Here is a 229,587-nt window from a genome sequence, read left to right as displayed (position 1 = left end):
TGGCGGTGACATGAGTTATCAGGAGTGGAAGGAATTTGCGCGTTCCCTGCGTGTGGACAAACGCTATGCCGGGATCAACGGCATCGGCATCATTCATCATGTCGAGCCGGGCGACTTCGAAAGCTATCTGCAGACCCGGCGTCAGGAGCGGCCAGGGTTCGCCGTTTACCCGGATCACGAAAACAGCATCCGCCTGCCCATCTCCTTTATCGAGCCGGAAGACATCAACGCCGCAGCGGTTGGATTGGATGTCGCGCATGAGGTGAACCGCCGGACAGCAGCCCTGGCCAGCAGCGCAACAGGCGAAGCCCGGATCACCGGCCCGATCGTGCTGGTGCAGGATGAAAGCAGCACTCCGGGTTTCCTGTTCTATGCCCCCTTTTACACCGGCGGCATCAGCACCAGCGCCGCACCGGACGAACGGCATCTGGACGGCATGGTTTATGCGCCCTTTGTGGTCCGCAAGCTGATGGCGGGCTTGCTGTCCAAGGACCTCCGGCACGTGCGCTTCAGCATCAGTGACGGCGGCGAGACGATCTATGACGAACATGATCCGGCGGACCCTCAGTTCGACCCGGCCCCCCGGTTCTCCGAGACGGTCGAGATGGAGATTTACGGCCGCACCTGGACACTCGACTTCCGTACCAGCCTCGGCTTCCGGCAAGCGCACTCCTACTCCCAGCCGGTGCTGATCCTGATCGGCGGCCTGGTGATCGAAACGCTGGTGATTTCGCTGCTGTTCCTCATGGCGCGCTCCGGCAGGCGCGCCAGGGCCTATGCGGACCGGGTCACCGCGGACCTGAAGGAAAAGACCTTGAGGCTCGAGAAGGCCCACGACGAGCTGGAGCAGTTTGTCTACATCACCTCCCACGACCTGAAGACGCCGGTGCGCGGTATCGGGGCGCTGACGGAGATGATCCAGGAAGACCTGGAAGACTACTTCAACTCCGCTGATGCAGACCCGGATGTGGCCGCCAACCTGGCCCGGATCACCGAACGGGTGGCCCGGATGAACAACCTGACGCAGGGGGTGATGGAATATGCGCGGACCGGCGTGCATTCAGCCGAAGACGCGGAGCTGTGCCTGCAGGATATGATCAAGGCGCTGCGGTCCGACTTTGGCCTGTCCGGCACCCAGCTGGAGCTGAGCGGCAACGCAACCCGCATCACCACGGATACCTTCAACTTTGTCCGCGTGCTGGAAAACCTTGTGGGTAATGCGGTCAAGTACCACCCCGACCCGGAACAGGCACAGATCACTGTCACAGTGGAGGATAAAGGAAGCCGCTACGACGTCTCGGTCTGCGACAACGGCGCCGGCATCGCTCCTGACTACCACAGCAGGATCTTCGATGTCTTTCAGACGCTGCGCCGCGCCGGTGAGCCGGAAAGCACCGGCATAGGCCTCGCCATCGTCAAGAAATCTGTGGAACAGCACGGGTTTGAGGTGACCGTGGAATCAGAGGTTGGACACGGCGCCGAATTCCGGTTTAGCTGGCCGGGCCAGGGGCGCAGTGCCCCGGCAGAACACCAAGACAAAGCCGCCTGACGTGGAGAATACTGAATGAACATCCTTCTGGTTGAGGACAATGACGTGGATGCGCTCATCCTGGAGCGCACGCTGAAAAAGCAGTCCCCGTCAGCCAGGATCGTGCGGGCCTGCGACGGCCTGGAGGCGCTGGAGATCCTCACCACTGAACGCGCGCGGGACCTGCCGCGCCCGTTCTTCATCCTGCTGGACATCAACATGCCGCGCATGAACGGGCATGAGTTTCTTGAGGAACTGCGCGCCAAGGACGAGATTTCCGGCAACATCGTGTTCATGTTCACCACTTCGGACAACCCCAAGGACATCGCCCGTGCCTACCACCGCAACGTGAGCGGCTACATCATCAAGCCAAGCTCCGCCGCCGGCACCAAAAAGGTGCTGAGCGCGCTGCAGGATATGTGGGAGATATGCACCCCGCCGCAATGCGCCACGGCCTGACGCGGGGCCGGTTTCCGCTCCCTGGGCCGGGACGCCCCGGCACAGCAGCCGCAAAAACCGCCCGCGCTCAGCGGAACTGCACCTCGCTGACCGCGGTATCGCGGTACCTGCTGCCGGGATAAACGCCGCTCAGCGTCAGCGTGATCCAGGTGACCTGCCCCAGCGGCCGCAGGCGCAGCTCCTGCAGCCCGTCGCGGTCCTCCATCACCACTTCCTGGCGCAGCCCGGCCTCCCCCCCTCGCCGCGCAGCCGCCGCCCGAACCGCAAGAGCGCCTGTTTCATACCGCCCAGATCCGCATCCAAGAGCGTGGTCACCTCGAACCCCGCCCCCTCCAGCGCTGCCGCCATCACCCGCGCATCATTGCCGGGATTGGCCAGCGGCGCGGTATGGGCATAGTTCGAATTGCCCACCACCAGCGCAATCCGCTCCCCCGCCCGGGCCGGAGAATTGACAAGCGCCAGGAGCGCCAGCACCACCCCGCCACCGCGGCCCGGAACAGCCAAATCCGATACAGCATCCCGCCTCTTTCCCCGTGGTTTGCAATCAAGGGCTTGCGGGTATCTAGGCAAAGGCGGCGGAAAAAATCAATCGGGGGGGGCCGGACCTTGCTGCCGTTCGCTGCGGGTGCAGCCTGGGTAACGTCGCGCATCCGCTTTGCGCAGAAAGCACCCTTTGCAAACTCGGCCGTTTGACGCAACCCGCCGAGGTTTCATGCCGCGGCGCAGCCCGCCGTTCCGGCCGTTCGCTGCGGCTGCGAGGTTTTGGAACCGGTGAACTCACACAGTGCGGGACTTTTCGGTCATTCACTTTTTGTGGAGTTCGTCCCGATTTCCGGACAGTTTGATTATTGACCCTACGCTGCGCTTTTCCAAGCCATGGTTTCGTATGCTTGCGCGGGGGTTTGGTAGCCGATGGCAGAATGACGTCGCTGGCGATTGTAGAAGACCTCAATGTATTCGAAGATCGCCGCCTTTGCCTGGGCGCGCGTTTTGAAGCGCTCCCGGTGAACCAGTTCCTTTTTCAGTGATGCGAAGAAACTTTCCGTTGGAGCGTTATCCAGGCATTCGCCGGTTCGGCTCATTGATTGGATGATCTTCGCGGACCCGAGCAGCGCACGGTATTCGCTGCCAGCGTATTGCACGCCGCGATCCGAATGGTGAATGAGCCCAGGCACCGGACCACGCCGCCCCAGGGCCATGTTCAAGGCATCACAGCACAGTTTGGATCGCAGATGACCGTCCATGGCCCAGCCGACGATTTCACGTGTTGCCATGTCTTTGATGGCGGCGACGTAGAGCCATCCTTCGTCCGTATCGACGTAGGTAATGTCGGCCAGCCAAACCCGGTTTGGAACGGAACAATCGAACTGCTGCTCCAGCAAATTCGGCGATGGTTTCAAAGAGTGATTGCTGTCAGTCGTGCGCGGCTTCCGGCGCTTGCGCAGACGCGGTGAGATACTGTTTTCCTTCATTATTCTGGCGACGCGACGCTCCGAGACTGCCTCGCCATCGGCTTTCAGATCCTGGTGGACCCGCTTTGACCCATATCGTTTTTTGCTTTGAGAAAACGCCGCTTTTATCTTTGGCAGCAACTCGGCGTCCCGGTCGGTACGCAGCTTTTGCCGCTGATCTCGGGTTGGTTGCGACTGAGTCAAACCATAAAACCAACTGCGGCCGATCCCCAGAATGCGACAGAGCAGGGAAATGGGATAAAGAGCCTTATGGGCAGCGACAAAGGCATGTTTCGCAGTCATGTCTTCGCTGCCCTTGAGGCGAAAAAAGCGGAAGCTTTCTCAAGGATTTCATTTTCCACCTTCAAACGTTTGTTTTCCTTCCGTAGACGATCCAGTTCCGCCGCATCCGCCTGCTGCCTGCGCAGTGCCGCCATTGATCCCGCCGCTTCGATCTCCAAGCGCCACGTCTTCAATTGCGAGCTCGTCACTCCAAGCTCCTTGGCAACACCACCTTGTGTAGCACCAGGCTTATAAAGCCGACCAACCGCTGCGGCTTTGAATTCATCTGTGAACGTCCGTCTCGTTTGTCCCATTCCATGCTCCTTTCCTGGACAGGGGTAAATTACCCTGGTGTCCGGCAACAGGGACGAAGTTCATTGGGCTTCGCTGACGCAGCATTCGTTCGCAAGTGCGGCACGTTCATCGCTGTCTTGCAGCGAATTTCGCCAGACTGGAGTTCGTCCCGATTTCCGGACAGTTTGATTATTGACCCTACGCTGCGCTTTTCCAAGCCATGGTTTCGTATGCTTGCGCGGGGGTTTGGTAGCCGATGGCAGAATGACGTCGCTGGCGATTGTAGAAGACCTCAATGTATTCGAAGATCGCCGCCTTTGCCTGGGCGCGCGTTTTGAAGCGCTCCCGGTGAACCAGTTCCTTTTTCAGTGATGCGAAGAAACTTTCCATTGGAGCGTTATCCAGGCATTCGCCGGTTCGGCTCATTGATTGGATGATCTTCGCGGACCCGAGCAGCGCACGGTATTCGCTGCCAGCGTATTGCACGCCGCGATCCGAATGGTGAATGAGCCCAGGCACCGGACCACGCCGCCCCAGGGCCATGTTCAAGGCATCACAGCACAGTTTGGATCGCAGATGACCGTCCATGGCCCAGCCGACGATTTCACGTGTTGCCATGTCTTTGATGGCGGCGACGTAGAGCCATCCTTCGTCCGTATCGACGTAGGTAATGTCGGCCAGCCAAACCCGGTTTGGAACGGAACAATCGAACTGCTGCTCCAGCAAATTCGGCGATGGTTTCAAAGAGTGATTGCTGTCAGTCGTGCGCGGCTTCCGGCGCTTGCGCAGACGCGGTGAGATACTGTTTTCCTTCATTATTCTGGCGACGCGACGCTCCGAGACTGCCTCGCCATCGGCTTTCAGATCCTGGTGGACCCGCTTTGACCCATATCGTTTTTTGCTTTGAGAAAACGCCGCTTTTATCTTTGGCAGCAACTCGGCGTCCCGGTCGGTACGCAGCTTTTGCCGCTGATCTCGGGTTGGTTGCGACTGAGTAAAACCATAAAACCAACTGCGGCCGATCCCCAGAATGCGACAGAGCAGGGAAATGGGATAAAGAGCCTTATGGGCAGCGACAAAGGCATGTTTCGCAGTCATGTCTTCGCTGCCCTTGAGGCGAAAAAAGCGGAAGCTTTCTCAAGGATTTCATTTTCCACCTTCAAACGTTTGTTTTCCTTCCGTAGACGATCCAGTTCCGCCGCATCCGCCTGCTGCCTGCGCAGTGCCGCCATTGATCCCGCCGCTTCGATCTCCAAGCGCCACGGCTTCAATTGCGAGCTCGTCACTCCAAGCTCCTTGGCAACACCACCTTGTGTAGCACCAGGCTTATAAAGCCGACCAACCGCTGCGGCTTTGAATTCATCTGTGAACGTCCGTCTCGTTTGTCCCATTCCATGCTCCTTTCCTGGACAGGGGTAAATTACCCTGGTGTCCGGCAACAGGGACGAAGTTCAGACCGGTCATTCAGGGGCGCCGATCTCGCTTGATCAAAGAGACTCTGTTGCGCAAATCGGTTGAGGGCCAAGGTTCCCCTTTCCCCAGACGGACTTATCCCACTGCCTCTGTGACGGGTATGCCAAGCGCGGTGAATCCGTTCATGACCGCAACACGGAGCTGAAGCTCGGCAACCTGACGTCCAGGATCCCGTGCCATCAGTCTTTGTCCCAGCAGTTTCATGCAGTGCATCTTGGTTTCGGCACGACTTCGGCGGTGGTATCCACTCCATTTCCGCCAAAGCGCTCGGCCAAGGTATTTCGACGCCCGCAGCGCTTCGTTGCGCGCAATCGCGCCTGCGGTGTCGGGTTTCCAGGGCTTGGCGTTCTTGCGGGGCGGGACGACGGCATTGGCACCTCGGTTGGCGATGGCATCGTGGCACTTGCGCGTATCGTAGGCGCCATCTGCCGTGACACTGCCGATCTCCTGCTCGGGCGGGATCTGATTAAGCAGTTCCGGCAGCATGGGCGCATCACCAATGTTGCTACTGGTGAACTCGACTGCCCGGATTTCCAGTGTCTTTTCGTCGATACCGAGGTGAACCTTGCGCCACACGCGGCGTTTCGAGCCACCGTGCTTGCGCGCATTCCACTCGCCTTCGCCCTCTACCTTTATCCCAGTGCTGTCGATCAGCAGGTGTAGCGGCCCCTCAGAACCACGATACGGGATGTTCACGGCGAGAGACTTCTGGCGGCGTGAAAGCGTGCTAAAATCCGGTACCGACCAGTCCAATCCACTCAATCGCAGGAGACTTTCCACGAAGCCGGTCGTCTGCCTGAGCGCCATACGGAACAGCACCTTCATCGTCAGGCAGGTCTTGATCGCGGCGTCGCTATAGATGGGCTGTCGGCCTCTCTTGCCGGTCGGCCGGGCCTCCCACGTCATCTCGGGATCGAACCAGATCGTCAGAGAGCCACGACGCTTCAGCGCTTCGTTATAGGCCCGCCAGTTCTTGATCTTGTAGGTCGGGGGTGTTGGTCTGCTCATGCCCTCCAGCTATCACGCTGGATTCATGAGATGAATCCCTCACCCGATTTGCGCAACAGAGCCTTCCGAACGGGGCAATAGTCACAACGCCCACCCTTCCCCCGTCACTTCCGCTCCGTCCCGTCGGCATTCCGGCCCATCGCGATGTAGCGCGCCTGCAGGCTCAGCCGCAGGATGGTGTTGTCCTTGTCGTGGGCCTGGATATAGCCCGCCATCAGCGCCATCCAGTAGGTCCGCAGCACGGAGTTGATGCGGCGGCTGTAGTTCGGGCCCAGCTTGCGGAACCATTTCACCATGTCCGCATCCAGCCGGATCGTCACCCGTGTCTTGGGCTTGCTGGTCCGCTCCCAACTGTCCATGCCGTCCCATTCGCGGGGCAGGCTCTTGTCCAGCCAGTCGCGGCGCAGGGATTGCTGCAGCTCATCAAGCTCCAGCTGCATTTCATTGTCATAGTATCGCTTGCTGGGCATCGCTCTCTCCCGTGGCGGCGGTTTCGGCGCGGGGCGGCACTTCCGCGCTGATCCCACCCTGCCCCGATCCGGTTAATTCCGCGCCAGCGGTGCGTACGGTGCCCCCGCAACACCGCCGGGCAGGCCTCTGCCCCGCCACGCGGCACCGGGGGGGCACAGGGGGTGTACAGGGGGTGCACGCCCGGCACCCCCGCTTTTTCAGGCTGGTTTTGCCTGCCGCAGGATCCGCGCCAGCAGCTCATTCTTGCGGAAGGGTTTGGCCAGGAAATCATTCATCCCGGCGGCCAGGCAGGCCTCCACATCGCTGGGCTGGGCATTGGCGGTCAGAGCGACGATGGGGCATTCCGGCAGGCCTCGCTCCCGTTCATGCGCGCGGATCCGGCGGGCGGCGTCCAGCCCGCCCAGGACCGGCATCGACAGGTCCATCAGGATCAGATCCGCGCCTTCAGCGGTAAAAATTTCCTGCGCAGTCAACCCATTGGCGGCAAAGCGCAGATCGGCGCCGGTGGACTTCAGCATTTTCCGGACCAGCAGCTGGTTGGTCCTGTTATCTTCGGCCACCAGAATACGCATGCCATTCAGCGCCTCCGGCGGCAGCTCCGGCACTGCCATGCTGGGCGGGGCGGCCAGCGCCCGCCTGCTGTCCTGAAAAGGCGCCATGCCCGGACCGTCAGGAGCCGCGCCGCCCGCCTGCGGCAAGTCCAGGCGAACTGTGAAAACCGACCCCTCACCGGGCACAGAGGCAGCCGTGACCCTGCCCCCCATCCGCTCCGCCAGCGCACGGGTGATGGCCAGCCCCAGCCCTGTCCCCTCGATCACGCGGGCTTCCTTCCTGTCGACCTGTTCAAAGGCGGAAAAGATCCAATTCATCTGTGCAGGCTCAATCCCGATACCGGAATCGGAGACCTGGATACACAGGGGCAGCGAGGCAGCCCCGGGGTCATAGGCGACACTGACGGTGACATGGCCGTCTTCGGTGAACTTGATCGCGTTGCCCAGCAGGTTCATCAGGATCTGACGGATCTTGCTCGCATCGCCTGCAAATTCATGCGGCACGTCCCCGGGGTATTCGGTGCGCAGATCGATCCCCTTGTACGCGGCCCTGGCCCACAGGAGGGTTCCCACGTCCTGAACCACGTCCCGCAGCGAAAACGGCGCATCGTGCAAGGAGATCTTGTCGGCCTGGATCTTGGAGAAATCGAGCACGTCGTTGATCACCGTCAGCAGGGCCGTCGCGGAATTGAAGATTGTATCGGCAAACAGCTGCTGCTGTTCGTCAAGATCAGTCTCTTTCAGCAGCTCGCACATGCCGATGATGCCGTTCATCGGCGTCCTGATCTCATGGCTCATGTTGGCGAGAAACCGTTCCTTGGCCTGGCTGGCCTCTTCGGCCTTGTCCAGGGCCATCCGGGTCAGCTCCAGCGCCTCGTCGCGCTCCCGCTCGGTTGTGATGTCTGTCGACGACCCGACAAGATAGGTCATCCGCCCGTCCGCGCCAAACACGGGGCGGAGCGTGGTGCTGAGGTATTTCTCCTTGTTCTGGGTCGGGAGGACAATGTCGTAGGTTGCTTCCCTGCCGCTGCTGATCACGGCCAGATGGTGGTTCAAAGCGCGGCGCCCGGTTGCCCCGCCGTAAAGTTCGAGTGCGGTCTTGCCTGCATAATCGCCGTACTCGAACTTGGTGAACTCACGCGACTTGGTGTTCATGTGGACGTAGCGCGGCAGCCCGTCTTCGCCCACCTTCAGGACTATCACCGCTAACTCGACGGCGTCGAGAACGCCAAAATGATCTGAAATCTCATCCTGCTGCACGCATCGTTCCTGAAACGAAAGAGCTTATTGATCCCCTGTAACACACAGGTGCAGCGCAAGTGTTACAGGAAAAGCGTTAGCGAATTATAGGCAAAACATTCTATCTCATTGCGGAATGCCGCTCCAACGCCCGCCGGGTTCCGTTTTTCTTGCCTCTGACGCGGTTTGTGGATACAGCCAGCCGCATGTTGGACACCGCTGCAAACCGCCCCGAACTGCCCGCCGAAATTGCCCGGCGCCGGACCTTTGCGATCATCTCGCATCCGGACGCCGGCAAGACAACGCTGACTGAAAAGTTCCTGCTTTACGGCGGTGCGATTCAGATGGCCGGCCAGGTGCGCGCCAAGGGCGAGGCGCGGCGCACGCGCTCGGACTTCATGCAGATGGAAAAGGACCGCGGAATCTCGGTATCCGCATCTGCGATGTCCTTTGATTTCAGCGGCTTCCGCTTTAACCTGGTGGACACGCCCGGCCACTCGGATTTCTCCGAGGACACCTACCGCACCCTGACAGCGGTGGATGCGGCGGTGATGGTGATTGACGGCGCCAAAGGTGTGGAAAGCCAGACCCAGAAACTGTTCGAGGTTTGCCGCCTGCGCGATCTGCCGATCCTGACCTTCTGTAACAAGATGGACCGCGAAAGCCGCGACACCTTTGAGATCATCGACGAAATCCAGGAGATGCTGGCGATCGATGTGACCCCGGCCAGCTGGCCCATCGGTGTCGGGCGCGATTTTATCGGCTGCTACGACATGTTGCGCGACCGGCTGGAGCTGATGGACCGCGCCGACCGCAACAAGGTGGCGGAAAGCATCGCGATTGAGGGCCTGGACGACCCCAAGCTGGCCGAACACGTGCCCGCGCATCTGCTGGACAAACTGCTGGAAGAGGTCGAGATGGCGCGCGAACTGCTGCCCGCCCTCGATCCGCAATCGGTGCTTGAGGGCCACATGACCCCGATCTGGTTCGGCTCGGCCATCAACTCCTTTGGTGTCAAGGAACTGATGGACGGCATCGGCAAATACGGCCCCGAACCGCAGCCCCAGTCCGCCGAGCCGCGCCAGGTGGCGCCGGAGGAAAAGAAGGTTGCGGGCTTCGTGTTCAAGGTTCAGGCCAACATGGACCCCAAGCACCGCGACCGGGTGGCGTTTGTGCGGATGGCATCAGGCCACTTCAAGCGCGGCATGAAGCTGACCCATGTGCGCACCAAGAAGCCGATGGCCGTGTCGAACCCGGTGCTGTTCCTGGCCTCCGACCGGGAACTGGCAGAAGAGGCCTGGGCCGGCGATATCATCGGCATTCCGAACCACGGCCAGCTGCGCATCGGCGACACGCTGACCGAGGGCGAGGCGATCCGGGTGACCGGCATCCCGTCGTTTGCGCCGGAACTGCTGCAGACGGTGCGCGCGGGCGATCCGATGAAGGCCAAGCACCTGGAAAAGGCGCTGATGCAGTTCGCCGAGGAAGGCGCCGCCAAGGTGTTCAAACCCTCGATCGGCTCCGGCTTCATCGTCGGTGTGGTCGGCCAGCTGCAGTTCGAAGTGCTGGCCAGCCGGATCGAGATGGAATACGGCCTGCCGGTGCGGTTCGAGGCAAGCCAGTTCACCAGCGCGCGCTGGGTCAGCGGCGACAAGGCGGCGGTGGACAAGTTCATCAACGCCAACAAGCAGCACATCGCCCATGACCACGACGGCGACATCGTGTACCTGACCCGCCTGCAATGGGACATCGACCGGGTGGTGCGGGATTACCCGGACTTGAACCTGACCGCGACCAAGGAAATGATGGTCTAAGCGCTCAATTTTCCAACTCAGTGCCAAAGGAGCCGCCTTGGACCTGGATCGAGAAAACTACCCTGGCAGGTTCTATTCCATCATGCGGCGGATAGAGAAACGGGAACGTCCGTTTCACAATCCGCTTGCAGCCCTGCCCCCGCCGGATTGCGACCTGGAATCGCTTCTGGAGCAACGCATAGCTGAGCCTGTCGAAGCGGCAGACGGGCCCGGCGACCGCACCGACGCTATACAAAAGCACGCGTTACTCAGGGCAGAGTTTTGCGGCGAGCCCGAACTCTTGGCCCTGCATGCGCTTTGTATCGCAATCCTGCGCAGGCAGCCTCCGGTCGAGCAGGCGCGGCAGCTGTTTCTGCGCATATGGACAGAACACGGACATCAAATGGCCACCGCACTGCCGGTGCGATGGCTAGTTGCTGCCGCCACAACTTTTGCTGATCATGGGAAAACCATCGATCAGCGCCTAGGCGGTCAAGGCCTCATGATGCTGTTCGATCTGATCAAGCTTCACGACAGCGAACGCCGCCAAAGCGGTCGCAAAAACAGCAGCGGGTTTCCCAGAAGACGGGGCGGGCCGAGACCCGACGATCTGGCCTTTGGCATGGACGCCTACTCTCTTGACCGGGGTGATCTGGACAAGAACATGCTCGCCCGTCTTTGGCGCTACACGGAGAACGACGTGGTTCTGCAACCCCTGGGCGTTCAGATGCTACGGCTAGTGATGAGCGACCCACGCAGCATCTTTGGCCGAATACAGCGGTACAAAGTCCCCCACGAGGAAAACGGCTGAACTTGCACCGTCAGGAGCCATCAGCATCAACGATGCCGCCCCCTGCTGCAGCACGGTTCCTACCGGCCCGGATTAAGACCGGGGTATTCCCGGCTGTTCGGCGGATTGAATTCTCATGAACTGCTTTTACTGATAGAAGAGGAGCACGGACAGGAGGGCCTGCGCAGCTTCTTCGATGAAGTCAGTGCCCGGGATCCTGAGGTCTACCGCAAACTGCAGGAGCGCGGGCTGGTGCGGAATCGCCCGCTCGGCCTCGTGGGCAAACGGCAAAAACATTTCCCGGATTTTGGGTAAATTGTTTCTAATTTGCCGATCCCGGCGACGAAAACCCTGCAAAACCCGGCATTAATTGACCTGCGCATGGGATTTTGCTATGCCCCGCGACGAGCCGGCAGCTGCCACACCGCATGACCTTTTGCGGAGCCGGCTGCAACACACACGCGCGGGCCAGGTCAGTGTCCGCAATGACGGATGCAAATGACAAAATTCACCGATCTGAACCTTAATCCCAAGGTCCTCAAAGCTATTGAGGAAGCCGGGTACGAAAACCCCACCCCGATTCAGGCAGGGGCAATCCCGCCGGCGCTGGAGGGGCGCGATGTTCTGGGAATCGCCCAGACCGGAACCGGCAAGACCGCATCGTTCACGCTGCCGATGATCACGCTTCTGGCCCGCGGCCGCGCCCGCGCCCGAATGCCGCGCAGCCTGGTCCTGTGCCCCACCCGCGAGCTGGCCGCCCAGGTGGCCGAGAATTTCGACACCTATGCCAAGCATGTGAAGCTCACCAAGGCGCTGCTGATTGGCGGCGTCTCCTTCAAGGAGCAGGACGCGCTGATCGACAAGGGTGTCGACGTGCTGATTGCCACCCCGGGCCGCCTGCTGGATCATTTCGAGCGCGGCAAGCTGTTGCTGACCGGCGTTCAGATCATGGTGGTGGACGAGGCCGACCGGATGCTCGACATGGGTTTCATCCCGGATATCGAACGCATCTTCTCGCTGACTCCGTTCACCCGCCAGACGCTGTTCTTCTCGGCCACCATGGCGCCGGAAATTGAGCGGATCACCAACACGTTCCTGTCCGGCCCTGCCCGCATTGAAGTAGCCCGCCAGGCCACTGCGTCGGAGACCATCGAGCAGGCCGTGGTGCAGTTCAAGGCGTCGCGCCGCGACCGCGAGGGCAGCGAGAAGCGCACCGTGCTGCGCGCCCTGATCGACGCTGAGGGCGACAAGCTGACCAACGGGATCATCTTCTGCAACCGCAAGACGGATGTGGACATCTGCGCGAAGTCGCTCAAGAAGTACGGCTATGACGCCGCTGCCATTCATGGCGATCTGGACCAGAGCCAGCGCACCAGGACTTTGGATGCCTTCCGCGAAGGCAATCTGCGCATACTGGTCGCCTCTGACGTGGCCGCACGCGGTCTGGATGTGCCGAGCGTCAGCCATGTGTTCAACTTTGACGTTCCGGGCCATGCCGAGGACTACGTCCACCGCATCGGCCGCACCGGCCGTGCCGGCCGCGAGGGCAAGGCGATCACCATCTGCATCCCGCGCGACGACAAGGCGCTGGCCGCTGTCGAGGGCCTGATCCAGAAGGAAATCCCGCGCCTGGAGAATCCGGTCAAGCCGGAACCCAAGAAGGAAAAGCCTGCCCGGCCTGCAAAAGCAGAGAAGGCAGACGCGGACACCCGCGAGAGCCGCAAGGATGAGGCGCGCGAGCGCCGCAGGGATGAAAAGCCTGCGCAGAAGCAGGAGCGTTCCTCGGGCCGCGGCGGCAAGCACGGCAAACGCGACGACAAGGCTGTGGTCGGCATGGGCGACCACCTGCCCAGCTTTATCGCGCTCAGCTTTGCCGAGCGCCGCGCCAGCTGATCCTGGCACATTCTGATTTTTTCAAGGCCGCCCTGCCCCGGGCGGCCTTCTGCATTGGCCCCAGGCACATTCACCTTGCTGTCTGCATGCTGTCAGCACATGGCTACCTTTGCACTTGCAGCATAGCGGGTCTTCGATCTTGTATGGCGTCAAACCGCGCAAACGGGCGTATTGCTTCCATCAACACGAAACGCGCCATTGATGATGGGCCACGCCATGAACACCACCGACACCAAAACCCTGACCATTTCCCAGTTCCAAGCTATCGAAGCCCGCGCCCATGAGCTGCGCGCCCAGGCTTTCGCCGCCATGATGCGCCGCCTGTTCGGCGCCCTGTTCAGCGCCCCGCGCAAGGTGGTCTCCTGCCCCAGCTGCGCCCGTCCGCTGCACAGCTGAGGTTGTCGCGGCTTCTTTCGAAGCTGCGCCCTGAAATGAAAACGCCGCGTGCCCCGGGGGCCGCGGCGTTTCTGTTCATTCAGCCTTGCCGGTCCGTGCCCGCGCCGCAGGCCCCTCAGGGGCTGCGGCGCCAGACCCAACGGGGCCTGCTGCATCTTTGATGCGGCATGGGCCGGGCGGGAGAGCCGCCCTGCCCGTTTGGCAGAATCAGCGCATGCGGCTGACCACCACCGTTACCTCGGGCTTCTTGCCGATCTCAGCCTGTGCGGTCTGGCGGGTAATGCGGCGCAGCTCCTGTTCCAGCTTGTCGTCGTCGCGCAGAGTCTTGGCGCCTGCCCGCATCAAAAACTGGTTCAGGTCCTCCTCCAGCACATCAACCAGCGCGGCCTTGGAGGTGCCGGTTTCGGCCAAGCCCTTGAGATCGCACCAGGGCTCGCCCAGCGGCTCGTCTTCTTCATCGAGAATCACCGTCACCAGCACATGCCCGTTCAGCGCCATGCGGATGCGATCGCGGATGATGCCGTCCATGGCACCGTATTTGACGGAGCCGTCCAGATAGGTGCGCCCAGTATCGATCCATTCGGTGACAGACGGTACATCGCCGGTCAGGTCCATCATCATGCCGTTTACCACGACGGCGCTGGCAATTCCCTTTTCCTCGCCCAGGCGGGCGTGCTGGCGCAGGTGGCGGTGCTCGCCATGCATCGGGATCAGCATCTTGGGCTTCAGCAGTTTGTGAACAACCTCCAGGTCCGGACCGTTGGCGTGCCCGGACACATGATAGAGGCCGGAGCTGTCATCGACCACATCCACCCCCATTTCGGAGAACTGGTTGATGATGCGGATGACGCCCTTTTCGTTGCCCGGAATGGTCTTGGAGGAGAACAAGAACAGATCGCCCTCCTTCAGCTCCAGCCCGCGGTACTTGCCGCGCGCCAGCTGCGCGGTGGCCGCGCGGCGCTCGCCCTGGCTGCCGGTGGTGATCAGCATCAGGTTGTCGCGCGGTACATTGGCGGCGTCCTCGGGGCTGATCACTTTGGGGAAATCGACCAGCACCCCGGTTTCCACAGCCGCCTCGATCATCCGGCGCATGGCACGGCCCAGCAGCACCACGGAGCGGCCTGCCTTCACACCGGCCTCTGCCAGGGTTTTCACCCGCGCCACGTTGGAGGCAAATGTGGTCGCGGCGACCAGGCCCTTGGCCTCGGAGAACAGCCGGGTGATTTCCTCGGGCAGTTCCGATTCCGAACGCCCCGGATGCTGCGAGAACACATTGGTGGAATCGCAGACCAGTGCCTGGATGCCGTCCTTTGCGATCTCCTCCCACATCTCCGGATCAAAGGGCTCACCCACCAGCGGGTTTGCGTCCAGCTTGAAGTCACCGGTGTGCACCACCCGCCCTGCCGGGCTGTCGATCACCAAACCGCCGCTTTCGGGAATCGAGTGGCTCATCGGCGCAACGCCGATGGTGAAGGGGCCAAGCTTGGTTGTCTCCGGCCAGGCCTGCACGGTGTGCACGTTGGCCGGGTCGTGGCCGGCCTCTTCCATCTTGCGGCGCGCCAGGTTGGCGGTGAAAGCGCGGGCGTAGACCGGCACGTTCAGATGCGCATAAAGATGGGCAATGGCGCCGATGTGGTCCTCATGCCCGTGAGTGATGAAGATGCCTTCCAGCCGGTCGGCGCGCTCCTTCAGCCAGGTGATGTCGGGCATGATCAAGTCCACGCCCGGAGTGGTGTCCATGTCAGGGAAAGTCACGCCCAGATCCACCAGGACCAGCCGTTCCTTGCCCTGCGGGCCGTAGCCGTAGACATAGGCGTTCATGCCAATTTCGCCTGCCCCGCCGAGGGGCAGGTAGATCAATCTATCACTGCTCATGCGTCAGTACCGTTATCCTTATTGTATTTATGGATGATCTGCAGCCCGTGCATGGTGAGGTCATCCTCAAATGCGTCAAACAGATCAGCAGATTGCTGGAACAAAGGCGCCAGTCCGCCTGTCGAGATCACTTTCATCGGCACCGCCCGCTCCGACTTGATGCGGGTGCAAATCTCGCGCACGAGGCCGACATACCCCCAGAACACGCCGGATTGCATACAGGCGACGGTATTGGTGCCGATCACGTTCTGCGGCTTGGAAATGTCGACATGGGGCAGCGCGGCGGCGGCCTGGTGCAGCGCCTCCAGGCTGAGGTTCACGCCGGGCGCGATCACCCCGCCGACATAGGCGCCGTCCTCGGCCACCACGTCAAAAGTTGTCGCCGTGCCGAAATCGACAACGATCAGGTTGCCGCCGTAGGTATCGAACCCCGAAACCGTGTTGACCAGCCGGTCTGGACCGACGGCGGTGCCCTCGTCCACCCGCACTGCGACGGGCAGCAGGCATTCGGGTTTGCCCACCACCAGCGGCCGGGTGTTAAAGTAGCGGTCCGCCAGCACACGCAGGTTAAATACCACCCGCGGCACGGTGGAGGAGATGATCATGTCGGTGATGTCCGCCTCGATCCCCTGCAGTTTCATCAGGGTACTGAGCCAGACGTAATACTGGTCGGCGGTGCGCTGCCATTCGGTGGCGGTGCGCCACATGCCAATGAACTTCTCGCCGTCATAGATCGAGAAGACGGTATTGGTATTGCCGCAATCAACTGCCAGAAGCATTGCTGCTCCTTCCTAGAAATAGATGTCCGCCGCGGGAATGCTGACGCGGCCCTTGGCGGTGTTTAGGACAAGGTTGCCGCTGGCGTCCACCGTTTCAAAGGTGCCTTCGGTCTCTGACGACGCGGTCCTGGCACTAATCACCTCGCCCAGTTTGGCTGCACGCGCGAGCCATTCGGTGCGGATCGGCTCGAACCCGTAGGTCGCGAACTGCTGCTCGTAGCGGGCGAAGGCCCCGGCCACGGCCTCCAGGAATTCCTCCGGCGTGACCTGCACGCCAGTTTCCGACAGCAGCGACACAGGCCAGACCGCGCCGGGTTCCAGCCATTCCTTCATCGGCGTTTCCACCAGATTGACGCCGATGCCGACGAACAGGTGGCTGACGCCTTTGCCATTGCCCGCGCTTTCCAAAAGGATGCCTGCCAGCTTTCCGCCCTTCAGCAGCACATCGTTGGGCCATTTCAGCGACAGGCCCTCACTGCGGCCTGTGACCGCGACGCAGGCGTCATAAACCGCCAAGGCGGCGACAAAGCTGCGCAGTGCCGCCTGATCCGGTGCGCCTTCGGGGCGCATCACCAGAGTGGCGGCGAAATTTCCCTTGGGATCTTTCCAGTCACGGCCGCGGCGGCCCCGTCCTTGTGTCTGGCGCAGCGCCAGGATCCACTCCGGGCCTGCCAGCTCGTTTGCGATGCGCGCGGCTTCGTTCAAGGTGCTGTCCACCTCGGCGAGCACCCGTTTTCCGTATCCTGCTGGCCAGCTCATCTGCGTTCCTTAGAAAGTGCGAAAAGGCCCGGTCGCGTGACCGGGCCTCCCTAGCCTGCCTGAAAAGCAGATCAATTTACAAGGGTTGCTGCGGCGGCAGCCGCGGCGCTGTCGATGCCGAACTGGTAGACCACGCCCACCAGCATCAGCGCGGCAGAGGCCATCAGCGCCACGCCCAGAACCGGAGAGCCCTTCGCCTCCACGTCGTCTTCGCCAGTACCGAAATACATGTAGAAGACGATGCGCAGGTAGTAGAATGCGCCGATGACAGAAGCGACGGCGGAGGCAATGACCAGCGTCATCAGGCCCGCATCAATACCCGCCTGCCACACGCCGAACTTGGCAAAGAAACCCAGCATCGGCGGAACGCCCGCCAGCGAGAACATCAGGATCAGCACGGCCAGCGCCTTGCCCGGCTCGCGCGCAGCGAACTGGTTCAGGGCCTGAATATCGGTCACCGGCTTGCCGTCCTTTTCCAGCATCAGAATGAAGGAGAAGGTGCCGATGTTCATGGTGACGTAGATCGCGAGGTACACCAGCATCGCGGTGATGCCGGCTTCGGTGCCCGCCGCCAGGCCGATCATCGCATAACCCATGTGGGCGATCGAGGAGAACGCCATCAGCCGCTTGATGTCGCGCTGGCCGATTGCCGCGATGGCACCCAGGAACATCGACAGCACCGACAGCACCACGATAATCTGCTGCCAGTCGGCGATTGCGCCGCCGAAGGCGTCAAACAGGACGCGTGCAAACAGGCCCATGGCCGCAACCTTGGGCGCGGTGGCAAAGAAGGCCGTCACAGGCGTCGGCGAACCTTCATAGACGTCCGGGGTCCACATGTGGAACGGAACCGCCGAGACCTTGAACGCAAGCCCCGAGATCATGAACACCAGGCCGAACAGCATGCCGATGGACATATGGCCCTGCTCCGCAACCTGGATGATGCCCGCGAACTGGGTGGTTCCGGCAAAGCCGTAGACCAGCGAGGCGCCATAAAGCAGCAGGCCGGAGGACAGTGCGCCCAGCACAAAGTATTTGAGGCCCGCCTCGGTCGACTTGACGCTGTCGCGGCGCATGGCGGCCACGACGTAGAGCGACAGCGACTGCAGCTCCAGCCCCATGTAGAGGGACATCAGGTCACCGGCGGAGACCATCATCATCATGCCGACAGCAGCCAGCGCCACCAGAACCGGGTATTCGAACCGCAGGATGCCCCGGCGCGCCATATAGTCCTGGCCAATCAGCAGCACGGCAGAGGCGCCCAAGAGCAGCGCCACCTTGGCAAAGCGTGAAAAGCCGTCGTCGATGAACATGCCGTTGAATGCGGTCTGAGTACCGGCCGGGCTGGAGGCGATCCAGAACGCAACCAGCGCCAGCAGCGCGGCTGTGCTCCAGACCAGCGGCACAGCCAGCTTGTCCTTGCCGGTGTAGACGGCGCCAAGCAGCGCTGCCATGGCGTAAAGCGCCAGAACGATCTCTGGCAGGATTACGGTAAGATCAGCTTGGATCATCTGCCTGATGCTCCCTTAGTGCGAAGCAATCTGGGTCGCGGCCGAGGTATCGGCCGCTGCCAGAGACTGGTTGAAGTTTGCAATCAGCGCCTCGGTCGAGGGGCTGATGATGTCGGTGACCAGCGACGGGTAAACGCCCAGAAGCAGGGTCATGACGACCAGCGGCGCAAAGACGAAACGCTCGCGTGCCGACATGTCCTTGATCCCCATCAGGCTGCCCTTGATCAGATCGCCGAACACCACCCGGCGGTAGAGCCACAGCGCATAGCCGGCCGAGAAGATCACGCCGGTTGCCGCCACAGCGGTCACCCAGGTGTTCTTCTGGAACGTTCCCATCAGGGTCAGGAATTCACCGACGAAGCCAGAGGTGCCCGGCAGGCCGACGTTGCCCATGGTGAAGAACATGAAGACCAGCGCATAGGAGGGCATCCGGATCACCAGGCCGCCATAGGCATCGATGTCGCGGGTGTGCATGCGGTCATAGATGACGCCAACGCAAAGGAAGAGCGCGGCGGAGATGAACCCGTGCGACAGCATCTGGAAGATGGCGCCGTCGATGCCCTGCTGATTGGCGGCAAAGATGCCCATGGTGACAAAGCCCATGTGCGCCACCGAGGAATAGGCGATCAGCTTCTTCATGTCCTCCTGCACCATCGCCACCAGCGAGGTGTAGACCACCGCAATCGCGGACATCCACAGGACCACATCGGTCATCACATCCGCGCCCACCGGGAACATCGGCAGGGAGAAGCGCAGGAAGCCGTAGCCGCCCATCTTCAGCAGGATCGCCGCCAGCACCACGGAACCCGCGGTCGGCGCCTGCACGTGGGCGTCCGGCAGCCAGGTGTGCACCGGCCACATCGGCATCTTCACCGCGAAGGAGGCAAAGAAGGCGAGGAACATCAGGGTCTGGGCGCCGCCCAGAACATGGATGCCCAAGACGTCGAACGACGCCGCCGAGAAGCTGTGGGTCAGCAGGGTCTCGATATCAGTGGTGCCGGCATCCACATACATGAAGACCATCGCCACCAGCATCAGCACCGAGCCGAAGAAGGTGTAGAGGAAGAATTTGAAGGACGCGTAGATCCGCTCCTTGCCGCCCCAGATGCCGATGATCAGGAACATCGGAATGAGGCCTGCTTCGAAGAACAGGTAGAACAGCACCAGGTCCAGCGCCACGAAGACACCCAGCATCAGGGTCTCCAGGAGCAGGAAGGCGATCATGTACTCCTTCACCCGGTCAGTGACCGACCAGCTGGCCAGGATGGTCAACGGCATGATGAAGGTGGTCAGCATCACGAACAGAACCGAAATGCCATCAACGCCCATCTTGTACTTCAGGCCGAAGATCCAGGCCCGGTCTTCGACAAACTGGAAGCCGGTGTTGGCCGGGTCGAACTGGGAATAGATCCCCAGGCTCACCAGGAAGGTGATCGTGGTGGCAAAGAGCGCAACAAACTTGGCGTTGCGCTGCGCCGCCTTATCCTCGCCGCGCAGGAACAGGGCCAGGATGGCCGCCGCGAGCGCCGGGATGAAGGTGACAATAGAAAGGAGATTGTCCATCAGTGCGCTCCTCCGCCGATCGACATCCAGGTGACCAGGGCAGCAATGCCCAGCACCATCCAGAAGGCATAAGTAAAGATGTAACCGGACTGCGCGCGCCCAGCGAGACGGGTGAAGAAGGGCACCACACCCATGGCCAGGCCATTCAGGAATCCGTCGATGGTGTTGCCATCGCCGCGTTTCCAGAAGAAGCGGCCAAGGGCCACAGCCGGCTTGACGAAGATCACGTTGTAGATTTCGTCAAAGTACCACTTGTTCAAGAGGAACAGGTACAGCGGACGCTGCTGCTTGGCCAGGCGTGCGGGCAGCGACGGGTTCCAGATGTAGAACCACAGTGCCAGCACCAGGCCGCCGATCATGGCTGCAAACGGGGACAGCTTCACCCATTTCGGCGCCGCGTGGGCATCCTCCAGGATGTGGTTGTCCGGCGCGATGTACAGTGCGCCCTCACCCGGCTTGCCGGCAAACACATAGTGGTGCTCGCCGCCATGTGCCGCGTCTTCGCCATGGGCGGCCTCTTCACCGTGCGCAGCGTCATCGCCATGCTCGGCCTCTTCGCCATGCGCGGCAGCAGACGCTTCCGCCACCGGGATGCCATAGAATTTGCCGACTTGATCAGCGTGGCCGAAGAAGCTGCTGTACCACAGCATGCCCGAGAAGATCGCGCCGAGGGCCAGCACGCCCAGCGGCACCAGCATGGTCCAGGGGCTTTCATGGGCGTGGTCGTGGGTGTGCTTGTCGCCGCGCGCCTCGCCGTAGAAGGTCATGAAGATCAGGCGCCAGGAATAGAAGGAGGTCATGAAGGCCGCGATCACCAGCGCCCAGAAGCCGAACATGGAACCGCCCGCATAGGCGCTTTCGATGATCGCATCCTTGGAGACGAAGCCGGCAAAGCCAACCCAGCCGCTCAGCGGAATGCCGACGCCGGTGATGGCCAGCGTGCCGATCATCATCGCCCAGAAGGTATAGGGGATCTTCTTGCGCAGCGCGCCGTAGTTCCGCATGTCCTGCTCGTGGTGCATGGCGTGGATCACCGAGCCGGCGCCCAGGAACAGCATCGCCTTGAAGAAGGCGTGGGTGAACAGGTGGAACATCGCCGCCGAATACATCCCGACGCCGGCAGCCACGAACATGTAGCCCAGCTGCGAGCAGGTCGAGTACGCAATCACGCGCTTGATGTCGTTCTGCACCAGGCCCACGGTTGCGGCAAAGAAGGCGGTCGCCGCGCCAAGGGCAGTGATGAAGGCCGCGGCCTCAGGCGCAAATTCGATCAGCGGCGACATGCGGCAGACCAGGAACACACCCGCGGTCACCATGGTCGCGGCGTGGATCAGCGCCGACACCGGGGTCGGGCCTTCCATCGCGTCCGGCAGCCAGGTGTGCAGGATCAGTTGCGCCGATTTGCCCATGGCGCCGACAAACAGCAGGAAGGCCAGCAGGTTCGCGGCGTTCCATTCGCTCCACAGGAAGGAGACCTGGGTTTCCGCAATCGTCGGCACTTCAGCAAAAATATCTTTGAAGTTGATGCTTCCGTCTGTAACGAGGAACAGCCCGAAGATCCCCAGCGCAAAGCCGAAGTCGCCGACCCGGTTGACGATGAAGGCCTTCATCGCCGCTGCATTGGCGCTAGGCTTGCGGTAGTAGAATCCGATCAGCAGGTAGGAGGCCACGCCCACGCCTTCCCAGCCGAAGAACATCTGCACCAGGTTGTCGGAGGTCACCAGCATCAGCATCGCGAAGGTGAAGAACGACAGATAGGCAAAGAAGCGCGGCTTGTAGCTTTCGCCCTCTTTCCACTGCGGGTCATGATCCATGTAGCCGAAGGAATAGAGGTGCACGAGCGAGGAGACCGTGGTGATCACGATCAGCATGATCGCGGTCAGCCGGTCCAGGCGGATCGCCCAGTCAGTGGAGAGCGTGCCGCTTTCGATCCAGCGCAGAATCTGGATGGTCTCGGTCTGCCCGTCGAAAGTCAGGAAGGTGATCCAGCTGAGCAGCGCTGCCAGAAACAGCAGCGCCGTGGCGGTCACGGTGGCGGCTTTCTCGCCGATCATCTTGTGGCCGAAGCCGCAGATGATGGCGCCAACCAGCGGGGCAAAGAGGAGGATGGTTTCCATGTGTCTTCAGCCCTTCATCACGTTGACGTCTTCGACGGCGATGGTGCCGCGGTTGCGGAAGAAACAGACCAGGATCGCAAGGCCGATGGCGGCCTCAGCCGCGGCCACGGTCAGCACGAACAGGGTGAATACCTGCCCCACTAAGTCGCCCAGGAAGCTGGAGAATGCGACCAGGTTGATGTTCACCGCCAGGAGCATCAGTTCGATGCTCATCAGAAGGATGATCACGTTTTTGCGGTTCAGGAAGAGCCCGAAGATGCCGATGACGAACAGCGTCGCCGCGACGGTCAGATAATGTTCAAGTCCGATCATGGTAACAAGCTCTCGTATAGCTGAATAAGTCCAGGACGCTGATCGATACAACCAAAGCCGAAGGAGCATATCGATCCATCAACTGGTTCTAAGAATGATCCGGAAACGGTTGTGTACACCCCCGGTAGGTTGGGGCCGAAGGAATGGCTCCAAGGATGAGTACCGGCGAGGCCTTCTGTGCCAATGAAGCCAATCTGCGCTGCAATTGTACCCAGCGCGGCAACGGTAAGGATTGTTCTCCTCATCACAGCCCCTGCCCCGGTTTCACGTCCTTCAGCTCCATCGCAGCGGCCGGGTCGCGCATCATCTGGGCAACCACGTCCTGGCGCTTGACGTCGGTGCGGTGGCGCAGGGTCAGCACGATCGCACCGATCATCGCCACCAGCAGGATCAGGCCCGCAAGCTGGAACAGAAGGAAATATTGATCATAGATGATGAGGCCGAGCGCCTCGGTGTTGTGGCGGTCCGCAGGCACCGGATTGGCCAGCAGCTCCGGCGCCTTGTGGGCGGTTTCCCAGACACCGAAGGCCATCACGAACTGCATCAGGATCACCAGCCCGATGAGCAGCGCCAGCGGCATGTAGCGCGCCATCTCCGCCTTCAGCTCGGCAAAGTCCACGTCCAGCATCATCACCACAAACAGGAACAGCACCGCGACCGCGCCCACGTAGACGATGACCAGCAGCATGGCGACGAACTCCGCCCCCAGAAGCACAAACAGCCCGGCCGAAGAAAGGAAAGCCAGGATCAGCCACAGGACCGAATGCACCGGCTGGCGGCTGATCACGGTGAACAGCCCGCCGGTGATGGCGCTGATGGCGAAGAGGTAGAAGGCAAAAACGCTCATGTCTCATCGTCCCTTTTGTCGTCCATGACCCCCTGCGCCAGATCCAGCGCCCGGTTCATGGCCGGAATGCCGGCAAATACCGACATTTGTCCGATCGTTTCCACGATCTCTTGTTTCTTGGCGCCGGCCGCAAGGGCGTGGCGCACGGTCTGGCGCACGGCACTGTCGGCCTGTGCGCCCTGCATTGTCAGCCCGGCCAGTGTCAGCAGCAGCCGGGTCTTGGCATCCAGCCCGTCCTTGTTGACGGTGTTGCCGAACATCATTTCCATGACCTCTTTGGGCATGGTGGGCCACAGCGCCTCGAACTCCTTGAACGCCTCGGAAGGCGAGAAGTTCTCCAGCGCCGGGTTGAACGCCTTGGCCATCTGCTGGGCCTGGGCCATCATGGCCTCGAAAGGGTTCTTGGGATCGCTCATCGGTACGGCGCGTCGATTTCCAGGTTGCGGGCAATCTCGGCTTCCCAGCGTTCGCCGTTCGAAAGCAGCTTCTCCTTGTCGTAGAACAGCTCCTCGCGGGTTTCGGTGGCGAATTCGAAGTTCGGGCCTTCGACAATCGCATCCACCGGGCAGGCTTCCTGGCAGAAACCGCAGTAGATGCATTTGGTCATGTCGATGTCATAGCGCGTGGTGCGGCGGCTGCCGTCCTCGCGCGGTTCCGCGTCGATGGTGATCGCCTGCGCCGGGCAGACCGCCTCGCAGAGCTTGCAGGCAATGCAGCGCTCCTCGCCGTTGGGGTAGCGGCGCAGCGCGTGCTCGCCGCGGAAACGCGGCGACAGCGGACCCTTCTCGTGCGGGTAGTTCAGGGTAGCCTTGGGGGCAAAGAAATACTTCATCCCCAGTTTGAAGCCGACCCAGAAATCCTGCAGCAGGAAGTATTTGGCGGCGCGGGTGTAGTCGATGTTCGCCATCAGTTAGCCTCCCACGGTCCAGCGGGCGAAGATGCCCCAGAACCAGTCAAATTTTGCAGCAAAGGACACGAAAACCACCCAGGCCAGCGAGAACGGCAGGAACACTTTCCAGCCCAGGCGCATCAGCTGGTCGTAGCGGTAGCGCGGGGTGATCGCCTTCACCATTGCGAAGAGGAAGAAGAAGAACGCCATCTTGGCAACCATCCACAGGACGCCATCAGGCAGGCCCGGGATCGGTGACAGCCAGCCGCCGAAGAACAGCAGGGTTGTCAGCGCGCACATCAGGAAGATTGCGATGTATTCCCCGGCCATGAACAAGAGGAACGGCGTTGCCGAATATTCAACCTGGTAGCCCGCCACCAGTTCCGATTCCGCTTCCGGCAGGTCGAACGGCGGCCGGTTGGTTTCCGCCAGCGCCGAGATGAAGAACAGGAAGACCATCGGGAAATGCGGGATCCAGTACCAGTTCAACAGTCCCAGATCGCCGTCCTGCGCGCGAACGATGTCACCGAAGTTCATCGAACCGGTGGAGATGATCACGCCGATGATGATGAGGCCGATGGAGACCTCGTAGGAGATCATCTGTGCCGCGGAGCGCAAGCTGCCCAGGAACGGATATTTCGAGTTCGACGCCCAGCCGCCCATGATCACGCCGTAGACCTCCAGAGATGAGACCGCGAAGACATAGAGGATGGCGACGTTGATGTCCGAGAGCACCCAGCCGTCATTGAAGGGGATCACCGCCCAGGCGATCATCGCCAGCACGAAGGAGGTCATCGGCGCCAGGATAAAGACGGTTCGGTCGGCACCGGCCGGGATCACCACTTCCTTGACCACGTATTTCAGCGCGTCGGCCACCGATTGCAGCAAGCCGTAGACGCCCACCACGTTCGGGCCCCGGCGCATCTGGACCGCAGCCCAGATCTTGCGGTCCCCGTAGACGAGGAACAGGAGCGAGATCATCACAAAGGCAACAACTGCAAGCACTTGCGCCAGGATCAGAACAGCGATGCCGCCTGGAGTGTTAAAGAAATCAGCCATAGGTCCTCACACCGTGGGTATTCCGTTTGCCGTGCAATCCGCAACCGCGACATTGGCGTCGATGGTGCGCAGCCCGCGCGGCAGAGAGGGCGAAATCAGATAGACCGCATCCGCGGAAGATTTGCCCCCAGCCTGTGTCAAAGTTGTGCGCACATGTCGCGCAAATCCGTAGCCCCGGATCAGCGCGTATTGCGCGGCGGCGCATTCCGCATAGTTCTCAACGTCTTCCGGTGCGGCAGCCCCTCGCATGGAGACGTGAAATTGCACCAGATCGCCCTCCAGCAGGCTGGTTTCCACCCCTTCGTAAACCGGAGCGGGCCGCTCGCCTCCGGTGCCGGGCGCCATTGCGCAGGCGGCCAGCAGGAAGGGCGTTATGAGGGCAAAGCGGATCATTCGGCGGCCATTGCCTCGTTTCCGCGGGCTTTCACACCTGCCGACAGTTCCGCCATCAGCTGGGACGCGCGGGCAATCGGGTTGGTCAGGTAGAAATCCTTGATTGCGGGCAGGAAGTCCGCGTTGCCAAGCTTGTCCTGCTCCAGCGCCTCGCCGTCCTTCTCGGCCACTTCGTCGATCTTTGCCAGATGCGGCACCTCAGCGACCAGCGCCTGGCGCAGCTGGGCCAGCGAGTCATAGCCCAGCTTGGCATCCGCCTCCGCGCTCAGCGCGCGCAGGATCGCCCAGTTTTCCTTGGCCTCACCCGGCGCAAAGGCTGCGCGCATCGCCAGCTGCGGCCGGCCTTCGGTGTTCACGAACAGGCCGTTTTCCTCGGTATAGGCAGCGCCCGGCAGGATCACATCGGCGCGGTGCGCGCCGCGGTCGCCGTGGCTGCCCTGGTAGATCACAAAGGCGCCTGCGTCGATTTCCACCTCATCGGCACCGAGGTTGTAAATCACGTCAGCCCCGTCAATGGCGGCGGCCATGCCGCCTTCGGTCACAGCGCCGATGTCCATCGCGCCCACGCGGGAGGCGGCGGTATGCAGCACCATCAGCTTGGAGCCGGACAGCTCCGCCATCTTCTGCGCAGCCGCCAGGACCGCCAGGCTATCAGCCTCGCGCAGGGCGCCCTGCCCCACGATGATCAAGGTCTTCTTGTTGTCGCGGGTTTCTTCCGAGACGCCTTTGGCGATCATATCGCTGAGCGCGTCGCGGCCGGTGCCGGCATGGTAGTATTCATAGGTCAGATCCGCCGCCGGTCCGATCAGCGCTACTTCGGCGCCCTTGGCCCAGGCCTTGCGGATGCGGGCGTTCAGCACCGGCGCCTCGTCGCGCGGGTTGGTGCCGATCAGCAGGATCATCTGTGCGTCATCGACGTCTTCGATGGTCGCGGTGCCGGCATAGCCCGCCCGGTTGCCGATCGGCAGGCGCGCGTTGTCTGTACGGCATTCAACCTTGCCGCCCAGACCTTCAACCAGCTGTTTCAGAGCAAAGGCTGCCTCAACCGGGGCCAAATCGCCAATGAGACCCGCAATCTTCTTGCCCTTCATGGCGGTTGCGGCAGCAGACAGCGCCTCTGCCCAGGTCGCGGGCTTCAGCTTGCCATCGACGCGCACATAGGGGCGGTCAAGACGCTGCCGGCGCAGCCCGTCCCATACAAAGCGGGTCTTGTCGCTGATCCATTCCTCGTTCACGCCGTCGTGGTTGCGCGGCAGGATGCGCATCACTTCGCGGCCCTTGGTATCCACGCGGATGTTCGACCCCAGCGCGTCCATCACGTCGATGGTTTCGGTCTTGGTCAGCTCCCACGGACGGGCGGTGAAGGCATAGGGTTTCGACGTGAGCGCGCCCACCGGGCACAGGTCGATGATGTTGCCCTGCAGGTTCGATTGCAGTGTCTGGTTCAGATAGGAGGTGATCTCCGCATCCTCGCCGCGCCCGGTCTGACCCATCTGGGTGATGCCGGCGACCTCAGTGGTGAAGCGCACGCAGCGGGTGCAGGAGATGCAGCGGGTCATGGTGGTGGAAACCAGCGGACCGAGGTCCAGATCATCCACCGCGCGCTTGGCTTCCTTGAAGCGGCTGCCCGACAGGCCATAGGCCATCGCCTGGTCCTGCAGGTCGCATTCGCCGCCCTGGTCGCAGATCGGGCAGTCCAGCGGGTGGTTGATCAGCATGAACTCCATCACGCCTTCGCGGGCCTTCTTGACCATCGGCGAGTTCGTCTTCACCTGCGGCGCCTGGCCTTCGGGCCCGGGGCGCAGATCGCGGACCTGCATCGCACAGGAGGCGGCGGGCTTGGGCGGGCCGCCGACGACCTCAACCAGGCACATGCGGCAATTGCCGGCAATCGACAGGCGCTCATGGTAGCAGAAGCGCGGGATCTCGACGCCGGCCTCCTCACAGGCCTGGATCAGGGTCATTGCCCCATCCACCTCGATCTCGGTTCCGTCAATGTTGATCTTGCGGAGGTCAGACATGGTCTATTTCGCCCTCAGTAACACGCCGATCGCGCTGTTTTTCTCAATCTCTGCGCGGCCATAGGCGCAGAATGTTTCGGGTTCGCCGTAGTCGACGCCGTTCTGCGCCAGGAGCTGTTCTCCCTTGGCGCGCATCCGGGCCTTTTCAGCATCAGATTCGATGTAGCTGCGGATTTCCGCGTCCGAGTATCCCAGCGCGTTGGCCCGCGCTTTGAGCCGGCGCAACTCGCCCAGCCCTTTCAGGTAACGCGGAGAGATGTCGTCGCAGTAGTCCGAGACTTCCTTGGCCACCGCAACGGCAAACAGCGGGTCTTCGATTTCCTGCACATCACGCAGCGACGGTTTCGCCAGCGCTGCGGCTGGCAAGGCAACAACAGTGGACAGAACAGCGGCAATCAGGGCACGCATGGCATGGGTCTCCTTCAGTTTCGAAGCCCCCATGCGCAGGCGCGCGCTTCTGCTATGCAATAGCAGCCGGACCGTAAGGCCCTGATATGCCGGAAATCCGCTCACGGGGTGCAGGTCCCCTGGAACACAGCGCGGCCATCAGTGATGGTCAGCGGGGTCTCCTCGTCACGCGGGTCGTTGGCCCAGTTGATCTTTGAGGACCCGTAGGTGGTCACGCAGTAGGTGGTGCCGCCATGGGCCGCCGCTTCCCGCGCGCCCTTGACCGAGCGCTCAACGCCTTTGATGTCGATCTGGAACACCGCGGGGTTTGTCTTCTTGTCGATGGGCTTGGCCTTCGCCTTGAACGCCACGCCGTCGTACAGCTCGCGGTTCTTGTTGGTCGTGGAGGTGCCGCAGGCCGAAACCAGCGCCAGAGCCGCCAGGCAGGCCGCCGGAACGGCCATCCGGTATGTCTTCATCATGCTCAAAATACTGCCGCCAATGCCAGGATCGCCAGACCCGCCATACAGGCCCAGCCGAGAACGTAGAAAACAGAGCGCGGACCGCTGTGCGGTTTGCCGATGCCCTGCAGGTGAATGAAAATCATGAACACACGGGACACCACCGCCATAGACGCCAGCAGGTTCACCCAGAACGGCGCCGCACCCGCAAGAATTGCCACCAGTGTCACAGTCAGGAAGGCCGGCAAAGTCTCGCAGCCGTTCAGATACGCCCGGTTCAGCCGGTAGGCCTTCTCCGCATAGTCCTCTTGCGGCGTGGCGCCCGGAGCGAGGCCCGCCTTCTGCTTGGCCAGCGCCGAAAACGGCGACAGCGCCAGGGTGATCAGGGTAAAGATCACCAGCGCGGCCAGAGCGTGGGAATATGCGTCGAAGGCTTCCATCAAGTTACCACCATTGCTCAGTCAACAACTGGTCCAAATACTTATTTTTTTTCATCGCTTGCCGCCCCGCATGGCACCATTCGCTCTCAAGCGTTCCAGTGCGAATGCCATAGGCAAAATAGAACTCGAAGTTCACTTGGTCTCTGATCCCAACCGGGACTTCCTCCATTTCATTTCGCCAATTGCCACGCGAGAAGCCTTCCCGCTCTAGCAACTGAAAATTTTCTTCTTCCAGGACACGATACTGCTCTTTGTCGATTGCTAAGGTCTTACAGTGCTTTGCAACATCAACGGCGATCTGCCCCCAGGACAAGTACAGCGAGAACTCATACGGCGGATACGGCAGCTCCGTTGCAGAAGCTGGCCCGCATGCCAGAAAGAGTATCGTCGCAAGTTTCTTCATTCCGCCGCCATCGCGCCCATACGGCCGGTTTTCTGGGCCTTGATGCGGTCCTCGATTTCTTCGCGGAAGTTTTTGATCAGGCCCTGGATCGGCCAAGCAGCTGCGTCGCCAAGGGCGCAGATGGTGTGGCCTTCGACCTGTTTGGTCACGTCCCACAGCATGTCGATCTCTTCCAGCTCGGCCTCGCCCTTCACCAGGCGGTCCATGACGCGCATCATCCAGCCGGTGCCTTCGCGGCAGGGGGTGCACTGGCCGCAGCTTTCGTGCTTGTAGAACTTGGACAGTCGCCAGATCGCCTTGATGATGTCGGTCTGCTTGTCCATCACGATCACCGCCGCAGTGCCGAGGCCGGAGCCCAGCTCGCCACGCAGGTAGTCGAAGTCCATGATCGCGTCACGCATGTTCTCGCCGCGCACACAGGGGACAGAGGAGCCGCCGGGGATCACGGCCAGCAGATTATCCCAGCCGCCGCGGATGCCGCCGCAATGCTTTTCGATCAATTCCTCGAAACCTATCGACATCGCCTCTTCGACCACACAGGGATTGTTGACGTGGCCGGAGATCGCAAACAGCTTGGTGCCCGCGTTGTTCTGGCGCCCGAAGGACGCGAACCAGTCGGCGCCGCGTCGCAGGATGGTCGGCACAACCGCGATGGATTCCACGTTGTTCACGGTGGTCGGGCAGCCGTAAAGGCCCGCGCCCGCCGGGAACGGCGGCTTCATCCGGGGCATGCCCTTCTTGCCTTCCAGGCTCTCGATCAGCGCGGTTTCTTCGCCGCAGATGTAGGCCCCTGCCCCATGGTGCAGGAAGACGTCGAAGTCCCAGCCGGAACCGGCGGCGTTCTTGCCCAGCAGCCCCTTGTCGTAGCATTCGTCGATCGCGGCCTGCAGCGCCTCGCGCTCGCGGATGTATTCGCCGCGCAGGTAGATGTAGCAGGTATGCGCGTTCATCGCGAAGGAGGCGATCAGCGCGCCCTCGATCAGCGTGTGCGGATCGTGGCGCATGATTTCCCGGTCCTTGCAGGTGCCGGGCTCGGATTCATCGGCGTTGATGACCAGATACGCCGGGCGGCCGTCGCTTTCCTTGGGCATGAAGGACCACTTGAGGCCGGTCGGGAAGCCCGCGCCGCCACGGCCGCGCAGACCGGAATCCTTCATCGTCTGAATGATCCAGTCGCGGCCCTTTTCGATGATGCCAGCGGTGCCGTCCCAATGGCCGCGCGCCTTGGCGCCCGCCAGGTTGCGGTCGTGCATTCCGTAAAGGTTGGTAAAGATCCGGTCCTGATCCTTCAGCATGTGTGCCTACCTTTGGCTGTCCCGGCGCATGCGCCAGAGTTGAAATATGTTGACCAGGGCATAGATCATGCCCGCCAGCGCGGCGAAGTCGAACAAGAGCGCATAGCGCCCCGGCAGACCCAGCATGGGGCCGATGAACAGCGAGACCACGATCCACAGCGAAATGGTCCCGGCAATCACCAATGCGATATGCCGGCCTTTTGCTGCAATGGCCTGATCCTGTTCCTTGCTCATCTGTTCCCTATCACCCGAAGGCGGCCCAGACGGGCCGCTTCCGATCAATCTTCTTTATCGTCGTAGAGGTGCTCTTTTTTGGCACGCTTCGCAAACTCGGTCTCGTCACCCACCGAAAGGCGCTTGGCCTGTTCGATCCAGCCGTCCCGTTCGATCCGGCCTTTGAACTTGAGACGCGCATCAACCCAGGCGACTTCGGCCCCGGTCCATTCGGCGATCTGGTCAAAGTGGAAGAAACCCAGTTCGTTCAGCTTTTCTTCCAGCTTGGGGCCGACGCCCTTCAGGAGCTTCAGATCATCCGGCAGGCCGCCGCGGGCCTCTTTCAGGACCTCGGGCTGGCTTTCTTCTGCCTGGCTGTCTGCCGCGGGTTTCGCCGCAGCCCCTTCCGGCGAAGCGGGTTCTGCCGCGGCGGATTTCTTCGGCGCTGCCTTGGCGGCTTCCTCTGCCTGCTTCACGGCAGGCTTCGGTGCTTCCGGCGCTTTCGGCGGCTGACCTTCGGCGGCGCGGCCGGCCACAACACCGTCCTTGCCGACCCAAGGCGTCAGCAGCGGCACTTCATCGCCCTGGATGCGCTTGACGCCGTCCTTGATGTCCATCGCCAGCTGCGCGCTCGCGTTGTATTGGGTCTTGCCGCTGTCAAACTCGGTCAGCGAGGTGAGGCCCGATTTCGGCTCAGCTGCATAACGCCCGTTTTGCGGCCCTGGTGCCACAACCTTGCCAGCCGCCAGATCGTCCAGCAGCTTGGTGAAGCTCTCGACGGTCAAGTCTTCATAATAGTCCTTGCCGATCTGCGCCATGGGGGCGTTGGTGCAGGCCCCCAGGCACTCGACCTCTTCCCAGGTGAACTTGCCATCTGCCGAAAGGGTGTGCGGCTTCTCGGCAATCTTTTCCTTGCAGACCGCCACCAGATCCTCGGCGCCGCAGATCATGCAGGACGTGGTGCCGCAGATCTGGATATTGGCGATGGAACCGGTCGGCTGCAGCTGGAACATGAAGTAGAAGGAGGCAACCTCCAGCACCCGGATATAGGCCATGCCGAGCATATCGGCGACGGCTTCGATCGCGGGTTTGGTAACCCAGCCTTCCTGTTCCTGCGCACGCCACAAAAGCGGAATGACCGCAGAGGCCTGACGGCCCTCAGGATACTTGGTGATCTGCGCCTCAGCCCAGGCCTGGTTGGCCGGGGTGAAGGCAAAGCTGTCGGGTTGTTCGGAATGCAGACGGCGAAGCATTAGCGGTCAATCTCTCCAAATACGACGTCCATGGTGCCGATGATGGCGGCGACGTCGGCCAGCTGGTGGCCCTTGGCAACGTGGTCCATCGCCTGCAGATGCAGGAAGCCCGGCGCGCGGATCTTGGAGCGGTAGGGCTTGTTGGACCCGTCCGCCACCAGATAGACGCCGAACTCGCCCTTGGGCGCCTCGACTGCTGCATAAACCTCGCCTGCCGGGACGTGGAACCCTTCGGTGTACAGCTTGAAATGGTGGATCAGGCTTTCCATCGAGGTCTTCATGTCGCCGCGCTTGGGCGGGCTCAGCTTGCCGCGGGCCATCACGTCGCCGGTGGCTTCGCGAAGCTTGGCAACCGCCTGGCGGATGATCGAGGTCGACTGGCGCATCTCTTCCATCCGGCAGAGGTAGCGGTCATAGCAGTCGCCGTTCTTGCCGATCGGCACCTGGAACTCGAATTCGTCATAACATTCATAGGGCTGCGCGCGGCGCAGGTCCCACGCAAGGCCGGAGCCGCGGACCATGACGCCGGAGAAGCCGTATTCCTGGATGTCCTTCTCGGTCACCACACCGATGTCGCAGTTGCGCTGCTTGAAAATGCGGTTTTCAGTCAAGAGGCCGTCAATGTCGTCCAGCACCTTGGGGAATTCCATCGCCCAGAGGTCGATGTCGTCCAGCAGTTCATCCGGAAGGTCCTGATGCACACCGCCGGGGCGGAAGTAGGCCGCATGCAGGCGCGCGCCGCAGGCCCGCTCGTAGAAGATCATCAGCTTTTCGCGCTCTTCAAAGCCCCAGAGCGGCGGGGTCAGCGCGCCGACGTCCATCGCCTGCGTGGTGACGTTGAGGAGGTGGTTCAGCACCCGGCCGATTTCCGAGTAGAGCACCCGGATCAGCTGGCCCCGGCGCGGCACTTCGGTGCCGGTCAGCTTTTCGATGGCCAGGCACCAGGCATGTTCCTGGTTCATCGGCGCCACGTAATCGAGGCGGTCGAAATACGGCAGGTTCTGCAGGTAGGTGCGGCTTTCCATCAGCTTTTCGGTGCCGCGGTGCAGCAGGCCAATATGCGGGTCGCAGCGCTCGACAATCTCGCCGTCGAGTTCAAGCACCAGACGCAGAACCCCATGCGCCGCAGGGTGCTGCGGGCCGAAGTTGATGTTGAAGTTGCGGATCTTCTGCTCGCCGCTCAGCGCGTCAACGCTGCCGTCGTCAAATTTGGAGCCGTCCATCATTGCGCCCCCTCCTTCTCGTCGCCGGGCAGGATGTATTCGGCACCTTCCCACGGGGACATGAAATCAAACTGACGGTATTCCTGCACCAGCTTCACCGGCTCATAGACCACGCGCTTCTGCGCCTCGTCATAGCGGACCTCGGTATACCCGGTGGTCGGGAAGTCCTTGCGCAGCGGATAGCCGCGGAAGCCATAGTCGGTCAGGATCCGGCGCAGGTCCGGGTGGCCGGAGAACAGGATGCCAAACATGTCGTAGACTTCCCGCTCGAACCAGTTGGCCGAGGGATGCACGTTGATGATCGAGGGCACCATCTCATCCTCGCGCACGGCAGCGCGCAGGCGGATGCGCTGGTTCCGGTACATCGACAGGAAGTGGTAGACCACGTCAAAGCGCTTGGCGCGGTCGGGGTAGTCCACCGCGGTGATGTCCACCAGGGTCGAAAACTTGCAGTTGGCGTCCAGCTTCAGGAACTCCACCAGACCGGCGATGTTCGAGGGTGTGACGTCGATGTTCAGTTCATCAAAGGAAACATCCCAGGCCACCACGCAATCGGGGCGTTTGGCTTCAATCTGGGCGCCCAGCTCTTTCAGTGCTTCAGTCATGTTGTCTCCGCCCCTCCTTAGCGCACCAGGGTGCCGGTGCGGCGGATCTTGCGCTGCAACTGCATCAGACCATAGAGCAGCGCCTCTGCCGTTGGCGGGCAGCCGGGCACATAGACGTCAACCGGCACAACCCGGTCGCAGCCGCGCACCACGGAATAGCTGTAGTGGTAATAGCCGCCGCCGTTGGCGCAGGAGCCCATCGAGATCACATAACGCGGCTCGGGCATCTGGTCGTAGACCTTGCGCAGCGCCGGCGCCATCTTGTTGGTGAGGGTGCCTGCGACGATCATCACGTCCGACTGGCGCGGCGAGGCGCGCGGTGCGATGCCGAAGCGTTCGGCGTCATAGCGCGGCATCGAGGTGTGCATCATCTCAACTGCGCAGCAGGCCAGGCCAAAGGTCATCCAGTGAAGCGAGCCGGTACGGGCCCAGTTGATGATATCCTCAGCCGAGGTGAGCAGGAAGCCCTTGTCCTGAAGCTCGGCATTGATGGCCCGGGTGACGACTTCCTTGTCCACGCCCGCCGTGTTGGGTCCGGTCATCACTGCCATTCCAGAGCCCCTTTCTTCCATTCATAGGCAAAGCCGATGGTCAGCACACCGAGGAACACCATCATCGACCAGAAGCCGAGGTCGCTGATGTCCTTGAAACCGACGGCCCAGGGAAACAGGAAGGCGATCTCAAGGTCGAAAATGATGAAGAGAATCGACACCAGATAAAACCGGACATCGAATTTCATGCGGGCATCGTCAAAGGCGTTGAAACCGCATTCATAGGCGCTGACCTTTTCCGGGTCCGGGTTGCGGACCGCCAGAACGACGGCTGCAAGGATAAGGACAATCCCCAAACCTGCCGCGACGGCCAGGAAGACCAGGATTGGCAGGTATTCCCTCAACATCTCTTCCAAGAGCAGCTCCTTTCCCCGGGCGGTTTTCCGCGCGGCGTCAATTGGCGTGTTGATTTGGACAGTGCATACCCCCGCGCCCGGGGAGCGTCAACTAAAGCAAGGTTAATCCACAGGGGTTTGGATAGAAAAAGCACTGTTGCAACACAGGGATAATTCCCAAGTGTTTTCATAAGAAAAGCGGCCGCAGGGAGATCTGCAGCCGCCGTGAAAACGTGATTCAATTATGCCGCTTTTCAGCTTTGCCATGCCGGTTTGCGTTTTTCAAAGAACGCCGCGATGCCCTCGCCAGCCTCCGGCCCTTCCCAGCAATCCACAAGCGCCTTGATTGTATGGTCGATCACGCTGCTGTCCAGCCGCGGACCCAGATCGCGGGCCAGCTTCTTGGCTGCGGCAACCGCTCCGGGAGCACAGTTCAGATAGGGCGCAACCTCCGCCGCGACCGCCTCAGCAAGCTGCTCCGCGGGCACCGCCTTGGCCAGCAGCCCGAGTTCCACGGCCTCTGCCGCACCGAACAGACGGGCCGACATAAACACCCGGCGCGCCTTGGCTTCGCCCATGCGGGCGATCACGTAAGGCCCGATGGTGGCGGGAATCAGCCCCAGCCTGGTCTCGGTCAGGCCCATCTTCAGATGATCCGCCCCAATAGCCACGTCGCAAACCGATGCCATCCCGACACCGCCGCCAAAGGCGTTGCCCTGCACCGCACCGATCAGCGGCTTCGGAAGCATGTTGAGCGCCATCAGCATCTCCGCCAGCACCCGCGCCTCGCGCGCCCGGGTTTCAGCATCAGCATCCATCTGCGCCCGCATCCAGCCCAGATCGCCGCCTGCGCAAAAGCTCTTGCCTGCACCGGTCAGCACCACAACGCGGACGGTCTCATCCTCGGCCAGCCGCTTTGCCGCCAGGGTCAGTTCCTGCAGCATCTGGCCGGACATGGCGTTGTGCTTCTCGGCCCGGTTCAGGGTCAGGGTGCAAACGCCGCGGGCGTCGGTGTCCAGGGTGATTGTCTCGAACATCTTGTATCTCCGCTGAATTCTTACTGCAGGCCGCGCATGGCCCGGGCGAGTGCTGCGGCTTCTTCCAGCACCTCCGCATCCAGGCCGGTTTCATAGCCCAGTCCGGTCAGGCGCTTGTGCACCGCTTCCGTTGCCACATTGCCCGCCGCGCCCGGCGCATAGGGGCAGCCGCCGAGGCCGCCAACGGCCGCATCGAACACCCGCACGCCCTGCGCCAGCGAAGCTTCGATATTGTCGAGCGCCCGGCCCGCGGTATCGTGGTAGTGGCCTGCCAGCTGTACAGCGGGCACCCGCGCGGTGACAGCATTGAGCATCGCAGTGATCGCCTCCGGGGTGCCCTGTCCGATGGTGTCGCCCAGCGAGATCTCGTAACAGCCGAGCGAGAACAGCCGTTCGGCCACCTCTGCCACCTTCCCGGGCGGCGTGGCCCCGTCATAAGGGCAGTCGGTCACGCAGGAGACATAGCCCCGGACCGGCAGCCCGGTTTCCTTGGCGGCCTCCAGGATCGGAAGGAAGCGCGTTATGCTTTCCTCGATGGTGGCGTTGATATTTGCCTTGGAGAAGCCTTCGGAAGCCGATGCAAAGACCGCGATCTCATCCGCTTTGGCGGCTACCGCGTCTTCATATCCGCGCATATTGGGGGTCAGAGCTGCATAGCGGACGCCAGATGCGCGGGTGATACCCGCCAGCACCTCCGCGCTGCCCGCCATCTGCGGCACCCATTTGGGCGACACGAAACTGGCCACCTCGATGCGTTTGAACCCGGCGCGGCTGAGGCAGTCGGTCAGCGCCACCTTTTCCGCAACCGGGATCTCCCGCTTTTCGTTCTGCAGCCCGTCGCGCGGGCCAACTTCGAAGATTTCGGCAAATTCACCCATGGAATGCCCTCCGGCTTCATCTTTCCAAAAATACTCAAACCGCAGCGGGGGCGGCAGGCGCGCCGCCCCCGCCCCAGATCAGCCGTCTTCTTATTCCAGCCGCACCAGCGCTGCACCGGCTTCAACCTGGTCGCCTGCAGCGGCCAGAACCTCGGCCACCACACCGTCGCGGGCCGCCAGCAGCGAATGCTCCATTTTCATCGCTTCCAGAATCGCAAGCCGGTCGCCCTCCTTCACCGCCTGGCCGGCTTCGGCAAAGACCGCCTTCACGAGGCCCGGCATCGGCGCCTCGATCACGTTGCTGTCGCCGCCTGCTGCCGCATCGCGGTCCAGCGGGTCTATCGCGGTGAACTCCAGCCCGTAGGCATCATGCACAGTGATCAGCGTTCCCGACTGCGACACCGCGGGCATCCGGCGCTCGTCAATGCGCCACTGGCCCTGGCTGCGTTCGGCCACGACGGTTTCGCCATCAATGGTCCAAAGCTGCCGGTCCGGCCCGTCCACCTGCACATCCGCCGTAAACTCCTCACCCGCATGGGAAAGGATGACGGCCCGGTGCAGAGGCGCCCAGAGGGTGAAACCGGTGTCCGGTGCAGCCTCCACCAGATCCAGCGCCACCATGCCGGCCGCTGCCTTGTGGCGCAGTTCCACCACCGGCGCTGCGGTCAGCGCGTCCAGATCGCGGGCAATCAGTCCGGTGTCCACCTCGCCGTTGGCAAAGCCCTCATGCGCCGCCAGTGCGCCAAGGAATGCCAGGTTGGTGACGGTTCCGCCGACTTGCGTTTCCTCCAGCGCGCGGGCCAGCCGCGACAGCGCCACCTTGCGGGTGGAACCATGCACGATCACCTTGGAGATCATCGGGTCGTACCAGGGGCTGATAGTATCCCCTGCCCGCACACCGCTGTCGGCGCGGGCCTCAGCCGGGAAGGACAGATGGGTTAGGGTGCCGGTTGCGGGCAGGAAGCCCTTGGGCACGTCCTCCGCGTAAAGCCGCGCCTCAAAGGCGTGGCCGGTGATGGTGAGGTCTTCCTGCTTGGCGGGCAGACTCTCGCCAGAGGCGACGCGCAACTGCCACTCCACCAGATCGACGCCGGTGATCAGCTCGGTCACCGGATGCTCCACCTGCAGGCGGGTGTTCATTTCCATGAACCAGAACCCGTCGGGGCGCAGCCCGTCAGAGCCGTCAACGATGAACTCGACCGTGCCCGCGCCCTTATAGCCGATGGCCTCCGCCGCCCGCACGCCAGCCTGTCCCATCGCCTCGCGCATCTCCTCGGTCATGCCCGGCGCGGGCGCTTCCTCGATCACCTTCTGATGGCGGCGCTGCAGGGAGCAGTCGCGCTCGAACAGATGCACCGCGTGGGTCCCGTCGCCAAAGACCTGGACCTCGATATGCCGCGGCTGCTGGATGTATTTCTCGATCAGGACATCCGGGTTGCCAAAGGCGGTGGTCGCCTCGCCTTGGGCACTTTTCAGGGCATCGGCAAATTCGGCAGGCTTTTCGACCAACCGCATGCCTTTGCCGCCGCCGCCGGCAACCGCCTTGATCAGCACCGGATAGCCGATCTTCTCCGCCTCGCCGGCCAGGAACTCCGGGTCCTGATTGGCACCGTGATAGCCCGGCACCACCGGCACGCCGGCCTCTTCCATCAGCGCCTTGGCGGCGTCCTTGAGGCCCATCTTGCGGATCGCATCCGCCGACGGCCCGATGAAAGTGAGGCCCGCAGCCTCCACCGCCTCGACGAATTTCGGGTTTTCCGACAGGAAGCCGTACCCCGGGTGGATCGCCTGGGCGCCGGTTTCCTGTGCGACGCGGATGATCTCGTCGCCCTTCAGGTAGCTGTCTGCCGGGGCCGGGCCGCCGATATGCACGGCCTCATCCGCCAGCGCCACATGTTTCGAAGCCGCATCGGCGTCGGAGTAAACAGCCACGGTCAGCACCCCCATGGCACGGGCGGTTTCCATCACGCGGCAGGCAATCTCTCCGCGGTTGGCAATCAGGATTTTGTCAAACATGGGAGATCCTCACATCCGGAACACGCCGAAGCGCGTGTCTTCGATCGGGGCATTCAGCGCGGCGCTCAGCGACAGGGCCAGCACGTCGCGGGATTTGCGCGGGTCGATTATGCCGTCATCCCAGAGGCGGGCCGAGGCATAAAGCGGATGGCTCTGTTCCTCGAACATCTCGATGGTGGGGCGTTTGAACTCCGCTTCGTCCTCGGTGCTCCAGCTGCCCCCCTGGCGTTCGATGGCGTCGCGTTTCACGGTCGCCAGCACACCCGCCGCCTGCTCGCCGCCCATCACCGAGATGCGGGAATTCGGCCAGGTCCACAGGAAGCGCGGGGAGTAAGCGCGGCCCGACATGCCGTAGTTGCCGGCACCAAAGGAGCCGCCGACCAGCATGGTGATCTTGGGGACATTGGTGGTGGCGACGGCCGTCACCATCTTGGCGCCGTGGCGGGCGATGCCTTCGTTTTCGTATTTGCGGCCGACCATGAAGCCGGTGATGTTCTGCAGGAACACCAGCGGGATCTTGCGCTGGCTGCACAGTTCCACGAAATGCGCGCCTTTCTGGGCGGCTTCGGAGAACAAGACGCCGTTGTTGGCGATGATGCCGATCGGGCAGCCCTTGAGGTGGGCAAAGCCGGTCACCAGGGTTTCGCCGAAGCGCGGTTTGAACTCGTCAAAGCGGGAGCCGTCGACCAGCCGCGCGATCACTTCGCGGATGTCATAAGGCGTGCGCAGATCGCCCGGAACCACGCCAAGGATTTCCTCGGGGTCGTAAGCCGGCTCTTCCGGGCTGGCCCAGTTCACCGTCAGCGGCTTGGTGATGTTCAGCGACTGCACCGCACGGCGGGCCAGCGCCAGCGCGTGGGCGTCATCCTCGGCCAAATAATCGGCCACACCGGAGAGGCGCGTGTGCACATCACCGCCGCCCAGATCCTCGGCGCTGACGACCTCGCCCGTCGCGGCCTTCACCAGCGGCGGGCCGGCCAGGAAGATGGTGCCCTGCTCCTTAACGATGATGGTGACGTCCGACATAGCCGGCACATAGGCGCCGCCCGCGGTGCAGGAGCCCATGACGACCGCGATTTGCGGGATGCCCTTGGCCGACATCCGCGCCTGGTTGTAGAAGATGCGCCCGAAATGGTCGCGGTCGGGGAAGACCTCGTCCTGGTTGGGCAGGTTGGCGCCGCCCGAGTCGACCAGATAGATGCAGGGGAGACGGTTTTCCTCGGCAATTTCCTGCGCGCGCAGGTGTTTCTTCACCGTCATCGGGTAATAGGTGCCGCCTTTCACGGTGGCGTCATTGCAGACCACCATGACCTCCTGCCCGTGCACCCGGCCGATGCCCGCAATCACGCCCGCCGCGGGCGCGGCGCCGTCATACATGGCATGCGCCGCGGTGGCGCCGATCTCCAGGAACGGGGAGCCGGGGTCCAGCAGGTTTGCCACCCGGCGGCGCGGCAGCATCTTGCCGCGGCTTTCGTGCCGGGCGCGGGATTTCTCGCCGCCGCCCAAGCGCGCGGCCTCAGCCGCCTCGCTGATCTGCGCAAGAGCCGCCAGATGCGCCTCGCGGTTCTGCTTGAAGCCGTCCGAGGAGGGCATCGCCTTGGATGTGAGTTTCATTTAACCGGCACTCCCTTTTGTTTGAACGAAAACTTGAACTTCTGCCTTTTCACGGAAAGGCCGGTTTCAAAGTTATTGGGGAGGTGTACATCAACTTGTGCTTCCCCTCTTGATACTGCTCCTCTGACCAAACAAATCGAATGCAGCAGTAAAGAAACAGCCATGAGGCGTTTCATATCCTGTTCCGAATTCAGTTCTTCGGTCCCGAAAGCTACGGAGAAGTCCCGCCCCTTGCTTTCGTACCAATCAACCCAATTCAGCCCTGAAACCACTTCGTTCAGGGGGCTAAACTCACCAGTTTCGTCTTTGACCTTCAAAGCAACGCCAGGGCCAAAATAAGTTGGCTTTCCGTGCTTAAATGCGTTTATTGCTCCGCGTTCAGAGAGTAGATCAGCTTCCTCTACAACCAGCCGCTTGATCTCCCCTTGAGTGACAGCCTCCAACTGTCGCGGGTCAGCGAAAAGTTGGTAGGACAGCCATTCATTGAATGCGAGCGGTTGCCCGCCAATAACTACCTCAAACCCTTCAGGCACTTTTTCATCTTTCAGTGCCCGATAGACCTGAGCCAATGCCCTTTCCCGCATCGTGGATGCAATTCGCGCAAATGGCCCGAAGTCTGAGCCGCACAAAATGAACAGAACCAATGTTTCAGAGGAAAAGTAGCGCAACGCCCTAATGGTATGGATCGCATACTCTTCATACCGTTCACGAGAAATTTTAAGCCCATCTAGAACGGAATGCTCTCCCAAGACTTCACCAGAATCGATGTCCTGAATTCGTAAGCTGCTTGGTGTTGCCTTGTTCAAACACTCAGCAAGGGTCCAGAAGTAAAAAGGGTCAAACTCGGCATAAAACTTTCGGTCTACATCCGTCAGAAACCGCTGCAGGTCGTCGGCTGTGTCACTGTTGCTCATTACTGCTTAATCTCCCCCGCAGCCCGCGCCTTCAATTCCTTGCGGATCACCTTGCCGGTCACGGTCATCGGCAGCGCGTCCAGGAACGCCACCTCACGCGGATAGGAGTACTGCGCGAGGCGGCCCTTTACGTAATCCTGCAGTTCCCGTTCCGAGGCCTCCGCCCCCGGCTTCAGCACCACATAGGCTTTGACGATCTCGGTGCGCAGGCTGTCGGGCTTGCCGACCACGCCAACCGTCGCCACTGCCGGGTGGGTCATCAAACAATCCTCGATCTCTGCCGGACCGATGCGGTAGCCGCCGGAGGTAATCACGTCATCCTCGCGGCCTACGAAACGCAAGTAATCCCCCTCCCAGATGCCGCGGTCGCCAGTCACCAGCCAGTCGTCGCGAAATTTGGCCGCAGTTTCCACAGGCCGGTTCCAGTATTCCAGCAGCATCGAGGCCGAGCCGCGGCGGATGGCGACGTCGCCCTCGCCTTGCGCAGGGTTGCCCGCTTCGTCGATCACCGCCAGCTCATGCCCCGGCACCGCCTTGCCGATGCAGCCCGGGCGCGGCTCGAAGTCCGCGGCGCAGGAGGAGGCCACCATGTTGCATTCGGTCTGGCCGTAAAACTCGTTGATGGTCACCCCCAGCTGCCGCCGGCCCCAGGCGAGCATCTCGGCGCCCAGGGGCTCTCCGCCGCTGGCAACAGAGCGCAGACCGCTGAGCCCCTGCCCGGCTGCCTTCAGCATCCTGAGTGCGGTCGGCGGAAAGAAGATGTTGCGCACGCCTGCCTGCGCGATCAGCTCCGCGCAGGCCTCCGGCGTGAACTTGTCCAGCCGCGCCGCAACCACCGGCACGCCCAGCGCCAGGCCCGGCATCAGCACATCGAACAGGCCGCCGATCCAGGCCCAGTCCGCCGGCGTCCAAAGGACATCACCCGGCTGGCCGAGGTGATCATGGCTGATGGCAACGCCCGGCAGGTGGCCGGTCAGCACTCTATGGCCATGCAGCGCGCCTTTGGGGCTGCCGGTGGTGCCGGAGGTGTAGATCAGAACGGCTGGGGTATCCGGTTCGGTGTCAGCGAAGGTCACCGGCGCGCCATCAATGCCGGCTGTGTCCGCCATCACGGCCTCGGCCAAATTGCCCAGCAAGTCCGCGCCCTCGGCATCGGTAAAGACAAACCGCACTCCGGCATCGCCAGCCCGCGAGGCCAGCGCGTCATGTTTGAACAGTTTGAACAGCGGCACAGAGATGCCGCCCGTCTTCCAGACCGCCAGATGTGCCGCCGCGCACCAGGGCGACTGGCTGAGCAGCACCCCGACCCGGTCGCCGGGCTGGATGCGGGTCAGCAGATAGCGCGCCAGCCCGTCTGTCATTGCCGCCAATTCGCCATAGGAAATGTCGCGGCGTACAGGGCCGGTCATGTCAATCAGCGCCAGCGCATCGTCCGGCTGCGCCAGGCATTGCGCGGCCATATTCAACCGCCCTGGCAAGTCCCAGCTGCCGTCTGCGCGAAGCCCTGGAATGTTACGTTCTTGATGCATGTTTAGACATTCCTGAAACGCATAGCCGGTATGCGTTTTTTCTTCGCGTTTTCAATAGGTAACATCACACCCATTTGACTCAGATCAGGGTCTGCCGCCCGTTTCGGGCGCATCACGTCGAGGTGAACACAAGAAAAGGGACGCACCCCATGAAACGCATGGTTTCCGCACTTGCGCTGACCTCCGCCCTGGCCGCGCTGGCCGCCCCCGCACTTGCTCAGGAGCAAGGCGACTGGACTGTCGGCGTCGGTATCGCCAATGTGAACCCGAAATCCGGCAATGGCACCCTGGCCGGCGCGCTGGCTGACATTGATGACGGCACCGCGCTGTCGCTGACCGTTGAGTACTTCTTCCGTGACAACTGGGGTGTCGAGTTGCTGGCGGCCACGCCGTTTGAGCACGACGTCAACCTGGGTGGTGCCTATGCGGCCTCCGCCAAGCAGCTGCCGCCGACCCTGTCGGTCAACTACCACTTCCCCACCCAAGGGGTGATCAAGCCGTTCCTTGGCCTGGGCCTGAATTACACCACCTTCTTTGAGGAAGAGACCGCGCTTGGCACGCTCAAGCTGGACGACAGCTTTGGCGTCGCGGTGAACGCCGGGGCCGACTACCAGATCTCTGACAATGGCGCGTTGCGGTTCAACGTCCGCTGGATGGACATCGACACCGACGCAACGCTGGACGGCGCCGCCATCGGCACCGCCGAGATTGATCCGGTTGTCGTGAACTTCGCTTACGTGCACCGCTTCTGATCCTTGGTGATCCAAGTAAGGCCTGGCGGCTTGCCTCGTGCTGCCAGGCCTGTTTCAATCCCCGCGCCGTCCTTGTGATTGCGCGGGGTTCTCGTTCTTACATGGTGCCCATCAGCTCGCGGCCGATCAGCATCCTGCGGATTTCACTGGTGCCAGCGCCAATTTCCATCAGCTTGGCATCCCGGAAGATACGTCCAACCGGGTTGTCGGACAGGTACCCCGCCCCGCCGAAGGCCTGCACAGCCTGGTGTGCCTGAGTCATCGCCACCTCGGAAGCATAGAGGCAGCAAGCCGCTGCGTCCTGACGGGTCACGGTGCCCTTGTCGCAGGCTTTGGCAACCTCATAGACATAAGCCCGCGCGGTGTTCATCGCCGTATACATGTCGGCGATCTTGGCCTGCATCAGCTGGAAGTTCCCGATCGGCTGGCCGAACTGCTTGCGCTCTTTCATGTAGGGCATCATTTCGTCCATGCAGGCAGCCATGATGCCCGTGCCGATGCCAGCAAGCACCACACGCTCATAATCCAGACCGGACATCAGCACACGCACGCCCTTGCCCTCTTCGCCCAGGATATTCTCAAACGGGACCTCCACGTCCTCGAACACCAGCTCAGCCGTGTTGGAGCCGCGCATTCCCAGCTTGTCGAAATGCTTGGAAGTGGAGAAGCCCTTGAATTCCTTTTCGATCAGGAAGGCGGTGATGCCTTTGGAGCCGGCTTCCGGATCGGTCTTGGCGTAAACCACCAGGGTATCGGCGTCAGGGCCGTTGGTGATCCAGTACTTGTTGCCGTTCAGGCGGAAGTGGTCGTTGCGCTTTTCCGCGCGCAGGCTCATCGACACCACATCAGAGCCAGCGCCTGCTTCGGACATGGCCAGCGCGCCGACGTGTTCGCCGGACAGCAACCGCGGCAGGTATTTTGACTTCTGTTCCGCGTTGCCGTTCAGCTTGATCTGGTTGACGCAGAGGTTGGAATGCGCACCGTAGGACAGCGAGACAGAAGCGCTGGCGCGGGCGATTTCCTCAATCGCGACGGTATGAGCCAGATAGGACATGCCAGCACCGCCGAATTCTTCCGGCACAGTGATGCCTAGGAGGCCCAGCTCGCCCATCTCCTGCCAAAGCTCTGCCGGAAACTCGTTTTTCTGGTCAATCTCCTGCGCCATCGGCTTGATGCGCTCCTGCGCCCAGCGGTGAACCACATCGCGCAGCGCGTTCACGTCCTCACCAAGGTCGAAAGTCATGCTTGCGTTGAACATCCCGCGGATCCTCCAGGCCAGAGCCGATTATATGAACAGTTGTTCAATTCAATAAAGGAGCCTTCGATTCGGGTCAATGGCGGTCCAGCGCCCACGAACGCAGCGTCCAAGCCGCATAACAGCCCCAATTTAGAAGGCACCGTTTTCGGGCACGGGAAACGGAACGGAAAACACGTGCTTTCCGGGCCGGAATTCTCGTAGAATTCAGGCTGGCAGTTCAGCCGGCAGGGACCTTTTCCCGCTTGCGGGCGTTAAGAGACAGACACGGAAAACCTGCCCTGCCTGCAATCCAGAGGAGTTTCAAATGACACGAGCAACCCCCGCCCTGGCCGCCGCATTCTGCCTGCTCAACCTGCCTGCCGCCGCCGAGGAGGTCGGGCAGATCGGCGTCGATTGGGTCGGAAACGACATCATTATCGAGGCTATCGCCGACCCGAAAGTCGACGGCGTGACCTGCCATATTGCCTATTTCGAACGCGGGCTGATTGACCGGCTGTCCAAAGGCAACTGGTTCGAAGACCCTTCAAACGCCTCCATCGCCTGCCGCCAGACCGGGCCGATCACTCTGGGCGACATCGATCGCGGTCGCGACGGAGAGGACGTGTTCCGCGCGTCGCGCTCCATCATCCTGAAATCGCTGCGGGTGAAGCGGATCTTTGACGAGGCGAACCAGACCCTGATCTATGCCGCCCACGCGGCAGAGCTGACTGACGGGTCTGCCAAGGTTTCAATCTCGACGGTGCCGCTCTATCAGGCGGACTGATAGACGGCGGAAACCTCTGCCCGGATGATGCGGGCGATCTGCGCGCAGTCCTGGAGGCTGAAAGTCAGCGGCACCCGCATGTCGATGATGCCCGCGAGGACGCGGTCGCTTTGCGGCAGCCGCGGCGTTTCTGCGTAGCGCCAGCTGTCATAGCGGGAGGTGAAGGCCACAGGTTCCGGCGTGCCGAACCATTTCAGTTCAACGCCGCGGGCGGCGCAGCGGCGGACAGCCTCCTGAACCGCGTCCTCGGACCAGTCCAGAAGCAGGAACTGAATCGAGGAGCCGACGTAGACCTCCTGCGCGGGGCGCTCCACCACCGTCAGGCCGGGCGTGCCGCGCAGGCCCTCCTCCACCGCGCGGTAGCGGTCATTCCAGCGTTGCACCTGGGTATCCAGATCGCGCAGCTGCGGCCGCAGGATGGCGGCGCGCAGATTGTCCATGCGCCCCGAGATGTTGGGGGTCTCGTATTTCACCCGCTCGAACACCTCCGGCCCTGGCGCCGCCATATGGCGGCCATAGAGCATATAGGAGCCGGACATCATGATGGCGCGGGCAGCAATCTCTTCATCATTCGTGATGAGCAACCCGCCCTCGCCCGAGTTCACATGCTTGTAGGTCTGGCAGGAATAGCAGCCGGCCGCACCGTGGCGGCCCGACAGCACCCCGTTCCAAGAGGCGCCCATGGTGTGAGCGCAATCCTCGATCACGGTGATGCCCGCTGCATCGCAGATCTCCATCAGCCGGTCCATGTCGCACAGGTGTCCTCGCATGTGCGACAGCATCAGCACCTTGGCCTGATCCGCCTTGGCCGCCAAATCGTCCAGATCAATCGTCAGGCTTTCGGTCACCTCGACAAACACCGGCTCCGCCCCGACAGAAGCAATGGATCCCGGCACCGGCGCCAGGGTGAAGGCGTTGGTCAGCACCTTGTCGCCAGGCTTCACGCCGACGGCGCGCAGCGAGGTTGCCAGCGCATAGCCTCCGGACGCCACCGCAAGGCAGTATTTTGCGCCCATCTGCGCCGCGAACTCCTGCTCCAGCAGCGCGGTTTCGCCTGGCTCGCCCTCGGCCACATTGTAGCGGTGCAGCCGTCCGTGACGAAGCACCGCCAGCGCGGCCTCGATAGCGTCTTCGGGGATGGGTTCCTGCTGGGTGAATGACCCGGTAAACTTTTCGCTCATGCGGCGTTTGTGAGCCGCGGGCTGTCAGCGGTCAAGAGAGAAGCTGGAGAGACGATTTTCCCGAAACTGAGTTGCGGGATCACGAAATCAGCCGCTCCGCAACATCCAGAAGGTCCTCAAACCGGTGCAGCAGCGCCTCCGGCTTCAACGCTGCCATGTCATCGCCGGAGGGGCCGAAGGTCACCAGCACCGACGGCACGCCCGCATTGGCGGAAGTATTGCGGTCGGTGTCGCTGTCGCCGACCAGCAGGGTGCGGGCCGGATCGCCGCCTGCGCGGCGGGCGGCCTCGAACAGCGGTTCCGGGTTGGGTTTGCGCACCGGCAGCGTGTCTGCCCCGACCAGCGAGGCAAAGGCATCCCGCACGCCAAGGCTGCGCATCAGCTGCTCTGCCAGCCCCTCAGGTTTGTTGGTGCAGATGCCGACGCCGAAACCTGCGGTTTTCAGCCTCTCTACGGCATCCATCGCGCCGGGATAGAGCACAGTGTGGTGGTCGATGGCATCGCGGTAGGCCTCCAGCAGCACCGGATAGAACTCATCAACTGTTGCCTGATCGAACTTGCCTGTCCGCTTCAGGCCGGTCGCCAGCATGTTGCGACCACCGCGCAAGGCAACAGCAGCATCTTCCGGCCGGTCAAGCACGTCACCAAGGCCCATCTGCCGGAAACAGGCATTTGCCGCCGCCAGCAGATCGCCGGAAGTATCCGCCAGCGTGCCGTCCAGATCGAAGATAACCGTTCGCATGCCCTGCCCTTTCGGCACTTTTCCGCCGCTGCATGTTGCAGCCCGCAATCTTGTTTGATGGCGCTATCCCTTGCGCCCCGCCTGTTAGCGGATAAAACGGGAGCGCTAAAAAGACAAAGAGAAAAGCGATTATGAGCATTGCCCTTGTCATCCTGGCGGCCGGTAAAGGCACGCGGATGAACTCCGACCTCCCGAAAGTGCTGCACCCGATTGCCCAGGCGCCGATGCTGGAGCATGCGATGGCCGCAGGCCGTGCGCTGGCGCCGGAGCGCATCATCATCGTGGCAGGCCACGGGGCGGACGAGGTCCGCAAGGCAGTTGCCGAAATCGACGAAGAGGCCGAAGTTGTCCTGCAGGAAGAACAGCTTGGCACCGCCCATGCGGTCGATCAGGCCCGCACCGCGCTGGAGGGGTTCGCGGGCGATGTGGTTGTGCTTTACGGCGACACGCCGTTTGTCAGCCCCGAAACACTGGAGCGTATGGTTGAGGCCCGCCAGCGTGCCGACCTCGTCGTGCTGGGGTTCCAGGCCGCTGATCCGGGCCGCTATGGCCGCCTGGTGATGGACGGCGACAGCCTGGAACGGATTGTCGAATTCAAGGACGCGAGCGAGGCGGTGCGCGCGATTTCCTTCTGCAATTCCGGCCTGATGGCAGGCAAGGCCAGCGCGATGTTCGACCTGATCGCCAAGGTTGGCAATGAAAACGCCTCTGGCGAATACTACCTGACCGATCTGGTGGAACTGGCGCGGCGCGAAAATCTGAAAGTGACCGCCGTATCCTGCGACGAGGCTGAAACGCTGGGCGTCAACTCCCGCGCGGAACTGGCGCAGGCGGATGCGCTGTTCCAGGCGCAGGCGCGGGAAGACCTGATGGAGCTGGGCGTCACCCTGATGGCGCCGGAAACTGTCTACCTCGCCTTTGATACCTTCATCGGCCGCGACACAGTGATCGAACCGAACGTGGTCTTCGGCCCCGGTGTCACGGTGGAAAGCGGCGCGCTGATCCGGGCGTTTTCGCATCTGGAGGGCTGCCACGTCAGCCGCGGCGCCAAGGTCGGGCCGTATGCCCGCCTGCGTCCTGGCGCCGAACTGGCCGAAAACACCCACATCGGAAATTTCGTCGAGATCAAGAACGCCGAGATTGCCGAAGGCGCCAAGGTCAATCACCTCAGCTACATCGGCGATGCGTCGGTCGGCGAGGCAACGAATATTGGCGCAGGCACGATTACCTGCAACTATGACGGGGTGATGAAGCACCGCACCGAGATCGGCGCCCGCGCCTTTATCGGGTCGAACACCATGCTGGTCGCCCCGGTGCGCGTCGGCAACGAGGCGATGACTGCAACCGGCGCGGTGGTGACCAAGAATGTGGAAGACGGCGACCTGGCGATTGCCCGCGCCGAACAGACCAACAAACCGGGCCGCGCGCGTAAGCTGATGGATATGCTGCGCGCAAAGAAGGCCCGCCTGCAGAAGGGAGCCAAGTGATGTGCGGAATAGTCGGCGTACTGGGCAATCACGAGGCCGCCCCGATCCTGGTGGAAGCGTTGAAGCGGCTGGAATACCGCGGCTATGACAGCGCGGGCATTGCCACGGTGAACGACGGCGCCCTGCGCCGCCGCCGTGCGGTAGGCAAACTGGTGAACCTCTCCGACCTGCTGGTGCACGAACCGCTGGCCGGCAAGGCTGGCATCGGCCACACCCGCTGGGCCACTCATGGTGCACCGTCCGTCAGCAATGCCCATCCGCACCGGGCCGGAGCGGTAGCGGTGGTGCACAACGGCATTATCGAAAACTACAAGGAACTGCGCGCAGAGCTTCTGAACTGCGGCATGGAGTTCCGCACCGAGACCGACACCGAAACCGTCGCCCTGATGACGGAGCGGTATTTGAAAGAGGGACACAGCCCGGTGGATGCAGCCTTCAAAACGCTGGACCAGCTGGAGGGCGCCTTTGCCCTGGCCTTCCTGTTTGATGGCGAGGAAGATCTTATTATCGCGGCCCGCAAGGGTTCCCCCCTGGCGATCGGCCATGGCGACGGCGAGATGTTCGTAGGTTCCGACGCCATCGCGCTGGCGCCGCTCACCGATCGGATCACCTATCTGGAAGAAGGCGACCGCGCTGTTGTCACCCGCGCAGGCGCAGAAATCCGCAATGCGCGCGGCGAGCTGGTGAACCGCGAAACCAAGACCATCCAGATCGACTCCACCCAGGTCGACAAGGGCGGCCACAAGCATTTCATGGCCAAGGAAATCGCCGAGCAGCCGCACGTGATTGCCGAGGCCATCCGCCATTACCTGCCGGTTGAGGAAAACACCGTGCGCCTGCCCGGCGAAGGCGTGGATTTCTCCAAGGTCGAACGGCTGACCATGGTTGCCTGCGGCACCGCATTCTATGCCTGCCTAACCGCCAAATACTGGTTCGAGCAGATCGCCCGCCTGCCTGTGGAAGTCGATATCGCCTCCGAGTTCCGCTACCGCGAACCGCCGATCCCCGAAAAGACGCTGGCGCTGTTTGTGTCGCAATCAGGCGAGACTGCCGACACTCTGGCGGCGCTGCGCTACTGCCAGGAAAAGGCGGACAAGATCCTGTCGGTGGTCAACGTCCCCGAAAGCTCCATCGCGCGGGAAAGCGATCTGGCGCTGCCGATCTTTGCGGGCCCGGAAATTGGCGTGGCCTCGACCAAGGCGTTCACCTGCCAGCTGACAGTTCTCCTCGCACTGGCGCTCAAGGCTGCCTGCGACCGCGGGCATGTGAACGCAGAAGAAATGGCCGAGTATGCCACCGCAATCCGCGGGCTGCCCAATGTATTGTCCTCCGCGCTGGAGCAGAACGAGGCAATCCGCCTGGCGGCGCAGAAGGTCAGCGAAGCCCGCGACGTCTTGTTCCTGGGCCGCGGCCTGATGTTCCCGCTGGCGCTGGAAGGCGCGCTGAAGCTGAAGGAAATCAGCTACATCCATGCCGAGGCTTATGCCTCCGGCGAGCTGAAGCACGGGCCCATCGCCCTCATCGACAAGAACATGCCAGTGGTGGTGCTGACGCCCAAGGACTCGCTGTTCGACAAGTCCGTCTCCAACATGCAGGAAGTCCTGGCCCGCAAGGGCAAGGTGCTGATGATTTCCGACCAGGACGGCATTGACGAAGCCGGAGACGACGTCTGGTGCGCCATCCGGATGCCCCACGTCAAGGAAGCGCTGTCGCCAATCGTCTATGCCATTCCGGCACAGCTCCTAGCCTATCACACCGCAGTTGCCAAAGGCACCGATGTGGACCAGCCGCGCAACCTGGCAAAATCAGTGACAGTGGAGTGAGCCATGTCCAAGCAGTTCCCGCAGATCGAAGACGCCCACCGCAAGTTCATTGAGGAGCAGCACATGTTCTTCACCGGCTCTGCCGGGCCGGAGGGCCGTGTGAACATCTCCCCCAAGGGAATGGACTCGCTGCGGGTTCTGGGGCCGGACCGGATTGTCTGGATGAACCTGACCGGCAGCGGCAACGAAACCGCGGGCCATCTCCTGGAAGTGAACCGGATGACCCTGATGTGGTGCTCCTTCACCACCCGCCCGATGATCCTGCGCACTTATGGCACCGCCAGGGTCCTGCACGCGGGCGATAACGGCTGGGCGGAACTGGCCGCCCTGTTCCCTGCCCACCGCAGCGCCCGGCAAATTTTTGATGTTTCGGTCGATCTGGTGCAGACCTCCTGCGGCTATGCGGTGCCTTTCATGGAATACCAGTCCGACCGCGACACCATGCAGAAATGGGTCGACGGCAAATCGGACGATCAAATCCGCGCCTACTGGGCGGAAAAGAACCAGTCCACCATCGACGGCAAACCCACCGGCGTCCCCGTGTGACGGTTCGGTCCAAGGAAACACATGCTCGAATTTTATCTTGAAGCGCTGAAAGCCGAGGCTGAACCCGGCCGGGCAGAGCAGATGGCGGCCTATCACAAGCAGGCCCGCGAAGTGCTGGGGGTGCCCAACCCGGCCACCAATGAACTGACCAAGTCCTGGCGCCAAGCCTTAAGCGTCGCAGAACGCGTGGAGCTGGCCCGCTTGCTCTGGGATACTGACATCTTCGAAGCCCGCATTGCCGCAGGCAAGCTGCTCACCCAGGCGCGGATCAAAGAGGATCAGGCTGTCTGGGACCTGCTGCAATCCTGGGTGCCGCAGTTTGACAGCTGGGCAATTGCCGATCATGCATGCTCCGCCATTTCAAAACGGCTGCTGGCGGACACATCGCGGCTGGATACTGTGGAAACGTGGTCGCAATCGGAGCACATGTGGACCCGCCGCGCGGCACTGGTGGCAACCCTGCCCTGGGCCAAGATGAACAATTTGAAGCCCGCTGATCAGGGAGCCCGCGAACGCATCCTGGGCTGGGCCGCAGCCTACGTCCCCGACCGCGACTGGTTCATGCAGAAAGCAGTGGCCTGGTGGCTGCGCGACCTCAGCAAGCACGACGCAGACCGTACCCGCGTCTTCCTGGCGGAACATGGGCAAGACATGAAGGGCTTTGCCCGCAAAGAAGCGGCAAAGTACCTGAAAGACGCCTAGGCTTGCAAAATGCTCCGCCCGGCACCCGCCGGGCAGCGCCAACCCCGCCAAAGCAGGCGGGCGCTTTTGCCGTTTCTGAATGCAGCTCAGCCGGCCGGAGGCAGCACCTGCAGCTCCGCCAATTCCGTCAGCGGCAGGCCCAGCGCCCGCATCGCGCCGATCGACAAGCGGCTGCCGCCGGACGCCTCGCCGGGGACCGGTTTCAGCGTGACCACTACCTGGGTGTTGCGGTTGGAGCGGATCAGCGCCTGCTGCTCAGCCGCCACCAGCGGTGTTTCCATCCACAGCCCCGGCAGCGATGGATCGCCCAGCGAAGCCACGGTAGTGGCGGACCCGAGGAAGGACGGCGCGGAGGGCGATGCTGGCGCCAGCGGTTCTGCCCCGGTCACATCAACGCCGGGCGCGGGCTGCAGCACCGGGTCCTGCGGCGCGGCCGCCGACGGCCCGCCGCCGCCGTTAAGAATGGAGGAATTCAGCTGCAGCCCGTTGCAGGCCGCCAGCAGGGAAATCGAAGCAAGGGAAATGACTGTCATACGCATGTGGCGACCCTAGCCAGCTGCGAAACTCTTTGCCAGTCACAAATGCGGTCCCCCCTTGCCGCGGGCGGTGCCCCGCTTTACCTAGGAGGCATGACGGCTCCGCTTATTGATCCCTTCGCCCGCGCAATCACTTACCTGCGTGTCTCGGTCACCGACCGCTGCGATTTCCGCTGCGTCTACTGCATGTCGGAGAACATGACCTTTCTGCCCAAGAAGGATCTGCTGACGCTGGAGGAGCTGGACCGGCTCTGCTCCACCTTCATCCGGCTGGGTGTCGAAAAGCTCAGGATTACCGGCGGTGAGCCGCTGGTGCGCCGCGGCATCCTGACCTTCTTCCAGTCGATGAGCCGCCACCTGGAAACCGGCGCGCTGAAAGAGCTGACGCTGACCACCAACGGCTCGCAGCTGGTTAAATACGCCGATGACCTCTATGCCGCCGGGGTGCGCCGGGTGAATATTTCGCTCGACACGCTGGACGAACAGAAGTTTGCCGATGTCACCCGCTGGGGCCGCCTGCCGCAGGTGATGAAGGGCATCGATGCCGCGCAGAAGGCGGGCCTCAAGGTCAAGATCAACGCGGTTGCACTCAAGGGCTTTAACGAAGAGGAACTCCCCCGCATCACCGAATGGTGCGCCGGACGCGGCCTCGACCTCACCTGGATCGAGGTGATGCCGATGGGCGAAGATATCGGTGCGATGGAGCGCATCGGCCAGTACTGGTCGCTGAAGGACGTTCGCAAGGAATACGAAAGCCACTACACCGTCACCGATCTGGCCGAGCGCACCGGCGGCCCGGCGCGTTATGTTCGGCTGGAGGAAACCGGCCAGAAGATCGGTTTCATCACGCCGCTCTCCCATAACTTCTGCGAAAGCTGCAACCGGGTGCGGGTGACCTGCACCGGTGAGATCTACACCTGTCTCGGCCAGGAGGGCAAAGCCGACCTGCGGGCGCCCCTGCGCGCCAATGAGGAAGGCACCGGCGTGCTGGAGGCCGCGATCCGCGCTGCCATCGGCGACAAGCCCCGCGGCCATGATTTCGACTACTCCCGGCAGGAGGCCGGCGGCCAGATGTCCCGCCATATGAGCCACACCGGCGGCTGACATGCCTGTAACCGCTCCAGCGCAACGGACGCTGCTCTATTCCCTTTACTGCGGCGTCAGCGCGCTGATTGCCCCTTTTGCCTGGCGCAAGGTCGCGGGCAAGCTGCGCGATTACGGCCTGCCGGAGGAACGCGTGCGCGAACGCCTCGGCCACGCCTCCCTGCCCCGCCCGGCCGGGCGGTTGATCTGGTTCCATGCGGCTTCGGTCGGGGAAAGCCTGTCGGTGCTGACCCTGATCGCCCGCATGGGTGAACAGATGCCGGATGCGGAATTCCTGATCACCTCAGGCACGCCCACCTCGGCAGATCTGATTGCCAAGAGGATGCCGGCACGCTGCCGCCACCAGTTCCCGCCGCTGGACACCGCCGCCGCCGTGAACCGCTTCCTGGCCCATTGGCAGCCTGATCTGGGGGTGTTCGTGGAAAGCGAGCTGTGGCCGCAGATGCTGGTGCGCGCCCGCAAGACCGGCTGCCCGCTGGTGCTGCTGAACGCGCGGCTGTCGGACAAATCGGTCAAGGGCTGGACCAAACGCCCGGAGACCGCACGCTATATCCTCGACCAGTTTACTCTGCTGGTCACTCAGAACCAGAAGACCGCCGCCAACCTGCAGATGATGGGGGCCGCACCGGAGCGCATCCGTCCCGGCAGCAACCTCAAGGCCGTCTCCGCACCGCTGCCGGTCGATCAGGATGCCCTCGCCAAGGTGCGCACCAGCATCGGCGCGCGCCCCGTCTGGGTTGCCTCCTCCACCCACGAGGGCGAGGAGGAAACTGTGCTGGAGGCCCACAAAACGCTGCTGAAACAGCACCCGGACCTCTGCCTGCTGCTCGCCCCCCGCCATCCGGAACGCGGCGATGCGGTGGAAATGCTGGTTAAAGACGCGGGCCTCAGCTGCGCGCGGCGCAGCAAAGGCGTGCTGCCCGGCACCCAAACACACGTCTATCTGGCCGACACGCTGGGCGAGGTCGGCACCTGGTACGCGCTGTCTCCGCTGGTGTTCCTGGGCGGCTCCCTGCGTGAAATCGGCGGACACAACCCGTTTGAGCCAATGCAGGCAGGCGCCGCAGTGATCACTGGCACCGGGCACTACAATTTCGCCGAAACCTATGCCGAGCTGACCGCGCTTGGCGCAGCGGTGGAAGTGCAATCTGCTGCGGATCTGGCGGCGCACGTCTTGGAATGGCTTGAAAAGCCCGCGGCATTTCAGGCCGCCCGCGATGCCGCCAAGGCGTTCATCTCGCGGCAGTCGGATCAATTGGACAAGACGGTGGACGCCCTGCTGGCGCTTCTGCCCCGCAAAGGAGGCCAGGATGGCTGAAGTGGACGCCAGCACGGTCGAGGTTATCGCGCCGAACTTCAAGCGCCGCCTGTCCGGCGTCACCTCCACCATCGTGCGGCTGGTGCCGCTGCAACGGCAGCATATCGCCATCGCCACTGCGGGCAGCGGCCTGCCGGGGGACATGCCGCATCTGTCGGCCTCCCAGCTTATTCTGATGAGCCGCAACGGCCCCGCAGGCGCCCGCGTCTGGCACGCCCGGCGCAACGTGGAAATGCTGGGCGGGCTGGCGCTGAAATATCTTCTGGGCAAGCGGCTGAAACTCTTATTCACCTCCGCGTCGCAGCGGCATCACTCCGGCTACACCAAGTGGCTGATCTCGCAGATGGACCGGGTGGTCGCCACCTCGGCCAAGGGCGCGGCCTACCTAGAGAAACCTGCGCAGGTGGTGCACCACGGGATCAACACCGATGAGTTCTCCCCGCCTGCCGACAAGGCGGCGCTGCGCCGCGAACTGGGTCTTCCAGAGGATGCCATCCTGATCGGCTGCTATGGCCGCATCCGGGCGCAGAAAGGCACGGATGTGTTTGTCGACGCCATGCTGGAGGTGCTGAAGGCCCACCCCAAGGCGGTGGGCATCGTGATGGGCCGCGCAACCGAAAAACACGTGGCGTTTGAAAAAGGCCTGCGCGCCAAGGTGGAGGCCGCGGGCCTGCCGGACCGGCTGCTGTTCCCGCCCGAGGTGCCGGTCTGGGAAGTTTCCCGCTGGTACCAGGCGCTGGATCTTTACGTTGCCCCGCAGCGCTGGGAGGGCTTTGGCCTCACCCCGCTCGAAGCGATGTCTTGCGGCGTGCCGGCCGTGGCCACCCGCGTCGGCGCTTTTGAAGAGCTGATTGCACCGCAGGAGACCGGCCTGCTGATCGATCCGGGCGAAACCGGCCAAATGGTGGATGCGATCAATGAAGTGCTGTCCACCGAAGGCCGGCTGGCAGAATGGTCAGAGGCTGCCCGCAAGCACGCCATGACCAATTTCGCGCTGGAAAAAGAGGCCGAGGCCCTGGTCGCCATCTACCGCGAATTGCTGGAGCACTGACGCCCGCCGCGGCGCAAAACCTGATCCCTCTTCATCTGGCCGGAAATATCCTCGGGGGTGAATTGTGCCGCGGGCGCAAGAGGGGGCAGACAGCCCCCTCCCCGATATCATTCAGGCCGCAGGCATCCGCTGCTCGACGATCTCCGCCCACCAGCTGCAGCCCGCAGGGATCGCGTCGTCGTTAAAGTTGTACTCCGGGTGGTGCACCATCGCGGTGTCGCCGTTGCCCATCAGGATATAGGCGCCGGGGCGCTCTTCCAGCATGAAGGCAAAGTCCTCGCCCCCCATCACCAGCGGCGCATCCCCGCATGAGCCGGACACGCTGGCGGCCACTTTGGCGGCAAACTCGGTTTGCTCCTCGTGGTTCACCATCACCGGATAGCCGCGGTGATAGGTGATGCCGGCGGTGCCGCCAAAGGTCGCGGCGATGCCCGTGCAGACCTCGTTGATCCGCTTCTCGGCCAGGTCGCGCATGTCCCCCGACATGGTGCGCACGGTGCCTTTGATCTGCACCTTCTGCGGGATCACGTTGAACGCTTTTGAAGACGTCTCAAACGAGGTCACAGAGACCACGATCTGGTGCACCGGGTCGGCATTGCGAGAGGCAATGGTCTGCAGCGCCAGCACGGCTTGGGCGGCCAGAACGGTGGTGTCCACGGTCTCATGCGGTTTGGCCGCATGGCCGCCGCGGCCCTCGAATGTAATGTCGAACTGGTCGGTGGCGGCAAAGAAGGAGCCGGGGCGGATCGCAAAGGAGCCCAGCGGCTGGCCCGGCCAGTTGTGCAACCCGTAGACCTCCTGCACACCCCAGCGGTCCATCAGCCCGTCGTCGCACATCACCTTGGCACCGCCGCCGCCTTCCTCGGCGGGCTGGAAGATCACCACCACGGTGCCGTCGAAGTTGCGGGTCTCGGACAGGTACTTGGCAGCACCCAGCAGCATTGCAGTATGGCCGTCATGGCCGCAGGCATGCATCGCGCCGGGGGTCTTGGAAGCATAGTCCAGACCGGTCTGCTCATGGATCGGCAGCGCGTCCATGTCGGCGCGCAGGCCGATTACCTTGCCGGAGGTGTCCGCCTTGCCTTTGATCACGCCCACCACGCCGGTGCGGCCGATGCCGGTCACCACCTCGTCGCAGCCGAACTCCTGCAGCTTCTGCGCCACCAGCGCGCTGGTGCGGTGGGTTTCGAACAGGATTTCCGGGTTTTCATGGATGTCCCTGCGCCAGGCGGTGATTTCATCCTGCAGTTCGGCAAAGCGGTTCTTGACCGGCATTTCTCGCTCCTTTGGTTATCTATCCCCCGCAGCCTCAGGCCGCGGGCATTCTTCGTTCCACCAGCTCGGCAAACCAGCTGCATCCCAGCGGGATCGCTTCGTCGTCAAAGACATAGGCCGGGTGGTGGCACATCTGGGTGTTGCCGTTGCCAAGGAAGATATAGGCGCCAGGGCGCTGCTCCAGCATGTAGGAGAAGTCCTCGGACGGCATGATTGGCGGGGTCTCGGCATCGACCTTGGCAGAGACCGCTTGCGCCGCCTCCACCGCATGGGCAGTGCCGCTTTCATCATTGATTGTAACGGGATAGCCCGGAACCCATTCGACCTCCGCCGTGGCGCCGAAAGCCGCCGCAGTGCTCTCAGCCACCCGGCGCACCCAGCCCTCGGCCTGGGTTCTGTATTCGGGGTCGAGAGTACGAACGGTGCCCTGCAGTTCGGCGGTGTGGGCAATCACGTTCGACGCCGTGCTGTCGGTTTCAAAGGTGCCGACGGTCAGCACCACGCGCTTGATCGGGTCAACGTTACGCGAGACGATGGAATGCAAGGACACCACGATCTGCGAGGCAACCAGCGTCGTGTCAATCGCCTCATGCGGGGCGGCGGCGTGGCCGCCTTTGCCGGTGACGGTGATGATGAATTCATCCGAGGACGCCATCAGCGGGCCCGGACGGATGGCAAATTCACCGACCGGCAGGCCCGGCATATTGTGCAGGCCATAGACCTCCTGGATGCCCCAGCGGTCCATCAGGCCGTCGTCGCACATCGCCTTGCCGCCGGCGCCGCCTTCCTCGGCCGGCTGGAAGATCAGCACGGCCTTGCCGTCGAAATTCCGCGTCTCTGCAAGGTACTTGGCCGCCCCCAGCAGCATCGAGGTATGGCCGTCGTGGCCGCAGGCGTGCATCACGCCGGGCGTTCTGGAGGCATAGTCCACGCCCGAGGCCTCGGGGATCGGCAGCGCGTCCATGTCGGCGCGCAGGCCGATGGCGCGGCCCGAGGTATTGGTCTTCCCCTCGATAACCGCAACAACGCCGGTTTGGCCGACGCCCGTGGTGATATCGGTGATGCCGAATTCCTTGAGCCGCTCCACCACAAAGGCGGCGGTCTGGTGCACCTCATACATCAGTTCGGGGTTCTCGTGCAGGTGATGGCGCCAGGCGGTGATCTCCCGGTGCATCTCGGCAAAGCGGTTCTTGGCCGGCATTTTCCCCTCCCCTTTATTGTTTCAGGTTCCGTTGCGGCAGACTGTCCGCGAAAAAACTTAGCTTCGCAAGTATCCGGTACCGCCGGGACGTGGCGGAACACGCCAGCGCGGAGGTGCCATGCGTGCACCCCTTGTGCACCGTCTGTGCACCCCCTGATACACTTTCAGCACCAATCTGAGCACGAAACGCGCCGTTTCAAGGCAGCGGGAAGTAGCCGCGCAGTTTCTCCACCAGCTTGCGCATGAAGTCATGACCCGCGTTGAACTGGTCCAACGTGATGTATTCGTTGGGCTGATGCGCCTGGGCGATGTCGCCGGGCCCGCAGATCACCGCCGAATAGCCGGCCTGCTGGAACTGGCCCGCCTCGGTGCCGTAGCTGACCACATGGGAGCCGTTGTCCCCGGTTACCCGGCGCACCAGCGCCTCGGCCTCGCCGTTCTGTTCCGGAACCAGCCCGGGCACATCGAAGTGCTTGGACACATCAATGCGGGCTTCCGGATGGATCGCCTGCATCTCCGCCTCCACCTCGCGCACCTTGGCGAGATAGGCGGCTTCCCAGTCACCGGGGTTTTCTCCCGGCACCACCCGGAAGTCCATCAGGAAGCGGCAGTCCTTGGCGGTGATGTTGTGGGCGGTGCCGCCCTCGATCATGCCGACGTGGCAGGTGGTCCAGGGCGGGGTGAACATCGCCTGCATCTCACCGGGCTCCTTGGCCATGTTCGCGGCGTTCTGCTGGTTGGCCCAGTCGATCAGTTTCGCACCCTGCATAATCGCGCTGACGCCCATGTGCATAAGCGAGGAATGCACCTCAAACCCTACCAGATGGGTGTCGTAGCCGGTGCCGCCCTTGTGGCCGGTGACGGCCTGCATCATCGAAGGCTCCCCCACAATCACTGCCGAGCCTTTGGGCAGCACTTGCTGCATGGCTTCGATCATCGGCGGGGCGCCGGTGCAGCCGATTTCCTCGTCGAAACTCAGCGCCAGTTGCAGAGGCCGGGTGACACCCTGGGTGTGCGCCTCCACCAGCGCCCAGATGGCGAGGGCATCAAAGCCCTTCATGTCGCAAGTGCCGCGGCCGAAGTATTTGCCGTCTTTCTCCACTACATCGAACGGATCGGTGTCCCAGGGCTGGCCGTCAACCGGCACCACATCGGTATGGCCAGACAGCACCACGGCGCCCTCTTCCCACGGGCCGGCATGGGCAAAGACGGCAGCCTTGTGGGGCTGCTCCGGGTCTGTCCAGCGGTGACTTTCTATGCCATGGGAGGACAGATACGCCTGCACCCAATCCACCAGCGGCAGGTTGGTGTCCCGGCTCACGGTCGGGAAGGAGACCAGTTGCTGCATGATCTCCAGCGGCGAAAGTCTGGCAGCCATGATCAGTAGCCGCTGTCGGTGGTCAGCACGAAATGGCCCGGCTCGGCTTCCATGTACTCCGATGGAGCCGGCTCGTACCCAACCTCATGAATCGGCGAGGGGATCGGCTTGAAGTTCAACTCCTTTTCCGACTTCCGCTGGCGCGGGTCGGCGATTGGCACCGCCTTCATCAGCGCCTGGGTGTAGGCGTGCTGCGGGTTTTCAAACACGCGTTCACGCGGGCCGAGTTCGACAATGCGGCCCAGGTACATGACGCCGACCTGATGGCTGACACGCTCCACCACCGCCATGTCGTGACTGATGAACAGGAATGACAGGCCCAGTTCCGCCTGCAGTTCCATCATCAGGTTCAAGACCTGCGCCTGCACCGACACGTCGAGCGCCGACACGGCCTCATCCGCGACAATCAGCTTGGGGTTCAGGGCCAATGCGCGGGCAATCGCGATCCGCTGGCGCTGACCGCCGGACATTTCGTGCGGGTAGCGGCGCATGAAGCTGCGCGGCAGGTGAACACGGTCGAACAGGCTGGCGACCCGGTCGTGCAGTTCGGAGCCAGAAGCCAGGCCATAGTTGCGCAGCGGCTCTGCCACCTGGTCCAGCAGCTGCATCTGCGGATTGAGCGAGGCAAAAGGGTCCTGGAAGATCATCTGCATGTCCTGCCGGGCCTTGTGCATCTGGGAGGGGCTGAATTGCAGCACATCGCGGCCCTCAAAGTTCACCTTGCCCGACTGCGGCTCCACCAGCCGAAGGATGGAACGGCCGGCTGAGGACTTGCCGCAGCCGGATTCGCCCACGAGAGACAGGGTCTGGCCCTTGAACACCTTGAACGACACATCCTCGACCGCGTGCACATTCGATATGGTGCGGCGCAGCAACCCGCCCTTGACCGGGAAGCGGGTGGTCAGGTGCTGCACGTCCAGCAGCACCTCATCCGTGCCCTTGATCGGTTCGATCTTCTGGTTTTCGACGCCCATCAGCTTCATCGGCTCGGGATACTGCTTGCCGCGCATCTCGCCCAGCTTCGGCACCGCTGCCAGCAGCGCCTTGGTGTAGTCGTGCTTAGGGTTCTCGAAAATCTCCTCGACGGTGCCTTCCTCGACTTTGTTGCCGCGGAACATGACCACCACACGGTCGGCCATCTGCGCCACCACCGCCATGTCATGAGTAATGAACATCACCGCGGTGCCGGTCTCGCGCTTCAAGCGGTCCATCAGCGCCAGAATTTCGGCTTGGATGGTCACATCCAGCGCGGTGGTCGGCTCATCCGCGATCAGCAGCCGCGGTTCGCAGGCCATCGCCATGGCAATCACCACCCGCTGGCGCATGCCGCCGGAGAGTTCATGCGGGTACTGTTTCAGGCGGCGTTCCGGTTCCGGGATGCGGACCTGGCGCAGCAGTTCCAGCGCTCGTTCCTCGGCCTGGGATTGCGACATCTTCTTGTGGATGCGCAGACCCTCGGTCAGCTGGCGGCCGACGGTGAACACCGGATTGAGCGCGGTCATCGGCTCCTGGAAGATCATGCCGATCTCGTTGCCGCGAATCTGCTTCATCATGTCCTGTTCGGTGCTGGCGAGGTTGGTGTCACCGCCTTCGCGGCGGTTGAACAGCAGCTCGCCGCCCGCAATCTCGCCGCCGCCGAATTCCACCAGGCGCATCAGCGACAGCGAGGAAACCGATTTCCCGGAGCCGGATTCGCCAACGATACAAACGGTTTCGCCGGGGCTGACGTCAAAGGAGACATCCTCGACACCGACCACAGGGCCGTCCTTGGTCTGAAACTCCACCCGCAGATTTCTAATGGACGCAATGGCGTTGTCCAGCATGACGGCTCCCTGGTTCTATTAGCCCGGACCGCGTTCACAGGCGGTCTCAGGTTCCGGAGTAAACTCTACTTTCCCGCAAAATGCTCATGCAAATAATGCATGGGCCCTTCGAAATTGGAATTTGCAATTTGCCGGCAAAAGCGTTTCGATACCCCCGTGGTTGTCTGCAAGCTGTCACATGCCGGCGTCTCCGGCAAAGTGTTAAGGGATTATAGCTTCAAGGTTTTCCCTGAGCCTGCAGGCCCAATGCTACACTTCCGCAGCAATGCGGCAACCTTCCGGGCCTGAGCCGGCCCGGCCAACAAAAAGACACGAAACGTGTCCGACAAGGAGTGTGTGATGAAACTGAAATCCCTATTGATGGGTGCCGTTGCCGCGGCCTCTCTGGCGCCTGCAGCCTTTGCAGAGCGCGGGTCCGACGGCCAGGTCAACATCATTTACTGGCAGGCGCCGTCGATCCTGAACCCGTATCTGTCAAGCGGCACCAAGGACATCCAGTCCTCGTCGCTGGTGATTGAGCCGCTGGCGCGCTACGACCCGCAGGGCAACATGGTCCCTTATCTGGCCGCAGAGATCCCGACGCTGGACAACGGCGGCGTCAGCGAGGACCTGACCTCTGTCACCTGGAAAATCGCACCCGGCATCAAGTGGTCCGACGGCAGCGACTTTACCGCCCATGACGTGAAGTTCACCGCGGATTACTGCATGCATCCCGAAGGCGGCTGCGCCCAGTTGACCAAATACCAGGGCGTGACCGCGGTTGAGGTGCTGGACGATATGACCGTCAAGGTCACCTTCGACAAGCCGACACCCTTCCCCTATGGCCCGTTTGTCGGCGGCGAAGGCCCGATCCTGCAGAAGGCGCAGTTTGAAAACTGCACGGGTGCCAAGGCGCCGGAATGCACCGAGGCCAACTTTGGCCCGATCGGCACCGGCCCGTTTGTGGTGGATGAGTTCAAACCGAACGACGTGATCACCATGTCCGCCAACCAGAACTACCGCGACCCGGCCAAGCCCGCGTTCGCCAAAGTGCTGTTCAAGGGCGGCGGGGACGCAACCGCGGCGGGGCGCGCGGTGATGGAAACCGGCGAGTTCGACTATGCCTGGAACCTGCAGCTGGCGCCGGAAGTGATCGCCCAGATGGAAGCAGGCGGCAAGGGCAAGCCGGTTGCGGGCTTCGGTTCGCTGGTGGAACGCATCATGCTGAACCAGACCGACCCGTCGCCGGAACTGCCGGAAGGCGAGCGCGCCACCGCCAAGCATCCGCACCCGTTCCTGAAGGATCCGGCGGTCTACAAGGCGATGTCGCTGGCGATCGATCGCCCGCTGCTGGTGGAAATCGGCTATGGCAAGGCAGGCGCGGTCAGCTGCAACTGGGTGCCTGCCCCCGCGGCCTTTGCGTCCGACACCTTTGACTGCTCCACCCAGGACATCGAAGGCGCCAAGGCGATGCTGGAAGAGGCCGGCTATAAGGACACCAACGGCGACGGCGTGCGGGAGACCCCGGACGGCAAGCCGATGAAGATCCTGTACCAGACCTCGACCAACGCGGTGCGTCAGGACTTCCAGGCACTGATCAAGGAATGGTGGAGCCAGATCGGCATCGAGACCGAGCTGCGCAACATCAACGCCTCCGTGTTCTTCGGCGGTGACCCGGGCTCGCCCGACACCTTCCAGAAGTTCTATGCCGACGTCGAGATGTACGCCAACAACTTCGACGGCACCGATCCGCAGTCCTATCTGGGCAACGGGTTGTGCGACAAGGCTCCGCGCCCGGAAACCCAGTGGCAGGGTGAGAACATCTCGCGCTTCTGCAACGAGGAGTTCGACCAGCTGCACGCCGAGCTGAGCAAGACCGCAGGTCTGGAGGCGCGTGCCGAGATCGGCCGCCGCCTGAACGACATCATGGTCGAAAACGGCGGCATGATCCCGCTGGTGCACCGCGGCCGCCTGTCGGCGCATTCCAACACCCTGGGCGGTGTCGACCTGAACGTCTGGGACAGCGAGCTGTGGAACGCAGCTGACTGGTACCGCATCAAGTAAGCTCGGGCTTGCTTCTCGGGGCCCCGGCACATGCCGGGGCCTCTTGCCATCCGCTGGGGCTGCAATGCAGCCCTGCGCATGGTCTGGACGCGGGGCCTCCTCCCCGCCTGTTCCGAATTCAATACAAGTTGCAAAGGCGCTTAGCAGATGCTGACCTTTACAATCCGGCGGCTGATCCTGGCAGTTCCGACACTGCTGTTCATCAGCCTCGTGATATTCCTGCTCCTGGAGCTCGCCCCCGGCGACCCGATGGCGCAGGTTCCCCTGACCGTCCCCGCCGAAGTCAAAGAAAAGATGCGCCTGGCCCTGGGCCTGGGCGAACCGATGCATATCCGGTTCTGGAAATGGCTGGTGCAGTTCTTCTGGATCGAGCCGCAGGTTCTGATCGACAATATCTTTGGCACCGGCCTGGCTGACGGCAAGCTCAGGGTGATCTCCTGGCAGACCCGCTCGCCGGTGATGGACATCGTGGTACAGCGTATGCCGCAGACTCTGTGGGTGGTTGGCACCGCCTATGTGGTCGCCATCCTGATAGCTCTGCCAATCGGCATCTACTCCGCCTACCGCCAGTACAGCTGGTTCGATCAGATGGGCACCTTCGTGTCGATGGTCGGTTTCTCGGTGCCGCCGTTCTTCTCGGGTGTTCTGGTCATCGTGATCTTCTCGGTGCAGCTGGGCTGGTTCCCGTCGATCTATGACACCACCCATGTGGTCGACAGCTGGGACGCTTTTGTCTTCCAGCTGAAGCAGATGATCATGCCGGTGATGGTGCTGGCGCTGCAGATCACTGCGCAGCTCTCCCGCTTCATGCGCGCCTCGATGCTGGACAACCTCAATCAGGATTATGTCCGCACCGCCCGCGCCAAGGGTTTAAGCGAATATGTGGTGGTCATGGTTCACGTGCTGCGCAATTCGATGATCCCGGTGGTCACGGTGATCGCGCTGGGGATCCCGTCAATCTTCGGCGGCGCCATCATCACCGAGCAGGTGTTCAAGGTGAACGGCATCGGTCAGCTGCTGATCGGCGCCATCCAGGCCAACGACCTGCCGATGGTGCAGACGCTGACCTTCATCTTTGCGGTGCTGATCGTGCTGTTCAATCTGATCGCCGACGTGCTGTACGGCATTCTTGACCCGAGGATCCGCTATGACTGAGCTGAGCAATCCTGTCCCTTCCAAGCCGCCGCGCAGCCAGTGGCTGGACGTCTGGGACCAGTTCAAATCCCACCGCGGCGCGCTGATGGGCGGAGCGCTGTTCCTGTTCATCATCCTGGCGGTCTATCTGGGCCCGTTTTTCTGGGAGCTTGAAGCCACCCAGATCGACATACGGTCCCGCAACCAGGGCCCCAGCTGGGCGCATCCCTTCGGCACCGACCAGCTGGGCCGCGACATGCTGGCCCGGATGATGGCGGGCGGCGCGACATCCGTGTCGGTGGGCCTGACCGCGATGCTGCTGGCGCTGTTCCTGGGCTCCTTCATCGGGGTGATGGCCGGTTTCTTCAAGAAACTGGACGGGCCGCTGATGCGCCTGACCGATCTGTTCCTGGCACTGCCGCTGCTGCCGCTGCTGCTGGTCATGATGCTCTTGTTCCGCGAGCCGCTGAACGCCGCCTTCGGGCCGGAACAGGGGATCTTCATCCTGATCGTGATCTCCATCGGGGTGACCAGCTGGATGCCCACCGCCCGGATCGTGCGCGGCGACGTCCTGGCGCTGAAAGAACGCGAGTTCGTGATGGCGGCGCGCTCCATTGGCACCACCAACAGCGGGCTGATTACAAGGCACATCCTGCCCAACGTGCTGTCGCCGATTATGGTCTCGGCCACTCTGGGCATTGCCACCGCGATCATCACCGAGTCGTCGCTGTCGTTCCTAGGCCTTGGCTTCCCGCCGGATTTCCCGACCTGGGGGCGGCTGCTGTTTGATGCCACCGATTACCTGCAGCAGCATCCGGAACGGGTGTTCTGGCCGGGCATGGCGATCTCGCTGACAGTGCTGAGCGTGAACTACCTGGGCGATGGTCTGCGCGACGCGCTGGACCCGCGGATCCGGGGCCGCTGAACTGCGGAAGCAGAAACGGCAGAGGGCCGCCCCAGCCGGGCGGCCCTTTTCTTTTGTGCAGTTGAGGCGCGCCTCAGTGCAGCTTTTTCCTGATCCGCTGGATACCCAGCCATACCAGCCCGATCACCGGCAGGGTCACGGCGGCAATCAGCAGCTTCTTGGTCACCCCGTAGCGTTCGGCCAAGGGCAGAAGGAAGTCGGAGACCAGCGATATCGCGTAGTAGCTGACAGCCACCACCGACAGGCCTTCGACTGTGTGCTGCAGGCGCAGGGCGATATCGGCGCGGCGGTCCATGCTGGCAAGCAGCGCCTGGTTCTGGGCAGAGCGCTCCACATCCACCCGGGTCCTGAGCAGCTCCCCTGCCCTGCGTGCCCGGCTGGCCAGGGTATCCAGCCGCTTCTCGGTGGAGTTCACCGTCCGCATGGCAGGTTCAAACCGGCGCAGCATGAATTCTGCAAAGGTCTGGAACCCTTCGTGGCGCTCCTCGCGCAGCAGGCTGATGCGCTGACTGACCAGCGCGTCATAGGCGCCGGTGGCCCCAAAGCGGAAGGCCGACTGCGCCGCCATTGCCTCCAGCTCAGCCGAGACCGCCAGCAGCTGGGTCAGGATCTCTTCGGCGGGCTTGGTGCCGCTTGTCATTTCTGCCATCATCTCGCTGAGACGGCTGTCCAGTTTGCCAACCACAGGCGTCAGCCCGCGGGCCCGGGAAAAGCCCAGCATCGACATCGCGCGGTAGGTCTCGATCTCGCACAGGCGCTGCACGATCCGTCCCACCCGTTGGGCGCCGGTACCGGTGTTGGGGAAAATGGCAAAACGCACGTGGCCCGCCGGGTCGATACGGAAGTCGCCCGCAACCACGGCGCTGTCGTCCAGCACCTGAGACACCGCCAGGCTTTCCGGCACAAACCAGTCGTGCATGGTGGACTTCAGCACCGCAGGCGCCGCCCGCGGCACCACCCGGATCAGCGCCGAAGTGATGCGCTGGCCCGGTGCCTCTGCCAGCCAATCCGCCGGGAAGACATCAAAATCCGCCGGGTCAAAGGCCCGCCCACTGACGCCGTCGCTGTAGACGGTGTAGCTGACAAACTCGGTGTGCTGCTCCCATTTGATCATGTGCCGCCCGATCTGGGCGGTGTGATGGGTCGCCCCTGGCTGGGGATGCGGCGCGCCGTGCCGGTCCAGGAGCTGGATCAGGTGCTGCATGTCCAGCATCCGGTCCCGGTGCACAGCCTCCTGCGGCTGTTTCACAGCCAGGTAGACCACCGTGCAGGGGGAGGTCATGGTCGGGAACGGGCGGGCGTGCAGCTCATTCGTGAGCTGGTAGCGCAGCGGGTGATCCTGGATCGGCGGCATTCTTGGTCTCCGGGGCAATGCCGCGGACCATACTTCAGCCGTGAAAACATGTACAGAAATGCTTTTTTTCAACGCGTTAGCGGAATGCAACGGTATACAGAAAAGCCGTCCAGGGGCGCTGCCCCGGCCTGCGGCCTGCCCCGGGATACTGTTGGTGGGAGGAAGTCGGGGAATGGAAAAAGGCGCCCCGGAAGGAGCGCCTTTACTGTTGGTTTGATGTCCTGCTTACTGGACCAGACCCAGCAGCGTATCCAAGCTTGCCTTTGCATCGCCATAGAACATGCGGGTGTTTTCCTTGAAGAACAGGGGGTTCTCGATGCCGGAATAGCCGGTGCCCTGGCCGCGCTTTGAGACAAACACCTGTTTTGCCTTCCAGCATTCCAAGACCGGCATGCCGGCGATGGGCGAATTGGGGTCCTCCTGGGCGGCTGGGTTGACGATGTCATTGGAGCCGATCACGATCGCAACGTCGGTTTCCGGGAAGTCCTCGTTGATCTCGTCCATTTCCAGCACGATGTCGTAAGGCACCTTGGCCTCGGCCAGGAGAACGTTCATGTGGCCCGGCAGGCGGCCTGCAACCGGGTGGATGGCAAAGCGCACCTCCTTGCCCTTGGCCCGCAGGCGGCGGGTCAGTTCGGCAACGTTCTGCTGCGCCTGCGCCACTGCCATGCCGTAGCCGGGGATGATGATGACGCTGTCCGCTTCGTCCAGGGCTGTGGCAACGCCGTCGGCGTCGATGGCGATCTGCTCGCCTTCCACTTCCATCGCGGGACCAGTGGTGCCGCCGAAGCCGCCCAGGATCACGCTGACGAAGGAGCGGTTCATCGCCTTGCACATGATGTAGCTGAGGATCGCACCGGAGGAGCCCACCAGGGCACCGACCACGATCAGCAGGTCATTTCCCAGGGAGAAGCCAATCGCCGCCGCGGCCCAGCCGGAGTAGCTGTTCAGCATCGAGACCACCACCGGCATGTCGGCGCCGCCGATGCCCATGATCAGGTGGTAGCCGATGAACAGCGCCGCCAGGGTCATCAGGAACAGCGGCAGGAAGCCGCCAGAGCTGAAGTACCAGATCAGGCAGAGGAAGGAGAGGCCTGCGGCGCCTGCGTTCAGCATATGGCCGCCCGGCAGTTTGGTGGCGGCAGACGTCACCTTGCCCGCCAGCTTGCCAAAAGCAATCACCGAGCCGGTGAAGGTGATGGCGCCGATGAAGATGCCGAGGAAGAGTTCCACGCGCAGGAAGGCGATCTCTGCCGGGGTTTTCTTGGCGATCAGCTTGGCAAAGGTGCCCAGATCATCCGTGCTGGCAGCCGCCGCCACATTGCCGATCTCGAAATGGGCGATGAAGCCGACAAAGACCGCCGCAAGGCCAACCAGCGAGTGCATCGCCGCAACCAGCTGCGGCATCTCGGTCATCTGGACCTTCTTGGCCACATAGGTGCCGATGAGGCCGCCGCCCGCGATCAGCAGCAGCGACAAGAGCCACAGGCCAGAGCCAGGGCCGATGAGGGTAGCAAAGACTGCCAGGCCCATGCCCGCGATGCCGTACCAGACCGCGCGCTTGGCGCTTTCCTGGTTCGACAGGCCGCCAAGCGACAGGATGAAAAGAACAGCCGCAACGACATAGGCGGCGGTGGTGAAACCGTAATCCATGAACTCGGCCCTTCTTTAAGATTTCTGGAACATGGCGAGCATGCGCCGGGTGACGAGGAAGCCGCCGAAGATGTTGATCCCGGCCATGAAGACGCTGAGCGCCGCCAGCAGGATCACCAGGAAGCTGCCTGATCCGATCTGCATCAAGGCCCCCAGGATGATGATCGAGGAGATCGCGTTGGTCACAGCCATCAGCGGCGTGTGCAGCGAGTGCGCCACATTCCAGATCACCTGGAAGCCCACGAAACACGCCAGCGCAAAAACGATGAAATGCTGCATGAAGCTGACAGGTGCGAAGAGGCCCACCAGCAGCAAGATCGCACCGCCGCCGGCCAGCATGGTGACCTGGCTTTTTGTCTGCGCCTTGAAGGCTTCGATTTCCTTGGCGCGCTTTTCTTCCGGCGTCAGCTCTGGCACGGTCTCCTTGGGCTTGGCTGCAATTGCCTGCACCTTGGGCGGCGGCGGCGGGAAGGTGATCTCGCCTTCAAAGGTGACGGTGGCACCGCGGATCACGTCATCCTCCATGTTGTGGTTGACCTGGCCGTCTTTCTCTGGCGTGAGGTCAGCCATCATGTGGCGGATGTTGGTGGCGTAAAGCGATGAGGACTGCGCCGCCATGCGGGACGGGAAATCCGTATAGCCGATGATGGTGACGCCGTTGTCAGTAACGATCTTCTCATCCGCCACGGTCAGCTTGCAGTTGCCGCCCTTTTCCGCCGCTAGGTCAACAATGACCGAACCCGGTTTCATCGCTGCAACCATGTCCTCGGTCCACAGCTCAGGCGCTTCGCGGTTGGGGATCAGCGCTGTCGTGATGACGATGTCGATCTCCGGCGCCAGCTCTCGGAACTTGGCCAGCTGCGCTTCGCGGAACTCCGGCGAGGACACAGAGGCGTAACCGCCGGTGGCCGCACCGTCCTGCTGCTCTTCCTCGAAGTCCAGATAGACGAACTCGGCGCCCATGGATTCGACCTGTTCCGCCACTTCGGGGCGTACGTCAAACGCATAGGTCACAGCGCCAAGCGAGGTCGAGGTGCCGATGGCCGCCAGACCGGCAACGCCGGCACCTACCACCAGAACTTTTGCAGGCGGCACCTTGCCCGCGGCGGTGATCTGGCCGGTAAAGAAGCGGCCAAAGTTGTTGCCCGCCTCAATCACAGCGCGGTAGCCCGCGATGTTCGCCATCGAGCTGAGCGCATCCATCTTCTGCGCGCGGCTGATCCGCGGCACCATTTCCATGGCGATCACATTGGCGCCCTTGGATTTGGCCAGATCCATGCCTTCTTCGTTCCCTGCCGGGTTGAAGAAGGAGATCAGTGTCTTGCCCTTGGTCAGCCGCTTCAGCTCAGCCGCATCCGGCTGGCGCACCTTGGCGACAATGTCGGACGCTTTCCACAGCGCTGCAGGGGTCTTGATGATCTCAACGCCCGCGGCCTCATAGACTGCATCGGAAAAGCCCGCAGCGGCGCCCGCCCCGGTCTCAATTGCGCACTCATAGCCCAGTTTCTGCAGCTGCTTGGCAGAATCCGGCGTCATCGCAACCCGGTTTTCACCCGGGAATGTTTCTTTTGGTGTACCTATTTTCACCTTCTTGGTCCCCCTCGTTTTGCCCGCGCCAGCAACGCCCGGGTTCGGATCAGAATAATTCTCTCTACATTGCGCAATTTTGTTGCGCAAGGATTTTGCCGCAATGCCGCGAAGTCATGCCGCATTGCCGCATTGACGTCACATCCAGCGGCGCACCTTTTGCTCGTACCGGGCCCAGTCTGCCCGGAATTCACGCCGCATCCGGTTTTCCTCCGGGATGACAAACCGTTTTTCCAGCACCCACAGGAAGATGGGGATCAACGGCAGCGACAGGACCGCATCGAACCACAGGATGAGGCCTGCCAGGATCAGCACGTCGCCCAGGTAGATCGGGTTACGGCTGCGGCTGAAGATTCCTGATTGCACCAGGCGGCTTGGTGTCCGGTGCGGGATCACGGTGGTTTTCTGCCGCCGCATTTCGGTGATCGCCAGCAGCGCCAGCAGGATGCCGCCGCCCGCCAGAATGCCTGCCAGAAACTCTGCCCAGGCACCGCCGAAAGTGAGGCCGAAGGAGAAATTGCCTGCCTGAACCCAGGCCGCCGCAACAAAGACAGCCAGCCAGACCGGCGGCACATCCAGCCACCGTGTCATGCCCTGCTCCCTTGCAGGTATTTGTCTGAAATATCACCCATCGCGGGCAACCTTCCTTTATCCGGCCTGCGCGTCCAGCCCGCTTTGGCCGGGATTGAAAGAAAAGGACAATTTGCCCCACACGCCACGAAAACGGCGAATCCCTTCCCGCATGCGGCATGATCCTGCATAGTTTCGTCCGGATGCCTACGTATTTCTTTGTGTACAGAAAGCCGACCTGACCGCCCCGCCCCGGCTGATGCCGCTGAAACGCCCCTTTCACCGCCCCAAGGCAGCCGTGACGGCACGGCGGTCTTGCCTCAGGCCTGTGCCCGGATAGGCTGACCGGCACAACAGGGAGGCGGACGACATGGCATTGCAAGGCAAACACGCGCTGGTCACCGGCGGCGGAACAGGGATTGGACTGGCGATTGCCCGGGCCTTGGCCGCAGAGGGCGCACAGGTCACCATCACCGGCCGCAGGCAGGATGTGCTGGAGGATGCAGCAACCGAAGGGCTGCATCCCCTGGCAATGGATGTGCGCAGCGAGGAGGACGTGGCGGCCAAGGTGGACGCCGCGGCCGAAGCCCGCGGCCCCATCCAGATCTGCGTTGCCAATGCCGGCATCGCCGAAGGCGCGGCGCTGCACAAAACCTCGATGGAGTTCTGGCGCGGTATGATGGCCACCAATCTGGACGGTGCTTTCCTGACCATCCGCGAGTGCTTCAAGTCAATGCGCCAGACCGATTGGGGCCGGGTGATCACAGTGTCCTCGATTGCCGGACTGCGGGGCCTGAAAGGCGGCGCCTGCTATACCGCCAGCAAACACGGGCTGGTTGGGCTGACACGGGCGCTGAGCGAGGATTACCTTGGCACGCCATTCACCTTCAACGCAATGTGTCCCGGTTACGTCGACACACCGATTGTGGAACGCAACATCACCTCCATCGCCCAGCGCGCCGGGCTGAATGCAGTTGAGGCCTTGGACGTGATGGTCAACGCCAACCGCCACAAGCGGCTGATCGAGCCAGAGGAGGTGGCAGCGGCCGCCCTGTGGCTCTGCGGCCCCGGGTCCGGGTCAGTGAACGGGCAGTGCATTGAAATTGCCGGCGGGCAGATGTGATGGACCGCAAGGCTTTCAATGAGTTCTGCGCCACTTTTCCAGCGGCGGAACATGTGGTGCAATGGGGTAATGCCGACGTCTGGAAGGCAGGCGGCAAGCTGTTTGCCGTCTGTGGCTGGGCCGATGGCAGGGACGCCTTCACCTTCAAGGCAGGCGACATCGCCTATGAAGTGCTGCAGGAGCGCCCCGGCGTCCGGCCGGCGCCCTATTTGGCCTCGCGGGGCATGAAATGGCTGCAGCAGTTTGATGCCAACGGCCTGACGGATGCGGAACTGAAAGAACAGATCACCCTGTCCTATCAGATGGTCACAGCCAAGCTGTCAAAGAAGAAGCGCGCCGAGTTCGGGATACCGGATCCCCAGCCGGCCGGCGGCTAGGCACTGGACAGAGCGGCAAGGATACAGTAGCAAATCAGAAAAGCTTCAAGCTTAAAACACCCATCAGACGCGAGGCCCTCCATGACCGATTTTGCCGCAACCAAGGCGATGTTCGACCTGCCCGAAGAGGTGATCTACCTGGACGGCAACTCGCTCGGCCCCCTGCCCCGTGCAGCCAAGGAGCGCGTCGGGTCGATGATGCAGGAGGAATGGGGCCAAATGCTGATCACCGGCTGGAACAAGGCCGGCTGGATGGACAAGCCCAAGGCGCTGGGGGACCGGATCGGGCGATTGATCGGGGCGGAGCCGGGCCATGTGGTGATGGGCGACACGCTGTCGATCAAGGTCTACCAGGCGGTTGCCTCGGCGCTGGAGCTGAACCCGGCCCGCAAAGTGGTGCTGTCGGACAACGGAAATTTCCCAACCGACCTGTACATGGCAGACGGGCTGCTGAAATCACTGGGGCCGGACTATGAGCTGCGGGTGGCCGACCCGGAGGCGGTGGCGGACGCCATCACCGATGAGATTGCGGTGCTGATGATCACGGAGGTGGATTACCGCACCGGCCGCAAGCACGACATGAAGGCGCTGACGGAAAAGGCCCACGCCCATGGCGTGCTGACGGTTTGGGACCTGGCCCATTCCGCGGGTGCCATTCCGGTCGATCTGGCCGGGTGCAAGGCCGATTTCGCTGTTGGCTGCACCTACAAGTACCTGAATGGCGGCCCTGGCGCGCCGGCTTTCATCTATGTCTCCCCGCGCCACGCGGAAACTGCCCGTCCGGCGCTGTCCGGCTGGCTGGGGCATGAGGCGCCTTTTGCCTTTGACCTGGACTACCGGCCCGGCGGAGGCATCGACCGGATGCGCGTCGGCACCCCGCCAATCCTGCAGCTGACTGCGCTGGAGGCGGCGATGGATATCTGGGACATGGCGGATATGGACGCTGTGCGCGCCAAGTCCATCGAACTTTGCGACCTGTTCATCGCCCTGGTCGAGGAAACCTGCCCGCAGCTGGAACTGGCCTCGCCCCGCGACCCGGACTTCCGCGGCAGCCAGGTGTCGTTCAAGTTCGACGAAGGCTATGCCGCCATGCAGGCGCTGATTGCCCGCGGCGTGATCGGCGACTTCCGGGCGCCCGACATCATGCGCTTCGGCTTTACTCCGCTGTACATTGACGAGGGCGACGTGCGCGCCGCAGCTGAGATTATTGCGGATGTAATGACCAATGCCCTGTGGGACCGGCCGGAATACATGGTCCGCCACGCCGTCACCTGATGCGCCTCAGCCACTCATACCACATTCCGCTCTGCCGCCCGGCGGGCTGGGTCGCGCTGTGGCGCCGCCTGGCCCAATGCGGCACCCTGAACCGGAAGACGCATTCCTTTCCCTGACATATACTGACTTTAGGAAAAGGAACGCACCGATGAGCAAACCCTATGATCCCGCCGAAGACGGCGCCCAGATGTCCTTTGACGGGCGCATGTCCTATGGCGATTACCTGTCGCTCGACATGCTGCTGAACGCGCAGAAGACATGGACCAATACCCATGACGAGATGCTGTTCATCATCCAGCACCAGACTTCTGAGCTGTGGATGCGGCTGGCCATTCATGAACTCAGCGCCGCCCGCGAGCGGCTGCTGGGCGGCCAGGCGCGGCAGGCGTTCAAGATGCTGGCGCGGGTGGCGCGCATCTTTGAGCAGCTGAATTCCGCCTGGGACGTCTTGCGCACCATGACGCCCTCGGATTACACCGCCTTCCGGGATGAGCTGGGCCAAAGCTCCGGCTTTCAGTCGCACCAGTACCGGCAGATCGAATTCATGCTCGGCAACCGCAACAAGGCGATGCTGCGCCCCCACGCCCACCGGCCGGACATTCTGGCGCTTCTGGAGACGGAACTGGCGCAGCCCTCGCTGTACGATGTCGCGCTGAAGGCGCTGGGACAGCGCTTTGACCTGCCGGATGAGGTCGTGAACCGGGATGTGTCTGAAGCCTATCAGCCGCATGAGGCGGTGCAGGCCGCCTGGACCGAGGTCTACCGCGACACCGAAACCCATTGGGAACTCTATGAGCTGGCCGAGAAACTGGTGGATTTTGAGGATTACTTCCGCCGCTGGCGTTTCAACCATGTGACCACGGTGGAGCGCGTGATCGGCTTCAAGCGCGGCACCGGCGGCACCGGCGGTGTCAGCTATCTGAAGCGGATGCTGGAGGTGGAGCTGTTCCCCGAGCTCTGGCACCTGCGCACCGAACTCTGAAACTCTTGCGGGCCGGCCTGCCCGGCGCGCATCACTTTGGTGTCAGCCCGTCCCCGGCCAGGGCCGCAAGCTGGCGCACCCCGGCCTGATAAGCCGCGTAATCCACGGCAGTCTGCTTGATCCCCTTCAATGAGGCGCAGAGGGTCCGGGCAATCACGCCAGCGTCACCGCTCAGCACGGCCCGCCCGGCTGCGGCTTGCTGCTGCAGCCAGTCGGCATAGATCCCGCTAAGGGCGGATTCACCTTGTTCGATCTCCGCCCCGGCTACGTGTTTGGTGACTTCGAACAGTTCCATCCCGTGCGGCGAGGCCATCATCTGTTCAATCGCCTCGCCGCCCTGGGCCGCAAAAGCCGCCTGCAACTGGTGTGGCAGCGAACCCGGCCCGGCCAGCGCAGCCTGAACACCAGCTGCGGCATTGCCGTAGTAAGCCATCACCAGCGCCCGGAAAATCGCATCCTTGTTCTTGAAATGCAGATAAAGCGCAGGCCGCGACATGCCCGCGCCCTTGGCGATGTCATCCATTGAGGTCTTGCGGAATCCGTAAGTTGAGAACGCCATCCAAGCGGCCTCAAGGATTGCCTGCTGCTTCGGATCAATGCCTGCCATGTTCATATTTTCGCTTCTGACATTGTTTGCAAAAAATGTCAATTGACATCATGACAAAACTCGTTAATTTTGTCATAAGCACAGCAAGGGAGCCCCGCCATGCCAACAGACCTGCGCATCAATGGAAAAACCCATCAGGTGGATCTGCCTGATGATGTGCCCCTCCTCTGGGTTCTGCGGGATGAGGTTGGCCTCACCGGCACCAAGTTCGGCTGCGGCGTGGCTGCCTGCGGCGCCTGCACCGTGCATATCGACGGGGAGGCGGTGCGTTCCTGCCAAGTGGCGCTGTCGGATGTCTGGGGCGAGGTGACCACCATCGAGGGCCTCGGCACGCCGGACGCGATGGCTGCGATCCAGCAGGCCTGGGTGGAGCATCAGGTGACCCAATGCGGCTATTGCCAGTCCGGCCAGATCATGCAGGCGGCGAGCCTGCTCGCGGCGAACCCTGCGCCCTCGGACGCGGAGATTGACGAGGCAATGCAGGGCAACCTGTGCCGCTGCGGCACCTACCCGCGCATCCGCGCCGCCATCCACTCCGCCGCCCAGAAGATGCAGGAGGCGTAAACCATGGCCAGCATTGCTAAAATCGCCCGCCGCACATTCCTGATTGGCTCCGCCGCCATTGTCGGCGGTGTGGCCTTCGGCGCCTATTATGTCAGCCGCCCGGCCCCGAACCCGCTGAAACCGGCAGAAGGCGAGGCCGCGCTGAACCCCTTCGTGCTGATTGACCAGAACGGCGTCACCCTGTTTGCGCCGCGGGCCGAGATGGGCCAGGGCGTGAAAACCAGCTGGGCCGCGCTGATTGCGGAGGAGCTGGACGTGGAGCTGAACCAGGTCCGGGTACTGCATGGCCCTGCCGCGCAGGCGTATTACAACTCTGCCTTCATCGCCGATGCGCTGCCGGGAAAGGGCTATGACAGCGGCAATTTCAAACATGCCGTGGGCGAGGCGCTGGGGCATATCGGCAAGGTTCTGAACCTGCATGGAACCGGCGGCTCCACCTCGATGAAGGACGGGTTCAAACGGATGCGCCAGGCCGGCGCCACAGCGCGCGAAACGCTGAAACAGGCCGCGGCAGAACGGCTGGGCGTGGATCGCAGCCAGCTGAGCACCGAAAAGGGCGCGGTGATTGCACCGGACGGAACCCGGATCCCCTATACCGGGCTGGCAATGGATGCCGCCAAGCTGGAACCGGTGGACGCGGATCTGCGGCCCAGCAGTCAGTGGCGGCTGATCGGCAAGTCACAGCCGCGGATTGATATGGCAGAGAAAGCCACCGGCACCGCTGAATTCGGCGTCGACGTGCGGCTTCCGGGGATGAAATTTGCCTCTGTCCGCATGAACCCGCGCCAGGGCGGCGGCATGGCAGGCTTTGACGCCGCTGCCGCCGAAGGGATGCCCGGCGTGGAGAAGGTCGTGGACATGGGAGGTGGCGTGGCCGTCGTGGCAAGAAACACCTGGCTCGCGATGCAGGCACTAGACGCCATCGACGTTGACTGGGAAGCCGCCCCCTACCCGCCGGAAACCGATCAGGTCTTTGCAAAGATCGCCGAAGCGTTTGACGCGGCCCCGAACTCCGTCCTGCGCGATGACGGCGATGCGGGCACGCTTCCCGACGGCGCAACCGAGCTGACGGCGGAGTATCAGGTGCCTTATCTGGCCCATGCCACGATGGAACCGATGAATGCCACCGCACTGCTGCAGGACGGCAAGCTGACCCTTTGGTGCGGCAACCAGATGCCGACCTTCGTGCAGATGAAATGTGCCGAAGAGGCCGGGCTGGAAAGTGAGCAGGTCGAGGTCAACACCACCTATCTTGGCGGCGGCTTCGGGCGGCGGGCAGAGTTCGACTATGCGGTGCTGGCCACCCGGCTGGCGAAACAGATGCCCGGCACCCCGGTGCAGCTGACCTGGAGCCGCGAGGAGGATATGCGCCACGACATGTACCGCCCCGGTGCGCTGGCGCGGATGCGCGGCGCGGTGAAGGACGGCCAAGCAGTGCTGCTGGACGGCAAGGTCGCCGCCGCCTCGCCAGTGGCACAAGCGATGAGGCGGCTGGCGGACCTGCCCCAGGCCGGGCCTGACAAGGTGCATGTGGAGGGGTTCTTCAACGCGCCCTATGCGATCCCGAACTTCCGTGCAGCGGGGCATTTGGCGGATGTGCAGATCCCTGTCGGGTTCTGGCGCTCGGTCGGCAACAGCTTCAACGCCTTCTTTGTTGAAAGCTTCATGGACGAGATGGCCCATGCCGCAGGCGCCGATCCGTTGGACTTCCGCCTGAACATGGCCCGCCGCGAGTGGGCGCCAGCCGCAGCGGTGCTGGAGGCGGTTAAGGAGATGTCCGGCTGGACCGGCCAGACGCCCGAAGGCACGGGCCGTGGTGTGGCGCTCTGCTACAGCTTTGGAACCCCCGTGGCAGAAGTGATCGAAGTGCTGGACGAAGATGGCAGCATCCGCATCGCCAACGCCTGGATTGCCTGCGATGTGGGCCAGGCCATCGACCCGGAGATCGTCAAGGCGCAGATGTTCGGCGGCATGGCCTATGGGCTGTCAGCGGCCTGTTTTGGCGAGATCACCTTTGCAGACGGAACCGCGGAACAGGGCAACTTCCCCGACTATGACGCCCTGCGCATGCACACGATGCCGCGCACAGAGGTGCAGGTGCTGGAAACCCAGGCCCAACTGGGCGGCGTTGGCGAACCCGGCACTCCGCCAGCGGCCCCGGCCTTGGCCAACGCGCTCTTTGACCTTACTGGCAAGCGCGCCCGGCGGCTGCCGCTGATGCATGATTTTGATCTGCTGATCTGACCCCCAATGCGGCCTGCCCAGCCGGCGGGCCGCCTAACCCCTCAGACCTGAGGGGACGGAGACCTTCTTATGCGGATTTTTGCAGGCTTATGCGGATTTTTGCAGGCCGGTCTGCGTTCCGGCATCCGCCCATGTTCGCACCGCCTCGCCGAAAGCCTCGAACAGCGGACGGGACACCGGGTCCGCTGCCGCCTCCCATTCAGGGTGCCATTGCACCGACAGGGTAAAGCCCGGCGCATCCTTGATATAGACCGCTTCCGGCGTGCCGTCCGGTGCGTGGCCGTCGATCACGACCCGCGCCCCCGGGCGCTTGATGCCCTGGCCGTGCAGCGTGTTGGTCATCACTTCCTCAGCGCCGAACAGGCGGTGGAACACCCCGCCGGAGCTGAACTTGACCGTGTGGCGCAGGGCAAATTTCTCCTCCAGCGTGCCATCCGGCGGCATCCGGTGGTTCATCCGCCCCGGCAGGTCGCGGATTTCCGGGTGCAGGGTGCCGCCCATTGCCACGTTCACCTCCTGGAAGCCGCGGCAGATGCCCAGAAACGGCTGGCCGCGCTCGACGCAGGCGCGGATCAGCGGCAGGGTGATCGCATCGCGCGCCCGGTCAAAGGCGCCATGCGCCTCGGTCTCGGCCTCGCCGTATTCGTTGGGATGCACATTCGGACGCCCGCCGGTCAGCAGGAAGCCGTCGAAGGTATTCAGCAACTCCCCGACAGTCACGAACCGCGGGTCCGACGGGATCATCAGCGGCATGCAGCCCGCCACCTCGGCAATCGCCTCGGAATTCATCGTTCCGCCCGCATGCACGGGATACTGATCGTTCAGCAGATAGGAATTGCCGATTATGCCTACTTTGGGTCGCGCCATGTTGTGCTTGTCTCCGTTCCCTGACAGAAAATCTAGCTCTGCCAGGGGCCGGGTTCAACCGCAGTGACGGCGCAACAGAGTGTTCACAGGCGCACGGGAGGGTTAGATTTCGCCTTGCAGGCCAGCGGCTTCGATGCCGGCCATGGCGGCAATCGCGTCGTTGTCAGAGGTGTCGCCGGTCACGCCAACAGCGCCGATCACCGTGCCGTCCGCGCCGCGCACCAGCACGCCGCCCGGCACCGGCACCACCTGGCCGCCATAAACGCCGTTCACCGCTGCCATGAAATAGGCCTGCGCCTCTGCCCGCGCCATCTGGGCACTGCCAGCCATGCCCAGCATAACCGAGCCGTAGGCCTTGCCGTGGGCAATCGCAAACCGGCCCGGTGCGGCGCCGTCTTCGCGCTCAAACGCCTGCACATGACCGCCGGCATCCAGCACCACCGCAGACAGCGGCTTCAGGTTCAGCTCATGCCCCTTGTCCAGCGCCACGCGGATAATGGTGCGCGCCTGTTCCAGTGATATCCCAGCCATCTGTTCAGCCTCTTCTCCTGATGTTACGGAACAGAAAAGGAGGCCAAAAGGCCCCCTTTGACTACCCCTGAATGCGGGGAAACTGTTTCATCCGGTCAGTTTGCCGCGGTCAGGCAGCGTCTTCCTGGGCCTTCAGCTCCAGCCGACGGGCATGTAGCACCGGCTCGGTGTAGCCGGAGGGCTGCACCCGCCCCTTGAAGACCAGGTCGCAGGCCGCCTTGAAGGCGATGGTGTCATAGCCCGGCGACATCGCGCGGTAGCTGTTGTCGCCGCGGTTCTGCTCATCCACCACTTTGGCCATCTTGCGCAGAGAACCCATCACCTCCTCTTCCGAGACAACGCCATGGTGCAGCCAGTTGGCGATGTGCTGCGCCGAAATCCGGCAGGTGGCGCGGTCCTCCATCAGGCCGACGTCGTTGATGTCCGGCACCTTGGAGCAGCCGACGCCCTGATCGATCCAGCGCACCACATAGCCAAGGATGCCTTGCGCGTTGTTGTCCACTTCGCGGGCAATCTGGCGCGGGGTCCACTTGCGGTAGGTCGCCAGCGGGATTTCCAGGATGCCGTCCACATGGGCGCGGCGGCCGCCCTCTTTCAGCTTGGCTTGCACCGCCAGCACATCCACCTTGTGGTAATGCAGCGCGTGCAGCGTTGCGGCGGTCGGGCTTGGCACCCAGGCGCAGTTGGCGCCGGATTTCGGGTGCTCGATCTTCTGTTCCAGCATCGCAGCCATCATGTCGGGCATCGCCCACATGCCCTTGCCGATCTGCGCCTTGCCGCTCAGCCCGCATTCCAGGCCGATGTCAACGTTCAGGTTCTCATAGGCGCCGATCCAGCCCTTGCGTTTTATGAAGTCCTTGCGCGAGAACGGCCCTGCCTCCATCGAGGTGTGGATCTCGTCGCCGGTGCGGTCCAGGAAACCAGTGTTGATGAAAGCGACCCGGTGCTTGGCGGCGCGGATGCATTCCTTGAGGTTCACCGAGGTGCGGCGTTCCTCGTCCATGATGCCAATCTTCACGGTGTGGCGCGGCAGGCCCAGGATGTCCTCGACCTTGTCGAAGATCCGGTCGGTAAAGGCGACCTCTTCCGGCCCGTGCATCTTGGGCTTCACCACATAGACTGAGCCATGGGCGGAGTTGCCGCCCTCCCGCTTCAGGTCGTGCTTGGCGATCATCACGGTGATCAGCGCATCCAGCAGGCCCTCGTATGCCTCGTTACCGTCCTGGTCCAGCACCGCCGGGTTGGTCATCAGGTGGCCGACATTGCGCACCCACAACAGGGCGCGGCCTTTCAGGGACATGGCCGAGCCGTCCGGCGCGGCATAGCCGAAATCGGGGTTCAGGCGGCGGGTGATGGTCTTGCCGCCCTTTTCCAGCTCCGCCTCCAGATCGCCCTTCATCAGGCCCAGCCAGTTGGAGTATGCTTGCACCTTGTCCTCGGCATCGACGCAGGCGACCGAATCCTCGCAATCCATGATCGCCGACATCGCGCTTTCCAGCCGCACGTCAGCCAGACCGGCCTGATCGCGGGCGCCGATGGCGTGGGCGCGGTCAAACACCAGCTCCACGTGCAAGCCATTGTTGCGCAGCAGCACCGCTTCCGGCGCCCTGGGATTGCCGCGGTAGCCTGCGAATTTCTCCGGCTGTGCCAGCGGCAGGTCGTCAATCAGCAGCTGGCCGTCCTGCACATGGTAGCGCCGCACGTCCGCATGGCTGGCGCCGTCGATCGGGAAGGCCTCATCCAGGAACACCCGCGCCCGCGCCACAACCCGCGCGCCGCGGCCCTTGTCATAGCCGCCTTTGGGCGCTGCGGCCCCCATCGCATCGGTGCCATAGAACCCGTCATAGAGGCTGCCCCAGCGGGCATTGGCCGCGTTCAGCGCGTAACGCGCGTTGGTGATCGGCACCACCAGCTGCGGCCCCGGAACCGATGCAATCTCGGGGTCCACGTTCTGCGTTTCGATCTCGAAATCGCCGCCCTCCGGCAACAGGTAGCCGATGTCGGCCAGAAACGCCTTGTAGCCTTCGTGGTCATGCGGCTTGTCGCGGTTGGCGATGTGCCAGGCGTCGATCCTGGCCTGGATTTCTTCCCGCTTGGCCAGCAGCGCGCGGTTTTCCGGGCCGAAGGTATTCACCAGCTCCGCCAGGCCTTTCCAGAACGCCTCCGCCTCGATCCCGGTGCCCGGAAGCGCCTGCTTCTCGATGAACTCCGCCAGCTCCGGCGCAACCTGAATTCCCTGTTTCTCGACCCGGCTCATGACTTGCTCCTTTTAGGCGGTACACCACTGTATGCTGACATCTAACTAGGGCAGAAGTTTCCGATCAGCAACAAAACACCCCATCGGTGAAACCGAACTCAATTTCTTGATTTTCAAGAAAGTGCCGAAAAGAATTCCGAAAACGCATCAGCCGCGCAAACCCCGAACAAGGAAAAGGCGCGCAGGCCAATCTGCACGCCTCAAGGATTGCCGTTTCACATTGCGCCGGTCAGTCCGCCGTACCGTCAATGACGGCCTGCACTTCCGCCGCCGTGGCTGGAACTTCAACGGCGTCCTGCTCGCCGCCTCGGTCGAAGACCATCGCCAGAAACACCCCGAGCGAAACCAGCGCAAACACCACCGCTGCTCCGATCCCCAGCAGCGAGGGTTTGTGCTTTTCTGCCTGACGTTCGACATTGGTATCCGGTGCGGACATCGCGGAACTCCCTTCCTGAACAAATTGAGGCTCAGGACGGCTTGCTGCTCCGCCCGCTGTTGCCTACGACTATAGGGAATACGCACCGGCCCCCGGTCCGGTTCCAAAAAAGAGGTCCAGCTGTGAAAGACGCAAGCCCCGCAACCGCCCCCAAGACCTTCTACCTGAAAGACTACACGCCCTTTGGATTTGACGTCGAAAGCGTTCACCTGACATTCCGCCTGACACCGGAAACCACCCGGGTTCTCAGCAAGATCCGCTTTGCCCCGAAACCGGACGCGGCAGACAAGACCTTCTTCCTGCACGGCGAGGATTTGCAGCTGATCTCGTCTCATATCGACGGCCAGCCAGTCACACCTAAACTGGTTGAAGGCGGCCTGAAATGCGAGGTGCCCAGCGCCCCCTTCACCTGGGAAGCCGAGGTGGAGATCAACCCGGCCGGCAATACCGCGCTGGAGGGGCTCTACATGTCCAACCGCATGTATTGCACCCAGTGCGAGGCCGAGGGTTTCCGCAAGATCACCTATTACCCGGACCGCCCCGACGTGATGTCCACCTTCACCGTGCGCATTGAGGGCGACGAGCCGGTGATGCTGTCCAACGGCAACCCCATGGGCGCGGGCGAAGGCTGGGCCGAATGGCACGATCCCTGGCCGAAACCGGCTTATCTGTTTGCGCTGGTGGCAGGCGATCTGGTGAACCATCCCGGCAGTTTCACCACGCGCTCCGGCAAGGATGTGGAGCTGAACATCTGGGTCCGCCCGGGGGATGAGGGTAAATGCGCCTTTGGCATGGAGGCGCTGAAGAAGTCGATGAAGTGGGACGAGGACGTCTACGGCCTGGAATACGACCTGGAGCTGTTCAACATCGTCGCCGTGGACGACTTCAACATGGGCGCGATGGAAAACAAAGGCTTGAACATTTTCAACTCATCTTGCGTTCTGGCCTCGCCTGAAACCTCAACAGATGCCAATTTCGAACGTATCGAGGCGATCATCGCGCATGAGTATTTTCACAACTGGACCGGGAACCGGATCACCTGCCGCGACTGGTTCCAGCTCTGCCTGAAGGAAGGCCTGACCGTTTTCCGCGACGCGCAGTTCACCGCAGACATGCGCTCTGAGCCGGTGAAGCGGATCGACGACGTGATTACGCTCCGCGCCCGCCAGTTCCCGGAGGACAACGGCCCGCTGGCCCATCCGCCACGCCCCGAAGCCTTCCAGGAAATCAACAACTTCTACACCGCCACTGTCTACGAAAAGGGCGCCGAGGTGATCGGGATGCTGAAGCGGCTGGTGGGCGATGAAAACTATTACAAGGCACTGAAGCTCTATTTCGAGCGCCACGACGGCCAGGCCTGCACCATTGAGGACTGGCTGAAAGTGTTCGAGGATGCGACAGGCCGCGACCTCAGCCAGTTCAAGCTGTGGTACAGCCAGGCGGGCACCCCGCGGGTGAAGGTTTCCGAGGATTATACCGACGGCACCTATACCCTGACGTTTGAACAATCGACGCCGCCGACGCCGGGCCAACCCGACAAGGCACCGCGGGTCATTCCGGTGGCGGTTGGCTTGCTATCGCCCAACGGTGACGAGGTGCGCGCAACTGAGGTGCTGGAACTGTCTGAGGCCAAGCAGAGCTTCACCTTCGACGGCCTCGCCTCCAAGCCGGTGCCTTCCATCCTGCGAGAGTTTTCCGCCCCGGTGATTCTGGAGCGCGAGACAACCAACGACGAACGCGCCTTTTTGCTGGCCCACGACACTGACCCGTTCAACCGCTGGGAAGCCGGCAATGCGCTGGCCAAGGAAACGCGGGTTGCCATGGTGCTGGACGGGGCGGCGCCGGATGCTGCCTATCTGGATGCGCTGGAAAAACTGGTGCGCGACGACGAACAGGATCCGGCCTTCCGGGCCCTGGTACTGTCGCCGCCCAGCCAGGCCGACATTGCCCAAACTCTGCATGAGCGCGGCTATACCCCTGACCCGCAGAAAATCTACGACGCGGCGGAGACCTTTGCCCAGACGCTGGCGCAGCAATTGGAAACCAGCCTGCCCCGGCTCTATGCGGCGACCACGGTTGATGGCCCCTACTCTCCCGATGCCGAAAGCGCAGGCAAACGCGCCCTCAACGGGCGTATCCTGTCGCTGCTGACCCGGCTCGACGGTGGCGAACAGGCCGCGCGCCAGTATGCCGACGCAGACAACATGACCCAGCAGTATGCCGCGCTGGCCGCCCTGATGAAGGCAGAGAACGGCGCGGCGCAAAGCCAGGCGTTCTTTGATCAATGGCAGGACGACCGGCTGGTGATGGACAAGTGGTTTGCGCTGCAGATCGCCTGCGCCGCGCCGGAGAAGACGGCTGCAACCGCCGCCGCACTCACCAAACACCCTCTGTTTGACATCAAGAACCCCAACCGCTTCCGTGCGGTGATGGGGGCGCTGGCAGGCAACCACGCGGGCTTCCACCATGCCAGCGGCGAGGGGTATCAGCTGCTGGCCGAAAACCTGATCGCGCTGGACAAGCTGAACCCGCAGACCACCGCCCGCATGTGCGCCGCCTTCCAGACCTGGAAGCGCTATGACGCGGGCCGCCAGTCGCTGATCCGCGCCCAGCTGAGCCGGATTGCCGGAACAGAGGGCCTCAGCCGTGACACCAATGAAATGGTGACCCGGATCCTGAATGCCTGATACGCCTGTCACATCAGCCCCGGCAGAGGACTACAGCTTCTCCCGCCGGGGCCGCTCCCGGGCGGCCCTTCTGGCAACAGGCGGCTGGCTGGCCGCGGTGCTGGTTCTCTGGCTGGTGCTGGATGCAGCCCTGTGGCTGGTGATCCTGCTGGCCCTGCCCGTCCTGCCCGCTCTTACAGACCTGATCCGCAACCCGTTGTCTGGAATGAAAATTTCTGACGGCCATATCGAATGGTTCACCGGTAAGCTGACCGGCAAGGCAGACCTGGCGGAGATCGCCTTGGTGCGGTTTGATACCCGCTGGGATTTTTCGGTGCGTGCCACGCTGATCCTGGAGAACGGCAAACGCATCCGCCTGCCGCAAGAGGCCACCCCGCCGCATGAGGAAACAGATGCGGAGTTTCAAAAGCGTGGCATCCGCACGGAGCGGCACCATTTCACTGCGTTCTGAAGACCAGCTGCACACCCTGCGCGAAAATCCGCTCGGATTTTAAACAGCCCCGCGCAATTAACCGCCCAGGAACGTTAACTTCCTCAGTGCCGCCATCTTTGCGCCCCATTGCCTGACGACACTGGCAGCAACGATAAGCTGCCACTCATCAGGAAGCTCAAATGCTCACACAGTCTCGACAGGCACTGGATCTTTTCTCCCGGATTTCAGGCCTGGTTTCCAGCCGGTCCCGGCCTGCGGCACGCCAGGCGCCAGCCCCGGCGGAACAGCCCATTTTCAAGCGGCCGGAAGACAGCCTGTCCATCGCGGTTCAGAGCGCGCAGGACGCCCCTGAAGGGACTGAGGCCCAGGACCGCGGCCAGTTTCTGGCCCGGCAGGAACGCTGGGACGACCTGTCCCGGCAGATCCGCACTGCCGACGAAACCCGCGCCGCCACCCGCTGCGGGATGCCGTTGGCCGAACTCCTTGCGTTTGGCGCCCGCGCCGATGTGGTGACCGCCACGGAACACGCGCTGGCCGAAGATCACGACGCCCGAAGCCGCGCGCTGATCCGCGGCCTGATGGCCTTTGAGGCGCTGCGCGCGGAGAACCGGCACGATCCCTATCTGACGGCCCTGGTTGCGCTTGCCCACATCGACATCGGCTGGGCATGGCGCGGAGCCGATGGCCAGGACACGCCAGCAACCAGCCAGCGCCGCTGCGCGGCCCATTTCGACCGTGCTGCCGCACTGCTGGAACCAATTTCAGAGGACAGCCGGAACAGCCCGTTCCTGCTCGCCGCGCAATGCGCGCTCTTTGCTGGCCGAAGCACCGGCACCTTGCAGGTGGCGGACACTTACAGTGCGCTGATTGACCTGACGCCTGCCAATCACCGCCACATGCGGGCGCTTGGCACCCATATGCTGCCGCGCAGCGCCGGTTCCTATGCCGCACTGGAACTGGAGGCGCGCCGCACCGCTGCCCGCACCGAAGCCACTTGGGGGGCCGGTGGCTACACCTGGGTGTACTTCGACGCCATCACCATCGACACACAGGCCTGCGCCCGTGTCGACACGCGTTTTTTCCTGGACGGGCTGCGCGACATCGTCCAAGCCGACGCCTCGCAGGAAATGATCAATCTTCTGGCCGCCTACTGCACCGTTGCGCTGCCCAAGGACATGGGACGGGACCTGCAGGCCGACGTGCCGCGGCTGAGGATTGCAGGGGCTGCCGACTGGCTTATCCGCGATCACCTGACAGAGCTTCACCCGCTGGTCTGGGCTCACGCCGAGGAAGGCTTCGACAACAGCGCTCTGATCCGCTCCGTCAGCCGCTTCGCCGCCCGCGGGCATGCCGGCGCGCTGCAAGCCCTCGCCAACCAGTTCCGCGAGGAAATCGAAGGCGGACAAAAAGTCTCTTTCACCAAACACGGGCTGCACCTCAGCGCCGTGTGACAGTCCTGGTTGAAAAGCATCAGGCCTGACTGAAATGAAAAACGGGACCGCAGCCCCGTTTCGTCATTTTTTCTTGAAGGCATCCATCAGGGCCGCGCCCAGCGCACCAGTATTTTGGCCTGAGCTCTGCCCGGACGCCTGCACGCCCTTGGGCCCGGCAGACATCCTGCCTTTGCCGCCCTGGGCCCCGCCCGGCTTGCCGCCGCGCCGCGGTCCGGCGCCCTTGGCTGGTCCGCGTGCATTGCGCTCTTCCTTGGCCGAAGCGCCACCATCCTTCTTCATGGTCAGCCCGATCCGCTTGCGCTGCACGTCCACCTCGGTGACGGTCACCTTGACCACCTGACCGGTCTTCACCACCTCATGCGGGTCCTTCACGAACCGGTCGGCCAGCTGACTCACATGCACCAGCCCGTCCTGATGCACGCCGATATCGACGAACGCGCCAAAGGCCGCGACATTGGTCACCGTGCCTTCCAGCACCATGCCGGGCTTCAGGTCGGTGATCTCCTCCACCCCGTCCTTGAAGGACGCCGTCACGAACGAGGGACGCGGGTCGCGGCCCGGTTTTTCCAGTTCCTGAAAAATGTCGCGCACGGTGGGCAGGCCGACGTCCCCGCCCACAAAATCCTCTGCCCGCAAGCCTTTCAGCGCTCCGCCATCACCCATGATCTGGCGGATATCGCGGCCGCAGGCAGCCACGATTTTGCGCGCCACATCATAGCTTTCGGGGTGAACTGAGGACGCATCCAGCGGCTCCTTGCCGTCGCGGATGCGCAAAAAACCTGCGCATTGCTCAAACGCCTTGGGGCCAAGCCGCGCCACCTTCAGCAGTTCCTTGCGCGAGTTGAACGCGCCGTTCATGTCACGATGCGCCACAATCGCCTCCGCCAGGCCAGGGCCAAGCCCCGAGACATGGCTCAGCAGCGGCGCCGATGCCATGTTGAGATCCACCCCCACCGCGTTCACCACATCCTCAATAACCGCCTCCAGCGATTTCGAGAGTTTGTGCTGGTCCACATCGTGCTGGTACTGGCCAACGCCGATGCTCTTGGGCTCGATCTTCACCAGTTCCGCCAGCGGATCCTGCAGGCGGCGGGCAATCGAGACCGCACCGCGCAAGGAGACATCCAGATCCGGGAACTCCCGCGCCGCCAGTTCGGACGCAGAATAGACCGAGGCTCCGGCCTCGCTCACCACAACTTTGGTCGGCGCCTTGATCTTGGCAGGCAGGTGTTTCAGCACCTCGGCCACCATCCGCTCGGTCTCCCGGCTGGCGGTGCCGTTGCCGATGGCGATCAGCTCCACGCCGTGTTCGGCAATCAGCTTCACAATCGACACCTGCGCCCCGCGCAGATCGTTCTTCGGCTGGAACGGGTACAACGTCTTTGTGGCCACCAGTTTCCCGGTTGCATCAACCACTGCCGCCTTGACGCCGGTGCGGATGCCCGGGTCCAGCCCGAGGGTCGGCCGCGCACCGGCCGGAGCTGCAAACAGCAGGTCCTTCAGATTGCGGGCAAAAACCTGGATGGCGTCCTCCTGCGCCCGGCCGCGCAGATCACCCATCAGTTCCAGCATCATCGAGAGGCTCAGCTTCACCCGCCAGGTCCAGCCCGCGACCTTGCGCAGCCACTTGTCACCCGGCCCGTTGCCGCCTGCACCCAGTTCCGCCGCGACCATCGCCTCGGCCCGTGCCACGCCTTCTTCTGGTTCCGGCCCGACGTCCAGCGTCAGCACGCTCTCATTGGAGCCGCGCAGCATCGCCAGCGCCCGGTGCGAGGGCACATCAGCCCAGCGCTCTGAATGCGCAAAATAGTCGGAGAACTTGGCGCCCTCCTGCTCCTTTCCCTCAATGACCTTGGCTGTGAGCACTGCCTCGCGCTGCAAGTATTCCCGCAGCCGGCCCAGCAGGGCGGCGTTTTCAGTGAGCCGCTCGGTCAGGATATCGCGCGCGCCGTTCAGTGCGTCCTTCACCGTGGCGACCGCCTCAGTGACATAGCCTTCCGCAAGCTTCTCCGGATCCGAACTGCGGTTTTCGAGAATGGCATCCGCAAGCGGCTCCAGCCCGTTTTCCTTGGCGATCATCGCCTTGGTGCGCCGCTTGGGCTTGTAGGGCAGATAGATGTCCTCCAGTTGCGCCTTGGTCTCTGCCTTGGCGATCGAGGCCGCCAGATCATCAGTCAGCTTGTCCTGCCCCTTGATCGACTCGAGGATGGCGGCGCGGCGTGCTTCCAGTTCCCGCAAATACGCCAGCCGTTCCGCCAGAGTGCGCAGCTGGGTGTCATCCAGCCCGCCGGTCGCCTCCTTGCGGTAGCGCGCGACGAAAGGCACCGTGGCGCCCTCGTCCAGCAGCGCAACCGCCGCGCTCACCTGCTTGGCGGCGGCGCCGATTTCCGTGGCAATGGTCTGGCTGATGCGGGCGGATGTGTCCAAGGCGGCCTCCTGAAGTTCTGCTCGGGCTGCCAGTTCTAGCCGCCCGCCCTGACCCCGCCAAGAGGGCAAATGCCGCCCTGGCAATCCGGCGCTGCCATTGCCCCCTTGCCCCTGCCCGCCAGCGGGCCTAGAACGCTTGCCAACATTGGACATTCGGATACGGCGGAAAACCATGCTCGACCTGACATATGAACTCCCCAAGCCCAAGGTGATCGCGGGCGCCAAGCATGACTGGGAACTGGTCATCGGCATGGAGGTGCATGCCCAGGTCAGCTCCAATGCCAAGCTGTTCTCCGGCGCTTCCACCAAGTTCGGCGCCGAGCCGAACTCCAACGTGGCCTTTGTGGACGCGGCGATGCCCGGCATGCTGCCGGTGATCAACGAATACTGCGTCGAACAGGCGGTGCGCACCGGCCTGGGCCTGAAGGCCGGTATCAACCTGTGGTCCGCCTTTGACCGCAAGAACTATTTCTACCCCGACCTGCCGCAGGGCTACCAGATTTCCCAGCTCTACCACCCGATTGTGGGCGAAGGCGAAGTGCTGGTGGAACTGGGTGATGGCACCGCGCGCAACGTGCGGGTTGAGCGGATCCATATGGAACAGGACGCGGGCAAGTCGATCCACGACATGGACCCCAACATGTCCTTTGTCGACCTGAACCGCACCGGCGTCTGCCTGATGGAGATCGTCTCCCGCCCCGACATCCGGGGACCGGAGGAAGCCGCCGCCTATATCGCCAAGCTGCGCCAGATCATGCAGTACCTGGGCACCTGCGACGGCAACATGCAGAACGGCAACCTGCGCGCCGACGTGAACGTCTCGGTCTGCCTGCCCGGCCAGTACGAGAAGTACCAGGAGACCCAGGACTTCAGCCATCTCGGCACCCGCTGCGAGATCAAGAACATGAACTCCATGCGCTTCATCCAGCAGGCCATCGAGGTCGAGGCACGCCGCCAGATCGCCATCATCGAAGGCGGCGGCAAGGTTGAGCAGGAAACCCGCCTGTACGACCCGGACAAGGGCGAAACCCGCTCCATGCGTTCCAAGGAAGAGGCGCATGACTACCGCTATTTCCCCGATCCCGACCTGCTGCCGCTGGAAATCGAACAGGCCTGGGTGGACGACATCGCCGCCAATCTTCCGGAGCTGCCGGACGAGAAAAAGGCGCGCTTCATCAACGACTTCGGCCTCAGCGACTATGACGCCTCGGTGCTGACCGCGGATGTGGAATCGGCGGCCTTTTTTGAAGAAACCGCCAAGGGCCGCAGCGGCAAGCTGGCTGCCAACTGGGTCATCAACGAGCTGTTCGGCCGCCTGAAGAAAGAAGACCACACGATCACCGAATCCCCGGTCTCCCCGGCCCAGCTGGGCGGCATCATCGACCTGATTGCCTCTGACGCGATTTCCGGCAAGATCGCCAAGGACCTGTTTGAAATCGTCTATACCGAAGGCGGCGACCCGGCGCAGATCGTCGAGGAGCGCGGGATGAAGCAGGTGACGGATACCGGCGCCATCGAGACCGCCCTGGACGAAATCATCGCCGCCAACCCGGCGCAGGTGGAGAAGGCCAAGGTGAACCCGAAGCTGGCGGGCTGGTTTGTCGGCCAGGTGATGAAGGCTACCGGCGGCAAGGCCAACCCCAAGGCAGTGAACGAGCTGGTTGCCAAGAAACTGGGCGGCTGATCCGCTGCACATCCGATAGTGAAAGGGCGCCCCTCGCGGCGCCCTTTTTGGTGACCGGAAACGAGGGGTGTCCTGCGTGCACCCCCTGTACACCCCCTGTGTACCGGGCGGTGCCTTTCCCCGCCGCTGCAACGGAATTCCCCGCCTTGACCTCCGCCGCTCCAAGGGCTTTGCTCCTGCCAAAATCCCGGAGGTTTCATGCAGCCCAATTTCGATCAGGAACTTGAGGACCGTCTGGTCCGTTACGCCGCCATCGACAGCCAGAGCGACGAGACCTCAGCCACGACACCCAGCACTGCAATCCAGTTCGACATGCTGAACCTGCTGTTGGCAGAACTGCAGGAGATCGGCGCCGCGGACGTTACGCTCACCGATTACGGCGTGGTGCTGGCGACCATTCCCGCGACCGCACCCGGACCGGTCATCGGCTTGCTGGCTCACGTCGACACCGCACCGCAGTTCAACGCCGCGGGCGTCAAGCCGCGGGTGATCAAGACCTACGATGGCGGCGACATCACCTATCCCGACAACCCGGACCTGGTGCTGTCGCCGCAGAAATCTCCCTACCTCGCCTCCAAACAAGGAGACGACCTGATCACCGCCTCCGGCCTCACCCTGCTGGGGGCTGACGACAAGGCGGGCGTTGCCATCGTGATGACCCTGGCGCGGCACTTGCTGGCAAATCCGGAGACCCAGCATCCGAAGATCCGCCTTGCCTTCACCCCGGACGAGGAAATCGGCCGCGGCGTCGGCGCGCAGCTGCCCAAGGACCTGGGCGTGGATTTCGCCTATACGCTGGATGGCGGCGAAGCAGGCGAGATCGTCTATGAGAGCTTCTCTGCCGACCGCGCGGTGGTGAGCGTCAAGGGCGTGTCGATCCACCCCGGCTGGGCCAAGGAAAAGATGGTGAACGCCGCGCATCTGGCGGCGAAGATCGTGCAAACCCTGCCGCAGGCCACCATGACACCCGAAACAACGGACGGGCGCGAAGGGTTCATCCATATCACCGACATGAACGGCGGTTCTTCGGAGATGGAGATCAAGCTGATCCTGCGCGATTTTGAACTGGACGGGCTGGCGGCCAAGGGCGCGCTGCTGCGCAGTGTCTGCGAGGCCGTGCAGGCCACGGAGCCGCGGGCAGAAATCCGCTGCGAAACCTTCCCGCAATACCGCAACATGCGGTACTGGCTGGAAAATGACATGACCCCGGTGGAGCTGGCGCTGGCAGCCTGCGAGGCGCATGGGATCGAACCGGTCTCCGCTCCGATCCGCGGCGGCACCGACGGCTCGCGCCTGACCGAGCTGGGGGTGCCGACGCCCAACATCTTCACCGGCATGCAAAACGTGCACGGGCCGCTGGAGTGGATTTCGGTGCAGGACATGGCAAAGGCCACGGAGGTCTGCCTGACGCTGGTGCAGATGGCGGCGTCAGAGGGCTGAAACAGCCGGGGAACCGGAATTTTGCGAAAATTCCGGCCCGGAAAACACGTGTTTTCCGGGCCGTTTTCCTCGCAGGAAAACGGCACCCTGCGGCGCAGGAGCCAGAACCCATGCCCTTGACCGCTCCCCCCATTCCGCTAAACCTGCGCTCAAGACAGGAGACGTTCATGCAAGCATTTGAATACAAGGTTGTCCCCGCTCCGGCCAAGGGCACCAAGGCCAAGGGGGTGAAGACACCGGAGGCGCGCTTTGCCAACTCGATCGAGATCCTGCTCAATGAGATGGCCGCCGAGGGCTGGGAATTCCAGCGCGCCGAGCTGCTGCCGAGCGAGGAGCGCTCCGGCATGATGGGTTCGGCCACCAACTGGCGCAATGTGATGGTGTTCCGCCGCGCGCTGGCGGCGGACGAAAAGCCCTCCAAGGCGCCGGAAACAGGCCGCAAGGAGCCTGCCGCGCCGTCGGTGGAATTCCGTCACGGCGAGGCTGATACACCACGGCTGACCGCCGCCGCAGGCGACCCTGAGGCTCCTCCGGAAGCGGAACAGGTGCCCGGCCCCGGTGCCGCCAAAATGCAGGCCGACGACGGGGTCGAGGAGCTGAGCCCGGTTTCCGGCATGACCGCAGCATTGAAGGCGCGGGCCGGCCTGAAAGCCGAGAGAAAAGAATAAGCATTGGGAGTGGCCGGCGGTTCCACCCGCCGCCACTCGGCCTCAGGCGCCGATATCCAGCGCCAGCGCGTGGATGCGCGGCACGATGCCGCCCAGCGCCTTGTGCACTGCCCGGTGCTGCTGCACCCGGTTCATGCCTTCGAAGGCCCCGGCGCGGATCATCACCGCAAAATGGCTCTCGCCCGAGCCGTCATCACCGGCGTGACCCGCGTGTTTGTGGCTTTCGTTGACCACCTCCAGCGCGGTTGGCTGAAACGCCGCCTGCAATGCTGCTTCCATTTCCTGCTTCACGTTCATTTTCCGCTCATCCCCATCTTTTTTGCCTGCGCCCCCTTCAATCTGGCGCCCCTTAGACTAAACTGCTGCCTCCGAGTCGAACAGATGCGTCTAGAAGGTGCGCCCCATGAGCAAATCCGATCCCTTTGGCTTTGATATGTCCGTCCGCTCCGCCAAGAAGAAGAATCCGCGCGGGCGGCGCGCTGCCACGGGAGCGTCCGAGACGTCCCAGCGCGTCTGCGACAAGGACGGCTGCGAGGAGGCCGGCAAGTTTCGCGCGCCCAAGGCGCCGGATGTGCTGGATGACTACTACTGGTTCTGCCAGGAGCACGTGCGCGAGTACAACAACCAGTGGAACTTCTTCGAAGGCACCACCGAGGCGGAGCTGAACGCGCAGCGCTCCAAGGACAAGGTCTGGGAGCGCGAGACCAAGCCGATGGGCGACCCGGAAGCGCGCGCATGGGCGCGGCTGGGCATCGAGGACCCGCATCAGGTGCTGGGTGCCAATGCGACCCAGAATCCGGGCCGCGCCGCCAAGACGGGCCGCCGCCTGCCGCCGACCGAGCGCCGCGCCATCGAAATCCTGGAGGCCAAGGACGACTGGTCCAAGGCCGACATCCGCAAGTCCTACAAGAAGCTGATCAAGGTGCTGCACCCCGACATGAACGGCGGCGACCGCAGCCAGGAGGAACAGCTGCAGGAGGTCCGCTGGGCCTGGGACCAGATCAAGGACAGCCGCAGCTTCAAGTAAGACAGGGGCGGCAAACCTGAAAGGGGCGGCAGGAGCCGCCCTTTTTCTTTGCCGCACCGCCGGTTGCGATGCGCGGTCTTTTGCCGAAAGTTTATGATAGAAACTTTATTTCTTTGACGCACCCCGCCGCGACCGGTTACGCAGGGGCATGCCGGATGCAGCTGTCCCCCCAAAAGCTAGACATAACCGGCAAAACGCGCCCCCTGCTGCCCGGCTGGGGGCGCTTTGACGTGAAGAGAGCGGCGGCGATCCGGCCAGGAGGCCCCGTTCCGCCCGTCCAGTTCCGCGCCAATCGCCCCGTAAGCTGGTTTCCGGCGCGACTTTCCCTTGCGCGCGCGGTCCAGATCGGGCACCAATCCCGCGAATTGGCCCCTGACAGCAGGGAAGAGGGATAAGGACCGACTGCGATGACCGACGGATTTGTGGATATGAATGCGAAACCGACCGATACGATTTCGGTGCGCGATGTGTTCGGGATCGACACCGACATGACGGTCAAGGGCTTTGCCGAGGGTTCTGAACGCGTTCCGGCCATGGACCACACCTACAAGTTCGACCCGGAAACCACGCTGGCCATCCTGGCAGGCTTCAGCCACAACCGCCGCGTGATGATCCAAGGCTACCACGGCACCGGCAAATCGACCCACATCGAACAGGTCGCGGCGCGGCTTAACTGGCCCTCCGTGCGGGTGAACCTGGACAGCCACATCTCCCGGATCGACCTCATTGGCAAGGACGCGATCAAGCTGCGCGACGGCAAGCAGGTCACCGAGTTCCACGAGGGCATCCTGCCCTGGGCGCTGCGCAACCCGGTTGCGATCGTGTTCGACGAATACGACGCGGGCCGCGCTGACGTGATGTTCGTGATCCAGCGGGTGCTGGAGCATGACGGCAAGCTGACCCTGCTGGACCAGAACGAGATCATCACCCCGAACCCGTTCTTCCGCCTGTTTGCGACTGCCAACACCGTTGGCCTCGGCGATACCACCGGGTTGTACCACGGCACCCAGCAGATCAACCAGGCGCAGATGGACCGCTGGTCGCTGGTCTCCACCCTGAACTACCTGAGCCATGACGCCGAAAGCGCCATCGTTCTGTCCAAGGCGCCGCATTACAACACTTCCGAGGGCCGCAAGAAGATCTCGCAGATGGTGACTGTTGCCGACCTGACCCGTACCGCCTTCATGAACGGCGATCTGTCGACCGTGATGTCGCCGCGGACGGTGATCAACTGGGCCCAGAACGCCGAGATCTTCCGCAACGTGGGCTATGCCTTCCGGCTGTCGTTCCTGAACAAATGCGACGAGTTGGAGCGCCAGACCGTGGCCGAGTTCTACCAGCGCTGCTTTGACGAGGAGCTGCCGGAGAGCGCTGCGAGCGTTTCGCTGGGCTAACTGGTAAAATGCCGCCCGGCCGCAGGCCGGGCAGCGCCCGACCCGCCCCCCCACGGGGCGGGCGCTTCTCGCCCACCCCGCCGGGCCGGCCGCTGCCCTATCCGCAGCACACTCGCTGGACTTTCAATCAGGCAAGGGCGATGCTGACTGGCGGAAAAGGTGCGACCATGAAAAAGCCGAACGACAACCCAGCCGATCCGTTCAAGAAGGCCCTCTCTGAGGCCACCAAGGTGATGGCCAACGACCCGGAGCTGACGGTCAGCTACACGGTCGACCCCTCGGGCCTCACGGGCGACACCATGCGGCTGCCGCAGGTCTCCCGCCGGATGACGCGTGAGGAGGTTCTGCTGGCCCGCGGCACCGCGGATGCACTGGCGCTGCGCCACAAGTTCCACGACGACGCCACCCACGCCAAATACGTGCCGCAAGGCGAAATGGCGCGCGATCTCTATGAGGCGATGGAAACCGCCCGCTGCGAGGCGATGGGCGCGCGCCACATGCCCGGCACTGCGTCGAACATCGACGTCAAGATCCGCAACGAGTCGATCCGCCGCGGCTATGAGCAGATGAAGTCCTCCTCCGAGGCGCCGCTGGCCGCCGCCGCTGGCTATCTGGTGCGCCATCTGGCAACTGGCCGCGACCTGCCCGAGGGTGCGGGCAACATCATGGAGCTGTGGCGCGGCTTCATCGAATCCCAGGCCGGCGGCACGCTGGAGAACCTGGACGAGACCATTGCCGACCAGGCCGCCTTTGCCAAACTGGCGCGGCAGGTGATCTCCGACCTTGGCTATGGCGACCAGCTGGGCGACGACCCGGATGAGCTGGACGACGAGGCAAACGACGAGGCCGAGGACAACGCCGAGGAGCAGCAGGACCCGGACAGCACCGGCCAGGACGATAGCGAAGAGGAGCAGGCCGACGCCTCGCCTGAGCAGAGCCAGGAGCAGCAGCAGGACGAAAGCCAGGCCCAAGTCTCGATGGACGAGATGGCCGATGACGATCTGGCAGAGGACACCGAGATGCCCGACGGCGAGGCGCCGCTGGAGCCGCCGGCCCCGCCGCCGGTCTCAGATGCCGACCCGGATTACAAGGTGTTCCGGGACGCCGATGATGAGGAAATCAACGCCGAGGACCTGGCCGAGCCTGCCGAGCTGGAACGCCTGCGCGCCTATCTCGACCAGCAGCTGGAGCCGCTGAAGGGCGCGGTGTCGCGATTGGCGAACAAGCTGCAGCGCCGCCTGCAGGCGCAGCAGAACCGCTCCTGGGAGTTCGACCGTGAGGAAGGCATCCTGGATGCAGGCCGCCTGGCGCGGGTTGTCGCCAACCCGACCACGCCCTTGAGCTTCAAGGTCGAAAAGGACACCGAGTTCCGCGACACCGTGGTGACGCTCTTGCTCGATAACTCCGGCTCGATGCGCGGCCGTCCGATCTCCATCGCGGCGATCTGCGCCGACGTTCTGGCCCGCACGCTGGAGCGCTGCAACGTGAAGGTCGAAATCCTCGGCTTCACCACCCGCGCTTGGAAAGGCGGGCTGGCGCGCGAGGCCTGGCTGAACGAGGGCCGCCCGCAGCAGCCGGGCCGCCTCAATGACCTGCGCCACATCATCTACAAGGGGGCCGACGCCCCAATGCGCCGCACCCGCACCAACCTCGGGCTCATGATGAAAGAGGGCCTGCTGAAGGAAAATATCGACGGCGAGGCGCTGGAATGGGCGCACCGGCGGATGGTGGCGCGGCGCGAGGCCCGCAAGATCCTGATGGTGATCTCCGACGGCGCGCCGGTGGATGATTCAACGCTGTCGGTGAACCCGGCGAACTATCTGGAGAAGCACCTGCGCGACGTGATTGCGATGGTCGAGAAGCGCAAGCAGGTGGAGCTGCTGGCAATCGGCATCGGCCATGACGTGACCCGCTATTACCAACGCGCAGTGACGATCACCGATGTGGAGCAGCTGGCCGGCGCCATGACCGAACAACTGGCCGCCCTGTTCGACAGCGATCCGCGCGCCCGCGCCCGGGTGATGGGCATCAAGCGCGCCAGCTGACCTCCCCGTCAACCCAAGGGCGCGCTCCCGCGCTTTTGGCCTGCATCTTGCGATGCCGTCCTCAGCCTCGGGCATGGCCGCGCGCTGACGCGCGCGGCGGCGCCGGATGCCCTGCATCCGGCGCGTGGCCCAACGGGCCGCAGCGCATCCTGGATGCGCCAAGGCCGGGCGGGAGCCTCCCCTGCTTCAAGCCCTCCCGGTTTGTTCCGTGAGGTCCCGGCAAATCTCTCTGCTGCCGCCCTTGCCAGCCGCAGGGGTATTTGGGACAAGAAGGGGCGCGCGGCTGCCCGGCCCCGCGCCTTTTCTTTGCTGCGGTCCTCAGGGTTTCCCCTGCCGCCGCCCCGCCTTATCTGCAGGAGAGACGCCGATGTATCAGACCTTTGACGTGACCGCCCGCCCGGACCAGGGCCCGCCCCGTCTGGCTGCCCTGCGCAAGGAACTGGCGGCGGAAGGTCTCGATGGCTTCCTGGTGCCGCGTGCCGATGCCCACCAGGGCGAATATGTGGCGCCGCATGACGAGCGCCTCAGCTGGCTGACTGGTTTCACAGGCTCTGCGGGCTTTTGCGCGGTGCTGCAGGAGATTGCCGGCGTGTTCATCGACGGCCGTTACCGCACCCAGGTGAAACGGCAGGTCGCCGCGGACTACACTCCGGTGCCCTGGCCCGATGTGCAGCTGGCGGACTGGCTGAAGGAACAGCTGCCCAGCGGCGGCAAGGTGGGCTTTGATCCCTGGCTGCATGCCGCCGGGCAGATCACCGCGCTGGAAAAGGATCTGAAGAGCAGCGGCATCACCCTGGTGCAATGCGAAAACCTGGTGGACCGGATCTGGGAGGACCAGCCGGTGCCGCCAATGAACCCGGTGGCCCCGCATCCACTGGATTATGCGGGCGAAAGCGCCGCAAACAAATGCGCGCGGCTCGCCAAGGGCCTGCGGGACGCTGGCCAGGCGGCGGCGGTCATCACCCTGCCCGACAGCATCATGTGGCTGCTGAATATCCGCGGCAGCGACGTGGCCCGCAATCCGGTGGCGCATGGTTTTGCCATCCTGCACGATGACGCGCGGGTGGACCTGTTCATGGCGGCAGAGAAGCTGGAAGGGCTTGAAGGCCACTTTGACAGCTCCGTCACCCTTCATGCGCCCGAAAACTTCCTCCAGGCCACCGCAGCGCTCAACGGCTCTGTGGCCGCAGATTCCAGCACAGTGCCGCAGATCGTGGCGGACAAGCTGGGCGAACGGCTGGTGCCCGCCGGCGACCCCTGCGCCCTGCCGAAGGCACGCAAGAACGCCGCCGAGATCGAAGGCAGCGCCGCGGCACACCTGCGCGATGGTGCCGCCATCGTGGAGATGCTGGCCTGGCTGGATGCGCAGGCGCCCGGCACCATCACCGAGATCGACGTGGTGAAGAAGCTGGAGGCCTTGCGCAGCGCAGACCCTTCCTTACGCGACATCAGCTTTGAAACCATTGCGGGCACCGGCGAGAACGGCGCCGTCATGCACTACCGCGTGACCGAGGAGACTGACACGACGCTGGAGGACGGCCATCTGCTGGTGATGGACAGCGGCGGCCAGTATCTGGACGGCACCACCGACATCACCCGCACCATCGCCATCGGTACGCCCGGCGAAGAGGAGCGCGCCGCCTTTACCCGCGTGCTGCAGGGCATGATCGCCATGTCCCGCCTGCGCTGGCCTAAGGGGCTGGCAGGCCGCGATATCGAATGCATCGGCCGGATGCCGCTGTGGCTGGCGGGCCAGGACTTCAACCATGGCCTGGGTCACGGTGTCGGCGCCTACCTGAGTGTGCACGAGGGCCCGCAGCGGCTGGCGCGCACCAGCCATGTGCCGTTTGAACCCGGCATGATCCTGTCCAATGAGCCGGGATACTACCGGGAAGGCGCCTTTGGCATCCGGATCGAGAACCTTCTGGTTGTTGAAACCGCCCCGGCTCTTGACACCAGCGACCCGGAGCGCGACATGCTATGCTGGCGCACGCTCACCTTTGCCCCGGTTGACCGGCGGCTGGTGAATGCCTCCATGCTGACAGCAGACGAGAAAGACTGGCTCGACAGCTATCACCAGGAGGTTCTGGCAAAAATCGGCCCGCAGCTCAGCCCCGCCGCAAAGGCGTGGCTTGATGCCGCAACCGCACCCTTGTGACACTGCTGTGTTACATAGGCTGAACACAAGACGACAAGACCGAAGAGAATGGGAAAACACGCATGACCACTATCCGTATCCGCAAGGCCGAAGGCACCTGGACCGTCCGCTCCGGCGGCGCCGTGTTGGGGGAGACCTCCAATGCACTGGAGCTGTCGGAGGGCGATCTGGATCCGGTCATCTACTTCCCGCGCGAAGACATCGCCATGGCGTTCCTGGACCGCACCAGCAAGACCACTCATTGCCCGCACAAGGGTGATGCCAGCTATTTCTCGATCGCCAACAAGTCCTCGGTGACAGAGAATGCCGCCTGGAGCTATGAGGATCCCAAGGAAGACGTAGCGCAGATCAAGGGCCATCTGGCCTTTGTGCTGAGCGCCTCTGTCAAAGTCGAGCAGGTCTGATCAAGCACGCCCGCTGCAGTACCGCCGCTGCAGCGCGGCGCCTGCCTCCCGGCCTGACCACCAGAAAGTTTGAAGAACCACGCACCGGTGCCCTGGCGCCGGTGTTTTCGTTTTCGGGAATCTAAGGCCAGATTTGCCCCGCCGCTGCCGCGCGCAGCGCCTGTAAGCCTGCCGGCTTAGAGAGAGGGGTTCAGGTCAGGACGGCCCGGCTGAGGTCCTGCCTCGCCTGTTCCAGAGAGTCGCCTGTGCCCAGGATATCTGCCTCACGCGCGCACTGGATTGCATAGTTGATCACTGCTTCCAGTGCCGCCCGTTCGTTTTCCCGCTCGTTCGCCTTGTGTTTCGTACCAGCCTCTTGCGGGCCAGTTTCGAATTTTCGCATTTTGGTGCCTGCCAATGTGAGAGTTTTTTGCGATTTTCTCACGTAATGGTGAGCCAGACATTGCCGCAGGGCAATCCGCAGATTAATTAATCCTTAACCTGTATCCAAAAACGCACATATCCGGGGAAGAAACGGGCATTTTTCCCCTAAACCGCTCCGGGTTCAGACGGAAAAGCCTCAACTTCTGCGCCAGGCCTACCTGTGCTCTTCGGCGGCTGTGGCTGCGAGGGCACGGTTGTAGGCCTTCAGCGCATCCACATGATAGAGCGCACCGATGACCTGCTCCTTGCCCTCTTCCTCCATGACCACCGGCAGATAGGCCGCGTCGGCCCGGTCAAACACCGGCATCGCCGCCTCCAGCGAGGAGGCCGCACGGATGCACAGCCCCTCCTCTGCCAGGGCCTCGCACTCCTCAAGGCTGGCGCAACGGCTGTCGCCCATCGGCCGCATCACCGCACCGGCCCGGATCATGCCCAGCAGATAGGCCTGCGGGCCTGCTGCGCAATGGATGTCGCGCCGCTCCAGCTGCGTCAGGAAGAACGACCGGTCCACCAGCCGCGAGGCCAGCGCGGTGGACATGGAGACCGACACCATCACCGCCAGGCCGATCTGCCAGTCGCCAGTCAGTTCAAACACGATGAGAGTGGTGGAAATCGGCGCGCCCAGCACCGCGGCGGCCACTGCCCCCATGCCGGCAAAGGCATAAAGCGTGTGAGTGCCAGACACATCCGGCAGCACCGAAGTGGCAATTAGCCCGAAGGCCAGCCCGGTCAGCGCCCCAATCATCAGCGAGGGCGAGAACACCCCGCCCCCCATGCGCCCGCCCATGGTGATCGCCACAGCGGCAGTCTTGACCACGGTAAAGATCACCGCCTGTCCCAGCAGCAGGCCGCCGGTCAGTGCCAGCACGGTGGTTTCGTAGCCGACGCCGATGATATGCGGGAACCACACCGCAATCACCCCCAGCATGGCACCCGACACCGCAGGGCGCAGCCAGCGCGGCAGCGACAAGCGCTGCTGCACCGTGTTGCCCACCTTCTCGGCAAAGAAGATCGCCCGCATCTGCGCCACCGCCACCAAGCCGCAGATCAGGCCGAGGATCAGAAAGGCGGGCAGCTCCACGTAGAACTGCAGCGCGCCGGGCGTGTTGAGGGTGAACTCGGTCACATCGCCGTATTCCAGCCGGTTGATCACGGTTCCGGCGACCGAGGCGACGACGATCGGCGCAAAGGCATTAACGGAGAAATGCCTCAGCACCACCTCCATCGCAAACAGCGCCCCCGCAATCGGCGCGTTGAAGCTGGCAGAGACGCCCGCGGCCACCGCGCAGCCCAACAGGTCCCGCCCGGTGATCCCGTCGGCGTTGATGCGGTTGCTGACCCAGGTGGAAATCACTCCGGCCAGGTGCACCACCGGCCCTTCCCGCCCGGTGGAACCGCCGGTGGAGAGCGTGATGAAGGACGCCAGCGCCGATGCCAGGCCTTCCTTGTGCTCAACCCGTCCGTCATGCAGCGCCGCGCCCTCGATCACGTCGGCAACAGAACGCACCCGGGCATCCGGGGTGAAGCGGTCGAGGATCAGCCCCACCACCAGCCCGCCGCCCGCGGCAATGCTGACCAGCACATACCAGGGCAGGTCCTGCGCGTAGGAATGCAGGTAGTCGAGATCCGGGGCGCCATAGACCCAGGCCTGCAGCGCCGTGATCCCCTTGCGGAAGAACAGCGCGGCAAAACCCGCGGCGATGCCGATCAGCAGCGCGATCAGCCAGAACTGGAACTGGCTGGGGCCGCGGTGGCGCAGCACCCGCCAGATGTCCTTGAGGCCAGCCAGCCATTGCAGGAGAATTGCGGAAAGGGACGAACGGATTTCTTGCACCATAACCTGTCAGCGGGTCTTCTTGTCTTCTGTGGCTCCTTGCTGCCACATCCCGGTTAAAGAACCCTCACCCAGGCCATGGAACCGGCGGGTCATCCGGCCAGCAATGCACGGGCCGCGGCGCGGGCCTCCTCGGTGATGGTATCACCGGACACCATCCGGGCAAGCTCATCCACCCGTTCGGCATCGGCCAGCGGCACCACCTGCGACAAGGTCATGCCGTCAACCACCTGCTTGCGCACCTGCCAATGGTGGCCGCCAAGGGCTGCAACCTGCGGCGAATGCGTGACCACCAGCACCTGTCCGCTACCCGCAAGGCTGCGCAGGCGGCGACCGACTGCATCTGCCGTTGCGCCGCCGACGCCGCGGTCGATCTCGTCAAAAATCAGCGTCTTGCTGGAATCTTCTCCCCGCAAACAAACCTTCAACGCCAAAAGAAACCGGCTCAACTCGCCGCCAGAGGCAATTTTGTTCAGCGGTCCTGCCGGCGCACCGGGGTTGGTCGCCACGGTAAAGGCCACCGCATCCATGCCGTCCGGGCCGGGCTCTGAAGTGGTGATGCGGGTCTCGAACACCGCGCGTTCCATCTTCAGCGGAGCCAACTCTGCCATCACCGCCAGATCCAGCGCTGCAGCGCTTTGGCGGCGCACTGCGCCCAGCTGCTTGGCGGCCCCGGAATAGGCCGCCTCCGCGGCTTTCAGCGCGGCTTCCTGATCGGCCAAATCCTGATCGCCCGCGTCCAGCGCCGCCAGCTTGCCGCGCAGGGTCTCCGCATAGCCTGCCAGCTCATCCGGCTGCACATCATGCTTGCGCGCAAGGCCCCGGATTGCAAACAGGCGCTCCTCGCAGTCCTCCAGCTCACCGGGGTTGAAATCGAGGCTGTCCAGCACCCGTTCGACCCCGTCCTGAGCGTCGCCCAGTTCAATCATCGCCCGGCTGAGCGCCGCCAGCGGCTCATCCAATCCGCCCTCGGCCTCCTGCCCCGCAACACCTTCCAGCCAGCGCTGCGCTTCGCCCATTGCTGTCTCGGCGCCTTCGCTCAGCAGCGCGTGGGCGCGAGCAATGTCGCCACGGATTCGCTCTGCCGCCTGCATCTGCCGGCGCCGGGTGTCCAGCGCCTCGTCCTCGCCCGGCTGCGGGTCCAGCTTGTCCAGCTCTCCCACCGCGTGGCGCAGGAATTCCTCTTCGGCACGCACGGCGTCCAGCGCGGCGCGGGTGGACGCAACTGTCTTGCGCGCCTTTGCGGCCGCTCCCCAGGCACTGCGCACCTGTGCCAGCAGGTCCTGCACCCCGGCATACTGATCCAGCAGTGCCAGATGTCCGCGCGGGTTCAACAAACCGCGGTCGTCGTGCTGGCCATGCAGTTCCACCAAAGTCTCCGACAGTGCCCGCAGCACCTCGCCCGAGCAGCGGCGGTCGTTAACCCAGGCGGTCTTGCGCCCCTCGGCGGTGTTGACCCGGCGCAGGATCAGCTCAGTGCCGCCCGGCAGCCCAGCCTCTTCCAGGATCGCGTGTGCGGGATGATCCTCGCCCAGTTCGAACTCCGCCAGAACCTCCCCCTGCGACGCCCCCTGGCGCACCAGTTCAGCACGTCCGCGCCAGCCCAGCACAAAGCCGAGACTGTCAAGAAGGATCGATTTCCCTGCCCCGGTCTCGCCGGTGAGCACGTTCAGGCCGGGCTGAAAATTCAGCTCCAGATGATCGATGATCAGGATATCCCGGATATCAAGCGCGCGCAGCATTGCCCCGCCCCATTGCTGCGGCGGCCGTTACAGCCACCGCCCCTTGACCGTCTGACGGTAAATCTGGCTCAGCCAGTTGTTGCCGCGGTCCCGGGGCTTGAGCCCGTTTGCGGTCAGCAGTTTGTAGCTGTCCTCATACCAGTCGGTGGACTGGAAGTTGTGGCCGAGAATGGCCGCCGCGGTCTGTGCCTCGGCAGTCAGCCCCAGCGACAGATAAGCCTCGACCAGACGGTGCAGCGCCTCAGGCGTGTGGCTGGTGGTCTGGAAATCCTCCACCACCACCCGGAAGCGGTTGATCGCAGAGGTGTAGTGGCCGCGGCGCAGATAATAACGGCCGATCTCCATCTCCTTGCCCGCCAAATGGTCAAAGGCCAGGTCGAATTTCAGGATCGCCGAGTTGGCATATTCGCTGTCCGGGTAGACCTCGATCACGGTGCGCAGCGCCTGCAGCGCCTGGAAGGTGAGCCCCTGGTCGCGGCCCACTTCGTCGATCTGGTCGTAATAGCTCAGCGCCAGCAGATACTGGGCATAGGCCGCATCTTCATCCGCCGGGTAGAAGTCGATGAACCGCTGAGCAGCAGCGCGGCTGTTCTCATAGTCCTTGACCCGGTGATAGGCAAAGGCCTGCATGATCACCGCCTGCTTGGCCCATTCGGAATAGGGATACAGGCGTTCGATCTCGGAGAAGTAGTAGACAGCATCCTTGGGGCGGCGGTTGGCCAGTTCGAACTCGCCGCGCTCATAGATCTGATCGGGGGAGAATGCCTCGACCGACTCGCCGCGCTTCACTGCGCCGCCGTCGCCGCCGCAGCCTGCAAGGGCTGCCACCAGCAGAACCGCGCCGAGGGTTTTGGCTCCCGCCCAGATGCCGTTCATAATGCCTCACCTCACCGTCTTTGCCTTACGGGTGTCCGCCCCGGTTATGCCGTCTCTAGCATATTCAAATGGCGCGCAAAACGCCTTTCGCCACTTCCGCCCTCACTTGGCAGAGAAAGCCGGCAATGGTCAAGGCCGGCCGGCAGCGCAGGAGCGCATCCGCGGGCGAGCCTGCGGTAAAAGACCCGGGACGATCATGTCCCGGGCCAGTCTGTCCGCTCGTTCTTTTGGTTTTCTGCCTTATGCCACGCGGCGCTGTTCGGCCGGGATTTCCGACCAGATCAGCCCCTGCCCCGGCAGCCGTGCGGTCATCGCTGCATCGCAGGCGACGGCCCGGACTGCACCCGGCTCCGCAAACAGGGCCCGCAGCAAGGTGTTGGTCAGCGCGTGCCCCGCGCGCTCGCCAACATAGCACCCCAAGATCGGCCCCCCGGCCAGCGCCAGATCGCCCAGCGCATCCAGCATCTTGTGGCGTACAGGCTCGTCCGAGTGGCGCAGGCCCGCGCCGCTCTCGACCCGTTCTCCGTCAAACACAACAGCGTTCTCGCCGGGCACACCGCCCAGGGCGAGGCCGTTGGCCTGCATTGCTTCGACATCTGCCTGGCGGCAGAAGGTGCGGCTGTCGCACAGCTCACGCGCAAAGCTGCCGTTGCGCATGTCCAGGGACTTGCTCTGGCGGCCGATGGCGGCCTCGGCAAAGTCGATGTGGAATTCGATGGTCAGCCGGTCGCTGGGCAGCAGGGTGGCACGGGCGCCATCCTTCTCAACCGTCACCGGCTTCAGAATTTCATAGGCGACGATCGGCGCATCCTGGCGCTGCACGCCCTGGCTCATGATGCCGCGCACAAACGGGGCGGAGGACCCGTCCACGATCGGCACTTCCGGGCCGTCGATCTCGATCAGCGCATTATGCACGCCGCAACCAGCCAGCGCTGCCATGATGTGCTCGACAGTGGAAACGCTAACGCCGGAGCCATTGACCAGACGGGTGCAAAGCGGGCTGCGCTCAACCAGATCCCAGCGGGCCGGAACCAGGGTATTGCCCAAGGCGATGTCGGTGCGTTTGAACACGATGCCATGCCCCGCCGGAGCCGGGATCAGGACCATACGTGCGGGTTTGCCGGAATGCAGGCCGGTCCCTTCGAATGCCACCGATGCTTTGAGCGTGTTCTGCACGTTGCGCCTCGTCTTGCTGTTTCCGGCCTCGGGGGCCGTGTTGCGGACGAGAGTTAAGGTTTTGCTCAAAAACGCACAACTCAATCTTTGTAACGGTTTGAAACATGGCTGTAACAGCTCGGCAAAACACCGCTCAGAACGCGTCAACTCACTGTAAATAAAAAGCAAAAAGCCGCCCGAAGGCGGCTTTCAAAGCGTGATATGTGATGCGTCAGTTGGCTTGGCGGCGCAGGAAAGCGGGGATTTCGATGCGCTCCTGGTCCGGATCCGCCTGCTGCTGCTGCATTTGCTGCGGCTGGGCCGCCGGCGCATGCGCATGCATGGAGGGCTGCTGGCGCACCGCCTGCGGCTGCTGCTTGGCGGCCGGGGCGTCATTGCTGCCGGTCATCCGGTGGATCAGCGAGTTGAGGCCGAAGCGGCGCTGCCCTTCGGGCTGCTGCTGGGTTTGCGGCTGCTGCGGAGCCTGGGCAGCCGGAGCCGCCGGGCGCATTGGCTGCTGGGACTGCATCTGCTGAGCCTGGGGCTGCTGCACCCGCTGGGCTGCGGCCTGCAGACGCTCCAGCGCTTGCGGCGACGGGGTGCCTGGAGCCGGTGCTTTGGGGGCCACAAAGGCAGCTTGCGGGGTTTCCGCCACATCCGCCTGCGGGCGGAATTCCGGAACCTGCGGCTGGTATGCGGGGGGCGGCAGGCCGTCATCGGCCATCTGCTCCACGGCTTCCACGACGTCTTCCACCAGATCCTGATCAGCAGCCTGCTGCACGTTCAGTTCCTCGAACAGCGACGGCTCTTCCAGAGCGGCAGCGGCAGGTGCGTCCTGTACCGGTGCAGCCGGAGCGGCCTCGGCGGCCACGGGCTGCTGAACCGGGGTTTCCAGCTCCAGCGGCGCGGCGCGGTTTTCCTCGACGCTGACGGTCTGGCGCAGCGGGGCGGACATCGGGCGGCGCGGCACCGGCATGTCGGTGTTCACGTCGGTTGCGTCGATGCCGGTGGCCACGACGGAAACCCGCATCTTGCCTTCCATGCCGGTATCCAGGGTCGAGCCGACGATGATGTTGGCGTCCGGATCCACTTCCTCGCGAATGCGGTTGGCGGCCTCGTCCAGTTCAAACAGGGTCAGGTCGTGGCTGCCGGTGATGTTGATCAGCACGCCCTTGGCGCCCTTAAGGCTGATTTCGTCCAGCAGCGGGTTGGCAATCGCCTTCTCGGCGGCCTGGACCGCGCGGTCCTCGCCCTCGCCCTCGCCGGTGCCCATCATCGCCTTGCCCATCTCATCCATCACGGCGCGGACGTCAGCAAAGTCGAGGTTGATCAGGCCCGGACGGACCATCAGGTCGGTCACGCCTTTGACGCCCTGGTACAGCACATCATCGGCCATCGAGAACGCCTCGGTGAAGGTGGTCTTCTCGTTGGCAAGGCGGAACAGGTTCTGGTTCGGGATGATGATCAGGGTGTCGACGACCCTCTGCAGGGCTTCGACGCCGGCCTCGGCCTGGCGCATCCGCTTCAGGCCTTCGAACTGGAACGGCTTGGTGACAACACCCACGGTCAGCACGCCCAGTTCGCGGGCGGCCTGCGCGATGATCGGCGCAGCACCGGTGCCGGTGCCGCCGCCCATGCCCGCGGTGATAAAGCACATATGCGCGCCCGCCAGGTGATCGACGATCTGCTCGATGCTTTCCTCAGCCGCGGCAGAGCCCACCTGCGGGCGGGCGCCTGCGCCGAGACCTTCTGTGACCTTGATGCCCAGCTGCACCCGGCTCTTGGCCGAGCTTTGCTGCAGCGCCTGCGCGTCGGTATTGGCCACGACGAATTCGACGCCATCCAATTCCTTGGCGATCATGTTGTTGACGGCATTGCCGCCGGCGCCGCCGACACCGAACACGGTGATCTTCGGCTTCAACTCTTCATTCCCGGGCATCGAAAGGTTCAACGTCATGCTCATACCGCCTGTGTTACCTGCCCTTCCCGCAAAGGGCTTATTCCTGTCCTATTCACCATAATCTACCGCGGAGAGGGTGTTTCGTCATCCTAAAAAGCACGACGCGCCACAAAATAAGGCCTCATTCTAAGGCTAAAACCGCGGTATTTCGCCGTCCCTAGCAGATATTGCGGATTGAGCACAAGCCACACACAACAAAACCTGTCCGTCCGCAAAATCGCTTTGCAGAGGAGGTTGGCTCCAAGGTTTGGCTGGCCACTGCCCGGCCTGCTGAATCGCCGCGTTTGCCGCGGACGTTAACGGCAGACTAACGGGTCAGGAGGGCACTGTCACGCCCTCTTTGCCCGTTCCGGCTGAATTGATTTGACCGCCTGCGCCCGGATCTACCAGTTGTCGCGGAACCAGCGCACCGCACGGCCCAGGGTGCCCGCCGGGTGACGGCCAGCAGGCATCTCGAAGTCCCACCACTCGTCCTGCGGATGGGCGGCAAACAGGCACAAACCGACAGCCGAGGCAAAGCCCGGCCCGGTTGCCGACTGCGGCAGGCCATGGACCCGCAGCGGGCGGCCCAGGCGCACCTGCTGGCCGAGGATGCGGCTTGCCAAGCCGTCCAGCCCCATGATCTGGCTGGAGCCGCCAGTCAGCACGATCTGCTGGCTGGGCAGGTATTCGAACCCGGCCGCATCCAGCCGCGCCCGCACCTCTTCCAGGATCTCCTCAACGCGGGGGCGCATGATGCCGATCAGCTCCGCCCGGCTGACGGTACGGCGGTCGTGCTCCCAGTCGCCGGTGTCGCCGCCGATGTCGATGATTTCGCGGTCGTCGGCGCCAGTGGCATGCACACCGCCGTTGAAGGTCTTGATCCGCTCTGCATTGGCCATCGGAATGCCCAGCCCCATCGAGATGTCGCTAGTGATGTGATCGCCGCCCAGACGCACCGCGTCGGCATAGATCATGTGTTTCTTCATGAAGATCGAGATCGAAGTGGCGCCCCCGCCCATGTCGATGCAGGCCGCGCCCAGCTCCTGCTCATCCTCGACCAGCGCCGAGAAGCCGGAGGCATAAGCCGAGGACGCAATCCCTGCCAACTCCAGGTCGCAGCGCTGGATGCAGCGCACCAGGTTCTGCACCGCGATGGCATCCACCGTCAGCATGTGCATGTCGACCGCAAGGGTCTGGCCCATCTGACCGCGCGGATCGCCGAGGCCGGAGCGGTTGTCGAGCGCAAAGTTCACCGGCTGCGCATGCAGCACTTCGCGGCCCGCGCCGTATTCCGGCACCTCGCAGGAGGCCAGCACCTGCGCCACCTCATGCTCGGAGACCACCTGCCCCTCAAGGTCAAGCTTGGCATCCAGCCCGTAAGAGCGCGGATTGGCGCCGGAGAAACAGGCGATCACGTGATCGACCCGCACCTCTGCCATCTTCTGCGCCGCCTGCACAGCGGTGCGGATGGCGCGCTCAGTCTCCTGCATGGCGTTGATCTCGCCGAACTGCACCCCGCGCGACCGCGTTGTTGCAGCGCCGATCACCCGGAACCCGGACTGCCCGGCCAAAGCGCCGATGGAGCCGTCCTCGCTAAGCCTGCCGGTGCCGTCAAAGCGCAGCACCAGGCAGGCGATCTTGGAGCTGCCCACGTCCAGAATGGCCACCACGCCGCGCTGCATCGCCTGACGCCGCATCTGCCGCATCGCCCGCTGCGATTGATATAGATCTGTCATGTTACTGCCCGCCCCCGTTCAACTGCCGGATCCGCCACCAGTTTTCCACTGAGTTCTCGGTCATCCGCACGGTGGGGCGCCCAGCCAGACGCATATCCACCGCTGCCACATCGCGTTCCAGCAAATCCTGTACTTCACTGACCGCCAGCACCCGCTCCAGCGCCCGCACCGGTTTTTCGGCCGGCAGCATGATCCGCTGCTTGCGGTCCAGCACCACATCCCAGCGCCGCTCACCAACCCGCACCAGCCCGCGCAGCCGCGGCCCCAGCGGTTTGGCCGCTGCAAACAGCCGAAGCGCCTGCGCCGCATGGTCTGCCGCCCCCTTGCCCGCAATCAGCGGCAGGTCCGGGTGCAGGCTGCGGCGGCCCAGCTCAGCCACGTGAATGCCGTTTTCGTCCAGCAGCGCCAGCCCCTCGCGGCTGCGCCAGATCAGCGCCGGCTCGCGCTCCTCGACATCGACCTGCAGGATGCCGCCGGGGCGGATCCTGACGCTGGCGGTTTTCACCGGGTCCAGACCGGTGATCACATCGCGGATCTGTTCCAGGTCCAGGTCAAAGGAGCTGACCGGGAAATCCAGCGGCACCACCTCGCGGATGTCGCGCGCCACGCTGACGCCGGCCCCGTCCACCGCCATCACCTTGACCATGAATTCGGGCCGTTCCTGGATCGCGGCGCGGGCGTCAATGTAAAGCCCCACCAGCGTATCGCGCCGGGCCTCGTCCGCCAGATAGGCGCTGCCTGCCGCAAACACCAGGCAGAACGGCACCCCGAAGCGCAGGCCAAACCGGATGCCCGGCGTCAGCATCCAGCGCTGCAGGCGGTATTTCAGCCGCGACGGCGCCGGATCGCAACGCCCGTCCTCCGGCTTGCGGAACCAGCTGTTCAGCGGTTGCATGAGGCATCCTCCACCATCCAGGCGCAGAGCTGGCCAAAGGTCATGCCGCAATGGGCGGCCTGCTCCGGCGCCAGCGAGGTCGGCGTCATGCCGGGCTGAGTGTTTGTTTCGAGCAGAACAAGCCCGCTGGCACCGCGCGCCTCATCCCAGCGGAAATCGGTGCGGCTGACACCACGGCAGCCCAGCACCTCATGCGCCTTCAGGGCATACTCCAGGCACAGATCGAAGATCTCGCGCGGCAGGTCCGCGGGCAGCACATGGCGCGAGCCGCCGGGCTTGTACTTGGCGTCATAGTCATACCAGCCGTCAGTCAGGATGTCCGTGACCGTCAGCGCCCGGTCCCCGACCACAGTGGTGGTCAGCTCACGCCCCGGCGCATAGGTTTCCACCATCACCTCGGCCGGCATTTCCTCCGACAGCTGCGGCGGGCCGTTGGAGGCCTCATGCACGATATAGATGCCGACGCTGGAGCCCTCGTTGTTGGGCTTCACCACATAAGGCGGCGCCATCACATGGCCCGCGCTCACGTCATCCTTGGCAAACAGCCCGCTTTCGACCACCGGCAGTCCGGCGGCGCGGTAGACCTCCTTGGAGCGCTGCTTGTCCATTGCCAGCGCAGAGGCCAGCACCCCGGAATGGGTATAGGGGATCTGCAGCCATTCCAGCACGCCCTGGACGCAGCCGTCCTCGCCCCAGCGCCCGTGCAGCGCGTTGAACACCACATCCGGCTTCACATCCAAAAGGCGTGCGTGCAGATCGGCGCCCGCATCCACCTCGACAACCTCGAACCCCTCACCGCGCAAAGCGGCCGCGCATTCACGGCCGCTGGACAGCGATACCTCGCGTTCGGCTGACGGTCCGCCCATCAGCACCGCGACTTTCGGGAGTGCCCTGCTCGACTTACTCACCACGAAACGCCTCAATATACGCGGGGCTTTTTGCCCCTGTTTCTTGGGACCCGTTACAGGCCCGCCTTATTAATTTACGCCGGATTTTTTCCGGCTGATCTGTGCGGGGCTATACGCCCCTGAAACCGGCGGTGCCTTGCCGCCCGTGCCGCAACCTAACGCCCAAAATCTTACCGGCGCATTAACAGTGCCTTTACCACGGTTAAGATGTCCGCTTCCCGGACCTGCGTCAGGCCCTGCCCCGTCTCCAGCCGCCGGTGCAGAAGCCTTTGCCGGCGCTCAAGATTTCCGGTTATTCGGGAAGCGGATCACCTATCCGCATGATTTCCCACTCTAGCGTGATGCCGGAATCTTCGTAAACCTTTTTCCGCACATCTTCGCCCAGCCCCTCCAAATCTGCGGCAGTTGCGCCACCCGTATTGATCAGGAAGTTGGAATGCTTCTCGCTCATCTGCGCTCCGCCGCGCCGCGCGCCGCGCATGCCGGCGTTGTCAATCACCTTCCAGGCCTTGAGGTCGTGCACGTCGTCAGCGCGGCCCGTCGAGGAGAACCCCGCCGGGTTGCGGAAGGTGGAGCCTGCCGAGCGGTCGCGCGTCGGCTGGGTCTCGTCGCGCTTTTGCAGCTGCGCCGCCATCCGCGCATGCAGCTCCTCCGGCTCTCCCCTGGGGCCGCGCAGGGTGGCCGCGACCAGCACCGCACCCTCCGGGAAGGCGGTCTGGCGGTACTGAAAGTCCAGCTCCTGTGCCGCGATCTCGCGGATCTCCCCCTGGCGGGTGACGATGGTGGCCGACACGAACACATCCGCGGTGTAGCTGCCGTAGCAGCCCGCGTTCATCCGCACCGCGCCGCCGATGGAGCCGGGAATGGTGCGCAGGAAGGTCAGGTCGATCCCCGCATCCGCCGCGCGTTTGGCAACATGCGCATCCAGCGCCGCGGCACCCGCGGTCACTCTATCACCGTCTGTTTCAATGCCATTGAACCCGCGGCCCAGACGGATCACCACCGCCCGCATGCCGCCGTCGCGCACGATCAGGTTGGAGCCGACGCCCATCGGGAACACTTGAACGCCCGGGTCCAGCTGGCGCAGGAAATCTGCCAGGTCATCCACATCCGCAGGCTGAAACAGATAGTCAGCCGGGCCGCCGACCCGCAGCCAGGTCAGTTCCGCAAGCGGTTTCTGCCCAGTAAGGCGGCCACGCACCGCCGGAAGTATAGCTTGATCTTGCGCCGCCATCGCCGCTTCCGCCCCAAGTTCCATCCTATGAACGCGCATAGTCCGTAAAGAAGATGGCCGCGGAAATAAAGGGACAACGCAACCTCGCGGAAATCATGGATGTGATCAGCGAAACACTGCTTCTGCTCCAGCCAGACCAGCGTGGCCAGCCAGCCGGCCGCAGCCAATGCCGCCAGCCAATGCCGCCGGAACCGGCCGAGGTAATAAAAGCCAAGCAGCCACATCAGGCCAAAGGCCAGCCAAGTTGCAGAAACGGCGATCATTGCCTGCCTCCACCACCGGTGCGCGCACCGGCACCAAACGGGTTACACAAGATAGTCCCGCTTGGATATCAGGCGATCCGGAAGAAAAGATTAACATTCCTTCACCACTAGCCTTTTTGCGAAGGTTTAAAGGCCCAGCCTGCGCCTCACCCAGCGCCCGAAGTACAGCACCGGCCAGCGCAGCACCGACATCCCCGCCAAGAGCACCGCCAGCCCCCACCAGGGGCCGTTCTCATAGGTCACATAGCCCAGCAGCGGGATGCCCAGCGCAATCAGCAGATAGGCCCGCCGCCAGTGATTGTCGCGGCTGGGGATCATCGCCAGCACGTTTGCTGCCAGCGCCCAGACGGCGGCCAAGGTCAGCGAAAGGGTCATTCCCTCAGCGCCCCAGCCGGTCCGGCAGGCCGTTGGCCCAGGTGCTGATGGTGCCCGCCCCCAGGCAGACCACCATGTCGCCGGGGCGGGCCTGCTCGCGCACCAGGCGCTCCAGGTCATCCTCGCTCAGGATGGCGCGGGCGTGGCGGTGGCCGTGGCGGATCAGGCCCTCGACCAGATCATCGCGGCTGGCGCCCTCAATCGGCTCCTCGCCCGCAGCAAAGACCTCTGCGATGGCCACCACGTCGGCCTCGTTGAAGCAGGCGCAGAAATCGTCGAAAAGGTTGGACAGCCGCGAATAGCGGTGCGGCTGATGCACCGCGATCACCCGGCCCTCACTGGCCTGACGCGCCGCTTTCAGCACCGCGGCGATCTCCACCGGGTGGTGGCCGTAGTCGTCGATGATGGTGACGCCGTTCACTTCACCCACTTTGGTGAACCGGCGGTTGACGCCGCCAAAGGCCGCCAGGGCCTCGCGGATTTCAACACTGTTCATGCCCAGGTGCCGCGCCACCGCAACCGCAGACAGCGCGTTGGAGACGTTGTGGTCGCCCGGCATCGGCAGGGTGCAGCCCTCGATCACCCGGTCCTCGGCCTGCAGCACCACGTCGAAATGCGCGACGCCCGCCTTGTAGGTCAGGTTGACAGCCCGCACATCCGCCTGCGCATTGAAGCCATAGGTCACCACCCGGCGGTCGGAAATCCGGCCCACCAGCGCCTGAACCTCGGGGTGGTCGGTGCAGCAGACGGCGATGCCGTAGAACGGGATGTTGGAGACAAATTCCAGGAAGCCATCGCGCAAGCGGTCAAAGTCGCCCCAGTGCTCCATATGCTCCGGGTCGATATTGGTCACCACGGCGATGGTTGCGGGCAGCCGGTTGAACGAACCGTCGCTCTCATCAGCCTCGACAACCATCCATTCGCCCTGCCCCATCCGCGCGTTGGAGCCGTAGGCGTGAATGATGCCGCCGTTGACGATGGTCGGGTCGAAGCCGCCGGCCACCATCAGCTCTGCCATCATGGTGGTGGTCGTCGTCTTGCCATGGGTTCCTGCGATGGCGACGTTGGACTTGAGCCGCATCAGCTCTGCCAGCATGTCGGCCCGGCGCACCACCGGCAGGCCGCGCAGGCGCGCCTCGTCCAGTTCCGGGTTGCCCGGCTTGATCGCCGAGGAGATCACCACAACCGCGGCCTCCTCCAAATTCTCCGCCTTCTGGCCAGTGAAAATACGCGCGCCCAGCTTCTCCAGCCGCTGGGTGATCTTGGAGGATTTCAGATCCGAGCCCTGCACCATGTACCCGAGGTTCAAGAGCACCTCGGCGATGCCTGACATGCCGATGCCTCCGATACCCACGAAATGGATCGGGCCGACGTCGCCAGGCAGTTTGGTTGCGGGGTTCATACTATTATCCTTCCTCGGCCAGTTGCTCCACCAGTGCTGCCAGACGTTCGGCGGCATCGGGGACCCCGGCGCTCAGTGCAGCGGTTGCCATTTGCGCGGCAGCCTGCGGGTTACTCAGAATTGCGCCCATATGCTCTGCCAGAACCGGGATATCAAGGGCGCTTTCCGGGATCATCACTGCAGCATTGGCATCCACCAGCCCGCGGGCGTTGGCGGTCTGGTGGTCGCCTGCGGCGGCGGCAAAGGGGATCAGGATCGAGGGCCGCCCGATGATCGAGATATCGGCGACCGAGGAGGCGCCCGAGCGGGAGATCACCAGCTGCGCCTCCGACATGCGGGCGGGCACATCGGTGAAAAACGTCTGCACATCGGCGTTTATGCCGTGGTCCGCATAGAACGCGCTGACCCGCTGCAGGTCTTCTTCGCGCGCCTGATGCGACACGCGCAGGTGCCGGCGGATCTCCCCCGGCAGCGCCGCCACCGCGGCAGGCACCACGTCAGACAGGATGCGCGCACCCTGGCTGCCGCCCATGACCAGCAGCGACATCGGGTAATCCCCCGGCGGAATATAGCCGGCGCCTGCCCGCTCCTTCACTGCGCTGCGGACCGGGTTGCCCACATGCTCATGCGCGACGCCTTCGGGCAGCGTGGTCGGCCAGGTGCCGCAGGCGACGCCCGCGACGCGGGTGGCAAAGATCTGATTGACGCGGCCCAGCACCCCGTTCTGTTCATGAATCATCCGCGGCAGCTTCAGCAGCGTTGCAGCCCCCAGCGCCGGGATCGACGGATAGCCGCCAAAGCCGATCACCGCATCGGGGCGGTCACTGCGCATCTGCATCGCCATCGAAAGCACACCGCCGGCAATCTTCGGCGCTACCAGCGCCTTGGCCAGCAGCCCGCCGCGGGCATAGGTGGCAGAAGACACCTGGGAGATTTCCACCGCGCTGGGAAAGGACGCTGTGTAGCGCGCGCCGCGCGCATCCGTCGACAGTTTCACCCGCCAGCCGCGCGCCAGCATCATCTCGGCCAGCGCCTGTGCAGGAAACATATGGCCGCCGGTTCCGCCGGCAGCCATCAAAAGCATTTTCTGTGCCATCGCAGCTGGTCTCTTTTCTTATCTCGTCAGCGGCCGCGGCCGTTCAGGTAATCGGCAATCCCGCCCTGCGGGCGCGTCCGGGTAAAGGCCAGGAGCATACCCACCGCGATCCCGGTGGCAATCAGCGAAGATCCGCCATAGCTGACAAACGGCAAAGTCATGCCTTTGGCGGGCAAAAGCCGCACCGCAACCCCCATGTTGATCATCGCCTGAACGCCGAACATGCACACAAGGCCGGTGCCCGCGAGGCGGATGAAGGTATCGCGTTCGCGCATCAGCCGGAACAGCGATCGCACCACGATAGAGGCGTAAAGCGCGATCAGAACCGCCACCAGCACCAGCCCGTATTCCTCTGCGGCAACGGCGACGATGAAATCGGTGTGGGCATCGGGCAGCGACCATTTCACCTGCCCCTCGCCGACGCCGACCCCGAACAGCCCGCCCTCGCGGATGGCGTTGGTGGCATAGCCGAGCTGGGTGGTGGGGTCGACATCCGGGTTCAAAAAACCGTCGATGCGGCGGGCGAAGTGCTCGGAGCTGTTATAGGCAAACACGCCGCCCATCACGACCACCGCGGCCATGCAGACAAGAAGCAGCATCGGTGCGCCGGCGACAAAATACATCACCCCCCAGCCAAACAGGATCAGGCTCGCCTGGCCGAAATCCGGCTGCAAAACCAGCATCATCACCACCATCATGCACAGCGCGAAGGACATCAGCGTGCCCGGCGGGCCGTTGATCTGCTGGCTGGCAGCGATCATCCAGGCCGCGACCACGATGAACCCAGGCTTCAGGAATTCCGAGGGCTGCAGCGAGGCAAAGCCAAGCGAGTACCAGCGCACCGCACCCTTGCCGAAATCGGTGCCGAAGATCGGCAGGAAGGCCAGCGCCACAAAGGCCACCGCAAAGCCGACCACCGCCAGCCGCCGCACCAGCGTGGGCGACATCACCGAGGTCATCAGCATCGCCGCCAGCGCCGTCAGGCCAAAAACCGCCTGCCGCTGCACATAGTGGAAATTGCCGAACCCGTTCCTTTCCGCCAGCGGAACTGAGGCCGCCAGCCCCAGCAGGAGCCCGATCACGAACAGCATCAGGATGCAGGACATCGTCCATTTATCCAGCGTCCGCCACCACTTGGGAAGAATCGGCTCACCAGCCTGCACGGGAACCGCGCCATAGACCATCTCAGTCATGGGAATACCGCCACTATATGCCTCGTTCCGCCCCATTTTTCGGGGTCTCACAGAAACTGTAACGAAACGTGAGCCGCGGCGCCAGAAAAAGAACACAGTTCGGCGAGAATCCACCGCCCGCCCGGCGGGCCATCTTGACAGGCAGGAAGCTGCCCGCGTGACGGCGGCCTTCCGCCGGACCGCCCCCGCCGGCCTGCCCCTTGCGCCGCCGCCGGTTCCGTGGTGGATGCGCGCCATGCGGATAAACACCCTGATTCTCGGCGCCGGCGCGGCTGGCATGATGTGCGCGCGCCATGCGGGCGGCAGCACTTTGGTGATCGATCACGCCAAGGCGCCGGGCGAGAAGATCCGCATTTCCGGCGGCGGCCGCTGCAACTTCACCAATATGTACGCAGAGGCGAAGAACTACCTCTCCGCCAATCCGCATTTCTGCAAGTCGGCGCTGGCGCGCTATACCCAGTGGGATTTCATCGGACTGGTGGACCGCCACGGCATCGCCTGGCACGAGAAAACCCTGGGCCAGCTGTTCTGCGACGGCTCCGCCAAGCAGATCATTGCCATGCTGGTGGAGGAGATGCGGCAGGCCGGCGCGGACCTTTGGCTGCACACCTCTGTTGAGAGCGTCCAGCAGACCGCAGACGGCTATTCCGTCAAGCTCCTGCGCGAGGGCAAGCCGCAGACCGTCACCTGCCGCAACCTGGTGCTGGCCACCGGCGGCAAGTCGATCCCCAAGATGGGCGCCACCGGCCTCGCCTATGACCTCGCCCGCCAGTTCGGGCTGGAGGTCACGGACACCCGCGCAGGCCTGGTGCCCTTCACCTTCCCGGACGGGCGTTTCCAGCCGCTGGCCGGCACCGCCTTGCCCGCGCGTCTGTCAAACTCCCACGCCTCATTCGACGAGGCGCTGCTGTTCACCCACCGCGGCCTTTCCGGCCCCTCGGTTCTCCAGCTTTCCTCCTACTGGCGTGAGGGAGAAGAGATAACGGTGAACCTGATCCCGGAAACCCCGCTCTACGACCTCCTGCGCGAACAGCGTCAGGCAGAGGGCCGCCGCGATCTGACCACCGAACTCTCCCGCCATCTGCCGGGCAAGCTGGTGGATTTCCTCGCGCCCCAGCTGAACCTCAAGGGCCGCCTCGCGGACCAGTCCGACGCTGCGCTATCCGCGCTGTGTGAGGCACTGCAGAACTGGCATCTGCTGCCCGCCGGCACCGAGGGCTACCGCACCGCCGAAGTCACACTGGGCGGCATCTGCACCGGCGGCCTCTCTTCCAAGACCATGGAGGCCAAGGCCGCCCCCGGGCTTTATGCGATCGGCGAAGCGGTGGACGTGACCGGCTGGCTCGGCGGCTACAATTTCCAGTGGGCCTGGTCGTCAGGTTTCGCCGCCGGCACCGCCATCGCCGCCAGCACATGACGCCGGCTTGACTTTGGACGCGAGATTACCCATTTAGTTACCATGATAACATAAGTGGAGCCCATTATGACCAACGCCTTTCAACTTGTCGCAAGGATCACCCCGAAACCCGAGCACATGCAGGATGTCCGTCAAAGCCTGCTGGAGATTCTGGAGCCGACCCGCGCTGAGGTTGGCTGCCTGAAGTTCAGCTTGCTCGAATGCCGCGACGGCACTTGCTTCTACTTGGACGAAGAATGGGCCAGCGACGATGCCCTGGCAGCGCACTACGCGGCGGATTACATCACCCCGGTCTTCGCCAAATACGAAACCTGGCTGGCAAAGCCGGTGGAAATCCACAAGATGACCGCGCTGGCCTGACCCTCATGTTCTTCCTCAAGGAACTTCCATCGCAGCAGATGGTCGGCACTTACGCCGAAACCTACGGCACCGATCCTGCACATATCACCAGCGCGCTCTTGATGATGCGCCGTGCCAGCTTGCTGATCCGCAGGCTCGATGCCTATTTTGCCGCGCATGGCCTGTCGCAACTGCGTTTTCTGGTTCTGATCGTCATTGACCGGGAACCTGAACGCCAGTCTCTGACGCCAAATGAGATAGCCAGCCGCATTGACGTGTCAAAACCAGTCATGACACGCACCCTGCAATCCCTGCAGCAGGACGGGCTGATCAGCCTTGCGGCCAGCGAGACCGACAAGAGATCCAAAGAAGCCGCGCTGACAGCGGCGGGACGGCAGCAGCTGCAAGACGTCCTGCCCGGCTACTTCAAAATTCTGTCAGAGGAAATGGCCCACCCGCCCGCCGACGGGGACTGAACTTCCCGCCTGCTGCCAGGGGATTTTCTGCATGGGAGAGCCCGGAGCCCTCCGCCCTCACCTGCCAGACTTTACCCGGCCAGCTCCGCCACCTCTGCCAGCAGCCAGCTGCGGAAGGCGGCTATGGCCGGCGCGTCGCGGCGCGCCTCCGGGTAAACCAGCCAGACAGAGATATCATCCTCCGTCACCAGATCGAAGGGCTGCACCAGCGCGCCGCTGGCAATCAGGCCACGGGCATAGGCCGGTGTCAGCAGGCAGGCGCCCTGCCCCGCAAGGGCCGCCTGCACTTCCAGCATCTGGGTGCCCAGGCTGTGCTGTTCGGCCGGCTTTGGCGGCGCCACGCCGGCCGCGCGGAACCACAAGGCCCAGGCCGGGTCCCCGGCATCCACCCGCGGCACCCGCAGCAGGTCGGCGGGCTGCTCAATGGGGCCATAGGCTTCCATCAGCGCAGGCGTCATCAGCGGCGTATAACTGCCGCGGATCAGAAGGTCCGCCGCCAGCCCCGGCCAGCTGCCGCGCCCGGCCCGGATCGCCACGGTGGCCTCCCCCGCCAGCAAGTCCGCCACCCGCGGATTGACGTCCACCCGGGTGGTGATGCCAGGGTGCGCCACCTGAAACTGCCCCAGCCGCGGCGCCAGAATGAAGGCGGCAAAACTGGTGAGGGTGCTGATCACCAGCTCCTCGCCGCCGCCGCGCAGATCCGCCCAGCCTTGGCGCAAAAGATTCAGCGCCTCGGTGGCGTGGCGCTGCAAGGCCTCTCCCGCCGCGGTTGGGGCCACCCCGCGCGGCAGCCGCCGGAACAGAGGCTGGCCCGCCCGGTCCTCCAGCAGCCTGATCTGATAGCTGACCGCGGCTTGCGTCATCGCCAGTTCCTCAGCCGCGCGGCTGAAACTGCCCAGCCGGGCCGCGGCCTCAAAGACGCGCACCGCCGGCAGCGGCGGAAGGGGGTTCACAGAGCGATCCATCAATACAGCTTATACCAGCTCCGCCGAGATTCAATTGGTCATTGACGGGGTAAGCGGCCACATCTTGTTCAGACAGAACAAGGATCAGGCCCATGGCTGAAATGCTTTCACAAATGAACCTTTGGCACGTTATCAGCAGAACTTTTGCTTCGCCCCCGCGCGAGAACGCCCCCGCCAGCCAGGCTGCCGACCAGCAGCTCGCCCGCAGGCGGCTGAGCCACCTGCCGGAGCATCTGTTGCGCGATATCGGTCTTTGACACGGCTGCAGGCAGCCGGATGCGGGTGTTCGGACCTGTCAGATGCCGGCACCCGCTCGGCCGCCGCCATTCACTCTTCGATGAACACCTTGTTGTTCGGGGTCACACCGCGGGTATAGGTGCAGAAGGTGTCATGCGCCTCGGGCGTGGTGGTGTGGATCTTGATATTGGTGATCACCTCGACTGCGCCGAACTCCAGGCAGGCTTTCTCCGCCTGCTTGACGATCTCCAGCAGGTGATCCAGCTCTCCCTTCATGGTGGTTTCCATCGCCCCCACCTGAAACGGCACGCCTGCGGATTTCACCACGGCAATCGCCGCGTCCACCGCCTCGAAATTGTTGCCCTCACGCAGCCGCGGGATGACCTGAAAGGCCAGCATCACGGTGTTTGCGGTTTCAGTGCCTGCAGTCATGCCTGTCTCCTCCTGCGGCTCAGCCCAGCCGCGTCTTCACCTCGGCGGCGAAGTCATCTCCGCGCTGCTCGAAGTTGTCGTACTGGTCAAAGCTTGCGGCGGCCGGCGCCAGCAGCACCGTATCGCCCGGCTGCGCCTCCGCCATGGCGCGTTCCACAGCGGCTGCCATGGTGGTGCAGACCTCGGCCTCGACGTCCAGCTGCAGCGCGAACCCCGCCGCCTCGCGGCCGATCACATAGGCCTTCCGCACATTGCCGGTCTGCCCCTTCAACGCGTCCAGCCCGCCGTCCTTCTCCAGCCCGCCGCAGATCCAGCGGATGTTCTTGAACGCGCTCAGCGCCTTTACAGCGCTGTCCAGGTTGGTGGCCTTGCTGTCATTCACATAGCGCACGCCATCCGCCTCAGCGATGGTCTGGCTGCGGTGCGGCAGGCCGGGGAATGTGGCCATCGCCTCGCCGATCAGCCGCGGCGCCAGCCCCAGGGTGCGCGCAGCCGCATAGGCCGCGCAGGCATTCTGGTGATTGTGCGCGCCCGGCAGGCCCATCATCTCCCGCAAGTCGATGGAGGCCGCCTGCCGCCCCTTGCGGTACTCGCTCAGAAACCCCTTCCTGGCAATGACCTGCCAGCCCGGCCCGGTCAGCTTGCGCGCCGAGGACACCCGGATCACCCGGTCATCCCCCAGCCCTTCGGACAGCTGGCCTGCCAGGAACAGCCCCTCGTCCTCGTCGATGCCAATGACAGCGCGGTCCGGCCCGCCCTCGGCAAACAGGCGGCGCTTGGCCGCAAAATAGCCGCCCATGCCGCCGTGCCGGTCCAGATGATCGGGGCTGAGGTTGGTGAACACCGCCACATCCGGCGTCAGCGCGCGCGCCAGTTCAGTCTGATAGCTCGACAGCTCCAGCACCACCACGCCGCCCTCGCCCGGCGGGTCGATGTCCAGCACACCGCGGCCGATATTGCCCGCCAGCTGGCTGTCGCGCCCCGCCTCCTGCAGGATGTGGTGCAGCAGCGCCACCGTGGTCGACTTGCCGTTGGACCCGGTGACCGCCACCACCCGCGGCGGCTGGTCGTACATCTGCCACTCCGCATCGGCAAAGGAGCGGAAGAACAGCCCGATGTCATTGTCCACCGGCACGCCACCCTCGATCGCGTCGCGGATAATCGGGTTCGGCTTGGGATAGAGATGCGGAATGCCGGGCGAGGTGATCAGCGCCGCCACATCGTCAAAAGCGCCGGATTTATGCAGGTCGCGGCAGGTGAAGCCTTCCGCCTCCGCCGCCTCGCGCGCCGCGGGGTTGTCGTCCCAGCAGATGGCCTCAGCCCCGCCTGCGCGCAAAGCCCGCGCCGTCGCCAGACCTGAGCGCCCCAGCCCCAGCACCGCCACTTGCGCGCCTTGATATCCTTTGACCGGGATCATCGCCTGCCCTCCCAAATGTCCGCCATTTGCGGCTTACCCTGTACAGAGGGAGGCAGGGAATGCAAGCGGGGCTAGGCCGCAGCCCCGGACGAGGTTTCGTCAAGCTCGTCGCGCGCTGCTTTGCAAACCTCATGATCCGCTCCCAGCGTTTCCTCAAGAAGGGACAGCGCCTGACGCAAATTGCGTTCTGCCTGCTGCGAGTGGCCTGTCTCCCGCAGCAATCGGGCATAGTTGCTCAGGCAAACCGCATATTCCGCACTCGTATCCAGGCCGGCCGAACGCAGCAGCTTTTGCGCGCGCCTGTAGGCATGCCCTGCCTCTCTCAGCTCTCCTGCCTCATGCAGCAAACCCGCATGATAGGATAGCGCTTGCGCATAATCCGCATCCTCCCGTTCCGGCTCCAACTCTTTGCGACTCAGCTCCAACAGGTCATCAAAGTAAGGCTTTGCATCCTCCTCTCTGCCCCGCTGATGCAGGACGGCCATCAAACTTCTCACAGCGCCGGAGTACAGAATGTCATCCTCGCCGCGCAGCTCCTTAACCGCCTGCACAGCCTCGCGACAAACCCGCTCCGCATCACCGTCGTCTTCGAGCTGCGATTTTACATTGGCCAGCGCGGTCAGACGGGACACATAATCATCGCTTTCCGTGCCTTGCTGGCTGGCTGTGATGTCCAGCGCTTGCGTATAGAGAGGCACGGCTTCCTCCAGCCGCCCGCTTTGCCAAAGCAAAAACGCCAGACTGTCCAGGCCATAGACATATTCATTTGCCTGCGCAGCGCCTTCTACCTCCAGAATTTCCAAAGCTTCCCGGAAGTTCTGTTCGGCCTTATCATGCTGCCCGCTGCGCTCCTGCAGACGTGCCAAGTTTGCCAGGCAACCGGCAAGCAGCCGGCCTGCTTCTGGCTCATTTTTGCTGACAGCCTCGCGCCCAGCTGCAACGGCTTGAAGATACTTCTGCTCCGCATTCTCCTGCTGATCGTTTACGCTCAATCTAAAGGCACTGGCACTCAAATCACCGCAGAGGCCGGAGTACTCAGATTCAGAATTTTGCTCATCCAACTTACCCCGGGTCCAAAATTTCTTTCCCAGCAAAGCCATCGGCCAGATAAAACAACCAATTAATCCGAGGGCGACAGCCCAGAAGACCAAGTTGTTAACTACAATAGAGACCACGTATTCATTCCTCAAAATAATCAGACCTGACGCCAAGCTTCACCCAAAGGTTGTTCACCCCAATACCAGATCACAGACAAGTTGAAAGCCCTGCCTTCTCCACAAAGGGCAGCGCACGGACCGAGGGGTGGGCGTGAAGCGCACTCCCCGTGGGGTCGGTTCGGGCGCTGCCCGGCGTGCCGCCGGGCGAAACATTTTGACTAGGTGTTGCGCACCCACCGTACGCTGCCCTCACTACATCTTCACCTGGCCGGGTTACGGTCTATCCGTTGCAACGGGAAGACCAGGAGACCAGCCCCCCTCAGACCACCTCTTCATTGGGTGCAGGGCGGGCCCGCACAGGCCGACAGACGGGCACAGCCCCTTGGCAAGGGCTGTCCGATGCTCCGCCCCTCCGGCGGCGCCGCCTTCTTCCTCAAGGACAAACCGCCCGACGCAGCAGCCCCGGGCGGTTCCATCAAAAAGAGAGTTCAAACTGCCCCGCCGATGAAACGGCGCGGCAGCCAAACCACGTGTGTTACCGCACCTTTAGCGTCGCCAGACCGATCATCGCCAGGATCAGCGAGATGATCCAGAAGCGGATCACGATCTGCGGCTCGGCCCAGCCTTTCTTCTCGTAGTGGTGATGGATCGGCGCCATCAGGAAGACCCGCCGCCCGGTGCGCTTGAAGTAGAGGACCTGAATGATTACCGACAGCGCCTCGACCACGAACAGGCCGCCGACGATGGCCAGCACCAGCTCGTGCTTGGTGGCAATGGCGATGGCGCCCAGCGCGCCGCCCAGGGCCAGCGAGCCGGTGTCGCCCATGAACACCGCCGCCGGCGGCGCGTTGTACCAAAGGAAGCCGAGGCCTGCGCCGAACAGCGCCGCGCAGAAGATCAGGATCTCGCCGGTGCCGGGCACGTAATGCACGTCCAGGTATTCGGTGAAGTCGACCCGCCCCACCGCATAGGCGATGACGCCCAGGGTGCCGGCCGCAATCATCACCGGCATGATCGCAAGGCCATCCAGGCCGTCAGTCAGGTTCACCGCATTGGCAGCCCCCACCACCACGCAGATCGAGAACGGCACATAGAAGATACCAAGGTTGATCAGCGTGTCCTTGAACACCGGCAGCGCCAGCTGGTTCTGCAAGGGCGCCGGATGATAGGCCGCAGCCCAGAGCGCCGCGATCACCGCGATCATGATCCCCAGCGCCAGCCGAACCTTGCCGGGCACACCCTTGGTGTTCTGCTTGGACACCTTGGCGTAATCATCGGCAAAACCGATGAGGCCGTAGGCCAGTGTCACAAACAGCACCAGCCAGACAAAGGGATTGTCCCAGCGCGCCCACATCAGGGTTGCGGTCAAGAGCGCACCGACCACCAGGAGGCCGCCCATGGTGGGCGTGCCCGCCTTGGAGAAATGCCCCTCCGGCCCGTCATCGCGGATCGGCTGGCCCTTGCCCTGCTTGCGGCGCAGCACATTGATCAGCGGCTTGCCGAACAGAAAGCCGAAAATCAGCGCGGTCATGAAGGCGCCGCCTGCACGGAAGGTGATATAGCGGAAGAGGTTGAAAACATCCCCCCCGTCCGACAAAGCGGTCAGCCAATAGAGCATCTGGGCCCTTCCCTCGTTCTATTACGCGTTTTCTTGTGTGGGGGTGGAGTGACCCATTTCGCGGATGCCGTCAACAATCCTGGCCAGTGCCATGCTGAGCGATCCCTTGGCCAGCACGATGTCGCCGCCTTTGATTTCCTCCGCCAGGCCCGGCACCGCCTCGGCGCTGGTCTGATACCAGCCGCCGCGTTTCTCCTCCGGCAAGGCATTATGCAGCGCCTGCATCAGCGGGCCGATGCAGTGAATCCTGTCGATGCCCTGTACCGCGTCCAGACCGGCCAGCCCGGCGTGCAGATGCACCTCCTGCGGGCCAAGCTCCTTCATGTCGCCAACATAGGCGATCCTGCGCCCCTGCCCCGGCGTGGCTGCCAGCACCGCCAGCGCCGCCGCCATTGAGGTCGGATTGGCGTTGTAGCTGTCGTCCAGCAGGGTGATGGCGCCGCTCTCCAGCCGGACCGTCTCGCGCACACCACGGCCCTTGACCGGCGACCACAGGGCGAGGCTTTCCACGGCTTTAACCGGGTCGGCTCCCAACGCTTCGACACAGGCCAGCGCGCCCAGCGCATTCATCGCGAAATGGGCGCCAAGGGATTGAATATGCAGCTCAACATCCCGGCCGCTTGCGGTGGCACGGGCAACGGTCTCCTCACCTTCAATCCCAGCGGAATGCAGGGTGTAATCCTTGGCGCTCTCGCCAAACCAGCGCGCAATTGCGCCCAGACCCGCGGCCACGTCCCTCAGTACATGGGCCTCGGCAATGTCGGCGTTCAGCACCGCCGTGCCGCCGGGCTCCAGCCCCTCCATGATCGCGGCCTTCTCAGCCGCGATGCCCTCGACGTTGTCAAAGGCTTCCAAATGCACCGCCGCCACCGTCGTCACCATCGCCACATGCGGGCGCGCCTGTTTTGCCAGCGGCGCGATTTCGCCGGGGTGGTTCATGCCGATCTCGATCACCGCGTATTCGGTGTCACGCGGCATCCGCGCCAGCGTCAGCGGCACGCCCCAGTGGTTGTTGTAGCTGGCAACGGCCGCATGGGTGCGGCCCTGGTCCGACAGCATCCGCGCCAGCATTTCCTTGGTTGAGGTCTTGCCGACCGAACCGGTCACCGCGACGACCTTGGCCTGTGTGCGGGCGCGCGCCGCCCGGCCCAGGGCCTCAAGCCCCGACTGCACGTCCTCGACGATCAAGAGCGGCGCATCCGCTGGCACCCCTTCCGGAATGCGCGAAACCAGCGCGGCACCTGCGCCCTTCTCCAGCGCCTGCGCCACGAAGTCATGGCCGTCGCGGGCGGCCTTCAGGGCCACGAACATATCGCCGGGCTCGATGGTGCGGGTGTCGATCGACAGGCCGGAGACGACCCAATCGCCTTGCGCCCGCCCGCCGGTGGCGGCGGCAGCCTCATCTGCGGTCCAAAGGCTCATGCGATCCTCCCGTCCAGTGCTGCCACGGCAATGCTGGCCTGCTCCACGTCATCAAACGGCAGCACCGTGTCGCCCACGGTCTGGCCGGTCTCATGGCCCTTGCCGCAGACGATCAGCGCATCGCCGGCCTGCAGCATATCCGCGCCGCGCAGGATCGCCTCGGCGCGGTCGCCGATCTCGATACAGTCCGGTGCGCCGCCCTTGACCGCGGCGCGGATGATGGCAGGGTCTTCGCTCCGGGGGTTGTCGTCGGTGACGATCACGACGTCTGCATTCTCATGCGCCGCCTGCCCCATCAGGGGCCGCTTGGTGGTGTCGCGGTCGCCGCCGGCGCCCACAATGGCAATCAGCCGGCCCAGCACATGCGGGCGCAGGGCCTTGATGGCGCTGGCAACGGCATCGGGCGTATGGGCGTAGTCGACAAACACGGCAGAGCCATTGTCGCGCGACGCCGCCAGCTGCATCCGCCCGCGCACGGTGGTCAGATGCGGCAGGGCCTCAAACACCCGCTCCGGATCCTCGCCGCCGGCAATCACCAGCCCGCAAGCCAGCAGAACGTTTTCCGCCTGGAAGCCGCCGATGAGGTTCAGCCGCACCTGGTACGGTTTGTCATGCCAGGAGAACCGCACGTCCTGGCCGGTGCCATCATAGCGCATCCCCATCAGGTTCAGATCGCCCAGGCCGCGGCCCACGGAAATCACCTCCTGCCCGCGGCCGGCGGCCACCGCGCGCATCTCGGCGCCGCGGGGGTCGTTCATGTTGATGACGGCCACGCCCTCATCCGGCAGCACCCGGCGGAACAGGCCCGCCTTGGCGGCGAAATAGGCGTCGAATGTCTCGTGATAATCCAGGTGGTCCTGGGTGAAATTGGTGAAACCGGCGGCGGCCAGCTGCACCCCGTCCAGACGGCGCTGGTCCAGACCGTGGGAGGAGGCCTCCATCGCAGCATGTGTCACACCCGCCTCTGCCGCTGCTGCCAGCGCGCGGTGCAGGGTAATGGGTTCCGGCGTGGTATGGGCCAGCGGATAGCTCCAGGCACCTTCGATGCCGGTGGTGCCCATGTTGACGGCCTCATGGCCCAGCTCGGTCCAGATCTGGCGCACGAAGGTCGCCACGGAAGTCTTGCCGTTGGTGCCGGTGACCGCGACCACGGTCTGCGGCTGGCCGCCGAACCACAAGGCCGCGGCATAGGCCAGCGTCTGGCGCGGGTCCTCGACCACCACCAGGGCGGCGTGGCTTTCGTCCAGCACCTTGGCGGCAATGCCTGCGCCTGCGGCGTCGGTCAGGATCGCGGCGGCGCCCTTCTCCAGCGCGCCGGGAATGAATTTGGCGCCATGCACCTGGCTGCCCGGAAGGGCGGCAAACAGGAAGCCTTCGCGCACTTCGCGGCTGTCCACCGCAAGTCCGGAAATCTGCGGGTCAGCGCCGCCGCGGGCGGTCAGCCCCAATTGGCTCAGAGGCTGGTCTGGTCTGCTGCTGCTCATGGCGGCCCTCACCTGTGTCAGTTCGAGGTGAGGGTTATACCAGTCACCTCTGCGGGTTCAACTTGCGGACGCAGGCCCAGCAAGGGTGCCACGCGCCCGATCATCTCAGCCGCCACCGGGGTTGCGGTCCAGCCTGCGGTGCGGCGCTCTTCGCCATGGGCAATAATCGAGGGTTCGTCCAGCGTCACGATCAGCACATACTTGGGGTCATGTGCCGGGAAAATAGAGGCAAAAGTGGCGATAACCTTGTCATCGTAATAACCGCCGCGGGGCTTGGGCTTGTCCGCGGTGCCGGTCTTGCCGCCTACCTGATAGCCCTCGACCTCGGCAAATGACGCGGTGCCTTCGCTGACCACCTTGCGCAACATATTGCGCGCGGCGGCGGCGGAGGCCTCACTCATCACCCGCGGACCCAGCTGCGGCGCGGTCTGTTTCAGAATCGTCGGCGCCACGTAGCGGCCGCCGTTGGCCACTGCCGCGTAGCCCGCCGCCAGGTGCATCGGCGTGGTGGAGATGCCATGGCCATAGGAGATGGTCATCGCCGACAGCTCTGACCAGTTGGCGGGCAGCAGCGGCTTGCCGCCTGCGGCCTCGGAAATCTCGAACGGGGTCGGCTCCAGCATGCCAAGGGTGTCGAGGAAGCTTTTCTGCCGCTCCACCCCGATCTGCTGCGCCAGCCGCGCGGTGCCGATGTTGGAGGATTTGACGATAATTTTAGTTACCGACATTTCGTTTCCGTAGTTACGGAAATCGCGGATCGCAAAGCGGCCCCAGCGCAGCGGGCCGCGGGTGTCGATCACGGTGTCGGCGTTGACCAGCCCCAGGTCCATCGCCTGCGCAGCAGTGAAGATCTTGAAGGTGGAGCCAAGCTCATACACCCCCTGAACCGCACGGTTGAACAGCGGGCTGTCGGAGGGGTCAAAGCCTGAGGTCGGCGGGCGCGGCCGGTCGTTGGGATCAAAATCCGGGAAAGAGACCACCGAGATTACCTCGCCCGTGTCGGCGTCCATCAGGATCGAGGTGGCGCCCTTGGCGTTCATCAGCTTCATGCCGCCGTAAAGCACCTGTTCCGCCGCCGCCTGCACGGTGAGATCGAGCGACAGCTGCAGCGGTTTGCCCGCATTGGCCGGGTCGCGCAGGTAGTCGTCGAACTGGCGCTCGACACCGGCGACGCCGATCACCTCGGCCGCGTTCACGCCTTCCTTGCCGAAGCCAGCGCCGCCCAGAACATGGGCGGCCAGGCTCCCGTTGGGGTAGAGCCGCATCTCGCGCGGGCCGAACATCAGGCCGGGATCGCCGATGTCATGCACCGCCTGAAGCTGCTCCGGGCTGATTTTCTTCTTCACCCACAGGAACTTGCGCTTTCCGGTGAAGTCCTTGATCAAGCGCTCGCGGTCGAGGTCCGGGAAGATCTCCACCAGTTTCTCCGCGGCGCCGACGGGGTCGATCATTTGCGGCGGCTGGGCGTAAAGGGAATGGGTCTCGAAGTTGGTGGCCAGCAGGCTGCCGTTGCGGTCGACGATATCGGCGCGCTGAGCGGCGATGGCAGCGCCGGGGACACTGGCCACGGGTTCGGCAGGCTCCGACACGGCAGTCATGCCCATCCGCGCGATGATGGCGCCAAAGGCACAGACAAAGAACAACCCCAGCACCAGAAGCCGCCCCTCGGCGCGCTGGCGGGCCTGCACCTGCATCTCATGGTGGCGCAGGCTGATGTTTTCCTCTTCGATCACATCCGGGTTTTCCCCGCTTGCGCGGGCGTGAAGGATGCGGGCCAGCGGGCGGAGCGGCGTGCGGATCATGGCTGGCTCCCGTCGGGGTTCTGGCCGGCATTGAGGCCGGAGACCTCAACCTCGTTTTCGATCTCCAGCTCCGGCGGCGCCGGGTAGGAGACCTCATCGACGCGGCCGAACTGGTCCGGGCGCAGCGGCAAAAGGCCGAGGCTGTCGAAGTTGATCTCTGCCAGCTCGCGCAGGCGCTGCGGGCGGTTGAGATAGGCCCATTCAGCGCGCAGCACGCTGAGACGCACCTGGGCAGCGCCGATTTCACGCTGCAGCGCACGGGTGTCTTTCAGCACCTGCTGGGTGGCGTAGTTTTCGCGGTAGGCCCAGAAGGCGAGGCCGAAGACGGCCAGGCAGGTTGCGGCATACAGCAAAGTCTTCATTTGCGCGCCTCTTTCAGCTGCGGCATTCCAAGTTCCTTGGCCGAGATTGGCCCCGGTGCGGCGTCCGTCCGGCGTCCGACCCGCAGGCGGGCGGAGCGGGAACGGGGGTTCTCGGCCAGCTCCTGATCGTCCGGGCCCACGGCCTTGCGGGTGACCAGTTCGAATTGCGAGGGTGTTTCCGCCTGCTCCGGCGCATAGCGGTTGGCGCGGCCGGTCTTGCCTGCACGGTGCTGGAAGAAGCGTTTGACCATGCGGTCCTCGACCGAGTGGAAGGTGACCACGGCCAGCAGGCCGCCGGGCTTCAGCGCCCGTTCAGCGGCCAGTAGGCCCTCGAACAGCTCGTCATATTCGGCGTTCACCGCGATGCGCAGCCCTTGGAAGCTGCGGGTCGCGGGGTGCGACTGGCCGGGCTTGGGGCGCGGCAGGCAGCTCTCGATGATGCCCGCGAGGCGCAGGGTGGTGGTGATCGGCTCGATCGCGCGTTCTTTGACAATCGCCTTGGCGATCCGGCGGCTGGCGCGCTCCTCGCCGTAGTGGAACAGGATGTCGGCGATCTGCGCCTCGCTCAGCTCTGCGATGAGGTCGGCGGCAGACGGGCCGGACTGCGACATCCGCATGTCCAGCGGACCGTCCTTCATAAAGGAGAAGCCGCGTTCGGCCAGATCCAGCTGCATAGAGGAGACGCCAAGGTCCAGCACCACACCGTCGAGGTCCTGGGCGTATTCATCCATGCGGGAGAAGACGCCGGACTGCAGGATCAGGCGGTCGCCGTACTCCCCCGCCCAGGGTTTAGCAAGTTCAAAGGCTAGTGGGTCACGGTCGACGCCGATGACCTGCTCTGCACCGGCTTCCAGCAGGCCGCGGGTATAGCCGCCGGCGCCGAAGGTTCCGTCAAGCCAGCGGCCCGAAACCGGCGCCACGGCTGCGAGCAGCGGGCGGAGAAGAACCGGAATGTGGGGACCATTGGCAGCTTGTTGGTCCTGGGTCATGTCTTAAGCGCCCCCGGCGCCGTCTAGGAATTCCATTGGATCGAAGCCTTCTGGCAGGTCGTCCATCCACTCTTCGGCCTGAGCCAGTTCTTCCTGCTCGTAGGTTTCCGGCTTCCAGATCTGGAAGGTGTCGCCTGCGGCGATGAAAAATGCCTCTGCCTCAAGGTCGATTTTCTGGCGCAGCTTGGCTGGCAGCACCAGGCGGCCGGTCTCGTCCACGTTGGTCGGGAAGGATTGGCCGTGGAACATGCGCTGCAGCATCTTGCGCTGCATTGAGCCGCGCGGGAGCTGGTCGATCTTGGCGTCGACCTCCTCGATCGCCTCTATAGTATAGCATTCAAGGAATTTGCGGCGCTGGTCGCCGTAGACGATCACCAGTTCGGGGTTCAGGCCGGGCTGCCAATTAGGGTCGGCGGCCTCCAGCACACGGCGAAAGGAGGCCGGTATCGACACCCGCCCCTTTGTATCCACCTTGTGGTGGCTTTCGCCTCTGAACCTGCGGCCCAATTTACCGTCCTTTTCGCGCGTCCCTCGCGTTAATCCGTCCCCCAGAATGAAAAGGGGCGGGTTGATCTGCTGCCACTGATCAACCCGCCGCCTTGGCCCGCTTTGCGGGATGTCCGACTGCACGCGCCACCTGGGGGGATGTCTGCTCGCCCGCGCGCCGGATCTCTTGGTTCGATGAAAGCGAAGGCCTGTATGAAACCTGCTTGTTTTGTTTTTGGCTCTGGGGTCGTTTGGCGCCCCGTCCCTCGTCTCATTCGATGAACAAGGGATACTATGGGAATTGATGGGCTAGCAACTGTTTTCTGCGGGAAAGTGTCGAATCCTTGACAGGGTTTCCGTGGAACCTCACAGGATTCGCGGCGCAATTTGGGCAAAACTCGGAACTTGTAGTGAATAAATCCAGCGCAAACACTAGATATAGATGCGAGTTGCAGGGGGAAATTTTTTCCCATAGTTTCCCGCGATTCCACAGATCCGGCAATTAGACAGCAAAAAGTTCCCTTAACGTTCTCACGCCAAAGCGGGCAGCAGTGCTGAAAGTGCTCCGTAAAGGCGTTTCAACACTCAGTGATTCGCAACTTCAAGGGGTGTTTTGCGGAGAGAGGGCCATGATTTCCCATGCCCCCCATGATTTCCCGCTGATCCCATGGTTTCCCAGCCAGCCCGCGGTTTCCCGGCCGTCCCATGAGTTCCCGCCCGGCGCAGCAAGTGCCATGCAGTCCCATTCCCCGCGCGCGCCCCATCTGCGCCAGCTTGACCGCGCGCAACGAGCCCGCTGCCCTCAACAGGAAATGGCCCGCCAGAACGGCGGGCCAGTCAGGACGCTTTTTCCGTGCGTGAATGCCTCAGGCCATGCCGCCGCCGATCAGGCCTTCGGCAATGCGGGCATAGGCCTGGGCCATCGGCCCCTCCCCTGCCGCAATGGGCGTGCCGCTGTCGCCGGCCAGGCGGGTTTCCAGATCAATCGGCAAGGCGCCCAGGAGCGGCAGGCCCAGGGCCTCTGCCTCAGCCGCGACGCCGCCGTGGCCAAAGATGTGATGCTCGCTGCCGCAATCGGGACAGGTGAAGAAGGACATATTCTCGATCAGCCCCAGCACAGGGGTCTTCAGAGTGTTAAACATGTCCAGCGCCTTGCGTGCGTCCAGCAGCGCCACATCCTGCGGGGTGGAAACCACGATGGCGCCGGACAGCTCCGCCTTGGTGCAGAGCGTCAGCTGCACATCGCCGGTGCCGGGCGGCAGGTCAACGATCAGCACGTCCAGTTCGCCCCAGTTCACCTGCCCCAGCATCTGCTGCAGCGCGCCCATCAGCATCGGGCCGCGCCAGACCACGGCCTTGGCGTCATCGACCATGAAGCCGATCGACATCAGGGTGACGCCATGGGCGTGCAGCGGCTCGATGATCTTGCCATCCGGGCTGGAAGGCCGTCCGCTGGCGCCCATCATCCGGGGCTGCGAGGGGCCGTAGATATCCGCATCCAAGAGGCCCACCTTACGGCCCTGGCGGGCCAGCGCCACGGCGAGGTTCGAGGACACGGTGGATTTGCCCACCCCGCCCTTGCCGGAGGCAACGGCCAGGATGCGCTTGACGCCCGCGGGCTTCAGCGGTTCGGCCTGCGGCTTCGGGTGGCCGCCGACCTTGAGGCTGGGCGCGGGCTGCTGGGGCGCGTGGGCCGTCAGCGCGGCGGAGACGGTTTCAACGCCGTCCAAAGACAGCACTGCGGCCTCGGCAGCCTTGCGCAGCGGTTCCATCAGTTTTGCGACCTCAGGGCTTGGCGCCTCGATCACAAAGCTTACCCTGCCGCCCTCGATGCGCAGGGCCCGCAGCATGTCGCGCGACACCAGAGTGCCGCCGTCCGGCAGCGCCAGCCGTTCCAGCACCGCGCGAATCTGTTCCTGTGTGACACTCATTGCTGCTCTCCTGCGTCAAATCCGGCCCATATATATGTGCACCCAGGCGCGCAGGGAACCCGGACTGCGCGTTTGCCGCATCTGCAAGGCGGCGGATGTGTCAATCCGCACCGGCAAGACCTATGCGCTGCACGCAGCGGCCTGCCCGGAAATTATACAGCTGCGCAACGGACTGCCGAAAATCTTGTCCAATTACAAAGGCCTACCCTGCGTCACCCATGCATATGCCGCATAGCAGCAATGACGAAGCGCGGGATTGTGCATCCGCAGCATATCCTTAAATTGTCATTCAAGAAATGCCACAGCGGCACACGACGAGACGGTTAGACGAAGGAACAGAACGATGGCAGCAGCACAACAGATCTCCGCGGTGAACTTTGCATCCCCGCTCGGCTTCCTGGATGGCCTGCTGGTGAAATTCGTCCGCTACCGCCTGTACCGCCAGACCGTGAATGAGCTGTCCGCGCTGACCGCCCGCGACCTGGCTGACCTGGGCCTGAACCGGTCCGAAATCAAGCGCGTCGCCTATCAGGCGGCCTACGAGAACAACTGATAGAGATCAGGCTCCTTCTCCTCCTCCCTTAGAAGAGCCTGTCTTCTGCGGCGGCATCCTCCTCCTCCCTGATGCCGCCGCACCCTATACCGGCCAAAAGCCGGGTTTGGATCACCGGGGTCTCCTCCTCCCTGATACCCGGTGTTTGACAGAACGGCGGTGCCCCTCCTCCTCCCTGGGCGCCGCCGTTTCTTGATTCCGGCACAGGTATTGCCGCACCCGGACCGGGCGGCTGACGGTTTTGAGCTATCCCCTGGCTGCATCTGCTGATTTGATCGCAGGCATAGGCATCAGTGATTTGCGGGACCGCGCCATGAAATTCATTCACCTCACCGATATCCACCTGATGGCGCCGGGCGTGCCGCTGAATGGCAGCGACCCGGCTGCGAATCTCAGCCGGGTGCTGGCGGATATCGCCGAATGGCACAGGGACGCCGCGTTCTGCGTGATTTCGGGCGATCTGGCGGACGAGGGCGATCCCGCGGCCTATGGCTGGCTGCAGGAGCAGCTGGCAGCCTTTCCGCTGCCTACTTTCCTGATGCTGGGCAATCACGACGTGCGGGAGAGCTTCCTGCAGGTCTTTGCGGATCACCCACGCGACGGCGGCGGCTATGTGCAGCACAGCCATGCGGCAGGCGGTGCGAAGTTCCTGTTCCTGGACACGCTGGCTGGCGGGCCGGACGTGCATGATGGCGAGCTGTGTGCAGAGCGGCTGGCCTGGCTGGAGGCAGAACTGGAAGCAGCAGGCGATGCGCCGGTGTTCCTGTTCCTGCACCATCCGCCGTTTGATATCGGCCTGCCTTATGTGGACGACATCAAGCTGCGCGATCCCGAGGCCTTTCACAGCAGCTTGCAGAAAGGCCGGAACATCCGCCATATCTTCTACGGCCATATTCACCGGATGACCTATGTGAACTGGCGCGGCTACAGCTTCACCTCGCTGCCCAGCACCAACCACCAGATCCCGCTGGTGCCGGAACGGGCGGGGACAGAATACTGCGTCGAGCCCGTGGCCTATGGTGTGGTGCAGGTGAGTGGTGATCAGGTCACCGTGCATTTCGACGCCTATCTGGACCGTCCCGGACAGGATACGGCCGGTTAAGTGGAGTTTTTCTGGATCCTGCTGGTTCTGCTATCGGCGGTCACCCATCCGCTGCGGGACCTGACACTGAAGGGCGTGGCGCATCCGGTGTCCTGCTACACCGGGGTATGCCTTAGCTGGGTGGTGTTTGCCGCTGTGCATATGGCGCTGGCAGGGCAGACCCCTGCCCTGCCAGCCGGGATCTGGGTGCTGGTTCTGGCCTCGGCACTGGGGCTGACGGTTTATTACTACGGCACTCTGTCGGCGCTACGGCGGGGAAACCTGTCGGCCTATTACCCGATCGTGCGCTCCTCGCCCTTGGCGATTGCGGCGTTCAGCTGGCTGGTGCTGGACCGCAGCTATACCGGTGCGGCGCTGCTGGGGATGGGGCTGATCATCTGGGCCGGGCTGATGATCCAGAAGGGCAAGGGGCGGCTGCTGGATGATCCGCGCGCCTTTGCCATGGCGGCGATGGCGATGCTGGGGTCGGCGGCCTATTCGATTTCAGATGCGGCAGCGATGAAAGGGGCAGCCAGCGCGCCGTTCCTGTTCTGGACCTATATCCTGGTGACGCTGGCCATGGGGGCTTTGCGCGCCTGGGAGGACCGGGAGCAGTCGGCGCCGCTGCTGGGCGTGGTGCGCGGCTGGGCGCAGAACCCCTGGCGCATCCTGTTTGCTGGCCTGTCGTCCTACCTGTCGTACCTGTTGATCCTGCGGGTGTTCCAGCTGGGCGCCGAGGCGGCGGCGGTGAGCGCGGTGCGGCAGGTGTCGATCCCGGTGTCGGTGATCCTGGCGGCGCTGGTGCTGAAGGAACCGCGCGGCCTCAGCCGCCTGGGCTGGGCGGTGCTGATTGCCATCGGCATTGCGATGATTGCGATGCGATAGGGCGGGTCACACAGATATCGAGCAGTTGCCTTTCTGATTGGGTGCACTTTGCCTAGCAGAGGAGTTCAGCTTCAGGCGGCCACGGCTTATCAACGGCACTCTCCCATAGGGCATTGAACTCTTGCTTCGAGATTTGAACAAGTCCCTGTTTGGAGAACCCAAGAAATGATCCGTGCACGAGAGATCTGAATTCCCGCGTCCTCAAATCCGGTCCTTCACGTTCGGCTAGCTTGATGCTGTTTCGAATGGCGGAACCGCTCGGGAACAATTCGATTGTACGAGTGACCACGTCGGTAAGTTCAATAACTTCATAGAAGATCCATGATGGCGCTCCAAGCGGCAGAGGCTCTTCGGGCCAACTGCACTTGAAGTACAAGGGTTCGGCGTCCATCAATCCCCTCCGGTCAAAACAGACAAAATGTAACTTTAGCACCGCCTCGGATGGGTCTCAAAACTCGACCTTCACCTAAAATGGTACATCGTCAGGAGCCGTAACGAACTTGGCAACCACCTTCTTGGGGCCGGCCTTCTCGAAATCAATTTCCAGCTTATCGCCCTCGATGCCGGTGATGGCGCCATAGCCGAACTTCTGGTGGAACACCCGCTCCCCCAGCGTGAAGCTGGAGGTGGCGGTGAGGTCGATCACCTGATGCTTGCTCTCCTTGGGCTGGGACATGCCGTACTGGCCCGCGCGGGCCTGCATCCGTTTCCAGCCGGGGGAGTTGTAGCCGTCGGCCTGCGCCACCTTTTCTTCGATGGAGGACCGCACCTGCCCCGCACCCGGTGCGGCTGCGCCATAGCCGCCGCCGTAGAGGCCCGGCGGCGTCAGCACCTCGACATGTTCCTCCGGCAGTTCGTCAATGAACCGCGAGGGCAGCTGTGACTGCCATTGGCCGAACACCCGGCGGTTACCGGCAAAGGAGATGGTGCAGATTTCCTCTGCCCTTGTGATGCCGACGTAGGCCAGCCGGCGCTCCTCCTCCAGCCCCTTAAGGCCGCTTTCGTCCATCGAGCGCTGCGAGGGGAACAGCCCGTCCTCCCAGCCCGGCAGGAAAACGGCGGGGAACTCCAGGCCCTTGGCGGCGTGCAGGGTCATGATCGAGACCTTTTCATCCGCGTCCTGCTTGTCGTTGTCCATCACCAGGCTGACGTGCTCGAGGAAACCCTGCAGGTTCTCGAAAGACTCCAGCGCCTTCACCAGTTCCTTGAGGTTTTCCAGGCGCCCGGGCGAATCCGGATTTTTGTCGTTCTGCCACATGGCGGTGTAGCCCGATTCATCCAGGATGATCTCGGCCAGCTCCATGTGGGTGATGTCCGCGTCGCCGGCCATCCGGCCCCAGCGGGCGATGCCCTGGACCAGTTCGCGCAGGGCGCCGCCGCCCTTGCCCTTGATCTGGCCGCTTTCCACCGCCAGCCGTGCGCCCTCGACCAGCGAAACGCCGTTCTCGCGGGCAACCCGCTGGATGGTCTGCTGCGCCTTGTCGCCAAGGCCGCGCTTGGGGGTGTTGACGATGCGCTCAAACGCGAGGCCGTCATCGGGAGAGACCACGACGCGGAAGTAAGCCATGGCATCGCGGATCTCCATCCGCTCATAGAACCGCGGGCCGCCAATGACGCGGTACGGCAGGCCGATGGTCAGGAAGCGATCCTCGAACGCGCGCATCTGGTGCGAGGCGCGGACCAGGATGGCCATGCTGTTGAGACCGATGGGTGCCTGCCCGCGGGTGCCGCGCTGCATCGCCTCAATCTCTTCGCCGATCCAGCGGGCTTCTTCCTCGCCGTCCCAATGTCCGATCAGGCGAACCTTTTCACCGTCACCGGCATCGGTCCACAGCTCCTTGCCCAAGCGGCCGGCATTGCCGCGGATCACATTGGAGGCAGTGGCCAGAATGTGGCCGGTGGAACGGTAGTTCTGCTCCAGCCGCACCACCATGGCGCCGGGGAAGTCCTTCTCAAACCGCAGGATGTTGCCGACCTCGGCACCGCGCCAGCCGTAGATCGACTGGTCGTCATCGCCAACGCAGCAGACGTTCTTATGCGCACCCGCCAGAAGCCGCAGCCAAAGGTACTGGGCGACGTTGGTATCCTGGTATTCGTCCACCATGATGTATTTGAACCAGCGCTGGTACTGTTCCAGCACATCCGGGTGGTTCTGGAAGATCGTCACCATATGCAGGAGCAGGTCGCCGAAATCGACCGCGTTCAGCTCGCGCAGGCGGGTCTGGTACTGGGCGTAGAATTCGGTGCCGCGGCCATTATAGGCACTGGCATCCGCAGACGGCACCTTGTCCGGCGTCAGCGCGCGGTTCTTCCAGTCGTCGATGATATTGGCCAGCATCCGCGCAGGCCAGCGCTTGTCGTCGATGCCTGCGGCCTGGATCAGCTGTTTCAAGAGCCGGATCTGGTCGTCGGTGTCGAGAATGGTGAAATTTGATTTCAGCCCCGCCAGTTCCGCGTGGCGGCGCAGGAGCTTGACGCAGATCGAGTGGAAGGTGCCGAGCCAGGGCATCCCCTCGACCGCCTGGCCGAGCAGGCCGCCAACCCGTTCCTTCATCTCGCGGGCAGCCTTGTTGGTGAAGGTGACCGACAGGATCTCATTCGGGCGGGCGCGCCCGGTGCTGAGGAGATGCACAATGCGGGTGGTCAGCGCCTTGGTCTTGCCGGTGCCTGCGCCCGCCAGCATCAGCACCGGGCCGTCGAGGCATTCCACCGCCTCCCGCTGGGCGGGGTTCAGCGTGTCCAGATAGGGCATCACCCGCGCGCCCATGGCGCGGGACGACAGCGATGCGCCCTCAAAGGCGTCCATTTCGTCAAAACTGCTCATGGCCGTGATCCTAGCGTGATTCAGGCCCGGCGGAAAGAGGACGTTCACAGTCTGTTCACCACTCCAACCCCGGTATAGTCAGGCCCGGAAATGCTGCCTTGAATTGCATTTCAGGCATTCAGCACAAGCACCGGCGGGTTTCTTCATCTTATGTAAAGGCTGCCGCGCAATTCTTGTGCAAACACTGACTGCCCGAGGACTGTCATGACATACCGGCCGGACCGGAGAATATATTCCAAGCTCAAGACCCTTATTGCCCTGCCGCTGCTGCTGGCGGCGGCTGTCCTGTCTGCCTGGGCGGTCTATGCCGTGCCGCCGCCCGTGGTGGACCGGATGCTGGAGGCGGACCTGCGCAAACAGGCCGACACCTGGCGGCGTGCCGTGCTGCTGCATCTGACCAGCAGCGAAGATGCCTTTGTGCTGGGCGACCTGGACCTGCATGATGAAGAGTATCTGCGGCTGGTGCCGGAGACCTCTGACGTCTACCGGCTGAAGCTGTTCCAGGCGGATGGCACCATCTTCTGGTCGACCCGGCTCGAAAACATTGGCGAGCGCAACACCAAGCCGTATTTCCAGGCGGTTGTCGCCCAGGGCCTGACCTACTACAAGCACGAAGGAAAGCCCGCAACAGAGGTGGACGGGCTGAGGGTGCTGGTCAATGCCGACGGCTCCATCCCGCTGCGCGAAGTGGCCGAAGTTTACACCCCCGTCATCCATGACGGATACTTCATCGGCGCGATTGAGTTTTATTCCGACATCACCGATGTGCGGAACACCTTCATAACCCGGGTCCGCATCTCGCTGGCGCTGATTTCTGTGGTGGTGGTGGCGGCCATGACCATTGTCATGGTGGTTATCATGCGCACCAACCGCCGCAGCCTGCGCCAGATCGAGCGCCGCTCGGCCAAGGACCAGGAGATCATGGCGAACCAGCTGCAGCTGTCCCGCGAAGTGAAGCTGCTGGGGGAGCTGAACGAATGGCTGCAGTCCTGCCGGTCGCTGGAAGAGCTGTTTCACATGGTGTCGGAATTCATGAGCCATCTGCTGCCCGATTCGGAGGGCAGCATCTATGTGTTCTCCAATTCGCGCGATGTGCTGGTCGGCTGTTCCAGCTGGAACGGCGGCAGCCACAAGGACCAGATCCAGCCGGGCGAATGCTGGGGGCTGCGCCGCGGCCGCACCTATGAGTTCGGCGCCTCCGAAGTGGAGTTCACCTGCGAGCATGCGGAACCGCATGACGGGCGCCCCTATTTCTGCTTTCCGATTCTGGCGCATGGCGAGACGGTCGGCCTGATGCATCTGCGGGCACGGCCCAGCCGGGCTGCGGATTTCTCCAACTGCAAGAAGCTGGCGCAGATGTGCGCCGAACAGATCAGCATGGCGATTGCCAATGTGCGGATGCGCGATCAGCTGCACGACCAGTCGGTGCGCGATCCGCTGACCGGGCTGTTCAACCGCCGCCACATGACCGAGTCCCTGCGCAAGTTCGTCGGAGGCAGCCAAATCAGCGGAACCCCGCTGAGCGTGGTGTCGATCGACGTCGATCATTTCAAGAAATTCAACGACAACCACGGCCATGATGCCGGTGACATGGTGCTGCGTGCGGTTGGCACCGCGCTGGAACAGGCCTGTGACGGCGACGAGGTGGCCTGCCGGCCCGGCGGCGAAGAGTTCGCGCTGCTGCTGCCAAGGGTTGCCCCCCATGATGCGGTCACAAAGGCGGAATTGCTGCGCCAGGCGGTCGAAGACATCGTCGTGCGCTACGGCGAAAAGGCGCTGCCGCGGGTCACCATCTCGCTGGGGATTGCCCATTACCCGGTGCATGGCACCCTGCCGCAGGAGCTGCTGCGGGCCTCGGACGAGGCCCTGTATGAGGCAAAGGCGAAGGGCCGCAATCAGCTGTGCATTGCAACAGGCAACAGCGCCCTGCCGCGCGATCCCGCTGCCCAGCCGGAGCCAGCCGGCCCGGAAGAAAAGAAAGCCATCGCTCAAGACGAAAAAAGCAGAGCTCCGGAGACCGGGAAGAAAGGCGCCGCATAAGACGGCCGAACGCAGGGGCCGTGCTGTGCGCCTGCGCTTTTGCTTGCACATTTGCGGCCTCCGCGTACCAATGCGCAAATGGATCTGCATCAGACATATCCGGGCCTGGATGACCTGAAGCGCCGCGCCCGGCAGCGGCTGCCGGAATTTGTCTGGGAGTATCTGGTCAGCGGCACCGGTGCCGAGGCCGCCAAGGCGCAGAACCGGGCCGGGCTGGACCGGATCGGCATGCTGCCCTCGGTGCTGCACGGGCCGCTGGAGACGGACCTGTCCGTTGACCTGCTGGGCACACGGCACGCCTTCCCGTTCGGGATCGCTCCTGTCGGCATGTCGGGGCTGATCTGGCCGGATGCAGAGGGCATCCTGGCCCGCAGCGCCAGAACGGCGGGCATTCCCTATTGCCTGTCGACCGTGGCCAGCCAATCGCCTGAGGATCTGGCGCCGCATCTTGGGGCACATGCCTGGTTCCAGCTGTACCCGCCCAAGGATGAGGGCATCCGTGCCGACCTGCTGGCACGGGCACGGGATGCCGGGTTCCGCACCCTGGTGCTGACAGTGGATGTGCCGGTTGCCTCCCGCCGGGAACGGCAGACGCGCTCTGGCCTGACACAGCCGCCCCGGCTGACCCCGCGGCTTTTGGCGCAGATTGCAATGCGGCCTGCCTGGGCGCTGGGAATGGCGCAGCAGGGAATGCCGCACATGCGGACGCTGGACAAATACATCAGCGGCGAACAGGCCAACCTGCCGCCGACCGCGCATATCGGTTACCTGCTGCGGACCTCGCCGGACTGGGAATATGTGCACTGGCTGCGGCGCAACTGGGACGGGCCCTTGATCATCAAGGGGGTGCAGCGGGCCGCGGATGCGCAGCGGCTGCAGGAGGCAGGCGCCGATGCGATCTGGCTGTCGAACCACGGCGGCCGCCAATTCGACGGCTGCCCGCCCGCCATCAGCCTGCTGCCTGAGGTGCGGGATGCCGTGAGCGTGCCGGTGATTTTTGACAGCGGTATCGAGGGCGGGCTGGACGTTCTGCGGGCGCTGGCGCTGGGGGCGGACTTCATCATGCTGGGGCGCGCTTTCCATTATGCGCTGGCTGCCTTGGGAGAGGCCGGACCGGCGCATCTGATCAGCATCCTCGCCAGGGATCTGGAAGCCAACATGGGCCAGCTGGGCCTGCCCGGCCTGGCCGAAGCACGCGGTTTGCAAATCCGTCATCTGGGCTGACTGCGCGCCCCGCCGGCGCTTTTTGCGCGAAATCGCATGAATTGCGCCAAAATGACGCACACGCAGCGTCACTTTGCGCTGCGCCGCAACAAAAAAAGTTACAAAATCATGCTGCATGTGCAGAATTTCTGCAGAATCTGCAAATGTTAGCGCCAAGCAAGGCGGCGAGTTGCAAAGTCAGGATCCCCCAAAACCGCGGCCAGAAAGGAAAGGACAAGCCGCTTGAGAGCGCAATCATGCCGGAAATACCCAGAACTACTGTTGTGCGGTTCGATAATATCCGCCTAACACTGCACCAACTTGCACGGACCCCGAGGGTGACATGACCGACTTCAAAAAAATCCTGATTGCCAACCGTGGCGAGATCGCGATCCGCGTGATGCGCGCCGCCAACGAAATGGGCAAACGCACCGTCGCCGTCTATGCCGAGGAGGACAAGCTCGGCCTGCACCGGTTCAAGGCGGATGAAGCCTACCGGATCGGCGAAGGCATGGGGCCGGTTGCGGCGTACCTGTCGATCGACGAGATTATCCGCGTCGCCAAGGAAAGCGGCGCTGATGCGATCCACCCCGGTTACGGTCTGCTGTCGGAAAACCCGGATTTCGTGGACGCCTGCGCCCGCAACGGCATCACCTTCATCGGCCCCAAGGCGGAAACCATGCGCGCCCTTGGCGACAAGGCCAGCGCCCGCCGGGTTGCGATCGAGGCCGGCGTGCCGGTGATCCCGGCCACCGAAGTGCTGGGCGACGATATGGACGCGATCCGCAAGGAAGCGGCTGAGGTCGGCTATCCCCTGATGCTGAAAGCCTCCTGGGGTGGCGGCGGCCGCGGCATGCGTCCGATCCACGCCGAGAAGGAGCTGGAAGAGAAAGTGCTGGAAGGCCGCCGCGAGGCGGAAGCCGCATTCGGCAACGGCGAGGGTTATCTGGAGAAGATGATCACCCGCGCCCGCCACGTCGAGGTTCAGATCCTGGGCGACAAGCACGGTGAGATCTACCACCTGTATGAGCGGGACTGCTCGGTTCAGCGCCGCAACCAGAAAGTGGTTGAGCGCGCCCCTGCCCCGTACCTGAGCGAAGAACAGCGCGCCGAGCTGTGCGACCTGGGCCGCAAGATCTGCCAGCACGTGAACTATGAATGCGCGGGCACCGTCGAGTTCCTGATGGATATGAACGACGGCAAGTTCTACTTCATCGAAGTGAACCCGCGGGTGCAGGTGGAGCATACCGTGACCGAAGAGGTCACCGGCATCGACATCGTTCAGGCGCAGATCCTGATCGCCGAGGGCAAGACCATTGCCGAGGCGACCGGCAAATCCAGCCAGGGCGACATCCGCCTCAATGGCCATGCGCTGCAGACCCGCGTGACCACCGAGGATCCGCTGAACAACTTCATCCCGGACTACGGCCGCATCACCGCCTACCGTTCCGCCACCGGCATGGGCATCCGCCTGGACGGCGGCACCGCATACGCGGGCGGTGTGATCACCCGCTATTACGACTCGCTCTTGACCAAGGTGACCGCCTGGGCGCCGACGCCGGAAAAGGCGATTGCCCGCATGGACCGCGCGCTGCGCGAATTCCGGGTGCGTGGTGTTTCCACCAACATCGCCTTTGTCGAAAACCTGCTGAAGCACCCGACCTTCCTGTCGAATGAATACACCACCAAGTTCATCGACGAGACCCCGGACCTGTTCCAGTTCAAGAAGCGCCGCGACCGCGGCACCAAGGTGCTGACCTATATCGCGGACATCACCGTGAACGGCCACCCGGAGACCGAAGGCCGGGCGGCCCCCGCCGCCGACCTGAAGGAGCCGCGCGCACCGAAGGCGGACGTGGGCAACCTGCCCTATGGCACCCGCAACCTGCTGGAGCAGAAGGGCGCGCAAGCTGTCGCCGACTGGATGAAGGCGCAGCGCCAGCTCTTGCTGACCGACACCACAATGCGCGACGGCCACCAGTCGCTGCTGGCGACCCGGATGCGCTCGCTCGACATGATCAAGGTGGCGCCGGCCTATGCGCAGCACCTCAACCAGCTGTTCTCGGTTGAATGCTGGGGCGGTGCGACCTTTGACGTGGCCTACCGCTTCTTGCAGGAATGCCCCTGGCAGCGCCTGCGCGACCTGCGCGAGCGGATGCCGAACCTGATGACCCAAATGCTGCTGCGCGCCTCCAACGGCGTCGGCTACACCAACTATCCGGACAATGTGGTGCAGGAGTTCGTGCGCCAGGCAGCGACCACCGGTGTTGACGTGTTCCGCGTCTTCGACTCGCTGAACTGGGTCGAAAACATGCGCGTTGCCATGGACGCGGTGGTTGAAAGCGGCAAGGTCTGCGAAGGCACCATCTGCTACACCGGCGATATCCTGGACCCGAGCCGCGCTAAGTACGACCTCAAGTACTATGTCGGCATGGCGAAAGAGCTGGAAGCGGCCGGCGCCCACATCCTGGGCCTGAAGGACATGGCAGGCCTGTTGAAGCCTGCTGCTGCCCGACAGCTGGTCAAGGCTCTGAAGGAAGAGGTCGGCCTGCCCGTCCACTTCCACACCCATGACACGTCCGGCGTAGCCGGTGCCACCATCCTGGCGGCAGCGGATGCCGGCGTGGATGCGGTGGATGCGGCGATGGACGCTTTCAGTGGCGGCACCTCGCAGCCCTGCCTGGGTTCCATCGTCGAGGCGCTGCGCAACACCGACCGCGACACCGGCATCGATATCTCCAAGGTGCGCGAGATCTCCGGTTACTGGGAGCAGGTGCGGGCGCAGTATGCAGCGTTTGAGTCGGGCCTGCAGGCCCCGGCCTCCGAGGTCTACCTGCATGAGATGCCGGGCGGCCAGTTCACCAACCTGAAGGCGCAGGCGCGCAGCCTGGGGCTGGAAGAGAAATGGGCCGACGTGGCGCAGACCTATGCCGACGTGAACCAGATGTTCGGCGATATCGTGAAGGTGACTCCGTCGTCCAAGGTGGTTGGCGACATGGCGCTGATGATGGTCTCCCAGGGGCTGACCCGCGATGAGGTCGAGGATCCGAAGACCGATGTGGCCTTCCCCGACTCGGTCGTCGACATGATGCGCGGCAACCTGGGCCAGCCCCCGGGCGGCTTCCCGGAGGGCATCGTCACCAAGGTGCTGAAGGGTGAAGCGCCCAACACCGAGCGTCCCGGCGCGCATTTGGAGCCGGTGGACCTGGAAGCGGTCCGTGCGGATCTGTCCCAGCAGCTGGAAGGCTTCAGCGTCGATGACGAGGATCTGAACGGCTACCTGATGTACCCCAAGGTGTTCCTCGACTACATGGGCCGCCACCGCCAGTACGGCCCGGTGCGCACCCTGCCGACCAAGACCTTCTTCTATGGCATGGAGCCGGGTGAGGAGATCACCGCCGAGATCGATCCGGGCAAGACCCTGGAGATCCGCCTGCAGGCGATTTCCGAGACCGACGAGAAGGGCGAAGTGAAGGTCTTCTTCGAGCTGAACGGTCAGCCCCGCGTGATCCGGGTGCCGAACCGTCTGGTGAAAGCCTCGACCGAAGCCCGCGCCAAGGCGGAAGTCGGCAATCCCAACCATGTCGGCGCGCCGATGCCGGGTGTTGTGGCCTCGGTCGCGGTGCAGGTGGGCCAGCAGGTGCATGAAGGCGACATGCTGCTGACCATCGAAGCGATGAAGATGGAAACCGGCATCCATGCCGAGCGCGACGCGGTGGTCAAGGCCGTGCACGTTCAGGCCGGCGGCCAGATCGACGCCAAGGACTTGCTGGTCGAGCTGGAGTAAGCTGCAAGACTGAACTCAATGAAAGGCGTCCCGCCAGATGGCGGGGCGCCTTTTTTCCTTATCTCAGGCAGCAGAATCCGGCACGAATTCCGGCCCGTTTTCCGGCGCGGAAAACCGGCGCCGCCCGGCTCTGCCTGACGCCGAAAATCCTCGCAGGATTTTTGGCCGTTTCCCGCGCCGGGAAACGGTTTGCGCCGCTGTCACGCCTTGACGGCGGCTGGAGCCGGCAGGGTCACGGTTTCAACCTGCACTGGCTTGATTGCCTCGAGCTGCCCGGCCCAGCTGTCCGCCTGAGGTGTGCTGAGGTGATGATCACTGTGCACCAGAAGCCCCAGGGCTATCGCCCCCCCCAAGCTGGCGATCCGCAGGTAATCCTTGCACGGCATGGGCTCAATCTCCCCTGAAAACCTTCTTCGCTGCCAATCAAACGCGCGTCCTTTGGCGTTCCGTCGCTGCCAGTGCGGTTTTTTTCTCTTGCTGCCGAATTTCCTCTTGCAGCCTTGCCCCCAAGCCCCTATTTCACCGCTCACCGGATGGCAGCGCGGGCGTAGCTCAGGGGTAGAGCATTACCTTGCCAAGGTAAGGGTCGTGAGTTCGAATCTCATCGCCCGCTCCATCGGGAAACGGACAGGCCGCCCTCGGGGCGGCCTTTCGCTTTTCAGCATTTCCGCATAGTCTGGCCGGGTGCAGAAGACCTTGTGCGGAATCGCTTTACCGCATAGGAACAGAGCAAGAACGCGAACGGACAGGCAGAGCAGAATGCTGACATCGGTAGAACTATGCGCAGGTGCGGGCGGCCAGGCCCTCGGTCTCGAGGCGGCGGGCTTTGACCACACGGCGCTGGTTGAGATCGATAAGCACTGCTGCGCCACCCTGCGCCACAACCGCCCCGCGTGGAACGTGCTGGAAGAAGACGTGCGCAAGTTCAAGGACGTCGCGGGCGACTACAAAGGCATCGACCTCCTGGCCGGCGGCCTGCCCTGCCCGCCGTTTTCAGTCGCGGGCAAGCAGCTGGGCGAGAAGGACGAGCGCAACCTGTTCGATGATGCAATCGAGATTGTAGATTCGACCCGGCCTCGCGCGGTGATGATCGAAAACGTGCGCGGCTTTCTGGATGCGGTGTTTCATGACTACCGCGAGAAGCTGAAGAAACAGCTTTCGAAGCTGGGCTATGAAACCGATTGGCGGCTGCTGAATGCTTCCGACTTCGGTGTGCCGCAGCTGCGGCCGCGGGTGGCGATTGTTGCCCTGCGCCGCGAATTTGCAGGCCAGTTCAACTGGCCCGAGCCGCTGCCGCACAATCCGCCGACCGTGGGCGCGACCCTGATCGACCTGATGAAGGAGCGCGGCTGGCGCGGGGCCGATGACTGGGCTGCCAAGGCAGATGAGATCGCGCCAACGATTGTTGGCGGCTCCAAGAAGCACGGCGGGCCTGATTTGGGCCCGACCCGGGCGCGGCGCGCCTGGGCGGCGCTGGGGGTTGAGGGGCGCACCATTGCAAATGAGGCGCCAGATCCCTTCCACAACGACATGCCGCGCCTGACGGTGCGGATGGTCGCGCGCATTCAGGGCTTCCCGGATGCCTGGCACTTCACCGGCGCCAAGACCAATGCCTACCGGCAGGTCGGGAACGCCTTCCCGCCGCCAGTGGCAGAGGCCGTGGCACGTGAGTTGAAGGCGGCGATTGCCAAGCCGAAGCTGCATGCCGTGCGAGCCTAGCCCCACCGCTGCTCCGGCCGTCCCGCAAACCGCCGGGCAGGAGGTTTGCACTTGAAACAGAACATTCCCGACAGCTTGATCGGTTTCGGCCACCAGGATTTCAACGTCCTTATCCACCTTGAGATGGAGATCACCCAGCGCGCCGGCGGGCTGCTGGCGCTGGAGCATGACGTGGCCTTCATGCTGCGCGACTGCATAGACGATGTGATCATGACACCCAAGACCGGGCGGCGGTCATACGAAGAGCTGGAAAAGACCGAGAAGACCTATATCGGGACACGGGTGGAGATTGAACTGCGGGCCCTGCTGGGCCTGCGGAAGGGACGGCTGGACACCGTGATCCTGGGCCATGATGTCGACATCAAGCACACCATGGGCAGCAACTGGATGATCCCGACCGAAGCGGTGGGCAGCGCCTGCCTGCTGGTGGCCGCGGATGAGGCGCGGGCGCGCTGCTACCTGGGGCTGATCGTGGCCCGGCCCGAGTATCTGACCGCGGGGCAGAACAAGGATGCCAAGCGCAGCATCTCTGCCGAAGGTTTCAAACACATCCAGTGGCTGCTGAAGGACCACCCCTACCCGGCCAACTTCTGGCGCACTGCGGATGCGGATGCAGTCGAGGAGATATTCGGCTGCGGCACAGGCAACGCCCGCATGGCCACTCTGTTCCGGCTGATGCAGCGCCGCCCGATTCCCCGCGCCGCGGTAGAGGCGGTGGCGCAGCAGAAGGATTTCATGCGCCGCATCCGCGCTGACGGCGGCCATGGCACCCGCGACATTCTGGGGCGTGAGCAAATCGTGGTGCTGGAAGGGCGCAAGGATGCCCAGCTGATCAAGGCGCTGGAGCTGCTGCCATGCGCCGCAAGCGAGTTCATTTCCTGCCGGATTGAAACGGAGTACCATGCCCGCATGGCCGGACAATCAGGGCATCCCATCGCGTGGCCGACAAGCTGACACCAGAGCGGCGCAGCGCCAATATGGCCAAGATCCGCGCCAAGCACACCAAGCCGGAACTGCTGGTGCGGCGGATGGTGCATGGGATGGGCTTCCGCTACCGGCTGCACCGCAAGGACCTGCCGGGCAAGCCCGACCTGGTGTTCGGGCCGCGCCGCAAGGTGATCTTTGTGCATGGCTGCTTCTGGCACTTGCATGACTGCCGCGACGGGCGCATCCCGGCCAGCCGCCGCGACTACTGGGAACCGAAGCTGCACCGGAATGCGGAGCGCGACGCGGAACAACAGGCCGCCCTGCAGGCGGCGGGCTGGCAGGTTCTGACCATCTGGGAATGCGAGACCAAGGATCCTGCCGCCCTGAAAGACCGCCTCGCAGACTTCCTAAAAACGGCAGAATAATGCTTATCCACAGATACTTGCGAGGTTCCTAAAATTTCCTCTTGCGGCCCGTTTGGGAAAACCCTAAACACCGCTCACCGGATGGCAGCGCGGGCGTAGCTCAGGGGTAGAGCATTACCTTGCCAAGGTAAGGGTCGTGAGTTCGAATCTCATCGCCCGCTCCATTCGAAAGCGGAACAGGCCGTCCTTTGGGCGGCCTTTCGCTTTTCTTCACTGCGGCACAGGCGGCATTTTCTTCACTGAACTGTCATTTTCCGCTTGCGGGTTGCGCGCGGATTTCCTATTCACCGCGTCACCGGATGGCAGCGCGGGCGTAGCTCAGGGGTAGAGCATTACCTTGCCAAGGTAAGGGTCGTGAGTTCGAATCTCATCGCCCGCTCCATCGGGAAACGAAAAGGCCGCCCTCCGGGGCGGCCTTTCGCTTTTTCAAACGCCCCCGTGAAATTTGATCAAATTCCTTTGACGCGGGCTGAAAAACAGGCCAATGCTACTGCCAAACAATGCTCACGGGCAGATCATCGCAGGAGTATGGCCATGGCCCCAGTCATCTATCCCACCACCAATTTCACCGCGACCGAACAGCTGTGCCTGGACCGCGGCGAAGGCATCTATGTCTATGACACGGACGGTAACAAATACATCGAAGGGCTGGCGGGCCTGTGGTGCACCTCGCTGGGCTACAGCAACACCGAGGTGATGGATGCCATCACCGAGCAGCTGCACAAACTGCCGTTCACCCACACCTTTGGCGGCAAGACCCACAAGCCGATTATGGAGCTGGCCGAGAAACTGAAGGCGATGGTGCCGGTGGAGGACGCCTATATCTTCTTTGGCAACTCCGGCTCGGACGCCAATGACACCCACTACAAGATGCTGCGCTATTACTTCAACGCCATCGGCAAGCCGGAGAAGCGCAAGATCATCACCCGCGAACGCGGTTATCACGGGGTAACGGTTGCGGCGGGCTCGCTGACCTCCCTGCCCGCGAATCTCGCGCATTTCGATGCGCCGCTGGAGGCGCTCTCAATCCTGCGCTCGGACGCGCCGCATTACTACACCGGCCGCCAGGGCAATGAGACCGAGGAACAGTTTGTCGACCGGATCATCAATAATCTGGAAGAGCAGATCCTGGCGGAAGACCCCGGCACCATCGCAGCGATGATTGTCGAGCCGATCACCGGCGCGTCCGGCGTGATCGTGCCGCCGGAGGGCTACTACGAGAAGCTGCAGGCGCTGCTGCGCAAGCATGGCATCCTGGTCTGGGCCGATGAGGTGATCTGCGGCTTCGGGCGCACCGGCGCCGATTTCGGCTGCACCACCATGGGCATCAAGCCGGACCTGATGACCTTTGCCAAGCAGCTGAGCTCGGCCTATTTCCCGATCTCTGCCTCGGTCATTCCGGGATACATGTATGAGGCGATGATTGCGCAGACCAATGAGGTCGGCGTCTTTGGTCACGGCTACACCTATTCCGGCCACCCGGCGGCCTGTGCCGCGGCGCTGAAAACGCTGGAGATCTATGAGCGCGACAACCTGTTCGAGCACGCTGCGGACGTGGGCGCCTATATGCAGGCGCAGCTGCGCGAGATTTTCACCGATCATCCGCTGGTCGGCGAGGTGCGCGGCAAGGGGCTGATCGCGGCGCTGGAGCTGGTGTCGAACAAGACCACCGGTGCCAGCTTTGACAAAGGGGCCGCAGGCGCCGCCGCGCAGAAGGCCTGCCAGGAGAACGGCCTGATCCTGCGGGCGGTCGCGGGGAACGCGCTGGCGCTGTGCCCGCCGATTATCATCACCAAAGCCGAAGTGGACGACATGCTGGCACGGATGAAATCCGCCGTTGATACGGCTTATGCCGAGCTCAGCGAACAAGGCCTGATTGCCGCCTGACCAATCACCGGCCCGGAAACAGAAAACGCCCCGCTTTGCGGGGCGTTTTGCTTTCCATGGCTTGGTTGCCAGAAGCCTCAGAACACCTTGTAGGTCATTGTGGTCAGGGACCGCTCGATCCCTTCGATCTGCAGCAACTGGTCATTGATGTATTTGCCGACATCCTCCCCCGTCGGGATGTAAAGCTTCATCAGCAGGTCGAAGTTGCCGCTGGTGGAGTAAAGCTCGGAGTGGATTTCGCGCAGGGCGATCTCCTCAGCCACCTTGTAGGTGGTGCCGGGTTTGCAGCGGATCTGGACAAAGACGCAGGTGGACATGGGGCCCTCATGGCTGATCAGGAGTTTGCGCCCAAGCTCGCACGGGGCGCAGGCGGGCGCAAGAGACCGGGATTGCTGCAACAGGTTGCTCCCCATGCACAATGCCGCACTTGAGCCGTGCCCCCTGCCCGCCCTATAAGCGCCCAGGCAGAACTAAAGCTCTTGCAGCATGACGAAGGATAAGCCGCTGATGCGTACCGCCAAAGTGACCCGCAAGACCGCGGAAACCGATATCTCTGTCGAGATCAACCTGGATGGCACCGGGATCTATGACAACCAGACCGGGGTTGGCTTTTTCGACCACATGCTGGACCAGCTGGCGCGCCATTCGCTGATCGATATGACCATCCGCGCCAAGGGTGACTATCACATCGACGACCACCACACGGTGGAGGACACTGGCATCGCGCTGGGTCAGGCACTGGTGCAGGCGCTGGGGGACAAGAAGGGGATCCGGCGCTATGGCGAGTGCCACCTGCCGATGGATGATGCGCAGGTGCGCTGCGCGCTGGACCTGTCGGCGCGCCCCTTCCTGATCTGGAACGTCGAGCTGCCTACCCAGAAAATCGGCGCATTTGACACCGAACTGGTGCGGGAGTTCTTTCAAGCCTTGAGCACCCATGGCGGCATCACCCTGCATATCGACCAGCTGCACGGGTTCAACAGCCACCATATTGCCGAGGCGGCGTTCAAGGCGGTGGCCCGCGCGCTGCGGCTGGCGGTGGAGACCGACCCGCGCAAGGCGGATGCGATTCCGTCCACCAAGGGTGCGCTCTGAGATGCTGACCGCAATCATTGATTACGAATCCGGCAACCTGCACTCGGCTGAGAAGGCATTTCAGCGCATGGCGCGGGAAATGGATGCGGGCGAGGTCGTGGTGACCTCAGACGCCGATGTTGTGGCCCGTGCCGATCGGCTGGTGCTGCCCGGCGATGGCGCCTTCCCCGCCTGCGCGGCAGAGCTGCGCGGCCACAAGGGCATCTATGACGCCATGGTCGAAGCGGTGGAGCAAAAGGGCCGTCCGTTCCTGGGCATCTGCGTCGGCATGCAGCTGATGGCGACCACCGGGCATGAGTATGAGGAGACACCGGGCCTCGGCTGGGTTGGCGGCGATGTGGTGAAGATCACGCCCGCGGATGCCTCCCTGAAAGTGCCGCATATGGGCTGGAACGATCTGGTCATTGACCATGCGCACCCGGTGTTTGACGGCATCCAGAGCGGTGATCACGTTTATTTTGTGCATTCCTACCATTTCCGCGTGGCAACCCCTGCGGAACGGCTGGCGCATGTGGATTACGCCGGCGACGTGACCGCGGTCATCGGCCGGGACACGATGGTAGGCATGCAGTTCCACCCGGAGAAAAGCCAGGCCACCGGCTTGCGGATGATTGGCAACTTCCTGACCTGGAAACCCTGAAGGGACGGCGCTAACGCGCCGTGGCCTCCGGCGGGAGTATTTTCGGCAAGATGAAACCCGGGACTTTCAGGCGGCAGCGTTGCGCAGGGAAACCGGCGCCACGCCATAAGCCTTGCGGAAGGCGCGGGTGAAGCCTTCGGGGCTGGTATAGGCATAGCGGCGCGCGACGGCGTCTACCCGGTCGCCGCGCACAAGATCCTGATGCGCCAGGATCAGCCGCCAGCGGCGCAGGTAGCCGATCGGGGTTTCGCCGACTTCGGCGGCAAAAAGCTCCGCAAAGCGCGACAGCGACAGCCCAGCCTCCTGCGCCAGATCGGCATTGGCCCAAAGACGTCCCGGATGGTCATGCATCGCCACGATGGCGCGGCTGAGGCGCGGATCGGCGAGGCCCGCCAGCAGCCCCGGCTCTGTCGCGCCTTTCTGGATCTGATTGCGCAAAAGGCGCACCATCAGCACCTCGCCCAGCCGGTTGATCACCGATTGAGCGCCGCAATGCCGGCCCTCCGCCTCATCCCGCATCAGCCTGACCAGCCCCTGCGCCTCGGCATTGCCGGACACGTCATACTCCACCACCGGCGGCAAGGCGGCCAGGAACGGGTTGCGGTGTCCCGACCATTCCACCCGCGCCGCCCACATGACCGCGCCCAAAGCGGGGTCTGCCAGCGGGCCGCGGGTGCGGTAGAGGATCCGCACCGGCTGGCCTGCCGCATCCGCCAGGGCAATCAGGTTGGCCTGGCCCGGAGCTGCGGCCTGCACGGCGAGCTGGAAACGGTCCATCAGCGTGGTGAGGCGATCCATTATTTCGGTGTCTCCATCAGTTTTTCCGGATTTATAAGACATTAAACTGCGCGATACATTCAGGCAAGCACCACCACTCACACACTCCAAACGACCACTCACAAGGACCAATCACATGCTGATCCCCCGCCAGAAGACCCCGGACCTGACCCTGCCGACGCTGGACCACGGCCAGTTCGACCTGTCCTCGGAAACAGCCGAGCGCGGCACCGTAATCTGCTTTTACCGGGGTCTGCATTGCCCGATCTGCGCGACCTATCTGAAGGAGTTCGAGAAGAAGGTCGCGGCTTTTGCCAAGCGCGGCGTCAACTGTATCGCCATTAGCTCTGACGGCGAAGAGCGCACCCGCGCGATGGTTGACAAGATCGAGGCCAAGGAGCTGCGGTTCGGCTACGGCCTGCCGCTGTCTTTGGCCAAGGAATGGGGGCTGTATATCTCCACTTCGCGCGGCAAGACCTCGATCGGGATTGAAGAGCCTGCACTGTTTTCGGAACCCGGCCTGTTCCTCGTGACGCCGGAGCAGACGCTCTATTACGGGTCCGTGCAGACCATGCCGTTTGTGCGCCCGCATTTTGCGGAACTGGTGGCGGCGCTGGATTTTGCCATCCCCAACAACTACCCGGCGCGCGGTGAATACACCGGTGAGCTGTAAGCGCCGCAGCTGCCGCCGGGGCCGGTACAATTCACCGGTTTGAGCGATAGACAAGAGGTCCGCTTCCAGGCATACGGGGCGGACCTTTTGTCACTGCGGCAGCCCCTCCAATTGCACATCCGTTTCGAGAAATATGATCACGCTGAAGGCAAGCACCGCTATTGCCTGCTGAGCCTGACACCGACGCTGTTCGGCGACTGGTGTGTTGAGCGTGTGTCCGGGCCGCTGAACGCGCCCGGCGGTGCGCAGAAGCGGACGTATTTTGCGGCGCGGGCCGAGGCTCTGGCAATCTTTGAAGGGTTCCGGGACCGGCAGCTGAAACGCGGCTATGCGCCGATCCCGGTGCAGCTGGGGCTGCTGTAGCGGCAGCCTTCGAGGTGCTTACTGGACCCGGGTCCAGGTTTGCTTGGAGCAGATCAGCCCGCCCGCGACGCAGCCCCGCAAGGCCAGGGAGCTGCCCGCCAGATCCATTTTGCCGGTGTAGATCTTGTCGTTGGACGGCCGCCAGACCTTGCCCTCATAAGAGCCGTCGCCGTTTGGCACCATGTCGATCACCAGCGTCTTGCCGATGTTGGGGGATTTGTATTCGCCTTCGCTGTTGAAGGTGCGGGCGATCTTGCCGCAGACCGCAGCGCCGCATTTCGCCATCAGGATATGGGCATAGGAGCCGTCATCAGCTTGCGTCTTCCAGACACCAAGCACCGGGTCCGCCGCTGCTGCGCCTGCCAGCCCGACGGCTACGGCCATGCCTGCCAGTAGATGTTTCATTCCATTTCCTCCCTGTTTTGCAGGCAGCCTGTCCCTGATGCCGTCTTTGAGGCAAGGTTGACTTCGGGTCGCGTTGCAATCTGCCCTTACGTTGTGCAAAACACCGCCAGCTTGATTTCACGAAGGACCGCCCGGATGATCCTCTACCCCGCGATTGACCTCAAAGACGGCCAGGCCGTGCGCCTGCTGCATGGCGAGATGGACAAGACCACCGTGTTCAACGACAACCCCGCCGCGCAGGCGCTGGAGTTTGTCGAGGCGGGCTGCGAGTGGCTGCATCTGGTGGACCTGAACGGTGCCTTTGCCGGCGAGCCGGTGAATGCGGCGCCGGTGGAGGAGATCCTCAAGCAGACCAAAGTGCCCGCACAGCTGGGTGGCGGCATCCGTGACATGGCCACCATCGAGCGCTGGATCGGCAAGGGCCTGGCACGGGTCATCCTGGGCACGGTGGCGGTGGAGAACCCGGACCTGGTGCGCGAGGCGGCGCGGGAATTTCCCGGCAAGGTCGCGGTCGGCATTGATGCGCGTAACGGCAAAGTCGCAACCAAGGGCTGGGCCGAGGAAACCGACGTGATGGTCACCGACCTCGCCAAATCCTTTGAGGACGCGGGCGTGGCCGCGATCATCTATACCGACATCCTGCGCGACGGTGCCATGAAAGGCCCGAATGTCGAGGCCACCGCCGATCTGGCAAACGCGGTCAGCATCCCGGTGATTGCTTCCGGCGGCGTGTCCTCGCTTGACGATCTGCGGGCGCTGAAATCCTGCGGCGCGCCTCTCAATGGTGCGATTTCTGGCAGGGCGCTCTATGATGGCGCCATCGACCTGAAAGAGGCGCTGGCGGTTTTGAAAGCCTGACGCCGCCCTGGCGGAGGAAACCCCATGCGCCTTGTCCGCCGTATCCTGGCCATCCTGACCATCGGGCCGATTGTCCTGTGGCTTTTATGCATTGCTTTTGTGATGCTGCTGGGATTCGGCTTTGATTGCGAAATCCACGAGGGGTTTGCCAACCCCTGCGTGGTGCTGGGCCAGGACCTGGGCGAGACGGCTTATACCATGGGGGTTCTTGCCGCCTGGGGGCCGCTGATCTTCGGCCCGGTCTCCATGGGAGCCGGACTGTTGTGGGGACTGGCCATTGCGCTGTCGCGCTACCTGGCAGCGCGGCGCTGAGCCTATTCGGCTGCCTTTGCAGTCAGCTTGCCCAAGGCGCCCTGCATCTTGGCGATGAACGCCGCATCGGCGGGGATTTCGAGGCCGGAGAGCATTTCAGCCGGATCCTCATAGGTCAGCCAGACATGCCCGTCGGCATCCTCATAAGCCAGCACCTTCAGCGGCAGGTAGAGCCCTGCCCGCATGTCCGCCTGCATTGCGGGAGTGCCCAGTTTGGGGTTGCCGAAAATCAGGAGCTGGGACGGGCTTAGATCCAGCGCTGCATTCTGCGCGCCTGCGGCATGGTCGACCCGGGCAAAGACAGTTGCGCCCGCCCCCTCGACCGCGGCCTGCAGCGCATCCATGGTTTCGGCCACGGGTTTCTGGCTGGGCACAGTCACCAGCTCCGCAGCGGCAGGCAGTGCTGAGGCGAGCGCCATGGCGCCAGAAAGGGCAAGAGATTTTTTCATAACGGAAACTCCGGAAATAAGGGACACTCGTCATTGAAATCTGGCGAAGAAAGCGCCAGCATCAAGTCACGTTTACGGCACCAAGCTGTTCTTTATGCCTGCTTCATACGAAGGCAGTGAAATCACTGAGGTTTCAGGTCAACACTTGATGGATTTCATTATCATAGGGGCACCCTTTTTTACGGCCGCCCTGATCCTGTTCACATTTCCGAGAAAGGCCATAAGCATTGCCCTATTCCCACTCTTGATGGGTGTTCTCTCGCTGCTCAATGTAATTGTTATAAAGGGATGCAACGGCAATCACATCAAGGTTGGCTGGTCAAACTGCAGCCCTGAATTTTTGGGGTCAATCGGCAATTTACTTGCATGGCCGTTCATCCTGAACATGTTCTTGCTGCCTTTTACCGTGCCTTGCTTCCTTGGGCTGGCTATTTTCCTGGCCTTTCGGAAGCTTAGATGAGCGCAGCAACCGGACTAGCATAAACTCAGCGCAGTTCCGCATGCCCGGACCAAAACGCGCATCCCCTGCCATATCTGTTGCGCTTGCCGCAGGCTTTGCGTACCCACGGGGCAAGCAGCTTGAAAGGCACGATCCATGCTGAAAACCCGCATCATTCCCTGTCTCGACGTCGCTGACGGGCGCGTGGTCAAGGGCGTCAATTTTGTCGGCCTGCGCGATGCGGGCGATCCGGTGGAATGCGCCAAGGCCTATGATGCGGCCGGCGCGGATGAGATCTGCTTTCTCGATATTCACGCAACCCATGAAAACCGGGGCACCATGTTCGACATGGTGCAGCGTACCGCCGAGCAGTGTTTTGTGCCGCTGACCGTGGGCGGCGGGGTGCGGACCAAGGAAGATGTGCGGGCCCTGCTGCTGGCGGGCGCAGACAAGGTCTCCTTCAACTCTGCTGCCGTAGCCAACCCGGATGTGATTGCCGAAGCCGCGGATCAATTCGGCAGCCAGTGTATCGTCTGCGCCATTGACGCCAAGACGGTGGAGCCGGGCCGCTGGGAGATCTTCACTCATGGCGGGCGCAAGCCGACCGGCATCGACGCGGTGGAATTCGCACGGACTGTGGTGGCCAAGGGTGCCGGGGAAATCCTGCTGACTTCGATGGACCGGGACGGCACCAAATCCGGTTTCAACCTGCCGCTGACCAAAGCGATTTCCGACGCGGTGGACGTCCCGGTGATTGCCTCCGGCGGCGTCGGCAACCTGGATCACCTGGTGGAAGGCGTGACCAAGGGCGGCGCATCCGCAGTGCTGGCTGCCTCGATCTTCCACTTTGGAGAATACACGATCCAGGAAGCCAAGGAACACATGGCTGCCGCCGGCATTCCGATGCGGCTGAACTGAAGGGGCATGTGATGAGCCTGCTGCACGATCTCGAAGCCACCATACTGGCGCGCAAAGGGGCCGATCCGGAGACCAGCTGGACCGCCAAGCTGCTGGCCAAGGGGCCGGAGAAATGCGCCGAGAAATTCGGCGAGGAAGCCATTGAGGCGATCATCGAAGCGGTGAAGGATGACAAGGCAGGGCTCGCTTCCGAGGGCGCCGATGTTCTGTATCATTTCCTGGTGATGCTGGCCGTCCGCGACGTTGCGCTGGACGATGTGCTGCAAGTGCTGGCAGAACGCCAAGGCCTCAGCGGCATTGCCGAGAAGGCCGCCCGCCCCAAGGGCTGATCGCCGGAAAGGACCGCGCGGGTCAAGGGAGGCGAAGCCTTCCCGCGGCACGCGCGGCTTGCCCTTGACGCGCAGCCACAAGCAAACTCGGCAAAGTCCTTGAGGGCAATCCCGCCCTTCAAGGGCTTCTCAGCAAACAACTGCGCCGCGCAGCGGCGCCGGGCCCAACCGTGAAAGCCGCCCTTTAGGGCGGCAGGAATGGGCGGGAGCGCCCCGCCTGGCCACAGGCGTCACAGCTTCGAGGATATGATTCCGGTGGCAAAGCCGCCCATCCGCAGCTCGCCGAACAGGCGCTGGTATTCGATCTTGGGGCAGCGGTTCTGGATCACCGTCACCCCGCGCGCCTCCGCCTTGGCGGCGGCTTCGGCGTGCTCCACCCCGATCTGCATCCAGATGGTCTGCAGCTTGGGAAACGCCTCCAGCGCCTCATCCACAACCGGCGGCACCGCCTCGGAGCGGCGAAAGATGTCGACCATATCCACCGGCAGATCAATTTCGGAGAGGCTTGCCCGCACCGTTTCGCCAAACAGCATTTTGCCGACATGGCCGGGATTAACCGGAATCACCCTATAGCCTTTCAGGCCCAGGTAGCGCGCCACGTAATAGCTGGGGCGCACCGGGTTCATCGACACGCCCACCACCGCTACGGTCTTGGCCCTTTGCAGGACTTTCTTCAGATGCTCATCGCTGTAGTCTGTCATGCCCGCACCCTAGCTGCGGCGCCGGCCGCGGCAAAGCGGGATTCGCTGCCATTAAACAAAAATGCGCCCGGGCGAACCGGGCGCAAGGTATGGAACGAGGGACAGTGAAAAAGATCTGCGGTGGTTCCACTCCGCAGTCTGTATTGTATATGGGTCACGGTCTGAAAATTAAAAGCGCACCTCACGCATTTGTGAGATGACAGGCTATTTTCTAAGAGCAGCAGGCCAATGAATTCTGCCGGAAGCAATCATATGCGCTGTATCAGCCTGCCACAGGACATGTACCCGCCTGTTATTCAAAAGAAAAAGCTCCCCATCGACAATTACCCACAGCTGCGGATTACCTTCGTGCAGTTGACCCGCTGCCATGGCATAGGCGCAGTAGCCGCCGAAAGCAGGCGCATAGGCCCGCGGGTTGGCTTCGAATTGCGCGCGGTTGCGGGCTGTGGCAAAGCGCCAGACGACGCCCTTCCACGTGACGGCATGTACAGCCCGCCCCTCCTCGGCCGTTCCATGCTCAAAAAACGCAACCGCATCATATCCGCCGATGGCCACCCCGGCACGCGAGGAGTACACGGCCGGTTCAGCCCGCACTGCATCCGGCAGGGACAGGAACAGCACCGCGGCAGCCATCAGAACCAGGCGCAGGATCACATTTCACTCCATTCGCTGCTTGTATCAGGCCTGCGACTCTGCCGTACCGCCGTGCCGTTGCAAAGGCAGCTTACGCAGATGTGATCAGGGCGTGACGCCAAAGGCCTCAGCGGGCGATGGACGCGTAAAGGGCGATCGCTGCGGCGTTGGAGACGTTGAGCGACCCAAAGCCGCCAGCAGCGTCGATCTTGACCAGCCCGTCAACGGTTTCCTTGGTCTTCTGGCGCAGACCCGGCCCTTCAGCCCCCAATACCAGCGCAACCGGCAGATGCTGCTTGCCTGCCAGTGCGGATTCGATGGTTTGCTCTGCCTCGCCATCCAAGCCCAGCACGACGAAGCCCATCCCCTGCAATTCTGTGATCGTGTCGGCGAGGTTGCGCATCCGCAGGTATGGCTGACGCTCCAGCGCGCCGCTGGCGGTCTTGGCCAATGCCCCGGTTTCCGGCGCCGAATGGTGGCGGGTGCCGATCACGGCACTGGCGCCCAGCACCTCGGCTGAACGCAGGATCGCACCGACGTTATGGGGATCGGTGACACGATCCAAAAGAAGCACCCGCGGCGCCTCAGCCCCGATGCAATTTTCAGCCAGGCCACCCCAGTTCAAGGGCTTCACTTCCAGCGCCGCCCCCTGGTGCACGGACTGCGGGTCGATCGGCGGATTGAACTTTCGCGGGTCGATGACTTCGGCCTCGACGCCGGACTCGGCAATGGCATCCGCGAGCTTCGCCTGCGCATTCATGGTCACCATCAAGCGCAGTTTTTCACGCTTGGGATTGAGCAGCGCATCGCGCACCGCATGCAGCCCGAACAGCCAGACGGTTTCCGCTGCAGCGGCCTTTTTGGACTGTTCTTTTTCGACGACCCACTTGGGTTTCTTGGACATTTTGCTCTCCGGCAGAAAGAAATTTCGAGGCACGCGAAAAACTTGCGTTTTTCCGGTTGACGCCCCTTTGGCCTGCTTGTAATCACGCCTCCACATCAGGTGCAACACGCAACTGACAGTGGGCGACAGGCCGCAAGGTGTGGCAGGGGACTGTAACTCCCTCGCGGAGACGCACGCCTGGTTCGATTCCAGGGTCGCCCACCATCTTCTCTCTCTTTTCAGACTAGACGGTGGTGGTTCAGCAGCAGGCTGGACAGGCCGCGCGCTGCGCTGCACAGCAAAAAGCCCGCGTGAACTTCGCGGGCCTCTCCTTTGTTTCCAAACGGTAAAGTTTGCTCAGGCAGTCGCCGCCACGGCCTGTTCTGCCCATTCGGCCAGCGCGTCCAGATCCGGGCCCGCCGCCACGGCCATGCCGTCAGCAAAAGCCTGGAACGGCTCCACGTTCATCTTGTTGACGCCGGATATCACCGGGATGCCCAGTGCCAGTGCCTCGCCGATGATGGGCCGCATGCCGCGCCCGTCGGCCTCGTGCTTGCCGAATTTGTTGACGATCATCAGCTGCGGCGCCGGGTCTGACTGCAGGGTGGCAGAGACCTGACCGACCGCCTGCTCCAGTGCCTCCGGGTTCAGGCGGCAGCCGCGGGCGCCGGCGCCCAGGGACTGGGAAATGCGGATGGTTTCGCCGTCCGGCAGCACCCGCACATCCATGTCGCACAGTTCCTTGTCATAGCATTCGACATTGGTCTGCACGATGCCTGCCAGGCGGATGCCCTTGGCCTCCAGCCGCTCGGCCAGTTCGCTCAGCAAACGGTCCGTGGCACCGCGTTCTTCGGTCATCACATAGGCCAGGTGCATCGGTCGTATTCTCCAGTCTCGTGTCGTTTCATAGGTGGTCATGCGGGCGCCGGGGTCAACCCCTACCAGGGCAGCGGGCTGTAGCCGATGACAGGGGCGTGCAGAAGCAGAAGCGCCAGGAACACTGCCCCGGCCAGCGCGGCCTCACTGCCCGAGGGCCGCAGCCGGGCGAGGTTCAGCCGCGCGGTGTTGCGACTGAGGCGGCGCCATTCGCCCTGCCCCATCTGGCGCTGCTTGCGCTTGTCGATCAACGCCATGCCCATCCAGGCAAAGCCCGCAAAGAGGCCGAACAGAATGACATGCACCAGGTCGCCGTTGGCCAGCAGATGCGCCCCGGCCCACAGCGCCATCGCGGCCAATAGCGGGTGACGGCTGACTGCCAGGATGCCGGGATCCGCCGGATCAAAGGGCTTGATACCAAGCCCTCCAAAGCTGAAGGGATTCAGCCGCATCATGCCACCCACTGCCAGCAGGCAGGCCAGCGGCATCACCAGCAGCGGCGCCCAGCGGAAGCCCTCCCAATAGGGCAGCACGCCGACATAGGGCGCGCGGGCGGCGGCCACGACCAGCCAGGCCAGGATTGCCAGCGACAACACACTGTAAGCGATGAAATAGCCGCGCAACCCCAGACGGCTGACCAGCCAGGGCCGCACCGGCGGGCGCACGGGGATCGCGTGGCTGGCCAGGAACAGCATCAGCGCAGCGGTGAATTCAAGCCAGCCCATCGGGGTCTCTCCTGGTATAGATCAGCCTTTTGTGCAGCTATAGGCGGATGGGCAGTCTATAACGTTGCCCCAGATCAAAAAAGGGCGCCGCTGGGGCGCCCTTTTCTTTTGGATTTGAGGAGCGCTACAGGCCTAGCGCCTTGCGCCGCTCCTCGGCGAAGCCCTGCACCATGCGGTCGGCAATCAGGGCAAGGATCGCCATTGCCGCGCCGGCAGAAATCCCTAGCCCCACATCGGCCTGCCCCAGCGCCAGATAGATCGACTGGCCAAGGCCGGTGGTGCCGATCAGCGCCGCAATGACCAGCATCGCAAAGGCATAGAGAATGGTCTGGTTGAGCCCCAGCAGGATCGACGGCGCCGCATAAGGCGCGCGAATGTCCTTGAGCATCTGCCATGTTGTGGCGCCAGAAGCGGTCGCGGCCTCAATCATCTCATCCGGCGTCGAGACCAGCCCGTGCCGCGTGTAGCGGATCATCGGCACAATGGCATAGGCGATGATCGCCAGGAAGGCAGAGAACTCGCCGATCTGGAACACCATCAGCACCGGGATCAGGAACACGAACAGCGGAATGGTCTGCAGCATGTCGCAGACCGGGCGCACCACGCGCCAGACACCGGGAGACAAGGCGGAGGCCAGGCCGATGGCGCCTCCCATCACCGCGCAAGCAAAGACCGCGGCACCGGACAGATAAAGCGACAGGAGCGCCCGCTCCCACAGGCCGGAGAGCAGGATGGTGCCCAGCAGAAGCACTGTCAGGATGGCCAGTCCGCGCCCGCCAGCGACCCAGGCCAGCGCGCCCGCCCCCACCAGCACAAAGGGCCAGGGCAGTTGCGAAATGCCGGTTTCCAGCATCCCCGCGGCAATCAGCAGCATCACGCCCAGCGCCATCTGGCCGCGCAGCGCAAAGACCACGCCGGCCGCGGCACCCGCAGCAAACAGCACCGCACTCATTGCCGGGGTCCAGGCAAAACCCCAGGTAAAGGGCAATACTGCCTGATCCAGCCCGATCCGCATCGGCAGCAGCACATAGAACAGCACGTTGTTCTTGAGCGCGGTCAGGACCTCCGCATTGGCGCTGGTAAAGGACGAAAGGCCGCGGTCGACGCTGTCCGCTACCGGGTCGAACAAGCCGTAGTTGCCAGGCTGCTGAACGCTGCCCCAGAAGGCCGCGCTGACCACAACGCCCAGTGCCAGGATGCCCCAGGCAACGCGCGGGTCATGCCTGTCGCGCCGGTCCTGGGTCAGGGTGCCGCTCATCCGGTCGATCAGGATCGCAAAAATCACGATCACCAGGCCTGCCAGCAGGCTCTGGCCGAACTGGGCCTTGCGCATGGTCAGCAGGACTTCCCAGCCGATGTCGTCAAATCCGCCGATCACAGCGGCGATGATCACCATCGACAGCGCCGCCATCAGGCACTGGTTGACGCCCACCATGATCTGCTGCCCGGCGGAGGGGATTTCGCACTGGAACAGCTGCTGCAGGCGGGTGCCGCCGGCCATGATGGCGGCCTCCTTGATTTCCGGCTCCACGCGTTCGAGGCCCAGCAGCACATTGCGCGCCATCGGCGGCGCCGCGTAGATGGCGGAGGCGATGAGACCGACCACGGGGCCAAAACCGAACAGCACCAGCAACGGCGTGAGATAGGCAAAAGTCGGCACCGTCTGCATGATATCCAGTACCGCCTGCACCGGCTGGCGGATCTTGGGGTATTCATTGGCAAGGATACCGATGCCGCCGCCAATGATCAGCGCCATCGGCACCGAGACAGCGACCAGCGCCAGGGTGTTCATGCTTTCGGGCCAATACCCCGACGCCAGCACAAAGCCCAAACCCACAACCGCCATCAGCGCCATCCTCACGCCGCCCAAGGTCCAGGCCAGCGCGGTCGTGGCGCAGATGACCAGCGGCCAGGGTGTATGGCTTAGCACGTAGTTCGCCGCTTCCATCGGATAGAACATCAGCGCCGAGAAACTGCGCGCGGCGGGTTTTATCAACGCCAGGAGCCATTCCATGAAGGCCCCGACCCAGTCGGTTGCAGGCAGTACCCAGGCGGCGGGAAACTTGACCAGCCAGGGCAAACTGCTTTCCAGAAGGAGGCACAAGGCACCCACAACGGCTGCGATCAGCGCCGCAACCGAGCCTTTCGAAAGACCTGCCATCACCCCTGCTCCACCTGCAGCGCGGCAGCGAGGTCCGCTGGGTTCACCACGCCGACCAGCTTGCCGTCATCCGTGCGGACGGGCACCGGCTCGTACAGCTCCATGCAGCGCGCAAGGGCCGCGTCCAGTGTCATGTCCTGGCGCAGGCCGGGATCGTCGGCGCCATGGACATGGTGTTCTCCGGGCTGCATCACCGAGGACACATGCGCGTGGCGGCCCTTGGCCACGTCCTTTGAGAACTCGCGCACATAATCATCGACCGGGCGCAGCACGATGTCAGCAGGCGTGCCGATCTGCACCACCTTGCCATCGCGCATGATGGCAATGCGGTCGGCGAGCTTCAGCGCCTCGTTGATGTCATGGGTGATGAAAACAATAGTGGTCTTCAGCTTGGCCTGGATCTCCAGGAACTCATCCTGCAGCTGCCGCCGGATCAGCGGGTCCAGGGCCGAGAACGGCTCATCCAGGAACCAGACCGAGCAATCCGCCACCAGCGAGCGGGCAATGCCTACGCGCTGGCGCTGGCCGCCCGAGAGTTCGCGCGGGAAGTTCTTTTCGCGCCCGCCGAGGCCAACGAGTTCGATCACCTCCTGCGCCTTGGCCAGCCGCTGTTTCTTCTTCACGCCCTGCACCCGCAGCGGGTAGGCGACATTTTCGGCCACGGTCATATGCGGGAACAGGCCGAAGTGCTGGAACACCATGCCCAGCTTCTTGCGGCGCAGTTCGATCAGCCGCTTGGGGCTGGCCTCAACGATGTTCTCACCGTCGATGCGGATCTCGCCGCCGGTGGCGTGCAGCAGATGCGAGATGCAGCGGATCAGGGTCGACTTGCCGGAGCCCGACAGCCCCATGATCACAAACAGCTCGCCCTCCTTCACATCAAAGGAGGCATCCTGCACCGCGGGGATCAGCCCCTTGCCGCGCAGGTCTTGGGCTGCCGCTTCGGGTGTTTCGTGCCGCGACAGCGCCTCTTTCAGGGCGCTGTCTGCGTTGTTGCCAAACACCTGCCAGACATTCCGGCAGGTGATGGCAGGCGTTTCAGAGCCGGTCACGTGTGCAGCTCAGTTGATGGCGGCGTCGACAACCGGGCGCCACTTGTCCTCATTGGCGGCCATCCATTCGGCGACCACTTCCTCGACTTTGCCGCCATCCACATCGACCGCACCCATCATCGGCTGCTGGTCTTCCACGGCCAGTGTGTAGTTCGACAGGATTTCAAACGCTGCAGGCCAGGTTTCCGCGGTGCCGGACCAGGCGGCCTTGAAGATGCGCGAAGGCGAGAAGTCGCAGTCGTTGACCGCATCGGGGTTCGGGCCCCAGGCCGGATCGGAGAAGCAGGCGTCCTCGCCCGGCGGCAGGTCGACGAACTTCACGTCATAGGCCGACATTGCCCAATGCGGCTGCCAGAAGGTGATCAGCAGCGGCGTCTTGCGTTCAGTAGCCGCGCGCAGCTCAACGATCAGCGCCGCCTCAGAACCCGCTGGCACGGCCTTGAACGGCAGCGCCAGTCCGGTCATGCGGTCGGCGCCTGGGGTACCCCAGTCGGCCGGATAGTCAACCAGGCGGCCTTCGGGCAGAGTTTCAGCAGTGGCGAATTGCGCGGCGCAGTCCTTCAGCGCCTCCCAGGCCGGCAGGCCGGGGCAGATCTCGGCCACATGCGCAGGATAGGCGATGCCTTCGCGGGCGTTCAGCTCCAGATCTCCCAGTTCGACCACGGTGCCTTCCTCAACCTTCTTAGCGTATTCGTCGGACACATTGGAGGACCAGATTTCCAGCGTCGCGTGGATGTCACCATCGGCAATTGCCTGGAACTGGTTCATCATCCCGGCAGAGACGTATTCCACGTCATAGCCCGCAGCCTTGAGCATCTCGCCCGCAATGTGGGTGGTCACATGCTGGCCGGTCCATTCATTTACCGCCAGCTTGATCGGCTTACTGGTGTCGCCCAGTTCGGCAGCGGATGCGATGCCTGCGGCAACCGTCATTGTCGCGGCACCCAGCGCCAGCGCATATCCCTTGAAGTTCATCTCAATACTCCCTGTCATTTTTGCTGCGCCGCCGGCTGTCCGGCTTGGCGCGTCATTGGAACCCGGCGGTTCACGGCTCCTGCCAAGCCTTTTGGCAGTTCGTTTTCTTACGTTCAGGAGCCGGTGCCGTCAGTTTGGCCGGGGATAATGCAAGTATTGGAACATATTACGACCGCTTGTCGAGCAAATGCGACGCAAATCATGAAATATTTTGATTGACGATTCAAGTTTTTGTGCAAACACACAAGTTCCGGAATCATCCTCGCACGCCAGAACCGGGCCAAGGGGGTCGGCCAGCCAGCCTCAGCCGCATCCCGAAAGCAACACAGCGCACCCGTTTCACGGGCGCGCTGCTTAAGCCGGAAGAAAGAATTAAGCGGTTCAGGAGCGGCCCTTTCCCGTGGCCTCTTCGACAATGGGCATCCATTTGGCACGGTTCACCGCCAGCCAGCCCCGCGCTGCACCCTGCACAGTTTCCCCACGGACATCCACCAGACTGATCAGCGGTTGCTGATCCCAGATGCTGAGTTGGTAGTTTTCAAGAATTTCATAGGCCGCAGGCCAGCGGTCCTTCAAACCTTTCCAGGCAGCCTTGGCAACGCCGCCGCGCTGGAAATCGCAATCGCCGGTCTCTTGCGGGTTAGGCCCCCACGCCGGATCCGTGTGGCAGACCGGGTCGTATTTGGGCAACCGAACAAACTGCAGTGCATATGTCGACATCGCCCAATGCGGCTGCCAGAAGGTGGCAATGACCGGGCGCTTTTCCTTATAGGCGTTCTGAAACTCTTCAATCATTGCAGCTTCGGACTCTGCCGCGACCACATCGAAGGGAAGCCCAAGCGCACGAATCCGGTCCCCGCCGGGTGAGCCCCAGGATTCAGGGTAAGCCAGATAGCGCCCCTTCTTTCCTTTGCCATCTTTAGAGAAGATTGCAGCGCAGTCGCGAAGCGCCTCCCAATCAGGCAAGCCCGGGCACATCTGTGCAACATAGGGCGGAACGACCACGCCATTGCGCGCATCAAGCCCAAGATCGCCCAGATCAATCATGTCCCCGCCTTCCAAAGCCTCAGTATAGCCAGCGGGTGAACTGGAGGTCCAAACCTCCATGATCGCATGAAGTTCTCCAGACTCGATCTGCGGGAACACCCCGCCCAATTCCGCCTCAACATACTCGACGATATAACCGGCTTCTTCTAGCATGCCGCCAACGATGTAAGTGGACAGATGCTGGCCAGTCCAATTGTTGAGCGCCAGACGGATCGGGGCTTCAACGTCCCCCATGTCAGCTGCTTCGGCGGCCCCCGATGCCGCCAGCGCCGCAAACGCCGCGGCAATCACTTTGATTTTCATTGGCGTTACTCCCGTACTGCCAGTCATCCCACACGCCGCGCCTCAGCGCAGCTCCGGGATCCGGCATATCAGGCGGGAGTTGACAAAGATTAACAGCTCGCAGCAACGGGTGCAGCTTCAGATAGAAAAACGCCTAAAACTTGCTTCAAGGGCGCGTTGTAATCAGCCTGTGCGCCGCGCCACCAGCAGCACCGGATCGTAGGTCAGCGGCAGCTTTCCGCCCTGACCGAACCGTTCCCGGTAGGCATCCTCGAACGACCGCAACTGCCTGCGGCTCCATCCCTGCCGGGCGTTGCCGTTTACCCCGGTCTGACGCAGGTGCCTGAGCAAGTGCAGAGCAGAGGCAAACTCCAGAACCGCCGGACGTTGTGCAATTTGCCGGATTTCCAAGCCTTCCGGCAGAACGGACGGCCATTCATCCGCATCAAGGTAACTGGGTGCCGCGGCGGCAGACCCCATCGCTGCCAGTTCCCGGAACTGGCCGCGGCCAAAGCCCGAAAGCGCCAGCCAGCCGCCCGGCGTCAGATGAGCGGCCAGCCGGGCCATCAGCGCCGGCAGGTCAGGTATCCACTGCACGGTCGAGGCAGAGGCGATCAGATCCAGATCCTGCGGCAGCGGCAGGCTTTCGATCGGGCCGCCCTTGAAGCGGGTCTTTGCTTGGGTGTCCCCTTCCAGAGCCTGCATCACCTGTGCGGCCTCCGGCACCAGGTCGTTCAGAACAAGACTGCCGGCGCTGAACCGCTGCAGCAGCTGCCGGGTGAAGTGGCCAGTGCCGCAACCGAATTCCAGAACGCGGCCAAAGTGCCGCGGCGCCCCCTGATCCTGCAGCATCCGGGCCAGATGTGCCGCCGTTTCCGCCTGCACCGAGGCCGCGCCATGATAGCTTTCAAGCCCGCGCCGGAAGCTTTTCTGCACGCGGGACTGTTCCAGATGCGGCGGCTGCATATCCTTCATCAGAACAGCTCCTCCCACTGTGCAAACCGGTCAAACGGCGCATGCGGCGCGTCCAGATGCGACACGTTTTGCCCGGCCCAGGCGCGGGCCAGATTGGCTGGCGGAAAGATTTTGTCACCGGAGCTGATCCAAACCCGGCTGAACCGCATCTGCGGTGCGTCGCCGCGGCGTTCCACCGACAGCAGCTCGGCCCGCCGGGCCTCGGCATCCAGCGCCTCGGCGTCTTGCGGCGCTCCGAAGACGCGGGTCAGGAACTGCTGGTAACTTTCCAGGTTCAGGGTTTCCACCGTGCGGCGGAACACGGCAGGCGGAATGCCTGTCCCGCGGTTCACCGGCTGCAGGCTGCCGTTCACTGCGGCCTTGCGGCTGAACGGATCTGGCCGCCCCTGCTGCCAATGCGCATAGGACACCACGCCAAACGACCAGGCCAGCAGGCTGACCCGTTCATAACCGGACAGGTCCGGCAGCTCTGCATCCAGATCGGTATAATCACCGGCAAACAGGATGTCCTGCTCGCCTTCCAGGTGCCAGAACACCTCCGGCCCCACAGCCCAGCCGCCGAAGACCACAATGGCCTCGGCTGCCTCGTTCTGTTTGAGCCAGCGGAACTCCATGGCTTACAGCTCCCGCGCCAGACGCAGCATGCCTGCGGTGATTTCGCTCAGTTGCTCCGGCGATGTGATGAAGGGCGGCATCGTGTAGATGTTGGTGCCGAAGGGGCGCAGGAACACGCCCATTTCATGGGCACGGGCATGCGCCTCGTCAGCTGAGACGCGGTGCTTCATCTCAATGACGCCAATGGCGCCCAAAACCCGGACACCTGCCACATTCGGCAAGTTGCGGGCGGGGGCCAGTTCGGCCTGCATCTGTTCGCCGATTGCCGCCACCGTGCCGCGCCAGTCCTGCCCGGTCAGCAGATCCAGCGAGGCCTTGGCCGCCGCGCAGGCCAGCGGGTTGCCCATATAAGTCGGCCCGTGCATGAACAGGCCCGGGTTGCCGCCGCCGATGCCTTCCGCCACGCGGTCGTTGGTCATGGTGCAGGCAAAGGAGATATGGCCGCCGGTCAGCCCCTTGCCGAGGCAGATGATATCCGGCTCCACCGTGCAAAAGCTGGTGGCAAACAGTTCGCCGGTACGGCCAAAGCCGGTGGCGATTTCGTCGAAGATCAAAAGGATGCCCAGCTCGTCGCACAAGGCGCGGGCCTGGTTCAGATATTCCGGGTGGTAGAAATACATGCCGCCGGTGCCCTGCACCACGGGTTCCAGGATAAAGGCGGCGATCCTTTCGGCGTTGGCCTCCAGCACATCGCGCAGTTCACCCAGACCGTTCCGGGCCGGATCATCGATCCACTCCTCGTGAATGCGGACCGGCGGGCGGGAGACGAAATGCTGCACGCTCAGCGCGCCCTGAAACAGATGGTGCATGCCGGTGTCCGGGTCGCAGACGCTCATCGCTTTCCAGGTGTCGCCGTGATAGCCGGAGCGGATGGTGGCGAACTGCTGGCGGTCCGGCTGACCGATGGCGTGCTGGTACTGTACTGCCATTTTCATTGCCACCTCGACCGAGACCGAGCCGCTGTCGCAGTAGAAAATGCGCGTCAGGCTTTCGGGCGTGATCTCCAGCAGCTTGCGGCCCAGGTCGATGGCGGGGTCATGGGTCAGCCCGCCGAACATCACATGCGGCAGAGTGTCGAGCTGGTCATGAATGGCCTTGCAAATCGCCGGGTTCTTGTGGCCGTGCATCATGCACCACCACGACGACATGGCGTCGATCAGCCGGGTGCCATCGTCCAGCGTGATGTGGACGCCTTCGCTTTCCTTCACCACGAAGGTCGGGCCGGGTTTGGCGACATTGGTGTAGGGATGCCAAAGGTGCTGCTGGTCGAATTCCAGCTGGGTGAGGTCTGCGGCACTCATGCCATCTCTCCTTGGGCCAAGGCCTCCCTGATCAGATCCACCCTGATGCTGGTCTGAAAGGCCACGGCCAAGGCGTCAGAGGTCAGCTCGCCCAGCACCGGCAGCCGCCCCAAGTGCGCCGCCTGGCCGAATTGGCAGATGGTTTCCTCCACCGCCGGTTCCGCGTCGCCGATGAATGCAACACCCACAACTGAACACTCCGCATCACGCAGAGCTTTCAGTGACAGCAGCGTGTGGTTGATCGTGCCCAGCTGTGTCCGCGCGCACAGGATCACCGGAGCGCGCCAGCGGGCGAACAGGTCGAGATACAGCACCTTGCGGTTCAGGGGCACCATCAGACCGCCTGCCCCTTCGGCAACGAGCGTGCCCTCAACCTCCGGCAAAGGAAGCGCATCCGGGTCGATCTCCGCGCCCTCGGCCTCGGCCGACAGGTGCGGCGAGGCGGGCAGCTGCAGCAGATACCCCTCCGGCAGTGCCGGACGGCCCGACAGGCGGGAGACGATCTGGCTGTCGGTCTCCTCTTCCAGCCCGGATTGCACCGGCTTCCAGTAGGTCGCGCCCAGCGCCTGCACCAATCCGGCCGAGAAGATGGTCTTGCCGATGCCGGTATCGGTTCCGGTCACGATCAGCGCGCTCATGCTGCACTCTCCATTTCCCGGGCGAGGTCTTCGAACATTCGGGTGATGACCCCCGCCCCCGTGTTCAGCGTGATCGACAGCCGCAGCCGCGAGGTGCCGCGCGGCACTGTCGGCGGGCGGATGCCGCGGATGTCGTAGCCGCGGGCCTGCATCGCTGCGGCCAGCGCCATGGTGCGTTTGTCGTCACCGATCACCACTGGCAGGATCTGGCTTTGGAACCCTTCCAATCCGCAAAGGCGTTTGGCCTCATTCTGGGCAAGGGTGATCCCCTGCCACGCCTGTTCGCGGCGGCCCGGGTTCTGCTGAAGCTCCTGCAAGGCCGCCCGCACCAGCGCCGCGTTCAGCGGCGACGGCGCGGTCGCAAAGATGAAGCCGCGCGCTTTGTTGATCAGCGTCTCGATCAAAACCTTCTGGCCGCAGATGAGCGCGCCGGAGGCGCCCAGCGCCTTGCCGCAGGTGTGCAGGGACAAGACGTTGCGGCGATGGGCGATGCCGTGTGCCAGCCCGCGGCCCAGATCGCCGAACACGCCGGAGGAATGCGCCTCATCCACCACCAGCACTGCGCCCTCTGCATCCGCCAGCGCCATCAGCGCCCCCAGCGGCGCGAGGTCGCCATCCATGGAGTAGACCGCCTCAACCGCGATCCAGACCTGGCCTGCGCCGCCTGACGAGCGCCAGTCCTTCAGCACCCGTGCCGCGTCCTCCGCATCGCTGTGGGCAAAGCTGCGGGTCTCTGCCCGGCCCAGCCGCATCCCGTCGTGGGTGCTGGCATGGATCAGCGCGTCATAGAGCACCAGATCACCCTGCTGCGGCAGCGTGGAGAAAATCGCCTGATTGGCATTGAAACCGCCGCCCATGAACAGCGCAGCCTCGGTGCCGAAGAACGCGGCCGCCTCCGTCTCCAGCAGCTGGTGTTCGGCGTCATTGCCGCGCAACAGGCGCGAACCGCCTGCCCCCACCGGCACCCTGCGCGCCAGCGCATCTGAAGCGGCGGCGCGCAGCACATCGCTGCCTGCCAGCCCAAGGTAGTCATTGGAGGCAAAGTCATGCCCGTCCCGCGGCATCAACTGCCGGTAGCGTCCGCGCGTGCGCAGCGCTTCCAGCGATTTCTCATGCCTGGGGAAGGCGCCCGCCATCAGCGGCTGCCGTCGCAGCCCGCAGCCATGGCGGTGATGCCCAGACGGTCGAACAGCTGCTGGTCCTTGTCCTCTTCGGGGTTGTCCGCAGTCAGCAGCATGTCGCCCACAAAGATCGAGTTGGCACCGGCAAAGAAGCACATCGCCTGCATCTCGTCGGACATATCGGTGCGGCCGGCAGACAGGCGCACGTGGGATTTCGGCATCAGAATGCGGGCCAGCGCCACGGAGCGGACAAATTCGATCGGGTCCAGCTTCTCGACATTGGCGAGCGGCGTGTCGGCGATCGGGATCAGCATGTTCACCGGCACTGAATCCGGATGCACCTCCAATGTGGCCAGCGCCAGCATCATGTCGATGCGGTCCAGCTGCTTTTCCCCCATGCCGACGATGCCGCCGGAGCAGACCTTGATGCCCGCTTCACGCACCCGGTTCAGGGTGTCGATCCGGTCGGCAAAGGTGCGGGTGGTGATGATCTCGGAGTAGTAGCGCTCCGAGGTGTCGATGTTGTGGTTGTAGTAGTCGAGACCGGCGTCGCGCAGGCGGAACACCTGCTCTTCGTCCAGCATCCCCAGGGTCATGCAGGTTTCCATGCCCAGTTCCTTGACGCCCTGCACCATCGCCTCAAGTGCGGCCATGTCGCGATCCTTTGGCGAACGCCAGGCGGCGCCCATGCAGTAGCGGGTGGCCCCGCCTTCCTTGGCTTTCTTGGCCTCGGCGATAACCCGCTGCACCTCGATCAGCTTGGAGGCCGAGAGCTGCGCGCCGTTGCGCGCCGACTGAGAGCAATAGGCGCAATCCTCGGCGCAGCCGCCGGTCTTGATGCTCAGGAGCTTGGATTTCTGCACTTGGTTGGGGTCGAAATACTGCCGGTGCACGGTATGCGCCTGAAACAGCAAGTCCATGAAAGGCTTGTTGTAAATCGCTTCCGCTTCCTCGCGGGTCCAGTCGGTGCGGATGGGTGCAGCGTCCAGCATGCTGTCTCCTGTTCTCTATACCTGTTGGCCATGCGCGGATGGCGTTTCCGGGTTTTATAGATAATTTTGCAGCCCTCGATCAAGCCTCAAAGCTGCGCTGCAGCGATTTGCCCCAATGCCGCACCAATAAGGCCAATACAGAACTGATATTAATGCCAAAAAATAATCTACAAAGATTCCGGTTGACGCAAACCCTACACCTCCCCTAGCCCTATAGGCACGCAGGGGAGTCCCGCCCAAGGGACTGAGAGGCGTCATGGTGCGGGACATCCCGGACCGGCGGCGCGACCCTTTGAACCTGACCCAGTTGATACTGGCGTAGGAAGCAAGAAGCAGCGCACGGCGCCCCGGCGGCAAGCGGTGTTTCGGACAGGCAGCATGCGTGCACCAGCCGTACACCGGCTGTACACCTCCCCTGCCCGTTTTCCTCCGTCCCGGCTCAATTGGTGTTTTTGAACCGAAGGCCCGGAGGAACACCAGATGAACGTCCCCAACCCGAAAATCACCACGGGCGCATTGCCCGCATCGCGCAAGATCTACGTCAGCGGCGAGGTCCACCAGGAGATCCGCGTGCCGATGCGCGAGATCGCCACCCACCCCACCGCGGGCGAGGCGCCACTGCCGGTCTATGACAGCTCCGGCCCCTATACCGATCCGGAGGTGCTGACCGACATCCGCCAGGGCCTGCCGCAGCTGCGCCGCCAGTGGATCGAAGCGCGCGGCGACGTCGAGAGCTACCAGGGCCGCGACGTGAAGCCCGAGGACAACGGCTTTGTCGAAGGCGACCGGCTGACGCCGGAGTTCCCGGTGAAACCCGCCCCCCTGCGCGGCAAGGACGGCGCCGCACCAACCCAGCTGGCCTATGCCCGCGCAGGGCTAATCACGCCGGAGATGGAGTTCGTGGCGATCCGCGAGAACCAGCTGCGTGAGCTGTCGCCCTGCCATGCGAACCGCGATGGCAATGACTTCGGCGCCAATATCCCCGACTATGTGACGCCTGAATTTGTCCGGTCCGAAATCGCCGCCGGACGCGCGATCATCCCCGCCAACATCAACCACCCGGAAATCGAGCCGATGATCATCGGCCGCAATTTCAAGGTGAAGATCAACGCCAACATGGGCACCTCTGCCGTTACCTCCTCGATGGAAGAAGAGGTGGACAAGCTGGTCTGGGCGATCCGCTGGGGCGCCGACACGGTGATGGACCTGTCCACCGGCCGCAACATCCACAACACCCGCGAATGGATCGTGCGCAACTCCCCCGTGCCGATCGGCACAGTGCCGATCTACCAGGCGCTGGAGAAGGTGAACGGCATCGCCGAGGACCTGACCTGGGAAGTGTTCCGCGACACGCTGATCGAGCAGGCGGAACAGGGCGTCGACTATTTCACCATCCATGCGGGTGTGCGGCTGCACATGGTGCCGATGACGGTGAACCGGGTGACGGGGATCGTCTCGCGCGGCGGCTCGATCATGGCGAAGTGGTGCCTGCATCACCACAAGGAAAGCTTCCTCTATGAGCATTTCGAAGAAATCTGCGACATCTGCCGCCAGTATGACGTGAGCTTCTCATTGGGCGACGGCTTGCGCCCCGGTTCCATTGCGGACGCCAATGACGAGGCGCAATTTGCCGAGCTGGAGACCCTGGGCGAGCTGACCAAAATTGCCTGGGCCAAGGACTGCCAGGTGATGATCGAGGGGCCGGGCCATGTCGCCATGCACAAGATCAAGGAGAACATGGACAAGCAGCTGGAGTGCTGCCACGAGGCACCGTTCTATACGCTGGGGCCGCTGACCACCGACATCGCGCCGGGCTATGACCACATCACCAGCGGCATCGGGGCGGCGATGATCGGCTGGTTCGGCTGCGCGATGCTGTGCTACGTGACGCCGAAGGAGCACCTGGGCCTGCCCGACCGCGACGACGTCAAGACCGGGGTGATCACCTACAAGATCGCAGCCCATGCCGCCGATCTCGCCAAGGGTCTGCCGGGGGCGCAGCGCCGCGATGATGCGCTCTCCCGCGCGCGCTTCGAATTCCGCTGGGAGGATCAGTTCAACCTGTCGCTGGACCCGGATACTGCGCGCGAATTCCACGACCAGACCCTGCCGAAACAGGCCCACAAGGTTGCGCATTTCTGCTCCATGTGCGGGCCGAAGTTCTGCTCGATGCGGATCAGCCACGACATCCGCGCCGAGGCGCAGAAGGAGGGCATGGAGGCGATGGCCGCCAAGTTCCGGGAGGGCGGCGAACTGTATGTGCCTGCTGCCGAAGCAGCGGAACCGGCGGAATGATCACCATCGCAGGCGCGGGCCTTGCCGGTCTCGCCTGCGCCTATGAACTGGCGCAGCGCGGGGCGGTGGTCACCGTCTATGAGCGGGGAGAGACACCCGGGGCCGGCAGTGTCGCGCGCTTTGCGGGCGGCATGCTGGCGCCCTGGTGCGAACGCGAAAGCGCCGAAGCGGAGGTGATCACCCTCGGCGGCCGCGCCTTCACCTGGTGGGCCAGGATCACCCCGGTCCACAGGCGCGGCACGCTGGTGGTGGCGCCTGCCCGCGACCGGGCAGAGCTCACCCGCTTTGCCCGCCGCACCACCGCCCACCGCTGCGTGGACGGGGCAGAGATCGGCGCGCTGGAGCCCGCGCTGGCCGGGCGGTTTGCGCAAGGGCTGTTCTTTGAGAAGGAGGCGCATCTGGACCCGCGCCGTGCGCTGCGGGACTTGAGCGCAAAGGTGCAGGACCTGGGGGTGGAAATCCGTTACGGCACCCCTGCCCCGGCCCAGGTCACGCTGGATTGCACCGGCATGGCGGCACCGCTGCCTGGTTTGCGTCCGGTGCGCGGTGAGATGGCCATCCTGCACTGCCCGGAGGTGGAGGTCACCCGCACCCTGCGCCTGCTGCACCCGCGGATGCCGCTCTATCTGGTGCCGCGCGGCGACGGGCATTTCATGATCGGCGCCACCATGATCGAGAGCACTTCCGACCGGGCCGTCACGCTGCGGTCCTTGAGTGAGCTGTTGAGCGCGGCCTTTGCTCTGCACCCGGGGTTTGCCGAGGCCAGCGTGGTGGAGACCGGTGCGGGCCTGCGCCCGGCCTTTGCCGACAACCTGCCGCGGCTTACCGAACAAGAAGGCACGCTTTACCTCAACGGGTTGTACCGTCACGGCTTTCTGCTGGCGCCCGCGATGGCGCAGCAGGCCGCGGACCACCTGCTACCGGAGACATCAGATGAAGATCATCGTGAACGCCAAACCGCATGAGGTTTCGGCAAGTGACCTGCAATCTGCCCTGCGGGAACTCGGCTTTGCCTGTTCCTCGGTTGCGACCGCGCTGAATGGCACATTTGTTGCCCGCGGCCAGCGGGCAGAGGTGCAGCTGGCAGAGGGCGACAGCCTGGAAGTCCTGGCCCCGATGCAGGGAGGCTGAGATGCAATTCTACGGAACAGAGATCACCTCGCGGCTGCTGCTGGGAACGGCGCAATACCCCTCGCCCGCGGTACTGGCCGAGGCGGTGAAGGCAAGCGGCACGGAGATCATTACCGTCAGCTTGCGCCGGGAGACCGCCGATGGGTCCGGCACAGCCTTTTGGCGGGAGCTGCAGAAAACAGGCCGCCGCATCCTGCCGAACACGGCCGGCTGCCATTCGGTGCAGGAGGCGGTGACCACCGCCCGAATGGCATGGGAGCTGTTTGATACGCCCTGGATCAAGCTGGAGGTGATCGGCCATGCGGACACGCTGCAGCCGGATGTGTTCGGGCTGGTCGAGGCGGCGCGTATCCTGAGCAGTGAAGGCTTCCAGGTGTTTCCCTATACCACCGATGATCTGGTGGTGGGGGAGAAGCTCTTGGAAGCAGGCTGTGAAGTGCTGATGCCCTGGGGGGCGCCGATCGGCTCCGGCCAGGGGTTGCGCAACCCGGATGCCCTGCGGGCGATGCGGGCGCATTTTCCGGAGGTGCCGCTGATCGTGGACGCCGGCATCGGGCGGCCCTCGGACGCGGCCCAGGCGATGGAGCTGGGGATGGATGCGGTGCTGCTGAACACCGCGGTCGCCAAGGCCGGGGACCCGGCGGGGATGGCCCGTGCAATGGCGCTGGCGGTTGAGGCTGGCCGCGCGGGGTTTGCAGCCGACCCGATGGAGCGGCGCGACATGGCGGTGCCCTCAACCCCTGTCCTTGGAATGGCGGAGTTTGCATGATGGAACGGTTTTATCTGATCACAGGCCATGTGGGACGGCTGGAGCTGCTGGTGCCGCAAGGCGCGAAACTGGTGCAGCTGCGCATCAAGGACCAGCCGGATGCCGAAGTGCGCCGCCAGATCGCCCGGGCGCGCGACTTCTGCGCGGTGCATGATGCCCAGCTGGTGGTCAATGACCACTGGCAGGCGGCGCTGGACCTGAATTGCCGCTTTGTGCACCTGGGGCAGGAGGACATGGACAGTGCCGATTTTGCCGCGCTGCGCCGCAAGGGGGTCCGCTTTGGCCTGTCGACCCATGACGAGGCGGAACTGGACCGCGCCTTGTCGCTTGGACCTGCATATGTGGCGCTGGGGCCGGTCTATCCGACGCTTCTGAAGAAGATGAAGTGGGGGCCGCAGGGGCTGGAGCGGGTGACGCGCTGGAAACAGATGGCGGGTGATGTGCCGCTGGTTGCCATCGGCGGGCTGACGCCGGAGCGGCTGCCGGGGGTGTTTGCCGCGGGCGCCGACAGCGCGGCGGTGGTGACAGACATCCAGATGGCCGATGATCCTGAGGCCCGCACCCGCGAATGGGTACAGGCCTGCCTGATCCGGGAGGACGCATGAGCCGCTATGCGCGCCAAATGATCCTGCCGGAGGTCGGTGCAGAGGGGCAGGCACGCCTCGCCCGCGCCCATGTGCTGGTGGTAGGCGCCGGGGGGCTTGGCTGTCCGGTGCTTCAATTCCTGGGCGGCGCGGGTGTCGGGCGGATCACGGTGATGGATGGCGACGTGGTGGAGGAGAGCAACCTGCACCGGCAGGTGCTCTATTCCACCGCAGACATCGGCTTGCCCAAGGCGCAAGCGGCCCGGCAGCAAGTGCTGGCAGCCAATCCAGGCCTCCAGGTCACAGCGCAAGTCCGGCGCCTCGATGCGGCCAATGCGGTGCAGATGGTGGCAGCAGCCGATCTGGTGGTGGATGCAGCGGACAGTTTTGCGGTGTCTTATATCCTCTCTGACGAATGCCTGCGGCAAGGCAAAGTGCTGATTTCGGCCTCTGCATTGGGCCAGTCGGGCTATGCCGGGGGCTTCTGCGGCGGCGTGCCGTCCCTGCGGGCGGTGTTCCCGGACTTGCCCGCACAGGCAGCGACCTGCGCCACCGCCGGGGTGATGGGGCCGGTGGTTGGCATGATCGGCGCGCTGCAGGCGCAACTGGCGCTGAAGGCGCTGCTGGACCATCAGCCCTCGCCGCTGGGGCAGCTGTTTGTTTTCCGGCTGGGAGATTTGCAGGTGAGTTCCTTCCGCTTTGACGGGGCTGAGGAGCCGGAAGAGCCCCTGTCCTTCATAGCGGCCTCCCATATCACACCGGAGGACACGGTGATCGAGCTGCGTGACACCACGGAGGCGCCTGAGTTGCCGGTACCGCAGGCCGTGCGGATCGCCCGTGCGGATCTGCCGGCCGCGGGTCTGCCGCGCGAAGGGCGGGTCGTGTTGTGCTGCCGCAGCGGGCTGCGGGCCTGGGGCGCGGCGCAGGATCTGCAGCAGGCAGGGTACAGCGATCTGGCCCTGCTCGCCGCCGGGAACAGCGCATGACGGTGATCCTGGCCATTGGCGGCACCGACAGCAGCGGCGGCGCGGGGCTGACACGGGATACGGCGATGGCCGCAGAGCTGGGCGTAGCGGTCCGTCCGGTGGTGACAGCCGTCACCGTCCAAACAAACGCAGCGGTTCTGGGTGTTCACCCCTGCCCGCCCGAGGCAGTGGCGGATCAGGTTCGCGCGGCGCTGGCAACAGCCCCGCTGCCGGAGGCCGTGAAGATCGGCATGCTGGGGTCGGCCGCGGTCGCGGAGGCTGTCGAGACTGCCTTGCCAGCCGGGCTGCCCATTGTGCTGGATCCGGTTCTGAAAGCGACTTCCGGCGGCACATTGATGGACGCGGTCGGCTTTGGCCCTTTGCTGAGCCGGGCCGCGCTGGTCACGCCGAACCTGGCCGAACTGGAGGTGCTCGCCAGGACTGACGGCCCGCTTGAGAGGCAAGCGGCGGCCCTGCTGGCCCAAGGCGTGCAGGCTGTGCTGGTCAAAGGCGGGCACGGCAGCGGCACCGAGAGCACCGATCTGCTGTGCACTCCGGACGGCGCGGTCATTCCCTTTGCGGCGCAGCGGCTGCCGGTGTCGAAGCGCGGCACTGGATGCAGCCTTGCCACCGCCGTTGCCTGCCATCTGGTGCAGGGTGCCGCACTACCGGATGCTTGCAGCAAGGCTAAGGAAGCCGTGCAACGCTGGCTGGGCCGATGACCGCGGCAAGGTCGCTGGCAGACGGTTTTCAGGCCGGTTTCAGGACGGAGCAGAGCTTTCAGGCTGCCTAGGGTCGCAGCAGAACCGCTGACGCTTCGACCAGGAGACCTGCCGCATGACCGACATCACCGCACTCTCCGCCGAAAACATGGCCCGAAAACTGCGGTCACGGGAACTGAGCGCACGGGAGGTGCTGGCGGCCCACAAGGCACAGGCGGAAGCGCGGGAGGGCACCGTGAATGCCTTTGTCACTCTGGACTGGGACGCGGCAGAAAAACGGGCCGAAGAGCTGGATGTGATGGCCGCACGCGGGGAATTTGCCGGGCCGCTGCATGGGCTGCCGGTTGCCATCAAGGATTGCTTCGAAACCAAGGGGCTGCGCACGACCTGGGGGTCGAAGAGCTTTGAGGCCTTTGTGCCGGATCACGACGCGCTGCATGTGGCCCGGCTGCGCGCAGCCGGTGCGGTGATCACCGGCAAGACCAATACGCCGGAGTTCACACTGTCCGGCCAGACAACCAATCTGGTCGCGGGCACAACCCGCAACCCGCTGAACCCGCAGAAATCGGTAGCGGGCAGTTCCGGCGGCGCGGCGGCAGCGCTGGCGGCAGGCATGGCGGCGCTGGCCGATGGTTCCGACCTTGGCGGCAGCACCCGCACACCAGCGGCCTGGTGCGGGGTGGTGGGGATGCGCCCCTCCTCCGGGCTGGTTCCCTATGGCCCGAACCCGGCGCCCTTTGACGGGTTGTCGGTGCCAGGACCGATGGCGCGGAGCGTGCGGGACCTGGCGCTGATGCTGGAGGTGATGCAGGGCAACACGGCCTGCCAGCCGCTGGGTTTCTGGCAGGCACTTCCGCGGCTGGCGGAGCTGGAAGAGGCCCTTGCCCCGCGCTCTGGCAGAGTGGCGCTATCCTTGTCCCCGTTTGGCTCCAGCGTGGAGCCATCCGTGCAGGCGGCGATTGCCCCGGTGGAGGCACTGTGCCGCGAGCTGGGCTGGCAGGTCGCAGAAAAAACGCCGCCGCTGGAGCCGCTGCTGGCGCATCAGGACATCATCCGGGGCCAATGCGCGCTGCAGCTCCGGGCCGCATTGCAGCCGGATATGGCGCTGGCGGGCGAAAGCTACCGCACCGCCTGCGCCCAGGCCGAGGGGCGCAGCCTGGCAGAGTTGATTGCCTATCAGACAACCCGCGCCCGGGTCTGGGCGGATGTTTGCGCCTTCTTTGAAGGCTATGACTTCGCCCTCTGGCCCACCGCGGCGGGGATGCCGTTCTCCGCTGAGCTGCGCGACGGGGAGATCACCGAGGACTGGCGCACGGTGACGCTGACGCCGCCGATGGAGCTGCCCTCGGTCTCGATCCCCTTCGGCACCTCTGCTGACGGGATGCCCGTTGGGCTGCATATCACCGGGCCGAAAGGATCCGATGCGCGGCTGCTGCAGTTTGCCCGCAATATCGAGCGGGCGATCCAGGGCTGACGTGCCTCAGCGCATCCAGAATCCTTCGGATTTGATCCGGTTGCGGATCGCCTGTTCGCGCCGGGGCAGGTTTTCCCGGTCAAACAGCGCCCGCACCTTGTCGCCGCGGCCCTGATAGACCATGCGCTTAATCGGCTCGTAGCCCTTCAGCACCTTCTTGATCCGGTTCGGCGCGGCAACCTGGTGCAGCACCTCTACCACGCGGTCGCTTTCGCGCGCATAAAGCAACGGAAACAAGCGGTAATGGCAGCTGGTTTCGCCGTCGAGATAGCCTGCGGGCAGGGCATCGCGCCCGCCGCCAAAAGAGTGGATCACCAGCGGCAGCACGACCTGATCCAGCCAGGGATCGAGGCTCTGCCCCACCAGCTCCGGCGGCGGATCGTGCATGACCGATTGCGCATATTCCAAGAACCGCGCACCAAAGGCCTGCGGGCAGGCGCCGTAGAAGAAGCCCGCGTTGAAATAGAGGTAGCGTTTCCAGTATTCGTCCGGCTGGCTGAGGTCGAGGCTGGACTGGAAATCAAGGCCGAAGCGGTCATAGAGCGCCTGCCAGATGCCCGCATACCCCGGCCCATAGAGCGTCGGCTTGGGCCAGGTGCCCTCAACCCTCAGCGAGGCGCAGGGCCGGGAGAAGTCAAACGGCACCTCCGCCAGCTCGCCGGTGATCAGCGTGTCGGTATCGAAAAAGACAAACGGCTCCCCCTCAGGCAGCGCCTGCAGCGCCTCGATCTTGTTGCCATAGGGGTACGCAGCGCCGAACACCTTGCTTTCGAACGGCAGGATTTCCGCATCCAGATCCGCAAGCGCCTGCAGCACATCCGGGTTGCGGATGCCGGGATCCTTCTCCCACTGCGGTCCCGGCTGCGGCACCGCAACGAACAGGCGCCCGGCGAACCCGGGCGAGCATTGGCGCAGCGAGGCCGCAAACAGCAGCGCCTCATACTGCAGCCGGCCCGCCTGGCCGACGATCATCACATTGAAGGGGTCATTTGCCATTGTTTTCCCCGTTTTCCGCCGCCGCCCGGCGGTTAGGACTGCGCGTTAAGGCCGCAAAGAGACTTGCCTGCTACGCTAGCTATAAGCCGACAAACAGCCGCGCAACCGGCCATTGGAATTTCGGGCCGCCTTGTGACGCAAAAGGCGCCGTTAGTGGAGAGAAACGATGTTTGATGTGATCCTGGCTATTATAGCCGCCTCGGCGCAGCCCGGGACGGAGAGCGGCGCGCCGGAACCCGCGGCTGCCGCGCCAGCGTCCGCTGCCGTTCAAACCGCCCTGACCGCAGAACCGCAGGAGGCCACCGGCCGCTTCACCACCGCGCTGGAGGTCAAGCCGATCCTGGCCGCGACCCAGGCCAACTGGATCCATGTCCGCGAATTCGACGGCCAGGACCTGCTCTACGTGACCCACCTCTGGTCCTGGCGCTGCGGCCTGGCGCAAGTCAAACTGGGAGTGAACGGCGAGGCACCGGAAATCTGGCCGCTGCCAGACTGTCATTTGGAAGAAGGTTTTCCCAACATGATCAAGGAAGAAGACGGCTTGCCCTACCGCGGCTATCCGCTCGGCTCAATCGAGCAGATTGCGGTCGAGGTGACCTATGACGACCTGAGCACCGAAAGCCTGACCTTCAGCCGCAATGGCCAGCCCCTGCAGTGACCGCGCGGCGCCCGGCACGCGCGCCAGATGCCGCGTGCTGCCTGGCCGGAGCCCCCGGCCGGCGCATCCGGAGGAGAAGATTGTCTCCCCCCGATACGAGCGCCCGCTGCAAGCAGATTTTTTTTCTGCAGCCCTGAGCTTCGGGCCAATGCCCCCCAGCACTTCCGGGCAGGGATCGGCACAGTCGTTTTCACGCCAAACAATTGAGCTCGAAGAGCTTACCATTGATCTCACCGGTGACCTGACAGATATCCTGCCGGCCGCAACCCCGCCGGAAAGTGCCCGCGTTGCGGCGCAGCATTCTAAACGTCCATTGGTGCATCAGGAGCCTAGCGGCAAAAGGACAAAAGGCCCCCGCTGTTGGCGGAGGCTTGGCCGGAAACGGTGGTTGCGGGAGTAGGATTTGGACACTGTTTTCTGCGGCTTGTTAACGTCGCAACGCTTGCAGCAAGATAGCCTTTCAGGGAAAGCTCTCACAAGAAGCTGAGATCACGATGGCACAGCGAGTTCCCACACACATGGCCAAGGTTGAGCTGCCGCTCCAGGTTTCAAAGTGCTGCCGCAAGTGCCCGTGCAGCAGCGCACAAGCAGGAATTATTTACTGGAAAACTGCCGCATCGCGCCGGCCCGGTCCTCGACGTGGTAAGACTGCACGATCACACAACCCTCAAGCTTGTGAATGTCGATCGTCAGGATATCAAAGCCGCGGCCTTCGCCATCAACGCCGAACAGGGGGCCGGCAGGTGTGCCTATGGCGCGGCTGCGGACGACCACAGTATCGCCGTCCTGGTACATATCCTGCACTGTCCATTCGAGATCGGGGATTAACTTGGCAAACCCGCCCATTTGACCGACGAAAGCGTCCCGGGACTTGGTCTTGACGGAATAATCTCCGGTGCTGACCCAGCCTTCGGCAGTGGCTTCCAGAAAGGCCGCCGTGTGGGGTTCGGATCCTGGGTTGTTGAGCAAATCGTAGAAGATCTGCACAGTTTCCTGGTCGTCAGCGGCTGCAACGGTCGCATTGGTGGCAAGAGCCATGAACAGGCCGGCTGCGAATTTCTTGAGACAGCTCATCGGGTACACTCCAAACTTTCAGCTGTCTGACAGGGCTGGCTGTACGCGCCCGTCGAAGGCAGTGTGGACAAAGCCCAAATGAGGCATAGTTTTGTACTGTTAGTACTGTTAGATAAATCTATTCGATCAGATGATGCAATAATCGACCACCTCCGCCAGATCGCCATCTTCGCCAAGACCATTGACCACGACTCCTTTCGCGGCGCCGCGAATGAGCTTCGCCTGTCTCCCTCGGTGGTCAGCCACCACATTTCTCAGCTCGAAGACCACCTCGGTGTCGCCCTGCTCTACCGCGCGACACGCAAGCTTACCCTGACACGAGAAGAGGAACGGCTGCTATCTGCGGCACGCAACATGCTGGACGCCGTCGAAAGCGATTTGCTCGACCTCACGGCCTCGGCGAGCGAACCCAGCGGGGAGTTGCGGATCACCGCGCCTTCGGTCCTGTCCCAATCGCCTTTCACGGAAATGATGGCGCATTTCTCAGCGCGCTATCCACGCCTACGCATCACGCTTGATTTCACCGACAGCCGCAAGGAGCTGGTGGGGGACGGATTCGATGCCGCGATCCGGATGGGGCTCCATTTCAAACCCTCGCCCGACACCCGGAAACTGTTCGAGGTGCCCCGCTCCCTAGTGGCGGCGCCCGGCTTCATTGCACTGCAAACGCCTGTCCGGGAGCCCAAGGACCTGCGCAATTGGCCGTGGATCGAACTGGCGCCAGTGCAGAGCATACCGGTGCGTTTCCAAAAGAACAGCAAGCAACAGGCCGTGCATCGCAAGCCGGCCCAATTGATCTGCAACGACGCGCATGCACTCTATAGCCTGGCGCGAGCAGGCGCCGGGCTTGCGATCGTCCCGGAATTTCTTGCTCAGGACGACGCTGCCGCAGGGCACATCCGTTACGTTGTTCCGGATTGGCAGCTTGCCCCGGCAATCGTGTTCGCACAATGGCCGCCGAACGCACCGAAACATGGGCTGATCAAACTTCTCGTCAGTTTTCTCACCGAAGCCCGGAGTTAGCCCTGTCGCCGGATCTGCGGAGCCATTCAGACATAGGAGCTTGGCTGCGGGCTGTCTGACAGCGGCATGCTCCGAAACCGAACGCCTGGCACCCCTTCTACCCGCTTTTCCTTGCCAGACGGCGGCGCTGCAAGATGATTATCAGGCCAAGCACTGCCAATGCCGGAATGTAGACCAGCTCCTTTGGCAGCTGTCCGGCCGGTGCCAAGACCAAGACCAAGACCAACAGGTTCAGCAGCGTAAAAGTCGAACCCTTGCAGCACTTCGGAAAACCGGGTTCCGAACATCGGTTCTTCCACACGCACCTTCCTGCCTCCTTGGGCCAGCCATAGCCCTGCCGCAGCAATCTGATCCACACCGCTGCCATCGGTGGCTGGCAGGACCAGTGTTGTCTGCTTGGTCTCGCCGGTACCAAAGTCCGGCCCGGAAACGGTCAGCCTCAGCTCGTCGCCTGGCGCCGCAGCCTCCAGCGTCTGCGCCAGCTGGACAGGCGGCAGCGTGGCAAATGGCGGCTGGATCCGGTCCATGAAGAAATCCGGGCGGAACAGCGCAAAGGCGACAAGCACCAGCGCCACGCTTTCAAAAAAACGCGAGCGGGTTACGAACCAGCCCATTGTGCCGACGGTAAAGACAAGGATCCCGGCGGAGGCAACGGCAAATGTTGTGATGCCGCCGATCCAGCCCACATCAATCAGTAAAAAGTCAGTGTTGAAGATGAAGACAAACGGCAGGGCAACCATGCGCAGGCTGTAAAAGAAAGCGGTGAACCCGGTGCGGATGGCGTCGCCGCCTGACACCGCCGCGGCTGCGAAACTTGCGAGACCAACCGGCGGTGTAACATCGGCCATGATGCCGAAGTAAAAGACAAACAGATGTACGGCGACCAGCGGCACGATCAGGCTGCTTTGGGCGCCAAGCTCAACCACCACCCCGGCTATCGGAGAACTGACGACGATGTAATTCGCAGTTGTCGGCAGCCCCATGCCCAGAACCAGGCTGAGGAAGCCAACCAAAACCAGCATCAAAACAAGATTGCCGCCAGAAAGGAACTCCACCAGATCGGCCATTACCTGTCCGACGCCGGTCAATGTGACCGTGCCCACAATCACCCCTGCCATCGCAGTCACATGCCCGATGCCGATCATGTTGCGGGCACCGCCGATCAACCCTCCGGTCAGACCCGCCAGCCCGTCCCGGAATCCCTTGAAAAAATTGCCCTACCTCCGGAAGAACGCCTTCAGCGGCCGTTGAATCAACAGGATCACCATCAGCAGCATCGAAGCCCAGAAGGCTGACAGTCCCGGCGATTTTTGCTCAATCATCAGGAAATTGACCAGCACGATGATCGACAGAAGATAGTAAAGGCCGGACAGGTAAATCTCGGAGACAACCGGCAATTCGACCTCACGGGCATTGGGATCGTCCGGCTCCAGGTCGTCCACGCGCGAAGCAACGAAAAGCAAGGCGGCATAGGCCAGCAGCAGCGCGGCCAGAGCGATCGTCGAGCCCTGAGGCATCAGAGCAACGATCTAGGAAACAGGGAACTGGACGCCATAGCAAAGCAGCGCAAACCCCGCAAAGAACACGGCCATTCCGGCGATAGTCATGCCGAAGCTGACAACCCGGCTGCCTAGGGTCGGCATGTTGTTTTCCGGAACCAGCATCCTCGGTTCCCTTCAACTGTCCCGCATTGCAAAGCCGGAGGCAGCTGGCTGCCTCCGGCGGACGTGTCACTCAAGCAAGCCCTGCTCGCGGTAGTACTTCAGGGCACCGGGGTGGATCGGCGCGGAAAGGCCAGCCGACACCATTTCCTCTTTGGTCAGGCTGGCAAAAGCCGGGTGGAACTTCCGGAAGTCATCGAAGTTGTTGAAGATTGACGAGACCAGCGCATAAACAGCTTCATCCGGAACGTCGGCGGACGTCACCAGCGTTGCGCCGACACCGAAGGTGGCAACGTCACCGTCAGTGCCGCGGTACATCCCGCCGGGGATGGTGGCAGAGCGGTAGTAGGCATTGTCGCTAATCAGCCCGTCTACAGCCTCGCCGGTCACCGGCACCAGTTTGGCATCGCAGGTGGTTGCTGCTTCAGTCAGATTGCCGGAGGGGTGGCCTGCGGTGATGATGAAGGCATCGATCTGGTTGTCGCACAGCGCCGCAGACTGCTCCGCCGACTTCAGCTCGGACGCCAGGGCAAAAGTGTTCTTGGTCCATCCCTTTGCCTCCATCAGCACTTCCATGGTACCGCGCTGGCCGGAACCGGGGTTGCCGATGTTGACGCGCTTGCCTGCCAAGTCGTCAAAATGTTCGATGCCTGCATCAGCCCGCACCATCACGTTGAACGGCTCGGCATGAACCGAGAACACCGCCCTCAGATCCTCGAATGGACCAGCCTCTTCAAACTTTGACGTGCCCTGCAGCGCGTGGAACTGCCAGTCTGACTGGGCAACGCCGAATTCCAGCTCACCTTCGCGGATGGTGTTGATGTTGTAGACAGAACCACCGGTGGATTCGACGGTGCAACGAACGCCGGTTTCCTTCCGGTTCTTGTTCATCAGGCGGCAAATCGAGCCGCCGGTGGGGTAATAAACCTCGGTAACGCCGCCAGTGCCGATGGTCACAAATTGTTCAGCCTGTGCCGCCGCAGCGCCAATCGCCACGGTCATTGCGGTTGCAAGGATCAGGTTCTTTCTCATCGTTTTCCTCCCTTTGAGAATGATTTCCTTAGATGTGCTGCGCTCCATTTCTCAGCGCCAAATTGCCAAACGAACCCGCCGCACTCTGGCGGTTCGCCCGAGTGCGCTTCATTCAACTGCAGGCCGCAGGTTCCTGTTGTGTCAGTTTGGTTGCAGCTCCTCCTGGTAGCCAAACAGAGCCGGCTGCCCGCCGGTGTGCAGCACGACGACCTTTTGCCCTTTGTGGATCACCCCCTCCGCGAGCAGGCCCAGAAGCCCGGCAAAGGTCTTGGCGGTGTAAACCGGATCCAGGAAGATGCCCTCGGTGCGGGCCATCAGGGTCAGGGCCTCGCGGGTGCTGCTGCCAACTTGGCCATAGCCCGGCGCCAGCGCGCCGTCCCAAACGTTGATGCCGTTCATAACCAGCGCCGGGTCGAACTGCATCAGGTCCGCCAGCTTGCCGAGCACTTTCTGCATCCGTGCATGCTGCTGATCCCGATCGCGGCGCACGCAAATGCCATAGACCGGCGCCGTTTGCCCTGACAGCCGCAGGCCGGTCAGGAAACCGCCATGCGTCGAACCGCTGCCCGACGGAACCACGGCCGCATCGAAATCTCCGATCTGTTCATTCAGCTCCGCCCCGCCGGGCACATACCCCAGTGCACCAAGCGGCGGGTGATTAATCCCAAGGTGGATCACATAGGGCGTGCGCCCTTCCGCCCTCAGCTGATCCGCACGTTCGTGCAGCGCATTGTCGGCTCCGGCTTCATCCTCTCCCACGGGATAGCTCATATGCTCGGCGCCCAGCAGCTGAGCCAGCAGCACGTTGCCGGAGCGGTAATAATGCTCGCCCATACCCGGCACGCGCTCCTCCAGCTGCAAAACCGACTGCATGCCCAGCTTTGCCGCCGCGGCAGCCGCGGAGCGGACAAAGTTCGATTGCACCGCGCCGGTAATCAGAATGGTATCTGCACCCTGCTGCCGCGCTTCACCGAAATAGAACTCCAGCTGGCGGGTCTTGTTACCGCCAAAGCTGAGGCTTGTGAGGTCATCCCGCTTGATCCACAGGTCGATCCCAAGACGGTGCGACAGGCGGTCGAGCCGCTCAACCGGCGTTGCACTGCTCATCAGCCTGGTACGCGGGAACTCTGCAAGTTTCGCATCAATGTTCATCGGGTCTGTCATGTCTTCTCATCCGATCAGATAGGCGCGCCGGAACAGGGCGGCACAGGCGAAAATGGAGATCACTCGGATTGCGAGCGAAATTGCGGCTTGCGGCAGATGCGGGCCGGTCAGGCGGCCCAGCAGGCTGCCGAGAATGGTCGCTGCCGTGAACTGCCAAAGCCAGGGAGCGCGGGCGAAAGCTGCCCAGTCCGACAAGCTATGCAGGGCAAAGGCCGAGCCATAGGCAACCAGCGCCACCGGCTGCACCAGCTTGCGCGCTTCCCCGGCGCTCCGCCCGATTGCCAAGAGGCCAAGAACCATCAGCGGTCCGGGAGTCGCAGCCCAAACCGTGGCCAATCCCGACAGGCCCGAGATTGCGCGGAACCCTTGCCGGCCTACAGTTTTGCTCTGCGGTATCAGCGACGAAACAACACCGATCAGGAGCAGCACCGCGGTGAGCGACAGGACCGTGCGCTCTGACAACAAGGGATAGATCAGCAGCCCCAGCACGATTCCCGCGAGGCATCCGGACACGGCATTCCGGACCAGGGATTTGTCCCGCAGCCAAGCCTGGCGGTCGGTCGCCAGAACCGAGACCACCGTGTTCAGCATAAGCAGCACCGGAACAGCCGTGGCGGTTCCCAGCAGGACCATCATCACTGGAGCAACCACGATGCTGAAGCCGACCCCGACGCCCGCCTGGAGCCCGGCGCCAGCAGTGATGGCAAGCAGCAATAGAGAGAAATCGGCGGGCACAGCAGTTTCCTTTTGCAGGTTGTGACTCGGAACCTAACGCTGTCCTCTCGGCATTAAAAATCATCTTGTTGAATTTTTTGATACTCAAATGTTATCATTTCGTATGCGTATCACTGCCCGCCAGATCGAACTTTTCCAGATGGCCTACCGCCATCGCTCCACCCGCAAGGCCGCGGACGCCTTGCATATTTCGCAACCCGCGATCAGCAGGGTTGTGGCCGAACTTGAAACCGAAATGGGCGTGACGCTGTTTGACCGGTCAGGCCGCAAATTCGAACCTACGGCGGCCGCGCACAGCCTGCAGCAGGCCGTTCAGAAGCATTATCAGGGCTTGGAGAGAATCCGTGAAACCGCCTCGCTGATCGCCTCGGGTACGGGCGGCCACCTTCGCGTCGCAACGGTGCCCGCCGTGGCCGACACACGGGTTGCTGTTGCCGCCGGAAAGCTCATGACGGAGTTTCCTGCCCTGCGGATAGACGTGGATGTTCTGAATGAACGCGCCGGGCTGGCCGCGCTGCGCGAAGGCCGCGCCGATTGCGCTGTTGTTTCGTCAGATCCTGGAGATCCCAACCTGACCTGCACCAGACTGGCTGACATGCATCCTGTCGCCGTTCTGCCGCCGGGGGATCCGCTGGCCGGCATCCAGGCAATCTCAGCTGCGGAACTTGCAGAATCACCTCAAATCATGCTGCCTCCATTCAGCCCCTTCCGCCGCGCTGTCGAAAATATGTTCGACCGGGAAGGAGTGGCGTTTCAGATCCGCGCTGAAGGTCAAACGCAAACCGCACTTGCAGGCATGGTCGCGCAGGGGGCAGGCCGGGCCATTGTTGACTGGGACATATTGGCTGCTGCCAATCATGCCAATGTCACAGCAGTTTTTCTGGCTTCAGACTTGAGTTGGCCGATAAGGCTGATCACCCTTTCCGCCTCTCAGGACATACCAGGGCTGCGAAGGTTTACTAATGAACTGTTGTAAATCTTGTGCCCGCACAAAATTAAATGGCCGTATCGTCTTCCGGCTAGTATGGCCTCGTCCCAGTGGGCAGCCTCATCTGTCTGGTCCAAGCTGATTGTTAGTGCATGATCGGCCTCTGTTCGATCCGGATGATGATTTCCGGGACCGGCGGGCGATAGCTCAATGCACTGTGGGGTCTCTTGGTGTTGTAGTGCTTCCTTCGTTTTTCGATCAGGATCTGAGCCTCACTGACGTATTCTCCTGAAATGTCCTCCCTTTGAGGTTAGCCTGTTCTCCAACTGAGTTGCTACCCAACGTGCCCTCGGCCGTTGTTAGAATTTCCGCGGTTCCATCAGGTTCACGGGCTGGTGTCGTGAACTGATTTCATCAGGTCTGCCGGGACCTTGTTCCCGATAGCCCCGTGCGGGCGTTCTTCATTGTAGTCTCTACGCCAAGCCTCCAACTTTTCGGCTGCATCTTCAAGGCTCATGAACCAGTGCGCGTTCAGGCACTCCGCCCGGAACCGGCCATTGAACGCCTCGATGAAGGCGTTGTCGGTAGGTTTGCCCGGACGGGAGAAGTCCAATGTCACTCCGTTGGCTTAGGCCCAAAGATCCATATCTTTGGAGATGAACTCGCTGCCCTCGTCAACACGGATGGTGGCTGGGTAGCCGGTGCGCTTGCATACTTGCTCAGGCATCGCGACCACTTCCTCCCCGCGATATGTGAACCGAGCATCTAGCACCGGGACATAGCGTGAGAAGGTGTCGACGACCGTCAGAACCCGAATTTTCCGGCCTGTCGCCAGCTGATCATGAACGAAGTCCCTTCCGGCAGATTGCGCATGCGCAATCGCCTTTCGGACGACGCATAGCCCAGACGTCATTGGGGCTGACAGCCTCCTTGCGGTCATCCCGCAGCTTGGACTTCACCCGGCGCTTGGGTGTCTTGTTCCGAAGCTGCATGCACAACTCCTTGTATATGCGATAGGTCTTCTTGGCGTTGATCTCCTAGCCCTCCCGGCGCAGCAGCACATGCACGCGCCTGTAGCCGAAGCGCACGCGCGTCTGGAAAATCTCCCGTATCGGCTGTTCCAAAGCGGCCTGCCCAGGCCGGCGGGATTTGTAGCGATAGGTTCTCGGATCGAACTGGATCACCTCGCAGGCCCGGCTGATCGACACCTGCCAATCCGCCCGCACCCCGTCGAACAGCGTCCTTTTCCGGGCAAGCCTCAAAGCTTTCGCTTAATGACGTCCTGCAGTATTTCCTTGTCGAGCGCGAGATCCGCGACGATCTTCTTCAGGCGCGTGTTCACCGGCTCGAGTTCCCTGAGCCGTTTCACCTCGGATGGCATCAGGCCAGCATATTTTTTCTTCCAGTTGAAAAATGTCGCCGTGCTGATCCCGGCCTTGCGGCAGACCTCGGCCACCGAGGTGCCGTCCTCTGCCTGCTTGATGATGAACGCCTTCTGCGCGTCCTTGAACTTCGATGCCTTCATGCGTTTCCGCTCCTCTCCCAGCCAGGGATTCTCTGCAGATAACTCTAATCAAAAACGGGGGCGTTTTCGGGGATCACATCACAGGCATGCCAACGGCGGAGGTCTGCCGCAGGCTCAGGCTCATCCGGGCAACATTCTACGAACTGAAGTCCAAGTATGGCGGTATGGAGGTGTTTTTACCATGCTCGCTGATCACGCAGACCGCGATCCTGGCCAATGATACGTCCACAGTCCCGTCCCGCAGGCTTCCATTTGTATCTTCTGCGGAAGCGCCGGCCGCTGACCTGTCAGCATGAAGGCAGTAACGGGCAGTGTGCAACGCAGGCCCCTTACAGCATCTCATATGGATTGCAACTCTCTGCCGCCTGCAAATAGCCAGTGTGACACGTTCCTGCCAGTCTGGCTGCCCAAGGCCAGTGCCTGGAGGGCTGAGAATTGCCAGTGAACGGGAGACGCCCCCAAGGACGAAAAAGCTCGAAAATCAACCGGTTTCGGCTACCCAGTGTTTGCCCCGCACACATCGGAAGGCTACAGTCAGGCATGGCCCCGCTGTCCTCTGTCCGCCTGCGCTTGCTGGTAATGGCTTTGCTGCCGCTGATCGTGCTGATGCCCTTCCTGCTGCTCCTTGGCATGACGCGGTGGAGTTCAGACTATGATGCCCTTCTGATCGCCAATGTGGAAAGCGATCTGCGGATCGCTGAACAATATCTCGAAGAGCTTATGACCGGAACCGAGAGGGACCTGACCGGAATTGCCACCTCAGCCGAATTTGACGCCTTGCTGGCCAAGCCCAACGAGGAACACGAAGAATACCTGTCCCGGAAACGCAAAGAGCTTGGGCTCGACTTTCTCTACTTTCTGCCCCGCAGCCGCACGGCGGATACCGCTGATCAATGGCCGGTTATCAAGGCTGCACTGAGCGGCACAAGCGGCGCCGGCATCGACATTATGGGGCCCGAAGACCTGAACAGCCTGGCATCGGGGCTGGCAGAACAAGCGCGGTTTGACCTGATCGAGACCGCTGCTGCAGTTCCGACAAGCCGGACAGCCGAAGACCGGGGCATGGTGGTGCACAGCGCCAGCCCGGTTGCCATGAACGGCCACGACGGGGTTTTGGTCGGAGGCATTCTTCTGAACCGGAATCTCCAGTTCATCGATACGATCAACGCGCTTGTCTATCTGAATGCTGTCACCGGGGGCGACCGGCAGGGGACTGCCACCCTGTTTCTGGAAGACGTGCGGGTCTCGACGAATGTGCGCCTGTTCGAAGACGTGCGTGCGCTTGGCACGCGTGTTTCGGCCGTGGTCAGGAACCGTGTTTTGGGACAGGGCGAAACCTGGCTGGACAGGGCATTTGTGGTCAACGACTGGTACATTTCCGGTTATTTGCCCCTGACCGACAGTTTCGGAAACCGGGTCGGCATGCTTTATGTCGGTTTTCTGGAGGCCCCTTTCACCGCTGCCAAGCGCGCAGCATACCTTTGGATGATTGCTGCCTTTGCCGGCGTTCTGATGCTATCAGCCCCGCTGTTCCTGTGGTTGGCGAAGGGCATCTTTGCTCCGCTTGAGCGTATGAACAAGACCATGCGCCGGGTCGAAGGCGGCGATCTTTCTGCCCGCAACGGCGACACCGGCGCACGAGGCGAGATCGGTGCAGTGGCGGCCCATCTCGACAGCTTGCTGAACCAGCTGCAGGACCGTGACCAGCGCCTGCGCACCTATGCAAAAGGGTTGAACCAGATGGTTGACAAGCGCACGTCGGAGCTGCGTAAAGCCAATGCCAAGCTGGAGGAGACTTTCAAGCAGCTGGTCATGTCAGAGAAACTGGCATCCATTGGCGAAATAACCGCCGGTGTCGCGCATGAAATCAACAATCCTGTTGCCGTGATTCAAGGCAACGTCGACGTCATCCGGGAAACTCTCGGCGACAACGCCCGGGATGTGAAGACGGAACTGGCCCTGATTGATCAGCAGGTCATGCGGATTGATGCGATCGTCGGCAAACTGCTGCAGTTCGCCCGCCCGGGTGAGTTTTCCAACTATGACGAAACCATTATGCTGCCCCGATTGGTCGAAGACAGCCTGGTGCTGGTGGACCATCTGCTGTCCAAACGGGCCATTCAAGTACGCAAGGATTTCCAGGATGCTCCGCCTGTGCGGATAGATCCCGGCGAAATGCAGCAGGTTGTGATCAATCTGATCGTGAATGCCATGCAGGCCATGGGAGAAAGCGGCACCCTCTCGCTGGGCGTGGCCGCAGCTGAAAGCGGCGGCCGGTCAGGAACGCAGCTGTCAGTCCGCGACAGCGGCCCCGGCATTCCGGAAGACAAACTTATCTCTGTCTTCGACCCGTTCTTCACTACCAAACAGGCCGAGGGCACCGGGCTGGGCCTCTCAATCAGCCAAACGCTGGTGCAGCGCGCAGGCGGGCTGATCTCCGCCCGCAACCTCAAGGACGGCGGTGCCGAATTCACCGTTTGGCTTCCGCAGGCAGAGGAATAAGCCTTATAGTCCCCAAGCCGCGCTTTTGCGGTCGATGGTCTTGCGCGAAATCCCCAGCCTACGGGCCGCCTCGGCCCGGTTACCGTCGCAGCGGTCCAGAACATGCAGGATATGGCGCTGCATGACCAACTCCAGGCTTTCCATCGCCTCGGAACCGGTTATCAGCCCGCTACCGGCAAATTCCTCCGGGAACTCCCCCAAAATCAGCGAGCGCTCGATCAGGTTGCGCAGTTCCCGCACGTTGCCCGGCCAGTCGTAGCGGCGCAGGTTCAGCAGCGTCTCCTCGTCCAGCAGCAGCTTGGGCATCCCCAGTGCGCGCGAAAGATGGGTCATGAAAAACGCCGTCAGCTCGACAATGTCCTCCGACCGTTCGCTGAGCGGCGGCATCGTGATATTGACCACGTTGATCCGGTGATACAGATCGGCGCGGAACCGCCCTTCTGCCACCGCCATTGCCAGATCAGCATTGGTGGCAAAGCAGAAACGCAGGTTCAGCGGGATGTCCCGCTCCGCCCCGACGGGCCGGATGCGCTGATCCTCCAGCACCCGCAGCAGGGCGGCCTGCAGCGGTTCGGGCATCTGGGCCACCTCATCCAGGAAAAGCGTGCCGCCGTCTGCCAGCAGAAACAACCCGGCACGGCGCTGTTGTTCGGCTTCCACGATGCCGAACAACTCATGCGAGATCCTCTCCGGTGCGATTGCTGCACAGTTCACAGCCACAAAGGGTTTCTCGGCCCTGTCCGACAGCTGATGCAATGTGCGCGCGGCGATCTCTTTACCGGAACCGGTGGGTCCGGTGAACAGAACCGGCGTCGGCAGGGGCGCTAGCTTGTGCAGCATCGCCCGTACCTCGGACAGCGCCCCCGACTGCCCCAGCAGCGTACTTGGCCCGCCCTCGGAAAACAGCTCATGGCGCAAGAGCGTGTTGTCGCGGCGCAAGTTCTTTCGGTCCAAAGTTCGCGACACAGCGTTCAGGATCTGGTTAGCCCGGAACGGTTTCAGCACAAAATCGCTGACACCCGCACGCAGCGCCTGGATCGCGGTTTCCAGGTCCGCATAAGCCGTTATCAGAATTGTATCAGCAAACAGCCCCTTGCGGCTTTGCTCAGCGACCCATTCCAGCCCTGTCTTACCCGGCATGATATTGTCCAGGATCACCAGATCGAAATGGGCCTTGTCCAGTTGTTCAGCACCCTCGCCAGGGGAACCCGCTTGCACCACTCGTTTGCAGCGCGGCTCCAGGATCTTGGTCAGGAAATTGCGCATCCCCGGTTCGTCATCGACCACCAGGATCGAAGCTCCAGCCAGATTGCCGCCGTAGTCGTCTGCCACGCTGCCCCCGCTCAGTTCAGCCTTACCGCGGCGCCTGACTGACGCTCAGCGGAGGAAAAGCCGATGCCCTGCAGTGCATAATCTGCGGCAATGGCAATCAGGATCATGGCCGCAAATCCGGCCAACATGGATTTCATTGGCTGCCTCCTTCAGTTGCCCGTTTCAGAAATTCGATCAGATCAGCACGGTCCGCACTGCTTGCGATCACCTGCATCGGCATCTTGGAGCCGGGGATGTAATGGTCTGGCCCTTCCGCAAATAGAGCGTCTATCGTGTTATCATTCCAGACAATTTTCGATCCGTCCAGCGCAGGTGAGTAGCGGTAGCCCGGCAAGGTTCCGGCACGGCGGCCAAAGACACCATGGAGACTGGGCCCGGCCTTACGCGAAGGTGCGTCGGTCAACCCATGACAGATGGAGCATTTGCGCATGAACTGCCGCTCGCCATTTGGCATCGTTTTGGAGTTGCGCAAAAAGCTGCGGTCGGCATCCATCGCGGGGTCAAAACTATCCAACAAAGCAATCGGCCAGCCATAAGCTACATCATCGAGACCTCCGGCCCAGATCATTAAACCGTCTTCGGAAAAGGCCAGCGCCCAGACCGGCCCCTGCCTGGTTGCCTGGAAGTCCCGGGCGATCTGCCACTCCGCTGTGTCCAGAACCATAATGTACCCGTGACCGTCCCCGACCGCCAGCTGCCCGGTCTCAGTATGATGCGTCAGTGACAATACGGGGCGCCGGTCGAGTGAGAAATCGGCGATCTGCGCTCCGCTGTCCATGTCGATCACCCGGGTGCCGCCATCTACTGCGCCATAAGCCAGCCATCCCTTGCCCGCCTCGACTTGGTTTATGCCAAAGCCGTGTTTAACCAGCGGCAGCGGCGGTTCTTGCGGGTGGACAGGGTCATAGCGCAGCAGCTCTCCATCCGTCGTGGCCGCAAACAGTGCTCCGCCGCCGTAGGCCAAATCATTGACCCCGGCCCCTGGGCTGGAGAGTTCCAGCGGCCTGCCGCCAGCCAGCGGCCACAACCGCACCGATCCATCCCAGCTGCCGGTTGCCGCAAAGGCCCCGTCAGGGCTAACGGCGACGGAAGTGACCTTGCCCTTATGGCGGCCCAGCAGCTCCGGCCCCTCAGCACGCCAGAGGTAAACCGCAAAATCATCGCCACCTGTGATTAGCCCGGCAGGGGTAAAGCCCAGCGCAGTGACCGCGGCGCCGTGTGCTTCCAGCCACTTGGGGCTGTTCCCCGTCCACAGAGCCGCTGAATTGTCAAAGCTGGCGGTGGCCACCTGCCCCTGCGGTGACACTGCTATGCCCATCACCGGCCCGCCATGGCCCTTCAGCGTGGTGAATTCTTGCGCTGCAGCCGGCAGCGCAGTCAGGATCAGGAATGCCGCCCAACGCATCATTCCGAAGGTGTTGCCTCCGAGGGTTCAGCCTTTTGCCTGCCAAGCTCCTCCTCAAGCCAGATCGAATGGTGCTGCCGCGCCCAGGCCTCATCCACTTCCCCCGATCCCATGGCGTCAAAGGCACCTTCCATGCCCACCGAGCCGATGTAGATATGGGCAATGATGATCGCCATCAAAACAAACGCGACGATGGCGTGCCATGCTTGCGCGAACTGCATTTCCTGATGCGGCGTCAGCACCTCAGGGAGCGGTTCCAGCCCAACAAGACCAGGCAAACCAAGGCTGTTCAGCGCGGCAAAGGTCTTGGCAAACAGCGGCATTTCGAATGGGAACAGCAGCGACAGGCCCGACAGGGCAATGGAACCGCCAAGCAGGATGACCGACCAGAAGATCACTTTCTGACCGGCATTGAATTTTTTTGCCGGGGGGTGGGAATTGCCGATGATGCCGCCGAACTGGCGCAGCCACATAAGGTCCGTGCGGTTCGGGATATTATGCGCAACCCACATTACGAAAACCATTATCAGTGCCAGGATGAAACCCCATGCGACATTGTTGTGCAGCCATTTGGAGGCCAGCAGCAAAGTCGCGTTCAAGTCCTTGCCCAGATAAGGGGCTACAAAAAACCTTCCGAACAGGACCAGAAGGCCGGTCAGGCCCAGAACGATGAATGACCCTGCCAGCAGCCAATGCGCAAAACGCTCAATCGCTTTGAAACGGGTCACAGTGCGGCCCGTCGCAGGGTCATCAAGCTTGATGCGCCCGCGCAAAATGAAAAACAGAACGAGGGCAGCAAATGTCACCAGCAGAAGGCCGCCGCCATACTTGCGCAACGGCCCTTCCCGGAAGTCCAGCCACACCATGCCGCCATCCTGTACCAGGACCGCAGCCCCAGCGCCGCCGGATGAAACGGAGATATCAGCCGAGCCGTAGCGTAAGGCCCGCCATAGTTCCGGATCCGAAGCGCCGCCCAAGGTGCCAAGCTGTGCTGCCATTGCTGCAGCCGAATCCGGGTCACCGGTGTCATTGCGGCGGAAGGCATCGTCAACTTTTTCACCGCGCTGCCGCGCCAGAATATCTTCCAGCGTCTGAGCGCCGCCAGTGGCGGAACGATCCTGCGCCTCCGCCTGCGGTGCGCCGGTCAGAAGGAAAGACAGGACAATTGCGAGTGCCATGCGCAGCATGTGCCACCCTCCTTGGAAAAACCTCGAGGAGAGGGACAGGCCAGCCCGACGGGGCTGCCCTGTCCGTGATTGCCGGGGAGCGCCGGGCGCTCCCGCAAACAGTTGCTCAGCCGCCTTTCTGATCGTAGGCGGTGCCCCAGCCCCAGGCGCCGGAGCCGAAGCCGCGGGCGACCACGCGTTCGCGGTAGATCGCCGACACCACGTCGCCGTCACCGGCCAGCAGGGCCTTGGTCGAGCACATCTCTGCACAGATCGGCAGTTTGCCTTCGGCAATCCGGTTGCGGCCGTATTTGGAGAATTCCGCATTGGAATGTGTCTCCTCCGGACCCCCTGCACAGAAGGTGCATTTGTCCATCTTGCCGCGCGACCCGAAATTGCCTGCCTGCGGATACTGCGGTGCGCCGAATGGGCACGCATAGAAGCAATAGCCGCAGCCGATGCAGAGGTCCTTGGAGTGCAGGACGACGCCTTCCTCGTTCTGATAGAAGCAGTCGACCGGGCAGACCGCCATGCAGGGAGCGTCCGAGCAATGCATGCAGGCGACCGAGATCGACCGCTCGCCCGGCTTGCCGTCCTGGATCGTCACCACCCTGCGGCGGTTGATGCCCCAGGGCACTTCATGCTCGTTCTTACAAGCAGTGACGCAGGCGTTGCACTCGATGCAGCGTTCGGCATCACACAGGAACTTAGCTCTAGCCATTTCTTGACCTCCTTATGCTGCCGAGATTTTGCAGAGAGTACATTTTGTCTCCTGCATCTGGGTGACCGAGTCATAGCCATAGGTCTGAGCGGTGTTGGAGCTTTCACCCAGCACATAGGGATCGGCGCCGTCGGGATATTTGTCCCTCAGGTCCGCGCCCTGGAAATGGCCGCCGAAGTGGAAAGGCATGAAGGCCACGCCTTCGCCTACCCGCTCGGTCACCATCGCCATCACTTTGACCTTGCCGCCTTCGGGGCCTTCGACCCAGACCTGCGCGCCGTCACGCACACCCAGGTTGTTGGCATCGCGCGGATGGATCTCGACGAACATGTCCTGCTGGAGTTCAGCCAGCCAGGGGTTCGACCGGGTTTCCTCGCCACCGCCCTCATACTCGACCAAGCGTCCCGACGTCAGGATCATGGGATAATCCTTGCTGAAGTCGTTCTTCTGGATCGACGCATACATGGTCGGCAGACGGTAGGCGTGCCGGTCCTCGTAGGTTGGGTAGTCCTCCACCAGATCACGCCGGTTGGTATAGAGCGGCTCGCGGTGCAGCGGGATCGGGTCCGGGAAAGTCCAAACGACGGTGCGGGCTTTGGCGTTGCCGAAGGGGGCGCACTCATGCTTGATCGCCACCCGCTGGATGCCGCCGGAAAGGTCGGTCTTCCAGTTTGTTTCCGGGCCAGCCACAGCGTCGATTGCGGCACGTTCCTCATCTGTCAGATCGCTGTCCCATCCCAGATCCATAAGCATCTGCATGGTGAATTCGGGATAACCGTCCTGGATTTCAGAGTTCAGAGAATAGACGCCATCCGCCAGCAGGTTTTCACCGTCGCGCTCCACCCCGAAACGGGCCCGGAAGGTCAGTCCCCCCTCGCTGACAGGTTTGGACATGTCATAGAGGTTCGGCGTGCCCGGATGGTTCATCTCCGGTGTCCCCCAGCTGGGCCAGGGCAGACCGTAGTAATCGCCATCCGCCGGGCCGCCCACTGCCTGCAGCGTGGTGCGGTCGAAGGTATGCTGATTGGCCATGTGCAGCTTCAGCCGTTCCGGGCTTTGACCGGTGTAGCCGATGGTCCACATACCGCGGTTGATCTCGCGCAGCGTATCCTCGACATCCGGTGTCACCCCGTCCTCTTCCAGCTTGATATTGCGGAACAGACGGTCGTGCCAGCCGAACTTCCGGGCAAAGAGGCCAATGATCTCGTGGTCGGTTTTGCATTCGAACAGCGGGTCCACCACCTTTTCGCGCCATTGCAGCGAACGGTTCGAGGCGGTGACAGAACCACGGGTTTCAAACTGCGTGGCCGCCGGCAGCAGATAGACACCGTCGGAGCGGTCATGCAGCACGGCGGAGACCGTTGGATAGGGGTCGATCACAACCAGCATGTCCAGCTTTTCCATCGCCGTTTTCATTTCCGGCCCGCGGGTCTGCGAGTTTGGCGCGTGGCCCCATAGGACCATGGCCCGCACCTTGTCCGGGTTGTCCATGTTCGCCGGATCTTCCAGCACGCCGTCGATCCAGCGGCTGACCGGAATGCCGCTCAGGTTCTGCAGCGGCTTTTCGGTGCCGTCGGCCCCGGTGGTGGTGGCAAACTGCCCCGCCAGCCATTCCGCGTCCTCACCCCAAACACGTGCCCAATGGCCCCATGCACCCTTGGACAGGCCATAGTAGCCAGGCAGAGTATGGGACAGAACGCCCAAATCGGTTGCGCCCTGAACATTGTCATGGCCGCGGAAGATGTTGGTGCCGCCGCCGGAGGTGCCCATGTTGCCCAGCGCCAGCTGCAGCACGCAGTAGGCACGCGTGTTGTTGTTGCCGTTGGTATGCTGGGTGCCGCCCATGCACCAGATCACCGTGCCGGGGCGGTTGTTCGCCATGGTCCGCGCAACGCGCTTTAGCTGGCTGCCCGGCGTGCCGGTTACACGCTCGACCTCTTCCGGGTTCCATTTGGCGACCTCGGTGCGGATCTGATCCATCCCCCAGACACGGGTGCGGATGAATTCCTTGTCTTCCCATCCGTTCTCGAAGATGTGCCACAGGATACCCCAGATCAGCGCCACATCGGTGCCGGGGCGGAAGCGCACGTATTCATCCGCATGCGCTGCCGTTCGGGTAAAGCGCGGGTCGCAGACGATCAGCGGTGCATTGTTCTGCTCTTTTGCGCGCAGAACATGCAGCAGCGAGACGGGGTGCGCCTCAGCTGGGTTGCCGCCGATAATGAAAATGGCCTTTGAATTGTGGATGTCATTGTAGGAGTTCGTCATCGCGCCGTAGCCCCAGGTGTTGGCAACACCTGCAACCGTGGTCGAATGGCAAATCCGTGCCTGGTGATCCACGTTGTTCGTGCCCCAGTAGGCAGCGAACTTGCGGAACAGATAAGCCTGCTCGTTGCTGTGCTTGGCCGAGCCCAGCCAATAGACGCTGTCAGGCCCGCTTTCCTCGCGGATCTGCATCATGCCGTCGCCGATCTCATTGATCGCCTGCTCCCAGCTGATCCGCTTCCACTCGCCGCCTTCTTTCTTCATCGGATATTTCAGGCGGCGCTCGCCATGGGCGTGCTCGCGCACCGATGCCCCTTTGGCGCAGTGGGCGCCAAGGTTGAAGGGGCTGTCCCAGCCGGGTTCCTGCCCGATCCAGACCCCGTCGCTGACTTCGGCCACAACCGTGCAGCCGACTGAGCAATGGGTACAGACGGATTTCTTCAGTTCCACCGTGCCGGTTGCTGCAGTGGCCGCGCTGGCCTGCTGCACCGTGCCGCCGGTGGCCGCGATTGCGGTCAGCCCGCCGATCGCCAAACCAGACCCGCGCAGAAACGCACGGCGGTCTACTGAAGCATTTGCGGCTTCAGACAGGATACTTGTCCGCTGGGGGCGTCGCGCAACCCCGTTGGTCTTTTTCCTAAGCATGTTTCTCTCTCCCTTGCCTGCGGATACGCCCGCTTGCTTGGTAACTGTGAAATCTGCTTCTGGCGGTCGGGCGTCACGCAACCAGTTGCCAGAAGGCGGGTCAGCTCGTCCGGTTCAGAACCGGGCGGACTCCAAATAGGCGCGCGTGTGTGCGGTATCCTGCATCTTCTCGGATGTCAGATCCGGCTCTGCCGCTTCTGCTTCCTTGCCGCCGGCTGCAACTGCCACCGCCGCTGCGGGGGCTGCCGTGCCGGCCAGTTTCAGAAACTCCCGGCGCGATGCCTTGGTCTCCTTGCTCATCCTTTCCTCCTCCTTGCTGCTTCTCTTCCGTTCCGGCGGCTGATCCGCCGCTCCTTGCGGGCCGGCGCTGGCGCCCGCCCGTTTCTTCAGGCCCCGCTCAGACGGAACCCTTCGCTCTCAATGTCCATAAACACCCGGCCGACGCTGCCGACAGCCGCGTAAAAGACCGAGTTCTTGGCCCCTTCCAGATCGGCAAAGAAATGCGCGGCCCAGGGGGCGATGTGCCGGTTGAAAAAGGTCTTTTGCTCTTCCAGAGACGCGGGGGCACCAAACCGCCCCACGATCTGCGCGGCCATCATTTCCATCAGGCTGGCGATGTTGTCTTCAGGCTCAAACACGTTCTCTGCCCGTGCCAGCCCCCGTGCCGTCATGTCCTGACGCAGCACGGCCAGCGGCTTCTCGTTCAGAAACCCGGTCAGATAGTAGGAGGCATAAGGCAGCAGCTCACCCCGGCCCAAACCGATGAACAGCTTGTTGTATTCGCTCTCTGCTGCTTTTGGCTTGGTTAGCTTCGCCAGCTTCGCCAGTGTTGCAATCCCCTGCCCCAGATCGGAAGTGTCGCCGTCAAGGCCCGCAGTCTGGTCCAGCAGCATCTGGTCCGGCGGTCCGGAAAGGATCAGCCCAAGAAAATTGTAAAGATCCGCCCGCAGGCGGTCCTCCTCGGCAATTCGTGTTTCCACTGCTGCGCTCATCCTGTCCTATGCTCGTCAAAGGTGAAAATCATCCGCCGGGCACTGGGGGCAGCGGCGTAAACCGGCTCTTCTTCTGTTGCGGGGACAGGAGGCGCGTGCTCCATCGCCACAGCGGCCATTGGCTCGGGCGCCTCCTCAGTCTCAGGCATATCCGCACCTTCCGCGTCAGGTCCGGATGGGTCTTCCTCCTCCTGAGGGTCCTGTTCGGCCTCTGCCTGCCGCGCCAATTCCTCCACATGGGCCAGCATGCCCTTGCCGATCTGATAAGCGCTTTGCAGGTTCTCGATGACTGTGGCTGCGTCCGTGAAATCCTCGCCGTAGTCCACGAGGCCATCCAGATTGGCCAGCACTGGATTGACCCGCCACAGACAGCGCAACGCCCGGGTCTTCAGCCTTGCCGGCACGGCATCGCTCAAGAACCGGCTGAAATCCTCCCCTGCCTCCAATGTTTCAGGCTCCGGCAGCCCAAGCTCCTCCAGCAGTTCCGCATCGCTTTTCCCGGCTTGCTGCGTCTCCAGCTCCGCTGCCGCCTGCGCAGCTGCCTGCCGTTCTCCGTCGCGGGCTTCGGCAGCAACAGCTGCCCGGCGGCGGGACCAGGCATCCATCATTGCAGCCTCCGCTTCAGAAGCGAGGGCGATCGGTAGACATCTGCCACCTGGGCAATGCGGGGATCACCAATACCATCTTCAGCCAGATCCACCCGTTTCTTGTCACGGCGGCGTTTGACGAAGACTTCCTCTTCATAAAAGGCATCTACAAAGTCCCAGACCCAGGCTTTCAATGCGGAGGGCATCGGGATCTTCTCGACGATTTCCTCGCCGCTGTCTGTGTAATCCTGTGCCTCATAGGGCGAAGCGGTGACCAGCAGCAACTCCAGCGGGGCATCGCCCTGCTGCTCCCGCATCACGACATAGACGCTCGGCACCTCGGCATTCAGCCCATGATGATAGGCTTCCGCCTCGGCCCCGTGCAGCTCCAGCGTCAGGGTAGCGGCGTGGTATTCCACCGCATCGTCTTCACGGCGCATTTCATGCCAGTTCGCAGGCGCTGCTCCGGGAAGCACAGCAACCGCCCGCCAGCACCACGGCACCCAGCGGGTTATCCCGCGGGATTTGCGCAGCACAATGCCGAGCGGCATGGTCCGGTACATTTTCGGATTATGGATCAACCGGTACTTCCTCCCCTGCCTTCAGACTGCGTCACTGCCCGCCACCGGCAAAGCGCGGAATTGCATGCACCCGCATTCCTCCGCGTTTCCGGTCAATTTGGGCAGCCTGCCTGACACAGGCTCGGGCCATCGGACGATTTGTCTATTTCGACAAAAATACTCAGTCATTTCAGGTCGGTGCCGCGGCGGCGAATCACCCCCTGCGCTGCCCCCTGATCCCGGACTGCCGGCCAGACTGCGTCGCCAGAAAACCGGTTGTGGCAGCGTTCGAATCGCGTCTTAATCAAAGCAAGAAACAGGGGGTAAAAGGCTGCCAGTCTCAGCTGCGGCCGAAAAGAAACCATGATCAAGTCTCTGATAACATGTGATTGTCTTGGCAGTCAGGACGTCGACACCCAAGGTCTTGCCAAGGCAACCGGCCTGAACGTCCCACCCGCCTGCACGGCACTTTGCACCAAGCAGATCGACCTTGCCGCCGCAGCCTTGCAGGGCGGTGACGCAATTATTTGCTGCACCCAGGAGGCACGTGCATTCGAAGCCTTGGCGGAGGAATTGAACGCCCCTTCACCCGCTCTGCTGGACCTGCGGGACCGCGCCGGGTGGAGTGCTGATGACAGCTCCAAACTACCCAAAATGTCCGCGCTGGCAGCCGAAGCCCTGCTGCCAGGCGCCGCGCCCAAAACACGCGATGTGGTCTCGGAGGGGCTGTGCCTGATCCTAGGTCCGGAAGAGGTTGCGCTGAATGCCGCCGAGCGACTGAAAGACACGCTGGGGGTAACAGTGTTGCTGGAGGCCGCCCCCGATCAGCCGGCAACACGCGACTACGACATTGTGCTGGGCAGCCTGCGCAGTGCTTCAGGCGCTCTGGGACAGTTTCAAGTGCGCATCGACGCGCTGCAGGTTCCTGAACCCGGAGGCCGCGGCGCCCTGGGCTGGAGCAGCCCGCGCGACGGCGGGCAATCGGAGTGCGACATCATTCTCGACCTCAGAGGCGGCGCGGCGTTGTTCCTGGCCCCGGAAAAGCGCGAAGGCTATCTGCGTGCGGATCCGGGCCATCCGTCTTCGGTTGCAGCAGCCGTTCTGGCGGCGAGTCAGCTAACGGGCGTTTTTGAGAAGCCGCTTTATGTTAGGACCGAGCCCCTGCTCTGCGCCCATAGCCGGGCAGAACAGACGGGCTGTTCCCGCTGCCTGGACCTTTGCCCCACGGGCGCAATCACCCCGTCAGGCGACCACGTCAGCGTCGATCCAATGATCTGCGCCGGCTGCGGCGCCTGTTCTGCCGTCTGCCCGTCAGGCGCCATCAGCTATGACGCACCGCCCGTGGATCTGACCATGCGCCGTGTTCAGACATTGGCCAAGGCCTATCTGGATGCCGGCGGGGCCGCGCCGCGGCTGCTGGTCTCCGGCGCGCACGGGTCTGAAATGATCCGCCTGTCCGCCCGCTACGGGCGCGGGCTGCCGGCCGACACCGTACCGATGGAGGTCCCCGCCCTGAACCTCTTCGGCCATGCTGAAGCGCTCGCTGCCCTGGCTGCGGGTTTCGCACAGGTTTCGCTGCTGCCCGGTCCCGGAACCGATCCGGAAGCGCTTCTAGCTCAGGTCGGACTGGCGGAAGCGATCGGCGGCACAGGCACGGTACAGATGCTGGACCTCAATGATCCTGAGGCACTGGAAGACGCGCTGTACGGCAGCAAAGCTTCTTCGCCAGCCGTTGCTCCGGTCCGCCCGCTAGGCAACCGGCGCCAGATCACCCGCCTGGCGGCCCGTGCACTGAACCCAGGTGCCGAAGTTCTGAACTTGCCTGAGGGCGCGCCTTATGGTGCAGTCGCCGTTGACACGGAAAGCTGCACTCTTTGCCTGTCCTGTGTCTCGCTGTGCCCGTCCGGCGCACTGGGTGATAACCCTGACACGCCGCAGCTGCGCTTCCAGGAGGACGCTTGCCTGCAATGCGGCCTCTGCACCAAAGTGTGCCCGGAAGATGCCATCACCCTGGTTCCCCGGCTCGACCTCACACCTGCCGCGCTGACGCAGCAGGTTCTGAACGAGGAAGAACCCTTTGCCTGCATCGAATGCGGAGCCCTGTTCGGGGTGAAGTCCACAATCGAAAAAATCACTGAAAAGCTGGCTGCACACAGTATGTATCAGAATCCTGGCGCGCTGAAGATGATCCAGATGTGCGATGACTGCCGGGTGAACGCGCAGTTCCACGCCGACAGCAGCCCCTTTGCCGGCGGCGAACGCCCGCGGCCGCGCACCACAGACGACTATCTCAGCAAGCGCCGCGATCACTGATGCTGCAGCGGTGCCCCCAAGTCCGCCGGCGCCAGCGCGGCGGCATAGGCCAGAAGCGCCTCCAAATCCTCCAGAGTCAGGGTCACCGGGTACACGGGCGGCGGCCGGTCCTCAGGAAAGGGTTCGGTAACCTCCTCGACAACCGTGAATGCCGGATGCGGGTTCAGCGCGTAGAAAGCTGCAAAACGCTCTTCCCAATCAGCGAGGCTGCGCAGCACCCGGAAACTAGGGGTCGAGCCAATTCCAGCTATCCCCGCGCCCTCTGCCACAACATGGCAACGGCTGCATTCCGCCTGCGCCACTTCCAGCCCCAGCGCCGCATCGCCCGCCGTTCCCTCAGAAACCGGATCAGCCGAGCCAGCCTCCACCACTGCAAAAAGGGACACGCCTTCGGGCGCAAAGCCACGAATTGCGCGCCTGCCCACTTCCGAGCGCAGCCAGCCGGCCAGTTTATCGGCTCCTTGGTGACCCTGCCGCATCCGCTGCATGTGCCAGGTAGCACCTGCACCCGCGAACAAGGCTTCACCCTCCGCCCCCAGGATCAGGTCGGCGGCATCCAGGCCGACAAGTTCCACCTTGACTTGCGTTTTCAGCGTGAACCGCGGCAGGATGTGGCGCAACAACCCGCTGTCTTCCAGCACCTTCGGCGCATGGAGCCGCACCAGCCGGGCCTCCTCGGCGGCAGCGGTGAAAGGCATCAGAAGCCAGACTATTATAACCAGATATCCCGCATGCATGACGGGATCAGCCTAGGCGCGCACTCTCCGGCACGTCAACGGCAGGAAGGAAACACAAGATGAGCAGAGAGGCCGTTTTAGAGGTCCTTAAAAGCATTAAAGACCCGGTGCTGGGCGGTGATATCGTCGCCAGCGGCGTTACGCGGGCACTGAATCTTGATGGCACCACTGTGCGTTTCGTGATGGAAATTGCGCCGGAACATGCCCCCCAGTATCAGGCAGTCAAAACCGAGGCCGAGAACCGGCTGCAGGAAATGGATGGCATTGATCAGGTTTCCATCGTGCTGACCGGCCATTCCGCCAAGGCGCCGCCGGACCTGAAACCCAAGGCACCTGCCCAGCCGCAGGGACCCCAGTCAATCCCGGGTGTTGAGCGTATACTGGCAGTTGCATCCGGCAAGGGCGGCGTCGGAAAATCTACGGTTTCCGCAAACCTTGCCTGCGCCCTTGCCGCCCGGGGCCGCCGGGTCGGCCTGCTGGACGCTGACGTCTACGGTCCCTCGCAACCCCGAATGCTGGGTGTCTCAGGCCGCCCATCCTCGCCGGATGGAAAGACGATCCTGCCGCTGCGCAACCATGGTGTGACCATGATGTCCATCGGCCTGATGACAAACGAGGATCAGGCTGTGGTCTGGCGCGGCCCGATGCTGATGGGGGCGCTTCAGCAAATGATGATGCAGGTGCAATGGGGCGCGCTGGATGTGCTGATCGTGGACCTGCCGCCTGGCACTGGCGACGTGCAGATGACACTGGCACAGAAAGCCCGCGTTGATGGAGCAATTGTCGTTTCTACCCCTCAGGACATCGCACTTCTAGACGCCCGCAAGGGCATCGACATGTTCAAGCAGCTCAATGTGCCGATCGCCGGAATGATTGAAAACATGTCTACCCATGTCTGCTCCAATTGCGGCCACGAAGAGCATGTGTTCGGTCACGGCGGCGTTGCGGCTGAAGCCGCGAAACTTGGTGTACCCCTGCTTGCCGAAGTGCCGCTGGACATGCAGATCCGTCTTGCAGCGGACGGCGGCGCGCCAGTCACGGTGGCCCAGCCAGACGGCGCACGGGCACAAGCATTTCACCGGATAGCGGAACACTTGATTCAACAGGGCATGGCATGAGTGAATTGCGCTTTCCCCCTTTAATGCAGGGTGAACCCTGTCCAGAAGATCCCTTTGCCACGGCCTGCCGCCGGGCCGTGCTGGGTTGCGACGCCGGCCTTGTGTGCTACAGCTTGGATGCGCCGCGGCTGGAAGCTGCAATTGTTCTGGCACCCGATGTTCCGCTGCGGCAAGCGATGACTATGCTGCCGCTGTGCGGTGTCAGTTTCCAGAACGCACTTGGCGCACTTGCCCCGCCGGAGGTCGCCGTGCATCTTGGCTGGGACGGAACACTGTATCTAAATGGAGCCCGATGCGGAGCGCTGCGAGCGGCGAGCGATACAAACGGCCTTGATGCTGTGCCCGGCTGGCTGGTCATCAGCCTGACCCTGCCGCTCTGGCCTTCCGAAGATCCTGGCTTTACCCCTGACCGGACCGCGCTTTATGCCGAAGGCTGCGCTGATGTTCAGCCCGGCGACGTCATCGAGGGCTGGGCCCGCCACACCCTCAATTGGATCACCCGCTGGGAAAACGAAGGGGCCCGCGTTCTGCACGCGGAATGGCGCGGGCTGGCCCGGGGTCTGGGCGAGGAAACTGCCCAGGAGGGTCTCAGCGGAACGTTTGCCGGAGTCGACGAAGATTTCGGCATGCTGCTGCGCACTGGTTCCGGCACCCATCTGATCCCGCTCACCACGCTATTGGAGCAGCCATGAAACTCGCCCGCGCAATCCATTTCGATGAATCAGATACCCGGGTTTACCACAGCCCTGCGCGCACCGGTGAATGGTGCCTTTCCGGGGGGTTTGAGTTTTCCAACTGGACCGAGGCTGACTTAACCGGGAAGGCACGCCAGGCCTTTGCGAACGGCTGGTTCGGACTGGAAACCTGCGGCAGGGTAACATTCGTCGCGGTCACCGAAATCACGCCTGCGGAAACCGAGGAACTTGAATGCACACTGGCGCGGCATTTCGTAACATACTATGGCGCCCCTTCGGAAAAGGCAGCATTACCCGTGGCCGCTGAAGAGCTGAAACAGATGGCAGAACTTTGCAGCGAACATGCGCCCAACACACTTCTGACCGTGTCTCGCGAACTGACAGACGCCGGCGTCAGGGAAACTTACCGGATGATCGCTCCTGAGGAGGCCGATCTCACCCAGTTTGCCGTCCATGCGTCACTGGAGTAGGCCAACCGCACAAGTGTTGTGAGGAATTCACTGTGCGGATCCGAGCTGGCATTGGTCCTGCCCCCTGAGACTGGTCCGGAGTGAATGCGAATTTTTGGGAACATTTCTGGCAAGAGAGGGAGTGTACCGATGCCGAAGAAACGATTGAGCGACGAACAGATTGCCTTTGCTTTGAGGCAAGCGGGACTCTGTTGCGCAAATCGGTTGAGGGCCAAGGTTCCCCTTTCCCCAGACGGACTTATCCCACTGCCTCTGTGACGGGTATGCCAAGCGCGGTGAATCCGTTCATGACCGCAACACGGAGCTGAAGCTCGGCAACCTGACGTCCAGGATCCCGTGCCATCAGTCTTTGTCCCAGCAGTTTCATGCAGTGCATCTTGGTTTCGGCACGACTTCGGCGGTGGTATCCACTCCATTTCCGCCAAAGCGCTCGGCCAAGGTATTTCGACGCCCGCAGCGCTTCGTTGCGCGCAATCGCGCCTGCGGTGTCGGGTTTCCAGGGCTTGGCGTTCTTGCGGGGCGGGACGACGGCATTGGCACCTCGGTTGGCGATGGCATCGTGGCACTTGCGCGTATCGTAGGCGCCATCTGCCGTGACACTGCCGATCTCCTGCTCGGGCGGGATCTGATTAAGCAGTTCCGGCAGCATGGGCGCATCACCAATGTTGCTACTGGTGAACTCGACTGCCCGGATTTCCAGTGTCTTTTCGTCGATACCGAGGTGAACCTTGCGCCACACGCGGCGTTTCGAGCCACCGTGCTTGCGCGCATTCCACTCGCCTTCGCCCTCTACCTTTATCCCAGTGCTGTCGATCAGCAGGTGTAGCGGCCCCTCAGAACCACGATACGGGATGTTCACGGCGAGAGACTTCTGGCGGCGTGAAAGCGTGCTAAAATCCGGTACCGACCAGTCCAATCCACTCAATCGCAGGAGACTTTCCACGAAGCCGGTCGTCTGCCTGAGCGCCATACGGAACAGCACCTTCATCGTCAGGCAGGTCTTGATCGCGGCGTCGCTATAGATGGGCTGTCGGCCTCTCTTGCCGGTCGGCCGGGCCTCCCACGTCATCTCGGGATCGAACCAGATCGTCAGAGAGCCACGACGCTTCAGCGCTTCGTTATAGGCCCGCCAGTTCTTGATCTTGTAGGTCGGGGGTGTTGGTCTGCTCATGCCCTCCAGCTATCACGCTGGATTCATGAGATGAATCCCTCACCCGATTTGCGCAACAGAGCCGCGAATTCAGCCGCAGAATGCCTGCTGACTTTGAGGCCCACCGTTGGACACTGGAATCGCCATCCGTCAGCAATCGATTGTCGATTGTAGTCAATTATAGTCAATGAACTGCCAGTCAGAGCGTTGCTGCGCGTTGTCGCAATTGCATGTGGTGCTGTGCGGGAAAAGCTTGCCGTGGCGCAGGGCTTTCCAATCTGCTGCTACCTGGCAGCTGCGGTCAGCGCATCTGCGTGGTGTACTTCGTTGGGCACAAGCCGCGCAAGGTCGGCGTCTGACAGGCCGGCCAGGGCGGGCAGCGTGTGGCGGATGTCGCCGTAGTCCCCCGCAATAGCATCGGCGAGCAAACGCACCAAGTCTCCCGGTGTATCAGCTCGCGTGACAATCCGCGCCACAGGCCCGAACGTCGCCACAGCGTCTTCCTGGTTCCGGTAGGTGCCGGCCGGGATTGTCATCGGTGAGAGGCCAGGCACGCGGGTGAAGATGGCATCGACCATGTCCGCCGGTATCTCGAGCAAGCGAACGGGGCACCGCCGGTGCGCCTCAACCATCGACGGGTTGCCAAGGCCGGAAACCCAGAAAAGCGCATCCACCGTTCCGTCGCACAACCGCTGGGCCTGGGTGTTCGGGCCAAGCGCAAGCCGACGATCCAGGGCGATGTCAAGCGCGGCCACCTCTATCAGCGCCAGCGCGATCTGCCGTGTACCGGATTGCGGCACACCAACGTTGACAGAGCGGTTTGTGAGATCGGTCAGGAGCCTTATGTCCGAACTGGCACGCACCGCGACATGCAAGGGTTCGGGATGCAGCGCCGCGATCGTGGCCAGATCGGGCGGCCTCACGCTTCGTGCCGCCATGGCGTTCGACTGAACAATGGCGAAGGTCAGCTTGCCGTCTTTTAAGCCCTCGTAATTCTCCACCGTACCACTTGTCGCCACGATGCCGCAACGATACCCGTGCGCAAGCGCATGTGCGTTGACGGACCGGCAAACCTTTGCCGCGATGGGGAAATAGATGCCTTTTACACCTCCGGAGCCGAATGCGAAGAACTTGTCTGCATCCTGCGCGCGCAGCGGGCCCAAAGCCGCGAACGCGACAGACAGGAAAAGTGCCAACCCCAAGAAACCAAAACATTTCACGGCAACTTTCCTCAACCTAAAGAAAATTCTCTCAACTTTAGAACGAATCGTGTATATTTGTCATTATGAAAAAAAGCTTTTTCATATACACATTACTTGCTGCAGTGGCGCTTTCTTCGGTCACGCCCTCAGCGGCCGAGCCTCTGTATCTTCTGGCCCAGGGCCGAGCCGAATTCGAAATCGAACCGGCGCCGTCGAAAATCCTTAACGATGGTGTGCTTGACCAGCTTCGCGACCAGCTCGAGGTCCGCTGGCTTCAGGATCGCCAGATACTACCGACCAATTCGTGGAAAACGCGCGAGGACTACCTCGTGATCGACCCGCTTGCGGAAAACGACTGGTCGCGTCTGTCGCTGCGGATAACATTGCCGACCAATCTTCAGCTTGTTGAGAAATCGTTCGAAGTGCAGCTTGAGGTCTATGTCGAACCGGTGGCGCAGGTGGCCTTCTATGGGGTGCAGGTTGTCGACCAGATCAAAAGCAAGGTGGTGCGTGAGTCGCTTTATCCCGATGCGCTCGATCAACTGGGCCAGGCCAACCACTTTGTGCTGAAGCTGAACGAGATGCAGCCGACCAACGTGATCTACAACCGCGCGGCCTCGCTGGTAGAGCCACGGTCGAACCTGAGCGCCGACGCGGCGCTTGAGGTCGTGCAGGACCTGATCCTCATCTACCGGATCGACGGCAACCGCTATTACCTGCACGAACTGGCCAAGGCGCTGAGAAAGTACCTGGCCCATGCCGAGGCACTGCCGTGGCAGGATCTTGAATTTCTGCGCCAGCTTTACCTGCACCCGAATTTCGCGGCGCTGAGTCCGACCTTGCAAGCGCGGCATCTGCACGAAATCGCGCTGCAATTTCACAACGCGGCGGATACGGATTCCATCGTCTCGGAATCGAACGGGACAACAAACCGCGATTTCGCCATGACACTGCTCAACAATATCCGCCTGCCCGAAGACCAGCCGCAAACCGAGGCCTACGAGAACGACATCCAGAACGCATTGCAGCTTCGCCTTCAGGTCACCTGCGCGGTCTCGACCGCCGGCTGTTTCAGGGAAATGCTTGAGGCGCAGCAGATCGATGCGCGCCACCCGATCGACGAACGGCGGATGGCGATCATGCTGAACCGCTACACGACCGAGCTTGAACTCATTTCGCGCCAGAGAGTTAAGAACGCAAGAAGCGACGGCGATTTCGTGGCGAGGGTCGCAGAAAGCCGGAAACTTGCGCAGCTCTGGTCGGTGTTTTCCTGCACGCTAGAACAGAATGACGGACGCCTTGCCCTTCTGGAATTCGATGAGCGCTTCGAAACTGTATCCAGATGGGCGCCCGCTATTAGAGAGAAGGCCGGACTGAGCTGTTGACGCGTCTGCGCCCACGCAGGCGGCATGACGCCACTGGCCGCAGCCGCAGACGAAAAGGAGGATGAGACATGAACCGACGCCTAATGGCCGCCATGTGCCTGATCCTGATGATGGGGTTTGTCCCGGTCGCCGGGATGACAACCGAACCGCCCCCACCCGGGTGCCCGCCCGCGCTTCCACGATGCTAACGCGTCTTGCAGGTGCCATTGCCGGGCTACTGATGTGCCTGTCGCAGGTGTCGGCGGAAGAAACGCCGTTCACGGCAGAGGAAGACGCGCAGATTGCCGCCGCGGATGCCCGCTTCGGCGTTGGCGACTATACGGGCGCCTATGAGATTCTGTCCGCGATGAACGACGAGGTGCTGTCCAGCACTGACGCGCGGACCGAACAGCAGAAACGCCTGGGCAAAGTGCTGCTGCGGCTGGGTGATTACGACGGCGCCATCGCGGCCTTCACGAATGCCATCGAGTTTCCGCTGAGCGATCAGACAACAGCACTGACGGATCGTTGCTATGCCTACCTGCAAGTGAACCTCCTGCTCGACGCGCAACAAGATTGCAGCCAAGCTCGGCGCGAGGTGGAACTGGCGCGCTTACTCGGGTCGAACGATCCGATCGAGTGGCTGACACAGGAATACCGCTCTGTCTCGCTGTCGCTGATCGAGGCGTCGCTTTTTCGCCGGTCGGGCCAGCTGCGGCAGGCGCTGGAGATTCTGGACGGCGCGACGGCGGTGATAGAGAGCAGCGCGAAGGACACGACCCGCGACGCGACCTTGCGTCTGCGGGTCGAAGACAACTGGCCACTCTACCTGTCGCGGGCCGACGTCATGGGCGAGATCGGGCGATACGAAGAGGCCCTAGCAAGCCTCAGCCAACTTGAGGCTGTCGTGCCGGACAGCGAGTTGCACCGCGTTCTCGCGACCCGAGCCTCACTTTTGCGCAATTCTGGCGAGCTTGAGGCCGCCGTGGGGGCTTGGCTTCGAGCCGCCGAGGCCGTGCCCTTACTGCAAGAGGAGAGTGGCTCGCTCGCGCGTGCCGCCAACGAATACCTGTTTCTCGCCTGCGCGTCGCTTCTGCGCGCGCAACGCCACGAAGAAGCGCTTGGTCCCTGCGGCAAGGTTGCCGAGGCGGACAAGACCAACGGCTATTTTGCCGAAGCTAACGCCGTGGCACTTCTACGCGCGCGGGGCTGGGCACAGGCCTGGCCGGAGGCCATGCGCGCCGTGCAATTGCAGGAAGAGACGCCCATCGGCACGCTGACCCTGCGGCAGTTCCTCGCTTCGGCGCAACAGTCGGCGGCAGAGACCCTGGTTCCGCGATCCCCTGGCGATGCCCCCGCCTTGACCGATCGCCTGCCGCAGGATGCTGCTGGCTTCGGGCTGGTCAATCAAGCGCGTCGTTACCTGGGTCTGTCGGAATAGCCGGGGCGTTTGCCGAAGGGAGGAATACTGTCATGAACCGGATCTGCGCCATCCTGCTGGTTTGCCTGCCCACCGCCGCTGCAGCGCAGTTCACCAAACCGTCGCTGGGCGAGCGCGGGCCGGACAATTTCGCCCGTATCGTCGTGGGGCCGGACGATTACGGTTATGTGCTGCTCGACGCGATCTGGAGCAATGTGGCCATTCCCGTTTGTTGGGAAGATCCTCAACCTGAGACAGAGGCGTATCGCGCCGCCGTGCGCAAAGCCATCGACGAGACCTGGGTGCGCTATTCGAAGCTTCTGTTCTCAGGCTGGGAGGCCTGCGCCGACGGGAACGTGCGCGGCATCCGTATCCGGATCGCCAATGATCACCCCCACGTCAAGGCGCTTGGCAAGCGGCTGAGCGGCGTGCCCGACGGGATGGTGCTCAATGCCGTCTATGAACTCGACGGCTTCGACGTTTGCCTTGCCAACGACACGATGTATGACCTTTGCACACGCGCCATTGCCGTTCACGAATTCGGGCATGCCATCGGACTGTCGCACGAGCACAACCGAACCGACCGTGACAGCGCGTGCACCGAGGCGCCCCAAGGCACGCAGGGCGACGAGGAACTGACGCCATACGATCCGGATTCGGTGATGAACTATTGTAATCCGGACTACGGTAATTTCGGCAAGCTAAGCCATTTCGACGTGCTGTCGGTGCAACTTTTGTATGGAGAGCCCGAATGAGATCCCTGCTCACCCTTCTTGCCCTGTCGCTTGCGCCCGGCATGGCTGTGGCGCAATCGCAGCTTGCGCTTATCAGCGAGGTGCGGAACGCGACCGTCTACCTGCATGTCACGTTCCGCGACCCCGACAACCTACAGAACGTGTGCGTGGACGACCAGAAGGGCACCGGTTTCATCGTCTCGCCGAGTGGGGGAATGCTGACGGCGGCGCATATCCTCGCCCACGAAACCTGTGAAGCATCCGGGTTCACAAAGGTTCAGGTCGAAGGACGGATCGGGTTCAAGTCGAGCCCGCCAGTTCCCGTGTCCGTCGCCTCCATCGTGCCAGGCATTGACGTCGCTGCGCTGCGGCTTGGCGCGCGCGCCACGGAATACCCAGCGCTCACGCCGTGTTTCGTCGATGTGCCGCAAGCCGGCACCGAACTCGTGGCGTTCGGTTTCGCTCTGGGCCAGGATCTCACCACCTTGCCCGTCATCTTTCAGGGGCTGAATGACGGAGATGGCCGCTGGCGCGTGTCGTCGCAACTGACCTACGGCATGTCGGGCGGCCCCGTGACCGACAAGCAGGGCAGTGTTCTGGCCATAGTGAAATCGGGGGTTCCCGGCGCGGATGCCGTCCAGACCGTCACGCCCGTCAGTTGGACCACGTCCGCGCTCACGACAGCCGGTGTCTTCGACACAGGTGTCTGCCCGGATCCGCTTAGCGGTACCGCAACGCCCGCGTCGGATGGCACCCAGACGCCTTCGCCAACGCCCATCTACGATGTCGAGGTGGTCATAGAAGCCCGAGCGCCCGAGCGTAAGCTCGTGTCGCGTACTATTCCCTACGATTTTGGCAGCTCCGACAGATGTGACGAAGGATGGACCACGGCAGAGCTGCGTGCCTGCCTGCCGACCGGCGCTGAGATCACGCGGCTGGAAGGGCCACGGATCCTGTCTGCCGCCAATGACGGGCGCACCTGGAACAGCGCCGATCCGGATCCAGCCTGTGTCGTGCTGCATTACGGCTATTCCGACCGCGGGCTCGACCTTGAAGGGAATTGCCGCGGCGAGGGCTGGATCGCCGCCGAATGGACGATGGAAGGGATTGCCGACGGGGCTGTCGACCGGCGTCAGAATACGCTGAGTGACCGGGTGCGCGCACCGGAAGAGACTGAGCAGTCGTTGTTCTTCAATCCCCGGCCCGGTCTGCTTGACGGTCTCAACGCGTCGCGCGCCACCTGGTCGCACCGCGTATGGGTACGCGACGCCGCCGGGGTCACGATAGCTACGCTGGGAGAGAGCGCCACGACTTCGGGAAAATTCAGCACGACGCAGGACGATGGAAATGGCACAGTCACGCTTACGATCGAGCCATAAAGAGGCGCCGCCGGAACTACGCCTTTCGAACGGACCAACGCGCCGCACTGTCCTGGCGGGCGGCAGCGCCACGCTCTTGGGCGGACTTGCCATGAGCGCTGCCCGGGCCCAGGTCGATCCCGGCCGACTGCGCCGGGCCGCCGTGGTGATCGGCGTCGACCGCACCAACCGTCTGCCGCTGTTGAAAGGAGCGGCCTCAGGCGCGCGAGACATGGAGCGTTTCCTGCTGCGCGAGGGGTTCGATCCGGTGGTGCCCCTTATAGACGACAGCGGCAAAGACATTGTGACAGTCGATGTCTTCAATGCCGTCGCCGCGCTTGTCGCGCCGGGCAATCTCGACCAACTGCTAATTTACTTCTCCGGCCATGGCTTCATGCACGGGTTTTCCGATCACTGGATTCTATCCGGCGCGCCCTACAATTCAGGCGAGACCGTTGCGGTCAAAGAATCGGCGGAGCTAGCGAGATTCTGCGGCATCCCCAACGTGGTCTTCATCTCCGACGCCTGCCGCGTGCCCACGACGAACACCGCGCTCGAGCGCATTGCAGGTGGTTACAAGATCTTCCCGGCCAGCGGGGCCTACCTGCGAAACAAGGTCGATTTCTTCTTCGGCACCGCCCCCGGAAGACCCGCATTCGAGACAGCCGAGGAAAGCGCCGCGAACCACAAGGGCGTTTTTACCGAAGCTTTTCTACACACGTTCCGCGCCCCCTGGGACGACATGATCGTTACCCTCGACAACGGGCAAGAGATCATACCCAACCGCCGGATGGAGAAATTCCTTCTGTCGGAAACGCAGGTGCGGGCGGAAAAGGCCAATATCATCTTGCAGCAGGAACCGCAGATCGATGTTGTGACCCAGGTTGATCATATCTTCATCGGCCGACACATCCCGATGTCCCTCGGTCCCGGCCGCCCCGGGCCAAGCCCGCCGCCGGAAATCGTTCCCGCGCGGCGATTCGTACGGTCGGCCTTGAGTGAGATCGCCGAATTCACGGCCTCCGACGCAATGGGGAACCAGAACGGCAAGCTCTATCCGCCTGGCGGGGCGGCAAACCGCGTTTTTGCGGTCGCGCAGGCGGAAGAGCAGATTTACTTACGCGCCGTGCGTGACCGGGCCGATCCGTTTTTCGCCGCGCCAGGCGTGACGGTGGAAGGCGCGGGCATCGCGTCGGTAACGGCGCCCGCCGGTGTCGCACTCGACCCGCCGGAGCCGCTGGATATGGGGCGAACCGCCGTCGCGGCCAATCTGAACACGGCGTTGGCGGCCACCATTCTCCTGACACTGGAAAGCGGGTTCGCCCTGCCGCTTGCGGTGCTGCGCGATCAGGCCGCGCATGTTACCGTCGAGGGCGATGCGGTTGTGGATATCCGCTACACACCGCTGGCCGGAACGGAACGTGCCGAAGTCTTCCAAGCGAACCGCGACGAAATCGAGACCCTGCGCAGCGCGGTTGGCGCCGCGGTCGTGGAAAGCACGTTCCTGTTCGGCGGGTCCGCGGAGCGCGACAGCGCCGAAGACCCGGCCGAAAGTCTCGGGGCGCGCTTCGCCGAACTGGCGCCCTTCGACCCGACGTTGGCGCTTTACGCGGCTTATGCGCTTGATGCCGCGCAGCGCGACGCGCTGGTGGCGTCGGTGGCCAGGACCAGTGCAGAGGCGCTTGGCGTGCAGCTTTTCGACCTGGTGCTGCTTTCGGGCCGTGGGCCGAATGGGTTGCGCCTGCCGGAGGGGCTGGTGCCGTTCTGTCCCGCGTTCCGCCCCGGCTGGTCCGTGGTGCGGGCCCATGACATCCCCCAGCCAGCGCCGGTGCGCGCCGCCATGCCTTTCCTGACCGACAGCCCCTGGAGTGTCTTCGCACCAGAAGGGGCACGTATCCTAAAAACCGCCATTGAGAACGGAGAGCTTCCATGATTTCACGACGCAATGCCCTGACCGGCGCCCTTGCGGGGGCCGCCATCTTGCTTGGCCGCGAGTCCTTCGCGGCCAAGCCAGAGCGGATCCTCTTCGTTCACGGCCGTGCACAGGGCGGCCGCACTCCCGACGAGGTGCGCGCCGAATGGATGGCCGCGTTCCGGACCGGCTTGTCCAAGGCAGGCGTGATAAACCCAGACGGTATCGACATTCAGCTTCCATTCTATGGCGACGCGCTCGACGAGATCACCGCGCAATTCGGTCTGCCTCTGGCCTCGAAAATCAACACGCGCGGCGATGCGCTTCAGGACGAATTCCTTATCTTTCAAGAGGAAGTCGCGAACGAGATGCGGCAGGGGGCTGGGATCACTGACGACCAGATCGATGCCGAATACGGCGACAACCCGCGCGAGAAAGGGCCGCTCAACTGGGAATGGGTGCAGGCCATAGTGCGCGCCATCGACCGCAACGCCACAGGGCTCAGCCAGCGCGCAATCGAAGTCTTCCTGCGCGACGTATTCCTCTATGTCTCGCGGCCCGGCGTGCAGCGCGCGATCGACGGCATCGTGAACACGGGGCTAGACGACCGCCCGACCGTGGTTGTTGGGCATTCCCTTGGCTCGGTGGTGGCGTTCAACATCCTTAGCCAGAGGTCTGATACGCGCGTTCCCCTGTTCGTGACGCTGGGTAGCCCGCTGGGGATTCGCGCGATCCGTCAGCGTTTCACGCCGTTGAAGTTTCCGCGAGGGGTGAGCGGCTGGTTCAACGCGTTCGACCCGCGCGATATCGTGGCGCTTTACCCCCTCGATGCGGCGAACTTCGACGTGTTGCCGGCGGTGGAAAATGCCGCCGACATCGACAACCAGACAGATAATCGCCACGGAATTTCGGGCTACCTGGACAAGGAGCGCATCGCCTCCCGCGTAGTCAACGGTGTGTAATAGCGTGGCGCAGGTCAGGAGCCATGCCGGTTATCTACATACAGCCGACAATTTAAGAGCCCGGTGTCGCGCGCGCAGCGAAAGACCGCCTCGACCGGCCACTTGTAATTTGGCTTAAAAATGCAGCAAAGTCGATGAATGACCGACCTCCCCGCTGCACGGCGGCGACAATTTTTTCGCCCTTGCTGCATATCTGGTGCTGCGAGCGCTCGTAGCGAGAAAATCGAATTCACAGGAGGGGCTCGAAGCAGCCATATTCTGCTCCGATAGTAAACGGCTGCTTGTAGTTCAAACTGACCGGTTTTCGCCTTAATAACGGTAGTTTAGTTGGATAGAAACTTCCTGTAATAACTTAATGCCGCGTCATATCGAGCATCTCATGGTAGCGCTTTGTAAAGGTTGCGCGGTTCATCCCCAACTGCCTGGCTGCCTCTGAGTAGTTTCCTCGTGCCGATTGAAAGGCCTCGGCCAGTTCCGCATGCGTTGGATGTTTGGATGGGCGGCCCATATAAGCTGGAAACTGCAACCTTTTTCGTTGCGCCCGTATCCACTTGGCATCGACCCCATGTCTTTCAGCGATCTGGGCGTCCGAATTGTCTTGTTCAAAGTCATTCATCAGCAAGTCGTCAAAATCAAATCCAAACCGAGCGAGCGCTTCCAGCAAAGCCGCCCGGCGTACTGGAAAAACCTCTTTGAGCGCTTTCAACGAGCCCGTCCGTTTTATCGGCTCCAGGAACTCCTCAGCGGTTGACGGGGTGCCGATGCCGCCTCGAAACAGATATACATGGTCTTCGAATATCCTTAGTCGTGGCATTGCGAATTCTGCTGAAAAGTCCGGTGAATTTGTCAATAGGACTGTTTGGTATTTTTCGCCGTAGTTTCAAGCAAATAACGTGTACTCGGGCGCTTTTTGTTGATCAGGCTACGAGTTTGTGATTCGTCGGTGGTATGAACCACGAAAAGCGAGCGAGATGTGCAGGATTCGAAAGCCAGACACTTGAGGACGAAGTTCTTGCTTCAGTGTGCTGACAGTAACTTCAATGAAGTGGCCCGCGAATTAGGCTTGAGTCACAGCACGGTTCTTTCCGTTAGCAACTCAAGATCTGTCTCTGCCAAAGTGCAAGAGCTGATCGCTGAGAAAATCGGCGTTCATCCAGCTGAGATCTGGCCGGAGCGCTATCCAGAGTATGAAAGAAAACCGAAATGAGTCCTTAAACTCAAGGCTCTGAAAAGGTTGAGCCCGGCGGACTGCAATCCATAACCGGGCTCGGAAAACCGTAGTCTACCACGATCTCTTCCCTTTTCATCCCATTTCCAAACTCAGAAATCAAGCGCAAACGCTCCCGGTTCGCCGGGTGCGCTCGAAGAAGCTGCGTCTGCAGCATACAAGGGATGAACACAACACATGATAGATATTCAATCTGCCTGTGCGGATCTCGCAAGGCATTCGGATACATTCGTGTCAAAAACAGCGATCCGCATATCGAAAGCTGATCATCAGCGCGAGGCTGAACATGACAACGAGATCGTGCTGAAGGATGCGAATATCTCGACGCTCATGGCCGAAACAAAAGTCATCAAATCTGACAACCGTCGCCTCAGAGCGCATTTGAACAAGTTAGCTGACATGCAGTTCGGCTCCTCCAGTGAAAAAACACCAAAGATGAAGCGCAATGGCGGCCAGGATACGTCTGAGACGTCAGCTGAACCAAAAAAGCCTGATCAAGATGGTGTTTCAGCTGATCCCGAGACGGAAAAAAACTTCAAGAAGCGTGGTACGAGGGGCAAACAGCCAGTTGTTATCCCGGATCATCTACCGCGAGAAGATCGCATTGTTGAACCGGCGCAGGGCAACACATGCTCCTGTGGCTGCAGCATGCGGCCGATGGGTGAACAGGTGATAGAACGTTTGACCTACAAACCAGCTGAAGTGCGTGTCATTCGGGAACACTTTCCCAAATACATCTGTCGGCATTGCGACAAGTTTATTCAAGCAAAGGTCCCCCCACGCGCTTTCGACTACACTCGTTTCGACGATCGATTGATCGCTGGTCTTGCGGTCTCCAAGTTTGCGGATTTCGTCCCGAACTATCGCCAGGAGCAGATCTTCAAACGCTCCGGCATCAAGTTTCACCGATCCACAATGGTGCGGCTGATGGATCAGCTGGGAGATGCGTTGGTGCCGCTTCACGAGGCGTTGGCCACGAACCTGAAATCCAGCACAAAACTGAATATGGACGAGACAGTCCTGTCGCAGTTGCTGCCTGGAAACGGCAAGACAAAGACATGCTATGTTTGGGCGTTGTGCCGCGACGATCGACGCTGGTTGGGGAACGCACCGCCGGGAGTGGTCTTCAATTTCGAGGAATCCAGGCGCGGCGCACATGCCGAAAAAATCCTGAACGGATTTTCCGGCACGCTGCAAGTCGATGGTTATGCTGGCTATAATCGCCTGATGTGGGATGATCGAGACGGCGGCCCTCTGACACTTGCCTACTGCTGGGCGCACGTACGCCGTAAATTCCTTGATGTGTTCAAGGCGACCAAGTCGGAAAGGGCGGACGAGGTCATAGCGTTGATCAACCGGATTTATGATATTGAACGCGCAATTAAGGGCGCGACCGCGCCGGTTCGGCTGGCGCTGCGTCAAAAGGAAGCGAAACCAATCGTCGCCAAGCTTTTCGACCTTCTTCGTCAGGTGGCCGGTGAGATATCAATGAAATCACCGCTTGGGGCGGCGATCACCTATACAATGAAGCTTCAACATGGGCTGACTGTCTTCCTGGATGACGGGAGGGTGGAATTCGACAACAACGCAGTTGAGAACACCATTCGCCCGATTGCGTTGCTCAGAAAGAATGCGCTATTTGCCGGATCCGAAATTGGTGGCCGCAATTGGGCATTGATGGCCAGCATCATCGGCACCTGCAAGCTGAATGGTGTTGAGCCCTATGCTTACTTGACCTGGTTGTTCGAACGAATGGCCGCAGCTCATCCGAGATCTGAGTACGACAAGCTTCTGCCTTGGCATTGTCCCAAGGGGCGCTTCGGCATCGAGTAAGTCAGCATTCCAGAACTGCGTCAAACCTGTCCGGTTCCGCCGGGCAGGCCAAAGGCATGCGGGCGGGAAGCAGACCTGCGCTGCACGAGCGCCTACAACAAGCCCCTTCTCTAAAGCGGACACTTGGATTGCGGCAGAAAATCGAGAATTCACCTTGCAGTCCGGAACATAGTCCAGAGCAAGCACTGAGATAAGGTTGCTCCCTCTTGGCCCTGCTTGAAAGCATCATCATTTGGGTGCAGCTGCAAGGCTTCTGCAAAAAAGGAATTGGCGTTTTTCACAGGAGCAGATCGCCTCCACGAAACTCTAAACGTCTGTATTATCTTGTTGTAGAAATACTGCCGTTGAGCGATGGAAATTGATCCTGCAACGCGGCTCATCAAAGTAGACATTCGCCGCACCCACGAACCTGATAGCAAGCCGCGCCTTCTGCCATTTCGTAAGGGAAAGTGGTCATCCATTCATGGGTGCCATCTTTCGCCAATGGCGGCTCTTTCATCGTGGCGACGTCCGTCCCATTCGTACCCTGCGGCTATGGATATCAGCGTTTCAGAAATTCTGGGATGCGAATTACCAAATCGCGTAGCCAATTCACGATACCGGTCGGCAAGGCGTCTTTCTTGCTCACCTCCATCATATGGGCCTCGCGACGTGACACCTCTCGCGTTACCTACTCCAAGGTTGAAGCGTTCCCTCAAACCACCGTTCTCCGGGCGATCAAGGTAGTCCAGAACACACGGGGGCAACCAGTCGTCCCATGAACGATGCCGGGCTAACCGGGCCAGCACTGCGCCTAGATGCGTCTCAGCAACTTCTTTACGTCCAGCCTCCTCGGCCTTGCTCAGCGCAGTGTCTGCCCAAGAGTTGAACTCGTCCGCGTCAATGTGGCCTTCTGGATCAAGGCCCGGAATCTGGTTCCACCCCTGAAGTCCATGATACGCCAACTCTGCGAGGAATTCACGCCTCTCAGGGGAAAGTCCATCTCTCTCAGGCTCCTCTACGCCATCCCGCCGTCGATAGTGCCAACAGAGAAGTTCAATGAACAAACTAGGATCACTGGCAAGCTGTCGATGTAACGCTAGCGTTCTCTTGTGGTGTCGGTGCCCATGGCGGCACAGTAACGGTACGAAAGGTAATTCAAGGTTGGCGATTTGCTCGTCAGTAATTCCTTCCGCTTCATCGAGAAACTGGAACACTTCATCCAGCCTGTATGCTTCAGGAAAGTGTCCTTCGGGTTCTTCTCCACGCGCAATGGCCTGGAGTATATTGATCCACAGATTGGCAGATAAACGACCTTCAAAAAATTGAACGGCGGAAAACGCAGAGCGGGGTCTCTTGAAATCAAGTAACTTGGTTACGGCGTATTCAACATCTTCAACAGGTGTATCATCCCACACACGTATTGATGTCGAATTCCAGAAAGTAGCGGAGATGTCATCTCCGAGGGTTTCTGCGACTTGCCAACCGACCGGAGTTCCGGGAAGGTTCTCTGCAATCCTTGATCTGCTCTCCTCATCTTCCAGAAGGCATTGTTCTTCAAGAGCACGGACTGCTTGGTTAAGGTCGATCCAACTTGTACTCCATATCAGTTGCCTCAAAAACGTATTCGATTTATCGCTGACTTCTGACCGAAGGGCTTTGCCAAGCCAAAAAACAGCCGTTTCGACGCTTGCTTCTTGGGGTAGTAGCACTTGCGCGACGATATCTGGCTGTTTCACGCTCAAGGCAAATGCGAGAACGGCTTCATCTCCTAGTTCTTGCTCAATCTCTTGAAGCGCAGCCTGACGCCGCTCTTGTACAAGTGTATTCCGTTCTTGCCACGACAAGCGCCCTTCACCTTCGTCTTCCACCAAGGCTCGCCATTCAACATACGAATTCTCGAACAGCCATTTATGGCGAGTCGTGGGAGAATGCGGTTCAAGAGTGGCCTCCATGCGCCGCAGAGCCGCCACTAGTTCTTCTTCCTCGTCGCTTTCCTGATAGGCCTGCATGACATCACGCTGCCGGAGATTATGCCTAAGTTCAGCTTTGTCTTCGTCACTGGCGGCACTCGACCAGTTTTCGACTTCGGATACCAGACGAGCTAAGTCACTCGGGTGCAACCGTGTTACCACCTCTAGGAGCTTTTCGAGTTCCACTTTGTCGAATGGCGACATGTCGAGAAGCAGGCGGCTGGCTTCTAGGGCTGCTTCGTGAACATCTACATTTGTGGGGGTTCGCACCTCAGCATCTAGAGCCCGCCACTGCGGTCTGGCTGTTCTCGACGCGAAGCCAGGTCCACCTCCCGGTAGAAGCGAAATGCAAACATCCATTGTTGGGAGCCTGTATTGATCAGACAATCGACGCAGGACGCGCATCCGTTCATCAAGTCCAAGAGCAGTTGAGGGCAACCAAGCTAAAAACAGCGAACGTGCCGTCGATTTTGGAGAGTTTGACCAGTTATCTTCGACCTCGATCTGGCGCAATCCAAACACGATCTCGGCAACACGCGAAAAATAGCCCGGGTGCCAAGCCAAAATCTCCAACGACCAAAGTAAATTGGTTCGCAAGCACTCCCCGCTCCCGATGCCATCAGTCGTACCCATAATCGCACGTATCGCAGGTTCTGGTTTGCGAAGCTCTGCTTCCAGACAATCAAGGAATGCAGTGGGGGACGCCTCGGCCAGGGTTCGCAACTGCCCCCGAATGGAGAGCCAACGTTCTTCGTCAGCGTCTTGCATCAGTGAACGAACGATTTGGCCGATACGATGGGACAGGTCAATTCCTAGTCGCCCCCCACAGATTTCAGCACCATGCACGGACAGAATGCAGAGTGCATCACCCAAACCAGAAAGCAGAGCGCCCGAGAAATTTCGGGCGTGTCCAAGAACATTCGCCATATACCATTGGTCTTGGGGAAGATCTAAGGCGGGGTCTCTATCGCCGAGAAGCTCCAGAGCGAGTTGGAAGAAGCGATCCAAGTCGCCCCTTTCGATGTATGGCCCCACTGCGAATAGTGCATCAAGTTGCGATACAACTACGTTTACATGGCCGTAGCGAGCAATTGGTGCGTCATCTAACGAGAGCAAATCATCCCTAAGTGCCTCGACATCGCTGTCCTCTAACTCGCCAAGGAGCTGCAAAACTGTCTCATCGTCCGTGTTTTCATGTTCAACCCAAGAGCCTGCCATTGCAAAGGGGAGCAAACGTTTGGCTGATGCTCGGTCCCTTGCCCAAGTAGGTCGTCGAACGTCTGGGTCACTGGAGAGCTGGCGCCTCAGAACGGGAACAGAATGCCCCACCTTCAGCGCCAAGCTGTCGGCATCATCTCGAGGCAAACCCATACGCTCAAGCTCTGTGCGGAAAGCCTCTGCCGGGACATGTGAGAGAAGGAGAGCTTCGCGAACATCCAATCGGCCTTTGGGGTACGCGCGAACAATGGTTAAATTCCGGCGATCACCAAAGTCTGGGTCGTCACCTTCCTTCACGTCGGCAATGACAATCAGATGGCCGGGACCCGCAGAAATTCTGGCTTCGCTTGATGTCACCACAAGCGTTTCATCTAACAGTTCAACGGCATCAGCTTTGATCAACGAGGCGATAACAAATGCCACGGCCTCTTCTCTGTCGTCAGCTTGAACCGGAATGACGGATTGACGGTCCCGTAGTTTTTCCAACAAGGCCTGTTGCTCATTGTGTCTTCTGGTAGCAACAAGCCCAATCGACAATGGGGGGGGCGATGCCGTCGCCCAACTGCTCCACCACTCACGGGGTGTCTTTAGCCCAGGCGAGGCCATCCCTAGTTTTTCACCCAACCAGCGAGCGGTGGCAGGGGCTTCCTCTAGCCAAGTTTCGAGGTCTATCGCATCGTATGCTTCGACAGACGCCCAGGTGCCTTCGCGACGACGCTCTTCGAGCCAATCGTCTTTCCCGTTCCATCGTCGCGGCGTTACGAAAACAAAGCTGCTGTTTTCACGCTTGTCTTGAGAGGTTTCGTCAGTTCGCTTCCTATAGTCACCCTCAGCTTTCGCGCGAGGGTCTTGGTTGCAGCCCATTTCCCAGACCCCTCGACCCGCAGGCACCCAAGTGGTCGCAGTTTCACATTCTGTTTGCCCGTCGAGGCCAGGCAGATCGACTGCTTCGTTACCAGGAAAACGCATTGATACTAGCGAATTTGTAGTCTCGCGAATCAATCGGCGAACTAGAATTGGCAGACTGCTTCGACATTCATGACGGTCAGCCCATTGGCGTATTGCGGTTTCATCAATCGGCACCGGAACCTCGTTTGAATGTATTTCTGAAAGACAACTCAACCCAAAGATATTGGCGCCTTTGGCTTTCTTCAATCATCAAGGAGCAAAGCAGATCCGCTGTTGTTGTCTGGACTTCGCACTTGCAGAACTTCCGTTTCCCGCCCGTTGCCAGGGGAAGAGGCTTGTTTGGTGCCGGTTTTTCGCACCCTCAGCGAACAACTGGAAGGTCCCACGGGAGACGCTGGATGGTTGGAAATGCTGCACTCGGTTGCCAATGACTGCTCTGACGACCGCTGCATTGCGGCGGCGGGTTGTGACGAGTGTCTGCAATGGGCCGCAAAGTGCGCAAATTTGAGTTCTCGTATTGGCGCGTAGCGCCAATATAGGCTTTAGAGGCCTATGTCTAAAGACGCCAAATAGGGGGTCGGATGCAACGCTTACGGCAAACCCGGTGCGGTTCAACCCGGCTTTTTATGGCTTGGTTCCTTGACGTGCTGTGGCTACCCAGCCACAGCACTACTTGGCTTCCTTTGCTTCCACAGTGCTTCCAGCGGAGAGGCGGCGCCAAACGCAAGAAGCCCCGCGACTTCGGAGTGTAAAGCATTGTAATAATTTGATGTTTTTGGTTGCGGGAGCAGGATTTGAACCTGCGACCTTCAGGTTATGAGCCTGACGAGCTACCTGGCTGCTCCATCCCGCGTCAGGTTTTTTTGTATCGTTTAGAGAGATGTTTGGATTTTACTAGGTTTGGCGGTGACCTACTCTCCCAGGGCTTGAGCCCAAGTACCATCGGCGCGACAGTGCTTAACTTCCGGGTTCGGGATGGGACCGGGTGTTTCACTTGTGCTGTAGCCACCAAACCAAGAAAAATCCAACTCCGACGGCCTTGCGGAGCAAGGCTGGCGAGCGGCAGGCAGCGTATTTGCTTCAGCAAATGCGCGTTGCCGCCCGGTTGCTGTGTCACCGCCGGGTAGCGGCAGGCACAACAACCTGCGTCGGTTACAATCAACAGTCCAAGTTTTGCGTTTTGGGATGTGTTTGCTTATTTGGTTCCGTGTAACACTGTCTGTTACTGGATCAAATCAAGCCTATCGGGCGATTAGTACCGGTCAGCTGAACGCATTGCTGCGCTTACACCTCCGGCCTATCGGCGTGGTGGTCTTCCACGGCCCTCAGGGATACCTTGTTTTGAGGGGGGCTTCCCGCTTAGATGCCTTCAGCGGTTATCCTGTCCGATCATAGCTACCCAGCACTGCTATTGGCATAACAACTGGTCCACCAGTGGATCGTTCACCCCGGTCCTCTCGTACTAGGGGCAACTCCTCTCAAGTATCCTACACCCACGGCAGATAGGGACCGAACTGTCTCACGACGTTCTAAACCCAGCTCACGTACCTCTTTAAACGGCGAACAGCCGTACCCTTGGGACCTGCTCCAGCCCCAGGATGAGATGAGCCGACATCGAGGTGCCAAACACTGCCGTCGATATGGACTCTTGGGCAGTATCAGCCTGTTATCCCCGGCGTACCTTTTATCCGTTGAGCGATGGCCCTTCCACGCGGGACCACCGGATCACTATGGCCGACTTTCGTCTCTGCTCGACTTGTCAGTCTTGCAGTCAGGCTGGCTTCTGCCATTGCACTCAACGAGCGATTTCCGACCGCTCTGAGCCAACCTTCGCGCGCCTCCGTTACTCTTTAGGAGGCGACCGCCCCAGTCAAACTACCCGCCACGCAGGGTCCCGGATCCGGATAACGGACCGCGGTTAGACATCAAGAGTGCGAAGGGTGGTATCTCAAGGGAGGCTCCACCGGGACTTGCGTCCCGGCTTCGATGCCTACCACCTATCCTGCACATCACAATCCTGATGCCAGTGCGAAGCTGTAGTAAAGGTGCACGGGGTCTTTCCGTCTAACCGCGGGAAGCCTGCATCTTGACAGGCAATTCAATTTCGCTGAGTCGATGTTGGAGACAGCGGGGAAGTCGTTACGCCATTCGTGCAGGTCGGAACTTACCCGACAAGGAATTTCGCTACCTTAGGACCGTTATAGTTACGGCCGCCGTTTACCTGGGCTTCAATTCGGAGCTCTCACCCCTCCTTTTAACCTTCAGGCACCGGGCAGGCGTCAGACCCTATACGTCGCCTTACGGCTTCGCAGAGCCCTGTGTTTTTAATAAACAGTCGCCACCCCCTGGTTTGTGCCCCCGGATCCAAGTTGCCTTGAACCCGGGCCTCCTTCTCGCGAACTTACGGAGGTATTTTGCCGAGTTCCTTCAACATCGTTCTCTCAAGCGCCTTGGTATTCTCTACCAGTCCACCTGTGTCGGTTTAGGGTACGGTCTGATGGAGGGCTATTTCCAGGGACCAATCAGCGGCCCGCCCAATCCGATAAGGGCGAACAACCTTCATGATCCGTCACATCCTCCTGGCCTAGGAATATTAACCTAGTTCCCATCGCCTACGCCTTTCGGCCTCGGCTTAGGGGCCGGCTTACCCTGCTCAGATTAGCTTTAAGCAGGAACCCTTGGACTTTCGGCGAGAGTGTCTCTCACACTCTTTGTCGCTACTCATGTCAT

Annotated in this window: 209 protein-coding genes, 5 tRNA genes, 2 rRNA genes, 3 pseudogenes and 1 riboswitch (2 of these 220 cut by a window edge); of the genes and pseudogenes, 86 read left to right on the top strand and 133 right to left on the bottom strand. The window is 62.7% G+C overall.

The features are described 5' to 3' along the window. Together K3725_RS05945 and K3725_RS05940 are read left to right on the top strand one after the other, a co-directional pair. Positions 1–1,549, top strand: partial view of a CHASE domain-containing protein gene (locus K3725_RS05945; protein ID WP_260017904.1) — the 3' portion only. It extends 236 nt beyond the left edge of the window; the window shows 1,549 of its 1,785 coding nt (coding positions 237–1,785); its start codon lies off the left edge, out of view; its stop codon occupies positions 1,547–1,549. A 15-nt stretch (positions 1,550–1,564) separates the two neighbouring features. Continuing rightward, the gene (locus K3725_RS05940; protein WP_260017903.1) at positions 1,565–1,987 is read left to right on the top strand and encodes a response regulator; all 423 of its coding nucleotides are present in this window, start codon (positions 1,565–1,567) and stop codon (positions 1,985–1,987) included. A gap of 67 nt (positions 1,988–2,054) precedes the next feature. Here K3725_RS05940 and K3725_RS05935 read toward each other — a convergent pair whose 3' ends face one another. The 9 genes from K3725_RS05935 to K3725_RS05895 all read right to left on the bottom strand — a co-directional run bounded on the left by K3725_RS05935 (position 2,055) and on the right by K3725_RS05895 (position 8,777). Beyond that, positions 2,055–2,192, bottom strand: coding sequence for a hypothetical protein (locus K3725_RS05935; protein ID WP_260017902.1), 138 nt, complete (start codon positions 2,190–2,192; stop codon positions 2,055–2,057). Further along, positions 2,192–2,491, bottom strand: coding sequence for a caspase family protein (locus tag K3725_RS05930; RefSeq protein ID WP_260017901.1), 300 nt, complete (start codon positions 2,489–2,491; stop codon positions 2,192–2,194). Before K3725_RS05930 ends, K3725_RS05935 begins: the two co-directional genes overlap by 1 nt. Positions 2,492–2,841: 350 nt before the next feature. After that, positions 2,842–3,741 (bottom strand): IS3 family transposase, encoded by a 900-nt coding sequence (locus tag K3725_RS05925; RefSeq protein WP_260017900.1) that lies wholly within the window; start codon positions 3,739–3,741, stop codon positions 2,842–2,844. Continuing rightward, positions 3,738–4,034, bottom strand: coding sequence for a transposase (locus tag K3725_RS05920; RefSeq protein ID WP_260016509.1), 297 nt, complete (start codon positions 4,032–4,034; stop codon positions 3,738–3,740). Before K3725_RS05920 ends, K3725_RS05925 begins: the two co-directional genes overlap by 4 nt. A gap of 178 nt (positions 4,035–4,212) precedes the next feature. Beyond that, positions 4,213–5,112 carry an IS3 family transposase gene (locus K3725_RS05915; protein WP_260017899.1) on the bottom strand — a complete coding sequence of 300 codons (900 nt, stop codon included), beginning with the start codon at positions 5,110–5,112 and terminating at the stop codon, positions 4,213–4,215. After that, a complete protein-coding gene (locus K3725_RS05910) occupies positions 5,109–5,405 on the bottom strand; it encodes a transposase (RefSeq protein ID WP_260017898.1) in 297 nt (98 codons plus the stop codon). Before K3725_RS05910 ends, K3725_RS05915 begins: the two co-directional genes overlap by 4 nt. A 157-nt stretch (positions 5,406–5,562) precedes the next feature. Then, a complete protein-coding gene (locus K3725_RS05905) occupies positions 5,563–6,495 on the bottom strand; it encodes an IS5 family transposase (RefSeq protein WP_260015482.1) in 933 nt (310 codons plus the stop codon). A gap of 104 nt (positions 6,496–6,599) precedes the next feature. Then, a complete protein-coding gene (locus tag K3725_RS05900) occupies positions 6,600–6,965 on the bottom strand; it encodes a BrnA antitoxin family protein (RefSeq protein WP_260017897.1) in 366 nt (121 codons plus the stop codon). A gap of 198 nt (positions 6,966–7,163) precedes the next feature. Then, entirely contained in the window at positions 7,164–8,777 is a 1,614-nt protein-coding gene (locus K3725_RS05895) for an ATP-binding protein (RefSeq protein ID WP_260017896.1), read from the bottom strand. 185 nt (positions 8,778–8,962) lie between these two features. Here K3725_RS05895 and K3725_RS05890 point away from each other — a divergent pair, with 185 nt between their 5' ends. Then, positions 8,963–10,570 (top strand): peptide chain release factor 3, encoded by a 1,608-nt coding sequence (locus tag K3725_RS05890; protein ID WP_039179140.1) that lies wholly within the window; start codon positions 8,963–8,965, stop codon positions 10,568–10,570. A 37-nt stretch (positions 10,571–10,607) separates the two neighbouring features. Beyond that, positions 10,608–11,360, top strand: coding sequence for a hypothetical protein (locus K3725_RS05885; protein ID WP_260017895.1), 753 nt, complete (start codon positions 10,608–10,610; stop codon positions 11,358–11,360). Between the two features lie 126 nt (positions 11,361–11,486). Here the strand turns inward: K3725_RS05885 and K3725_RS05880 are convergent, their stop codons facing one another. Then, complete coding sequence (locus K3725_RS05880; RefSeq protein WP_260017894.1) at positions 11,487–11,636, bottom strand: hypothetical protein; 150 nt, start codon at positions 11,634–11,636, stop codon at positions 11,487–11,489. Positions 11,637–11,837: 201 nt separating this feature from the next. Between K3725_RS05880 and K3725_RS05875 the strand changes: the two genes are divergently transcribed. Both K3725_RS05875 and K3725_RS05870 read left to right on the top strand, forming a co-directional pair. Beyond that, a complete protein-coding gene (locus tag K3725_RS05875) occupies positions 11,838–13,232 on the top strand; it encodes a DEAD/DEAH box helicase (RefSeq protein WP_260017893.1) in 1,395 nt (464 codons plus the stop codon). Between the two features lie 201 nt (positions 13,233–13,433). Next, a complete protein-coding gene (locus K3725_RS05870; RefSeq protein WP_260017892.1) occupies positions 13,434–13,628 on the top strand; it encodes an RSP_7527 family protein in 195 nt (64 codons plus the stop codon). A gap of 207 nt (positions 13,629–13,835) precedes the next feature. Here K3725_RS05870 and K3725_RS05865 read toward each other — a convergent pair whose 3' ends face one another. The 30 genes from K3725_RS05865 to K3725_RS05720 all read right to left on the bottom strand — a co-directional run bounded on the left by K3725_RS05865 (position 13,836) and on the right by K3725_RS05720 (position 42,907). Then, the gene (locus K3725_RS05865) at positions 13,836–15,503 is read right to left on the bottom strand and encodes a ribonuclease J (protein WP_260017891.1); all 1,668 of its coding nucleotides are present in this window, start codon (positions 15,501–15,503) and stop codon (positions 13,836–13,838) included. Further along, entirely contained in the window at positions 15,500–16,282 is a 783-nt protein-coding gene (locus K3725_RS05860) for a type III pantothenate kinase (protein WP_260017890.1), read from the bottom strand. Before K3725_RS05860 ends, K3725_RS05865 begins: the two co-directional genes overlap by 4 nt. Positions 16,283–16,294: 12 nt before the next feature. Further along, the gene (locus K3725_RS05855) at positions 16,295–17,041 is read right to left on the bottom strand and encodes a biotin--[acetyl-CoA-carboxylase] ligase (RefSeq protein WP_260017889.1); all 747 of its coding nucleotides are present in this window, start codon (positions 17,039–17,041) and stop codon (positions 16,295–16,297) included. 71 nt (positions 17,042–17,112) lie between these two features. Next, positions 17,113–18,552 (bottom strand): NADH-quinone oxidoreductase subunit NuoN, encoded by a 1,440-nt coding sequence (gene nuoN / locus K3725_RS05850; protein WP_260017888.1) that lies wholly within the window; start codon positions 18,550–18,552, stop codon positions 17,113–17,115. Between the two features lie 15 nt (positions 18,553–18,567). Next, positions 18,568–20,115, bottom strand: coding sequence for an NADH-quinone oxidoreductase subunit M (locus tag K3725_RS05845; RefSeq protein ID WP_260017887.1), 1,548 nt, complete (start codon positions 20,113–20,115; stop codon positions 18,568–18,570). After that, the gene (gene nuoL / locus K3725_RS05840; RefSeq protein WP_260017886.1) at positions 20,115–22,232 is read right to left on the bottom strand and encodes an NADH-quinone oxidoreductase subunit L; all 2,118 of its coding nucleotides are present in this window, start codon (positions 22,230–22,232) and stop codon (positions 20,115–20,117) included. The genes K3725_RS05845 and nuoL overlap by 1 nt, the downstream gene beginning before the upstream one ends. 6 nt (positions 22,233–22,238) lie before the next feature. Beyond that, entirely contained in the window at positions 22,239–22,544 is a 306-nt protein-coding gene (gene nuoK, locus K3725_RS05835) for an NADH-quinone oxidoreductase subunit NuoK (RefSeq protein WP_008553673.1), read from the bottom strand. A gap of 244 nt (positions 22,545–22,788) precedes the next feature. Beyond that, positions 22,789–23,391, bottom strand: a complete 603-nt coding sequence (locus tag K3725_RS05830) for an NADH-quinone oxidoreductase subunit J (protein WP_039145419.1) — start codon at positions 23,389–23,391, stop codon at positions 22,789–22,791. After that, complete coding sequence (locus tag K3725_RS05825) at positions 23,388–23,807, bottom strand: carboxymuconolactone decarboxylase family protein (RefSeq protein ID WP_260017885.1); 420 nt, start codon at positions 23,805–23,807, stop codon at positions 23,388–23,390. Before K3725_RS05825 ends, K3725_RS05830 begins: the two co-directional genes overlap by 4 nt. Next, positions 23,804–24,298 (bottom strand): NADH-quinone oxidoreductase subunit NuoI, encoded by a 495-nt coding sequence (nuoI, locus tag K3725_RS05820; RefSeq protein WP_260017884.1) that lies wholly within the window; start codon positions 24,296–24,298, stop codon positions 23,804–23,806. Before nuoI ends, K3725_RS05825 begins: the two co-directional genes overlap by 4 nt. 3 nt (positions 24,299–24,301) lie before the next feature. Continuing rightward, the gene (gene nuoH, locus K3725_RS05815; protein WP_039145417.1) at positions 24,302–25,339 is read right to left on the bottom strand and encodes an NADH-quinone oxidoreductase subunit NuoH; all 1,038 of its coding nucleotides are present in this window, start codon (positions 25,337–25,339) and stop codon (positions 24,302–24,304) included. Positions 25,340–25,345: 6 nt separating this feature from the next. Beyond that, entirely contained in the window at positions 25,346–25,732 is a 387-nt protein-coding gene (locus K3725_RS05810; RefSeq protein ID WP_260017883.1) for a hypothetical protein, read from the bottom strand. Beyond that, complete coding sequence (nuoG, locus tag K3725_RS05805; protein WP_260017882.1) at positions 25,729–27,753, bottom strand: NADH-quinone oxidoreductase subunit NuoG; 2,025 nt, start codon at positions 27,751–27,753, stop codon at positions 25,729–25,731. The genes K3725_RS05810 and nuoG overlap by 4 nt, the downstream gene beginning before the upstream one ends. Positions 27,754–27,756: 3 nt before the next feature. Beyond that, complete coding sequence (locus K3725_RS05800) at positions 27,757–28,161, bottom strand: DUF5333 domain-containing protein (protein WP_065267103.1); 405 nt, start codon at positions 28,159–28,161, stop codon at positions 27,757–27,759. Positions 28,162–28,262: 101 nt separating this feature from the next. Continuing rightward, on the bottom strand, positions 28,263–28,622 hold the full coding sequence (locus K3725_RS05795) for a hypothetical protein (RefSeq protein WP_260017881.1): 360 nt from the start codon (positions 28,620–28,622) through the stop codon (positions 28,263–28,265). Positions 28,623–28,624: 2 nt separating this feature from the next. Then, positions 28,625–29,041 carry an MAPEG family protein gene (locus K3725_RS05790; RefSeq protein WP_260017880.1) on the bottom strand — a complete coding sequence of 139 codons (417 nt, stop codon included), beginning with the start codon at positions 29,039–29,041 and terminating at the stop codon, positions 28,625–28,627. 4 nt (positions 29,042–29,045) lie between these two features. Next, the gene (locus K3725_RS05785; protein WP_260017879.1) at positions 29,046–29,444 is read right to left on the bottom strand and encodes a hypothetical protein; all 399 of its coding nucleotides are present in this window, start codon (positions 29,442–29,444) and stop codon (positions 29,046–29,048) included. Beyond that, a complete protein-coding gene (gene nuoF / locus K3725_RS05780; protein ID WP_065267087.1) occupies positions 29,441–30,739 on the bottom strand; it encodes an NADH-quinone oxidoreductase subunit NuoF in 1,299 nt (432 codons plus the stop codon). Before nuoF ends, K3725_RS05785 begins: the two co-directional genes overlap by 4 nt. A 6-nt stretch (positions 30,740–30,745) precedes the next feature. Continuing rightward, entirely contained in the window at positions 30,746–30,973 is a 228-nt protein-coding gene (locus tag K3725_RS05775) for a DUF5337 domain-containing protein (RefSeq protein WP_019295993.1), read from the bottom strand. A 44-nt stretch (positions 30,974–31,017) separates the two neighbouring features. After that, entirely contained in the window at positions 31,018–32,205 is a 1,188-nt protein-coding gene (locus K3725_RS05770) for an NADH-quinone oxidoreductase subunit E (protein WP_260017878.1), read from the bottom strand. After that, positions 32,205–33,428 (bottom strand): NADH-quinone oxidoreductase subunit D, encoded by a 1,224-nt coding sequence (locus K3725_RS05765; RefSeq protein ID WP_260018573.1) that lies wholly within the window; start codon positions 33,426–33,428, stop codon positions 32,205–32,207. The genes K3725_RS05770 and K3725_RS05765 overlap by 1 nt, the downstream gene beginning before the upstream one ends. After that, a complete protein-coding gene (locus K3725_RS05760) occupies positions 33,428–34,033 on the bottom strand; it encodes an NADH-quinone oxidoreductase subunit C (protein WP_260017877.1) in 606 nt (201 codons plus the stop codon). Before K3725_RS05760 ends, K3725_RS05765 begins: the two co-directional genes overlap by 1 nt. Before the next feature lie 17 nt (positions 34,034–34,050). After that, on the bottom strand, positions 34,051–34,584 hold the full coding sequence (locus tag K3725_RS05755) for an NADH-quinone oxidoreductase subunit B family protein (RefSeq protein ID WP_019295997.1): 534 nt from the start codon (positions 34,582–34,584) through the stop codon (positions 34,051–34,053). Next, on the bottom strand, positions 34,575–34,940 hold the full coding sequence (locus K3725_RS05750) for an NADH-quinone oxidoreductase subunit A (protein ID WP_019295998.1): 366 nt from the start codon (positions 34,938–34,940) through the stop codon (positions 34,575–34,577). The genes K3725_RS05755 and K3725_RS05750 overlap by 10 nt, the downstream gene beginning before the upstream one ends. Before the next feature lie 233 nt (positions 34,941–35,173). Next, on the bottom strand, positions 35,174–35,956 hold the full coding sequence (locus tag K3725_RS05745) for a crotonase/enoyl-CoA hydratase family protein (RefSeq protein WP_260017876.1): 783 nt from the start codon (positions 35,954–35,956) through the stop codon (positions 35,174–35,176). A gap of 20 nt (positions 35,957–35,976) precedes the next feature. Continuing rightward, complete coding sequence (locus K3725_RS05740) at positions 35,977–36,834, bottom strand: hydroxymethylglutaryl-CoA lyase (RefSeq protein WP_260017875.1); 858 nt, start codon at positions 36,832–36,834, stop codon at positions 35,977–35,979. A 90-nt stretch (positions 36,835–36,924) separates the two neighbouring features. Next, a complete protein-coding gene (locus K3725_RS05735) occupies positions 36,925–38,850 on the bottom strand; it encodes an acetyl/propionyl/methylcrotonyl-CoA carboxylase subunit alpha (RefSeq protein ID WP_260017874.1) in 1,926 nt (641 codons plus the stop codon). Between the two features lie 9 nt (positions 38,851–38,859). Beyond that, entirely contained in the window at positions 38,860–40,464 is a 1,605-nt protein-coding gene (locus K3725_RS05730; protein WP_260017873.1) for a carboxyl transferase domain-containing protein, read from the bottom strand. Next, on the bottom strand, positions 40,461–41,378 hold the full coding sequence (locus K3725_RS05725) for a hypothetical protein (protein ID WP_260017872.1): 918 nt from the start codon (positions 41,376–41,378) through the stop codon (positions 40,461–40,463). Before K3725_RS05725 ends, K3725_RS05730 begins: the two co-directional genes overlap by 4 nt. Further along, positions 41,378–42,907: an AMP-binding protein gene (locus K3725_RS05720; protein ID WP_260017871.1), complete on the bottom strand. Its 1,530-nt coding sequence runs from the start codon at positions 42,905–42,907 to the stop codon at positions 41,378–41,380. The genes K3725_RS05725 and K3725_RS05720 overlap by 1 nt, the downstream gene beginning before the upstream one ends. 149 nt (positions 42,908–43,056) lie before the next feature. Here K3725_RS05720 and K3725_RS05715 point away from each other — a divergent pair, with 149 nt between their 5' ends. Further along, on the top strand, positions 43,057–43,659 hold the full coding sequence (locus K3725_RS05715) for an OmpW family protein (protein WP_260017870.1): 603 nt from the start codon (positions 43,057–43,059) through the stop codon (positions 43,657–43,659). A 97-nt stretch (positions 43,660–43,756) separates the two neighbouring features. Here the strand turns inward: K3725_RS05715 and K3725_RS05710 are convergent, their stop codons facing one another. Further along, a complete protein-coding gene (locus K3725_RS05710) occupies positions 43,757–44,917 on the bottom strand; it encodes an isovaleryl-CoA dehydrogenase (RefSeq protein WP_260017869.1) in 1,161 nt (386 codons plus the stop codon). Between the two features lie 304 nt (positions 44,918–45,221). Between K3725_RS05710 and K3725_RS05705 the strand changes: the two genes are divergently transcribed. Next, positions 45,222–45,680 (top strand): CreA family protein, encoded by a 459-nt coding sequence (locus tag K3725_RS05705; RefSeq protein ID WP_260017868.1) that lies wholly within the window; start codon positions 45,222–45,224, stop codon positions 45,678–45,680. Here K3725_RS05705 and K3725_RS05700 read toward each other — a convergent pair. Continuing rightward, positions 45,668–46,861, bottom strand: coding sequence for a DegT/DnrJ/EryC1/StrS aminotransferase family protein (locus K3725_RS05700; protein WP_260017867.1), 1,194 nt, complete (start codon positions 46,859–46,861; stop codon positions 45,668–45,670). The two genes, K3725_RS05705 and K3725_RS05700, sit on opposite strands and share 13 nt — an antisense overlap. 79 nt (positions 46,862–46,940) lie before the next feature. Continuing rightward, complete coding sequence (locus K3725_RS05695; protein WP_260017866.1) at positions 46,941–47,603, bottom strand: HAD-IA family hydrolase; 663 nt, start codon at positions 47,601–47,603, stop codon at positions 46,941–46,943. A gap of 131 nt (positions 47,604–47,734) precedes the next feature. Between K3725_RS05695 and glmU the strand changes: the two genes are divergently transcribed. The 4 genes from glmU to K3725_RS05675 are packed head-to-tail and all read left to right on the top strand — an operon-like array spanning position 47,735 to position 52,161. Then, positions 47,735–49,090: a bifunctional UDP-N-acetylglucosamine diphosphorylase/glucosamine-1-phosphate N-acetyltransferase GlmU gene (gene glmU / locus K3725_RS05690; protein WP_260017865.1), complete on the top strand. Its 1,356-nt coding sequence runs from the start codon at positions 47,735–47,737 to the stop codon at positions 49,088–49,090. Continuing rightward, a complete protein-coding gene (gene glmS / locus K3725_RS05685) occupies positions 49,090–50,913 on the top strand; it encodes a glutamine--fructose-6-phosphate transaminase (isomerizing) (protein ID WP_260017864.1) in 1,824 nt (607 codons plus the stop codon). Before glmU ends, glmS begins: the two co-directional genes overlap by 1 nt. A gap of 3 nt (positions 50,914–50,916) precedes the next feature. Beyond that, positions 50,917–51,459, top strand: a complete 543-nt coding sequence (locus K3725_RS05680) for a pyridoxamine 5'-phosphate oxidase family protein (RefSeq protein ID WP_260017863.1) — start codon at positions 50,917–50,919, stop codon at positions 51,457–51,459. A 21-nt stretch (positions 51,460–51,480) separates the two neighbouring features. After that, entirely contained in the window at positions 51,481–52,161 is a 681-nt protein-coding gene (locus K3725_RS05675; protein WP_260017862.1) for a DNA alkylation repair protein, read from the top strand. An 86-nt stretch (positions 52,162–52,247) separates the two neighbouring features. Here the strand turns inward: K3725_RS05675 and K3725_RS05670 are convergent, their stop codons facing one another. Further along, positions 52,248–52,700, bottom strand: a complete 453-nt coding sequence (locus tag K3725_RS05670) for a hypothetical protein (protein WP_260017861.1) — start codon at positions 52,698–52,700, stop codon at positions 52,248–52,250. A 90-nt stretch (positions 52,701–52,790) separates the two neighbouring features. Here K3725_RS05670 and moaA point away from each other — a divergent pair, with 90 nt between their 5' ends. From moaA to K3725_RS05655, 3 genes are read left to right on the top strand one after another with little or no spacing between them, the layout of a single operon-like run. After that, the gene (moaA, locus tag K3725_RS05665; protein WP_260017860.1) at positions 52,791–53,801 is read left to right on the top strand and encodes a GTP 3',8-cyclase MoaA; all 1,011 of its coding nucleotides are present in this window, start codon (positions 52,791–52,793) and stop codon (positions 53,799–53,801) included. 1 nt (position 53,802) lies between these two features. Next, a complete protein-coding gene (locus K3725_RS05660) occupies positions 53,803–55,119 on the top strand; it encodes a 3-deoxy-D-manno-octulosonic acid transferase (RefSeq protein WP_260017859.1) in 1,317 nt (438 codons plus the stop codon). Next, positions 55,112–56,170 (top strand): glycosyltransferase family 4 protein, encoded by a 1,059-nt coding sequence (locus K3725_RS05655; protein ID WP_260017858.1) that lies wholly within the window; start codon positions 55,112–55,114, stop codon positions 56,168–56,170. Before K3725_RS05660 ends, K3725_RS05655 begins: the two co-directional genes overlap by 8 nt. A gap of 111 nt (positions 56,171–56,281) precedes the next feature. Here K3725_RS05655 and K3725_RS05650 read toward each other — a convergent pair whose 3' ends face one another. From K3725_RS05650 to K3725_RS05635, 4 genes are all read right to left on the bottom strand, one after another. After that, positions 56,282–57,445, bottom strand: coding sequence for a M20 aminoacylase family protein (locus tag K3725_RS05650; RefSeq protein ID WP_260017857.1), 1,164 nt, complete (start codon positions 57,443–57,445; stop codon positions 56,282–56,284). 34 nt (positions 57,446–57,479) lie between these two features. Further along, positions 57,480–58,646: a M20 aminoacylase family protein gene (locus K3725_RS05645; RefSeq protein ID WP_260017856.1), complete on the bottom strand. Its 1,167-nt coding sequence runs from the start codon at positions 58,644–58,646 to the stop codon at positions 57,480–57,482. 196 nt (positions 58,647–58,842) lie between these two features. Next, a complete protein-coding gene (argE, locus tag K3725_RS05640) occupies positions 58,843–60,024 on the bottom strand; it encodes an acetylornithine deacetylase (RefSeq protein WP_260017855.1) in 1,182 nt (393 codons plus the stop codon). 2 nt (positions 60,025–60,026) lie between these two features. Further along, positions 60,027–61,847, bottom strand: coding sequence for an ABC transporter ATP-binding protein (locus K3725_RS05635; RefSeq protein WP_260017854.1), 1,821 nt, complete (start codon positions 61,845–61,847; stop codon positions 60,027–60,029). Between the two features lie 339 nt (positions 61,848–62,186). On the opposite strand from K3725_RS05635, the gene K3725_RS05630 reads away from it, so the two are divergent. From K3725_RS05630 to K3725_RS05620, 3 genes are all read left to right on the top strand, one after another. Then, positions 62,187–63,890 carry a peptide ABC transporter substrate-binding protein gene (locus K3725_RS05630; RefSeq protein WP_260017853.1) on the top strand — a complete coding sequence of 568 codons (1,704 nt, stop codon included), beginning with the start codon at positions 62,187–62,189 and terminating at the stop codon, positions 63,888–63,890. Between the two features lie 147 nt (positions 63,891–64,037). Further along, positions 64,038–65,045, top strand: coding sequence for an ABC transporter permease (locus K3725_RS05625; RefSeq protein ID WP_260017852.1), 1,008 nt, complete (start codon positions 64,038–64,040; stop codon positions 65,043–65,045). Then, positions 65,038–65,949, top strand: coding sequence for an ABC transporter permease (locus tag K3725_RS05620; RefSeq protein WP_260017851.1), 912 nt, complete (start codon positions 65,038–65,040; stop codon positions 65,947–65,949). Before K3725_RS05625 ends, K3725_RS05620 begins: the two co-directional genes overlap by 8 nt. A 73-nt stretch (positions 65,950–66,022) precedes the next feature. On the opposite strand, the gene K3725_RS05615 is transcribed toward K3725_RS05620, so the two are convergent. From K3725_RS05615 to K3725_RS05600, 4 genes are all read right to left on the bottom strand, one after another. Beyond that, entirely contained in the window at positions 66,023–67,303 is a 1,281-nt protein-coding gene (locus K3725_RS05615) for a DUF3422 family protein (protein WP_260017850.1), read from the bottom strand. Between the two features lie 225 nt (positions 67,304–67,528). Then, positions 67,529–68,956: an NAD(P)(+) transhydrogenase (Re/Si-specific) subunit beta gene (locus K3725_RS05610; protein ID WP_260017849.1), complete on the bottom strand. Its 1,428-nt coding sequence runs from the start codon at positions 68,954–68,956 to the stop codon at positions 67,529–67,531. A gap of 15 nt (positions 68,957–68,971) precedes the next feature. Further along, a complete protein-coding gene (locus K3725_RS05605) occupies positions 68,972–70,543 on the bottom strand; it encodes a Re/Si-specific NAD(P)(+) transhydrogenase subunit alpha (protein ID WP_260017848.1) in 1,572 nt (523 codons plus the stop codon). A gap of 138 nt (positions 70,544–70,681) precedes the next feature. Next, positions 70,682–71,134 (bottom strand): isoprenylcysteine carboxylmethyltransferase family protein, encoded by a 453-nt coding sequence (locus K3725_RS05600; protein WP_260017847.1) that lies wholly within the window; start codon positions 71,132–71,134, stop codon positions 70,682–70,684. A 349-nt stretch (positions 71,135–71,483) separates the two neighbouring features. Between K3725_RS05600 and K3725_RS05595 the strand changes: the two genes are divergently transcribed. The 4 genes from K3725_RS05595 to kynA all read left to right on the top strand — a co-directional run bounded on the left by K3725_RS05595 (position 71,484) and on the right by kynA (position 74,870). Beyond that, positions 71,484–72,236: an SDR family NAD(P)-dependent oxidoreductase gene (locus tag K3725_RS05595; RefSeq protein ID WP_260017846.1), complete on the top strand. Its 753-nt coding sequence runs from the start codon at positions 71,484–71,486 to the stop codon at positions 72,234–72,236. Beyond that, a complete protein-coding gene (locus tag K3725_RS05590; RefSeq protein WP_260017845.1) occupies positions 72,236–72,613 on the top strand; it encodes an MmcQ/YjbR family DNA-binding protein in 378 nt (125 codons plus the stop codon). The genes K3725_RS05595 and K3725_RS05590 overlap by 1 nt, the downstream gene beginning before the upstream one ends. Positions 72,614–72,694: 81 nt before the next feature. Beyond that, on the top strand, positions 72,695–73,888 hold the full coding sequence (gene kynU / locus K3725_RS05585) for a kynureninase (protein WP_260017844.1): 1,194 nt from the start codon (positions 72,695–72,697) through the stop codon (positions 73,886–73,888). 148 nt (positions 73,889–74,036) lie between these two features. Beyond that, complete coding sequence (gene kynA / locus K3725_RS05580; RefSeq protein WP_260017843.1) at positions 74,037–74,870, top strand: tryptophan 2,3-dioxygenase; 834 nt, start codon at positions 74,037–74,039, stop codon at positions 74,868–74,870. A 31-nt stretch (positions 74,871–74,901) separates the two neighbouring features. On the opposite strand, the gene K3725_RS05575 is transcribed toward kynA, so the two are convergent. Then, the gene (locus K3725_RS05575; RefSeq protein WP_260017842.1) at positions 74,902–75,483 is read right to left on the bottom strand and encodes a TetR/AcrR family transcriptional regulator; all 582 of its coding nucleotides are present in this window, start codon (positions 75,481–75,483) and stop codon (positions 74,902–74,904) included. A 93-nt stretch (positions 75,484–75,576) separates the two neighbouring features. Here K3725_RS05575 and K3725_RS05570 point away from each other — a divergent pair, with 93 nt between their 5' ends. Beyond that, on the top strand, positions 75,577–76,041 hold the full coding sequence (locus K3725_RS05570; protein ID WP_260017841.1) for a (2Fe-2S)-binding protein: 465 nt from the start codon (positions 75,577–75,579) through the stop codon (positions 76,039–76,041). A gap of 3 nt (positions 76,042–76,044) precedes the next feature. Beyond that, on the top strand, positions 76,045–78,285 hold the full coding sequence (locus tag K3725_RS05565) for a xanthine dehydrogenase family protein molybdopterin-binding subunit (protein WP_260017840.1): 2,241 nt from the start codon (positions 76,045–76,047) through the stop codon (positions 78,283–78,285). An 87-nt stretch (positions 78,286–78,372) separates the two neighbouring features. Here the strand turns inward: K3725_RS05565 and K3725_RS05560 are convergent, their stop codons facing one another. The 4 genes from K3725_RS05560 to K3725_RS05545 all read right to left on the bottom strand — a co-directional run bounded on the left by K3725_RS05560 (position 78,373) and on the right by K3725_RS05545 (position 82,376). Next, positions 78,373–79,152, bottom strand: a complete 780-nt coding sequence (locus K3725_RS05560; protein WP_260017839.1) for a gamma-glutamyl-gamma-aminobutyrate hydrolase family protein — start codon at positions 79,150–79,152, stop codon at positions 78,373–78,375. 102 nt (positions 79,153–79,254) lie between these two features. Next, positions 79,255–79,683, bottom strand: coding sequence for a heme-binding protein (locus K3725_RS05555; RefSeq protein ID WP_260017838.1), 429 nt, complete (start codon positions 79,681–79,683; stop codon positions 79,255–79,257). Positions 79,684–79,792: 109 nt separating this feature from the next. Next, positions 79,793–81,940: a malate synthase G gene (locus K3725_RS05550; RefSeq protein WP_260017837.1), complete on the bottom strand. Its 2,148-nt coding sequence runs from the start codon at positions 81,938–81,940 to the stop codon at positions 79,793–79,795. A 229-nt stretch (positions 81,941–82,169) separates the two neighbouring features. After that, positions 82,170–82,376 carry a hypothetical protein gene (locus K3725_RS05545; RefSeq protein WP_260017836.1) on the bottom strand — a complete coding sequence of 69 codons (207 nt, stop codon included), beginning with the start codon at positions 82,374–82,376 and terminating at the stop codon, positions 82,170–82,172. A 122-nt stretch (positions 82,377–82,498) separates the two neighbouring features. Between K3725_RS05545 and pepN the strand changes: the two genes are divergently transcribed. The 3 genes from pepN (at position 82,499) to K3725_RS05530 (ending at position 86,947) form a co-directional block, all read left to right on the top strand. Next, positions 82,499–85,063, top strand: coding sequence for an aminopeptidase N (gene pepN, locus K3725_RS05540; protein WP_260017835.1), 2,565 nt, complete (start codon positions 82,499–82,501; stop codon positions 85,061–85,063). Next, complete coding sequence (locus K3725_RS05535; protein ID WP_260017834.1) at positions 85,056–85,514, top strand: hypothetical protein; 459 nt, start codon at positions 85,056–85,058, stop codon at positions 85,512–85,514. Before pepN ends, K3725_RS05535 begins: the two co-directional genes overlap by 8 nt. A gap of 161 nt (positions 85,515–85,675) precedes the next feature. Continuing rightward, the gene (locus K3725_RS05530) at positions 85,676–86,947 is read left to right on the top strand and encodes a hypothetical protein (RefSeq protein WP_260017833.1); all 1,272 of its coding nucleotides are present in this window, start codon (positions 85,676–85,678) and stop codon (positions 86,945–86,947) included. 63 nt (positions 86,948–87,010) lie between these two features. On the opposite strand, the gene K3725_RS05525 is transcribed toward K3725_RS05530, so the two are convergent. Beyond that, positions 87,011–89,377: a Tex family protein gene (locus tag K3725_RS05525; RefSeq protein ID WP_260017832.1), complete on the bottom strand. Its 2,367-nt coding sequence runs from the start codon at positions 89,375–89,377 to the stop codon at positions 87,011–87,013. 172 nt (positions 89,378–89,549) lie between these two features. Between K3725_RS05525 and gatB the strand changes: the two genes are divergently transcribed. The 3 genes from gatB to K3725_RS05510 all read left to right on the top strand — a co-directional run bounded on the left by gatB (position 89,550) and on the right by K3725_RS05510 (position 93,169). Continuing rightward, on the top strand, positions 89,550–91,061 hold the full coding sequence (gene gatB, locus K3725_RS05520) for an Asp-tRNA(Asn)/Glu-tRNA(Gln) amidotransferase subunit GatB (protein WP_260017831.1): 1,512 nt from the start codon (positions 89,550–89,552) through the stop codon (positions 91,059–91,061). A 198-nt stretch (positions 91,062–91,259) separates the two neighbouring features. After that, entirely contained in the window at positions 91,260–92,501 is a 1,242-nt protein-coding gene (gene pepT / locus K3725_RS05515; protein WP_260017830.1) for a peptidase T, read from the top strand. A gap of 167 nt (positions 92,502–92,668) precedes the next feature. After that, a complete protein-coding gene (locus K3725_RS05510; RefSeq protein WP_260017829.1) occupies positions 92,669–93,169 on the top strand; it encodes a DUF4177 domain-containing protein in 501 nt (166 codons plus the stop codon). A 42-nt stretch (positions 93,170–93,211) separates the two neighbouring features. On the opposite strand, the gene K3725_RS05505 is transcribed toward K3725_RS05510, so the two are convergent. After that, entirely contained in the window at positions 93,212–93,466 is a 255-nt protein-coding gene (locus tag K3725_RS05505; RefSeq protein ID WP_260017828.1) for a BolA family transcriptional regulator, read from the bottom strand. A 106-nt stretch (positions 93,467–93,572) separates the two neighbouring features. On the opposite strand from K3725_RS05505, the gene K3725_RS05500 reads away from it, so the two are divergent. The 5 genes from K3725_RS05500 to K3725_RS05480 all read left to right on the top strand — a co-directional run bounded on the left by K3725_RS05500 (position 93,573) and on the right by K3725_RS05480 (position 100,197). Continuing rightward, the gene (locus K3725_RS05500; RefSeq protein ID WP_260017827.1) at positions 93,573–94,196 is read left to right on the top strand and encodes a J domain-containing protein; all 624 of its coding nucleotides are present in this window, start codon (positions 93,573–93,575) and stop codon (positions 94,194–94,196) included. Between the two features lie 407 nt (positions 94,197–94,603). Then, positions 94,604–95,590 (top strand): cobaltochelatase subunit CobS, encoded by a 987-nt coding sequence (gene cobS / locus K3725_RS05495; protein WP_260017826.1) that lies wholly within the window; start codon positions 94,604–94,606, stop codon positions 95,588–95,590. Between the two features lie 167 nt (positions 95,591–95,757). Then, positions 95,758–97,635, top strand: coding sequence for a cobaltochelatase subunit CobT (gene cobT, locus K3725_RS05490; protein ID WP_260017825.1), 1,878 nt, complete (start codon positions 95,758–95,760; stop codon positions 97,633–97,635). 367 nt (positions 97,636–98,002) lie between these two features. Next, positions 98,003–99,793 (top strand): aminopeptidase P family protein, encoded by a 1,791-nt coding sequence (locus K3725_RS05485; RefSeq protein ID WP_260017824.1) that lies wholly within the window; start codon positions 98,003–98,005, stop codon positions 99,791–99,793. A gap of 62 nt (positions 99,794–99,855) precedes the next feature. Next, positions 99,856–100,197: a DUF427 domain-containing protein gene (locus tag K3725_RS05480; protein WP_260017823.1), complete on the top strand. Its 342-nt coding sequence runs from the start codon at positions 99,856–99,858 to the stop codon at positions 100,195–100,197. A 190-nt stretch (positions 100,198–100,387) separates the two neighbouring features. Here the strand turns inward: K3725_RS05480 and K3725_RS05475 are convergent, their stop codons facing one another. The 14 genes from K3725_RS05475 to ftsW all read right to left on the bottom strand — a co-directional run bounded on the left by K3725_RS05475 (position 100,388) and on the right by ftsW (position 117,271). Further along, on the bottom strand, positions 100,388–100,579 hold the full coding sequence (locus K3725_RS05475) for a hypothetical protein (RefSeq protein ID WP_260017822.1): 192 nt from the start codon (positions 100,577–100,579) through the stop codon (positions 100,388–100,390). A 195-nt stretch (positions 100,580–100,774) separates the two neighbouring features. Next, positions 100,775–102,457 (bottom strand): chloride channel protein, encoded by a 1,683-nt coding sequence (locus tag K3725_RS05470; protein ID WP_260017821.1) that lies wholly within the window; start codon positions 102,455–102,457, stop codon positions 100,775–100,777. 89 nt (positions 102,458–102,546) lie between these two features. Next, entirely contained in the window at positions 102,547–104,196 is a 1,650-nt protein-coding gene (recN, locus tag K3725_RS05465) for a DNA repair protein RecN (protein ID WP_260017820.1), read from the bottom strand. A gap of 27 nt (positions 104,197–104,223) precedes the next feature. Continuing rightward, positions 104,224–105,072 (bottom strand): outer membrane protein assembly factor BamD, encoded by an 849-nt coding sequence (locus K3725_RS05460; RefSeq protein ID WP_260017819.1) that lies wholly within the window; start codon positions 105,070–105,072, stop codon positions 104,224–104,226. A gap of 240 nt (positions 105,073–105,312) precedes the next feature. Continuing rightward, entirely contained in the window at positions 105,313–106,248 is a 936-nt protein-coding gene (gene lpxC / locus K3725_RS05455; RefSeq protein ID WP_260018572.1) for a UDP-3-O-acyl-N-acetylglucosamine deacetylase, read from the bottom strand. 211 nt (positions 106,249–106,459) lie between these two features. Further along, a complete protein-coding gene (ftsZ, locus tag K3725_RS05450) occupies positions 106,460–108,184 on the bottom strand; it encodes a cell division protein FtsZ (RefSeq protein WP_260017818.1) in 1,725 nt (574 codons plus the stop codon). Between the two features lie 386 nt (positions 108,185–108,570). Continuing rightward, on the bottom strand, positions 108,571–109,905 hold the full coding sequence (gene ftsA / locus K3725_RS05445) for a cell division protein FtsA (protein ID WP_065266242.1): 1,335 nt from the start codon (positions 109,903–109,905) through the stop codon (positions 108,571–108,573). Between the two features lies 1 nt (position 109,906). Continuing rightward, positions 109,907–110,800 (bottom strand): cell division protein FtsQ/DivIB, encoded by an 894-nt coding sequence (locus K3725_RS05440; RefSeq protein WP_260017817.1) that lies wholly within the window; start codon positions 110,798–110,800, stop codon positions 109,907–109,909. Further along, a complete protein-coding gene (locus K3725_RS05435; protein ID WP_260018571.1) occupies positions 110,788–111,666 on the bottom strand; it encodes a D-alanine--D-alanine ligase in 879 nt (292 codons plus the stop codon). The genes K3725_RS05440 and K3725_RS05435 overlap by 13 nt, the downstream gene beginning before the upstream one ends. A gap of 334 nt (positions 111,667–112,000) precedes the next feature. After that, entirely contained in the window at positions 112,001–112,942 is a 942-nt protein-coding gene (murB, locus tag K3725_RS05430; RefSeq protein WP_260018570.1) for a UDP-N-acetylmuramate dehydrogenase, read from the bottom strand. Positions 112,943–113,331: 389 nt separating this feature from the next. Beyond that, a complete protein-coding gene (locus tag K3725_RS05425) occupies positions 113,332–113,580 on the bottom strand; it encodes a DUF2484 family protein (protein WP_260017816.1) in 249 nt (82 codons plus the stop codon). A 4-nt stretch (positions 113,581–113,584) separates the two neighbouring features. Further along, positions 113,585–114,982 carry a UDP-N-acetylmuramate--L-alanine ligase gene (gene murC, locus K3725_RS05420; RefSeq protein ID WP_260017815.1) on the bottom strand — a complete coding sequence of 466 codons (1,398 nt, stop codon included), beginning with the start codon at positions 114,980–114,982 and terminating at the stop codon, positions 113,585–113,587. Between the two features lie 4 nt (positions 114,983–114,986). Continuing rightward, positions 114,987–116,078 carry a UDP-N-acetylglucosamine--N-acetylmuramyl-(pentapeptide) pyrophosphoryl-undecaprenol N-acetylglucosamine transferase gene (locus K3725_RS05415; protein ID WP_260017814.1) on the bottom strand — a complete coding sequence of 364 codons (1,092 nt, stop codon included), beginning with the start codon at positions 116,076–116,078 and terminating at the stop codon, positions 114,987–114,989. A gap of 26 nt (positions 116,079–116,104) precedes the next feature. Next, entirely contained in the window at positions 116,105–117,271 is a 1,167-nt protein-coding gene (gene ftsW / locus K3725_RS05410; protein WP_260017813.1) for a putative lipid II flippase FtsW, read from the bottom strand. A gap of 235 nt (positions 117,272–117,506) precedes the next feature. On the opposite strand from ftsW, the gene K3725_RS05405 reads away from it, so the two are divergent. The 3 genes from K3725_RS05405 (at position 117,507) to K3725_RS05395 (ending at position 119,503) form a co-directional block, all read left to right on the top strand. Then, positions 117,507–118,688, top strand: coding sequence for an NAD(P)/FAD-dependent oxidoreductase (locus K3725_RS05405; protein WP_260017812.1), 1,182 nt, complete (start codon positions 117,507–117,509; stop codon positions 118,686–118,688). Between the two features lie 66 nt (positions 118,689–118,754). Next, a complete protein-coding gene (locus K3725_RS05400) occupies positions 118,755–119,048 on the top strand; it encodes a putative quinol monooxygenase (protein ID WP_260017811.1) in 294 nt (97 codons plus the stop codon). 5 nt (positions 119,049–119,053) lie between these two features. Continuing rightward, positions 119,054–119,503: a MarR family winged helix-turn-helix transcriptional regulator gene (locus tag K3725_RS05395; protein ID WP_260017810.1), complete on the top strand. Its 450-nt coding sequence runs from the start codon at positions 119,054–119,056 to the stop codon at positions 119,501–119,503. A gap of 71 nt (positions 119,504–119,574) precedes the next feature. On the opposite strand, the gene K3725_RS05390 is transcribed toward K3725_RS05395, so the two are convergent. Continuing rightward, positions 119,575–120,468, bottom strand: coding sequence for a LysR substrate-binding domain-containing protein (locus tag K3725_RS05390; RefSeq protein ID WP_260017809.1), 894 nt, complete (start codon positions 120,466–120,468; stop codon positions 119,575–119,577). 92 nt (positions 120,469–120,560) lie between these two features. Here K3725_RS05390 and K3725_RS05385 point away from each other — a divergent pair, with 92 nt between their 5' ends. After that, the gene (locus tag K3725_RS05385) at positions 120,561–120,725 is read left to right on the top strand and encodes a hypothetical protein (RefSeq protein ID WP_260017808.1); all 165 of its coding nucleotides are present in this window, start codon (positions 120,561–120,563) and stop codon (positions 120,723–120,725) included. 70 nt (positions 120,726–120,795) lie between these two features. On the opposite strand, the gene K3725_RS05380 is transcribed toward K3725_RS05385, so the two are convergent. From K3725_RS05380 to K3725_RS05330, 11 genes are all read right to left on the bottom strand, one after another. Then, a complete protein-coding gene (locus K3725_RS05380; protein ID WP_260017807.1) occupies positions 120,796–121,137 on the bottom strand; it encodes a thiamine-binding protein in 342 nt (113 codons plus the stop codon). A gap of 19 nt (positions 121,138–121,156) precedes the next feature. Next, positions 121,157–122,554, bottom strand: coding sequence for a UDP-N-acetylmuramoyl-L-alanine--D-glutamate ligase (gene murD, locus K3725_RS05375; RefSeq protein WP_260017806.1), 1,398 nt, complete (start codon positions 122,552–122,554; stop codon positions 121,157–121,159). A gap of 71 nt (positions 122,555–122,625) precedes the next feature. Next, positions 122,626–123,729 carry a tetratricopeptide repeat protein gene (locus K3725_RS05370; protein WP_260017805.1) on the bottom strand — a complete coding sequence of 368 codons (1,104 nt, stop codon included), beginning with the start codon at positions 123,727–123,729 and terminating at the stop codon, positions 122,626–122,628. Positions 123,730–124,246: 517 nt separating this feature from the next. Next, the gene (mraY, locus tag K3725_RS05365) at positions 124,247–125,329 is read right to left on the bottom strand and encodes a phospho-N-acetylmuramoyl-pentapeptide-transferase (RefSeq protein WP_260017804.1); all 1,083 of its coding nucleotides are present in this window, start codon (positions 125,327–125,329) and stop codon (positions 124,247–124,249) included. A 21-nt stretch (positions 125,330–125,350) separates the two neighbouring features. After that, positions 125,351–126,751 carry a UDP-N-acetylmuramoyl-tripeptide--D-alanyl-D-alanine ligase gene (gene murF, locus K3725_RS05360; protein ID WP_260017803.1) on the bottom strand — a complete coding sequence of 467 codons (1,401 nt, stop codon included), beginning with the start codon at positions 126,749–126,751 and terminating at the stop codon, positions 125,351–125,353. Next, the gene (locus K3725_RS05355; protein WP_260017802.1) at positions 126,748–128,235 is read right to left on the bottom strand and encodes a UDP-N-acetylmuramoyl-L-alanyl-D-glutamate--2,6-diaminopimelate ligase; all 1,488 of its coding nucleotides are present in this window, start codon (positions 128,233–128,235) and stop codon (positions 126,748–126,750) included. The genes murF and K3725_RS05355 overlap by 4 nt, the downstream gene beginning before the upstream one ends. A 17-nt stretch (positions 128,236–128,252) precedes the next feature. Further along, entirely contained in the window at positions 128,253–130,037 is a 1,785-nt protein-coding gene (locus tag K3725_RS05350; protein ID WP_260017801.1) for a penicillin-binding protein 2, read from the bottom strand. Next, positions 130,034–130,399, bottom strand: a complete 366-nt coding sequence (locus tag K3725_RS05345) for a cell division protein FtsL (RefSeq protein ID WP_260017800.1) — start codon at positions 130,397–130,399, stop codon at positions 130,034–130,036. Before K3725_RS05345 ends, K3725_RS05350 begins: the two co-directional genes overlap by 4 nt. Beyond that, positions 130,396–131,388: a 16S rRNA (cytosine(1402)-N(4))-methyltransferase RsmH gene (gene rsmH / locus K3725_RS05340; protein ID WP_260017799.1), complete on the bottom strand. Its 993-nt coding sequence runs from the start codon at positions 131,386–131,388 to the stop codon at positions 130,396–130,398. The genes K3725_RS05345 and rsmH overlap by 4 nt, the downstream gene beginning before the upstream one ends. A gap of 3 nt (positions 131,389–131,391) precedes the next feature. Next, positions 131,392–131,895 carry a division/cell wall cluster transcriptional repressor MraZ gene (mraZ, locus tag K3725_RS05335; protein ID WP_260017798.1) on the bottom strand — a complete coding sequence of 168 codons (504 nt, stop codon included), beginning with the start codon at positions 131,893–131,895 and terminating at the stop codon, positions 131,392–131,394. An 845-nt stretch (positions 131,896–132,740) separates the two neighbouring features. Beyond that, positions 132,741–133,805, bottom strand: a complete 1,065-nt coding sequence (locus K3725_RS05330) for an Mrp/NBP35 family ATP-binding protein (protein ID WP_260017797.1) — start codon at positions 133,803–133,805, stop codon at positions 132,741–132,743. A 343-nt stretch (positions 133,806–134,148) separates the two neighbouring features. Here K3725_RS05330 and K3725_RS05325 point away from each other — a divergent pair, with 343 nt between their 5' ends. From K3725_RS05325 to K3725_RS05315, 3 genes are all read left to right on the top strand, one after another. Then, a complete protein-coding gene (locus K3725_RS05325) occupies positions 134,149–134,358 on the top strand; it encodes a DUF1127 domain-containing protein (RefSeq protein WP_260017796.1) in 210 nt (69 codons plus the stop codon). Between the two features lie 313 nt (positions 134,359–134,671). Beyond that, positions 134,672–135,460, top strand: a complete 789-nt coding sequence (locus K3725_RS05320; protein WP_260017795.1) for a phosphodiesterase — start codon at positions 134,672–134,674, stop codon at positions 135,458–135,460. Next, positions 135,461–136,324 carry an EamA family transporter gene (locus K3725_RS05315; RefSeq protein ID WP_260017794.1) on the top strand — a complete coding sequence of 288 codons (864 nt, stop codon included), beginning with the start codon at positions 135,461–135,463 and terminating at the stop codon, positions 136,322–136,324. 52 nt (positions 136,325–136,376) lie between these two features. On the opposite strand, the gene K3725_RS05310 is transcribed toward K3725_RS05315, so the two are convergent. Then, on the bottom strand, positions 136,377–136,715 hold the full coding sequence (locus K3725_RS05310) for a hypothetical protein (protein WP_260017793.1): 339 nt from the start codon (positions 136,713–136,715) through the stop codon (positions 136,377–136,379). A 75-nt stretch (positions 136,716–136,790) separates the two neighbouring features. Next, the gene (locus K3725_RS05305) at positions 136,791–139,148 is read right to left on the bottom strand and encodes an ATP-dependent helicase (RefSeq protein ID WP_260017792.1); all 2,358 of its coding nucleotides are present in this window, start codon (positions 139,146–139,148) and stop codon (positions 136,791–136,793) included. 204 nt (positions 139,149–139,352) lie between these two features. On the opposite strand from K3725_RS05305, the gene K3725_RS05300 reads away from it, so the two are divergent. From K3725_RS05300 to K3725_RS05290, 3 genes are all read left to right on the top strand, one after another. Further along, the gene (locus tag K3725_RS05300) at positions 139,353–141,188 is read left to right on the top strand and encodes a diguanylate cyclase (RefSeq protein ID WP_260017791.1); all 1,836 of its coding nucleotides are present in this window, start codon (positions 139,353–139,355) and stop codon (positions 141,186–141,188) included. A gap of 78 nt (positions 141,189–141,266) precedes the next feature. Beyond that, entirely contained in the window at positions 141,267–142,412 is a 1,146-nt protein-coding gene (locus K3725_RS05295) for an alpha-hydroxy acid oxidase (RefSeq protein ID WP_260017790.1), read from the top strand. Between the two features lie 322 nt (positions 142,413–142,734). Continuing rightward, a complete protein-coding gene (locus K3725_RS05290) occupies positions 142,735–146,178 on the top strand; it encodes a pyruvate carboxylase (protein ID WP_260017789.1) in 3,444 nt (1,147 codons plus the stop codon). 200 nt (positions 146,179–146,378) lie between these two features. Here the strand turns inward: K3725_RS05290 and K3725_RS05285 are convergent, their stop codons facing one another. Continuing rightward, positions 146,379–146,564 carry a hypothetical protein gene (locus tag K3725_RS05285; RefSeq protein WP_260017788.1) on the bottom strand — a complete coding sequence of 62 codons (186 nt, stop codon included), beginning with the start codon at positions 146,562–146,564 and terminating at the stop codon, positions 146,379–146,381. Positions 146,565–146,719: 155 nt separating this feature from the next. Here K3725_RS05285 and K3725_RS05280 point away from each other — a divergent pair. The 7 genes from K3725_RS05280 (at position 146,720) to K3725_RS05250 (ending at position 151,136) form a co-directional block, all read left to right on the top strand. Next, a tRNA-Gly gene (locus K3725_RS05280) sits at positions 146,720–146,794 on the top strand. A 143-nt stretch (positions 146,795–146,937) separates the two neighbouring features. Further along, positions 146,938–147,897, top strand: a complete 960-nt coding sequence (locus K3725_RS05275; protein WP_260017787.1) for a DNA cytosine methyltransferase — start codon at positions 146,938–146,940, stop codon at positions 147,895–147,897. Between the two features lie 51 nt (positions 147,898–147,948). Next, complete coding sequence (locus tag K3725_RS05270) at positions 147,949–148,851, top strand: NaeI family type II restriction endonuclease (RefSeq protein ID WP_260017786.1); 903 nt, start codon at positions 147,949–147,951, stop codon at positions 148,849–148,851. Beyond that, positions 148,836–149,249: a very short patch repair endonuclease gene (locus tag K3725_RS05265; protein WP_260017785.1), complete on the top strand. Its 414-nt coding sequence runs from the start codon at positions 148,836–148,838 to the stop codon at positions 149,247–149,249. Before K3725_RS05270 ends, K3725_RS05265 begins: the two co-directional genes overlap by 16 nt. Positions 149,250–149,338: 89 nt before the next feature. After that, a tRNA-Gly gene (locus K3725_RS05260) sits at positions 149,339–149,413 on the top strand. Positions 149,414–149,556: 143 nt separating this feature from the next. Beyond that, positions 149,557–149,631 (top strand) — tRNA-Gly (locus K3725_RS05255). A gap of 152 nt (positions 149,632–149,783) precedes the next feature. Next, positions 149,784–151,136 carry an aminotransferase gene (locus K3725_RS05250; RefSeq protein ID WP_260017784.1) on the top strand — a complete coding sequence of 451 codons (1,353 nt, stop codon included), beginning with the start codon at positions 149,784–149,786 and terminating at the stop codon, positions 151,134–151,136. A gap of 77 nt (positions 151,137–151,213) precedes the next feature. Here K3725_RS05250 and K3725_RS05245 read toward each other — a convergent pair whose 3' ends face one another. Next, positions 151,214–151,453, bottom strand: coding sequence for an Lrp/AsnC family transcriptional regulator (locus tag K3725_RS05245; RefSeq protein WP_039179418.1), 240 nt, complete (start codon positions 151,451–151,453; stop codon positions 151,214–151,216). 190 nt (positions 151,454–151,643) lie between these two features. Here K3725_RS05245 and hisB point away from each other — a divergent pair, with 190 nt between their 5' ends. Both hisB and hisH read left to right on the top strand, forming a co-directional pair. Further along, on the top strand, positions 151,644–152,231 hold the full coding sequence (hisB, locus tag K3725_RS05240; protein ID WP_260017783.1) for an imidazoleglycerol-phosphate dehydratase HisB: 588 nt from the start codon (positions 151,644–151,646) through the stop codon (positions 152,229–152,231). 1 nt (position 152,232) lies between these two features. Continuing rightward, positions 152,233–152,871 carry an imidazole glycerol phosphate synthase subunit HisH gene (gene hisH / locus K3725_RS05235; protein ID WP_260017782.1) on the top strand — a complete coding sequence of 213 codons (639 nt, stop codon included), beginning with the start codon at positions 152,233–152,235 and terminating at the stop codon, positions 152,869–152,871. 66 nt (positions 152,872–152,937) lie between these two features. Here the strand turns inward: hisH and K3725_RS05230 are convergent, their stop codons facing one another. Further along, a complete protein-coding gene (locus tag K3725_RS05230) occupies positions 152,938–153,669 on the bottom strand; it encodes an AraC family transcriptional regulator (protein ID WP_260017781.1) in 732 nt (243 codons plus the stop codon). 115 nt (positions 153,670–153,784) lie between these two features. Here K3725_RS05230 and K3725_RS05225 point away from each other — a divergent pair, with 115 nt between their 5' ends. Beyond that, entirely contained in the window at positions 153,785–154,321 is a 537-nt protein-coding gene (locus K3725_RS05225; protein WP_260017780.1) for a peroxiredoxin-like family protein, read from the top strand. A 111-nt stretch (positions 154,322–154,432) separates the two neighbouring features. Then, on the top strand, positions 154,433–154,684 hold the full coding sequence (locus K3725_RS05220; RefSeq protein ID WP_260017779.1) for a WGR domain-containing protein: 252 nt from the start codon (positions 154,433–154,435) through the stop codon (positions 154,682–154,684). Between the two features lie 18 nt (positions 154,685–154,702). On the opposite strand, the gene K3725_RS05215 is transcribed toward K3725_RS05220, so the two are convergent. After that, entirely contained in the window at positions 154,703–155,089 is a 387-nt protein-coding gene (locus K3725_RS05215) for a DUF2147 domain-containing protein (protein WP_260017778.1), read from the bottom strand. Between the two features lie 135 nt (positions 155,090–155,224). Between K3725_RS05215 and hisA the strand changes: the two genes are divergently transcribed. Together hisA and K3725_RS05205 are read left to right on the top strand one after the other, a co-directional pair. After that, the gene (hisA, locus tag K3725_RS05210) at positions 155,225–155,947 is read left to right on the top strand and encodes a 1-(5-phosphoribosyl)-5-[(5-phosphoribosylamino)methylideneamino]imidazole-4-carboxamide isomerase (RefSeq protein ID WP_260017777.1); all 723 of its coding nucleotides are present in this window, start codon (positions 155,225–155,227) and stop codon (positions 155,945–155,947) included. 24 nt (positions 155,948–155,971) lie between these two features. After that, positions 155,972–156,259 (top strand): hypothetical protein, encoded by a 288-nt coding sequence (locus K3725_RS05205; protein ID WP_260017776.1) that lies wholly within the window; start codon positions 155,972–155,974, stop codon positions 156,257–156,259. Positions 156,260–156,261: 2 nt separating this feature from the next. Here the strand turns inward: K3725_RS05205 and K3725_RS05200 are convergent, their stop codons facing one another. After that, on the bottom strand, positions 156,262–156,708 hold the full coding sequence (locus K3725_RS05200) for a DUF302 domain-containing protein (RefSeq protein ID WP_260017775.1): 447 nt from the start codon (positions 156,706–156,708) through the stop codon (positions 156,262–156,264). 148 nt (positions 156,709–156,856) lie between these two features. Between K3725_RS05200 and K3725_RS05195 the strand changes: the two genes are divergently transcribed. The 3 genes from K3725_RS05195 (at position 156,857) to K3725_RS05185 (ending at position 158,394) form a co-directional block, all read left to right on the top strand. Continuing rightward, positions 156,857–157,168: a hypothetical protein gene (locus K3725_RS05195; RefSeq protein WP_260017774.1), complete on the top strand. Its 312-nt coding sequence runs from the start codon at positions 156,857–156,859 to the stop codon at positions 157,166–157,168. Positions 157,169–157,303: 135 nt separating this feature from the next. Next, positions 157,304–158,065 carry an imidazole glycerol phosphate synthase subunit HisF gene (hisF, locus tag K3725_RS05190; RefSeq protein WP_260017773.1) on the top strand — a complete coding sequence of 254 codons (762 nt, stop codon included), beginning with the start codon at positions 157,304–157,306 and terminating at the stop codon, positions 158,063–158,065. A gap of 11 nt (positions 158,066–158,076) precedes the next feature. After that, a complete protein-coding gene (locus tag K3725_RS05185) occupies positions 158,077–158,394 on the top strand; it encodes a phosphoribosyl-ATP diphosphatase (protein WP_260017772.1) in 318 nt (105 codons plus the stop codon). A 230-nt stretch (positions 158,395–158,624) separates the two neighbouring features. Here K3725_RS05185 and K3725_RS05180 read toward each other — a convergent pair whose 3' ends face one another. From K3725_RS05180 to rlmB, 3 genes are all read right to left on the bottom strand, one after another. After that, complete coding sequence (locus K3725_RS05180; RefSeq protein WP_260017771.1) at positions 158,625–159,095, bottom strand: CoA-binding protein; 471 nt, start codon at positions 159,093–159,095, stop codon at positions 158,625–158,627. A gap of 204 nt (positions 159,096–159,299) precedes the next feature. Beyond that, positions 159,300–159,749, bottom strand: a complete 450-nt coding sequence (locus tag K3725_RS05175) for a YHS domain-containing (seleno)protein (protein ID WP_260017770.1) — start codon at positions 159,747–159,749, stop codon at positions 159,300–159,302. Between the two features lie 106 nt (positions 159,750–159,855). Continuing rightward, entirely contained in the window at positions 159,856–160,632 is a 777-nt protein-coding gene (gene rlmB / locus K3725_RS05170; RefSeq protein WP_260017769.1) for a 23S rRNA (guanosine(2251)-2'-O)-methyltransferase RlmB, read from the bottom strand. A gap of 120 nt (positions 160,633–160,752) precedes the next feature. On the opposite strand from rlmB, the gene K3725_RS05165 reads away from it, so the two are divergent. After that, a tRNA-Tyr gene (locus K3725_RS05165) sits at positions 160,753–160,836 on the top strand. 132 nt (positions 160,837–160,968) lie between these two features. On the opposite strand, the gene K3725_RS05160 is transcribed toward K3725_RS05165, so the two are convergent. From K3725_RS05160 to bioB, 12 genes are all read right to left on the bottom strand, one after another. Beyond that, a complete protein-coding gene (locus K3725_RS05160) occupies positions 160,969–161,487 on the bottom strand; it encodes a DUF2478 domain-containing protein (protein WP_260018569.1) in 519 nt (172 codons plus the stop codon). 62 nt (positions 161,488–161,549) lie between these two features. Continuing rightward, the gene (locus K3725_RS05155; RefSeq protein WP_260017768.1) at positions 161,550–162,212 is read right to left on the bottom strand and encodes an NnrU family protein; all 663 of its coding nucleotides are present in this window, start codon (positions 162,210–162,212) and stop codon (positions 161,550–161,552) included. 124 nt (positions 162,213–162,336) lie between these two features. Beyond that, positions 162,337–164,373 carry a proline/glycine betaine ABC transporter permease gene (locus K3725_RS05150; RefSeq protein ID WP_260017767.1) on the bottom strand — a complete coding sequence of 679 codons (2,037 nt, stop codon included), beginning with the start codon at positions 164,371–164,373 and terminating at the stop codon, positions 162,337–162,339. Further along, positions 164,373–165,425 (bottom strand): glycine betaine/L-proline ABC transporter ATP-binding protein, encoded by a 1,053-nt coding sequence (locus K3725_RS05145; protein WP_260017766.1) that lies wholly within the window; start codon positions 165,423–165,425, stop codon positions 164,373–164,375. The genes K3725_RS05150 and K3725_RS05145 overlap by 1 nt, the downstream gene beginning before the upstream one ends. Before the next feature lie 9 nt (positions 165,426–165,434). Further along, on the bottom strand, positions 165,435–166,400 hold the full coding sequence (locus tag K3725_RS05140) for an ABC transporter substrate-binding protein (RefSeq protein WP_260017765.1): 966 nt from the start codon (positions 166,398–166,400) through the stop codon (positions 165,435–165,437). Positions 166,401–166,781: 381 nt separating this feature from the next. Then, a complete protein-coding gene (locus K3725_RS05135; protein WP_260017764.1) occupies positions 166,782–167,750 on the bottom strand; it encodes an ABC transporter substrate-binding protein in 969 nt (322 codons plus the stop codon). A 162-nt stretch (positions 167,751–167,912) separates the two neighbouring features. Continuing rightward, positions 167,913–168,704, bottom strand: coding sequence for a methyltransferase domain-containing protein (locus tag K3725_RS05130; protein WP_260017763.1), 792 nt, complete (start codon positions 168,702–168,704; stop codon positions 167,913–167,915). Continuing rightward, positions 168,704–169,318: a pimeloyl-ACP methyl esterase BioG family protein gene (locus K3725_RS05125; protein ID WP_260017762.1), complete on the bottom strand. Its 615-nt coding sequence runs from the start codon at positions 169,316–169,318 to the stop codon at positions 168,704–168,706. Before K3725_RS05125 ends, K3725_RS05130 begins: the two co-directional genes overlap by 1 nt. Positions 169,319–169,321: 3 nt before the next feature. After that, entirely contained in the window at positions 169,322–170,620 is a 1,299-nt protein-coding gene (bioA, locus tag K3725_RS05120; protein WP_260017761.1) for an adenosylmethionine--8-amino-7-oxononanoate transaminase, read from the bottom strand. Beyond that, complete coding sequence (bioD, locus tag K3725_RS05115; RefSeq protein WP_260017760.1) at positions 170,617–171,258, bottom strand: dethiobiotin synthase; 642 nt, start codon at positions 171,256–171,258, stop codon at positions 170,617–170,619. Before bioD ends, bioA begins: the two co-directional genes overlap by 4 nt. Then, positions 171,255–172,394 carry an 8-amino-7-oxononanoate synthase gene (locus K3725_RS05110; protein WP_260017759.1) on the bottom strand — a complete coding sequence of 380 codons (1,140 nt, stop codon included), beginning with the start codon at positions 172,392–172,394 and terminating at the stop codon, positions 171,255–171,257. The genes bioD and K3725_RS05110 overlap by 4 nt, the downstream gene beginning before the upstream one ends. Then, positions 172,394–173,371, bottom strand: a complete 978-nt coding sequence (gene bioB, locus K3725_RS05105) for a biotin synthase BioB (RefSeq protein ID WP_260017758.1) — start codon at positions 173,369–173,371, stop codon at positions 172,394–172,396. The genes K3725_RS05110 and bioB overlap by 1 nt, the downstream gene beginning before the upstream one ends. 213 nt (positions 173,372–173,584) lie before the next feature. Further along, a riboswitch (TPP riboswitch) is annotated at positions 173,585–173,713 on the top strand. Positions 173,714–173,851: 138 nt separating this feature from the next. On the opposite strand from bioB, the gene thiC reads away from it, so the two are divergent. From thiC to K3725_RS05065, 8 genes are all read left to right on the top strand, one after another. Then, a complete protein-coding gene (gene thiC, locus K3725_RS05100) occupies positions 173,852–175,666 on the top strand; it encodes a phosphomethylpyrimidine synthase ThiC (RefSeq protein WP_260017757.1) in 1,815 nt (604 codons plus the stop codon). After that, positions 175,663–176,631, top strand: coding sequence for an FAD-dependent oxidoreductase (locus K3725_RS05095; RefSeq protein ID WP_260017756.1), 969 nt, complete (start codon positions 175,663–175,665; stop codon positions 176,629–176,631). The genes thiC and K3725_RS05095 overlap by 4 nt, the downstream gene beginning before the upstream one ends. After that, positions 176,600–176,797, top strand: a complete 198-nt coding sequence (thiS, locus tag K3725_RS05090; protein WP_260017755.1) for a sulfur carrier protein ThiS — start codon at positions 176,600–176,602, stop codon at positions 176,795–176,797. Before K3725_RS05095 ends, thiS begins: the two co-directional genes overlap by 32 nt. A gap of 1 nt (position 176,798) precedes the next feature. Next, positions 176,799–177,566 carry a thiazole synthase gene (locus K3725_RS05085; protein WP_260017754.1) on the top strand — a complete coding sequence of 256 codons (768 nt, stop codon included), beginning with the start codon at positions 176,799–176,801 and terminating at the stop codon, positions 177,564–177,566. Then, positions 177,566–178,171 carry a thiamine phosphate synthase gene (locus K3725_RS05080; protein WP_260018568.1) on the top strand — a complete coding sequence of 202 codons (606 nt, stop codon included), beginning with the start codon at positions 177,566–177,568 and terminating at the stop codon, positions 178,169–178,171. Before K3725_RS05085 ends, K3725_RS05080 begins: the two co-directional genes overlap by 1 nt. Further along, the gene (locus K3725_RS05075) at positions 178,168–179,136 is read left to right on the top strand and encodes a ThiF family adenylyltransferase (RefSeq protein WP_260017753.1); all 969 of its coding nucleotides are present in this window, start codon (positions 178,168–178,170) and stop codon (positions 179,134–179,136) included. The genes K3725_RS05080 and K3725_RS05075 overlap by 4 nt, the downstream gene beginning before the upstream one ends. Next, positions 179,133–179,837, top strand: coding sequence for a hydroxymethylpyrimidine/phosphomethylpyrimidine kinase (locus K3725_RS05070; protein WP_260017752.1), 705 nt, complete (start codon positions 179,133–179,135; stop codon positions 179,835–179,837). Before K3725_RS05075 ends, K3725_RS05070 begins: the two co-directional genes overlap by 4 nt. 115 nt (positions 179,838–179,952) lie before the next feature. Beyond that, positions 179,953–181,311, top strand: a complete 1,359-nt coding sequence (locus tag K3725_RS05065) for an amidase (protein ID WP_260017751.1) — start codon at positions 179,953–179,955, stop codon at positions 181,309–181,311. Between the two features lie 6 nt (positions 181,312–181,317). Here the strand turns inward: K3725_RS05065 and K3725_RS05060 are convergent, their stop codons facing one another. After that, entirely contained in the window at positions 181,318–182,307 is a 990-nt protein-coding gene (locus K3725_RS05060) for a hypothetical protein (protein WP_260017750.1), read from the bottom strand. A gap of 166 nt (positions 182,308–182,473) precedes the next feature. On the opposite strand from K3725_RS05060, the gene K3725_RS05055 reads away from it, so the two are divergent. After that, positions 182,474–182,965, top strand: a complete 492-nt coding sequence (locus tag K3725_RS05055; RefSeq protein ID WP_260017749.1) for a hypothetical protein — start codon at positions 182,474–182,476, stop codon at positions 182,963–182,965. Positions 182,966–183,559: 594 nt separating this feature from the next. Here the strand turns inward: K3725_RS05055 and K3725_RS05050 are convergent. Continuing rightward, positions 183,560–184,039: an ester cyclase gene (locus K3725_RS05050; protein WP_260017748.1), complete on the bottom strand. Its 480-nt coding sequence runs from the start codon at positions 184,037–184,039 to the stop codon at positions 183,560–183,562. A gap of 63 nt (positions 184,040–184,102) precedes the next feature. Here K3725_RS05050 and K3725_RS05045 point away from each other — a divergent pair, with 63 nt between their 5' ends. Further along, positions 184,103–185,062, top strand: a complete 960-nt coding sequence (locus tag K3725_RS05045) for a LysR family transcriptional regulator (RefSeq protein WP_260017747.1) — start codon at positions 184,103–184,105, stop codon at positions 185,060–185,062. Positions 185,063–185,159: 97 nt separating this feature from the next. Here K3725_RS05045 and K3725_RS05040 read toward each other — a convergent pair. The 4 genes and pseudogenes from K3725_RS05040 to K3725_RS05025 form a co-directional block, all read right to left on the bottom strand. Beyond that, a pseudogene (locus tag K3725_RS05040) lies at positions 185,160–186,714 on the bottom strand (DUF3394 domain-containing protein); the annotation flags it as partial. Between the two features lie 78 nt (positions 186,715–186,792). Further along, on the bottom strand, positions 186,793–187,755 hold the full coding sequence (locus K3725_RS05035) for a TAXI family TRAP transporter solute-binding subunit (protein ID WP_260017746.1): 963 nt from the start codon (positions 187,753–187,755) through the stop codon (positions 186,793–186,795). Between the two features lie 141 nt (positions 187,756–187,896). Beyond that, positions 187,897–188,919, bottom strand: a complete 1,023-nt coding sequence (locus K3725_RS05030; protein WP_260017745.1) for a D-cysteine desulfhydrase family protein — start codon at positions 188,917–188,919, stop codon at positions 187,897–187,899. A 6-nt stretch (positions 188,920–188,925) separates the two neighbouring features. Next, positions 188,926–189,654, bottom strand: coding sequence for a TSUP family transporter (locus tag K3725_RS05025; protein ID WP_260017744.1), 729 nt, complete (start codon positions 189,652–189,654; stop codon positions 188,926–188,928). Between the two features lie 103 nt (positions 189,655–189,757). Between K3725_RS05025 and K3725_RS05020 the strand changes: the two genes are divergently transcribed. Further along, on the top strand, positions 189,758–190,630 hold the full coding sequence (locus K3725_RS05020; RefSeq protein ID WP_260017743.1) for a LysR family transcriptional regulator: 873 nt from the start codon (positions 189,758–189,760) through the stop codon (positions 190,628–190,630). A 97-nt stretch (positions 190,631–190,727) separates the two neighbouring features. Here the strand turns inward: K3725_RS05020 and K3725_RS05015 are convergent. Both K3725_RS05015 and K3725_RS05010 read right to left on the bottom strand, forming a co-directional pair. Then, positions 190,728–190,856, bottom strand: a pseudogene (locus K3725_RS05015) (integrase core domain-containing protein); the annotation flags it as partial. Positions 190,857–190,967: 111 nt separating this feature from the next. Then, a pseudogene (locus K3725_RS05010) lies at positions 190,968–192,107 on the bottom strand (IS3 family transposase). A 540-nt stretch (positions 192,108–192,647) separates the two neighbouring features. Here K3725_RS05010 and K3725_RS05000 point away from each other — a divergent pair. Beyond that, positions 192,648–194,609 (top strand): HAMP domain-containing sensor histidine kinase, encoded by a 1,962-nt coding sequence (locus K3725_RS05000; RefSeq protein WP_260017742.1) that lies wholly within the window; start codon positions 192,648–192,650, stop codon positions 194,607–194,609. Positions 194,610–194,612: 3 nt separating this feature from the next. On the opposite strand, the gene K3725_RS04995 is transcribed toward K3725_RS05000, so the two are convergent. From K3725_RS04995 to K3725_RS04950, 10 genes are all read right to left on the bottom strand, one after another. Then, on the bottom strand, positions 194,613–195,941 hold the full coding sequence (locus K3725_RS04995; RefSeq protein ID WP_260017741.1) for a sigma-54 dependent transcriptional regulator: 1,329 nt from the start codon (positions 195,939–195,941) through the stop codon (positions 194,613–194,615). A gap of 11 nt (positions 195,942–195,952) precedes the next feature. Further along, on the bottom strand, positions 195,953–196,078 hold the full coding sequence (locus tag K3725_RS04990) for a hypothetical protein (protein WP_260017740.1): 126 nt from the start codon (positions 196,076–196,078) through the stop codon (positions 195,953–195,955). Further along, the gene (locus K3725_RS04985) at positions 196,075–197,349 is read right to left on the bottom strand and encodes a c-type cytochrome (protein WP_260017739.1); all 1,275 of its coding nucleotides are present in this window, start codon (positions 197,347–197,349) and stop codon (positions 196,075–196,077) included. The genes K3725_RS04990 and K3725_RS04985 overlap by 4 nt, the downstream gene beginning before the upstream one ends. Further along, entirely contained in the window at positions 197,346–198,533 is a 1,188-nt protein-coding gene (locus K3725_RS04980) for a formate dehydrogenase subunit gamma (protein WP_409201589.1), read from the bottom strand. Before K3725_RS04980 ends, K3725_RS04985 begins: the two co-directional genes overlap by 4 nt. A gap of 106 nt (positions 198,534–198,639) precedes the next feature. Then, on the bottom strand, positions 198,640–199,233 hold the full coding sequence (gene fdh3B, locus K3725_RS04975; protein ID WP_089231194.1) for a formate dehydrogenase FDH3 subunit beta: 594 nt from the start codon (positions 199,231–199,233) through the stop codon (positions 198,640–198,642). A gap of 12 nt (positions 199,234–199,245) precedes the next feature. Beyond that, a complete protein-coding gene (locus K3725_RS04970; protein WP_260017738.1) occupies positions 199,246–202,143 on the bottom strand; it encodes a formate dehydrogenase subunit alpha in 2,898 nt (965 codons plus the stop codon). 114 nt (positions 202,144–202,257) lie between these two features. Continuing rightward, positions 202,258–202,443: a twin-arginine translocation pathway signal protein gene (locus tag K3725_RS04965; protein ID WP_260017737.1), complete on the bottom strand. Its 186-nt coding sequence runs from the start codon at positions 202,441–202,443 to the stop codon at positions 202,258–202,260. A gap of 86 nt (positions 202,444–202,529) precedes the next feature. Further along, positions 202,530–203,135 (bottom strand): molecular chaperone, encoded by a 606-nt coding sequence (locus tag K3725_RS04960; RefSeq protein WP_260017736.1) that lies wholly within the window; start codon positions 203,133–203,135, stop codon positions 202,530–202,532. Continuing rightward, positions 203,132–203,743: a DUF3306 domain-containing protein gene (locus K3725_RS04955; RefSeq protein ID WP_311202220.1), complete on the bottom strand. Its 612-nt coding sequence runs from the start codon at positions 203,741–203,743 to the stop codon at positions 203,132–203,134. Before K3725_RS04955 ends, K3725_RS04960 begins: the two co-directional genes overlap by 4 nt. Continuing rightward, complete coding sequence (locus tag K3725_RS04950) at positions 203,740–204,273, bottom strand: DUF3305 domain-containing protein (RefSeq protein ID WP_260018565.1); 534 nt, start codon at positions 204,271–204,273, stop codon at positions 203,740–203,742. The genes K3725_RS04955 and K3725_RS04950 overlap by 4 nt, the downstream gene beginning before the upstream one ends. A gap of 372 nt (positions 204,274–204,645) precedes the next feature. Here K3725_RS04950 and K3725_RS04945 point away from each other — a divergent pair, with 372 nt between their 5' ends. Beyond that, the gene (locus K3725_RS04945; RefSeq protein ID WP_260017735.1) at positions 204,646–206,595 is read left to right on the top strand and encodes a 4Fe-4S binding protein; all 1,950 of its coding nucleotides are present in this window, start codon (positions 204,646–204,648) and stop codon (positions 206,593–206,595) included. Here K3725_RS04945 and K3725_RS04940 read toward each other — a convergent pair. Then, positions 206,589–207,293, bottom strand: a complete 705-nt coding sequence (locus K3725_RS04940) for a hypothetical protein (protein WP_260017734.1) — start codon at positions 207,291–207,293, stop codon at positions 206,589–206,591. The two genes, K3725_RS04945 and K3725_RS04940, sit on opposite strands and share 7 nt — an antisense overlap. Before the next feature lie 98 nt (positions 207,294–207,391). On the opposite strand from K3725_RS04940, the gene K3725_RS04935 reads away from it, so the two are divergent. From K3725_RS04935 to K3725_RS04925, 3 genes are read left to right on the top strand one after another with little or no spacing between them, the layout of a single operon-like run. Continuing rightward, entirely contained in the window at positions 207,392–208,450 is a 1,059-nt protein-coding gene (locus K3725_RS04935; RefSeq protein WP_260017733.1) for an Mrp/NBP35 family ATP-binding protein, read from the top strand. Beyond that, positions 208,447–209,142, top strand: coding sequence for a biotin/lipoate--protein ligase family protein (locus K3725_RS04930; RefSeq protein ID WP_260017732.1), 696 nt, complete (start codon positions 208,447–208,449; stop codon positions 209,140–209,142). Before K3725_RS04935 ends, K3725_RS04930 begins: the two co-directional genes overlap by 4 nt. Then, entirely contained in the window at positions 209,139–209,615 is a 477-nt protein-coding gene (locus K3725_RS04925) for a DUF6505 family protein (RefSeq protein WP_260017731.1), read from the top strand. Before K3725_RS04930 ends, K3725_RS04925 begins: the two co-directional genes overlap by 4 nt. Before the next feature lie 238 nt (positions 209,616–209,853). On the opposite strand, the gene K3725_RS04920 is transcribed toward K3725_RS04925, so the two are convergent. Next, a complete protein-coding gene (locus tag K3725_RS04920; protein WP_260015482.1) occupies positions 209,854–210,786 on the bottom strand; it encodes an IS5 family transposase in 933 nt (310 codons plus the stop codon). A 263-nt stretch (positions 210,787–211,049) separates the two neighbouring features. Beyond that, entirely contained in the window at positions 211,050–211,961 is a 912-nt protein-coding gene (locus tag K3725_RS04915; protein WP_260017730.1) for a TAXI family TRAP transporter solute-binding subunit, read from the bottom strand. Positions 211,962–212,050: 89 nt separating this feature from the next. Here K3725_RS04915 and K3725_RS04910 point away from each other — a divergent pair, with 89 nt between their 5' ends. The 6 genes from K3725_RS04910 (at position 212,051) to K3725_RS04885 (ending at position 219,717) form a co-directional block, all read left to right on the top strand. Further along, positions 212,051–213,352: a hypothetical protein gene (locus tag K3725_RS04910; RefSeq protein WP_260017729.1), complete on the top strand. Its 1,302-nt coding sequence runs from the start codon at positions 212,051–212,053 to the stop codon at positions 213,350–213,352. A gap of 220 nt (positions 213,353–213,572) precedes the next feature. Next, positions 213,573–214,772, top strand: coding sequence for a hypothetical protein (locus K3725_RS04905; protein WP_260017728.1), 1,200 nt, complete (start codon positions 213,573–213,575; stop codon positions 214,770–214,772). A 32-nt stretch (positions 214,773–214,804) separates the two neighbouring features. Next, on the top strand, positions 214,805–215,506 hold the full coding sequence (locus K3725_RS04900) for a M12 family metallopeptidase (RefSeq protein WP_260017727.1): 702 nt from the start codon (positions 214,805–214,807) through the stop codon (positions 215,504–215,506). Then, on the top strand, positions 215,503–216,864 hold the full coding sequence (locus K3725_RS04895; protein WP_260017726.1) for a serine protease: 1,362 nt from the start codon (positions 215,503–215,505) through the stop codon (positions 216,862–216,864). The genes K3725_RS04900 and K3725_RS04895 overlap by 4 nt, the downstream gene beginning before the upstream one ends. Continuing rightward, on the top strand, positions 216,833–218,776 hold the full coding sequence (locus tag K3725_RS04890) for a caspase family protein (RefSeq protein WP_260017725.1): 1,944 nt from the start codon (positions 216,833–216,835) through the stop codon (positions 218,774–218,776). Before K3725_RS04895 ends, K3725_RS04890 begins: the two co-directional genes overlap by 32 nt. Continuing rightward, the gene (locus K3725_RS04885) at positions 218,773–219,717 is read left to right on the top strand and encodes an alpha/beta hydrolase (protein WP_260017724.1); all 945 of its coding nucleotides are present in this window, start codon (positions 218,773–218,775) and stop codon (positions 219,715–219,717) included. Before K3725_RS04890 ends, K3725_RS04885 begins: the two co-directional genes overlap by 4 nt. Positions 219,718–220,069: 352 nt before the next feature. On the opposite strand, the gene K3725_RS04880 is transcribed toward K3725_RS04885, so the two are convergent. Continuing rightward, the gene (locus K3725_RS04880) at positions 220,070–220,567 is read right to left on the bottom strand and encodes a helix-turn-helix domain-containing protein (RefSeq protein WP_260017723.1); all 498 of its coding nucleotides are present in this window, start codon (positions 220,565–220,567) and stop codon (positions 220,070–220,072) included. A gap of 123 nt (positions 220,568–220,690) precedes the next feature. Here K3725_RS04880 and K3725_RS04875 point away from each other — a divergent pair, with 123 nt between their 5' ends. Together K3725_RS04875 and tnpC are read left to right on the top strand one after the other, a co-directional pair. Next, positions 220,691–220,924, top strand: coding sequence for a helix-turn-helix domain-containing protein (locus tag K3725_RS04875; protein WP_311202219.1), 234 nt, complete (start codon positions 220,691–220,693; stop codon positions 220,922–220,924). A 198-nt stretch (positions 220,925–221,122) separates the two neighbouring features. Continuing rightward, positions 221,123–222,778 (top strand): IS66 family transposase, encoded by a 1,656-nt coding sequence (tnpC, locus tag K3725_RS04870; protein WP_260017722.1) that lies wholly within the window; start codon positions 221,123–221,125, stop codon positions 222,776–222,778. Between the two features lie 461 nt (positions 222,779–223,239). On the opposite strand, the gene K3725_RS04865 is transcribed toward tnpC, so the two are convergent. The 4 genes from K3725_RS04865 to K3725_RS04850 all read right to left on the bottom strand — a co-directional run. After that, on the bottom strand, positions 223,240–227,103 hold the full coding sequence (locus K3725_RS04865; RefSeq protein ID WP_260017721.1) for a hypothetical protein: 3,864 nt from the start codon (positions 227,101–227,103) through the stop codon (positions 223,240–223,242). A gap of 530 nt (positions 227,104–227,633) precedes the next feature. After that, positions 227,634–227,710 (bottom strand) — tRNA-Met (locus K3725_RS04860). 45 nt (positions 227,711–227,755) lie between these two features. Beyond that, positions 227,756–227,870: ribosomal RNA gene (gene rrf / locus K3725_RS04855) — 5S ribosomal RNA — on the bottom strand. 218 nt (positions 227,871–228,088) lie between these two features. Next, positions 228,089–229,587 (bottom strand): 23S ribosomal RNA (locus K3725_RS04850) (it continues 1,329 nt past the right edge of the window).

Source organism: Leisingera sp. S132 (assembly GCF_025144465.1).
GTDB lineage: Bacteria > Pseudomonadota > Alphaproteobacteria > Rhodobacterales > Rhodobacteraceae > Leisingera.
The sequence above is the reverse complement of the archived record's forward strand: the minus strand, read 5'-3'. Positions and strand labels throughout refer to the sequence as shown.

Coding starts and splice junctions, on each gene's coding strand:
- K3725_RS05160 (WP_260018569.1), bottom strand. CDS start 161,487: ATGCACCTGGCCTATGTGATGACCGAAGAACGCGGTGCCACGGACCGT.
- K3725_RS04900 (WP_260017727.1), top strand. CDS start 214,805: ATGAACCGGATCTGCGCCATCCTGCTGGTTTGCCTGCCCACCGCCGCT.
- murD (WP_260017806.1), bottom strand. CDS start 122,554: ATGATCCCGGTCAAAGGATATCAAGGCGCGCAAGTGGCGGTGCTGGGG.
- K3725_RS05400 (WP_260017811.1), top strand. CDS start 118,755: ATGACCAACGCCTTTCAACTTGTCGCAAGGATCACCCCGAAACCCGAG.
- K3725_RS05760 (WP_260017877.1), bottom strand. CDS start 34,033: ATGACTGAAGCACTGAAAGAGCTGGGCGCCCAGATTGAAGCCAAACGC.
- K3725_RS05510 (WP_260017829.1), top strand. CDS start 92,669: ATGCAAGCATTTGAATACAAGGTTGTCCCCGCTCCGGCCAAGGGCACC.
- K3725_RS05195 (WP_260017774.1), top strand. CDS start 156,857: ATGGATTTCATTATCATAGGGGCACCCTTTTTTACGGCCGCCCTGATC.
- K3725_RS05635 (WP_260017854.1), bottom strand. CDS start 61,847: ATGCTGGACAACGCCATTGCGTCCATTAGAAATCTGCGGGTGGAGTTT.
- moaA (WP_260017860.1), top strand. CDS start 52,791: ATGACGGCTCCGCTTATTGATCCCTTCGCCCGCGCAATCACTTACCTG.
- K3725_RS05935 (WP_260017902.1), bottom strand. CDS start 2,192: ATGGAGGACCGCGACGGGCTGCAGGAGCTGCGCCTGCGGCCGCTGGGG.
- K3725_RS05530 (WP_260017833.1), top strand. CDS start 85,676: ATGCTCACACAGTCTCGACAGGCACTGGATCTTTTCTCCCGGATTTCA.
- K3725_RS05035 (WP_260017746.1), bottom strand. CDS start 187,755: ATGAGAAAGAACCTGATCCTTGCAACCGCAATGACCGTGGCGATTGGC.
- K3725_RS05545 (WP_260017836.1), bottom strand. CDS start 82,376: ATGTCCGCACCGGATACCAATGTCGAACGTCAGGCAGAAAAGCACAAA.
- K3725_RS05610 (WP_260017849.1), bottom strand. CDS start 68,956: ATGGATTACGGTTTCACCACCGCCGCCTATGTCGTTGCGGCTGTTCTT.
- K3725_RS05905 (WP_260015482.1), bottom strand. CDS start 6,495: ATGAGCAGACCAACACCCCCGACCTACAAGATCAAGAACTGGCGGGCC.
- argE (WP_260017855.1), bottom strand. CDS start 60,024: ATGGCTGCCAGACTTTCGCCGCTGGAGATCATGCAGCAACTGGTCTCC.
- K3725_RS05205 (WP_260017776.1), top strand. CDS start 155,972: ATGCGCCTTGTCCGCCGTATCCTGGCCATCCTGACCATCGGGCCGATT.
- glmU (WP_260017865.1), top strand. CDS start 47,735: ATGAGCATTGCCCTTGTCATCCTGGCGGCCGGTAAAGGCACGCGGATG.
- K3725_RS05770 (WP_260017878.1), bottom strand. CDS start 32,205: ATGCTTCGCCGTCTGCATTCCGAACAACCCGACAGCTTTGCCTTCACC.
- kynA (WP_260017843.1), top strand. CDS start 74,037: ATGAGCAAACCCTATGATCCCGCCGAAGACGGCGCCCAGATGTCCTTT.
- K3725_RS05305 (WP_260017792.1), bottom strand. CDS start 139,148: ATGAGCAGTTTTGACGAAATGGACGCCTTTGAGGGCGCATCGCTGTCG.
- K3725_RS04955 (WP_311202220.1), bottom strand. CDS start 203,743: ATGATGGATGCCTGGTCCCGCCGCCGGGCAGCTGTTGCTGCCGAAGCC.
- bioA (WP_260017761.1), bottom strand. CDS start 170,620: ATGAGTGCCGCAGACCTCACCCAGCTGGAATTCGACCAGCAGCACCTT.
- K3725_RS04935 (WP_260017733.1), top strand. CDS start 207,392: ATGAGCAGAGAGGCCGTTTTAGAGGTCCTTAAAAGCATTAAAGACCCG.
- hisA (WP_260017777.1), top strand. CDS start 155,225: ATGATCCTCTACCCCGCGATTGACCTCAAAGACGGCCAGGCCGTGCGC.
- K3725_RS05295 (WP_260017790.1), top strand. CDS start 141,267: ATGGATCTGCATCAGACATATCCGGGCCTGGATGACCTGAAGCGCCGC.
- hisH (WP_260017782.1), top strand. CDS start 152,233: ATGCTGACCGCAATCATTGATTACGAATCCGGCAACCTGCACTCGGCT.
- tnpC (WP_260017722.1), top strand. CDS start 221,123: ATGATAGATATTCAATCTGCCTGTGCGGATCTCGCAAGGCATTCGGAT.
- K3725_RS05480 (WP_260017823.1), top strand. CDS start 99,856: ATGACCACTATCCGTATCCGCAAGGCCGAAGGCACCTGGACCGTCCGC.
- K3725_RS05460 (WP_260017819.1), bottom strand. CDS start 105,072: ATGAACGGCATCTGGGCGGGAGCCAAAACCCTCGGCGCGGTTCTGCTG.
- K3725_RS05730 (WP_260017873.1), bottom strand. CDS start 40,464: ATGAAACTCACATCCAAGGCGATGCCCTCCTCGGACGGCTTCAAGCAG.
- cobT (WP_260017825.1), top strand. CDS start 95,758: ATGAAAAAGCCGAACGACAACCCAGCCGATCCGTTCAAGAAGGCCCTC.
- K3725_RS04945 (WP_260017735.1), top strand. CDS start 204,646: ATGATCAAGTCTCTGATAACATGTGATTGTCTTGGCAGTCAGGACGTC.
- K3725_RS05715 (WP_260017870.1), top strand. CDS start 43,057: ATGAAACGCATGGTTTCCGCACTTGCGCTGACCTCCGCCCTGGCCGCG.
- K3725_RS05075 (WP_260017753.1), top strand. CDS start 178,168: ATGAGCCGCTATGCGCGCCAAATGATCCTGCCGGAGGTCGGTGCAGAG.
- thiS (WP_260017755.1), top strand. CDS start 176,600: ATGAAGATCATCGTGAACGCCAAACCGCATGAGGTTTCGGCAAGTGAC.
- K3725_RS05675 (WP_260017862.1), top strand. CDS start 51,481: ATGCTCGAATTTTATCTTGAAGCGCTGAAAGCCGAGGCTGAACCCGGC.
- mraY (WP_260017804.1), bottom strand. CDS start 125,329: ATGCTCTATTGGCTGACCGCTTTGTCGGACGGGGGGGATGTTTTCAAC.
- K3725_RS05755 (WP_019295997.1), bottom strand. CDS start 34,584: ATGGCAGTGATGACCGGACCCAACACGGCGGGCGTGGACAAGGAAGTC.
- K3725_RS05065 (WP_260017751.1), top strand. CDS start 179,953: ATGACCGACATCACCGCACTCTCCGCCGAAAACATGGCCCGAAAACTG.
- K3725_RS05500 (WP_260017827.1), top strand. CDS start 93,573: ATGAGCAAATCCGATCCCTTTGGCTTTGATATGTCCGTCCGCTCCGCC.
- K3725_RS05705 (WP_260017868.1), top strand. CDS start 45,222: ATGACACGAGCAACCCCCGCCCTGGCCGCCGCATTCTGCCTGCTCAAC.
- K3725_RS05940 (WP_260017903.1), top strand. CDS start 1,565: ATGAACATCCTTCTGGTTGAGGACAATGACGTGGATGCGCTCATCCTG.
- K3725_RS05140 (WP_260017765.1), bottom strand. CDS start 166,400: ATGAACTTCAAGGGATATGCGCTGGCGCTGGGTGCCGCGACAATGACG.
- K3725_RS05080 (WP_260018568.1), top strand. CDS start 177,566: ATGGAACGGTTTTATCTGATCACAGGCCATGTGGGACGGCTGGAGCTG.
- K3725_RS05030 (WP_260017745.1), bottom strand. CDS start 188,919: ATGACAGACCCGATGAACATTGATGCGAAACTTGCAGAGTTCCCGCGT.
- K3725_RS05395 (WP_260017810.1), top strand. CDS start 119,054: ATGTTCTTCCTCAAGGAACTTCCATCGCAGCAGATGGTCGGCACTTAC.
- nuoL (WP_260017886.1), bottom strand. CDS start 22,232: ATGGAAACCATCCTCCTCTTTGCCCCGCTGGTTGGCGCCATCATCTGC.
- K3725_RS05200 (WP_260017775.1), bottom strand. CDS start 156,708: ATGAAAAAATCTCTTGCCCTTTCTGGCGCCATGGCGCTCGCCTCAGCA.
- K3725_RS05405 (WP_260017812.1), top strand. CDS start 117,507: ATGCGGATAAACACCCTGATTCTCGGCGCCGGCGCGGCTGGCATGATG.
- nuoG (WP_260017882.1), bottom strand. CDS start 27,753: ATGTCTGACCTCCGCAAGATCAACATTGACGGAACCGAGATCGAGGTG.
- K3725_RS04920 (WP_260015482.1), bottom strand. CDS start 210,786: ATGAGCAGACCAACACCCCCGACCTACAAGATCAAGAACTGGCGGGCC.
- K3725_RS05435 (WP_260018571.1), bottom strand. CDS start 111,666: ATGGGCGGACCGTCAGCCGAACGCGAGGTATCGCTGTCCAGCGGCCGT.
- K3725_RS04950 (WP_260018565.1), bottom strand. CDS start 204,273: ATGCCGCTCGGCATTGTGCTGCGCAAATCCCGCGGGATAACCCGCTGG.
- K3725_RS05330 (WP_260017797.1), bottom strand. CDS start 133,805: ATGAGTGTCACACAGGAACAGATTCGCGCGGTGCTGGAACGGCTGGCG.
- K3725_RS05655 (WP_260017858.1), top strand. CDS start 55,112: ATGGCTGAAGTGGACGCCAGCACGGTCGAGGTTATCGCGCCGAACTTC.
- K3725_RS05290 (WP_260017789.1), top strand. CDS start 142,735: ATGACCGACTTCAAAAAAATCCTGATTGCCAACCGTGGCGAGATCGCG.
- K3725_RS05775 (WP_019295993.1), bottom strand. CDS start 30,973: ATGAGCAAGGAACAGGATCAGGCCATTGCAGCAAAAGGCCGGCATATC.
- K3725_RS05615 (WP_260017850.1), bottom strand. CDS start 67,303: ATGCCGCCGATCCAGGATCACCCGCTGCGCTACCAGCTCACGAATGAG.
- K3725_RS05310 (WP_260017793.1), bottom strand. CDS start 136,715: ATGGACGCCGAACCCTTGTACTTCAAGTGCAGTTGGCCCGAAGAGCCT.
- K3725_RS05920 (WP_260016509.1), bottom strand. CDS start 4,034: ATGGGACAAACGAGACGGACGTTCACAGATGAATTCAAAGCCGCAGCG.
- K3725_RS05150 (WP_260017767.1), bottom strand. CDS start 164,373: ATGGCAGGTCTTTCGAAAGGCTCGGTTGCGGCGCTGATCGCAGCCGTT.
- K3725_RS05785 (WP_260017879.1), bottom strand. CDS start 29,444: ATGAAGAAACTTGCGACGATACTCTTTCTGGCATGCGGGCCAGCTTCT.
- K3725_RS05925 (WP_260017900.1), bottom strand. CDS start 3,741: ATGACTGCGAAACATGCCTTTGTCGCTGCCCATAAGGCTCTTTATCCC.
- nuoF (WP_065267087.1), bottom strand. CDS start 30,739: ATGCTGAAGGATCAGGACCGGATCTTTACCAACCTTTACGGAATGCAC.
- nuoI (WP_260017884.1), bottom strand. CDS start 24,298: ATGGCGAACATCGACTACACCCGCGCCGCCAAATACTTCCTGCTGCAG.
- K3725_RS05765 (WP_260018573.1), bottom strand. CDS start 33,428: ATGGACGGCTCCAAATTTGACGACGGCAGCGTTGACGCGCTGAGCGGC.
- rsmH (WP_260017799.1), bottom strand. CDS start 131,388: ATGACCCAGGACCAACAAGCTGCCAATGGTCCCCACATTCCGGTTCTT.
- K3725_RS05485 (WP_260017824.1), top strand. CDS start 98,003: ATGTATCAGACCTTTGACGTGACCGCCCGCCCGGACCAGGGCCCGCCC.
- K3725_RS05860 (WP_260017890.1), bottom strand. CDS start 16,282: ATGCTTCTGGCAGTTGATTGCGGCAATACCAATACCGTCTTCTCGATC.
- K3725_RS05880 (WP_260017894.1), bottom strand. CDS start 11,636: ATGTTTTTGCCGTTTGCCCACGAGGCCGAGCGGGCGATTCCGCACCAG.
- K3725_RS05900 (WP_260017897.1), bottom strand. CDS start 6,965: ATGCCCAGCAAGCGATACTATGACAATGAAATGCAGCTGGAGCTTGAT.
- K3725_RS05020 (WP_260017743.1), top strand. CDS start 189,758: ATGCGTATCACTGCCCGCCAGATCGAACTTTTCCAGATGGCCTACCGC.
- recN (WP_260017820.1), bottom strand. CDS start 104,196: ATGCTGCGCGCGCTTGATATCCGGGATATCCTGATCATCGATCATCTG.
- K3725_RS05660 (WP_260017859.1), top strand. CDS start 53,803: ATGCCTGTAACCGCTCCAGCGCAACGGACGCTGCTCTATTCCCTTTAC.
- gatB (WP_260017831.1), top strand. CDS start 89,550: ATGCTCGACCTGACATATGAACTCCCCAAGCCCAAGGTGATCGCGGGC.
- nuoK (WP_008553673.1), bottom strand. CDS start 22,544: ATGATCGGACTTGAACATTATCTGACCGTCGCGGCGACGCTGTTCGTC.
- K3725_RS05285 (WP_260017788.1), bottom strand. CDS start 146,564: ATGCCGTGCAAGGATTACCTGCGGATCGCCAGCTTGGGGGGGGCGATA.
- K3725_RS05440 (WP_260017817.1), bottom strand. CDS start 110,800: ATGCAACCGCTGAACAGCTGGTTCCGCAAGCCGGAGGACGGGCGTTGC.
- K3725_RS04910 (WP_260017729.1), top strand. CDS start 212,051: ATGAAAAAAAGCTTTTTCATATACACATTACTTGCTGCAGTGGCGCTT.
- K3725_RS05060 (WP_260017750.1), bottom strand. CDS start 182,307: ATGGCAAATGACCCCTTCAATGTGATGATCGTCGGCCAGGCGGGCCGG.
- K3725_RS05250 (WP_260017784.1), top strand. CDS start 149,784: ATGGCCCCAGTCATCTATCCCACCACCAATTTCACCGCGACCGAACAG.
- K3725_RS05695 (WP_260017866.1), bottom strand. CDS start 47,603: ATGCGAACGGTTATCTTCGATCTGGACGGCACGCTGGCGGATACTTCC.
- K3725_RS05890 (WP_039179140.1), top strand. CDS start 8,963: ATGTTGGACACCGCTGCAAACCGCCCCGAACTGCCCGCCGAAATTGCC.
- K3725_RS04905 (WP_260017728.1), top strand. CDS start 213,573: ATGTGCCTGTCGCAGGTGTCGGCGGAAGAAACGCCGTTCACGGCAGAG.
- K3725_RS05745 (WP_260017876.1), bottom strand. CDS start 35,956: ATGTTCGAGACAATCACCCTGGACACCGACGCCCGCGGCGTTTGCACC.
- K3725_RS05350 (WP_260017801.1), bottom strand. CDS start 130,037: ATGATCCGCACGCCGCTCCGCCCGCTGGCCCGCATCCTTCACGCCCGC.
- K3725_RS05625 (WP_260017852.1), top strand. CDS start 64,038: ATGCTGACCTTTACAATCCGGCGGCTGATCCTGGCAGTTCCGACACTG.
- K3725_RS05915 (WP_260017899.1), bottom strand. CDS start 5,112: ATGACTGCGAAACATGCCTTTGTCGCTGCCCATAAGGCTCTTTATCCC.
- K3725_RS05110 (WP_260017759.1), bottom strand. CDS start 172,394: ATGGCGGGCGCCTTCCCCAGGCATGAGAAATCGCTGGAAGCGCTGCGC.
- K3725_RS05245 (WP_039179418.1), bottom strand. CDS start 151,453: ATGTCCACCTGCGTCTTTGTCCAGATCCGCTGCAAACCCGGCACCACC.
- K3725_RS05155 (WP_260017768.1), bottom strand. CDS start 162,212: ATGGGCTGGCTTGAATTCACCGCTGCGCTGATGCTGTTCCTGGCCAGC.
- K3725_RS05085 (WP_260017754.1), top strand. CDS start 176,799: ATGCAATTCTACGGAACAGAGATCACCTCGCGGCTGCTGCTGGGAACG.
- K3725_RS04895 (WP_260017726.1), top strand. CDS start 215,503: ATGAGATCCCTGCTCACCCTTCTTGCCCTGTCGCTTGCGCCCGGCATG.
- K3725_RS05845 (WP_260017887.1), bottom strand. CDS start 20,115: ATGGACAATCTCCTTTCTATTGTCACCTTCATCCCGGCGCTCGCGGCG.
- K3725_RS05055 (WP_260017749.1), top strand. CDS start 182,474: ATGTTTGATGTGATCCTGGCTATTATAGCCGCCTCGGCGCAGCCCGGG.
- K3725_RS05320 (WP_260017795.1), top strand. CDS start 134,672: ATGAAATTCATTCACCTCACCGATATCCACCTGATGGCGCCGGGCGTG.
- K3725_RS05230 (WP_260017781.1), bottom strand. CDS start 153,669: ATGGATCGCCTCACCACGCTGATGGACCGTTTCCAGCTCGCCGTGCAG.
- K3725_RS05475 (WP_260017822.1), bottom strand. CDS start 100,579: ATGCGAAAATTCGAAACTGGCCCGCAAGAGGCTGGTACGAAACACAAG.
- K3725_RS05380 (WP_260017807.1), bottom strand. CDS start 121,137: ATGACTGCAGGCACTGAAACCGCAAACACCGTGATGCTGGCCTTTCAG.
- K3725_RS04970 (WP_260017738.1), bottom strand. CDS start 202,143: ATGCTTAGGAAAAAGACCAACGGGGTTGCGCGACGCCCCCAGCGGACA.
- K3725_RS05910 (WP_260017898.1), bottom strand. CDS start 5,405: ATGGGACAAACGAGACGGACGTTCACAGATGAATTCAAAGCCGCAGCG.
- hisF (WP_260017773.1), top strand. CDS start 157,304: ATGCTGAAAACCCGCATCATTCCCTGTCTCGACGTCGCTGACGGGCGC.
- K3725_RS05565 (WP_260017840.1), top strand. CDS start 76,045: ATGGCCAGCATTGCTAAAATCGCCCGCCGCACATTCCTGATTGGCTCC.
- K3725_RS05875 (WP_260017893.1), top strand. CDS start 11,838: ATGACAAAATTCACCGATCTGAACCTTAATCCCAAGGTCCTCAAAGCT.
- thiC (WP_260017757.1), top strand. CDS start 173,852: ATGAACGTCCCCAACCCGAAAATCACCACGGGCGCATTGCCCGCATCG.
- K3725_RS04980 (WP_409201589.1), bottom strand. CDS start 198,533: ATGCTGCGCATGGCACTCGCAATTGTCCTGTCTTTCCTTCTGACCGGC.
- murF (WP_260017803.1), bottom strand. CDS start 126,751: ATGAGCCTTTGGACCGCAGATGAGGCTGCCGCCGCCACCGGCGGGCGG.
- K3725_RS05595 (WP_260017846.1), top strand. CDS start 71,484: ATGGCATTGCAAGGCAAACACGCGCTGGTCACCGGCGGCGGAACAGGG.
- K3725_RS05415 (WP_260017814.1), bottom strand. CDS start 116,078: ATGGCACAGAAAATGCTTTTGATGGCTGCCGGCGGAACCGGCGGCCAT.
- K3725_RS05135 (WP_260017764.1), bottom strand. CDS start 167,750: ATGAAAATCAAAGTGATTGCCGCGGCGTTTGCGGCGCTGGCGGCATCG.
- K3725_RS05185 (WP_260017772.1), top strand. CDS start 158,077: ATGAGCCTGCTGCACGATCTCGAAGCCACCATACTGGCGCGCAAAGGG.
- K3725_RS05575 (WP_260017842.1), bottom strand. CDS start 75,483: ATGAACATGGCAGGCATTGATCCGAAGCAGCAGGCAATCCTTGAGGCC.
- murB (WP_260018570.1), bottom strand. CDS start 112,942: ATGGCGGCGCAAGATCAAGCTATACTTCCGGCGGTGCGTGGCCGCCTT.
- K3725_RS05425 (WP_260017816.1), bottom strand. CDS start 113,580: ATGACCCTTTCGCTGACCTTGGCCGCCGTCTGGGCGCTGGCAGCAAAC.
- K3725_RS04930 (WP_260017732.1), top strand. CDS start 208,447: ATGAGTGAATTGCGCTTTCCCCCTTTAATGCAGGGTGAACCCTGTCCA.
- K3725_RS05570 (WP_260017841.1), top strand. CDS start 75,577: ATGCCAACAGACCTGCGCATCAATGGAAAAACCCATCAGGTGGATCTG.
- K3725_RS05870 (WP_260017892.1), top strand. CDS start 13,434: ATGATGGGCCACGCCATGAACACCACCGACACCAAAACCCTGACCATT.
- K3725_RS05355 (WP_260017802.1), bottom strand. CDS start 128,235: ATGAGCAGCAGCAGACCAGACCAGCCTCTGAGCCAATTGGGGCTGACC.
- hisB (WP_260017783.1), top strand. CDS start 151,644: ATGCGTACCGCCAAAGTGACCCGCAAGACCGCGGAAACCGATATCTCT.
- murC (WP_260017815.1), bottom strand. CDS start 114,982: ATGAACCCCGCAACCAAACTGCCTGGCGACGTCGGCCCGATCCATTTC.
- K3725_RS05810 (WP_260017883.1), bottom strand. CDS start 25,732: ATGATCCGCTTTGCCCTCATAACGCCCTTCCTGCTGGCCGCCTGCGCA.
- K3725_RS05680 (WP_260017863.1), top strand. CDS start 50,917: ATGTCCAAGCAGTTCCCGCAGATCGAAGACGCCCACCGCAAGTTCATT.
- K3725_RS05740 (WP_260017875.1), bottom strand. CDS start 36,834: ATGGGTGAATTTGCCGAAATCTTCGAAGTTGGCCCGCGCGACGGGCTG.
- K3725_RS05560 (WP_260017839.1), bottom strand. CDS start 79,152: ATGGCGCGACCCAAAGTAGGCATAATCGGCAATTCCTATCTGCTGAAC.
- K3725_RS05505 (WP_260017828.1), bottom strand. CDS start 93,466: ATGAACGTGAAGCAGGAAATGGAAGCAGCATTGCAGGCGGCGTTTCAG.
- K3725_RS05645 (WP_260017856.1), bottom strand. CDS start 58,646: ATGCCGGCCAAGAACCGCTTTGCCGAGATGCACCGGGAGATCACCGCC.
- K3725_RS05275 (WP_260017787.1), top strand. CDS start 146,938: ATGCTGACATCGGTAGAACTATGCGCAGGTGCGGGCGGCCAGGCCCTC.
- bioB (WP_260017758.1), bottom strand. CDS start 173,371: ATGCTGGACGCTGCACCCATCCGCACCGACTGGACCCGCGAGGAAGCG.
- K3725_RS05130 (WP_260017763.1), bottom strand. CDS start 168,704: ATGAAGGATATGCAGCCGCCGCATCTGGAACAGTCCCGCGTGCAGAAA.
- K3725_RS05865 (WP_260017891.1), bottom strand. CDS start 15,503: ATGAGCAGTGATAGATTGATCTACCTGCCCCTCGGCGGGGCAGGCGAA.
- K3725_RS05385 (WP_260017808.1), top strand. CDS start 120,561: ATGGCTGAAATGCTTTCACAAATGAACCTTTGGCACGTTATCAGCAGA.
- K3725_RS04885 (WP_260017724.1), top strand. CDS start 218,773: ATGATTTCACGACGCAATGCCCTGACCGGCGCCCTTGCGGGGGCCGCC.
- K3725_RS05300 (WP_260017791.1), top strand. CDS start 139,353: ATGACATACCGGCCGGACCGGAGAATATATTCCAAGCTCAAGACCCTT.
- pepT (WP_260017830.1), top strand. CDS start 91,260: ATGCAGCCCAATTTCGATCAGGAACTTGAGGACCGTCTGGTCCGTTAC.
- K3725_RS05620 (WP_260017851.1), top strand. CDS start 65,038: ATGACTGAGCTGAGCAATCCTGTCCCTTCCAAGCCGCCGCGCAGCCAG.
- K3725_RS05390 (WP_260017809.1), bottom strand. CDS start 120,468: ATGGATCGCTCTGTGAACCCCCTTCCGCCGCTGCCGGCGGTGCGCGTC.
- fdh3B (WP_089231194.1), bottom strand. CDS start 199,233: ATGGCTAGAGCTAAGTTCCTGTGTGATGCCGAACGCTGCATCGAGTGC.
- K3725_RS05180 (WP_260017771.1), bottom strand. CDS start 159,095: ATGACAGACTACAGCGATGAGCATCTGAAGAAAGTCCTGCAAAGGGCC.
- K3725_RS05795 (WP_260017881.1), bottom strand. CDS start 28,622: ATGATGAAGACATACCGGATGGCCGTTCCGGCGGCCTGCCTGGCGGCT.
- rlmB (WP_260017769.1), bottom strand. CDS start 160,632: ATGTCCAAGAAACCCAAGTGGGTCGTCGAAAAAGAACAGTCCAAAAAG.
- K3725_RS05000 (WP_260017742.1), top strand. CDS start 192,648: ATGGCCCCGCTGTCCTCTGTCCGCCTGCGCTTGCTGGTAATGGCTTTG.
- K3725_RS04940 (WP_260017734.1), bottom strand. CDS start 207,293: ATGCCTTTCACCGCTGCCGCCGAGGAGGCCCGGCTGGTGCGGCTCCAT.
- K3725_RS05855 (WP_260017889.1), bottom strand. CDS start 17,041: ATGAGCTGGCCAGCAGGATACGGAAAACGGGTGCTCGCCGAGGTGGAC.
- K3725_RS05630 (WP_260017853.1), top strand. CDS start 62,187: ATGAAACTGAAATCCCTATTGATGGGTGCCGTTGCCGCGGCCTCTCTG.
- bioD (WP_260017760.1), bottom strand. CDS start 171,258: ATGAGCGCGCTGATCGTGACCGGAACCGATACCGGCATCGGCAAGACC.
- K3725_RS05600 (WP_260017847.1), bottom strand. CDS start 71,134: ATGACACGGTGGCTGGATGTGCCGCCGGTCTGGCTGGCTGTCTTTGTT.
- K3725_RS05700 (WP_260017867.1), bottom strand. CDS start 46,861: ATGAGCGAAAAGTTTACCGGGTCATTCACCCAGCAGGAACCCATCCCC.
- K3725_RS05650 (WP_260017857.1), bottom strand. CDS start 57,445: ATGCCGGTCAAGAACCGCTTTGCCGAACTGCAGGATGAAATCACCGCC.
- K3725_RS05550 (WP_260017837.1), bottom strand. CDS start 81,940: ATGAGCCGGGTCGAGAAACAGGGAATTCAGGTTGCGCCGGAGCTGGCG.
- K3725_RS05830 (WP_039145419.1), bottom strand. CDS start 23,391: ATGAGCGTTTTTGCCTTCTACCTCTTCGCCATCAGCGCCATCACCGGC.
- K3725_RS04960 (WP_260017736.1), bottom strand. CDS start 203,135: ATGAGCGCAGCAGTGGAAACACGAATTGCCGAGGAGGACCGCCTGCGG.
- ftsZ (WP_260017818.1), bottom strand. CDS start 108,184: ATGACGTTGAACCTTTCGATGCCCGGGAATGAAGAGTTGAAGCCGAAG.
- ftsW (WP_260017813.1), bottom strand. CDS start 117,271: ATGACTGAGATGGTCTATGGCGCGGTTCCCGTGCAGGCTGGTGAGCCG.
- glmS (WP_260017864.1), top strand. CDS start 49,090: ATGTGCGGAATAGTCGGCGTACTGGGCAATCACGAGGCCGCCCCGATC.
- K3725_RS05470 (WP_260017821.1), bottom strand. CDS start 102,457: ATGGTGCAAGAAATCCGTTCGTCCCTTTCCGCAATTCTCCTGCAATGG.
- K3725_RS05050 (WP_260017748.1), bottom strand. CDS start 184,039: ATGAGCTGTCTCAAGAAATTCGCAGCCGGCCTGTTCATGGCTCTTGCC.
- nuoN (WP_260017888.1), bottom strand. CDS start 18,552: ATGATCCAAGCTGATCTTACCGTAATCCTGCCAGAGATCGTTCTGGCG.
- K3725_RS05535 (WP_260017834.1), top strand. CDS start 85,056: ATGCCTGATACGCCTGTCACATCAGCCCCGGCAGAGGACTACAGCTTC.
- ftsA (WP_065266242.1), bottom strand. CDS start 109,905: ATGACAGATCTATATCAATCGCAGCGGGCGATGCGGCAGATGCGGCGT.
- K3725_RS05720 (WP_260017871.1), bottom strand. CDS start 42,907: ATGCATCAAGAACGTAACATTCCAGGGCTTCGCGCAGACGGCAGCTGG.
- K3725_RS05215 (WP_260017778.1), bottom strand. CDS start 155,089: ATGAAACATCTACTGGCAGGCATGGCCGTAGCCGTCGGGCTGGCAGGC.
- K3725_RS05325 (WP_260017796.1), top strand. CDS start 134,149: ATGGCAGCAGCACAACAGATCTCCGCGGTGAACTTTGCATCCCCGCTC.
- K3725_RS05345 (WP_260017800.1), bottom strand. CDS start 130,399: ATGAAGACTTTGCTGTATGCCGCAACCTGCCTGGCCGTCTTCGGCCTC.
- K3725_RS05825 (WP_260017885.1), bottom strand. CDS start 23,807: ATGAGCGATCCCAAGAACCCTTTCGAGGCCATGATGGCCCAGGCCCAG.
- K3725_RS04925 (WP_260017731.1), top strand. CDS start 209,139: ATGAAACTCGCCCGCGCAATCCATTTCGATGAATCAGATACCCGGGTT.
- K3725_RS05735 (WP_260017874.1), bottom strand. CDS start 38,850: ATGTTTGACAAAATCCTGATTGCCAACCGCGGAGAGATTGCCTGCCGC.
- K3725_RS05725 (WP_260017872.1), bottom strand. CDS start 41,378: ATGAGCAACAGTGACACAGCCGACGACCTGCAGCGGTTTCTGACGGAT.
- K3725_RS05225 (WP_260017780.1), top strand. CDS start 153,785: ATGCTGATCCCCCGCCAGAAGACCCCGGACCTGACCCTGCCGACGCTG.
- K3725_RS05070 (WP_260017752.1), top strand. CDS start 179,133: ATGACGGTGATCCTGGCCATTGGCGGCACCGACAGCAGCGGCGGCGCG.
- K3725_RS04990 (WP_260017740.1), bottom strand. CDS start 196,078: ATGAAATCCATGTTGGCCGGATTTGCGGCCATGATCCTGATTGCCATT.
- K3725_RS05670 (WP_260017861.1), bottom strand. CDS start 52,700: ATGCGTATGACAGTCATTTCCCTTGCTTCGATTTCCCTGCTGGCGGCC.
- K3725_RS05800 (WP_065267103.1), bottom strand. CDS start 28,161: ATGCGTGCCCTGATTGCCGCTGTTCTGTCCACTGTTGTTGCCTTGCCA.
- K3725_RS05125 (WP_260017762.1), bottom strand. CDS start 169,318: ATGGAGTTCCGCTGGCTCAAACAGAACGAGGCAGCCGAGGCCATTGTG.
- K3725_RS05590 (WP_260017845.1), top strand. CDS start 72,236: ATGGACCGCAAGGCTTTCAATGAGTTCTGCGCCACTTTTCCAGCGGCG.
- K3725_RS05555 (WP_260017838.1), bottom strand. CDS start 79,683: ATGGCTGGGATATCACTGGAACAGGCGCGCACCATTATCCGCGTGGCG.
- K3725_RS04965 (WP_260017737.1), bottom strand. CDS start 202,443: ATGAGCAAGGAGACCAAGGCATCGCGCCGGGAGTTTCTGAAACTGGCC.
- kynU (WP_260017844.1), top strand. CDS start 72,695: ATGACCGATTTTGCCGCAACCAAGGCGATGTTCGACCTGCCCGAAGAG.
- cobS (WP_260017826.1), top strand. CDS start 94,604: ATGACCGACGGATTTGTGGATATGAATGCGAAACCGACCGATACGATT.
- K3725_RS05710 (WP_260017869.1), bottom strand. CDS start 44,917: ATGTTCAACGCAAGCATGACTTTCGACCTTGGTGAGGACGTGAACGCG.
- nuoH (WP_039145417.1), bottom strand. CDS start 25,339: ATGGCTGATTTCTTTAACACTCCAGGCGGCATCGCTGTTCTGATCCTG.
- K3725_RS04890 (WP_260017725.1), top strand. CDS start 216,833: ATGGCACAGTCACGCTTACGATCGAGCCATAAAGAGGCGCCGCCGGAA.
- K3725_RS05095 (WP_260017756.1), top strand. CDS start 175,663: ATGATCACCATCGCAGGCGCGGGCCTTGCCGGTCTCGCCTGCGCCTAT.
- K3725_RS04985 (WP_260017739.1), bottom strand. CDS start 197,349: ATGATGCGTTGGGCGGCATTCCTGATCCTGACTGCGCTGCCGGCTGCA.
- K3725_RS05790 (WP_260017880.1), bottom strand. CDS start 29,041: ATGGAAGCCTTCGACGCATATTCCCACGCTCTGGCCGCGCTGGTGATC.